Consider the following 230,686-nt stretch of genomic DNA (forward strand, 5'->3'; position numbering starts at 1 on the left):
TGAAGTCGTTGCCCGATCAAACCGCAGTGTTTGCTGCGGATCCGCACCCCGCTCGTCAGTTGGCGGAAGTCTGTCAGTACGCCGGCATCGAAGTTCCGGATCGATTGGCCATCCTTTCGGGTGACGATGACGATTTGTTGTGTCAATTGGCGGAACCCAATCTGTCGGCGGTGCAGTTGGACTGCGGCGAGATCGGAAGGCAGGCGGTGACGCGATTGAACCAAATGATGCGGACCGGACGAATTCCCAAACGAGAGCGGCGGGTTTCTCCGGTGCAGGTGATGGTTCGTCAGTCGACCAATCGGTTTTCTGTATCCGACGGCATGGTCTCGGAAGCATTGCAAATCATGTCTCGTGTTGGCCAACAACCCCTGACGGTCGATGAGGTGGCCAAGCAGTTGCTTGTTTCGCGACGGACGTTGGAGCTGCGTTTTCGCAGCGCCACCGGACGCAGTCCCGCTGAAGCCATGCGGGCATTTCGTTTGGAGCAAGCCAAGCATTGGGTGCTTCAGAGCGGATTTTCACTGACGGAAATCGCCATGCGTCTCGGGTTTCCCAGTTCGGCAGGATTCAGTCAGCAATTCCGCTCGCAATTTGGCGACACACCGTCCGCGTTCCGAAAGCGTTTTCGACGGGAGTGATCGAAAACAGCTTCGCGGGGAAGTGGGGCGTTTGTCGTTGATCCAGCGTGGCTGCGGCGGCCATCGGCGATCAGCTATGCATCATGCGTTGCAAACGATCCAAAGTCAGGACCATCTCGTTCCACTCTGCAACAATTTCCATGGTTGGAAGTTCCGAGCAATCGTTGCGATCGTAGCCACGTTCACTAATACGAACTCGACCGTCCAGCACCGCCACCGGTTGATTCGACTCTGAGGATGGACTGTTGCCGTGATGGTTGGATTGCGGATTGGCGGATGAGTCGTTGTCTTCCTCGGTGGGAAGCACTTGTTGCATGACTTGGTGCACCGCCCACAGAGCCGCTTTGCGAGTGGAGTCGGCGGAAACGACGCTGCGGAAGGTGCCGGATTGAACGTAAAACTTTGCCATGGGAGGAGTCCTGAATTCGGGCGAAGGAAACAGAGTTTCGTTGACACCCATGACATCGGACGGCGGTGTGACACGTTTGGTCACGCCATTTCCCTCGGCTGGTTCCCGCCGTGGTAAAGTGATGCCACGACTCCGTTTCCGTCGTTTCGAGAACCACTCGCGGATCGACGGTTCCAATCGCTCTTGTCTCGCTTCTCTGATCGCTTATGAAATTGGTCCACCACGGTGCGCACGAAGGTGTCACCGGTTCTTGTCACCAGCTTTGGATTGACGATTCAAAGAGTTTGCTGGTGGATTGTGGGACGTTCCAAGGTGAAGAGGCGAGGAAGAAGCCCAACCCAGAGATTGAGTTTTCGCTGCACGGAATCGAGGCGTTGTTGCTGACGCACGTGCACATCGATCACGCCGGCCGGATTCCGTATTTGTTGGCTGCCGGGTTTGAACGTCCCATCCTGTGCAGCGTTCCGACGGCCAAGCTGTTGCCTCTGGTGATGGAAGACGCGTTGAAGATTGGGTTCACGCGTTCCAAACGTCTTATCAAGAAGTTTCTGCAGCAAATCCGCCGGCAGTTGGTGCCGCTCGCTTACAACCAGTGGCATGATTGTCCCGGTGGCGTGAAGGTGCGATTGCTGCCCGCCGGGCATGTGTTGGGTTCCACCATGTTTGAAGTGGAACTCAAAGACGGTCGCCGCGCGGTGTTTAGCGGTGATGTGGGGGCGGGAACCAATCCGCTGTTGAATCCTCCGCCCAGTCCCGAACGTGCGGACTTGCTGGTGTTGGAAAGCACCTATGGTGACAAGTTGCACCCACCAAAATTGGATCGGCAAGCCGAATTGGAACGGGTGATTCGGCGAACGCTGGATGATTTGGGTGTCACCATTGTTCCCGCGTTTTCGCTGGGGCGGACGCAAGCACTGCTGTATGAGCTGAATGCCATTTTTGAACGCATTCAAGAAACCGAGCATCGAACTTTGATGAAGCGGGTGGATGTCATCGTTGATTCGCCTTTGGCTTCGCGATTCACGGCGCTCTACAAAGAGATGAAAGAACACTGGGGAGAAGAAGCCCAGTTCACATTGCAGACGGACGATCAACCGTTGGTGTTTGAAAATTTGACCACAGTCGGCAATCATTCAGAACATCGCGAAACGGTGCGTTATCTGGCAGAGCACAAGTTGCCCGCGGTCGTGATCGCTGGAAGCGGCATGTGCACGGGAGGCCGCGTTGTGAACTACCTGAAGGAGTTCATCGGGCAAGAGGAAACCGACATTGTCTTCGCCGGATACCAAGCGGGTGGCACGCCCGGCAACTACATTTCACGTGGGAGTGATTGGGTTCGATTGGATGGTCGACGCTATGACGTTCGGGCCAAGTCGCATCAATTGTCGGGGTATTCTGCCCATGGCGACCAAGAGGATTTGATCGCGTTGGTGGATGGAATGGAGGAAGCTCCCAAGGAAATCCGATTGGTGCATGGCGATTATGCAGCCAAGCGTGCTTTGTCACAAAAACTGACTGAAAAGGGTTATCACCTCACATGAGTGAACCGGAACCGTTCAGCGGTGCGGCGTCTCCCACGGACACATCGATTGAAACCCTGATCATCGGCGGCGGTCTGGCTGGCCTGACCTGCGCCCGCGTGTTGGCCGATGCTGGTCGCGAATTTCAGATTCTAGAAGCGACCGACCGTGTGGGAGGCCGGGTGCGCAGCGATGTGGTGGACGGGTTCACGCTGGATCATGGTTTTCAAGTCTTGCTGACCGCATATCCAGCTTGTCAGAGGTGGTTGGACTACGACGCGTTGCGATTGCGTCCGTTTGAGCCCGGCGCTTTGCTAAGACAACGTGGTGTGTTTCGTGTTTTGGGAGATCCCTGGCGGCGACCCATGCAATTGCTGGGGACCGCTCTGAATCCGGTGGGTTCGATCTCGGACAAGCTTCGGATTGCCAAGTTGCGACGGCAAAGTATGCGAGGCAGTTTGGAAGATTTGTACCAGCGTTCCGCAACAACTTCCGCTGAGCGACTGAAGGAAGATGGTTTTAGCGAACGCATGGTCGACCAATTCTTTCGGCCATTCTTGGGGGGCGTGTTCCTCGATGAGTCGTTGTCTGTCTCGAGCCGGATGTTGGAATTTGTTTTCCGAATGTTCGCTAGTGGCGACATTGCGGTGCCGTCTGATGGGATGGCCGCGATTCCGCGTCAACTGGCGGATCAATTGCCTCGCGGGGCGATTCGGTTCCAGACAACGGTTCAATCGATCGCCACGTTGTCGGCCGGGGAACGCGAACATTTTGAGAATCAGATTTCGAGCGATGGCAACGACGAAGGGGCGGGGCGGCATCTTCGGCATCGAGTGGTGCTGTCTGATGGCACCGCGATTCATTGTCGGCACTTGGTGGTGGCGGTGCCGGCCGACGCCGCCGCAAAACTGCTTGGTCTTTCCACCCTGTCGAGAGATTGGTTTGGGACGACCAATTTGTACTATGCGATGGACCGAGCACCTGACAATCGTTCGTTGTTGATGCTGCGTGGTGATGAATCGGGACCGGTGCAGAGTGCGGTGGTGATCAGCAACGTCGCACCGACTTACGCGCCGCCTGGCAAGTCCTTGTTGTCCGTCAGCGTGGACTCCGGCGAGGATCCGGCGGATGGGTTGGACGATGAGGCATTGGACGTTCGAGTTCGCACGCAATTGCAACGATGGTTCGGTGACGATGCCATGCGTTGGCGATTGCTTCGCGTTTTTCGTGTTCCCTACTCGTTGCCGCAGATGAGCCTCGATCCGATTTTGAAATCCCCCGCTTTGGAAGACTGGCAAGACGGCGGAGGGCAGGCCAGCACAGGGCAGAGCAGGCTAGGGCAGGGCGGGCCAGGGCAGGGCAGAGCAGGGGTTTGGTTGGCGGGGGACCACTGCCAAAGCCCAAGTATCCAAGGTGCGATGGACAGCGGGCAACGTGCGGCCGAGCAATTGCTATTGGATTGACCATTTCGCGTTGGAGCACATCGACGCTTCACGCTAAAAAATTCTCGCTGGGAGAAACATGAGCCATCGATTGACAACGGGCATCCCGCCGCTGGATGAAATGCTGGGCGGAGGTCTCCTGCCTGGGACACTCACCGTGGTCCTGGGAGCCACTGGGATTGGAAAGACACAACTGGGAATTCAGTTTGCTCAGCAAGGACTGCAGCAGGAGGGGCAACGCGGAATCATCTTTGACCTGACCGCTCGCGGTGATTCACAGAACCACGTGGAGTATGCCAAACGTTTGGGCGAATGGTCCGTCCAGGAGTCGACCGATGACGATACGTTGGATCTGAAAAGCATTTGGGATGCGGGGGCGACGCGGCGTGACAGCATGCATCTTTTCAAGGATGCGGGGCGGCGTGTGACCTCCGCCGACATGGATTCGGATGATTGGCGGCGTTGGTCCTCCGAGCGTGCCAGGAAGCTTGATCGAGCCATCGGGTTCTTCTACGGGAACTTCGCGCACGGCGTCCGCAGGGTTGTGATCGATGGGGTCGAACCGGTTGATCGCGCGGCTGAATCCATCCAATTTGAGTTGATCGAATACATCCAGAACCAGGTTCTGCGCAAAGAACATGATTGGTTGGCACGCGACCTCTTTCGGGTTCACTTCCGAGAGAACGCGGAGCAAATTGCCTCGCACGCTTACGATCATCACGACATCGGTGGGTTGTTATTGGCCACTTCGCACGAGGTCATGTTGGATGATTTGATTGCGCGTCCGATCCAGAGTGGCGATGTTCTTTCCAACGCGAATACCATCATTTTGATGGGGAAAACACGTGATGGGAACAAAATGGGGCGGGCCCTTTGCATTGCAAAACATCGCGGAAGTGCGTGCGATGAATCGATTGTTCCGTACACCATTTCGGAAGCTGGTTTGGTGCTGCAGCCCGAATCTTGATCGGCCAACATGGTGTAGGTGAAGGTTTTGTTCGCGTTGTGAGTGTTCGAATGACACAAAAAAACGGCGAGCCCGTGAGAGCTCGCCGTTTGGTTGAAAGGCTTGGCTGATCGAATTTACTTCAGCAGTTTTTCGATCGCGTCATCGAGTTCTGCCGCGCCAATGTTGTGGTCGACCAAGCGACCTTTGGAGTCAATCAGCATGGTGGTTGGTAGCGTTTGGACGCCGAATTGCTTGGCCAGAGGGCTGCCTTCCAAGCCACCGTCTTCGTAGAGATGGATCCACGGAAGTGCGTTGGTTTTCAAGAATCCTTCTGCTTCATTGCGTTGGTTGTCGATGTTGACGCCAACGATTTGTAGGCCGGCTCGCTGGTAGCGAGCTTGCAATCCGCGAAGCAATTTCATGTCGTTCTTGCATGGTTCGCACCAAGTCGCCCAGTAATGAAGAACCACGGGGCGGCCGCGAAGAGCACTCAGACGGAAGGCTTTTCCTTGGACGGTTCGACCTTCGAGGTCGACTTCTTTGCCTTCGGATTCCAAACGCCGAACGGCGCCGGCGGCCCTTTCTGCGGCTTCGGTACCACGGAAGTCGGTGGCCACTTCACGGTAGAATTTGAGGGCTTCGGTCTCCTTGTCTTCAAACTCTTTGCTCAGTGCCAACTGCAATTTGGCAGCGGCGGTTTCGGGAGCACGCGGGTAGCGATCCGCGAATTCGGTCAGCTGTTCCAGCCACCAAACTTGGTTTTCAGCAAAGTCTGCATCTTCGGTTTGTCGGGCGATGTATTCCGTCCCGATCAATTGGTACTCCGTGTAGGCACGCATGGCATCCGTCTGTCCGCTTTTTGAATCACGGAATGATGCGGCGAGGGCTTTCAAGCGTTTCAGTCCGCCCGGATAGGTTCCGCTTTGTGTCGCGACGCTGACCGTGTCGACCAATTGGCGTGTCCAGGTTTCTCGTTCCGCATCCGTTTCCGCCGCGGAAATCAGGTCTTCCACGATGTCGGCGCGTTGCTCGTTCAGTTGTGCGAGAGCCTTTGGATTCGATTCGCTGACCATCTTGGAATCCACGGATTCCAAAGCGCTGACCAGCTCTTGCGTTTGCGAATTGCCGGCCGACGAGCCTGTGGACAGGGAGCTGGAAAGACCGCCGGGCGTGAAGAAAACGCCATTGGATTGAGCGATGGGCTCACCGGAATCCGCCAAGACTGGCAGGTCGATCAACTTCCATGCATCGTCAATTCGGATGACGGTGCCGACCAGCATCTGGCCGGATTTTCCGTCGGATTCATACATGGCAACGGCGTTTTCATAGGCCATCACGTCCTTTTTGACACCCGCTTCATCGGCGGGAACGATTCCCGGGGTGGCGGCGGCAAACTGAATCCACTCCGCGTTCCGGCCGATCGCACGTTGGTTCGCAGCGAACTTTTTAAAGTTGGATGCGGCGCGAGATGCCTTCTTGATCAATCCCTCCAGCCGTTCGCCGTCCAAACCGGCGGACTGCAATTCTTTGGGAGATGCCAGCAGCGAAACGAAGCGATTGCCATCGGCGGTCGACAGGGCGTGAACCAATTCACGCGTGGTTTCCTCCGCCGAGATCATCTTCCAACGGTCGATTTGGCCGTCTTCGTTTTCATCGATTCCCCAACGAGTTCCGCCTGTGCCCATCCAGCGATACTGGTCGGCTTTTCCGTTGAAATTCGCATCGACGTCGCGGTAGACCTCCACGCCGTACTGGAAGTAACACCACAAATCGACCTTTTTGTCGCCGTTGGTGTCAGCGAAACGACGCAGAAGTGTGCCGTCTTCGGCCAGCACTTCCCATCCAGACCAGTCATCGCGTTCGATGTCCTGGACCTCGCACTTTTCGACATCGCCGGATTCGACCTGTTCATATTCCACGTCATCTTGAACTGGTTTCAGACCCAAAGCGGCAGCTGCCGAGGGAGCCGCCGCGGTTGCTGGGCCAGCCAACAACGTGGAAAGGAAGAGCGAACCGCCTCCGAGGACGAAGCCTCGAACCGACCAGGACGCGGGAAAACGGTTGTGTTTACTCATGGCAGCGAAACAAATCCTTCTGGTTGACATGCACATCGAAATGGAACGGTCGATCCGAACTGCGCGGATGACGAAGCCTCATTTTGCGAAATTCCGGGGGTTCAAGGGAACGTTGATTCAAGGCAACTCCGTGCCGAAGACGAAAAAAACGCCCACGGATCTGGAAGATTTGGTCAAAAACATTTGCAAAGTGCGTTTGACAACCCAAGGAAACTTCCTAAACTTCCGACCCGCCTCGGGAAATCGAGGCGGAAACCATTGGGTCGAATTCGACCTGACGGGCGTGTAGCTCAGTTGGTTAGAGCGCGTCGCTGATAACGACGAGGTCCCAGATTCGAGTTCTGGCACGCCCATTTGAGAATTGAGGTTGCGGCAAGCGGATCCCGGTTGATACTGGAACCGACCCTTCAATCTTGAAGATCAAAACCCAAACGGGGGTATAGCTCAGTTGGGAGAGCGTCTGCTTTGCAAGCAGAATGTCGTCGGTTCGAGTCCGTCTACCTCCACTTGGTTTAAATCAGAAAGTGACTCAAGTCACACCTTGGTTTGAACCGAAGCTTGAAGGACATTCGCTTTCGGGTGAATGACTGGAAGCAAAACAGGATCGAGAGTCCTGGTTTTGGTTCTGGACACTTCAATCCGAAGCAATTCACGAAGGAATCAAACTTTCTTCAGAAATGCTTCAGATTGCGGTTGACCAGGACCGGCCGCTCGCTATCTTTCCTGTCCCGCCGCTGAGCAAGGCTCTGCGACACTCTTCAAAAGGAGTGGAACAGACTCATGTGCAGCGGCAAACGAGTCGAAGTCAGCTTTGAAACTTTTTTTAAAATTCATCGCTTCTTCCACTTGACCCGAAGCTGGCTCATCGCTAACTTCCTCGCTCGCTCAAAAGCGACCGGCTGACCTCCGACTCACTGAGTCAGAGATTGACCGGCTGTTTTTGGCAGCGTCTCTCGGGTCCTCGCCTAGCGAGCATCCGGGAACTTGATTTTTGAAAATTTGGTTGTTTGGTAGTTGGCATCTGAAAAGAGCACCATGCGGCAGATGTGAACGGGCCTTTTTCCGGGGTCCAGGAACATTTGTCAGTAGGGTAATAAGTTCTTCGGAAGCGTTGTTGCAAGGTCGATTGTTTTGATCGGTTTTGTAGCGAATGATTCTGATTGGATTCTTGAGCGATTCAGTTGTTTTCCATCTGGAAAGTAGCTGAGTCACTGTGTGATATCGTTAACTAGATACTACCGGATTTTGCACTCGGGTGTGAGTGGCTTGCTTCGCTTTGCGGGGTTGGTCGCTTGGCTTTGAGTTCGGGATTTCGGTGGCCAATCTATTAAGGGCACATGGGGGATGTCTTGGCGTTAGAAGGAGAAGGGCGTGGAAGTCTGCGAAAAGCCTGGGGGAATTGACACACAAGTGATGATCCCGGGGTTCCCGACCGCAGCACACTGAATACATAGGTGTGTCTGTAACAACCTGGTGAACTGAAACATCTAAGTAACCAGAGGAACAGAAAGAAAAATCGATACCGTCAGTAGCGGCGAGCGAAATCGGTATAGCCCAAACCGTGAGGGTTTCCCTCGCGGGGTTGTAGGACTTCAATATGGGATTGAGACGTGTTAGTGAAACGGCTTGGAACGGCCGGCCACAGAGGGTGACAGCCCCGTACGCGAAAGCATTGTCTCACCTTAGAAGCACCTGAGTAGGTCCAGTCACGTGAAACCTGGACTGAATCCACGGGGACCATCCCGTAAGGCTAAATACTCTCTAACGACCGATAGCGAACCAGTAGCGTGAGTGAATGGTGAGAAGAACCCCTGCTAGGGGAGGAATGTGAACCTGAAACCATGTGCCTACAAGCGGTCGGAGCACTATTTTAATGTGTGACGGCGTGCCTTTTGCATAATGATCCGGCGAGTTGTGGTAATCGGCTTGGTTAAGTTCTGACGGAACGAAGCCCAAGGGAAACCGAGTCTGAATAGGGCGTTGGTCGATTGCTGCAGACGCGAAACCTGTGTGATCTACCCATGGGCAGGTTGAAGCGCGGGTTAAACTGCGTGGAGGACCGAACCCACTTAGGTTGAAAACTGAGGGGATGACCTGTGGGGAGGACTGAAAGTGTAATCAAACCAGGAGATAGCTCGTTCTCTCCGAAATATCTTGAGGGATAGCGTCGAGCCACTATTTACCGGGGGTAGAGATACTGAATCGGATGGGGGCCCCTCCCGGGGTACCTCACCGAACCAAACTCCGAATACCGGTAAAACTATCTCGGCAGTCAGTCCGCGGGGGATAAGCTCCGCGGTCGAGAGGGAAACAACCCAGATCGCCTGCTAAGGTCCCGAAGGACCACTTAGTCACTAAGGAAGTTGAAGTGCCGTGACAGCTGGGATGTTGGCTTAGAAGCAGCCACCATTTAAAAAGTGCGTAACAGCTTACCAGTCGAGCATTTCTGCGCCGATAATGAACGGGAGTAAGTGGTACACCGAAGCAGCGGGCTCGCTTTGCGAGCGGTAGGAGAGCGCCGATGATCAGATACGAGCCGTACGGTAACGAGCGGTGTCGGGGTCATCGGGTGATTATGCCGGAATGAGTAACGATAAAACAGGTGAGAATCCTGTTCGCCGAAAGCCTAAGGTTTCCTGGGGAAGGTAATTCCGCCCAGGGTTAGCCGGTACCTTAGTCGAGGCCGAAAGGCGTAGACGATGGATAGAAGGTCAATATTCCTTCGCCGGTTGTGTATTCGACGCGGGGACGGCGTCCAGAAAGTGAGCGGTACGAATAGAAATGTCCGTAGCGAACGCTGAGGTATTGGGGATTAAATCACCCATGTTCACCAAGGCATAGCTCGAGAGCATCCAAGTTCTCGAAGTCATTGGAAGGACGTCCAAGAAAAGCCGCTAGGTTAAGCAACTGACCGTACTAAAACTGACACAGGTAGGCGAGATGAGAATTCTAAGGCGCTCGGGAGAACGGTGGTTAAGGAACTCTGCAAAATGGCCCCGTAAGTTCGCGATAAGGGGCGCCCTCGATGGTTCACGCTGTTGGGGGCCACAGAAAATCGGCTCTAACGACTGTTTATCAAAAACACAGGTCTCTGCTAACACGCAAGTGGATGTATAGAGACTGACGCCTGCCCGGTGCTGGTAGGTTAAGGAAGACTGTTAGCTTTTGCGAAGCAGGCGACCGAAGCCCCAGTAAACGGCGGCCCTAACTATGAGGGTCCTAAGGTAGCGAAGTTCCTTGTCGGGTAAGTTCCGACCTGCATGAAAGGCGTAACGATTGGAGCACTGTCTCAACCACCGACCCGGTGAAATTGTAGTTGTGGTGAAGATGCCACATACCCGCGGTTAGACGGAAAGACCCCGTGAACCTTTACTGTAGGCTGCTATTGGGTTGAGATATGTCTTGTGTAGGATAGCTGGGAGACTTTGAACTCCGCACGCCAGTGTGGAAGGAGTCGTTGTTGAAATACCAGCCTGGTCATATTTTAATTCTAACTTCGATCCCTTGAATCAGGGCGAAGGACAGTGTCAGTCGGGCAGTTTGACTGGGGCGGTCTCCTCCCAAAGAGTAACGGAGGAGTGCAAAGGTACACTCAGCCTGGTCGGCAATCAGGCGTAGAGCGTAAAGGTAGAAGTGTGCTTGACTGCGAGACTCATAAGTCGAGCAGGAACGAAAGTTGGCCTTAGTGATCCGGTAATCCCGAATGGAAGGGTTATCGCTCATCAGATAAAAGGTACTCCGGGGATAACAGGCTTATCGCATCCGAGCGTCCACAGCGGCGATGCGGTTTGGCACCTCGATGTCGGCTCATCACATCCTGGGGGTGTAGAAGCTCCCAAGGGTTTGGCTGTTCGCCAATGAAAGTGGTACGTGAGCTGGGTTCAGACCGTCGTGAGACAGGTCGGTCCCTATCTGCCGTGGGCGTTCGAATCTTGATGGGATTCAACTTTAGTACGAGAGGATTTAGTTGGACGAAGCTCTGGTGTACCAGTTGTCGCGCTAGCGGCACGGCTGGATAGCTAACTTCGGAAAGGATAAACGCTGAAAGCATCTAAGCGTGAAGCCCGCCCAGAGATTAGGATTCGTAGACAATAGTCGAAAGCCCCCTGGAAGACGACCAGGTTGATAGGTTGGACGTGTAAGTGCAGTAATGCATTTAGCAAACCAATACTAACGGGCGAAAGTTTGGCCACCGATATCCCGCACTCATGCGGTCCAATCGGATCGGCTTCTGATATTGAACTTGTTCAACTACCAAACAACTTGGCTTCACGGCGGCGAAACATTCGTCGTGAAGTCTTTCCGGCGATCATATCTCAAAGGTTATACCTGTTCCCATTCCGAACACAGTAGTCAAGCTTTGAGAGCCGATGATAGTGCCCACCAGCGTGAAAGTAGGTCTTGCCGGATTTTTAAAAAACCTCTTCGAGTTTGACTCGGAGAGGTTTTTTTGCGCTGCCTGAGTGGTGTAGTTGCCTGTTGGGGCTCTTTGCTTTCTACAGTTGATGGCCCTGAATTGGTTGGTCGTTTTGTTACCGATGGCGCATGAAAAAACTCCGAGCTTTGGGGCTCGGAGTTCTGATTGGATGTTCATGGGTGGCTCATTCGCCGCCGCGTCCCCAGCGTTTGGGTAGCGTGATTGCATACAAAATGACCACCGCTCCGATCGCGAGCATCACCCAGGGAAATCGCTCGCTTGGGGTCCAAACCTTCGTTGTTTGTGCCGGAGTAACGCCCGGGTCCATGAATTCGACCGCGCTTGATTCGGCGGCTGCGTAAACGGTTGCGGAGTCAATCAGCATGGTCTCGACCCCGAGAATGACCATCATGATCCCCACGGCCATGAATAGGCTTCGCCACATTGGATATCGCTCCAGTTAGATTGCCGGTTGCTAGAATGATTCATTTCTTCATTCGGCCGGGGGCGATCGTCGAAACAAAGGTCTTTTGGTTGCTCGTCGCATCCGTTGGGACTGGGGGAATCGTTTGTTTGCATTTGATCGGGATGATCGGTTCAAGCGAATGGAGTTCATAAGAGGTGTTTCGCTTTGACTTCGAGATACTGGTTGACCAAGGGGGCACTTAATTCGTCAGGGAAGGCGTCGACGATCAAGACTCCTTTGTGGCGTAGGCCTCTCAAGACTTCTTCCCGCCATACCAGCATTTCTGCTGCTGCGCCGGCACGATAAAGACTGGTTTCGTCGATGGTTTGGGGAGATTGTGTTTGAGTCTTTTGTTGTTGGACGTGCATCGGCTCGTCAGCGGCATCAAAGATTTCTCGGTCTCGGAGCACAACAGCAAGAGGAAGGTGGGTCCCGGTCAGGTTGCTGAGTTGATCCGAAACGACTTCGGCATTGACCTCATCAATGATGTTGGTGGTGAGCGTGACGAGCGAGCGTTTTTTGCAGTGCGAATTCAAGTACAGAAACGCCTGGTCATAGCGTGATTCGACCATTCGCGGGAATTGATCGAAGCCAGCCTGGAGCAATCGATTCATTTGGCTGGCTCCTCCGCGTGGCGGAAGATACGCATGAATCGTGTCGCTGAAGCAGATCATCCCCACGGAATCGCCCTGGTGAAGGGCGACGTAGGACATCATGAGGATCGAATTCAGGGCGTGGTCAAGCAACGAATACCCATTTCGGGTGTTGGTCATCATCCTGCCGCAATCGAGCAAAAAGATGAGACGTTGGCTCTGGTCACTTTGGAATTGTCGAACGGTTAGCTTGTTGCGCCGTGCGGTGCTTCTCCAGTCGATGTGTCGGTAGTTGTCATCGCGGGTGTAGTCCCGAAGGCGTTCGAAATCGCTGTCCTGGCCAATTCGCCGGGTTCGACGGACTCCGATCAGGCTGAGGCGGTTTGTGCGAGCAAGCAGCGCGTAGTCGGACAGTTGTTTCATGTCCGGGAATATTTTGAGTGGACTTTCCACCGCAAGCGAAATGTGACGCTGCCACAGACCCAATGGACTGATGAGCTTTAGATCGACTCGTTCCAGTGAAAATGCACCTCGGCGGTGAGGTGTGAGCTTTCTCTTGAGTTGCAGCTGTAATCCAGCCGGGAGGTCGAGTTGATGTTGGATGGGTTTGGAAACGAAATAGTCCGGTAAATCGTCTCGAATGAGTCCTTTGATTCGTGAACGGGTGATATTTCGCAGGATCAAGACGCTGTCGAGGGGAACACCGAGCGATCCGGTCCGCGAAAGATTGCGCTCGACTTGAAGTCCTGACTTGCCGATCGCCCGCGTTCCAACCAGGTGCAAGATTCCATCGATCGCTGTGACGGTGAAGATGATCCCGTCGACGAGGGCGAGTACGACCAAAAACGCAGGAACAAAAACGACCGCGATGCTGAGAACCATGCTGGTCATCAGCAATGCGACCCATCGTTTGGTCGGATACAGCCGAAGCCAGAACGCCAAAAAAACCAGCGGGAAGCTGATTAGGACCAACAGCAACCATGGCCATTGGCTGGCTGACTGAAAGAGAGCTTGAATTTGGTTGCCGAAGCCCATTTTGATGCAGCCGATCCAGCACGAAGACTCGTTGTGATATTGCACACGCAGTCTAACACGGACGGACCTCATCGGCGGAAAGCTCGTGGGGCACCAGGAGACCGTTGAGGCATAAAAAACGCCGCGAAATCGGAGGCTCGCTCCCATTCGCGGCGTGGTGCTGGGTTGGTGGTTGGCTGGTCGCCTTCCGCTTTCCAGTGAGTCAGGAACTACTTCAATTCGCCAGCTTCGGTGATTTTGATCAATTCACGGGTGCGTCCGGATTGGCTTCCCTGAGCTTCGATTTTTTTCACAACGTCCATTCCTTCGATGACTCGACCGAAGACGACGTGCTTGCCGTCCAACCATGGGGTTGGAGCAACCGTGATGAAGAATTGAGATCCGTTGGTGTTGCGGCCGGCGTTGGCCATGCTCAACAGCCCGGGCATCGTGTGGCGGAATTTGAAGTTTTCATCAGCGAACTTCGCCCCGTAGATGCTTTCACCCCCGGTACCGTTTCCTGCGGTAAAGTCACCGCCTTGCAGCATGAAGCCAGGAATCACCCGATGAAATGCACTGCCTTCAAAATCCAAAGGCACGCCGGATTTGCCTTCGCCTTTTTCGCCAGTCGACAAAGCACGGAAGTTTTCGGCGGTTTTGGGAACGTCATCACCAAACAGTCCCAGCACGATTCGTCCGGCGGGTTCTTTGCCAATAGAGATATCGAAGTAGACCTTGTGGGTCACTTCGCCTTGGGCTGGATCGGCTGCTGCAGTTGGGGTAGCGGATCCGGCCTGCAGGCAAAACGCCGAAATTCCGACGAGCGACAAAATGATAGAGCGAGCGGTCATAGTCTTTTTTCGGGGGACAAAGGGAGAAATGCCGGCCGCGAGACGGCGGCAATGTTTGCTCATATTGAACCAAATGACCTGGATCGCCACCAACCCCACTGACCATGGGGCGGATCGATCGAGAGTGCTGATTTGGTCTGAGGCGGATTGGTCGAGCCGGAGCACTTGGCCGAGAGCTCGACTTCGTTCTCCAACGCAAGAAATCGTTCTTTGGTTTGATAAAATCTGAACGGCGGCCAGAATTTCGAAACATCGATGCGCCGGTCAGATTCCTTCAACGCGAGAAAAAGTTTGTTGCAGTTTCCTCAATACGGCATCTATGCACGTTGGCCGGAGGACGGTCAGGGATGGATTCATCCAGACGATCTTTCCGTCGTGAGTCGGTTGCTACCCAGCGAACGGGTCATCCGTCGCGAATCGTTCGATGGAACTCACTACCATTGCCGATACGGGGCGTGGAAATTCCGATTGCGTCCGGCTCTTTGGTTGCCGGTTCAAGCCGAAGGATTGGACATCGGTGACGAGGTCGAGACCGTTGGGCTTGGGATGGAAAGAGATTTGTTTGTGGGCGAAGTGGTTGGGATGTACTACGTTCGCCGGAAAGGACGCATTGCGTATCGGCTACGCAAAGCCTCCCAAAACATGCCGAGGCTTTTTCTTCGAGAGCACCTGCGTTTGTTGAGTGAAAAACAGCAGGTCCGGCAGGGCGAGATCGAGCATCCGACGCCGACGTGGGATGGTTCCGGCGAGCGAATTGGGTTCGCTGATTGAACCCGCAGAAAGTTTTGCGATCTCGATTGGGTATCAGCTTTGCGACATCTTCACAACGCGATCGAACTGCTTCTTGGTGACCGGTTGAACGGACAACCGACTGCCTTTTTGAAGCAGCACCATGTCGGAAAGTGGGCTGCGTGCCCTGGTGGCTTCCTCGCGAAGTTCGGCGAGCGTGACCGGACGTTCTAGTTTTTGGTCCAGTTTGACGTCCACCATGAACCAGGTCGGTGATTCGGGATCGCTTTTGGGGTCAAAGTAATGACTTTTTTTGTCCCAAGCGTGGTGATCGGGGTATCCACCGCGAGCGACCGTCGCCAAACCGACGACCGCCGGCGTTTTGCAAGCGGAATGATAGAAGAGAACGCGGTCACCCTCTTCGATTTCATCTCGAAGCAAATTGCGTGCTTGGTAGTTGCGTACCCCCTCCCAGCACGTCGTCAGGTCCGATTCATTGGCTAGATCATCGACGCTGTAGGTCGTGGGCTCCGTTTTCATCAACCAGTATTTCATGTTGCTTGGCGCTCTCGGAAGGTTGGAGTGTTCGGTTGAGTGAATTTGTGCGGGGGTCGCATTTTTTTGTCGAATTGTTTCGGAGGTGTGTCGATACCTCAAGAAGACGCACCGGAAATCTGCGTCGAAGAAACGAATTCGCAGCTCTGCGCATGATTGCGTGAGCCTCCATCAGGCCATGGAAACGGCCGTTCCACCGTTTTCCATGCGCGGTCCGCTAACCGGACTCCGCGATTTGCCCTGAGGGACTCATGAACGTCGACGCTATTCACACTGCATTGGGCATCGCTTTCACCGCCGTTTGGCTTTTTGTCGGACAAATCATTGTCGACAGCCACTAAGCCGATTACGCCCGCGGGTTGATCTCTTCGGATTTGGAGCCCGGCCAAATGGTCTGGCTTCAATTGGTGAGAACCGGCGTGAAGCCAAACGAGCGTGAAACCAAACGAGATTGTTTGCTACCGCGGTTGCAGGCCATGTCGCTGCGGACATGGCAGATAGAAAATTGGCATTGGGCTGGAACGCTCAGTTGGCGGAAAGGCTCACTTAGCAGAAAGGTCGTATGCTACGATTTCTTGATCGTTGCGGATGAACGCGGTTTGGTTCGCGTACGCCGGCGCGGTCCAGGCGACCGAGCGTCCAAAGGCTTCACCCGTTGGCTCGATCGCGCGAAATCGGCCGTGCTCTTGGAAGCCATCTTTCGAGAGAGTCGCAATGATCAAATCGCCGTTTTCTGAAAACACCAAGAAACGATCCGAATCGCCCAGGCGATTGAGGAACGCGGTTCCGTGTTTGATGAACCGTTTTTCATTGGGCTGGGTGGCTTGGAAGGTCGACCAGATTCGATCGCCGGTTTCAAAGTCGACCGCAATCAATTCGCCAACATTGCAATCCGTTCCATAGATCACCCCATCGACGGCGACGGCGGGACTGTTGGATGAATAGACCGAGTGGTCTCGCTCGCCACGCCAAATTTCTTTGGTGGCGTTGGATTGTGGGTCCAGTTCAAACATCACCGACTCGGTGCGAATGCCACTGGCAAAGATGCGGTTTCCTTCCACAACAGGGATGGCAATGGACATGTCGTACATTGGGCTGATGTCCATGTTCCAGATTGGATCGCCGGTGATCGGATCCAAACCATGAACGCCCGTGGGTGAATAGACGAGAAGCTGCTCGCTTTCAGCACGTCTCAAAATGGACGGAGCACAGTAACCGGCGTTGCAATCGAGTTGTTTCCACCGCACTTCGCCGGTGCTTTTGTCGAAAGCCACGATGCCTTGTCCATCGCCACCCACCATCGTGTAGAGCAGGTCGCCGTGCACGAGTGGATGAGCCGAAAATCCCCAAATGGGAACTTCTGCGTCAAAATCGGTCGGAAGATTGCGGCTCCAGACGAGTTCGCCATCGGTGACCGATAGGCAACGCAAATCACCTTCGCTTCCCAAAATATAGACATGGTCGCCATCGACCGTTGGAGTGCAGCGTGGACCGGCGGGGTAGGAAATGCTGTAGGGGCGTTCGTATTCGTGTCGCCACAGTTCTTTGCCGGTTTCTGCGTCCAGCACAATCAGCCGTTCGTCGCCGGTCAAATCGGCTCGTTTCCCAGGATCGTTGAAAGCTTCGCCTTGGCGTTTGGCATAGTCGAATACAAAAACGCGACCGTCTGCGACGGATGGTCCGGCATATCCACCCGCAATTTTGGCTTTCCACTTCAACGGAAGTCCCGATTCGGGAATCTCGTTGACCACGCCTGATTCACGATAAACGCCGTCGCGTTGATCGCCCTGCCAGCCCGACCAATCGTCGGCGGGCAGGCAGTTTCCTGACAAAGCGAGGCTACCCGACGTGATCAGAGCGGCGGCGGCACGCCGAAGAGTGAAGGTGGACAGCATGGGAGAGAAAACGAAATCACGCATGATGAGTGGTCCAAGGAACGTTGTGGATTGGTTTGCGTACTATATGTTCTTTCCCGCGTTCTTTCCGCGTCTGCTTCAACTCGAGTCCGCCATTTAGGTTGCCGTTGCAATGCGATTGATTTTGATGCGTCACGCCAAAAGCGATTGGGCGGACGCTAGTTTGGATGACCACGACCGGCCGTTGAATGCTCGCGGGCGTCGCGACGCACCGCGAATGGCGGGATGGATGAAGGAAAGTGGCTGCCAACCGGATTTCGTTTTGTCATCCGACTCGAAACGCACTCGAGAAACATTCTCGTTCTTGGAAGCACGTTGGGGACAGTCGGTTCCGGTGCATTTTTCATCGAAACTTTACCTGGCATCCGCACCCAGAATTCGCGAAATCATTCAATCGACTTCGGAATGGTTGTCGGGCGATCAAGACGAATCCATCCAGATGCCGGAGACTTTGTTGGTCCTTGGACACAATCCTGGGATCAGCACGGCCGCCAGCGAGTTGCTCGGTCATGCATGCGGGCTGCCGACCGCCGCTTTGGTGATTTGGACGTGTCAAATTGATTCGTGGGCGAGAGAGCTAACTCTTTCAAATTGCAAACTGCTGGATTCGATGCGTCCGAAACAATTGCCGTGATGGTTGCTGGCAACGTCCTGCTGGATACGAAGCCATCGTTTGGGGCGTTGCTAGGGAGGTTGACTGGAAGCGACCCCATCCGTGATTCTCGTGCCAACCAATCAGCGGGACGCGGTGAGGCTTGCATCGGTGAAGATGCAATCGATCGATGCTCCCTGGCAATTGGCCGAACTTGTCTGACGCGTTCTTCGTTTCTTCCCGGAACAATCTTTTGGATCGTTTGCTTGCCGAACCGTCGTTGCGAATGTTCTTGGTTGCCGCTGCGGTGCTGGCACACTTTGGTTTGCGTCTGACTTTCTACAACCGTTTGAACTCCATGGGGTGGAAACGGGCGACCATCAAGCGGACTGAGAAAATTGCTTTCGTCGAAACTTGGTTCACTCCGTGTGTGATGGGTTGGTTGTACGGATCCGACGTTTGGGATTGGATCCACGGTGATGTGACGGTGATCTCATTGCCAGCTTGGGTCATTGCCTACGCCATTGCATGCTCGGTTCTCGGTTTGGTTTTTGGCTCGCTATGGTTGTTGTGGCGACCGATCTTCAGGGTGCACCATGTCCCCGTCGTTCGCGAAGTTCAGGTGCACGATGTGGTCAATCGGACCGGTCGCTCGCTCGCACGAACTCGGAAATGCCGATGGGCGGCGAAGCTTCCATTCAATCAGATCTTCCAAATGTCGGTGGAACAAATCGAGCTACCGGTTGTCGGTTTGCCCGACGAGCTGGATGGCTACAAGGTGGCGCATCTTTCTGACATTCATTTGACTGGCCAAGTCGAACCCGAGTTCACACAGCATGCCATCTCGGCAGCGAATGAGTGGCGACCCGATTTGTTTGCATTGACGGGCGACATTGTGGACAAGCAGCCTTGTGTCGCTTGGCTGCATGATTTGTTTTCAAAAGCGAGTGCGTCCGACGGTTGCTACTTCGTTCTCGGAAATCATGACACGCGAATTTCCGATCCGGATGTGGTGCGTGAGCGAATGAAAGGGGCTGGGTGGATTGATGTTGGTGGACTCGTTCATTCAACGCGGCTTCGTTCTGTTTCCTGTGCGTTGTCTGGAAATGAGTACCCCTGGTTTTCGCGGCCGAGCGAGCAGGCGATGCGGGGGGCGGATGCTGAGTTTCGGTTTTGTGTGTCACACAGCCCCGACCAATTTGATTGGTGCCGACGCAATCAGGTCGATCTGATGCTCGCGGGGCACACTCACGGAGGGCAAGGTCGGTTGCCTATCGCGGGACCAATCTTGAGCCCGAGCTGGCATGGCAGCCGCTGGGCATCCGGTGATTTCTATCGTGCACCCACGACGCTGCATGTTTCTCGCGGACTTAGCGGAGTCCACTTGTTGCGAATCAACTGCCGGCCTGAGTTGTCGCTGATCACACTGCGGTGCTCACACGCTTAGAGGGACGCATTCAATGCGTGGCGAGAGTCGTCAAGGATTTTGGGACATCATGGAGGTACTCGAAACTCTTGACGAGTTTCGCTACTCCTGATGAGTTTCGTTGCGCATGATGAGTTTTGTTACGCTCGATGAGTTTCGCTACGTGGCGAATGAGTCACTTTTGCGAAGAGAACTTTTCCAGCGATCGGTCAAGTAGTTTGATCGCAGCGTCGATGTGATCGTGAGTGGTGATCATTGGCGGGGGAAGGAATCGCAGTCGTGCAGGTTCGGCTCCGCACAGAAACCCGAGCAAGCCTTCTTCGAACATCAGGTTCATCAACAATTTGGCATGGTCCAGCGTTCCGTCACCAGGCGTGAAAACAATCATCATGCCTTCGCCGTAGGGACCTGAAATCAAACCGGAGTGTTTATCCGCAAGCTGCTGCAGTTGTTCTGCAAAATAAACATGACGCGTCATGTTGGCACCGTCGTTGCCAAAGCAATTCGCGGCCTGAAGTCCGTCGAGCGTTTTCAGTCCCGTCGCGATGGCGGAGGTTGATCCGGTGAAGGTTTGGCTGAGGATCGGTGCCTTGGGATGGAAATCGTTTCGGTAGAGCGTTGCACAGACCTGAGTGATTTTGCCGACGGTCACGATGTCAGCAAACTCGTCCAAGCCATAGTGTTGGAATGCGAATGGTCGACTGGTACGCGAAAAGGTTTGAATCTCGTCGAAGATGATCGGCACACCGGCTTCGCGAAGTGGTTGGCACAGCGCGCTGAAAAAATCGTGGCTTCCGGGGTAGTAGCCGCCTTCGCCCGCAATGGGTTCGGCCCAGAAGGCGGCGTGTTTGCCAGGGTATCGTTTCAGCAATCGTTTCAATTCATCGACTGCCCATCGCTTGGATTTCTCAGGGTGATCGGGATGAACAAACGGTAGATAGTCGACTTGGATGGCTTCCGGCAATCCGTTTCGATAGGCGGGGCGGTCGGTCAAGGCAGCCAAGGCGATCGACCTTCCAGCAAAAGCATTGTCGAACGCGATGATGCGATTGGCTGGTTGTCGATGGTGGAAGGCGAGTTTCAATGCATTTTCGTTTGCCATCGCACCGCTGGTGGAAAGCAACACGTGTTGCAGTGGGGCACCGGACTCACAGGCCAACGCGACCAACCGTTTCATCATTTCGATGCTGGCAGGGTTCTGTTGAAGGTTGCCCTGCATGACGGTGTCTTCGATCGCCGCGTCAATGCTGGCCGCGACCAGATCGGCGTGAGAGTGTCCGCCGCCGTGAACGCCAATCCCGCCGATGAAATCCAGTTTGACGCTGCCATCGGCGAGTTCGACGTAAGGGCCGTTGCCCAAGCCCGAGGCAAAGTAGGGCCAAATGGGTGGTCCGCCGCGGACCGATGTGAAATCATCGATCAAGGATTGGTAGCTCGCCGATAGTTCCGGATCGCTTGGTGAGACGTCCGTCATGGACGCCGCATGGTCACGCATCGCATCGGCAATCAACTGCTTGGCCTGTGCGATTCGGGGATCCTGACGAAGGGATTCAGCGTGAAGCATATTCAAAAACGATTGGCGAAAACGGGCTCAAACGGGGGAACCTCCCCTTGGCTACATCCAAGAGCACGCATCTTGATTCCCGGTTCGCTTCTTGGCAATCACGGCTGGGTGATCGTTGCCGATCAGGGCGGAAAAAACTAAGCTTTGCGGATTGGATTTTGTTCACCTACCTGCCTGAAAAGCTGCTTTTCCATGCCTCAGCCTCGCGTACTTGTCCTGCGTGCTCCCGGTACTAACTGCGACGTCGAAACCGCCCACGCGTTTGAACTCGCCGGTGCGGTCGCCGAACGAGTGCACGTCGGGCGATTGATGGAAAACGCTGCGTTGGCCAGTCGCTATCAGATTCTCTGCGTGCCCGGCGGATTCAGTTACGGTGATGACATCGCAGCCGGCCGAATTCTGGCAACTCGGATGCGACGTCACCTCGGCGATTTGATGCACCACTTCGTCGACAGCGGAGACAATCTGGTTCTGGGGATTTGCAACGGGATGCAGGTGTTGATGCGATTGGGCGTGTTGACCAGCGGCGTTGGGCAACTTCAAACCGCGGGCGGGCCATCGGAGGAAGCTGACCAATCGGTGCCACCCGCGACGCTGACTTGGAACAATCACGGTCGATTCGAAGACCGCTGGGTGAACTTGGCCGTTGATGAAACGCCATGCGTGTTCCTCAAGGGCATTCAACAAATGTATCTGCCAATGGCTCACGCTGAAGGCAAGTTCATCGCTCGCGACACGGACGTGTTGGAAGAACTGCGATCGACCGGACGATTAGCACTTCGATACTGCGAACCATCCGGCGAAATTCAATCCGAGACGTTGCCGTTCCCCATCAATCCCAATGGTGGCGATGCCAACGTGGCCGGAGTGTGTGATGCCAGCGGCCGGGTGTTTGGTTTGATGCCGCACCCCGAGCGACACATTGATCCGACCCAGCATCCTTACTGGACTCGCCGCAAGGAACAACCGGAACATGGTGACGGATTGCAGATGTTCCGAAACGCGGTGGAGTGGTTTGCTTGAGCGAGAGCATGACGCCCGTTGAAGAGTCGGAAACCCGGTTCGCGTTTGGAAAGAACTGGGCGTCGTTTCTGGATCAGTTTGACGCCGAACGGTTGCAGCACGCGACTTCTTCTTTGAAGTCGCTCTTGCAAGTGGAATCACTGACGGGCAAACGTTTCCTCGACATCGGCTCCGGCAGCGGTCTGTTTTCTTTGGCGGCTGTATCGATGGGGGCCGAAGTTGTCAGCGTGGATTTGGATGATGACAGCGTGGCTTGCACGCGAGAACTTCGCGAGCGAGCGGTTGCGGAGGATCTGGCTGTGGCTGAACAATGGCAGGTCCAACAAGGATCGGCGCTTGATGCGGAGTGGTTGACTTCGCTTGGGACGTTTGACGTTGTCTACAGTTGGGGCGTGCTCCATCACACCGGACAAATGACCGCGGCGATCGAGGCAACCTCATCGGTGGTCGCACGTGGTGGTCAATTCGCGATTGCGATTTACAACGACCAAGGCGGCGGTAGCAGGCGGTGGTTGAAGATGAAGCAAGGGTATCATCGCTTGCCCGCATGCTTGCGTCCGGCGTATGTCGTTCTGGTCGCAGGTTGCTACGAACTGAAGTTCGCACTCGCGAGGCTGGCCCGAGGTCGTAACCCGCTGCCGTTCGCGGATTGGCGAGCGAAGAAGTCTGACCGCGGCATGAACGCGTGGCATGATTGGGTCGATTGGATCGGCGGGCTCCCGTTTGAGGTTGCCAAGCCGGAGGCAATCATCTTGCCGCTGCGTGAAAAAGGATTTGTGCTCGACAACCTCACCACCGTCGGATCGGGCTGGGGATGCAACGAGTACGTTTTTCGGCGTCTGGAAGAATCGGCGAAGTCATTACCGTAGGCCATGTTTTACATGGCGATGGTTGTTGGCCGGTTTTCCTGACCTTCGCGTTGGCTCGTTGAGGGACGCCTCGCTTTGTTCCAAAGCATCGGCGTGGTCGCCAGGTGGAACCTGGCCTACGACCTGAAATGTGGTCGCCGGGTTCGCCAGAGTTCAAACGCCAACCTGTAACTCGGTGGTCCCCCACCGAGAACGAAACCTCAGTCACGGCGAGGATTGCCTCGCGACAGCACATCACTTGACGACCAAGCCTGGTTCACCCGGCATACTGATGCGACAAGGATCGCAAATTGATTCCCGCGAATTTTTGCAAAGAGGTTTTTACGATTCGTCGGAGAGCGGACTGCGGGCAGGAATGAGCAAACCGGCGGCGATGAAGGCGAACTGGGTGGCGAAGAAGATCGCCAGGTTGCGTAGCATGCCTTCGGTGAAGCCGTAGCTGTGCAGGCCAATGCCAAGTTCGTTGGTGCCGAACCAGCTCCAAGCCGTAATAATGTTGCCACCGATCGCCAGGATAGAGAATCCACGTGCGGCAACCATTTTGTCCCAGCGTGCGTGAAGCATCAGTGCGTTCCAGATCACGATCAGCAACGCGCCGTTCTCCTTGGGATCCCAGCCCCAGAAGCGACCCCAGGAATCGTCCGCCCAAAGTCCACCGAGCACCGTGCCGATGAAACTGAAGAGGATGCCAAAGCACGAGGCTCCGTAAACACAGCGATACAAGTCGCGGCGGGCTCGATCGCTGGCGTTGATCCAACCGGAAATCAAATACCCGATTCCGAGCAACCCCGCGACGAGAGTTGCTACGTATCCAAGTGAAACGCTGATCACGTGCGTGCTGAGCCAGAACTGAGTGTCCAGAACTGCTTGCAGCACGCCCATTGTTTCGGCTTGTCCCACGTTCAGCGTCAGGTTGTAAGCGACTCGTAGCGTCATCATCCCGGCGACGGCGGCGAGCATGTTGCCCGTTCCATAACGGAAGATCCGTTCGATGATCAGACCAAACAGGACGGCCGCCCAACCAATGAAGATTGCTGAGGAGTAAAGGTTGATCACCGGAGCACGACCGGTGATGTAGATTCGAGCCAAGATGACAACGGTATGGATCACAAACGCGATGGCGACTGTTCCCCAAACGGCCATCCCCAATCGTGGTGAGTCCACCGCGAAATAGATCAGTCCGAGGATGATCGCCAGGATGTAAAGTCCCGTCGCAATCGCCGTTGGGTTCGCCGATCCAAGCCACTGTTCCAGCGAAACGGCAAAGTGATCGTACCCTTGGATTTTGTAGGCCTGGACCGCGGCGAGGTGTGAATCAACCGCTTCGTTGAATGCCGCAGGATCCTCTTCGTTGTAACCACGGATCATTTCACCAAAGCTGCGAATGCCCGGGTCGCTGTTCTTTGGAGCGATGCCTTGTTTGGCCATGTTGAAGAACGCCGGAGCGAACGCCGTCCAATCCATCTGTTGAACACTTTCGGTCGCTTCCTTCATTGGCGGAGGAACGACGGCGGGAGCTGGCATCTGCGCCAGACTGTCCATTTGCCGTTCGAGCTGACGCAAGGCGAAGAGTTGTCGGGTCTGTTCGCTGGTGCCTTCCGGGAAGAAGCTTGCGGGGATCTCCTCGGGGACTGGCAAACGCATCGCGGCGGCGGCTACCGTGTACTGACGAGTCCGCATGTCGAGTTCGATCAGCTTCTTATCTTTGAAGTCTTGGTCGACTGACTCTTTGGCTCTTGCTTCTTTGACCAGTTGAGTGAACCGCTCGACGTTTTGACCGATTTCATCGAGCGAATAAAGCTTGCTTTCCTTTCGGTCGAGGTCGAGTTCCGCGCGAATTTCTTCGGCATCGATTCGGAACATCGGCATGTACCGCAGAGCGGGGGCGTCCACCGCGACTTCCATCAGCCACTGAACTGCGGAGAGTTTTTTGGTTTCCACACGGTCCTTGATTTCGCTGGGCGCGGCATCCAGCGGCAACGAATCCTTGTTGGTCATCGCCTTCAACGTTTGTCGCGCGTAGGCGTCCAACGGCATCACTCGCCCGCCGTATTGCACGGGGATTTGACCGAGGGCGGCCAAGTCGAATTCGGTGGCACGATCTGCAGGTTTCAATTTGTTTCGCATGGCCACACTGGGAGCCAGGACAACCGTGACGATCGCCGCCAATGCCGCCAGATAAATGACCACAGGCAAGTTTTTTCGCGACGCGGGGGCCGGCCCGGATGTCTCGACACTTTCGGCGTATTTGGCATCCGCATCTTCGTCTTTGCCGAATTCAGCCAGTTCGCGTTCGTTCTCTCGTCGTCGTCGTGAAATGAATCGAGTCAACGTGCCCCAGAAGTGAACCAGCATGCCCAGTCCGGTGATGCTGCAAGCAACGTACGGGATCAACCATCCCGAATTGCGTACGACTTGGATTCCGGTCAGTTCTTTGCCGCCCGGCAAAGCTGTGTAGTTCGATTGGTAGAACGTCTCGCCGCGATATCGCAATGGGTTGTTCATCCACACGCGTTCTTTGCGGTCCTCGCCAGTTTCGCTATCGACGATGCGAATGAATGACGAATAGTCGCGTGGGGTTTCGGTGTTGCTGTAGTTGATGCGACGAACGTCTTCGAGTTGAACCCAGTAAGGTTTCACTTCGCGGTGCAGACGCAAGCCAATTTCATAGTCTTTGTCTCCCAAAGTGACGGTGTCGAACATGTCTTTGCTTGTCCCGTCAGGAACCAGCATTTCGCGATCATTGATCGACTGGCTGACCATGTAGACGCCGAGGGATTCTTCAGATTCCGGATCGATCAGCTCGACGTAAGCGGCGGGCAGATTCATGGCCATGTCGGCGCCGCCCGATTTGGGACGCTCTACGGCGGACGCTTCCAATCCAATCCCGGTGGTCGCGGGAGAGGCATCGTTGTGTTCATCGATTCCCGCGTTTTCAAAGTATTCAAGAACCTTGATGTGGAACGGCAAGGCTGGGTCTTCGATCGTCGATTCGTTCGCAGCAGCTCGCATCAAACGCGAAGCTGGCACAGCAACCACATTTTGAATGGCGTCGTCTGTGTGGATGAACTGCAATTCCACTTCATCAAGGTTGACAAAGGTGTTGGTGGATTGCCCCTCAACCAAGCTCAGTCGTTGTTCCATTTGGCGATCGCCAAACGCGAATTGGCCGACCATCAACAAGCCAACGCCGAGGTGCAGCAGCACGTTGCCGCCTTGCTTGCCAAAGGCGAGTTGGCATCCAACGAGCATGATCAAGCCGGCGCCCAATCCCTTTGCCAGTTGCCAAACGATACGAAGACCTGGATCACCGATCCGGTTGCCTGTGATCAAGCAATACAGCACAACCAAGCCAAGCAGTGCCGCGGTTCCGTAGGTTAAATACCGTAAGGTTGGAAGCTTCACAGACGATGCCGCGATCCCCGTTGCGATTGCGGCGATGGCGGTCAGGCCCAAAACAGCAGCCCACAGACTTTCGTAGGAAAGCCACGATGGGGGCGTGCCCTGCAAGCCATCGTCACTATGTCCGGTGAAAACAATCACTCCAGCAACCAAGAAGCCGGCGACCAAGAACCCGACGCCAGCGGCCAGTCGTCCGCCGCTGGCTTGTAGCCGAAAGCGAGTGATCTTGGCCGCAATCAGGTTAATCATCAGCAGCGCACCAATCATCGCGCCACCAGGGAACGGCAGGATTCCCGGGATCGGCTGGGCGTGCCGGTAGAAAGCCTGAGGGAAGAAGTCGTCGATGTGCAGCGGGGCAATCCACGACAAGAAGTATCGCTGTTTAACCTCCTGCATGTTCATTTCGTCTTGGGCAAGTGTTCCCACCAAGACCAAGATGATCGAAAGAGCGAACAAGGTCACTGTCAGCTTCAACGATCCCGCGGCGGCTAAGATTCGCTGTGGCGTCAACGAACTCAAAGCTTCCGCGAGAGGGTTGTGATCGCCTGAGGACGTTTGTGAATCGTTGGTGACGGTTGCCATCGGAAGACTCGTGAGATTGGCGTCGATTGAACGGCGGAAAAGGGCAGGGCGGAGCCCAATAATCAGTACTGAAGTGATTCCAGGAAACGTCGCATTTCCTGGTCTTGATCTTTGATCACTTCGGCGGGACCAGTCATTTTGATGAATAGGCTGAAGTCGTTTTCCAGCGGAACAATGGTCGCATCAATGGAGGAAGCGGATTTGTTTTCCGCATCCTTGGGCAGCAAGATGAACCGCTGAGCGTCGCGTCCAGCAACCGTGAGTTTTTCAGCGGACTCCAACGCCGCATCGACTTCCGCGTCGTCGGGTTGGCCGCCTTCGACTTGGCCCATCCAGCGAGCCACGTTGCCGCGAAGATCGCCGCCGGCTGTGATGACGGTGACTTCTGCGGGTGCGTCTTCGGGGCCGACGTTGAATGCCGCCAGCCGCATCATGCTCATCCGGCCGTCACGCCAACCTTCGGGGCGTTCGAAGTCCAACTCGGGGGTTGAACTCGATGATTCCGTCTTGCTTGATTCGCCTGGAAAAGCCTTCTCCTTTGCAGCGGGCATGGATTCGCCTTTTGCTTTGGCTTGTTCGATCGCCTCTTGTGCATCGCGTGGCAAACCAGCGTGTGGGTCGGATGAAGCGTCGCCCGCAGATTGGCCACCCATCATTGGACCGCCCGCCATCGAAGCAAAGGGGGCGTTGCCAGCCATCATGGATGAACTGGAACTACTCGGGCGTCCCGTGACATCGACCCAGATCGCTGGCGCGTCGGCGAATGCTTCGGACGTGCCTCCAGACCACTCCATGGTCTCACCGCCAGCCCATTCATCGTCGCTGTCTTCCAGTCCAACCTGTTTGCGCCAACGGTTGACATTCATGGTCACCAATTCGGACCAATCATCCATTCGTGTCAGCTGAGAAATACTGAGATCTAACTGCTGGACCGGCGTGTTGATGTCAAAGGATGCAAAACGCATCATTCGTTCTTTGCCCTTTTGCCATTCCGCCGGCACGTCGTCCAGGATGGGGACGCCGTCTTCGAACTTGACCGACTCGACAAATTCGCGAAAGGAATCGTCGATCAGGTCGACCGCGGATTCCCGGCCCATAATTTTGAAGAACCAAGCTTGGTCTTTCTGCGGAAGGATCGCGGCGATTGTGCGAGTGTCCTCCTCGGCCAGGACGGCTGGCTTCTGCGTCGGCACTTGGTAAGTGATGATCGGAGCTTCTTGGGTGCATCCCCCAAGGACGCTCAGCAAGCACAGGCCAGCAACGCTAGCAATCGTGGGGACGCACACTGCCCGGGGAAGGGCATGCACGCGACGGATGAAGGACGGCATAGGTGGGAAACGAAGAGTTTTGTGGAGGCGGGGAGCAGTCGTGATCGAATTTCCTCCCCCGCGGCATTTCACCTAAAAGGGAGCGAAAAACGGGACCCTCCATGGTGACCGATTTTTGCGTGAATCCAAGCTCAGATTAACTGCTATGTGTATTGAAACGCGACGGCAGACCGATTTGTTCTCACGCCAGAGTCAATGGACCGCAGGTAGTAGCCAAATTCGCGATCAATAGCGACGTCGCGTCGCAGGAGCCTGGACCGGGGGAACGCGGGCGAAAACGGCCGTCGCAGGCCGGTTTCTTCCGCAATTAGCCTGCAAAACGAGTTTCAAGCTTGTGAAGTGCTACTGCGGTGTGACCTTCACCACGACGCCTTTGAACGCTGGGGTCTTGCTCTGCGGGTCAGCATACCGAGCCACCAACACGTTGGATTCAGGGTAGTACATCAAGGCGTTGCCTGGACGGATCTTTTCGTACCCGCGAGCCAGGATGTTGTTCATCGACCCTATGTCGTTGGCGACGGTCACTCGCTGATCGTGCTTCAGACCTAGACGCTGGAGGTCGTCCGGGTGCATCAGGATGATGTCTCGGCGGTCCTGGTTTCGATACAGGTCTTCCTCTTCGTAGACGACCGTGTTGAATTGGCCTTCGCTGCGGACCGTCATCAAACGCAGTTCCTGTTCGCCCGTGCCTTTCAGCTCAGGGATCGAGTGGCAGTGCAAAATGCCACGGCCATCCGGCGTTCCGAATTGAGGCTCGTAGAACGTGCGACCGTCGATTTGGAATTCTTCCTTGGTTTTGTCGATCGAGGAAATCTTCTCGTAACCCGGAACCACCTTTCCGATCCAATCGCGAATGGTGGATGTGTGATGCATGGCATCCCAGTCGATCCCCTTGGCATCGGGTCGCAATCGCGATCCGAGGGTTGCGATGATTTCAACCTCGCTGCGAGGACCGGGCAATCGTCGTGGGCCTCCGTCGCTGAGACGCACGAAGTTGAACATGGATTCTTGCGTGGTCGGTTCCGGTTCCTCGTCGCGTGCCAGCACCGGCAGGATAATCGTTTCTTTGGCGAGACCGTGTGCGTGCCCCGTGTTCATCGTGGTGTTCATCATCACGTTGAGATCGAGGTTTGAAAGGGCCTCTCCGGCGAAGGTCGCATCGGGGTTGGAACCGAAGAGATTTCCACCCAAGCAGAATCCTGCTTTGATCTCGCCTGACGCGGCACCTTCCATGCAAGCCAACGTGTCCAAACCCTCGGTGGTTGGAAGCTCCACACCAAACTCGTTTTGCAGTGCATCAAAAATTTGCTGTTTGAGTTTGGGCGTGACGCCGACGCTGCCGATTCCCTGCACGTTGCTATGGCCGCGAATGGGCATCAACCCGCTACCGGGACGTCCGACCATGCCACGGCACATCGCCAGGTTGGCAATCGCTTGGACGTTGTCGACGCCATGAGCATGATGGGTAATTCCCATTGTCCAAGAAAAGACCGCGCGTTCACTCTTAGCGTACAACGCGGCGATCGCTTCCATGTCCGATCGCGGAACGCCGGACTTCAGTTCGAGTTCATCCCAGCTCAACGTCTCAAGCTTGGCGAGGTACTCTTCATGGCCGTTGCAGTGACCTTGCAAGAAATCCAAGTTGATGTCATTGCTGGCTTTCAGAGCTTTGGCAATTCCCCAGAGCAACGCCAGGTCACCGCCGATGTGCGGTTTGTAATAGTGCGTTGCGACCTTGGTTCCTTTGAGAAGCGATATCGGGTCGCTGGGAATTCGGAAGGTGACCAAGCCGGTTTCTTCGACCGGGTTGATGACAATGACCTTTCCGCCACGTCGGCGAACGTGCATCAAACTGGTCATCAGTCGTGGGTGGTTGCTGGCCGGGTTGCCGCCAATCAGGAACACGCAATCCGATTTCTCGAGGTCTTCGAGTTGGATCGTGGCGGTGCCGGTTCCCAGACTGGATTGCAACCCCACGCCGCTGGCTTGGTGGCAGTAGAAGCTGCAGTTGTTGACGTTGTTGGTGCCGTAAACCCGTGCCAGCAATTGCAACAAGAAACCGGCTTCGTTGCTGCTGCGTCCGCTGAAATACCAAAATGTTTCTTCCGGGCGAAGCGAAGCGAACTTTGCCGCGATGGTTTGGAAGGCTTCTTCCCAAGTGATGGTTTCGTAATGCGACTCGCCTTGGCGGTACCGCAACGGGTGAATCAAACGTCCCAAGTGTTCCAGCTCTCGCGGCGTCATCGCAGCGAGTTCGGCAATGGACGTTTTCTTCCAAAACGGTGGCTGGATCCCCGGTTGCATGTCAGCCACCATCGCCTGCAAACTTTTTTTGCAGACTTCTGGGAAGGATCCAGATTCGTTGACCATCCCGCCTTTCTGGCCACCCATGCCGACCGCACAGGTCTTGCATGAGTTGCGAGTTCGCATGGCTTTGTAAAGCTTCCAAACGCTCCCGGATTCACGTCCTTTCTTGAACGTGTACCAAATGGCTCGGAAGCCGCCGCCGCTGCCAACTTTCATCGGATAGGTCTTTCAAGACGAGGATTGTCACTCATTCAAGCGGAATCGGGTGCGTACCAAGCGTCGAGCAAGGTTTGAAGGGATTGCACCTTTTCCGGCTGTTGATCCGCCAGGTTTCGATTCTCGTGTGGATCCAACTTTAGATTGTAGAGTTCAGGCGATCTGCCCGTCATCCGACTCGATGGATCGATCAGTTTGTAATTGCCCTGAATGACCCACCGATACTGCAAACTGTCGGCTGGATTGTCCATCGACTGAATGTCGTGCTCAAAAATCTCTCCATAGATTGCTTGGCGTTCTTCCAACGAGGTTTCATTTAGAACGTTGATTCCGGGCAATCCGTTGGGAGTCTCTAGTCCTAGCAGGCTCATGGTGGTTGGCACGACATCAATGGTTGACACCAAGTGCTCGTTGTCCATTCGCGGTTCAATGACGCCGGGCAATCTGTACATGATCGGTGTGCGCGTGCCGCCTTCGTTGGGACTGCGTTTGCTTCGCGGTGCGTAGCGGCTGGCGTCGGTTCGGTTGATCCAACCGTTGTCGGTGACATAGATGACCAGCGTGTTGTTGGTCAGAGAATACTGGTCGAGAAGCCCGAGCAATTCGCCGCAGGTTTCATCAAACCATTCGCACATGGCCCAGTACTTTGCGATGGGGAGCGAGTCAGTCTTTTCACGATACTTCGCTAGCAGTCGCTCGGGCGGATTGTGGGGTGTGTGTGGCAGGAACGGCGCGTACCACAAGTAAAATGGTTGCTGTTTCGATTGAGTGTCGGCCAGAAAATCGTCGATGACCTTCATCCCGTTACGACCGATTTTCAGACCTGAATCGCCATGTCGCCCGTCTCGAGTGAAGTCGCCGTGAGTCATGGCGTCGGTGAAGCCGGCTCGCGAAGGTTTCCCCTCCCACCATTTGCCCGTTTGCAGGCTGCGGTATCCATGTGGTGCGAGCAACTCCGGTTGGCAATCCAATGCGTCCACGTGCTGCAGGTATTGCATGCGACTTTTGACGTATTGCGGCTGCTGATGGGCGGGCCGCTTCACGCCCTGTTCCATGCCAGGCCACGGCGGATCGTTGCCGACGATCCCGTGTTGATGGGGGTACAAGCCGCTGATGATGGTCGCCAGTGACGGTCGGCACAAGCTGACCGGTGAGTAGCCTCGCGTGAACGTGAGGCTTTCTTTCGCAAGCCGATCGAGGTTGGGGGTCTCGATGTGCGGGTGTCCCATGAAGGAATAGTCCGTCCATGCTTGGTCATCGCTGAGAATGACAACAACATTCAGCGGTTGATCGTTCGCCTTGATTGGCTTCGCAGCTAAGAGAACCACGCAGCATGCTGCCAGGGCCAGCTTGCAACTTTGATGGGGGAAAGACTTCATGGGAGAGATGGGAGTGTGGGGAGAAGGTGGGAGTCACTCGTTCACGATGTACTCATCGGGAAACGTCGCAGGAGGGGATTGCGTCGCATCGCGAAGCGGAAACCGCGGGCCGTGATCTTCCAACAGCGGCATCTCCATGCCCGTGCTGTTTTTCAAATGTTGCCACAGTTGTTGGTTGAGCGATTCGACTCGGTCAGCATAGCTCGGATCATGGATCAGGTTACGGGTTTCACCGGGATCGGATTCGAGGTCATAAAGCTCGTCACGATCCCAAAGCCCGTGACATCGAATGTATTTGAAACGCCCACCAATCACCGCATGCAGTGTTGGGGTGTGTGGGTAGTTGCGTTCCCAGTAATACTCGTAGAGCAACGTGCGGTCATCGAGCGATTTGGCGTCAGCGGAGCAGAGTTCTTTCCAAACGCTTTGTCCGTTGAGATGGCTCAGGGGGGAAGCGCCAGCGGCTTCCAGCAAAGTCGGGGCAATGTCGATGTTGCCGACCAAGCCATCGAACGGTTGCCCGGCCGGAATTTGGCCAGGAGCAACCATTAATAACGGCACTTTCGCGCTGGCTTCGTAGGCGGTTCGCTTGTCGATCAAGCCATGGTCGCCAAACTGAAACCCGTTGTCGCCCATGTAGACGACAATGGTGTTTTGATCGAGGCCCCGCTGTTCCAGGAAACGACGCAAGCGACCAACTGATTCGTCCACCGCCAATAGGGATTCACAATATCGTCGGTAATAAACCTCTGGGCTGAAGCCTTTCAGGTTGTAGCCAAAGTCCACTCCGTGACGGCTGTTTCGTTGGTTGCGAACCCACATCGGCTTGTCGCCGTCTTCCATCGACTCCGCAGTCGGGATTTGGATTGGTAGAGGCTCATTGTCGTAACGGCCTCGATGGCGATCCGCGGGAACGAAATCGGCGTGAACCGCTTTGTGGCTAACGTACAAGAAGAACGGTTTGTTAGGGTCGCGGTCGCGAAGCCACTGCAGAGAATAGTCGGTCAGTTCGTCGGTGATGTAGCCGCGTTGTGGAACACGTTTGCCGTTAATGTTGAAACCATCGTAGGTCGTTTGTGGCACCTCTCGTGTGGTGCCGTGACCATCGGGCCAGTAGGTGCCTTGGCCTTTGAATGAGATCCAATGATCAAATCCACGTTGAGGATCATCGATGTCGCCGCCCATGTGCCACTTGCCGATGAACGCGGTTTGGTAGCCGGCTTTCTGCAAGTGCTGCGGAAAGAACACCAGGTTCGGATCCACCGCGTGATAGTTGTCCACAACGCGATGGTTGTGAGCGTATTGACCGGTCAGGATCGACGCGCGGCTGGGTGAACAAAGTGAGGTGGTCACATAGGCACGACGTAGCATGGCTCCGTCGCTTGCCATCGCGTCCAGGTTGGGAGTTTCCAAAAACGGGTGGCCGGCGACGCCGAGGCAATCGAATCGATGGTCGTCGCAGAGAATGAACAGAATGTTCGGGCGAGCCTGATCCGCAGCAAAGGAGTTTGCAAAGCTCGAAGCCGCTGTCAGGACGAAGAAAAACCCAACCACGAAACGGATTCGCGATTGGGTTGTGTGGACATCAAATTGCATGGGGATCAGGAGTCGATTTCGACGCGTTCGCCGTGCTCATCACGGCAATCCACTTCCAAGTGTTCCGGGAACAGTCCTTCGCTGCCGAGGATTTGAACGGTCATGTTACCGGATTCTTCCATCTCGCTGACGGTGCGTCGTTTCTTGTTGTTCAAGAACGCGCTGACTTCGTCGTTGACGCGAACGGTGACTCGAACGATGTGCTTATTCTTGACCGCCAAAGCGAGCATGCGGACGACTTCGATCGACATGCTTTCAGGTGTCTTGACCAATCCGCGACCTTCGCAACACGGGCAGTCTTTGTAGATGCTGCGTTTCAGGCTGGGGCGGATGCGTTGACGCGTCATCTCGATCAAACCAAACGGGCTGGTTCGAAGGATTTTGGTTCGTGCACGGTCGTTGGCCATCGCGTCGCGAAGGACTCGTTCGACTTTGCGCCGATAGCTTTCCTTCCGCATGTCGATGAAGTCGTTGACGATCACGCCCCCAAGGTCACGCAGTCGCAATTGGCGAGCGATCTCTTTCGCGGCTGAGATGTTGAGCCGGAAAGCGTTTTCTTCCGCCGATCCGTTGCCGCGGAAGTTGCCGCTGTTGACGTCAATTGCCACCAGGGCTTCCGTGGGGTCGATCACAATTGAACCGCCGTCGGGCAACGCAACTTGGCGTTGGTTGATTTTGACAATCTCGTCCTCGAGGTTGTACTTGTGGAACAGCGGTGATGGTCCGTCGTAGTATTTCAGTCGATCGACGACACGCGGCATGACCATTTTCAGGAAGTCGCGAGCCTTTTCGTAAGCTGATTTTTGGTCGATCAAAATGTGATCGATGTCGTCGCTGTAAATGTCGCGAATGGTGCGAATGATGAGGTCGCTTTCCTCGTAGATTTCGCCGGGCTCCGACGTGTTCTCAACGCGGCGAACGATGGCTTTCCACAAACGCAACAAGTAATCCATGTCACGTTGCAGTTCCTCTTCGCTGCGGCCGGCACCGGCGGTACGGACGATGAATCCGAGGCCCTTGGGCGGGTTGAGTGAGAGCAAGCATTTCTTGAGTCGTTTGCGATCGTCTTCGTCCTCGATCTTGCGGCTGACGCCAACTCGCGAAAGAGCGGGCATCAACACCAGGTAGCGACCAGGGATCGAGATGTAGGTGCTGAGCGTGGGGCCTTTGTTGCCAATCCCTTCTTTGATGACTTGGACCAGGACTTCATCGCCACGTTTGAAGATCTCTTGGATCGGTGGTTTGTTGCGAGGTCGACCGCCTTTGAAAACGCGAGTGCTGCCGCGTCCTGATTCACGGTTGCGTTTCGCGGCGGCTTCGGCCATTTCGTCCGATTCCCGCATGATCTCTTCGGGATCGTAGCCGCCTTGGCGGAAGTATTGAGGCTCGATGTCGCTGATGTGGAGGAAACCATTGCGGCCAACGCCAAAATCCACGAACGCAGCTTGGATGCTGGGTTCGAGGTTGACGATCTTGCCGCGATAAATGTTGCCGGAGTAGTTCTCAACGCTCTTCCGCTCGACGTAAAGCTCTTCGAGTCGGTTGTCTTCGACGACAGCGATTCGGCTTTCTTCGGGCTGAAGCACATTGATCAGCATTTCACGTTTCATCTAGTTCACCTTTTCTTCGGTGTTGAGCCGGCTCGGATGGGATTGCCAACAAGGACGGTCACATGGACGCCGGCGTAACGAAAGTATGTGGTTGCTCCTGGTTCAGGAGCGTTTAGTTCTTTGGGGCTCTTGCAGTTCCACCGCGGTGCGGACGATGTTCGCGCCGCGTTCGGGCCAGTTGCCCAAACCAAGCAAGTCGAGCAAGTCCTGCATCTTCAAGGACGCGCCATCGGCGAGAACCATGCGAGCAAACAATTGGTTGTCTTGGAGTTCAATCGTGGGCAGATGTTCGTCCACGATCGCGGTGACCGTCTTCCCTTTGCGTTCGACGGAAACCGATTCTTCTTGTTTTAGATTTGCAATGCGAGCGACGATCTCGGCTCGCTGGGATTCGTCCCAATCATCGGGGAGCGAAACGGTGTACTGCGTGGCGGCGATGCGGGCTTTCTTGACACCTTCGGGGATCTTCTCCACGGAGTGAATCGTCAGGCCGGGTTGCTCATCACTGCGAAGACGCTCGAGCAGTTCGTCCGCGGCCAGGTCTTCGCACAGATCGATTTCGGCGACCTCGTCTAGGCTTTCGATTCCCAGCGGCAATGCCGACGGAAATGCGATTCGCGGCGTTGGGTGGAAGCCTTCGGTCATCGACAGTGGCAACGTGACTCGACGTGCCACACGTTCAAAAAGCAAGGCTAAGTCGCGGTGGCTGATCCAACGCAGCAGACCTGTTTTGGCAAAGCGGACACGATAGCGAATCCGCAATTGGTCGGCCGGGTGAACGTTGGGCGATTGGCGGGATGGCCGCGTTCTCATTGCATCACCAGTTCGGGGGCCAGGTCGGCCAAGCGGTCCAGCAGATAGAGGTCAACGTCGCGAGCCGCTTCTAACTTCATGACACGCTCGGCGATCGCTTCGCACTGTGTGATCGAAACGTTGCGAATGACTTTTTTGACGCGAGGCAGTGCTGACGGCGGGACGCTGAGGTTGCGAACGCCCATGCCAAGCAGCAGCAACGCCCGACCTGGGTTGCTGCTCATTTCACCGCAAACGCTGACGGGCGTTTGGCTCTTTGCCGCCACGTCGATGCTGTGCTGGATCAACCGCAAGACCGCCGGATCACTGGATTGATAGAGGTCCGCGACGTATTCGTTGCTTCGGTCAACGGCCAAGGTGTACTGAGCCAAGTCGTTGGTGCCGATGCTAAAGAAGTCAACTTCACTGGCGAAGTGTTCCAGCATCATCACGGCAGCGGGGACTTCCACCATCATGCCGATGGGCAGATCGCTACGGTAAGGCAGGCCGGATTCATGCAGGTCTTCCGCAACCACGTTGAGCAACATCCTCGCTTGGCGAAGCTCATTGATCGTGGTGATCAATGGGAACATCACACGAACATCACCGTGGACCGCGGCACGAAGCACGGCACGCAGTTGCGGTCGAAACACATCTAGGTTTCGAAGCGACAAGCGAATGCTGCGAAGACCCAGGAAAGGGTTGTTTTCGCGGTGAGCCAAATTACCTCGGCCCATTTTGTCCGCACCCAAATCCAACGTTCGGATCACGACCGGACGTCCGTCCATTTTTTGAACGACTTCGGAGTAGGCCTGGTAGTGGTCCTCTTCCGAGGGTTCTTCGTCGGAGGACAGGTAAAGGAATTCCGTTCGGTAGAGTCCGATCCCGTCGGCGCCTCGGTCCAGGCACGCGGTCGTTTCGTGCGGGAATTCAATGTTGGCGTTCAGTTGAATACGAACACCATCGGTGGTTTCCGCGGGAAGTTGGCTGAGTTCCGCCAAGCGGACCGCCAGCGAACGACGATACTCGGCTCTTTCCCGGTAGTGTTCCAGGACGTCGTCTTCGGGGTCGACGATCAATTTCCCGCGATCACCATCGACAATCACGCAGTTGGAACCCGCGATTTGATGCAGGAAGTCGCCGATTCCCACCACGGCAGGGATTTCCAAGCCCTTGGCAACGATCGCGGTGTGCCCCCCGGGGCCGCCGGTTTCCGTGCAGAAACCTTTGACGTAGCGTCGGTCCAAGTTGGCGGTTTCGCTGGGCGTCAGCATGTGCGAAAGCACGATGACCGGTTCGCTCAAGTCGGACAGCGGTTGGCGAGTTACGGCGCCGAGTTGCATCAGCAATTGACGCTCAATGTCCAAGACGTCTTGCGCACGGTCTGCGAGCAATGGGTTGTCGAGCCGACGCAACGCCGATGCGTAATTGTGGAGAACACCGCTGACGGCGAAAGCTGCCGATTGTCGGTCTTCGCCAATTCGGCGTTGCAATTCCGAGTGCAGACGCGGGTCATGCAGCATTTGCAGCTGCGCCGCGAAGATGTCGCCGGTGGATCGGCCCGCGGTGGCGGTGGTTTCCAGGCGACTGTGTTCCAGTTGAGCGCTGACCAGGTCAACCGCGGTGTGTAGACGCGCGAACTCATCCTCGACGTCAGACGCCGGGACGATGCAACGCGGGATGCGGTATCCGTCGGCATCCAGCACCAGGGCTGGGCCAATGGCGACACCCGGTGAAACGGGAATGCCTTGCAATTCAAGCATCATGCTTCGATGCCGAACCACTCGATCCGATTGTTTCTCTTGATGCGTCTGATTCCGAAGCGAGTGGTTTGTCGCTTGGAATCGCTTTGCCGCCACGATGGACGATTGTTTGCGAGTGGTTTGTCCGGGGCCGATTTCAAAACGGCGAGCACCGAGGTCGCTCCTTTGGCGGTTTCGGGCCACCCGGGCTGGTTGCAAACGTGTGCGTCTTTCGGGCTTGTTCAGTCAGTGATGCGTCGCATCGACCGAGCAGGCAAAGACGAGGTTGTCACGCGGTGGCAGGTTGGGATTTCAGACGCGGACTGGCACCACCAGGCAAGGGGAAAAAAGGATCGGGAAGAACGACATTTGGGTCTCTCTAAGAGGGTGATTGGTCAGGAGAATCGCTGGTGCCGCCCGTCGAACAGGCGGGGGAGCCAGGAGACTCATCTAGTTCGTTGAAGCCGAGGTCGAACAGGCGACCCACAGCCTCGATGGCTTGTTCGGCATCATCGCCATTGGCGGAAACCGTCAAATCGGTTCCTTCGGTGGCTCCCAGCGTCAGCAGCGACAGGATGCTACGGCAGTCCACTTTCTCAGATCCTTTTTGCAGGAAGATCTGAGATTGGAATTCCGATGCGCATCGGACCAGCAAGTCGGCTGGTCGGGCGTGCAAACCTTGGCGATTGAGGACACGAACGGATCGTTCGTGTGAGGGAGCGCTCATGCGATCACCGCTGGGCGGGTGACAGTGGAATCAACAGGACGAACAAGGGCCGCGTCGAAGCAAACGTTCGAGCAAAAAGGCCCCGCGATGGCTGGCTGTTCGTTCATGTTGAAGGATTGGTTCGGCAGAAAAACGATTAACCGGCAGCAAACTGGTTGTCGTCGGCTTCCTGCAACAGTTGTTGGATGTCGTCTGCTGACTTGCTTTGTTTCAAGAAGCGGCAGAACGATTCATCCCGCAATTGGCGAGAAATGTTTTCCAGGGCTCGCAGGTGATCGCCGGGGCGTTCGGGAGGGCTGATCAGCAGGAAGAAAAGTTGGACACGTTCGCCGTCGAGCGAATCGAAGTCGACACCTTGTTCGCTGACGCCAACGGTGCCGACCAGTTGTTGCACGCTGGGGTGTTTGGTGTGAGGAACCGCGACACCACGACCGATGCCGGTGCTACCGAGTTCTTCACGTTTCATGATGGCGGCGACGATGTCGTCACGTTGGTCGGCGGAGATTTCGCCGGCGTCCAGGAGGGACTGCACGAGTTCATCAATCACCGCTTCTTTGGTGGTCGCGGTCAATTCGGCGCGGATGGCACCGGTTTTTACAAAGTCAGAGAACTTCATGGAAATGTCTGGAATGCGAATGAATGGGAGCGTTTAGCGGAAAGGCCGGCAGAAATTCGCAACGAGGACGGGCCGGTGGCTCAATCGTCGTTGGTGTCGACGCTTTCGATGTGTTTGTGGGCGGTGGCGCGATGTTCGGTCTTTTTCTCTTTCAGCTTTCGCAACTGTTGTTCAGCCTTCGGGATCGCGGAATCCAGTGCAGCGATGACGGTGGTCGCTTCGGCGTGAGCGATCAGGTCTTCGGAGTGTTCCACCGAAATCCGAAATTCGACGTGAGGTTTGTCTAGGTTTTCGAGGTCGATCGTGACATCAATGGCGTTCACTCGATCGTACAAACGACGAAGTTTGAGTGCCTTCTCTTCGACCAAAGCTTGGTCGCCGGGTTGCAATGCCCCGTGCCGGGCGGAAACGTTCACCTGCATGCTCAACCTCTTGCTGTTTTTATATGAGATTCGTGCGACCGAACCTAAAAGACCCATCTTAGCCTTGTCCGGCTCGTCGTCCACAAAATCCAGCGTAGCCGACTTTGACGTACGCGAACAGCGATCCTTTGGGACGAATTTTTCGGACATCGCTACGGGGTAGCGGACTCATCGGCACAATTTGCAGGCTTGCCCCGTGACAAAACGCCGGCGAATGGATACGCTTCGCAGTTCGTCCATTGGTTTTTATCCGCCCAATCCTCCAACCCCCACAGCTCTGATTTATGGCTCGAAAGGTCATCAGCCGCCAGGAAAAAGCTGCCGAAGCAGAAGCCGCTGAGAAGTTGGCCGCTGAGGCCAAGCGTAAGAAAGCGTCCAGCCGAAAGACCAAGAAGGCGGCGGCCGATGTTCGCCTGCGTCTGTATTGGGGTGTGTTCAGCCAAAACTTGAAACGCGTTGCCGTGTTCGAGTTCGACCAAAAGGACGAAGCTTTGAAACGATCGGAAGAATTGAGCAAGGGCGGCAAGTCGCCTCACTTTGTTCAGAAGGTCAAGGAAGAAATCAAAGTCGAGTAGGGGCTCGCTTCAGAGCCATCTGCCCGAAACCAATTTGGCTCCGCAGCCATTTCGCTTCATTCGGATCAGATGGCAACTGGCTGATTTGACGTCAATTTGCTTTTTGGTGGGCGGTGGCCTGTGTTGGCGTCGCCGGTGATGTGTCCGGAAAACGGTGGCCTTCGTGACAGCATCCGAATCTTCGGCATCGAGTTCGATGCGACCTGCCACTGCTCCCGCTTCGCTGCGTTTTCCGGCTGAATGGGAGACCTGCGCGGCCGTGTGGTTGGCCTGGCCGCACAACCGTGAAACTTGGCCGGGACGATTTGATCCCGTGCCCGCCGCGTTTGCCAAGTTTGTTCAGGCAATTTCGAAAACGACGCCAGTGCGGATTCTGGCGACCGGCGACGTCGCCGATGACTGCCGGGCCCGTTTGAGCGAACTCGGGCTAAGGCCGGCGGAAGCTGGCAAAAGCAGTGCTGAATCGACGGACGCCACCATTCAAATCGTTGAGATCGACACCAACGATTGTTGGATTCGAGATTACGGACCAACGTTTGTTTTGTCCGAAGATGGCGGGAAAGTCGCGGTTTTATGGCGTTTCAACGCGTGGGGTGGAAAGTATGAGCCCTATGATTCGGACGCCTCCGCCGGAGGGAAGCTGGCCGTTTGGGCAGGACTTCGCCGCGTGGATGGGCGGCTGACCATGGAGGGCGGAGCGCTGGAAACCGATGGGGCAGGGCGGTTGTTGGTGAATCCAGGCTGTTTGGTGGATGAGGCTCGCAATCCCGGCGTTTCACAGGAGGAGATTGCACAGCAGTTGGGACAGTTGCTGGGGATTCACGAGATCGCTTGGATTGATGGCGGTGCCCCGGCGGGAGACGATACGGACGGGCACATCGATCAAGTGGCTCGTTTTTTGGACCCGGAGAATGTCGTGTGTGCGGTAGCTGGGTCAGCCGACGATCCCAGTGCGGAAGGTCTGGAGACCAATTTTCGGCAGCTCAGGCTGTGGTCGCGGCAGACCGAACCTCCAGTGCAGGTTCATCGCTTGCCAACGCCGCCTCCGCGTCAGATCGACGGGGCGGCTGTCCCGCAGAGTTATTGCAACTTTCTGCGACTGGGCCCCGATCGGATTTTGGTTCCCACGTTTCAATCACCCGAGTCCGATGCCTATGCGTTGGACCTGTTGAAGCAATTGTGTCCGGATGCCGAGGTTGAAGGCGTCGACTGTTACGACATCGCGTGGGGTTTGGGGGCGTTGCATTGTGCCAGTTGCCACGAGCCCGCGGCGCCAGCGAAGTTGTGATTGGTCGGTGAGGCTTCTGGTGTGACAGTGCCGCGACGCCGAATTTCGATGGGATTGGATGGAAATCGTGCTGGGGACGTTGATTCACCCTTGGGCGAAAATCGTCCGAAGGGTATACCTAGCGGCTTGACAATCCGACGGATCGTCGGTTGATGCCGCGTTTGCCGCCAAGGTTCGCAGTCCCGTCATGAAATGCCCTGAAATTTTTGGGCGTGCGAGGGACACTCTTGTAGAGAAAAGGGTGTCAGCGACTGGAAGACACCGAACTGTTTGCCGAGCAACCCGGACCATCGATCCCGTTGGCCCACGAACCGGTTTCCTGGACGCAGGCCGCATCCGCGCCGCGAGCGAGACCCGTTCAGATCATTGCACACTTTTTTGTCGATGTTTGATCAGCGACGGTGAGCCGATTCGAAGGGCTCCCGCGAGTTGCTGATTGGCGTCGCATTGGAAACCACATGCCAGACAATTGGAATATCCTCGCGAGTTTGTTGGGGACGCCAAAGCCACCAGACCGTCCCGCCGCGAAGGAAGAAAAGGAAGAGCCAGCCGCGAAACCCGATCCTTCCGCCGAGCCAGAAGAAAAAACGTCGTCAGAACCGGTCGCGGAATCGCCCACGGACGATGGGCCCGTGAACGACGAACCTGAGGCCTTGAAGTCAAAAAAGTCGTCGGCCTTTGACGACCTCGACGATCAGGATTCGGATGATGGAGCGGGCGATGTTTTACAAGCATTGACTTCGGTCAAACCGCCGCCAAAGTTGCCGGGTTTTGGAATCGCTGAAGACGACGATGAGTCCGATGACGATGATGAACCATCGGGTTTTGGTGTGGCTGAGAGCAAAATCACCAAACGCGAGTCGCAGCTGCGTTCCGGAAATGAGGATTCACCCGCTCGTAAACGTGATCGCAAACACCACAACAAGCCCAAGTTGGACGAACCGTCTCGCAAGAGTGCCAAGTCCGGTTTCGCGAGCGGTTTGCTAGACGAAGCGGATGTTGATTCCGACGACTTGGATGACGAGTCGGATTTGGTGGCGGCCGAGCCAGCCGAAATTACCGGTTGGGGGGCCGATTCGGTGGACGAAGAGTCCGTCGACGAGTCGGAGCCACCCGCATCGCGTCAGCGCGGCAGTCGCGAAGAAGGCAAACGTGAGCGGGGTGGTCGCGGACGCAACCGTCGCGGCCGTTCGTCCGAAGACCAAGATGACTCGTCCAGCGGTCGTTCGCGTCGCGGGCGCGGAGGCCGTCGTGGTCAGCGTCAACTGTTGACAGAAGACGAGTTGGACAAAGGCACCGCCGCTCGTTCGCGTTCTTCTCGTGACGGTTCGGCTTCTCGTGATGATTCTGATTCGGAGCGTGAAGAATCCAAAGGGCGTGGCCGTCGTTCACGCCGACGCGGTCGACGTGGTGAATCCACCGATGGTGATCGTGGCTCGGATTCCCGGTCCAAATCTGATCGCGGCCAACGTGAAAAGACAGCTGCCTGGGATGATTCCGATCTGGGCGATGATGAAGACGATGGTTTCGCGGCTGAGCTGTTCGCCGATGCCGGTTCCGTGGATGAATCCAGCGACGATCATCGCTCCGGCCGTTCTCGAAAAAATTCCGATGACGATGAACCGCGTGCGAGCCGTCGTCGATCACGTCGTGGCGGTCGTCGTCGCGGCGGACGGGGACGTGATGAGCAAGGTTCCGAAGATCAGAACGCAAACGAGGTGAAGTCACGACGCGGTCGGCGTCGTGATTCGGAGAAAGACGACGACTCGTTTGATGACGAACCGTTGCCTCGCTTCGCTTTCGCGGATGACGATTCGGATGTCGCGGAACAGGAAGACACCCGAGAGGAAAAGGAACCTCGTTCGCGTGGACGTTCACGCTCGCGTGGCGGACGCAATCGAGATCGCGACAACGATCGTTCCAGCGGATCGGATCGTGATGAGGATCGGTCATCCGGTCGCGGGCGACGCGGCGGCGATCGCAAGGATTCACGCAAGAAAGACCCCGACATTCCGACCTGGGATGAGATCGTCAATCAATTTGTCGACAGCAATTTGAAGGGGCGAAAGAACCAATCTTCTCGTGGCGGTCGCGGCCAATCAGGCGGTGGCGGATCTCGAGGTCGCCGGCGTTGAATCAGGGTGCCTCGGTGCACCACGAACTTCTTCGCCAAACATCTCCACACCATCCATTCAAAATAAATCAATCAAGGAAACAACATGTTTAAGAACTTCTGTCCTTCCGCTCTCGGTATCAACGGCCGCCAAAGCGAGCTGATCGAATTGGCTTTGACCTATGCGTTCCGCGGCATGGATGTCGACATGCACGACATGCTGCGTCGCTCGCAGCGGACTTCGTTCGAAGATGCATCGAAGTACCTGAAAGCTTCTGACATCAAAATCGGTTCGTTCCAGTTGGCCATCGATTTGGACTCGGACGACGACACCTTCACCGCGGCGGTTGCCCAGCTTCACCCACTTGGCGAAATCGCTGGTCAGCTCGGTGCCGAACGTGCTCTGATTCGCGTTCCTGCCGCGACCAATCGTTTGCCATTCAACGAATTCTTCGAAGTTCAACGAACTCGCTTGGGCCAAATCGCTGAAGTTCTCGAGCAACGCGAAATCAAGCTTGGTGTTGGATTCCGTGCTGGTGCGGAATTGCTCGAGGGCAAGGAATTCACCTTCGTGAACAACGTGGAAACGTTCCGTGCTTTGGTCGACGCCGTGCCAAACGGAAACGTTGGCTATGTGATCGACACTTGGGACTGGGTGGTTGGCGATGGGGCCATGGATCAACTCAGCGAGATCTCCGGCGAACGCATTGTTGCTCTGCGTTTGGGGTCTGTGCCCGAAGACGCCGATCTGGCAACCGTGAAGTCAACGGATCGCTTGCTGCCTGAAATGAACGGATCGACTTTGGATCACGTGAAGGTCATCAGTCACCTGAACGAGACCAAGTTTGAAGGTCCAATGAGCCCCACCGCTTCCACGGCTCAGTACAAAGGCCAAACTCGCGAGTTCTTGGTCCAAAAAGCTCAAGAAGCCATCGATGGCATCTGCAAAGAAGCCGGCATGACGGTCGCTCCATTGCCGATGGATTTGATCGAAGACATTCCTTACGAACCAACTCCTATGTGATCTGGTTGGAGACCCTGAGCCATGAGTCAAACTGACGCCGATCTACTGAATCAATTAGGCGGAATGGATGGAGTGCGTCATGTCGTCGATGACATGTACGTCCGCGTGCTTGCGGATCCCGAGCTGACTCATTTCTTTGATGGGGTCCCCATGGAGAAACTGTCGCGGATGCAGACGGAGTTCATCGCTTCGATGACATCCGGCGACATTCAGTACACCGGTGCGGATCTGACGAAGGTTCACGCCGGGCGTGGGATCACGGGAGCTCACTTCTCTCGTTTCTGTGGGCATTTGACGGATGCGATGGAAGCCAAACAGGTTTCTTCGCACGCAATTGATCAAGTGCTCGGAAAGCTGGCCATGTACAGCGATAAAATCACTGGTTCGTCCAACGTGGATGGCTAATTCCCGTGGCGGAGCGTTGGGGCTCCGTCAATGGTGATACCCGATTTTCGCCAAACGACAGTTGTCGGCGTGAATGTTGGTTCGCGATCGGTTGGCTTGGGCTCTGAATGGTCAGGGTCATTCTTGTTTCGCTTTCTTTCTTGTTTGACACCGCCATGACTGCCACTCGTCGTCGCCCCGTAGTTTTGATTGTTCGCGATGGTTGGGGGAAAAACCCTGATCCGAAGTGGGACGAATGCAATGCCGTGCATCTTGCCAACACGCCAGTCGATGAAAAGCTAACGAAGGAATATCCCAGCGTTCTGATTCATACTTCTGGTGAGGACGTGGGATTGCCGGCCGGCGTGATGGGGAACAGCGAAGTCGGTCACCAAAACATCGGAGCCGGTCGCATCGTTGATCAAGAGGTGATGCGAATCACGCGAGCAATCCGCGATGAGTCATTCTTCAGCAACCCGGTCGTCACCGGTGCGATCGAGCATGTCAAGAAAAATGGCGGGCGATTGCACCTGTTAGGTTTGATGTCCGATGGGCGTGTGCACAGCGATTTGCAGCACGGCATGGCGGTGATCGATCTCGCCAAACGCAATGGACTTTCCGGTGATCAGTTGGCGATTCACGCCATCACCGACGGTCGCGATACGTCGCCGCGAGGAGGCCTGAAGTACGTTTCACAGTTGGTGGATCGTTGTGCTGAAACAGGCGTCGGCGTTGTGGCATCGGTCATTGGTCGTTTCTACGCCATGGACCGCGACTTGCGTTGGGAGCGGGTTGAGTCGGCTTACAAGTTGATGACTCAAGGTGCCGGACAGACGTTCCCGTCCGCTGCCGCCGCGATCGAAAGCTACTACGCGAACCCATCCGACAGTAGTCGCGATGGAGACGAGTTCATCACCGCATCCTCGATCGTGCCCGAAGGTGGTTCGCCCATCACGGTGAAACCCGGCGATGCGGTCGTCTTCATGAACTATCGAGGTGACCGCACACGTGAAATCACGAAGGCTTTCACCTTCGACGATGATGCGTGGGCGAAGATCGACGGTGGTGGATTCGATCGCGGCGAAAAAATTGATGACCTCTACTTTGCGACGATGACCGGCTACGAAACGGGGTTGCCCGTTCAGGTGATCTTCCAAAAGCCGACCAAGATGCCGAACATTTTGGGGGAGTATGTTGCGTCGAAGGGGCTGCACCAGTTCCGTTGTGCGGAGACGGAAAAGTACCCGCACGTGACATTCTTCTTCAACGACTATCGGGACGATCCGTTCTCGGAAGAAGAGTGGGGAATGGCCCAGTCGCCTCGTGACGTTTCGACGTACGACCAAAAACCGGAGATGTCCGCGGAGGGTGTCACCGAGCGAGTGCTCGAACAGATTGAGTCGGGCAATTGCGACATGATCATTGTCAACTTTGCCAACGGCGACATGGTTGGACACACAGGAGTCTTGTCGGCTGCGATCTCGGCTGTTGAAAAGGTGGACGCCTGCGTCGGGCGAATCGTGGACGCCACGTTGGCGGCGGGCGGTTCGTTGGTGGTGACTGCTGATCACGGGAACTGTGAACAGATGATCGATCCTGAAACGGGCGGTCCGCACACGGCACACACCACGTATCAGGTTCCATTGATCCTGGTGGATCCCGAATTTGTCGGCAAACCGCTTCGTGAAGGTGGTCGTTTGGCTGACATCGCACCAACGGTCTTGGCGTTGATGGGATTGGACATTCCCGATGAGATGACCGGGCGTCCGTTGATGGAAACTCAAACGGCCTGATGTTGGTGTCCCTGCGGGAAGGTTGGTCCGTTGGGAACCGTGTCGTCGCGATCGTTGCCGGATTGTTTTTGGCGGTCGGTCTCGCCGGGACGTTTGTTCGTGTCGTGGTCGACTACCAGGTTCCGGGGCCGTTTGACCCGGAGCACCAGGGACTTTGCGATTTTCACAACGGGATCTACTTTCCCACGCGGGCCGTGTTGCAGGGCGAGAGTCCCTACAGCGATGCCTACGCCGCGAAATATCCGGTGGCCAGGCAGATCCCGTTCTTCTCGCCTGTCATCTTGCTCATGCACGCGCCTTTGGCCGTGCTGCCACTGCATGTTGGTGAGTTTCTCAATGCGATCTTGCAGCTCTTTCTGCTCGCATCGATTGCAATTTTGGTGGCGAGAGAGGCTGGAGCCGCCAGGCGTTTGGATGTCGTGTTCAGCATCGCTGCGGCGATGGTCTTCAGTCGTGGTGGTCACATCACACTGTTCAACGGTTACTTCACTTATCAACTAGTGTTGGCCACGTTTCTTTCGCTCGTCTGGGCGGACCGCCATCCGGTTCGCGCGGCGTGGGCGTTGTTGGTGGTGTCCGCCAAACCCACGTACATTTTGCCGCTTGGGTTTTTGATGTTGGCTCGTGGCAACGTTCGTTGTTTGGTTTTGGGTGCCGTCTTCAGTATTCTCGGCGCGGTGGTGCCTTTGGCGTGGATCGCACACCACGAGGGCGATGGTGATCTGGCGGCTGGGGTTTCAATGCTGAAGCAACAGATCGTGGACACCCAAGCCGTTCACCGCTCGATGGACGATGAGTCACCCGTGTGCTCTTGGACGCGGTTGGATTTGTTCGCCATCATCGCGAAATGGCGTGGGGGGGACCCTGGTGATCTTCCGCACATTCTGGCGATGGCCGGGTTGTTGGTGATTCCGATGTTGGTGTTGTTTCGGCGATGGCGTGCGGATTGCGATGACGGCATCTCGGGGGTGACCGGTGGGCTACTGCTCACCGCGATGTTGGTCAGTCTGTATCACCAATCCTATGATTCACTCTTGTTGATCGCTCCCGTTGCCGGGATTTGTCTGTCGAGGCTTCCTGAGTGGAAGAGCCTGTCGGTTTGGAGCCGCGTCCTGTTGTTCGGGCTGATGGCGTTTCCGGCAATCAATTATCTCTCAACAAGAACGTTTTTGTTGCGATTCGAATTGCCAGAAACTGTGGTTCGAGTTTTCACCAGCTTGAATGGAATCAGTCTGGCCATGGCGCTGGTTTCGCTGTGTTTCATTGCTTGGCCGCGAAAAACTCAGGAAACGGCCAAGTAGCGACTGTATTCGTGATTCGCCGAGGGAATGTGTATCTTCAAGGTGAATTGGAACTTTGGGCGATTGCCCCTCGTCCAATGCTTGCTCCCACCAAGTCCCCCATCCCCAGGGTTCGGCATGTTCGTTCGTCGTCCGCAGTTTTGTTTTCGTTTGCTGTTGCTCTCGTTGGTCGTGGTGGTGCCGGGGTCAGCGGTGGCTCAGCAACCATCGGGAAAGCAGAAGCAGGTGGAGACCGTGAGTGGGCCGGTCAAAGATGTCTCCTTCCAGGCTCTGTGGTTGATTGAGTCGGATGACGTGCATCGTGTGGAGTACGACGGGCCGGCGAGAGAGGCTCTTTCGAAGGTCGGTTTTGGGCGACTGGTGCCCGCGGGAAGCGTGATGTCTGCTTTGACGGTTGGCCGGGACGCTCGCCTAGAAACCGATTCGCGATATGGCAAATTCAAATGCCAGGTCCAGTTTCTAAACACGACAGAGGCTGGCCAATTGCAGGCATTGTTGGAGTTGGAAGCGCAGCCCAACGAGGGCGTTGCTGTCTACACGACCGTGCGAGTTCCGATGGACAAATGGTTCTTGGCAGGTGCGGGCGATTCCCGGGTGGGGCTGCCCATTCACGCGGATGACGGAAAGCGAGCCGTTTTGATCATGAAGGTCACTGAGGAAGTGATTGTCCTGGAGTGACGACTGGCAAGGTTTCGTTTTTTAAAGCCAGCGAGTGTTTAGATGCTCGGGTTGCCGTGATGATCGCGGAGCCATTGGGCGGCGTCTTGCAGGCTTTCTTCGAAGGGGCGGATTCGGTAGTCCAGTTCTTTCTTGGCTCGTGAGCTGTCGTAGTAGTGGTATTGGCTCGACATGCGAACGGCGGCGCTGTTGAAGTCGGGTTCGGCTGGCAGAAGCTTGCCGACGACATCGCCCGCCACACCTGCGATCCAGCGTTGAGCCGGGCCCGCACGCATGACGGGCGATTTCGCTCCCATCGCGGACGCCATGGCTTTCCAGAGTTCCAGATAACGCATGTTGTAGCCGGCCAGGATGTAATGGCGGCCGGGCTCGATGTCGTTGGTGATCAGTTTTTCAGCCGCGCGGATCGCCGCGGCTGCAACGTCCCGTGAATCGCAGGTGCTGTTGCCACCGGAGGGTGTCAGAGGACGCCAGGACTTGCTGACCTCCAGTATCATCCGGCCGCTGCTGGGTTTCCAATCCCACGGGCCAAGCATGAATCCAGGGTGAACGATCGCGGCTCGCAGGCCCTTCTTCACACCGTCTTTCACCACCTCGTTGCCGGCTCGCTTGCTGAGCACGTAGCTGCAGGGGACTTGCCCACCGGCATGGTCGAGCGGCGTCGTTTCATCGGCAACGCTATCGCGATCCGCGATGGCGAGTGTGTTGACCGTTCCGACGTGGACGAGTTTGCAATCGTGATGCAGACAAGCATCGACGACCGTTTGCGTGCCATCGCGATTGACGGCCATGGATTCATCGAGGCATTTCCAGCCCAGGTGAATCATGCCGGCGGAGTGAATGACCGCATCGCAGTCAGCGACCGCATTTTCGATCGCGGCTTTGTCCTGCAGATCGCCATGAGCGAACTGAGTGTGGATCCCATCGAAAACTTGCGAGTTGGGTTCGCCTCGTACCAACGAGATCAAGTCGTGACCGGCGTCCGACAATTGGCGAAGGATCGTGTTGCCTAGCAAGCCGGTGCCGCCAGTCACAAAGACTCGCATGGTTATTCCTTGGGAGTCAACGGAATACAGATTGGCAGAGTCTTAGCGGAGCGGCGCGAGCCGTCTGGTGCCGTGGAACCGGAGGCCTCGCGCCCCGCCGCTAAAATTCTTAGGACGTTTGCCCTTTGTAGTTGCGGTCGACGTATTTGGTGTCGACGCTGCCGCTCACAAAGGCTTCGTTCTGCAGGATCCAGTTGTGGAAATCGACCGTGGTGGTGATGCCTTCGACTTGAAGTTCTTTCAAAGCCCGAAGCATCGTCGCCACGGCTTGTTCACGCGTTGGGCGATGGACGATCAGTTTGCCGATCATCGAATCGTAGTAAGGCGGAACAACGTATCCGGTCTGCACGTGCGAATCGAATCGAACGCCCATCCCACCAGGAACAAACATCGATTTGATTTGTCCGGGGCAGGGTTGGAAGTTCTTCGTTGGATCTTCCGCGTTAAGGCGACATTCGATCGCGTGGCCGGTGGGGCTCAGTTCTTCTTGGCGGAATGACAGAGGCAATCCTGCAGCGACGCGAATTTGCTCTTGGATCAGGTCGACGCCGGTGATCATTTCGGAAACCGGGTGTTCCACCTGGATCCGCGCGTTCACTTCGATGAAGTAGAAGTTGTAGTCCTTGTCGACGATGAATTCGACGGTTCCCGCACCGGAGTAGTCCGCGCCGGCGATCATCCGAACGGCAGCGTCGCAAATGGCTTCGCGACGATCTTGGGGAAGATCAGGGCTGGGGGCTTCTTCGACGAGTTTTTGGTGTCGGCGTTGGACACTGCAGTCGCGTTCGAACAGGTGGCAAACGTTACCATGTGCGTCCGCGATGACTTGGACTTCGATGTGACGAGGCTGCTGAATGAACTTTTCCAGGTACACGCCACCGTTGCCGAATGCCGCCATCGCTTCGTTGCGAGCCGCTTCCAGTTGGCTTTTCAACACGTCTTCGGTCTCGGCCACTCGCATGCCTTTACCGCCACCACCTGCGGTGGCTTTGATCAGCACGGGGAAGCCAATCTCTTTGGCGGTGTCGATGGCACGGTCAAAGTCGGTGATCAATCCATCGCTGCCGGGAACGACCGGAACGTTTTGCGCGATGGCCATCGAGCGAGCGGTGTTCTTGTCGCCGAGTTTGTCCATCGCGGTCGGCGAAGGGCCGATGAACTCAAAGCCACTGCTGCGGCATTGCTCGTTGAATTGAGCGTTTTCGGCCAAGAAGCCATAACCGGGGTGGATGGCATCAACGCCGGCCACTTCAGCCGTGGCGATGATGCGGTCGATCTTGAGATAGCTGTCCACGCTGCGTGCGGTGCCGACGCAATAAGCGTGGTCGGCCAACTTCACGTGCATGGAATCGGCGTCGGCTTCGCTGTACACCGCGACGGATTCAATGCCCATTTCACGGCAGGCACGGATCACTCGGAGCGCAATCTCGCCACGGTTGGCGATCAGAATTCGTTCGAACATGAATTAGCCGTCAACTTGGACGCGGAAGAGAGGTTTGCCGAAATCAACGGCTTGTTGGTCGCTGACAAGCACTTCCACGATCTTTCCGCGGCATTCGGCGGGGATCTCGTTGAAGACCTTCATGGCTTCGACGATGCAGACCACGGTGTCTTCGCTGACCACGTCACCGACTTTGGCAAACGGTGGGGCTTCCGGGTTGGCCTTGGAATAGAACGTGCCGACCATGGGTGAGTTGATCGTGATCGTTCCCGCGGTGCTGGCTGAGTCATCACCACCCGCGGCAGCGGGGGCAGGAGCCGAAGCCGCGGCGGGAGCGGGGGCTGGTGCGGCGGGAGCCGCAGGCATCGCCGGAGCAGGAATCATGGCGGGGGCCGAGCCACCACGAGTCAGCTTGATGCGGTCGTCGGCCTGTTGCAGATCCACTTCGTTCAGTTCGTGTTGCTCCATCAATTCGACGATTTGGCGAATCCGATCGATGTCAAACACATCCCCGCCGTCGGGTTTTTCCGATTTCATACGAAGTCCGATACCTGCAAAGTCCAATGATTTCCAAGCCCATAATAGAGCTCGAGCAATCGTTTCTGGGTCAACAATAATTCCGCCACGTTTTACACAACAAGCCGACAATCATCGAGACCCTTTGGCAGGCTGGTCAGACGCTCAAATCCGGTGGCGGTCACCAGGATGTCATCTTCGATCCGAATGCCAAATTCGCCTTCGAAATAGACGCCGGGTTCAACGGTCAGGACCATGCCTTCTTGCAGTGTTTCTTTCGACATGGGGCCCATGCGTGGATCCTCGTGAATTTGCAGGCCAAATCCGTGTCCAAGTCCGTGCTTGAACGCGTCGCCTAGGCCGGCTTTTTGAAGCACGTTGCGTGCAGCCGCATCGACTTGAATCGCTTCCACGCCGTCTCGGATGGTCTCAATCGCGGCCTCCTGTGCCTCCAAAACCACTTGGTAAGCGGACTCAAAACGGTCGGAGGTGGCGGAGCGAACCTCCGGTTTGTGAAACGTTCGGGTGATGTCACTGCAATAGCCGTCCACGCGTGCCCCCCAATCGATGAGCAGCGTCCGGCAATCGGCGAGTGCGACGTCTCGCGGGTGATAGTGGGGCAGGGCACCGCTGGGTTCGGCGCCGGCGATCACGTCAAAGGCCACGCCGGATGCGCCCAAACTTCGCATGGTGGATTCCAATTCATGGGCGATCTGTCGTTCGGTGGTTTGCGGCGTTAGCTTGTGAATCACGCTGAGGAAACTGCGTTCGGCGACCGAAATGGCTCGGCGGATGGTGGCCAACTCGTCGGCGTCTTTGATCCACCGCAGTTGCTCCACCACATTGCTAGTTTCCACCCACTGAACGCCTTCGATTTGGTCCCGCCAGTCTCGCAGGGTGGCGACGTGGACATGGTCGGCTTCGAAGCCGATGGATTGGATCGACACATCACCGAGGTACTCCGCCAATAAGCTGACAAGCGTTTGGCTGGGTGGACGGATGGCACTTTCGAGATTCGGGCACTGTTCCGCAATCTGGGTCTCGTAGCGTCGGTCCGACAGCAACGTCGCCTGACCGTTCGATCGAACGAGCAACCAAGTGCTGTCGCCGGTGAATCCGCTGAGATACCGCACATTGACCTCGCTGCAGATCAGCAACGCCTCCACCGGTTGGTCCAATTCGGCCATGGAAGTCACAAGTCGTTCAATTCGTGTTGTCATGGAGTCGATACCCGAAGGAATGTCGAAGAGCCGATGGAGTCGTCGGCAAGGCGGCCGAAATTTCGGTGGACGGCGGAAGTGGACCAGGCCGCGAAAACGCGGAGTATTGTGGGCAGGAATTCGGCACCTGTCACCCATTCCCCCTCGACTGATATCATGCCGACCGTGGAACGCCTGTTTTGCGTGTGCGTTCCCCCCCGATCATCCCCTTGCAAAATCCTGCAGCAGACTTCGATGAAAACTGACGAACTCCGCGAAAAGTATCTGGCGTTCTTTGAAACCAAAGGTTGCGTCCGCCAACCCAGTGACGTGCTCGTGCCTGCATGGGATCCATCGGTTCTGTTCACGCCCGCGGGAATGAACCAGTTCAAAGATCACTTCTTGGGCAAGGTGAAGTTGGACTTCACCCGAGCAACAACGTGCCAAAAGTGTTTGCGAACCGGCGACATCGACAATGTGGGGCGGACAGCGTTCCACCATACGTTCTTTGAAATGCTGGGCAACTTTTCGTTCGGTGACTACTTCAAGGAAGAAGCGATCCGCTGGGCATGGGAGTTTTTGACGGACAAAAAATGGTTGAATATCCCGGAAGAGCGACTGACGGTCACGGTTTACAAAGACGATGACGAAGCGTTTGGGATTTGGCACGAAAAAATTGGTTTGCCAACTCAACGCATCACTCGCATGGACGAGGATGAGAACTTCTGGCCGGCTTCAGCACCCAGCGAAGGCCCCGATGGAGTTTGTGGTCCCTGCAGCGAAATTTATTACCAACTCGAAGACGGCAGCGACGTCGAGATTTGGAACTTGGTGTTCACGCAGTTCAATCGCGTGGGTACACCGCCGGACAACCTGCATCCGTTGCCCAGCAAAAACATCGACACGGGAATGGGGTTGGAGCGTACCGCCAGCGTTCTGCAGGGCGTTCCGACCAACTTCCACATCGACAGTTTGTTCCCGATCGTCGAAGCAGCCTCGGAGGTGTGCGGGGTCAAGTACGAGTACGAAAGCGACAACGGTCGACGTCTTCGTCGGATCACGGACCATGCGCGTGCCAGCGTGTTTGCTGTCCACGAAAACGTTTACCCGGGCCCCAAAGATGCTCGTTCGGTGATTCGTCGTTTGATCCGCCGCGCTGTGCTCGATGGCTATCAAATGAATCTTCGCGAGCCATTCTTGTACAAGTTGGTCGAAGCCGTCGCCGACGCATCCAAGGCTGCTTATCCGGAATTGGGACAAACCACGCAACGAGTCAGCGAAGCGATTGAGTCGGAGGAGAAGGCTTTCTTCGCCACCATCGATGGCGGGATGAAACGCATCCATCGTTTGTTCGAAGAAATGAACGATGAGTCATCGGTGATGGTGCCTGGTGCCGAAGCTGCGGATTTGTTGACCACTTATGGAGTGCCGCCCGAATTGGTGCAGACTTTGGCCGCCGAGCAGAACTTCACGTTTGATTGGGCCGGTTTCCGCGAAGCGATGGACCGGCACGCGGACGAAAGCGATGGCGGGCAACGCGTGCTGTTCCAAACCGGGCCCTTAGAAACGCTGAAAGAAGCTTTGCGAGAAACCCCGTTTGTGGGATACGACCAAACAGAAGACACCGCAGTCGTGAAAGGCATCATCACGGGCGATGGCAAAGGCAAAGGCGACGATGGTCAATTGCTCAGCCATTTGGATCGGCCCGGCGACGCGGTGTTGCGATTGGTCCTGGATCACTCACCGTTCTATGGTGAATCCGGTGGTCAGGTCGGTGATGTTGGTGTTATCTCCAGCGACAACTTTGAGTTTGAAGTCATCGACACACAGAAGCATGCATCGTTGATCGTGCACCATGGTCGTTTGGTTCGCGGCAAAATCAGCGAAGGCGAAACGTGCACCGCTAAAGTCGATGTGAGCAATCGCGAGGCGCTTGCACGTGCTCACAGTGCCACGCACATTTTGCATCATGCACTGCACACGCACGTGGGGCGTCACGCCGAGCAGCAAGGCAGCAAGGTCGAGCCTGATCGTCTGCGATTCGACTTCACCAATCCCAAAGCGATCGATGACGAGACGCTCGTCAAAATCGAAAAGGATGTTCTGGGTCTCGTCGATGCGGGAGAAGAAATTCGGTGGGACACGGTGTCTCTCGCCGATGCACGCGAAGCCGGCGCGATGATGCTGTTTGGTGAGAAGTATCCGGACCCTTGTCGGATGGTTTCGATGGGAACGTTCAGCCGCGAACTTTGTGGTGGGACACATCTGACCAACACTCAGCAAGTCGGCTCATTCGAAGTTGTCGTGGAAGAAAGTGTTTCCACCGGCACCCGCCGAATCGAAGCGTTGACCGGGCAGCGTGCAAAGGAACATCGCGAGCAAACTGAAGCGTTGCTCAACGAAGTCGCGGGGAAACTCGGCTGCGATCCATCCGTTGCCGCCGCGGCCGTTGTGTCGTTGACCGAAGAGGTGCGACGCCTGAAGAAAGAATTGTCATCCGGCAAAGCGGCCGATTATCCAGCCGATTTTGTGTTTGATGCAAAAGCCGCGAAAGCGGAGAAGACCAATGTGAGTGACTACAACGCGGTCCGTGCTGCGGTTCGTGGTTTGACTCGTCGATTGAACGTTGCCATCACGGATGTGATCGGTCGTTTGGAATCTTTGTTGGCAGATCGAACGAAGTTGGTCGAGCAACTGAAACAAGTTACCGCGGGTGGCAAAATCTCCGCCGATGACCTGATGGCCGAAGGCACTCAAGTTGGTGACACATTGTTGATCGTTGCTGAGACCGCCGGAGCCAACCCCAACATCATGCGTGGTTGGATCGATCAAATTCGCAAGAAGAGTGACAATCCGACTGCCATTCTGTTGGCCGCGACCAATGGCGACAAAGTCATGTTGGTGGGCGGATTGAGCCGTGATTTGGTTGACCGTGGATTGAAAGCGGGTGACTGGGTCGGTGCCGCGGCCAAGGTGGTCGGTGGCAGTGGCGGCGGGCGTCCCGATATGGCTCAAGCCGGCGGGAAAGACGCCAGCAAATTGCCGGAAGCACTTCAGCAGGCTCGCGAATCGATGAGTGAGAAATTGAGCTGAGTGCTTGCTGCGTGCTGATTTGAATTGACTGCGATCCCGATCCATTGGAGTTGGCTTTTCCGCCATGACTGAAACGAACGAGTTGACTCCCAATACCTACTTCATCGAAGTCAGCGGGGCAGGGCTTCCCGAAGTGGACGGGCTTTATGTCCCGTCCATCGCGCCGCCGACCAAGTCGGAATCGGGGACTGTTTCCAGTCCGGGTTATTGGAATGGCAAGATGGCTTGGGATCGCGCTGACGGAAAGTCAGCGAGAAGTCCCGCGTTGTCCTATTCCAACACGTATCGGTCTTGGAGAATCTGTCGGCTGGACGGACACCTCGCGTACGACTTCACGTGCGAAGAGGAGCTTCCGCCCACGGATCGTCCTTGGCACGTCTATCAAAAGGGCGTTGCTCCCGCACCCAAGGTTGTGGTTCATCATTGCGACCCGCGTTTGCCTTGTCCCGATCCCAACGTGGTGTTTGTCTTGGGTGGTCCGGGCGCTGGAAAAGGCACCATGTGCGAGTTGGCCGAATCGCAACTCGGTTGGACTCATTTGTCGACGGGGGATCTGTTGCGAGCGGAACGCGAGGCCGGCGGTCCGTATGCCGCAACCATCGAAGAGATCATTGCCGCGGGCAATTTGGTTCCCAGCACCATCGTGGTGAAGTTGCTTCAAGACGCGATGGAAAGAATCACCAGGCATACCGGCAAGCGAAACTTCTTGCTCGACGGTTTTCCGCGTTCGATGGCCAACTTGGATGCGTGGTACGAGGTGTTTGGGCAAGACACGGAACTCCCCAAGATGCTGTTCTTTGAGTGCCCGTACGACGTGTTGGAAAAACGTGTGTTGGCTCGAGCAAAGTACACCGGTCGTCAGGATGACAACTTGGAAAGTTTGAAGGTGAGGTTTGACAACTTCAAAGCCGAAACGCTCCCCGCGGTTGAGCACTTCAAGAGCCAGGGACGGTGCGTGGAGTTAGACACCAGCCAGGACCGGCAATCCGTTTACAAGCTCGTTTGTGAGAACCTTTCCGAACACACGGATTGCTCTTTGGCCAATCAGCCGTTGTCCGAACGAGCCGAGATGTTGCTCGGGTTGAGGCCGTTTCCGGACAAGTGATGGATGTGGCACGGCGGTCTCCGCCGTGAGTGCAGGTGCTTCTCGATGGGGGACCACCGAGCGACAGGTTGAGATGGCAATCAGCCGGGGATGAAGTCACATTCGGGCGTCAGCGATTGAGCGAACAACGTCAGCAATCTCGCGATGGCTTCGATGTCACCGAGGCTGATGGTTTCCACGGCGGAGTGCATGTAGCGGTTTGGGATGGCGACCAAACCGGTCGCGACGCCTGAACCAGAAACCTGCAGCACGTTCGAGTCGTTCGGAGCAGCGCGGCCAAGTGCGGCGGGTTGATAAGGGATGTCGTTGTCATCGGCCAGTTGCATCAAACGAGTCGCCACCTTGGCGTTGATATTGGGGCCTCGGAAAATGACGGGACCGCCTCCGATTTTGATGTCGCCTTGTTGTTGCTTGTCGATGGTTGGGCAGTCCGATGCGTGCGTGACGTCCACCGCGATCGCCACGTCCGGTTGAATGCGACCGGCGGCAGTCTTGGCACCACGCAACCCGATTTCTTCTTGAACCGTCGCCACGCTGTGCAGTTCGCACTGCAAGGCTTGATCGGAGGTGGCACATCGCCGGGCCGTTTCGATAACGGTCCACATGCCGGTCTTGTTGTCCATTCCGGGGCCGCTGACCAAATCACCCAGAAGTTCTCGGTAAGCGAGATTCAGTGTCACGCAGTCACCGATGCGAACCTTGGACTTCGCATCGTCGCCGTCTTTGGCACCGATGTCCAACCACATTTGTTCCAGTTTGACGACTTCGCCGCGTTCTGCCTGAGAGAGCAAGTGGATGGGCTTGCGGCTGATCACTGCCGACACGGGACCGTCGGTTGTCCAAACCGTCATGGCTTGGCCAATCAATTGTTGCGGATCCCAGCCACCGATGGTCTGAGCGTACAAGAAGCCTTGTTCATCGATATGCGAAATCAGCATGCCGATTTGGTCGCAGTGGCCGGCCAGCATCAGTTTAGGGCCGCCCGCTTTTCCAACGCGAGCCGACAGGTTGCCGTGTACGTCGACCGAGACGTCATCGCTGTGTGGTTTCAGGTATTCCCCGATCAGTTTTTGAATCGGTTCTTCGTAGCCAGATGGGCTGGGGGTCAGAATGGCTTGCTTGAAGAATTCGAGCGGTTGCATTTCAGATGTCATCGAAGTTGCGAGGTCGAAGTTGACAGAAGAGAGCTTTTTTCTGGTCGGGGAGCGAGTAGTCGAAACCGCAGGACTTCAAAAAATCCTCGGAAGAGCTGATCGCCAAAATTTCCATCACACCCAACGAGCGAGCACGTTCGATGCAGTGCCCAACCAGCTTGCGTCCCAGTCCCAAACGTTGGGCTTCCGGGTGGACAGCCAAGCATTGCAGTTCGGCAAGTTTGGGACTGTAAATTTCAATCGCTGAGAAGCCGATGCAGCGGGGTTCCACCATCGCCACAAACCCGTGGCGGCTCAGTTCAATGATTTCCGCGGCGGTCCGCGAAAGCAATTTGCGTTGCGAAACGAACGGACGCATCAAAGCGTGAATGGCTTCGGCGTCTTGAGGCGTGGCTTGGCGAACCGTCACCTCGTCCATCGAAAGTGACTGGCCCGGCGGGGTCACCGGGGGAATGTTTGTGATCGTGCTGGGATCAGGTGGTGGGTGATCAGACAAGGATCGCGACTCTCGAAACGATGGTGCACCGGGGCCGAGGAGGAAGCCATTGCGTGACAGTTTAGCAAATGGTGATTGTTTGTTGATTGCCGCAGTGACTTGGTTTCGGCTCGTCCGACCGTTTGGGGTGTCTCACGGTTTTTACGGTGAGGTGATGAGACAATGTCGGACGTTCGACGAACCAGAATGCCGCCGCGAATCGGATGCTACGAAGAGGGAATGTCTTCGATTCGCAAGAGCAAGATCACGTGTTGATCATCCTGCAGGTGATCCGTGTCACGAAGCATTTGGCGGGCCATGCCAAATGTCGGTTCGCTTTGCCCCGGTTGGTGGACCGGGGCGATCAACAACGTGCGCTGAGGATCGGCGACCCAGGAGAGATTTAATTCAGGCAGTTCCCAAGTTTTTCGACCCGCGGCCAAACGGGTGGCGGCATCGCTGCTGATGAATTTTTGTTGGACCGAGCCGTGTTGAATCTCGGGGCGAATGTCAAGCGTGACCTGACCCGCTGCTGGTCCGAGGGTGGGTGTCAGCGAGAATGTCAGTTGCGGCGATTCGAGAGTTCGCCCCGACAAATTGCCATCCTGCTGAGCAAGCACAACGTGGGAGCCTTCCAGCACCGGTGAGATTGGAAGTTCGTGCCGCTGCGATGGACGTAAGGGAATGGTCTGTACGCCGGACGGGATGCCGCCCAAGACACCCGCCGTCGAAAGCAAGCGATTGATGGGATCGGAATCGACGTCGTGATCTTCGCCAGATGTCTGCATGACTTCGGGAACCGCGATCAAGCCAATCCGGAAACCATTGGCCAACCATTCTTCGCGTACCTGCGGAGCAAAGGCCGTTTCATCGACGTGCTGCCAAAGTGCCTCATCCAGTTCGCCGGTGTTCACATGACGGAAGTCAGCCGAGAGCGAAATGGTGTGTTTGCTTTTATGAGTGAGCTTCGAGACGCGTTGGTGCTCCGCAGCATCGACCGAGTCCTCGAGTGACGTCCCCGACCAAGTTCCGCTGGGAAGAAGGGAACATCCTGATGCGAACATCGTCAGTGTGGCCAGCGCACAGGCGACCCAAACACACCGCGAAGGTGAGGCAACGGGCGATCGTTCTCGAGAACGAAGACACACGCGGAAAGACCGTCCAAACGAAAAGCAAACATCAAAAGACATCCAGAAAAACGACCCTACGAATCCGCCGATAGCGATGTCAAGGCAAGCTCTCGCGAGTTTCACAACCCTGTAGCACTGCTTTCACAGCCCTGTAGCACGGCGGTCCCCCGCCGTGAATTCATTTTGGTCTCGGTGGGGGACCACCGAGCTACAGATTTGATGGTGGTTTCAAGAATCAGGTCGCGTGACCAGATTGGGTTTGGGAGGATTGAATCGTGATTCGTCCTCTGGGGAGCTGGAAAGTGAGTCGGGAAAAAACGTTGCCGGTGCAATGGGCTTTCTACGATCCGACTCATGATGTCGTTGAGTCGCGTCGCAATTTGCCGCATCTAGACATGAATGGTGTGCTGACTTTCGTCACGTTTCGTCTCGCGGATTCGATGCCGAAGCAGGTGGTCCAACGTTGGCACGAGGAAGTGGATGCCTGGCTTCGTCAAAACGGTTTGGATGAATGGTCGGTCGACGAGGTCTTGAAGTCACCCTCCGTGGAGGCTTCCGTTAAACGTGAGCTGAGATTTCACAAGACTCGCCGGTGGCACGGTCATTTGGACGACTGCCATGGCGAATGTTGTTTGCGAAATCGATTGGTCAGAAATTTCGTTGCCAAATCCTTGCTGCATTTTGAAGGGCAGCGGTACGACTTGGAACGATTCGTGATCATGCCCAACCATGTTCATGTGCTGATTCAGATGCGTGTGGGGTTCCGGCTTCGCAAGCAGTTTCGTGAGCTTCTTCGTTTCTCGGCACGCGAAATCAATCGGCATTTGGGACGCCACGGCAGCGTGTGGCAAAGCGAGCCGTTCGACCACATCGTCCGAAGTCCCGAACAGTTCGAATACCTTCAGGGCTACATTGACGGAAACCCTTCGAAGGCTCGCCTTCGACCATCGGAATTCACGCTCTGGTCACGTGAGAGCGAGTGAGTAGAAAAACTGTAGCACGGCGGTCCCCCGCCGTGAGTTGATGCTCGTCTCGGTGGGGGACCACCGAGCTACAGGTTTGGGATCATGCGAGCAGCGCGATGAAGTGGCGGCAGAAGTCGGGGAGGTCGTCGGGGCGCCGGCTGCTGACGTGGTGGCCGTCGACGACGACCGGCGAGTCTTCGTAGAGGGCCCCCGCGTTGATCAGGTCATCTTTGATTCCTGGCGAACCGGTGACTCGGACGCCTTGGTAAACACCTGCGGAGATCGGGATCCACCCACCGTGGCAGATCGCCGCGATGGGTTTCTTCGCCGCATCAAACTCGCGGACCAATTGCAACACCTTCGGATCGCGTCGCAGCTTGTCCGGCATGAAACCGCCGGGCACCAACAAACCGTCGAAGGATGGAGCTTCGCAAGCATCGATTTCGAGATCGCTGACGCAGGGATAGCCCAGTTTGCCACCGTACTTCTCGCCGGCTTTGGGGCCCGCGACGAAGAATTCGGCTCCCGCTTCAATCAGACGCAGTTTGGGGTACCAAAGCTCCAGATCCTCGTAGATTTCGCCCACGAATGACAGAATTCGCTTTCCGTTCAGCGTGCGAGGCGACACGGAGTCCACTAAAGCGGAATGATCGGAAGGGAAAGAGGAGGAACCGAGATCTGTCATCAAGGACACCGTGCGAGATTGGAAAGGTCAGTTAGAATGGACCGACACAATGTTACCCTTCTCCCCCCGTGGATAAATACTCGTGGAAGCACTGGCGCGACCCAAAGACGATTTGTTCGACAATTCGACGATGACTTTCGGGGAGCATCTCGAAGAACTCCGAGGATCCCTGGTCAAAGCAATCATTTGGTTGTTGATTGGTTTGGGCGTCGGGTTGATGTTTGCCAACCGGGTGGTGCGTTTCATTCAGGAGCCGCTGAAGCAAGCGATCATCGAGTACAACGCCGATCGCGATTTGGCCGAGATGGGTTTGCCTGACCGGAAGGAGAACCCGGAAGTCGGACGGTTCTACCAATTCTTGACCGCGAATTCTTTGGTGGCGGAGTTGGTGTACACGTTGCCATCCTCGATGCAGTCCGCCGCGGAGACATTGGCCGAGACAGAAGGCGGTTTGGAAGAATCCGTGACCGCTGAGGATGAAGAGGACTCGCTTCCCACCCCGTCGCGAATCAGTTCGGCTGAGTTGATACAGGCGATGGGAACCATTCCAAATCCGGATGAACTGACGCCCACGATCCAGCTTCGCCGAAATGAACGCGGGCTGAGTTCCTTGAAGATCGAAGAACCCTTCATGATCTGGGTCAAAGCCGGTTTGATCGTGGGCGCCGTTCTGGCGTCACCGATGATCTTCTACCACCTGTGGTCCTTTGTGGCGGCGGGCTTGCACGCTCATGAACGCCGATACGTCTACGTCTATCTGCCTTTCAGTGTGGTGTTGTTCGTCTCGGGCGTGGTGTTGGCGTTCGGATTGGTGCTGCACTACGTGCTGACGTTCTTGTTGCAGTTCAATGGCTCGATGGATGTCGCGGTGGAGCCTCGTTTAACTTACTACGTCAACTTTGTGTTGATGTTGCCGCTTGGGTTCGGCGTCGCGTTTCAATTGCCGCTGGTGATGTTGTTCCTGCAACGCATCGATTTGGTGCAGACCGAAGATTACATCAGCAGTTGGCGAGTCGCGGTGTTGGTGATCTTTGTCATCTCGATGATTGTCACACCCGCGGACGTGACCAGCATGATCGCGTTGGCGTTGCCGCTTCTGTTCCTGTACTTCCTGGGCATCGTGATGTGTGCGTACATGCCGCGTGGCAGGGGACTGGGCAGTCAAGCTTACGACCCGGCTTGATCCTAGGCGTCCACACGCAGCAAGGGATTGGTGCGTTCGATTGATGCCTTCGGCTCAACAAACCCGTGCTTAACAAAGTCGTTGGCGGATAACACTTCGGCGAGGAGTTCCCTTGGCCGTCAGTTCACCGCTTTCGATCGACAACGGACGTTCGAGCCATTTGATTTCGACCTCCGTCTTAGGTGGCAAGTCCTCCTGCAGCCGCGAGAGGACTTTGCCATGAAGCGTTGATCGAACGGTCGAGTTGCCGCTCAACGAGACCAATAGGAACAACTGTTCCTTGTGCTGCAGCAGCACCGCTTGATCAACGTGGTCGATTCGCTGAACGGAGCGTTCCACGGATGCCGGGAAAATTTTGAATCCGGTCGGCAGGACGATCACGTCGTCGGCTCGTCCAAGGATTTGATACTGCCCGTCCGAGTCGACTTGCACGAGATCGCCGGTGTCCAACCATCCGTCGCTGCTGATTTTCTCGCGAGTGCTCGCGGGATCATCCAAGTAGCCCAGCATCACACCGGGGCCTTTCACCGACAGACGTTGGTCAAGGATCTTCGCAGACCATCCGTCCACCAGCGGCCCCACGCGGTTCGGGCGAGCGTTTTCGGGGGAGGCACTGCAGATGACGGGGGAGGATTCGGTGCAGCCGTAACCCTGGACCACATGAAGACCATGTTGTTGGCAGGCGTTAAATTGTTTCTCGCTCATGGCGACACCACCGCAGCCCACCACCGCGAGAGATTTCAGCGACGTTGCTTGCTCTGCTTTTTGGCGTAGGAGTTCGTCGATCAACAGTGGAACGGCATTGATATGTGTGGGTTGCAGTCCAGTAGGAAGTGAACGCAACGTGGAACGACCGCGCCCCAGAGCCCAGCGGCAACCGGAAAGCAACCAAGTCCCCATGTCGCTGGTGCGAGCGTACGCGTGAGCGATTGAAAGCAGCGACAGTCGCACATCCGTCACGGATTGTGGGACGGCCGTCAGTTTGGCTCTTGCATTGGTGGTGAGATTTCGCTGCGAAAGGACAACGCCGCGGGGTTGTGACGTTGTGCCGCTGGTCCATAGCACGAGCGATGGCGCGTCCACATCGACACGATCAGAAGCTGCTTGAAGCCACTCGATCGAATCCGCGATCGATTGGTCGTGGAGTGGAGCCAACGTGTGATCTTCATCGGCTTCCCATGTCGCGGCTCGCGATTGGGAGTGAAGCCGCTGCTGTTGAGACGCTGGAAGGTACGCATCAATTGGGATTTCAACGGCACCGACCGCGAGGCAAGCCAGCGAGATAGTCACGTCGTGCGGTGTGTTGTGACATGAATACGCGAGGTGGCGATCTCGATCGTGCCATGTCACCTCGTTGCAAATTTTTTCGGCCGAACGGTGGACTACGTTTGCCATTTGTCCCCAAGTCCAAACAGGCTCGCCAGTCCGGGAGTCCAGCAGGGCAGTGTCCCTTGGACGTTGACGCACGTGCTGCAAGAACGCAGCCAACAGATGCGGTGAATCAGACGTTGTCATCCGGCAAATCGCCTCCTCGCGTCAGCTCATAAAGGAAGATGGCGGATGCGACACTGACGTTGAGACTGTCAGTTTGGTTTTTCATTGGCAATGTGCTGCGATGTGTGGCGACAGCCGCCACGTCGGCGGGCAATCCGTTCCCCTCATTGCCCACCATTAGGATTCGCTTTTCATGCTGGAGGGTTTGGTTGAGCTTGATCAACGGTACGGCGTCATCGTCCAAAACGGTTGCGATCGAGGCAAAACCGCTGGCTTGTAACTGCGGAAGTTGCTCAATCGGCGAGTTCAGATCGTAGAAACGATGTCGAAACACGGATGCCATGCTGACTCGAATCACGCGACGAGCAAACGGAGAGATCGTTCTCGGCCCAATCAAGATATCTCGGATTCCCATCGCCGCGGCTGATCGCAAAAGGCTGCCGACGTTTTCCGGATCACTCAGTTCGACGAGTGCCAGCGCAAGCGAGGTGTCTGTTTTCTGACACAGTGTCTCGATTGGGTGGAAGGTTGGCTGGATGCCGTGAGCCAAAATCCCGCGGTGAAAGTCGTAACCCGCCAATGCTTCGCCGAGTTCTCGATCGATCAGGTAGACCGGAACGTCGGGCGGAATCAGCGGCAAATACTTTGTTTCGCGACCTGCGTGGATCAACACGGAGTGAACCCCCAACCCACTCTTGAGTAGCCGCTGGACCACCACACCGCCTTCGGCAATGAAGCCGTGGTCAGTTTCACGGTGACGGAGATTGCGATAGGCCGCCAAGCGTGGATCGTCCGGGTGGTGGATGGTTTCAATCAATCTTGTGAGTCCGTCTGTGCGGGTTATTCCGGATTTGGGTCGAGAGAGTGTGATAATCGTCGTGGCGATTGCAACTGATTTGGAGCCATCCAGCTGAACAACCCGAAGGACACACGTGAAGGTCGTTGGTGAAACGAGCTTTCATTTTTTGCATGACCCGTCAAGGAAGACGATCGAAATGCTCGACTCAAATTGGGATTGGTGGTTTGGCGATGGACCCACGGTTCGTCGTTGGATGCAGCGCGTCATCAGCAGCAAGTCGTGGCTGAGGTGGACGAATGTCATGCGGTGGATGCGTGGCGTTGAGCCCGCTCGCCGGACGCTCGTTTTGGGTGTGTGTGGACTGTTGGGGGCATCGGTCAATCCACTGCACGCGGATGAACCGTTGCAATTGAGCGAGCCTGAAGTGCAAGTCGCATCGCTCCCGAGCGGATTTTTCGCGGCAGCCGGATTTGCGATGATCGACGATGACGCGGTCGCCGAATCCGCGAACGATGCGGCTGATGTGGCGACGGACGCCGATGAAGCACGTCGTCAACGCCTGCGGGATTTGCTTCGCAGCGAAGCCGAAGACGATCGCGAGCAACAGCAGGACAGCAACGACAAGGACCGTATGTCCTTGCGTGACGAAATCATCGCCGATGCGGCGGAGGATCAAGACCAAGACGGAATCTTCAGTCAGCCGTTCATCACCGAACGCTTGCCCGATGTTGCCAACGGTCGGATCGCACTGCCGTCATTGCAAGCGGTGTCGCTCGACACATCCACCATCGGCAACGGTCGATCACCGGATGATTTTGACGCTGACAGAGAGCTTCAAACGATTCCATTGCCGGAAGAGCCTTACGCTCGAGGCATGATTGCGGCGGGAACGGTGCTGCCATGGGCCGCGCCCAACACTTATTCGCATCCGCTGTATTTCGAAGACCGGATGTTGGAACGTCACGGTCACGAACGTTGGGGATGTTTGCAACCGATCGCATCGGGAGCACGTTTCTTCACGACCATTCCAATGTTGCCTTACCTGGCAACGATTCAGGAACCGTGTGACATCGTCTACAGCAAGGGATACTTCCGAGCCGGTTCGTCGGCACCTTGCGTGATGCAACGCCCGCCATTGGAACGGCGTGCTGTTGTGGTGGAAGCCGCTGCGATTGCCGGCGGAATGATCGCGCTGCCTTAGTGCATCGCGATTGGATCGTAGATATCTCTTCGCCTCCGACCCAAGGTGTTCACAAGGACGTGAATGCATCCGGAGGCAACATCCTGATAGGGAATTGAGATTGCCATGGATCGGCAAACAACTCACACCACGCGTAAACAAACTCGTCGTCGTCGCTTGGCCGCTTGGCTGGGCGTCGTGGTTGCGGCGTCGACGTTGACCAGCGGTTGCCATTGGGCTCAACGGATTCCCGATGGTCCGCACGACACCAAAACGTCGTACCACGACCACTCGGCGATGCGGATTGAATATCCCGAAGTGAACCAGTGCATGACACCGGTCACGTCCGCCGCGGTTTCCGCGGTGCAGCCCAACACGCTGCAGGATCCCGCGGAATTGCCCAGCCTGGAAATCACGTTGGAAGACGCCGTTCAGCAGGCTCTTCGTTCCAGCCCCGTGCTGCGAACGATTGGTGGCGCCGTGGTGACGGCACCGACCGCGGCGACCACGATTTACACGCCTGGATTGGCACATGCGGACCCGCTCGGTGGCGTGGAAGCCGCGCTGGCAAACTTCGATGCTCAGTACAGCCAATCGCTGTTCTGGAACAAAGTCGACCAGCCTCAGAACATCGCCACGGGTGGTTTGGGTGCCCAGTTCACTCCGAACACATTGCAAGCGACTCAGGCAACGTTTGCCAACGAGCTGTCCAAGCGGACTGCCACCGGTGCACAGTTCGCTTTGCGTAGCAACGTTGGCTATGACCGAAACAACCGACCGTTTCGCCAGTTCCAAAGTGACTTCGTTGGTTTCTTGGAAGCCGAATACCGTCAACCGTTGATGCGTGGCTCCGGCACGATGTACAACCGAATCGCAGGTTCGGCGGGAGCCAGCGGTGCGATTGGACAATACAACGGTGTCTTGATCGCTCGTGTCAACGAAGACGTGGCCTTGGCTGATTTCGAAGCCGCCGTGATTCAGTTGGTGTCCGATGTCGAACAAGCCTACTGGGATTTGACCACCGCTTATCGATTGCTGGAAGCGACCGCGAAAGGACGTGAATCGGCTCTGCAAACGTTCCAGTACCAACAAGTTCGTTTGGAAGTTGGGACCGGCCGTCGTGACGAAGAAGCTCAAGCTCGTTCGCAGTACTACCAATTCGAAGCGCAAGTCAAATCGGCTTTGGCCGGCGAAGCGGGCTTGTACGCTCGTGAGCAGGCTCTTCGTTATCTGATTGGATTGCCCGCCACCGATGGATCGTTGTTGAAACCCACCAGCGACCCATTGAACGCGAAGGTTGTGTTCGATTGGCAAAGTGCGTTGGGGCAGGCTCTCGACCGCCGTGTGGAAGTTCGCCGGCAGAAATTCACCGTCAAACGACGCGAGATGGAACTGTTGGCGGCTCGGTTGAACCGTCGTCCACAAGTCGACTTCGTGGGCCAATATCGTTGGCGTGGTTTGGGTGACAACTTGATCGGGCCTGGCGACCAGGGCCCAAGTGCCAACCTGGTCGATTCGATCACCGACGGCGACTACCAAGAATGGACGGCAGGGATCGAGTTTTTGGCACCCATCGGGTTGCGAGCCGCGAGTTCAGCCGTGGCTCATGCCAAGCTGAACCTGCAACGTGAACGAGCCGTGTTGGCCGAGACGGAATTGCGTATCAGTCACGATTTGTCCGGTGCCGCTCGCTCGATCGATCTGGCATTTGAATTGGTGGAAACCAACTACAGCCGCTACATGGCTGATTTGCGTCAGGTCGAAGTGTTGCGACGTCGTTATCGCGACGGGACCGACAACATCAACTTCCTGTTGCAAGCTCAACGTCAGGTGGTCACCAGCGAATCGGAGTTCTACCGCTCGATCAGCGACTACAACCTCGCGATTCGCGATTTCCATCGTGAGAAAGGTTCCTTGCTGGCTTACAACCAAGTCAACTTGACCGAGGGGGCATGGTGTCCAGGGGCTGAACGCGACGCGTACGAGCTTGGTCGATTCTTGGAGCCGCGACGGCATCCAGAGAAGGTCAGTGCACCACGACCATTGACCTCAGGGCAGTTTGATCCGGCCGCCGTTCAAGCGACCTCGGGACCCGTTTCGTACCAAGCGGTTCCTGTCGACGTGGTGGAACCCGGTATCACGGCTCAAGAAGCCATGATCGAAGAAGCTCTGATCGAGGAGTAGGGCACGGGCCCGAATTAGGTGGCCCGAATCAGGCGGCCCGGCGACGGGCTGCTGCGGCGTCGGAGGATTGGATGGTCGAGATCGTGGGGGCGGTGTCCGAGGCTTGCTCTTCGGAGGCCTGCCCTCGTTTGACTTTAATCATTGCGTGCGCGGCATCGCCAATGATGATGTCCAAGCGATCTCGGGTGGGCGTTTCCGCACCACGAAGGTATCGGCGACCGGAGTAGGTCTCCGCGAATTGTGTGACCGCTTGATAAAGCGAATCCGAGTTGGACTTGGCTAGCGCATCAGTGGTGGCGTAACCCGCACCCACCAGCAACTGGACTTCCCGAGCCAGCATGCTTGGCAGTTGGCACATCAGCAACGCTTGGCATCGCCAGGCCTGCAGCGTGTCTTCCGTGATCCAACGCGTGTCCAAGCGGCGTGCCATGGTCGGCACGTCGGCTTGCAAGAATTCGCCGACGGTGTGGATGCCAATGCCAGCGAACCGTGCGGCTGTTTTCTTGCCGATGGACGGTGCATCGACCAGCGGATCTGGCAGATGCAATCGGATGTTGTCGTGTGTTTGAATGAACGGCAACACATTGGCTTCCACCGTTTCGCGTTGTTGCCGGTCTTCTTCCGCTTGCACCAAGGCTTTGTGAGCGGCGGCCAATTCCGCTTTGCGTTGGCGATAGTTTTTTTCGCGTTCGTGAATCTCACGAACTCGCTGCAGCACGCGGACTTCGCTGGCCAAATTCTGAGTCACGTCGCCCGTGCGTCGAAATTCGGCGATGAGGTTCTCGACCTTTTCTCGCTCGACTTTGTGAGTGATGCGTCGAACCCAGAGGCGGTCGGGAACTCGGATTCCGGAAAGCACCATGGGCAGGGTCAATCCAGCGACCGGAATGGTTTGTTGGTTTCGTCTCTCGGCTTCTTCGGCGGCTCGTTCCAAAATGCGAGCCCAACCGGTCACCGACAGACCGATGAGTTGTGAAACGATGCGGCGGGAAACCGTCGTCAGGCCTTGCCGCGAATTTTTTTCACAAGCGGCCAAATCGAAATGATCCAGCAGCGTTTGGTAGTGACCGTGGGCCAGGCGGGCAGACTGCAGGATGGCTTCACCGAGCCAGCCGGACTGATCGGACAGCTGGAACACGATCCTTGTGGGATTGGATTTCCACTCGGCCAACAGATTGGCGTAGTTCTGAGTGATGCACCATTCGATCGGCCGATGCAGAACCTTTTCGAGCGGAGTTTGGGCGGTGTGAAGCGGTTGAATGGGGTCGGTGAAATAGTGGCTGAGCACGCCGGCAGCGTGCGCGGCGTCCGAATACCGGGATTGGTGCAGATACCGTTGCAGCCGGTCATACCATTGATGGGCAACGCGTGGTGCGCCGCCCCAATAACCGTCGTCGACGTGGATCACATGGTTTTGAAAATCACGAAATCGCGTGTCGGGGTCTTTGGCACCTGTTAGGTACCGACCGTGATGGCGAAGCAACTGCGAAACCAAACGCTTGCCCGAGTCAGTCTGCACCAACTCGGTCGCGTCCAAGGCAAAGTGGTGGTGCGTGCTACGGCAATGCGCGGCACGCAAAATCTGAATCAGCGTTTGGCTCGAAGTCGACATCAGGCAGCTTGTGTCTTCAATGTCTGGTTTTGTGCATCGATGCCGTAGGCTTGTGCCTGTCGTGACAAACGAGCGCGAAACGCGGCGCCGATTTCAGCGGACAGCGAATCGTAGTGCAGCACTCGTTGGACAAAGGTTTGGCGTCCCAGTGGCCGGAACTCGCAGTGGCCTTCGGGCGGTGGCGTGTTGCCGTATTGGGACTGCACGCGGAACGCGTGGTCGCGTTCTGCAATCAAGTGGTACAAGTCGTACAGGCGATCGATCGACAGTTTGGAAACGTCGGTCAGTGGGCCGATTGCCATCGGAGCATCCTTGCAGCGGCGGAAGCGAAAGGTCGGGAGATTGAAATCGAAGAAAGCATCGATTCGGTGTCAAGTTTCCCAAAGCCGCCGGATCGGTCACAAGATCGAATGCCAAAAATCTGGTGGAAGAGGCTGGGACGGCGGTCCGGACGCCATAACCGGCAAGGTCAACCATCACCGACAGACGAAGTCGCCAATCTGGCAGAATTCACGTCTGCTGGAGGCTCGGTTGTGCCGAACATTACGACTAGCCGGCGTGGTCAACCGTGTGGAGGACCCGACGCTATGGCCGAAGCGGAAGAACGAGGAGGCGTGTCGTGGTGTGGGATTGCGGCACAAATGCTCGTTTGAATGTTTCTCGCGTTTGAAAATGAGAACGGCGGGGCAGCGTATGGGCACGTTGCTCCGCCGTTTTCTTTTGCCCACACAACTGCGAAACGCTCGTCGCTGCCAGTGGCTGGCAGCCAAATCCATCAGAATTCACCAAAACGTTGGAATTCTCAGGTTGGGGCGGCGAACTTCATGGCGGATTCTCTCTGCCCCTGTGTTCAACGACCGTGGGCTCTGATTACCATCCCCACATGAATGCATCATCCAAGCAAAAATCATCGGACCGGACCAACGTTGCCATCATCGGAATGGGGACCGTCGGGGCCGGCGTCGCCCGGTTGTTGATCGATCACGGTGATCGGACCGCTCGCCACGCGGGAAAAACAATTTGGCTTTCCAAAGCCGTCGTTCGCGATTTGAAAAAACCTCGCGGAATCGATCTGCCGGACGGTGTTCTGACCGATTCGATCGACGACGTGCTCAACGATCCCGAGATCGATGTGATCATCCAGTTGATGGGCGGGCTCTCGCCGGCTCGGGAGGTCATGCTACGGGCGATGGAAGCCGGCAAGGACATCGTGACCGCCAACAAAGCCCTGCTGGCCGAACACGGCGGCGAATTGTTCACGCGGGCTCGTCAATTGGGACGCAGCATCGCGTTTGAGGCTGCCGTCGCGGGCGGGATCCCCATCATCGCCAATATCAGCCAATGTTTGTCGGCCAACCAAATTGAATCGTTGGAAGGCATCCTGAACGGGACCAGCAACTTCATCGTCTCGCAGATGGACGAAAAAGGCGCCGGCTATGACGAGACCGTCAAACGGGCACAGGATCTGGGCTACGCCGAAGCCGACCCGTCGATGGATGTTGACGGAACCGATGCCGCACAAAAATTGGCCATCCTCTCGCACCTGGCATTCGGCGCGACGGTGGATTGGCGAGATATCCCGCGAAAGGGAATCGATGGGTTGGATCCAGCCGATTTGGTCTACGCTCGCGAACTGGGTTACCGGATCAAGTTGCTGGCAACGGCGCGTTTGGTCGATGGTGAATTGGAATTGTCGGTCGCACCCACATTGATCCCGATCGGAACACCCATGGCAGAAGTCCGTGACGCCTACAACGCGATTCGCGTGGTCGGCGATGCGGTCGGACCAGTTTTTTACCACGGGCTGGGTGCCGGTCAGATGCCAACCGCGTCGGCTGTGGTTGCCGATGTCATCGACACCGCGGTGGGGCGGACGCCCATCACGTTTGAAACGCTGGAGTACTTCTCGTCCGAGCGTCCACCACGTACCGCGCAGCGAGACGTCGACACCCTACGTGGCCGTTATTACATGCGGCTTCGCGTCGCCAACGATCCAGGAACCCTGGCATCGATCGCTGGCGTGCTCTCAAGTCATTCCATCTCGATCGCGTCCGTAATTCAGCACGAACCCAAATCGAAAGACGAATCGTCGTCGGACAACACGGTTCCGTTGGTGATCATGACACACGAGGCCAGCGAAGGTGCCGCCTCACGAGCCACCACCGACATCGAAGTTCTGCCCGCCATCAGCGGCACTGTGGTCCGAATGCCCGTCCGCGAGTGATTGGAACACGCCAAAGCGGCGATGGGGGATCTCTGGCGGTGTGATTGCAGGCTGATCTACAGCTCGCTTGGATCGACGACGGCGTGTTTGACGCCTTCTCGGTTGTACGTGTAGACCATGTTGAGCATCCCGTCGGAGGTTTGGATGATGGCCGGGTAGCTGTATTCGCCGAAATGACGTCGTCGCTCGGGATCCTTCGGGTGCGGGCCGGTTTCGTTTTCAAGCGTTAGAACGGGCTTCCACGTTTTGCCATCGGACGAGATCGCCAAATTGAGAATTCGACGTGGCTTCAGATCAGGAGCGTCATCCCGTTTCACCGAGCCTTCCGAGTGGTTGTAGATCAAGACTTGCCGACCATCTCGCAATGTGACCGCGTCGGTCCCGGAATTGGGGTTGGGTAGGTCGGTGGCGGTGAGCGTGCTCCAGGTTTTGCCGCCATCTTGGGACCAGCTTTGAACAATGCGTTTCTCTTGGCTGCGACAGAGAATCTGCATGCGATTGTCTGGGTAAGTCAGGATGCTGGGCTGAATCGCGTGAAAGGTTTCGCCGGTTTGGATCGGTCCGATGACCTCCCAAGTCTTACCGAGGTCTTTGGTGACTTCGAAGTGAACTCGCCAGTGAGAAGAGCCATCCGGGTAATCGATTTCGGTGCTGGAGGGACACAGGATCGTTCCATCCGCTAGCTGAATCGGTTTGTTTTTCACGGGGCCCAGCAAGTGACCAATCGTGTGGGCTTCGCCAAGTTTCGTCGGCCACGACCACGTTTTGCCGCCGTCTTCAGATGTCGTGAGCATGCCCCACCATTCCCGTGGGTTCGGACCGACTTTGTAGAACAGCATTAGCGGACCGTTGGTCGGTTGAAAGAGCACCGGGTTCCACGTGGGATACCGCAGCGTTGACGACTGAACGCCGTTGACCACCTCGACGGATTTCGTCCATCGGCCGTTCTCATTGCGCGAGACGCGAATGCCAACATCGGGATCACGCTCCCGAGTGCCGGCAAACCAAGCCGCGACGAGACCCGTTGGTGTTTCGACAACGGTTGATGCGTGGCATTCCTTGGTCGGTTTCTCGGCCAGCGGGAAGATTTGTTGGGAGGCGATCAAAGCCCCTTCCCCCGCGACGGCGACATCAGGGAGGTCTTCTGCTTGCAGAGGCAGACTCAAAAGAAACGCAACGAGAACCGCGAGGGAAGCTTTCATGGTGTGCAGGAATCCAAGGTGGGGGCGAAACAAGGTGGGATAATCGGAGGGGATGTCCTGTGGCAGGACGAACCACTCTACCAGATCCAATGATCATATTTCGCGTCGTGATCCCGATGTTCTTTTGAACCAAGCAACGTGGCTCACTTGGATTTCGTTGTCTGTGAGAACCTTTTCAGATATCGGCTGAGTTTGAGTTTTTTGCGAGTGCTATCGCTGGTCATGTAGCGGACGCTGCCGAAGACGGGACGTTTCGGGCCCCAGGCTCGGTCGGTGCGACCGAGCACCCAGAGGATTCCGCAGTACGAATTGGGGTCGCGGCCATCCAGTCCGTACTTGTTGTTCAGGTGAATCATGATCTCGAGTGCTTCTTCTGGGGTTTTCGTCCAGTGGAAGATCTTCTTGCCCCAAAGCATTCGCATGTAGTTGTGCATCTCGCCGGTTTGCACCAACTCTGTTTGAGCTGCGTTCCACAACTCGTCATGGGTGTTGGCGGTTTCGAACTCCTCCAACGTGTACACATGTGGCCGCTCGTCATCGCGAGTTTCCGAAAGCGTTTTCTGAGCCCAATCTGGAAGTGACTCCAACGAGTCGTAGGTATCGGGGTTTTGAAAGGACCAGTTGAAGCCGATCTCACGCCACGTCAGCAGTTGATCGAGCAACGCTTCCGTGTTTTCACCAACGTTCCAGAAGTCATGATTCTTTCCATTGGGTTTGGAGGTTTGGTCCGCCGTCCAGCCTTCGTTTTCCAACAACGAAGCAACCATCTCGTGCACCGAAATGTGTCCGAAGTGAAGGTGAGGGCTGAGTCCTGTTGTGGCATGTTCGTCGGGATGATTGCGGTCGTCGTTGTATTTCGAAAGTTTGAAATCCAGAAATTCGTTCCATCGCCGACACGCTTCGACACGTCCACCGGGAGTCTTTTCAGCCGGTGGTACGGAATGGTCGATGGGGATCTTCGACAATCCGTCCTTGTCGAGAAGTTGATCCAGATCCGCGGCGGGCCACTTGGAAAGGATCTTCTTGTCGATCAAAGCCTCGCGTCGCTTCGCCATGGATTTGCCGTCAGGGCAGGGCAGGGCAGGGCGGTCGGACTGTTGTTCCAAAGGGTTTTCAAGTGGCAGGTGTTCGAGTGCAGGAAGAATGTTCTTCTGCATGAACCGTCGGTAGCTGTGGGCGACGGTGTAGGTTTTTTCAGCCGCCCGAAGTGGAAGTACTCCGTTGGAATCGATTAGCTCCAAACGTGCTGGTAGTTTGTCCTTCACCGCATCAATCATGTGAGGCAGAAAGAAACAGGGGTATTCGTCGGTCACCACCGTGCAAGCATGCTCCGCGAGTCGGTGCAGGAGCGGCGAGCCCTTGCCCGGTTGAGGTTCCACGTAGGGGTAGTAAACCACCGGCAGCGATTCCGCCTCCGCCGCGTTGTCTCGCATCCCTTCGATGATGAATCGGTGAATGCGATCGCTGGCCCACTGATAACGAACTCGAAGTGGTTCAAAGATCAGCAAGGGCTTCTCGTATTCCAAAGCTCGGTCGACCGCGTGTTGCAGTGCAAAGTTCCAGTGCAACCGTCGCTGAGCAATCATCCAATACACGATGTAGTCGCCATCGTGTCGTGGGGGATGGTCGTTCGCGAATTGATGCCTCTGGGGCGGAAGCGAGGAAGTCATGGCAGACAAACCGAGAATGATCGAGAAAATCGTTGGAAAGAAGTCTGAAAAAGAAATCGTTGAAAAGCGGTGCGACGCGGCAAGATGCAGTTCGATGCGGTCGGGCGAGTTCGAACTTCCGCTATGATTGGCGTGTGGATGGGACAGGAGTCGTCATTTCGCCAGCCTGTTAGTATTCTGTCGCAACTTGAAGTTCGGGTCGGTTGCCTCACGCCGTTCCGGAACCTACCGGATGGCCAAGCTGAGATGGACCACCAGTAGAGTGTGCTGACTCGCCAAGGGCCATGCAATTTTGTCGCGAAGACGTTCTCCGTATCGAAGCCTCGCCATTGGTTTGCTGGCCGCATATTTGCTCGGTTCGGCGGCTTACGTGTGGTTGTCTGCGCAGTGGATCGCCCGTTGGCACTCGCATTTTCGGGTGCTGGATTTATTGGCCCCCCGAGCCAATGACGTAGTCATCTTCACGTTCTTTTTGGTGGTTGGGGCCAGCATCGGCAGTTTTCTGAACGTCGTGGTGTGGCGATTGCCTCAGAAGTTGAACGTCAATGGCCATTCATTCTGTCCCCGTTGCCGGAATCGACTCCGGGCCCGCGACAACGTTCCGGTATTTGGATGGTTGTGGTTGGGTGGCCGCTGCCGAGATTGTCGATTGCCGATCTCTTCCCGCTATCCGATCGTTGAGACGCTGGTTGGGATCACCATTGCGTTGGTCGGAGTGGCGGAGTTGATGCAGTGGAGCCTTCCTTATTGGGATGGCAATCGGCAACCTCTTTGGTTTGCGGCGCCGGCTTGGGATGCGAATTTATTGTGTTTGATCCTGTATCACATCGTGGCGTTGTCGACCGCGTGGGCAATGGGATTGATTCGTTATGATCGAAACGCGTTGCCGTCGCGATTGACGTTGTTCGCCGCGGCCACGTTGATCGGCGGCATGTTCGCTCTGCCACAAACCATGGTGGTGCCGTGGCAGTGGGTTTCCGGCGGGATCGAAGAAATCTCGGTCCAGTGGCCTCCGCAGGCTTGGTGGGTGAAGGACACGGATCCCATGCGAGGCGGACTGGTTCAGGTGGACGCGGCGGCATTGCTGACCCAGATCGGAATGCGGATTCTGACCGCACTCGTGGCGGCGGGCTTCTTCGCTCGCGTGCTGGCCAAAAGCTTTTGTCCGGCGGCGGATATGAAGTTGGATCCGCTGGGAGCTTCCACGCGTCGGTTGATTGACCTCACGATTTTGCTCGCCGTGCCGTCGGTCGTGGTGGGGTGGCAAGCGACGATGGGCGTGATCTTGATTGCGGCGGCGATCAGCAAGTGGCTGCAAACACGTGAATTCACTCATTCTCGCGATTCACTCGGGCGATTCGCGGTCAGCCTTCCCGTCGCGGTCGCGATTCAGTTGTTGTTGTGGCGAGGTTTGGTGGCGTCTCAGCTTTGGCCTAGCGAACAGGCATCGCAAATTGGACTGATTGTTCCGTTTTTTGCCATTTTGACGATTCCATTGTGGCTGAACGAAAACGAGGAAATCCCCGCCCCGGAGGGCGAAGAGATCCCAGAGGAACCAAACGCGGAGTCCGATGCCGATTCTGATGAGTTGGTTGAGCACGTTCGCGACGATCAAGCGTTGGGAAAGGACCCGGGGGCGTTCGAGGAGGGCTCTTCGGCTTTCCGCTAGGGCGAATCGTTTGAGTTAAACTGATAGCCCAGCAAACGATCATCAGATGAGGGGATGTGGACGAAGCCAGCTCGAAACGAAACGAACGCGTCGCGACCGAGAAAAACTCGTTCGACGAAGTGGCGTTAATCGAGGCGGCCTTGGCGGGCGACGCGGCCGCCTTTGAGGGGTTGGTCGTGCAACACCAGGACCGGCTGTATCACGCGATGATCCATGTCACGGGATCGGTTCACGACGCGGAAGAGGTCACGCAAGAAGCCTTCATCCGTGCCTTTGTCAAACTGGACACGTTCCAGCAAAACAGTCAGTTCTTTACCTGGCTGTATCGCGTTGCCTTCAACATCGCACTTTCGCGAAAACGTCGTCAGAAAATTCGACTGTCGTTGGATCAGCAACGCGAGGAGGCGGGGGAGGAAGTCGTCAGCGATGGTGAGCCGGTCGACGCCAACATGATTCGCCAGGACGATGTGTCCTTGGTCCAATCCGCTCTGCAGCAACTCAGCGATGAACACCGCAGCATTCTCGTCTTGCGGGAGATGAACGAATCGTCCTATGAGGAAATGGCGGAGATCTTGGAACTGTCGATTGGAACCGTCCGCAGTCGTCTGAATCGGGCTCGCAAGCAATTGCGATTGGCGATTGAGCAACTGCGGGAAGCGGAATCTGGTTCCGTGGACTCCTCACTCGGCTAAGTGACATCCATCGGCAAGTGGATCTCTTTGCCAATCAAAGATGGTCGTGTCCGTTTGGCGAGCGGTTGTTTGGACAGGGATGAAGCCTCGGCGGCGAGGGAACAAGCATGGTGGATCGATCCTCCAATCAAGATGCCGGACACCATTTGGACTTGGTGCACGAGGTCCAGCCGGCTCCGGAAGAGTCTTCGCGTGGGGCTGATTCCGCCGCGGCTCAAGGCACCCCCGGCAATCCGCGTCCGTTTTTGGGGATTCAGTTTCGCTGTTGCCAAACCTACGGCCGCATCTATCGCAACGATGAGCGAACGGCCTACCGCGGCGGATGTCCCAAATGTGGATCGCGGGTGGAAGTTCCGATCGGAAATGGCGGAACGAACCAACGATTCTTTTCGGCTGGCTAGGCGTGCTCTCGACCGCGAGCGTCAGGCTGGGCGAGGGTGGCTCGCTCCGATTGTGTCGATTTCTCCACAAAATCCGAAAAAACCTGCCGGTAGAGCCTCGTCACAACCGAAACAGTCCATAGCACCGATTGGACCGGCTATCCGGCCGTTCCCTGTTCGCCGTGAGCACGGCACTCGGTGAGCGACACCTCACAAAGGACTGTAGGGAGGCATTTCCATGCGACGCAAATATTTTGGACTGGCGATGGCCGCGATCGCCACGCTGGGGCCTGCTCAGGCCTTTGGCGGTGATCGAGAGATCGCACAAGAAGTCATGCAGCGGCTCAAGGCGAGCCGTGATGCAGGGCAACTGAAGAACTTCAACCTCGACATGAAAGTCAACGATGGCGTGGTTCTATTCCGCGGCACCGTGGATGGAACCGAGCAACGCGACGTTGTGTTGTCTTCGTTGAAAGACGTTGACGGCGTGGTCAACGTGGTCAACGAGCTCGAAGTTCTCGAAGCAAAAATCTACAAACCCAAAGCGGCTGCGATCGCTGCCGTCGAGCCAGCCGAAACGTTCGACTTCAAGAACGCTTTGGAAACCGAAGGGCAAGAAGTGGTTCCTGGAACCATCGCTCCCGTGGCCAACGAAGAAGCTGCTGAATCGGAAACACGTCCGGTTGCCGCATGGGAAACCGCTGGCGAAGGAGTTCACTCGGACGACACGATCACCCGTTCGGTTGCTGCCGCATTGGGCAAAGCCAAGTCGGTTGGTCACCTGAAAGACTTCGGCGTCGACGTCAACGCCTACGACGGTATCGTTGAAATCACCGGCGAAGTCGCCTCCGACTCGCAACGTCAGTTGATCGCCGAGATCGCTCGTCACGCTCCTGGAGCACGCGGCGTTCGCGATTTGATGAGCGTCAAAGCTGAAGCGAAACCAAGCTTGGTTGCGACTCCTGCTTCGCACCGCACCGGTGGCTTGCAGCCATTGCCACCCGCCAACCGTCCTCAGGTCCAAGCTCAGCCCGTTTCCTACGGACACGCTGGTGGCCAGATGATCAACGGTGAAATGGTGGTGCCCGGCAGCATGGTCACGCACGGTGCAACCGCCGCACCCGTGGCTTCAGCTCCTGTGATGGGACAACCTGTTCCTATGGCACCTGCGGCACCCGTCGGAGCACCACGCTACGACTCGCCAAACTTGCCGAACTACGCGTGGCCTGGCTACGCAGCGTATCCAAACTACGCAGCGTTGACCTACCCACAACAGTACAGCCCATCGGCATTCCCATACATCGGACCTTTCTACCCCTACCCACAAGTTCCTTTGGGATGGCGGAAAGTGTCGCTCGAATGGGACGACGGATGGTGGTTCTTGGACTTCACTGACAAGTAATTTGTCAAACGGTCCAAGCATTGATCCAGCGGGTCCATGACCCAAACGAATCAACGAAAAACCCTCGCGAGTTCTCTTGCGAGGGTTTTTTTCATTAGTTGGCAGCCATGTGGTCGAATGCCTGGAATCGAGTAGGACGGAACTGTCCCGGCGAAAATGCATCTGAGATGGAAGTGGGCGACTGGTCCGATCGGAGAAACGTTGATGCTGTTTCGGCGAATGTTGTGATCATCGCTTGCTAGTAAAATTTTTTGGCACCGCACGCATTTCAATCGCGGTCTTTCGCTCGATCGATTCTTGAATGAGGTCGCTGGCATGAAGGGGCATTCCCATGTTGAACGTTTGGTTTTGTCGCTGGTATTCCTCCCGTGTTTTGGCTTCTCAGCTCACGCTCAATTGCCAAGCGGCCTGAACCCGTCGGCAATCGCCGATGGTGCAAAAATTGTTTCGACGGCCCGAGTGAACGATGCTCCGAAAGTCACGGAAGTACGGGAGTGGCGATTGCAGAATCGAGAACCGATTCAGGGACGATTGGTCCAATGGATTGGTCCAGACGAATGGATCCATATTGAATTCCGCAGTGGAAAGTTCCAGTCGTTTCCATTGAGGCAGTTCAGTGAATCGGATCGCGAATTCATCGAGAAGACATTGGAGCCTTGGCGGTCGCTGGTGGATCGGCTTCGCGAGGCGTTTCCCATTCGCGATGCGGGTGACCAGGCGTGGATGCAAGGTGACCGGGAGCTCAACAATGCGTCTCTGTTGTTGGTCGAAGACAGCATCTCGTATTGGAACATTCAACAGCAGTTGATCGCCATTCCGCTGGCGTCATTCCGGGGCGAACAACGCGATCTGATACGCGAGCGTCTGAACGTGCTCGATCAATTATCGAGATGGCAGACCGCAGTTCCTGGGGTGGATTTTCGTGCCGCGTTGCTTGGGCAAGTCGACGATGCATTTGTCTTTGGACGCATTTGGAAGCCATATGCTTCGCACCCCGTGATGGCTCGATTTCGTGTACGCAAAACCATGCTCGCGGAAGCTGATCGCGAACGAGCGGCGGATTGGTTTCGGACTGGAAAAGTCAAACAGGTACCAGGTCTCGAGCAAACCGATCTTTGGTGTTGGCCTGGGCGACTGGGGATGCTCGGACCTGGGAAGCCGCTTGAAATCGTCGAAGATGAGTCGGATCCCTCTAAGGGCAAGGTTTCATGGTTCGTGCCTGATCATCGACCCGAACGGGCTCGATTCCGAAAGTTCCGGATCAAGCGTTGGGAGTCGCTCGGTTCGTTCACCGGTCCATCGGAATTGGATCTGCGGCGTGTGCTCATGGAAAGGAAAATGAATGAGCTCGATGAAGAGGTTACTCCTACGCAAATCGCGACGTCTTGGGCTGAACGGCGGCGAAAACTGGTTGATTCTGATCCGTTCCGCTACCTCAACATGGCAGGGGCTTGGCGACTCAAAGACACCGCGTCCAATACCCGATTCACGGCAACGCTGATTGGCGAAGAGCACCCGTATTACGTCTATCGGTTCGATGCTGACAACTCGACGGTCGCTATCTTGAAAGCCGAATTGACAGAATCTTGGAGAGCGGCGGCTGAACAAAGCGTCCAGGGTCTGAACGAGTATTTCGAGGCTCACCCCAAGAAGAAACGCCCCTCTTTGCATGCCGAGTATTTTCTCGTCCGACGTTCCCATTCCATGGTGTTGGCGATCAAACCGTTGGAGATGACGAACGAGACCTCTTTGAAAGTCAAAATGGCCAACCGTGACACGCCGGTGGGATTGCCTGTCGATCAACTACATTTCGTGGACGCGATGGAAATGAAGTTGATGATGCTCGAAGCCGATCCAACCACATCGACCAAGGGACTGCCGGAGCTTGCGATAACCTCTCGCGAGCATCGGATGCAGTGGATCAAACTGCAGGAACACTTTGAGAAGAAGATCATTTTTGAAATGCAGCTTCCCTCCGCGAAAGCGATGGAAGACTGGTTGGTGAGCTGGAGTCAACCACCTTATAAGTCGCAAGTTGGTTTCGAGGGCGTTGTCGTGGGAAAGCACCTTGACAGTTGGATCATGCGTGACGGGACGGTCGATTTCCTGGTTGACAGAGAACTTCTGACGGACCATGCCAACGAACAAGCTGCCCAGCAATGGCAGACTCTGAAGGAGCAGTTTCCAAACCAAGCCATTCCGATCGCGGTTCCCAGCCTGCGAATCTACGGGTTGATGGGAAAGCAGCCATTGCCGCCGGCAGAGGATCCAAGCTGGAACGACCACGATGAATTCCAGTTCACCGATCGAGAAGGAAAGCGTCAGACGATTCCTCAAACAGCTTTTTCGCATCTGGAAAAGCTCGAATTGGAGGTGCAGTTGCGTTCGGGAGCCGAAGTGCGGCAAACGGTTTCAACTGATGACGAGTACGCCGCGACGCAACAAGTCGATCTGTTTCAGGAAAACCTCCGGCGGGAGCTCGAAGATAAACTCCGCAACTTGCCGCGACCTCCGAGCTATCAGTTATGGAAGTTGGTGGACTCGACTCAGTTGTTTCCCGCCAACTTTGAACGTCTTGACGGTGACGACGCGATCATGCGCGGGATGGTAGGCGGTTACTTCCGCGTTGCACGCTCGCTGTTTGAGGAACACGATTGGAAGACAATGGAGGAGACAGCCGCCGAGTTTCGTGAGCAGGGTAAAGCGGGCAGAACGGACGGGCTGGACCCGTCCACGATCACCCATCGCGTGATTCGACGAGCCGACGGTTGGACCACTTTGCCCGCCACGCCGGTCCGCGCGAATCGCTACTACATCGATTTCGAGGACGAGAACGAATCCATGATTCGTTTGTCTGTGGATGAACTTCATCCGGTTGACGGACCGAAGTTGCGGGGTGAGTTGTACCGACGTGAACATGGCATCGAGTGGGACGACCAGGTGGATGAGCGGTTGGCTCAACCTGTCACCGAAGACGAAATCATTGCTCGGCCAGCCACGCTGGATGCGGAATATCGCGAGCGGTTGGAATTGCTGCGTCGTGGCTTTTCACGCCAGTGGAAAGAGACACGCTTGGCACTCAGCCCAGGGCAGACGGTGCTGCAGATGTCAGTGGACGGATCGTACTTGTTGATTGCGGGAAACGATCCTGCCGTGGTGGATCGAAGTGGGAACATCGTCCATCGAATTTTAAGTCGATTGGACGGTCAGCACCCAGTCTATCTGTCGGCGGATGGCAATCGATTGATCGGTTTTGAAAGTGGGGGGCTGACCCTTTGGGATCTCCAACAGGGAACCAAATTGGCGAGCCATCAGGCAGTGAAGCCACCCTTGGCTTCGGCGCAATCGGCCGATGGGGATCGAATCTTTTTCACGACCCACGATGGGTGGATCTACTTGTTGGATTTGGCATCGTTGGAAGTCAAGCAATCACGCATCGAGTTACTCGACGGGGAACGGATGACTTCCGAGCTATGGTGCTCTCGTGACGGTGCGAATTTCATCGCGACCAGCAATCAAAACATGTATTTGTTGAAGGTCGATGAAACCACGGGGAAGATCGCGAATCAAGCTCAGCTGACGAGGCTTCCGAAGGTCCGCGCACTGGCGGTCTTGGACAAACGGGCCTGGGTCAGCACGGATGAGAAACCTTGGGCAATCGACTTTGGGGTCGAAGAGGGAGAGGTGGTTCATGCCACTCGTCGGTTCAACATCGTCCCGTACTGGATGGAAAACGCCGAGGCGGAAGAAGAAATCACACAGATTCGAGTCATGGGGATGCCTCCAGGATTGGCGGGCTCCGCAGATCCTTTTGCCTTCATCGCGGACTTCGATTTGAATGGCGATCGGAGGGGGATGGTTGAGTACGTGAACTGTGACTTGACTCAACCGGTCATGATCGCGGCGCGCGGAACGGCGATGGTGTTTCGTCGAGGTAGTGAGTGGATTCATGCCGCCGCTCCGGAACGCATTCCAGCCTCTCGGATCCTTCGAGTGTTGGCGGAGAACCTGGTGGACCGCGACCAGATCGATCAATTGGACGCTGCGTTTGCCTATTTGCGAACGCCCGCCATCGCGGCAGTCAGCGAGTACCCCGATGAAATGAGTGAGGAGTTTCTAAGTGCGCTGGACATCGTGTCCAAAGAATATGGCTGGGTGCACGGAGGCGATGCTCGAATCCGCAAAGATTTGTGGCTGAAGCGCGCCGGGGAACGGATGCCGCGGTCCATCGTGATTCCGATGCTGCGTGCTCAGCATCATCGCGACCTGGCTTGGGAGGCCCGCGGAACCGGTTTCGTCAACACGGTTTCGAGGGATGACATGCGGCTCTTTCATAAACAGTTGGGTGTCGCACTGGAACACCTCAAACCGCTCTTGAAGAAGCAGCAACCCGCTACCCGTGTGTTCTTCCTTGCGCTCGGAATTTCCATGGGATTGTCTGCGCCTAAAAGTGCGGTGGGTGAGCTGACTCGGCGTGCCATGCAGACACCTGCGAAGGGAAGTTTGTCCGTGCACTCCTCGGCGGTGACCTATTTGTTACCGCGTTGGCACGGCAACCCCGGTGATTTCGAGAACTACATCGAGGCGGTCTGCGATCAATTGGGGGGAGCTGATGGCGATGCAATGTACAGTCGGTTGATCGTCAGCACGGCTCGCTTTTACCCTCGTGGCCAACCCGCCAGTGACTTCATGCGTTTCGATCCCGATCGAGTTTTGGCCGGGATGGATGCGTACTATTCAAAGGACCGAATCAGCACCCGCTGGTTCGAATTCGCAGAGGAGCTCTTTCAGAGGGAACAGGATGATGCTCGCTTGGCCGAGCTCCGGCAACTGGTTCGCCGCCACCGGATCTACTTTGGTGAGTGAACGACTTGCTGGCGAAAAGCTTTCGCGGCTTACGGTTGGTGAGGGCTGTACGAGGGGGGATCGTAGGATCCGTGGCGTGCGAACGGATTTGTCAATGAAATTCGTTCGAGCGGTTCGGTCAAAGCCGCTGGATACTCGGTGCGAATTCTTACGTCGGTGGCCAGCCATTGCCAGCTCCAGCCGAGCATGCTTGGGAGCTCACCGCTGTCCAAGGCGAACTCAAATAAGTCGAAGATCAATTCTGCCTCTTCGAAGTCGTTGGTGGTGAATTCGGTGGACCAGAACGGTGAACCGATTCGCCAGTGTTCCATGCGAACCTCGACATGGTAGGTGTTGGGCATGGTCGCGAATTCTTGAGCGTTGACGGGAGTGCTCAGTGAAACGCTGCTCGCGGAGAAGAGAGCCACCAGTGCGAAGAAGAAACGTGTGCCGTGCATCGCTGGGATCCTCAAGAGAAAGGAACGTGTGCTTTCAACGCCCGGCCAAACGGCTGGGCTTCGAAGGTCTCAGCGAAAAGACTCGCGATCTGTTACCGCGAATTCAAACCGGTTGTCGAAGTTCGAAAAAATCAGGCAACAACAGTCGCCATTCGGTCTCCCATCCGTGCGTAGAGCTCTCGGTTTTGTGCGGAGTTCTCAATCAGGTCAGCGTCGAATTGGACTCGTCCCGGTTCAAAAAGCACCATCGTCGAGGAGCCGCCAAACCGGAAGTAGCCTTTCTCATCGCCTTTCGTGACGGGCTGTTGGGCGGTGTAGGTTTGTCGAATGCTGCCAACGCACGTGGCACCAATTTCCAGCAACAACACCGTGCCGAGTGACTCGGTTTGTAGCTGCGTGATGCAGCGTTTGTTGGTGCTAAGAATGTGAATGTTCTGGCACAATGCGATTGGATTGACCGAATACAGCGGCCCGTTGATCAGACGGCTTTCTCCAGGTGTTCCAGCGAAGGGGAAATGAAAGCGGTGATAGTCCGTCGGGCACAATCGTGAAAGCAGCAAACTGCCATTGGCATAGCGATCCGCCAGTGCGTCGTCCTTCAGCAAGGTCGAGATGTCAAAGGTCTCGCCTTTGACAAACAACCCCGATGAGCGAGACAGGTCGGGAATGCAAAGATGCCTTCCATCGGCTGGGAACACGACGGAGTCATTGCTGGCGTCGATCGGGCGGGCCTCAGGATGAAGCTGACGCGAAAAGAATTCGTTGAAATTCGCGAAGTTATCCACGTCGCAAGCGAACTCATTCGCATCAAGCCCGAACTCTTCGACAAAGGGAGCAATTTTCGCTTTGGTTTGCGGCTGGTCCATTCGCCAGCCGTACCAATGCGAGAAGGCAGTCCGCTTCACCAACAGCGACAATGAAATGCGACCGGCGACCGAACCGTAGGTCCAGCGAAGAGCCTTGTCTCCGTACACCTTTTCGATTTCGTTTTCGCCGGTGTATCGGTTGTGGTAAACGATTTCGTCCATGCCGCAGATTTTAAATGGATTCACCCGCAGAAGAGGTGATGTGGGGGCTATCGAGGAAGTTGCTTCCAATCGATTTCGGGTTGGCTTTCCGTGGTCGACGTGCGCTGAAACGTTTGATCGAGCTGCACGGTTTCTGAGAAGAAGCCGCAGTTTTGGAGGAAGAAGTGAGTGTCTTCGCTTCCGCCGGCGTAGTCCAGGCGATGTCGACCTCGTGCGGTGTTATCGCCCGTGAATTTCGCTCGCGTGATTTCGTGCCAGTTTCCATCCGTGTCGCAAACCCACTGGTTCGCATACTGGGCTGATCGCTGGAGATGCCCCTGGGTTGGCGAGAAGTTTTCGAGGAAGGAATGAAAGCCAGTGAGATGTTTGTCCGTTTTGGGACGTTGGAAACTCGCGACAAGCAACCACTCATCTTTCTCTTTGTCGCCAAACCACGACGTGTAACGCGTGTTGCCTTTTCCGTCGGGTTTGACTTCCGTGAGGAAGCGATAGGTGCGGCCGGCTTCCCACGGGTAGCGAAAAAAGCTTTGACCACCGGAACCTTCATTGCCAAAGTCTTTCGCGATGACGTTCTTTCCCTTCGCCAACGTTCGAACGCGATCTTCCTCTGGGATCTCGTTGGGGTCGTCGGTTCGGTAAGGACTCCAAATTGAAAACAAGACTCGGCGTTCGGTCTCGCTATTGACCTGCATCCCGAAGTAGCCTTCGCCAAAACCGTTGGCCATGAAGTACGTTCCAATGGGATCTTGTCCGACCGGCACCATGATTTCGCTGTAGGCGTAGGTCAGGTTGACCTCACGAGGAATGCGATAGGCCAAGTGGACCGATGGACCGCGACGTCCCCAGTAGAACATGTTGCCGTCATTGGTTTTGACATAGTCAACTTGCAGATCGCTTGAGTCGGAATTCACGATGAGCTGTTTGATCTCAATGAGCGAAGAATCGCTCTTCAAAGAGAGATCAACTTTCACGTATCCGGCGGGCACGGAGACTTCGCCGATTGAGATCGAATCGGAGGTGTCTGCGGGGACGTCGCAAGCGAACGTTTGATCGGCAACTTGAATCTGGATCGTTCCCGCTGTTTCGCCGGATCGTCCCTCAAGTGCCAGATTCAACTTGGCCCCATCGCTGACCCGAAAGAACACCGAGTAAGTTTCGTCGCTGGTGCGTAGCGACAGATTGCCGTCGCGGCGCAGTCCACGACCACCGGGTTCCGGTGCGGTGCGGAAGGCATTGCCGGCGACGGGAATCTTCCATTCGTCGGCGGATGCGTGAGGGGAATTGGGCGTGCACACAAATGCGCAGGCCAAGGTGAAAACACAAATCAGTCGGAAGTTCATGGTGCGATTCGAAGGTGGGATTTCCGGGGCAGGGCAGGGCGGTGGGGAACGCGAAACAGTCGCGACATCTGCTCTTGGCGGGATGGTGCCTATTCGGTGGTGCCCGCAACATAGTGTGATCTGTCGAGCATGGCGACCTCCGCCGGGCCACTTGATTTCGATGGGGTTTTCGTGAGTCCGTTATCAAGGCAGGATGGTGGGTTTCAGGAACTCAAACGCGATTCACGTTGTTCCAATCCCCCTCACACCTTTGGAGCCCATCATGGCAACCGCCAGTGCCCGTCACATTCTCGTCGAGACCGAAGAAGCCTGTCAGGATTTGAAAGAACAGATCGAAAACGGCCAAGACTTCGGTGCCATCGCTGCTGAGTTTTCCGCCTGCCCGTCCGGAAAATCCGGCGGCGCTTTGGGGACGTTCAGCCCCGGTCAGATGGTCAAGGAATTCGACGACGTCGTTTTCACCGGTGAATTGAACAAGGTTCACGGTCCTGTGAAGACTCAGTTTGGATATCACCTGATCGAGATCACTAAGCGTGTCGACTGAGTCATTGGACCCATGATCAAGACCTTCGAAGACGCCTATCGGTTTGTTCTCGATCGAACCGTGGTCACGGTTTTTGGAAGCAAAGGATCGCCTCATCCTTCGCTTTGGGACAACACCGATCTCTCGGAAAAGAAGCCCAAGAGCGGTGGCTGGAGTCCGAAGGTCATGGCGGTGTGGGATTGGAAGACTCGCATCCCTCAAACTTATCCTGATCAGGTTTTCTACGGAAAGATACCGGGTGGTGACGCGGTGTTGATGGAAATGAACCACTTCCGCGATGTGCACTATCCATCGGCGTATCAAGACATCATCGAGCTGGATCCACTCTGCCAGGAAGTGTTCGAGCTGATTCGTTTAGAGGCGGACTACACCGGGCCGCTTCGCAAACGAGCCATGGCGAGATTCGCTTGCACCAAGAGCCAGTTTGATACGGCTTTGAAAAAGCTGCAGATTAGCTTGAACGTGGTGCGATCCAATGACCCAAAGTTGAAGAATGACTTCTGGTTGCCCATGCGTGAGGTTCACATGGACATTGTTCAACAACACGAGTCGTGATGCTCGAGCGATGACTACTGGTGAGTCGTCGTTCGAGACGTCGCGTCGGGTTGGTACGAACTGTCCATCAGCGACACGATCACCATCGCAAAGAGGCTCGCGGCCAGGCCGATCAGTTGCGATGGCACGACGAAGTCAGTGAGCCAGTGTTCGCAGGCGAGCCAAGTGACGACGCCCGAAACGATCGACGCCATGGCACCCGCATTGGTTGCTCGTTTCCAGTAGAGCCCAACGGCCAAGGGGACCAAAGCGCCGACCAGTGGAACGCTGTAGGCTTGTTGGATCATTTCGTACATTGTGTCGTTGCTGGTCAAGGCTTGGTGCAGCGCCAGCCCACCAAACATCAGCAACACCATTCGGAGCCAGCGAAGCATCCGTTTGTCGTCCAATTCGGGACGAAACGGCCGGATCACGTTTTCGACGATCAAGCTGGATGGTGCCAGCAATGTGCCGCTCGCCGTGGAAAGAATGGCTGAAACCAAGGCTCCCAAGAACACGGTTTGAACCCAGAACGGTGTCGACTGCATCACGGCGGTCGGCAGTGTGCGTTGGACCTCCCGCAAGTCTTCGCTGTTGAATTGTTCCAGGTGATTGGGATCGATCACGACTGCCGCGTAGGCGATGAACATGGGAACGAAGGCGAAGAGGCAATAGAACAGACCGCCCAACAAAGTTCCGGTCATCGCGGTGCGTTCGTCTTTCGCGCTGGTCACTCGCTGAAAGACGTCCTGCTGAGGAATGGATCCGAGTGCGGCGGTCAAGAAGCCGCCCGCGTAGATCCACCACTCCGCGGACCGGCCCCAATCGGGAAAGATCTGAAGTCTCCCCGATTCGCGAGCGGATTCGATCACCACGGACACTCCACCCGCGGCCCCCGCCATGTAGATCGAAACGACGATCAAACCAATGATGATCACAAAGGTCTGGATCATGTCGGTCAGTGCCACCGACCACATACCACCCATCACGGTGTAGAATGCGACGATGGTGAAGCCGATCACAATGCCGTGGTTGATCGTCAAGGCTTGGTAACCAATGCCTTTACCGAGCACGGAAATGACCAAACCCAAAGCGGTCAACTGCGCGGCGGCCCAGCCCAGATACGATGCTGAAATCACCACCGACGTCAGGACTTCGATCGGGCGACCGTATCGTTTGCGATAGAAGTCACCGATGGTGAGCAAGTCCATGCGGTAGAACGCTCGGGCGAAGAACAAAGCGACCAAGACCAAGCAAATCGAAAACCCAAACGGGTCGCCCGGAATGGCACGCAAACCCTGTCCCGCGAAGGTGGCGGACACGGAAAGGACCGTTTCCGCGCCGAACCACGTGGCAAACACGCACGCGAAGTTCATGTACAGCGGAAGGGAACGTCCCGCGACCATGAAATCGTGAGCGCCACCAACGCGACGGGCTGCGATGAACCCGATCGCGATGGTCAGTGAAAGGTAAGCCAGTACGGCGGCGATCAATCCCATTGGTGGCCGTCCCGTCAGTCGATTGCGACACTGCCAGCGACAGGCAAACCGTTGAACGGGCATGCACTCGCGGCAGCGTAAGCGCCCATCGAGGGCACCAACACCAATTCGCCGACTTCCAGATCGGGCAACCACTGGTCGCGCGACACGATGTCGGTGGAGTCACAGGTGGGGCCGGCAACGACGCAGGCCGACGTTTCGCGTGACCCGTCATTTTCAACGATCAAAGGAAAGTCGGTGTGATCGAAGATCTTGCCTGAGAACGAGCCATAAATTCCGTCGTCGAGGAAGTACCAAGGTAGTTCCCATCGACGGCTCTTGCCGATCACGCGAGTGATCAACGTCACGCATTCGGTGCAAAGCCCGCGACCGGGTTCAGCGATGATGCGATTTGGCAAGTCGCCAAAGATCTCTTGCAGACCTTGCGAGATCACCGCACCGAAGCTTTCGATCGAGGGTGCGTCTTCGCGGTAAGGTGCGGGGAATCCGCCGCCGATGTCCAAAACTTCCAACGTGTGACCTGCACGCGTGGCTGCATCCCAAATGTCGCGAACGTTGCGGAGGACTTCCACATAGTCGTGAGGGTTCAGGCATTGGCTGCCGACGTGGAACGAGAAGCCACGAATGCGAAGACCTTTCGCACGAGCCACCGACAGCATTTCCAACGCCTCGTGCATGGGGCAGCCGAACTTGGCCGACAGGTTGATGCGACTGGAGGCACCGGTGGTGGCCAAACGCATCAGTAGGTTCACATCGGGTGTCAGGCGACGGATCTTCTCGGCTTCGATGGCGTTGTCAAAAACGAACCAGTTCACACCGGCTTGGTAACATTCCCAAAGGTTTGCATCGGTCTTGCACGGGTGCGTGTGCAGCATTCGGTCAGCGGTGAATCCCGCCAATTGAGCGGCACGCAATTCGCCTGGCGAGCAAATGTCGATGAAGGCGTTTTCGCCATTCAGCGTGGTCAACAAATGCAGGTCAGGGTTTGACTTGGCGGCGTAGTACAAATCCACACCGGGAAGAGCTTGTTTCATGGCCCAGTAAGTTTCGATCGCCTTGGATCGAGAAACGACGAGCAATGGTGAACCGTGTTGTTCGGCGAGGTCTTTGGCGACCTCAAATGAAAGGATGGGTTGAGCCGTTCGAGCGTTGGGTGCGCGCAGAATGGTCGATGCAATCATGCAGCCGGGGTGCCTCTAAGAAAGGGACCAAAGGTCAAAAGAAATTACGAAACAACAGTCAAAACTTCGAAGCCGCTGTGGCTTCGTCGAAGGGTTCTGAGAACCCTGGCCGACTTCTTCTTCGCTGTTATCGAGCCGCGTCCTGGGCGCAATAACGTGTTGACCTTGGGGAGATCGCAATGGAGGCTGCGGCACCTTGCGGTATGGCAACGTTGTGCGTTTGGAGTGGGCGATTCCGCTAGGAAACGTCCTGCCAACACACTTCCGCCACGCCCGTCACGAGGGGGCGAGACCTGGTGTCATGCTGATTGAACCGTTCAGGAAGCTTCGCATCCGGGCGAATCTGACCTTCACGAATCACACTACTGTTCAATCGGCTGCGAAGAATATCGACCGCGTTTTAAAAAGTCGAGAGAGGAAATCCCGAATTCAGCGAATGTTCTGGGAAGAACGATATCGGCCACTTTGGCGGGACGTTTTTCGACTTCACATCGTGTGTTTTCCGCGGGCCAATTCCACCGGAAGGTGCAGAATACGCTGCGGACAGGAGTGGCCGAGGCTGCTATAGTGCCTTCAGTTTCGATCCTTCTTTGGCAGTGGTTTGTTTTGTCTGACGTGTCTTCGGTCCCGGAATCTCTGGAACGCCTGGAAGTGGCTTTGACGCCTCAGGAACGGTTCGAGGAGTACCTGCAGAGCAAAGGGCAACGGCAAACGAAACCTCGCAAGTTCTTGGTTGAGAAGATCTTCGCTCAGCACGCCCACTTTGATGCGGATGAGTTGATCGAGAAATTGCCTCGCAAGGGCGAGCCCAATTACGTCAGTTCGGCGACCGTTTACCGATCGCTACGGGAATTTGTCGACGCGGGCCTGTTGAACTGTTTTCAGCTCGACGGACGGACGGTGTACGAGCTGGATTATGGCTACCCGCCGCACGATCACCTGTACTGCACCCGTTGCCGGAAACTGATTGAGTTTCGCAGCGAAGAGCTGATCGCCACCCGGGATGAAGCCGCCGCGAAACATGGTTTTCGCGTGTCCGGTCATCGCATGCTGGTCAGTGGCGTGTGTCGCGAGTGCAGCAAGAATCGCCGGAAGAAACGCAAACAAGACCTGGTTTGACGTTCCCGATCCCGCTCATTCTTCGGACGGGAGTTCCGCGGTTCGGATCTGCTGCAGGATTGCGTTGAAGACGGGTTCGGCGGCTTCGAAATCGCTGAGTTCCGCTTGCAGTTGAGCCAGGATGCGACCGGCGATTGGCATTTGCTCACGCGTTGGTGGTGGTGCGTCCAGCAAAACGACCCGTGACATCACCACGAGATCCAGGTAATAGAACCTCAGGTCGATGGCTTTTTCATCGTCGTCTGCTCCCGGAAGCGTCACACTTTCGCGTTCCAGGTCTTCGTATTGGTCGCGAAGCATTTGGTCGATTTCGCTAAGCACCAATTCGTCTTCGCGAGTGATCGGTAGTGTCTCCAGCGATACAAAGCCACCGCCGGGCAGATCAAACGTGGTGCCTTGGTCGCCTTCGTCTTCGGCTCGTTCGACCAGTTTCCAGTTGTCCGGGTACAGCAATTTCAGGCCAAAGCCTTCGAACGTGGCGGGCATGCGAATTCTGTGGTGAAGCGAGTGGTAAAACGGCGAGGCCAGGTGGGAGTGAGATCAGCTAGAAGTGCTGCTCAAACGCGACCGCAAATCATCCGGGACGTTGGTTTTGATCAGCTTTCCGCCCGGTTGAAGATCGCAGCAGACGGTTGTGATCTTGCCCGTTGCGATTCGTCGATCTTCGCAGGTCAATTCGAATCGATAGTGGACACTGGATTGGCCAATGCGGTCGACGTGAACCGCGATTTGAAGGATGTCTTCGAACCGTGCCGGTCCATGGAAGTCACAACTCACGGCGACGCGCGGCCAGGTCAGGCGTCGCTCGGATGCGTGATCGGGCATCACCGCCACGCCGACCGAGCGTAAAAATTCGTGCTCGGCGGCTTCCATCATTGGGAAGAAAGCAGAGAAGTGAACGATTCCAGCGGCGTCGGTGTCTCGAAACTCGACGCGGCGTTCGGTTTGGTAAACCGGAGCCTTCTCTGTGGAGGCTCCGGCTGGATTCGAATCATTCACGGCGGAGTTGGATCACTCGCCAACGTATGGCAACAAGGCCATGAAGCGGGCGCGTTTGATCGCAGCGGTGACAGCGTGTTGGCTGGCAGCGGTACATCCGCTCTTGCGACGGCCCATGATGCGACCTTGACGGTTCACCATCTTGGACAGCAATTCGAGGTCCTTGTAATCGACGTACATCGGACGTGGACGCTGGCCATCGACGAAGATGGGGTCCTTGCGGCGCGTGCGGCTGCGGACTCGTGAGCGTTTGCGGGCACGGCTACGCGTGCTCATTGGACGTGGAGGCATGAAGCTTTTCGAGAATTCGAAGGCGAATGGACTGATACGGCCGGAAAACCAGTGTTTCCGGCTCGCCAAGGTGTCCCGCTCACGCGACAAGGGTGCGATTGCGGGCCACACAGTGTGCCGAGATCGGCGTTTCCACGCAATCCCTTTTGCCTATTCTTCCTGATAAAGCTTTTCTTGTGAGATCAAGGTGCGAACGGGGTGAGGGACCTGGAAACGGATGCTCCGGCCGGAACAGACTCGATCACGCAAATCGCTGCTGCTGATCTCAATCTGCGGCATCAAAATCTGAGATTCGCGAATGGTCTGCAGACGGTCGGGGGCCGCCATTGCATTAAGAATTGAATAGTCCGGCTGTGCTTGCCCCCCGCGAGCGATCACGGCGAGATGACACAGTTCCAAAATTCGCTCCGGGTCTCGCCACCGATCGAACGAGGCCAATGAGTCGGCTCCGATGATCAGGTACAGCGGGCGGTCAGGGAATCGCTGGTGCAGATGCTCGAGCGTCAGACGAGTGAAGCTGATGCCATCCTGTTGCAGTTCCCAGTCGTCGATCACGTGGCCTTCTTGACCGGACAGTGCCAAACGCAGCATCTGCAGTCGCTGTTCGTTGCTGGCCACCGGACCGTGGGGTTTCAGCGGGCTGGTTGCCGCCGGGATCCAGCGAACGTGTTCAATTGGCAATTGTTCCAAAGCTGACTCGGCCATCCAGAGATGTCCCATGTGGACCGGGTCAAACGATCCACCAAGGATTCCGATGCCCTGTGGTGATTGTGGTGTGGTTTCGGAGTCGGACACGGAATGACTTTCAATGGATGCGAGCTGGCAGGTGATCCAGGATAGCGTCGTCCCGCGGCGGCGTGGATCGGTGACCAAACGTGTCATCCGGGTGGCGATGATTGGGGTGATGTCTTGCGCCCGCCGGGAAGAAAATGAGCTCACACGTTATGTTGTCTGAATCACCAATGCCCAAATTGGGCGAGTCGATCCTGTCACTTCCTCCTTTCACCGCCGCGTCCGTGACCGCTGACTCTTCGTCATCCGAACCGACCCAAAGCGAATTGTTCGAAACCGAGCCTCCACCATGGGAGTTGACGGTCGGAGAGGACGTTCAGCTGGCTTCGATTGTGTTCAGTCGGTCACCACACGGACCGTACGACTATCGGATTCCCGATGACCTGCTGGAGGTGCTGCGTCCAGGAATGCGGGTGGGGGTGCCGCTGGGACACCGCAAAAAGCCGACGCCCGGTTGGTGCGTTTCGATCAAGACCGGCAATGCTTCGCATCAGAAGCTACGCGACGTTGCGGAGGTCATCGATGATGAACCACTCTGCGATGCGGCCTTGGTTCGGCTGGTGATGTTCATCGCTCATTACTACCAAGTGCCCGCGGGGCAAGTATTCGACACGTTGATTCCCGCCAGCGTTCGCGACAACGCGGGGACTCGCAAGACGACTTACTTCCGTCCAGCAAAAGGGCTCGACGAAGAACAGATTGCGAAGCTGCCATCCAAGCAGCAATCGGTGATACGTTTCTTGGTGGGACAGGATCGCCCGATGACGGCGGCGGAGTTGGCCATCATGGCGGAATGCACGGAGGATCCCATCCGTCGGCTGCGGAAAAAGGAGTTGCTGGTTCCTGAGGTGCGGCGGGAACTCAGTCAGAACATTCGCATTCGGGCGCAGCACAACGACGGGGAACGCAAACAGTCACATGAATTGACCGTTCAACAAGAAAACGCGTTGTCACGGATCAACGCGGCGGTGGACAGTGGCCGCGGACGCACGTTACTTCTGCACGGGGTGACGGGAAGCGGGAAGACGGAGGTTTACATCCAGGCGATCGAACACGTCGTCAAACAAGCGGGATCCGCGATTGTTTTGGTACCCGAGATTAGTCTGACCCCTCAAACGCGAGGACGTTTCGAAGATCGGTTTGAAAACGTTGCGGTTCTCCACAGCCAAATGTCGGCTGCCGAAAGGCACTTTCATTGGCAACGCATTCGTCGCGGGGAAGTGCAGGTGGTCATTGGTCCTCGCAGTGCCGTGTTCGCTCCGCTGCCGAACCTTGGATTGATCGTGATTGACGAGGAGCACGACACCTCGTTCAAACAGGACAAACAACCTCGCTATCACGCGCGTAAGGTCGCTCACGCACGAGCGATGGCTCTTGGAATTCCGTTGGTGTTGGGGTCCGCCACACCTTCGTTGGAAGCTTGGCACGCGACGCAGACCGGGCATGCGGAGTTGGTCACGATGTCAGAGCGTGTCGGCAACCGACCCATGCCGGATGTTCAATTGGTTGACCTGCGAATCAAAGAAGACCGCGGCAAAGGGGGAGCAATCAGTCGACCGTTGCACGCGGCCGTATTGGAGACTTTGAAAGAGAAGGGACAGGCGATCCTGTTGCTGAATCGACGTGGCTATGCAACGACGATCCAGTGTCCCGCCTGCGGAACCGTGTGTGCTTGTCCGGATTGCGATCTTCCGTTGACGCATCACCGCGATGGTGGCAAAGCGATGTGCCACTACTGCGACTACACGATCCCGACGCCGCCATGGTGTCCGGCATGCCGCTTCGATGGCATTCGTTATGGTGGTTTGGGAACGCAGAAATTGGAAATGGAAGCCAAGGCTCGTTTCCCCGATGCACGAATCGCACGGATGGACAGCGATACGATGAAGCGTGCTGGAAGTCACCAGCGAGTCCTCTCCGAATTTCGTGCGGGCGAGATCGATGTGCTGCTCGGAACCCAGATGATTGCGAAAGGGTTGGACTTTCCCAACGTGCTGTTGGTCGGGGTGATCAACGCTGACTCCGCGTTGCACTTCCCAGACTTCCGTGCGGCTGAGCGAACGTTTCAGTTGGTCACTCAAGTCGCGGGGCGTACCGGCCGCGGCAACCGTGGCGGACGAGTGATCGTGCAAACGTTCACTCCCGAGCATCCCGCGATCCAAGCCGCCGCCCGACACGACTATTTGAAGTTTGTCGAAGACGAAATGGTGAACCGTAAAAAGTTCAACTATCCGCCTCTTGGAAGCGTGGCTCGGATCATCATCCGAGGGCCGTTGGAAGATAAGACCGAAGCCGTCGCGGACGCGATTGTCGATCGTCTGGAAAAGGCCCGTGATCTGTTGAAGGCGGAGGTTCGAATCCTCGGACCAGCGCCGCCACCCATTGTCAAAATCAGTGGGAAGTATCGTTTCCACCTGCTGCTTCAAGCCACCGAAGCGGCGGTGGTTGGGGAAGTGGTTCGCCGAGGATTGGCCGATTTCAAAGTCGATCCAAAAGAAGAAATCGAATACTTGGTCGACATTGATCCAGTGAATCTTATGTGATGTGGTTGGTCGAACGCGACTGGATCGCAATCACCTTGCCGGCCCGGTTGGCTGACCGGTGGACCTCCCGCAGGGCTAGCGCAAATTCGGCTTTCTGATTTTTCATATTGTTTGAGATTTTCAGCCGTTGCTAGGTAACTCGACCGGAAGTCTTGCTCCGTTTGTGGAGCAGGATTCGGCTTTGAGCCCCGGAAAAGTTGGAACTGACGCATGGACGTGTTGCAGTGCTTGGGAACGAGCGACCCATTGTTTGATTGGGTCCAAGAGATCCGGCGAGATGGATCAAATCAGACGCTCTTCGACTTTGATGATTTCAGTCGTCACTATGTTTTGGTTTGGGAGGGACAGCCTCTTGGGGCTTTGACCGTTCAAGAAGCAAGCGAGGCTCGATTGGATTGTGAGGATCACTATCCTTCCGCCGTTTTCGAGCGTCACCGTGATCAATTGTTCGGGACTTGCAAGCTAAGGATTCGACGCGGTCCGGCCACGCCGATGTTGGCACTGAGGACGCTCGTGCGGGGCTTGTGGCAAGATCAACTGCAGCGTGGCAAGCGAATCTGCATCGTGAACGCAGAGCATCGAATGCGAGCGTTCTATCGACGCATTGGATTCAGTCATTTGCCTGGCTTTGACTTCGTTCATCCCCAGTTGAGCACACAAAGCATTGTGTTGTTGATGGGGGTGGACACGAGTCAGCGTTCTTACTGTCAGGACTTGTTTGAGACCATTCACAACCCGGTCGATCAGCAGGCTTTGGTGGAAGCGTGTTGCGGTTCGCTCGCAGGAATCGGTTTGACTTCAAAGACTGGGCCTCGCAAGTTGGCGGTGGCGGCATGAACGGGAAAGTGCTTTCGTATTCGGCGGGTTCCACTTCCCTGGATCCCTACAAGTTTCGCGTCATCAACGACCAGCAGCCATCCGGAAAGATGCAGCGATTGGCGATGGTGTTTCCAGAGCTTGCATCGTTCTTTGGCGATCCATCGCAGTCACTGGTCATCGATGCGTATCCAGCCGCGTTGGGCGGGATGGAGTCCATGACTCGAGTCATCACCTACTTGCATCCGCCCACCTGCGTTCGGGCATTGCGGTTGGCAGCAGCAGAAAAACGTCGCGTTGTCTTCATCGGTCAGCCCTTGGCGGGGGCTGATCTGCTGTTGCACGCCATGGAAACTGAGATGCAATGGCCAACAGAAATCCTCTGGGCAACGGGTGGTTATCCGATGCCAACGTCATTGCAGCAATGTGTCAAGGATTGGCTGGCCGACCGTGGGTGCGAGCTTTCCGTGTTGAAGGCGTATGGTGTGGCCGAGTTGGATCACACGTTGCTTGCATCGATGGAACAAGACATCGAATTGCAGCCAATCTATCAATTGATCGACGAGAGACTGCAGTTGGATCAATCCATGAACGCAACGACGATGAGGTTCAACGGCCAGGTCGTGGCCAACCCGGATCGCATCCAAAAGACAGGAATGGGATACCACATTCAAGGCGATCCATCACGCTACAACCATGGCGTGCTTCGATGGCTGGAACAATGGCAGCCATCGGATTGGAAACGCTGCACGGGCTACTTTGCCGAACGGGATGGAGAAGTCATCTTGCAGCGAAGGCTGGTGCGATCCGTCGCGGTTCCTGGTGTGGTCAATCGCATGAGCTTCGAAGCGATGGCTTCGCTGCCTCGCGGAACCAAGTGCCAACCGGTCTGCCATTTCGAGTTCATGGCAGATCACGGTATGTCGTGGCTAGAAAAGCCAAAGTGGAACCTGCAACTGTTTACGCAGCTCGCTGAGGAACGTAATCGTAGTGCGGTTTCTGCCGCCGCTTGATCACTCCCAGCAGCCCACGAAGCATACGTCGGCTGAACGAGGCTTTGTCGGCAGCTTTGATCAACATGGCGAAGTGTTTGAACGTGGACCAGTTCGAGAACTCTTCCGTCCCCAAAATACGTGCGTCTTCACCGAACCAAAAGATTGGGTAGTTGAATTCAGGTTCAGCGGAGTCTTCCGCGATGAAGCCAATGGTTTTCAACCTGCGCTCGTTCAGTGGGCTGGCGGAGAAAGAGACCATCTCAAAGTCGGTCCCATTCGGGTCGATCGCGAGTCGAGCGACTTGCGAGAGCAACACGAAACTCAGTGATTCAGTGACCTGATACCAAGGACGCCGGCAGCGATTGGTGAACTCGGTGACCGAATCCAGCAACAGATATTGCGACTGGTCATCAATGTCGTCGGGGGAGATGTCGAGCCATGCCAGTTCACCGTTACGAAACGCAGTGAAAGCCTCCTTTGTTAGGGGCAAAGCAATGCTCACGCCGCAGATCGTTCCATCGTAGCGGTCGACCCGGATGCATCCTGGGTTGCGTTTCCAATAGTCGACGTAGCGTTGCTCATACCGAAAGTAGACTTCGTTGATTGCTTCGTCGCGTTTGAGCGCTTGTTCTTGGTGCTCCTCGGAACCCCATTTTTGAATGTGGATGCTGAAGTTTTCGCGCATCAATCGAACGATCTCGATCACCTCCGCTTCGTCGCGGCACATGCTGCCGTCTGTGATCGGTCGTCTGGTTCTAAATGTGTCTGCCAACGACCATGGCAAATCGGCAAAGGCGTCTTGGCCGGTCCCGGGATCGATGCGAACCAATTGATCGGGTTCCATTCCCAGCGCACCCGCGATTCGCCGCATGGTCCCGCTGGAAACGTTTTGCCCAGATTCCGCAAATTGCACGGTTCTCGAAGAAACACCAGCTCGCGCCGCCAATTGAAGTTGCGACAACCCCAAACTTTTGCGGGCCTGTTTGAGATGAGCGTTAGCTTGTGCCATTCCAAAACCTGTTTTTCGTCAAATTCAAACTGGGTTGCGCATGACTTGCGCACGACGGTGTTTGGTGAAAACTATCTTCAAGTGAGTCGGTCGCTCCATCCGAGACGAATCGTGATTCGCCATGCGGTTTACGGGGCAGCGTCTCGCATGTGAGCGACCGACTTCTTTCGCCCGGCCGGCTCAATTTTAGCGGTTGGGTACGCTGATGGGTTGAAACAGACGCCGGGGGGCGAGGCTCCCAAAATCGGTTTGCATGCTCCCCCCACTGCAGGGTTCAACTCTCGCGTTGGTCGCAAAACTGCGAGGCATCAGTTTAACCAGGGCAAACGAGCCGCCAAACCCTGAGTCTTGAACACTGCGGAGATCGTTCCCGCTGAATCGCGTTGCGGTGACGGTTGTGACGGTGCGGGAAACCGGAAAGTGGGGTTTGGGCGAAGCTGAGCCTGCGAGGACCGTGGGGCTTTCCCGTGACCCACGATTTTGTGTTGCGGAAAACCGTTTTTGCTAGGATGCGGCGGGGCGTCTCGCTTCTCGGCTTCGAAGATTGGGTTCACCATGCCAGCATTTCACATTCAGCGTTCTCAGTGCATCGACGCGGACGTTCAAGACGTCTACGACGCGGTGGTCGACTATTCGACGTGGACTCGCTGGTCGCCCTGGTTGCAGGTGGACCCCGAAGCGGAAGTGAACGTTAGCGAACCGTCCAACAAAATCGGCGCGACCTATCACTGGAATGGCGAGCTGGTCGGCGAAGGCTCGATGACCCATAGCCAATTAGAGCCGCCAAAAAACGCGGCCTCCAAAGCTTCCATGAAGGCTGATCTGGCGTTTATCAAACCATTCAAGTCGGAATCGAAAGTCGAGTTTGAGATTGAGCCGATGATGACCGACGGTCGACCAGGTTCGAAGATCACTTGGCACATGCGAGGCAAACTGCCTTGGTTCTTGTTCTGGATGAAGTCAATGATGGAAGTGTTCGTGGGCATGGACTACGAACGCGGCTTGTTGATGTTCAAACAGTTTGTCGAAACGGGGGAGGTGCTATCCAAGCTGGAGATCCAAGGCGTTGTCAACGAACCCGAACGAATGGTCATTGGGCAGCGCGGCGGATGCACGATGGATGATCTGGGCGAGCACATGACGGCGACGCTCAACCGGGTGAAGCCTCACTACGATTCGTCCGATGCTCGCGTGCACGATTGGGCCAGCCTGTATCACACGACTTCTGATTTGCGCAAACGATGGTTCGATTACACGGCGGGTTACTTGGCAGATGCGGGCACGCCAGTTCCAAACGATTGCGTGGCCGACATTGCACCCGCCGGGAAGTTTCTGTTGGTCCGCCACATCGGTGACTACGCACACATGGGCAACGCCTGGTCGGGCGGGATTCAATACATCCGATACAAGAAACTGAAGATGGCGAAAGCCGTTGGCTATGAGATCTATCGCAATGATCCCGAGACCACGGAAACAAAGGATTTGATCACCGACGTTTACATCGCTTTGAAGTGATCCAAGAGCTGGGGGACTTCATCGCCCGCTTTACCGCGAATGGTTTCGTCGAAGGCGCTCGATGCAGGAGTGTCATCCAGATTGACTTCGATGCGTCGGCAAGAAGGCGGGGTTTGCGCAACGATTCCCGCAGCGGGATAAACCAACCCTGAAGTCCCGATGGCGATGAAGAGATCGGCCGCCTGAGCCGCTTGTTCGATACGCGACAGTCCGATTGGCATCTCGCCGAACCAAACCACATTCGGACGCAAACAGCCTCGCATGGAATCGTTTTCAGGTTCCTCGGGATGCGGCGTGTCCACGCTGAGATCGTCCGTCCAATCGAAGATGGTTTCGGTATATAGGCAGCGAGCTTGCAGCAATTGTCCGTGCATTGCCAGCACATTTTGACTGCCCGCACGTTGATGCAGATTGTCGATGTTCTGCGTCACCAGCAAGAAACGACCGCGATCTTTCGCGAGATGGTCTCGCTCGAAATCCGCCAATGCAACGTGAGCCGCGTTGGGTTGAATGTTCGGTTGCTGCAGTGCTCGTCGTCGTTGGTTGTAAAACTCGTGCACCAAATCAGGATTGCGTGCAAAGCCTTGTGGCGTGGCGACCTCTTCCACCGCATGGCCTTCCCAAAGTCCGTCGGCGTCACGAAAAGTCGGGATGCCGGACTCAGCCGAGATGCCGGCACCGGAGAGGATCAGAACGTTCATGGATTGCTAACAAGCGTGATCGGGAACCGTCGGGCAAGAAAGTTCGAGGCCGAAACATGGTTTGGGTCATCGCCGTCGACGTTTCTTCTTGTCCCGGCGATCAGCCTTCTTTTTGTTCTTGTAAGGTGACTGCTTCGCTTTGCTCTTCGATGTCGGACGCGGATCGTTGCGTCCGGCGGAATGGTTTTTGACAACGTCCAGATAGAGCTGGCGATCCTGCAGATCCACCTTGCCGATCCGCACCGTCAAGTGATCGCCGAGGCGATAGCGGTTGCCTTCTTGGAAACCAACCAGCATCTGGCCACGTCGCTCAAATCGATACTGATCGCGAGGCAGTTCCGTCACGGGAATGAAGCCGTCAACAGGAAGCTTCAGACACCGCGCATGGATGCCGTCGGCGAATACTCGGCTGATGACGGCCTCAAGCGTTTCGCCTTGTTTCTTCTTCAGGAAGTGAAGCAGTTTCAGCTCGATCAATTCGCGTTCCGCCTGTGCCGCATTGCGTTCAGCGTCGCTGCACTCGTGCCCCAATTTGACCAACTCCGCGAATGATTCGTCCGGAGTGGGTTTCTCATCCAACAATCGTTGGACCAACCGGTGAACGCTCAGGTCGGGGTACCGGCGGATGGGGCTGGTGAAGTGGCAGTAGTGCTCTTTGTCGAGTGCGTAGTGTCCTTCCCGGTGCGGTCCGTAAACCGCTTTGCTCATGCTTTTTAACACGGCGAAATTGACAGCGTTCTCAAGACGCGTGCCCGCGACTTTGTCCAGGACGGCTTGGATCTCAAAGCGGCTTTCCACGTTGTCAAACCCGAGTCCCAGGTCTTTGACAAAGCTGCTCAGTTGACGAAGTTTGCGTCGTTCGGGCGGGGCGTGGATGCGATGCAGGAAGTTGAGTTCCAAATCATCCAGCCACATTGCGACGGCTTCATTGCCGAGCAACATGAACTCTTCGATGATTTGGTGACTCTCGGTGTTCTCGACTTGGTAGGCGCCTTTGACCTTGCCGGTGCGATCCAATTCCAACTTGATGTCGGGCATGTCCATCGACAGCGAACCGTCTTTGAAGCGACGTTTGCGAATTTTCATCGCCAACGTGTGCATGTTGGTTAGCAATTCGCAGATTGGTTCTCCCCAATCGCTTTGGAATGTTCCCGGCGATGCCAGGAATTGATCGATCTGTTCGTAGTTGAATCGTCGATCACTTCGAATCGCAGCGTTGTGCACTTCGCTGTGGGTGATGGTCAGATCGTCCAGCATCTCGATCTCAACGGTCTTCACCAAACGCATGCGTTCGGGCTGCAGCGACGCCAAGTGGTTGCTGATGATCTCGGGGATCATCGGAATCACACGGTCAGGCAGATAGACGCTGGTGCCGCGGCGTCGCGCCTCCACGTCCAGCTTTCCATTGACCGGAACAAAGTGGCTGACGTCGGCGATGTGCACCCACAAACGCCAGCGGCCGTCTTCGCGTTGCAATGAGATGGCATCGTCGAAATCGCGGGCATCGAAAGGATCGATCGTGATGGTCAACATCTCCGTCAGATCCTTGCGATCCTCCGGAACCTCATCGTCGTTGAACGCATCGGCCTGTTCGCGAGCCTCGTCCAGCACCTCTTCCGGAAACTCGTCCGGCAAACCGAACTGCCGCATGATCGTCAGCGTGTCGATCGCCGGGTTTTTGCTGCTGCCCAAGCGTTCGAGAATCACCGCTTCACCGCCACCGCCTTCTTCGTCGGGAAAGTCAACGATCTCGACGAAGATCTTGTCGTTGTCTTGCAGAGGCAATCCGCGAACGTCGCCGACGCCGATAGGGGCTTCGTAGTGAACGCCGTCGAGATAGACGACCGGTCCATCGATCGTGTCAGAGCCGGGGTGGTTGGATTGCGGGGAGGAGTAAAACGTGCCCGTGAATTGGCGGCGTGCACGTTGCAGGACTTCCACCACTCGGCCTTCCACGCCGCCGCGTCGTCCCGGTTCGATCATGACCGCGACCAAGTCGCCTTCCAGTGCACCGCCGGTCATGCCCGGTGGAACGAAGACATCTTCGGGAACATCGGCATCCGCATTGCCGCCTCCGCTGGACGGTCGGACAAATCCAAAGCCGCCACCCATGGCGCGTCGGAACGTTCCGCGAATCTGATCAGCAGGACCGCCAAACGCGGCCGCGGCCATCACCAAGTGGTTGCCGCCATACACCAGCCGGCCTTCCAGCACCAATTGCTTGATCACTCGCCGAACTTCGCGGTAACCGTCCGCATCCAGTTCCAACAGAGCCGCGATTTTTTTGGGTTTGCTAGGACGGTATTCCGCCGCATGAACGAGTCGCAGAACGCGATCGGTCAATTCTTGTGAGACTTGCATGGCTCCAGAATAGTCCACCAAGGCTCGTGCGGGGTAGGACGGAAGAATCGCAGCCTATTCGATGAAAAGTGCCAACTTCGAAGCCGCTGAAGAGGTGATTACAAAGCCTATCGCTCGGATTGCCGTAGCTCATTGGAATCCAGCAGAGGCAGGTCGTCTTCGGTGCGTTCGTAAATCGCTTCTTTGAAGTGACGACGGCAAACCGTTTGATAGCGTTCATTGCCACCAATCTGAACCTGCTCGCCATCGCGAATCACCTGGCCGGATTCACCCACTCGCAACACCATCGTGGCTTTGCGGCCACAGTGGCAGATCGTTTTGAGTTCCGACAGTGTGTCCGCCCACGCCAGCAGGTTTTCGCTGCCTTCGAACAAGTTGCCTTGGAAGTCCGTTCGCAAGCCGTAGGCCAAAACCGGAATGTCCAATTCGTCGCAAACGTCGCTGAGTTGTCGAACCTGTTTTCGCGTCAGGAACTGAGCCTCGTCGACCAAGACGCAGTGCAGCGGATCTCGACGTGCGATTTCCTGGACCATTTTGAACAGGTTGTCCGCCGTCGTGAACGTTTTCGAATCCGATTCAATGCCAATCCGCGAGGCGACTTTGCCGCTGCCAAACCGCGTGTCGATCTCGGGTGACAAAATCAACGTGTTCATGCCACGTTCGCGATAGTTGTAGCTGGATTGCAGCAGAACGGTGGATTTCCCCGCGTTCATCGTGGAATAGTAGAAGTACAGCTTGGCCATCTCGATGCATTCGGTTTTGGAACCGCGGGGTCTTTGCCGCAGGAATCGACGGTTTGCTAAAGTGCTGGCATGAGCACCACCAAACTCGCGCCGGCCGCCTTTGATCTGAATCAACCGTTCCCGCCTTCGGGGGACCAACCGGCCGCGATCGCCAAATTGATCGAAGGTTTCCAAAGCGGCAAGACCGCCCAGACCCTGCTGGGGGCCACTGGGACCGGAAAGACCTACACGATGGCGAATGTGATCGCATCGGTGCAGCGTCCCGCCCTCATTTTGAGCCACAACAAAACGCTCGCGGCCCAGCTCTACGGAGAATTCAAAGAGTTCTTCCCCAACAACGCCGTGCACTATTTCGTCAGCTACTACGACTATTACCAACCAGAAGCCTACATCCCCCAACGGGACGTCTACATCGAAAAAGACTCCTCGATCAACGAAGAAATCGACCGCCTGCGTTTGGCGACCACCAGTTCATTGGTCAGTCGCCGTGACGTGGTGATCGTGGCCTCGGTCAGCAGCATTTACGGTCTGGGATCGCCCGAAGATTACCGGCAATTGGTCGTCGATCTGCACCAGGGCGAGCAAACACGTCGAGATCACTTGCTGTTGAAGTTTGTGGACCTGCAGTATCAACGCAACGACATCCAGTTCGAACGAGGCAAGTTCCGCGTGCGAGGCGACTCGATCGAGCTTTGGCCCAGCTACGAAGAGTTTGCCTACCGAATCGAAATGTGGGGCGACGAGATTGAAAAGATTTCGCTGATCCATCCCACTTCGGGCGAAACGATCAAGACGACCGAGCATCTCTACATTTATCCCTGCAAGCACTTCGTGATGCCCGAGGATCGCATTCAGCGAGCCATCCGAATCATTCGCGAGGAACTGACGCAGCAGTTGGAAACGTTTCAGTCGCAAGGCAAATTGCTAGAAGCTCAACGACTTTCTGCACGCACTAAGTTCGATCTGGAAATGCTGGCGGAAGTTGGCCACTGTCCCGGAATCGAAAACTATTCGCGACCATTGGCGGGCAAGCCACCGGGGGCGACACCCGACACGTTGTACGACTTCTTTCCGAAAGACTTCATCACCTTTGTCGATGAGTCCCACGTGACGGTGCCTCAAGTACGCGCGATGTACGCCGGGGACCGAAGCCGCAAAATCACGTTGGTCGAACACGGGTTTCGATTGCCCTGCGCTCTCGATAACCGACCGTTGAAGTTCGATGAATGGGAAGAACGCACCGGTCAGATCTGTTTCGTCAGTGCCACGCCCAGCGACTACGAATTGGAACGAACCGGCGGCGAGGTCGTTGAGCAGATCATTCGTCCCACCGGATTGCTGGATCCCGAAGTGGAGATCGTGTCGGCTCGCGGACAAGTCACACACTTGCTGGAAGAAGTGCGACTGCGTGCGGAACGCGACGAACGTGTGTTGGTCACCGCATTGACCAAGCGATTGGCGGAAGATTTGGCGACTTACTTCCAAGAACAAAGCGTTCGCTGTCGCTGGCTGCATAGCGAACTGAATGCATTCGAACGAGTCGATTTGCTGCAAGAACTTCGCAGCGGCCAGTTTGACTGTTTGGTCGGTGTGAACTTGCTTCGGGAAGGTTTGGATTTGCCCGAGGTGTCTTTAGTCGCGATTCTTGATGCGGACAAGGAAGGATTTTTGCGCAGCGAAACCAGTTTGATCCAAACGATCGGACGAGCGGCGCGAAACGCGAATTCGAAGGTCATTTTGTACGCGGACAAGGTGACGGAATCGATGCAGATGGCCATCGACGAAACCGAACGCCGTCGCGCGATCCAGATGGAATACAACGCCAAACATGGCATCGTTCCAAAAACGGTTCGCAAATCGATACGGCAAGGCATCGATACGGAAGCCGCCAATCACAAGGAGTCGACTCGCAAGGCGAAGGATTCCGGCGAAGTCACTTACATCACGATCGAGTACGTCGACGCGCTCGAGCAAGAGATGTTGGCGGCTGCGGAAGATCTGGAGTTCGAGCGTGCTGCACGTCTGCGAGATCGGGTTCTGCAGTTGAAAGAGCACATTGGCAAACCGCTCTCGGAAGTCGAAATCGTGGACGAGAAACAGGCGAGTAAATCCGGCGGCCGAGGCCGGGGACGACGCGGCGGTAAAGCAAAAGGTGCCCGGAAGGGTGCCAAGATCCCGCGTCCAAAACGTGGTTGAGACGGGCGGAGGTTCGGCTCGCCGCGAAGAGTTTTTGAAGCTCCGCCGATTCCGTGACCGAACGTGTCACTGCTTTCCCTATCACTACAGGTGTTCAACTTTGACACCTGCAGAAAGGGAACAAGATGTCCACTGCGATCCTGCCTTCCACGGCATCCGATGACAAGTCGCTCATCAATTTGGACGCTTTCGCTGTCCAGCCTCGTCCGTATCAACAGCGAATCATTCAACGTGCATTGGATGCGTTTGGATGTTCCGCCGCGTGTGATGCCGCTTTCGAACCCACCGCCTGCACCGAAGCGACGGAGAACGGGGCAGGGCAGGGTGGGCAATCAAAATCGCGTCCGAGTAGCGTTCTGATCGAAAGCCCAACCGGCAGTGGAAAGACGGTGATGGGATTGGCGGTCGCCGCAATCATGCAACGGACATTGGGAATTCAAGTGGGGTGGGTTGCCATGCGACGCAACCTTTTGATTCAGGCCCAGGCGGAGAATGCTCGTCGGGAATTCGGCGTCGACATGCGGATGATCAGCATGTTTGACAAGAACCCGCCCAGCGTAAATTTGCTGGTGGTTGATGAAGCTCAGCACGACGCGGCAACCAGCATGGCGAACCTGCACGGCCAGATCCAACCGCAATGGACGCTCGGCCTTTCCGCGACACCGTATCGTTCCGACCGAATCAAGCTTTGTTTTGAGAACGTCATTCGGGATGCTGGCATCGCACACTTGATCGCCGACGGTTACCTCAGTCCCTATCACCACTACACGATCGAGGAGTATTCGCCTGAGACAGTCGCCACGTTGTTGATTGAAGAGCCAGAACGTTGGGGCAAGTCGCTGGTCTTCTTTCACAAGCAAACGCAATGCGATGAGTTGAAGTCGCGATTGGATGCGGCCGGAATTCGTAGCGATATCGTCACTGCAAAAACGGATCGGGAGCGACAACTGGCCAGGTTTGTCGAAGGTCAAACCGATGTGCTGATCAACATGGCGATTTTAACGGAAGGGTTTGATTGTCCTTCATTGAAGACCGTTTTCTGTCGTCCTAGCGGTCAAGGCACCACGATTCAGATGGCCGGGCGAGTGTTGCGTCAATGTGAATCGGAACCCGTCAAGCAAGTCGTCCAGTGTCGACATACCCGGCATCCAATGATGCGAACCGCGATTCCGGCGGAGCAATACCTTTGGACCGAATACGGGTGGCGAAGCATTTCCGGCAATCGCCAATTGGATGCCATGGCGATGGCCGCTCGCCAACGAGTCGCAAAAGCCAACGTGAGTCTGCCGAAGCTGATCGCCGCTCACCGACCTCGCCGACGAATGCATCGTTTGACGCGTTGACTCTTTCTGAATCTTGCTATCGATCACCACCTCATTCAAGGAAGCCAATCATGTTGACCTCAACCAAGCCACAAAACAATTTCGAAAACTCAACTCGTTTTACCTACGCACTGGCCAGCGTACGCGACATTCGCGTGGGCGAGGTGCATCGTTCACCGGGAGGCCGGATCAGTTTGAAGGAGCTGGAAATTGATGGGCAGCCGGTGGCTGCAACGCGTCGATTTTGGCGTTCTTTTTTCACTCGCTTTGGAATCGCTGAGAACGTCTTCCGCTACTTTCGCCCCGACGAAGTGTTCGCTCGTATCCAATCGCAGCGTGAGGATGTTTCGTTTCGTTACTGCATCGCTCGGTCCAATTTGGCTGACTCAAAAAGAGCGGATCAACTGTTGGCCATCACGAACCCCAATCGTCCCATCATTCGCTACGACGATATTCGTGGGCTGTTGGATCAAAACGGTGGACAAGACGTTCGCTATCACAACGGCGTCGTGACCAGTACCCACGCGCCGCGAGGCGGAAGTCGACAATTCGCAATCGGAGGCGACCAGTTTCGAGATCGATTCTGTTTGGAAACGCCGGTCGACGGATATGGGCATCCTCGATTGTTCCTGTCGATGCTTCGATTGGTGTGTAGCAACGGCATGATTGGACACGCCAAGGCGTTTCGAAGCGATGTCCCTGTTGGCAAGAACATGGAACACTGCATCGTGCGGGCGTTGGAGTCGTTTGACAACGGCGATGGCTACGCCGCGTTGCGGCAGAGGTTTGAATCCAGCCAGACATCTTGGGCGTCCGTGCACGAGTGCTTGCGTTTGAACGAGTTGCTGGAGTCGCTTCGTCGGGACGAGCAGCTCACTCAAACTGGTTTGGTTGGGCGTTTCCGCTCAATTGCGGGAGATCTGAATGAGCTCTATGGCCTTGCGAACCTGGATGCTCTCAGCGACAAGCGGCGAAGAATTCTGCCCAGCAAGGCTCGCGTTTACGACCTCATCAATTTTGCTAGCGAGGTGGCAACTCATCATGCGAAAGCCGATGGTGCCAATCGCATTCAAGCATGGCTTGGCTCGCTGATTTCCGAGGAATTTGACCTGGAAGGCACCGCCAACTCCGGAGCCGACTTCGACGCATTCTTTGTTCCGAGCAATGATGGGTTGCCAGCACAGAGTCGCAATTGAGGAACAAATGTGCGATGCCGACTGACGCAGCTTGCTTCTTGAGATTGACGGCGGGTTTTGAGAGAGAGTATCGAACGTTTATGAAATATTCACGTTCGATTCACTTTGTCGATTTGAGATCCCCGTGACGAGATTAGCGAACACCAGTCAGTTCGGCCAAATCTCGGAGTCTGCAGGTGTGGCTGCGCACCATTGCTTATCGGAGGCTCCTGTCAATGTGCGTGTGATTCGGACGCTTGGGAAGGGCAGAGCTGCCACGGCTGAGCTCGTCGAGGCAACTTGGGAAGACGGAAAAAGCCGTCGTTTGGTTGAAAAGGTTTTTGCCCCCGGCCTGCTGACTCGCTGTATCTATCGCTTGGCCTTTGCCGCTCCATTTGCTTACCAATCGAATCGCCACGCGATATTGGCCTGTTTCTACCGCCGAAGCGTGGTGTCGCGGATGCTTGAAGCATCCGCCCTTTGCGATGAACGCGAAAGTTTGGTCGATGTTGCGCTTCCGGAATACGTCCGCTACGATCGCAAGCGGGATGCCTACGTTCTCGCCGCGAGTTTTGTCGAAGGTCGTGGTCCAATCCCAGCCTGCGTCCACTCAAACCCGATGGCTGCGGAAAACGAGATGTCCGGCCTAGTCGCCGAAATGAAACGAGTTGAGCGACAACTGATTGAATTCGGGTTGGTTGGCTCTGGTTGGCAGGTGGCGCCCGGGGCCATGGTGTCGACCGCAAATCTGCTTCTTTCGGATCGGTCAGGTTTGCGTGTTGTTCATCCAGATGAGCCGGAAAACGTTTCGGCGAGAAGTCTCCGCTACACGATCATCGACTTGGAATCTGGGATACCGGCTGTTTTGCTCTGGCGGTATGTGTGGCAAAGCTGGCGCCGAGGGGCTGTCTTTCCGTTCGATGATCTAGATTCGCGGAAACTTCGAGCTTCCTGTGCCGAGTTGTGTGCCCGACTTATTTGCAGAGGTGAGCGAAGTCTGGCAGAAAAACTGTCGGCGGATGTGGAGTGTTTACTGGCTGCGGATGAGCAATGGAAAGCAGGAGAAATCGCCGCGTTTCGACGACCATGGACTTGGTTGTCCGCTCAACGACGAACTTGCTATCGTCGAACTTGCATTGATCGATGGCAGCAGCAACGCGTGGTCGATCCAGAAAACGCAGCGGCCTTGCTTACAAGCCGATGGTTCTTCGTCTTCTTATGGCTGCTGGGTCTGTGCCCACCCAGTGCGATAGGCCGATGGCTTCAGGCCTGCTTTGCAAATCGCTCTCATCAGGAACGGGTTCGTCAATTCGCGACGAACAGTCGTGTTCGCGCCGCGTTCTTGGTGAAATACCGTCGCCAGCAGTGGAAAACACTGTGTGAACAGCAGCGATGTTCCAATCGAAGTGGACCTGCTTCGAGTTGGGGGCTAGTTGGGCATCGTTTGCTTCGTTATTCAACCACTGCGGGTCTGCACCGCTATTTAACCGATCCGAAACGACGTGCACGCCGAAATGCTCAAATGCGGGCGTTGGTTTGCCGCGGGAGCTATCAAATCGCATTTGGTCGCAAGGTGTTCCGGGCGACGACCCAACGCTGGCAATCTCGCAATTGGTTGACGGAACGAGAAGCAACGAACCTGAATAACCAGTTCAGCGGACCTCAACTAGCTGTTTACTCACGTGGTTTGGGGATGCATGTTGCGATCAAGTTCCTCTACCCTCTGATCACTCCGTTGAAGCTGGGGGGACTCACGATGGCATTGGCCGGCCGCAGTGTCTGGTTTGCCGTGTTGCCAATCATGATCCTGCCTGCAGCGAGAACACTGGTCACACTCTTCAGTTTGCTAGCAAATCGGTCTCATGGTGTTCCGCATCGACATGCAATCTTGGTGGGAGCGATCCCGATGGTTGGTTCGGCGGCGTTCATCGTTCAAATGTGGACCGCGAACCCTGTAGTCTCAAAATTTCTGTTGCGAGACTTTGCTTCTCGGTTTGCAAGGAAGATTCCCGTTTACGGTGGCCCCGACTCACGCACCGAACATGCCGTGCTCGCCATTGGTGAACGATTGCTTCAATTGTTCGCCGCATTCCATTCAGCCTCGAAAGAAGTAGCAGCATCAATGTCACCAAAGAATGACACACGCGATGTTCAAAGGCCCGTCGTCAAAAAGCAGTTGCAATCGATGCGTTGGCCATACCCCAACGTGCTACGAGATTCGTTGTTGTTGACCGGAGTGTGCTGCGGCGCACTGTTGGCGGCAGGAAGCTTGATGACGGATTCGCTTCCCGCTCAATGGCTAACCGGCGAAAACGGTGCTCTTGAATCCACCCAATTGGTGGTCTTGGTCTGCACGGCGATTGCCGGTTGCTGGTCGTTGCTTCGTGTAAAAACATCGAGTTGGAAAAGTATCGCCGTCGCCTTGGTTTGCGTTGCGGTTGCGGCGGCGGCCCGGGAAGTTCCATCTGCGGTGAGTCAAGCATCCCTCACCAATGGTGCCCGTCAAACGGCAGAGCAAACCGGCTTCGCGATTTCTGGAACTTGGAAGCACACGGTCATCGCCGTTGCCGTTTGCATTTGGCTGTCGCGTGTTGCTTACGCCTGGGTGAAATTTCCTGAAGATCGCAAATTGTGGTTCTCGCCGGCGTTCGTTTGGCCCGCGATTCCTTTCGCGACCTGTTTCGTTCTTGCAGAGCTATTCGAGCGACTGAAGTGGGTGGCAGCGGAGGAAACCGTTGAGGTGTGGGGCTACACCATGATGATGGCTGTCGCAATTTGGATGATCCGAAACGCCAATGTTCTTCAGGCACGTTCCTTTCAAGAAACGGATCGGGAACCTCTGCCTGCCAACTTGCGAGTTGTGAGCAACATGGATTGTCCCGATCAACATACGGAGCGAGCTGCATAGAGAGCAGAATTCGGTCTGGAATCTGTTTTGCTGGTTGAGTATGGTCCGGCGGAAACCTGAAAGGGGAACCGGCCCCCAACCCAACCCGAACATGGATGCAAAATCACATGGCGACCGTTGTCTGCACCCGTTGGTTGGACGCGTTCCCGGCATCGTATGTCACCGTATTGAGAAACGCGGTTGCCGCGAACTTGGATCGTCCTCATCGTTTCGTCTGTGTGACGGACAACGTGGCTGGATTGACTGACGGTGTCGAAGGAATCCAGATGCCTGATCTTGGAATTCCTCTGCAGCGTCAACGAAAAGGTTGCTGGCCTAAGCTGTCGATCCTCGCGCCGGGCCTTTTACCAGCGAATGAGCCGACGCTCTATCTAGATCTCGATGTGGTGGTCAATCAGGATCTGGATGGATTCTTTGATCGCTTGGAGTCGGAACGAGGTTTTCACGCGTTGCGAGAGTGGAATCCGACGCTTTGGAACCTCGCCCCTTTGAAAATGCGACCCGACCGCGGTGTTCAGGGATCAATTCTGGGTTTTTATCCCGGCGAACAAACTGAGTTGTTCCGTCGATTCAATGAGAACCAATCCGAATGCTTCAAACGCTTTCCATTGGATCAAGACTTCCTGACCGCACACGTTGATGATGTTCGCTATTGGCCGTTTGACTGGACCGCCAGCTTCAAATGGCATTGCCTGAAATATTACCCATTCAATCAGATCTTCCCAAAAATCAAACGCCCAGAAAAGGCGAAGATCGTGGTGTTCCACGGCGATCCTCGGCCAATCGATGTTGTGCCTCAGGGTGACTATCACTGGGGCACCAAACGAAAATTTGGTCGCGGTCCCGTGGATTGGGTTCGTGACTACTGGTTGGCGCATGACGTGAGTTGGAAAGAAAAGTCAACGACGTCAAACGCAATGTCTTTTCATCGCATGGCTGCATAAATCACGTGTGTCAGCCTGTGGAGCAACGTTACTAACGGATGCGAAGGAATGACCGGTGCCAAAGTCATTTCTGCAGCGGGCCGTTTGTCCTGCCTTCTTCTCGTTCCGCTGCCGGGATAAAACTGCGGAAACATTTCGTTTCACGTAGAGAGACATCATGATCGGACAAATGATTGCTGAGTCCGGGCGGCTTTGTGTGGGATATGCACGTCGCCTCTTAGACGGTGTGACAGAGGACAATTTTGCGAGGTTTGCCCGTGTGGGAGACACCGTCATTCAGTCCAACCATCCGGCGTTCATTCTTGGACACCTGAATCAATATCCCCAGCAGATCATCACGCAATTGGGCGGCGATGCATCGGCGATTAGACCTTCCGAGAAGTACGAGGCGTTGTTTTCGAAAACAGCAACGTGCTTAGACGATCCAGACGGCACTTTATATCCGTCCATGAATGAAGTGGTTGAGAAATTCTTCGCCTCTCACGAAGCGGCGATTGAAACGTTGCTAGGGACTGAGGATGCCGCGTTTCAGGTGGAAACGCCCGTGCCGCATATGCGGGAGAAGTTCTCGACCCTTGGTTCGTTGCATGCGTTCTACTTCAGCGGCCACATGATGCTGCACGTTGGTCAGTTCAGCGCTTGGCGACGTGCGATGGGGATGGGCCCCGCTTAACACAATCGATCGCGAAGCAAGTTGACAAAAAAAGGCTCGGTGATTTCTCACCGAGCCTTTTGTCTTTTCGATTGTGGACCGAATCAGGTCAGCGGACGCACGTCCCAAATGTCGTCCGCGTACTGCTGGATCGTGCGGTCGCTGCTGAACCAACCGCTTCCGGCCGTGTTCAGGATGCTCATTTCGTTCCAGCGATCCGTGTCTTGGTAGGCTTTGCCCACTTCGGCTTGAGCGTCGATGTAGGACCGCAAATCGGCGATGGTGACCCATGGATCCTGTGGGCTTCGCAAGCCGCTGGTCAGCAGGTCGAACAACCCGGGGTTGTCCGGGTTGAAGTGACCGCTTTCGAGCAGGTTCATCACGCGAACGATGTCCTCATCAGCCGCGATGACGTCGTTGGGGCGGTAGTCCTTCTTCAGTTCCGATACTTCTGCCGCATTCAAGCCGAACAAGAAGAAGTTTTCGGCGCCCGCGTTTTCGCGAATTTCGATATTGGCTCCGTCGAGCGTTCCGATGGTTAAGGCACCGTTCATCATGAATTTCATGTTGCCGGTACCGGAAGCTTCTTTGCCCGCCGTCGAGATTTGCTCGGACAATTCGGTCGCGGGGCAAATCACTTCCATCGATGAAACGCGGTAGTTCGGGAAGAACACCACCTTCAACAAGTCTTGCGCGGAAGGATGATTGTTCACCACTTTGGCGACATCGTTGATCAGTTTTACGATTAATTTCGCGACGTGATAGCCAGGAGCAGCTTTGCCGCCGATCAGCACACAACGAGGCACCATGCCGGCCGTCTCGCCGCGAAGAATACGATCGTAGAGGTGGACGATATGCAGAACGTTCAACAACTGACGTTTGTATTCGTGAATTCGTTTGACTTGCACGTCAAACATGAATGAAGTGTTGAAACGCACGCCAGTTTCGGCCAGAACCAAGTCTGACAAACGGGCTTTGTTCTCTTGCTTGACGGCAATCCATTTCTTGCGGAACGCGGCGTCCGTCGCGTAGGGGGCCAAATCTTTGATCTTCGTCAGGTCACGCTGCCAGCCCTCACCGATCGTCTCGTTGAGTAGATTGCGGAGCCCTGGATTGCAGTGGGACAACCAACGACGCTGAGTCACACCGTTGGTCTTGTTGTTGAACTTACGTGGCCACAACGTGTTGAAGTGTTTGAACAATCCTGATTCGAGCAGTTGCGTGTGCAAGCCGGCCACACCATTGACGGAGAAACTGCCAACGATTGCCAAGTAAGCCATGCGGATGTGCGGGTTGTCGCCTTCTTCGATCAGCGACATTTCGCGACGCATCTCGACGTCACCTGGCCATTGCTGGTCGACCAGTTTCAAGAAACGAGCGTTGATCTCGTAGATGATTTCCAGCAAGCGAGGCAGCAGACGGCTGAACAATCCGACCGACCATCGCTCCAGTGCTTCGGGCAACAAGGTGTGGTTGGTGTATGCCATGCAGCGCGTGGTCACGTCCCAGGCGTCGTCCCATTCCAGGCCGTGTTCGTCCATTAGCAAACGCATCAACTCGGGGACAGCACACGCGGGGTGCGTGTCGTTGAGTTGGAAGCAATTTTTGCGACCGAAGTCCGTGAAGTCTTCGCCGTTCTGTTCGACCCATCGTTCGATGACGTCTTGCAACGATGCGGAGACAAGGAAGTACTGCTGTTTCAGACGCAATTCCTTTCCGTTTTCGCTGGCATCGTTGGGGTACAGAACCATTGAAATCTGTTCAGCGTCGTTCTTTGCCGCGACGGCTTCAGGGTACGAACCCGCGTTGAACTCGCTGAGGTTGAAGACGTCCGTCGTGGAAGCTTTCCACAATCGCAATGTGTTGACCGTGTCGTTGCGATATCCGGGAACCGGCATGTCGTATGGCACCGCCAGCACGTCGTGCGAATCGACCAGACGAGGACGCAGAGTTCCGTGTTCGTCGTAGTAGTTTTCCGTGCGGCCGTAGAAACGTACCCGGCGGGTGTCTTCGGGACGTTTGATTTCCCAGGGGTTGCCGTCACGGAGCCAACGATCGGGGTCCTCGACTTGTCGACCGTCTTCGATGTGCTGGTGGAACATGCCGTATTCGTAGCGGATGCCATATCCAACCACGGGAAGTTGTAGGTTGGCACAACTATCCAGGAAGCATGCTGCCAAGCGACCCAAACCGCCGTTGCCGAGACCCGCGTCGAGTTCCTTGTCAGCGACTTCTTCCATGCTAACGCCATAGGCACGCAGCGCTTTGCGGACGTCTTCGTCCAGTTCCAGGTTTTCAACAGCGTTGGTTAGCGAGCGGCCAATCAAGAACTCGAGCGAGAGATAGTAAACCTTGCGGTCTTTGCTGAGACAGGTTTTCTTCCAGGTGTCGCGCCAGATAGGGACCAAGCGATCTCGAACGGCAATGGCGAGGGCTTGATAGAGGTACTCGCTGTTCTGTTTGTCAGTGTCTTCACCGGTGAAATCGTGTCCCAACGTGATCGTTAGGTGACGAGCCAATTCCGAAGGAAGCTCAGAAAGTGGAAACGAGTTGTCAGTCGGAGAAGCATTCGGCGGAGCGGAAAGCGTGTTGGACATCGATTTTCAACGTTTCTAAGGATGAGACTAGAAGCCGGGAGTATATCGGTGCGATAAGGCAGAGCCAATCTAGATCGGCTCACCGATTGGTTCACTTGAGGTGCTCAATGCGATCTTTCCTGGCCGGCAATTTGGGAGGACTGGGCTGAGCAGGGGTTGTTAGAGGAGCCGATCGTCCCCCAAGGTTCCCACAATGTCATCGGCACGGGCCGCCAAATGCGGCCAGCCCCAGTGCATCATCGGTCAGCCCGACGGCAAAGATTTTTTCAACATTTTGGAATTCCAGCGACTTTCCAATCGGGAAGACGAGTCACTTAGAAAAAATGCGTGAAACTAAGACTACGGCGAGACCGTCACCGTTGGGCTCCGCCGCTCATCGACGGCAGGCAGATCGCGTCTGGTTAGGCAGTTATCAGGACTTGCGACGTTTCATGTGAGGCAACCGGCGTCCCTGAGTTTGGGCCGTGGTGAGCTGCGTTTGCAAATCGTCCAGCGTCAGGGGGCTGACCGGAATGGTCATCAATTCCTGCGGGTCGATTTCGCTGATCAAATTTTGCTTGCCAATTTTTTCGACTTCGTCCTCCAGGGCACTGAGCCACGGCGGGAGATCCAGTCCGACACCGACGGGAGTCCGAGAAAGCTCACTGGCTTGAGCTTCCAACTGGTCGAATGCGGTGCTCTGTCGGTTGGCCTCGGCGTCGTTCATGGCGGGTTCAACCAAGGAACGCATTCGGTCGATGGTCATTGGCTGAACAAAGCGTTCTTCGATGCGATCCGCGATGGTTGGCATTCGCATCGAATGACGACGTTGAAGTTCGCGAAGCTTTTGAACGTACAACTCCGCTTCGGCGGCGATGCGTTCATTCAAACTTTCACGCCAAGCCAGCGAAGCTTTGTCGAGTCCCAGTCTCACCAGGACCTCATGAGTCCACATGATGGGTTTGAGGTTCCAAGCCACGCGTTCGTAGCGGGTGCGGAGACGTAAAAAGTCCAGGAAGGTATAGATCAATTCACCACGATCACTTTGGGTCGTGGTGCTGTTGTAATCCTGGTACTCCGCGTGGTGATCCAGCAATGATTCAAACACCAACGTGATCCAACGCGACGCTTCGGCGATCTTGATCTTGCCGATTTCTAGATCTCGGAAGAGTTGCGTGTCTTCCAACAGGTCGTCGCCATCGGTCATGGCTCGTTCCAGCCACGAGGAAACGTCTTGGTGCAAGACGGCTCGAACATTGCTCAGTTGCAGGAAACCCTGCGTGAAGATTGGGTCGCCGTACAGCTGGATGAACTCCACCAAACGTTCCCACTTGGCCGGATCACTGACGGCTTCCAAGGGCGAAAGACGTAGCGTTTGGCTGTGTGCCAACCAACTGCCCAGCATTGTTTCCGTCAATCGTTCCAGTAACGGGATCAAGCGGTCCGCAATGGCGTCTTGATCGGTCACGCTGAGTTCACGCGAAACCGTTGAGGGATCGACCGGGGCAGGGGAGGGCGGTTCACCGGCAGTCGAGTGCAGGACGGCCTGGGCGATGGAGCTGACCAGTGATCGATATCCCGCTCGGTACAGGCCGTCGAATTCCGTGACGGCTCCAGCACCTATGGGGTGCCGTTGTTCCATTTGTCGTGCGGTTTCGATCAGTCGACAGGTTTCGGCGAACAGGCCGCGGCGAGGCAACCAGTGCAACAAGTGACGCAGCACTCGTTCTCGCAGACGTGTGACATAGATCTTGACCGGGTCGCCACCGCGAGAAAGCGGGATGTAGAGCAGACTGCGGTTTAGGATTGCGTCGATGAATGTGGGGAAGCGTTCGCGGGCTCGATCCGAATCGCCAGCGATCAACGACGAGAACAACTCGATGGCCCCCGCGTCATCTTCGGCGAATTCTTCACCGACGTCCCCTGGCAGCTTTCCTTGCATTGCACCGAGTGCACTGGCGATCAAGCGCCGAGCGTCGGCCATTTCAACCGCCGTCGTAATCACCCGCTCCATCAAACTGTCACGCAGGACCCGGCGGCGATCGTAGATCCGCATGGAATCTTTGTCTGTGCCGGCGGGCTTGATCTTGTAGGAACGCACATCGCTGAGCAGCTCCAGCAATCCAATGCGGTTGGCGACCGCGCGCCGTGCCCAAGCGGACAGGGCTTCAATTTGTTGCTGACGGTGGCTGGGAGCAAACTCGGGTGACGATGGCGGTGTTTCCTGGTTGGCATGAATTTCCGTCAACGCGACGTCGGCGCCGACGGCCCACATGCGTGCCAGTGATTGCAGGAAATCCAAACGGCATGCCAGTCGTTTCACTTCCGCTTCCAATTCATCGACGCTGCTGCTGTTGCTGCTCGTGTCGAAGATGGAGCCTTCATTGCCATCGTCGGTTGTGTCGCGGTAGCTGACGTTTTCATACGCCGCGTCGAACAAGCCTTCGTCTTCGTCCTCAGGCTGGTCAAAGGGATTTTCGTTGGCGTTCGCCAATTCTTGTTCCCATTCATCGCGAGGTCGCGACGGTGATTCATCGTCACCACATTCAAAACGTGGGGCGGACCAAAACGATTCAGCGTTGGCTTCTAAGTAGTCAAAGAACTTGTTGACGCGTGGCCACAGAGCCGCCGCGTCGTCACGCATGTGGGCTCGCAGTTGAAGCAACCACCGTTCGGCCAAACGCGGCAGCGAATTTGCACCGCTACGAAGTCCGACTCGGTCGGCTTGCCCCAACCAGTGAATCAGCAAGGCCTGCGCTGGGATGAAATCCTTTCGTTCCAGCAATGCCGAGATGACCAGCATGTAGGCTCGCGGTGAATCGAACAGATCGGCGTGCGGTGCCCAAAAAGCGATGTCGCCGCGTTGGGCGCCGCCGCGGTGCCAAAGCCGGAGAGCTTGCGCGACCAAACGTGCTGATTCGTAGGATTCCCAGGGATCGGTGGCTTCGACCGATTCTACGGTGTGGGCCGCGAAAGTTCGCCACCACTGGGCGATATCGCGGTATTGACGATCCATCCGCTCGTAGGACGCTTCGTCGTCGCGTGCGGCGGCTTCGCTCCACACGCGAGCGATGTAGCCAAACAAGTTCTCGATGATGTACAGCAGCTCGTCGAGTCGGCTGTCATGGATCGAGTTTTCGATTCCCGGATACAAGCTGAAGTTGCCCGTGAACCCGAGGATATCCCAAGGGTCCATTAACGCACCGCATTCAATGGCGCGACGGATCAGGTCGAAGGTTTGCTCGGGCACTTCCACCGAATCCGCGAATCGATCGGTGCGGAGGGCGCGAAGTCCCAACGTCATGCCGCAATCGATGCGGCACATCAAACGGGCGGAGGCGGCGGGAACCACGTCGGCTTGTTTGGTCGCGGAATCGGGGTAGCCAAGTCTTGCGTAGATCCGTGCAAGTTGAACATGTTGAAGCTGGATGGCTCGTCTGCGAGCCAAAGCGGCGTTCAAGTTTTGTCGTGCCGCCCCAAATGGTTGGTGACGCGTTTTGACTTCGTCGAGCAACCTTTGGCCGTGTGAACCGCCGATTTGAGAGATTCGCCAGTTGTAGAACTCGTCCCTGAAATTCGCGATCGGCACCATCAGCGAACGCAGCGTGACATCACTGCTGTAGCAGGCGGGACCCCAGCCGGAAATGCCAGACGCCATCAGCATCGTGCCTGCCAACACGGAGGCCGCTTCCTCGAGCAATTCATCGCGAGACAGATCCGGTGTCTCTTCGACTCGGGCCAGCAACGAATCGAGCGTCACGCTGCGAAGGATGAATCGATCGTAACGACCTTCTGAATCAATCGCGTGCTCATCCCAACCGCCGAAGTGATAGTTGGGACGGCGATTGACCGGATGGTCAAAGTCGTAGGCTCGAGGATCTAAACACAATTCACGAAGTTGGTTGGGATCCATCGCGGCCGCGCGAAGGATGTCCTCCGGGGCCTCTTCGATCGCTCGAACCGCACGTTCGATCAATTCTCGATAGGGACCGGCGGTGATCCCGGCACCCTGAACCATCTGCGGGATGGGACGCACAAATTCGTGCGCGTACGGCTGGCACGACCGGTTTTCCAGCACGGCCACCGGACGGTAGCCAACGTAATCGTTCAGCGTTGTGATGATCTGATGCAGGCGTTCTGATTCTTCGTCAACGCTGCTGATACTTTCGTCTTCGCCGATCTGCTGCACCATTACTTCGGCGCAGCGCCCCAGGAAGAAACCGTTGAACAACAACTCGGGCGGTTGGTGGAACAGCAGGTCGCGGTGAAAGTCCAGGTAGGTGGGAAGCAAACCCGACCAGAGCAGGTTGATCAATCCAAGTGCGCGATCCACGTTGGCGAACGCGGACGATTCTTTTCGCAGAGCGTGAGTGGCTTCTTCCAGCCAGTCTCGCATGATCAGGAAAGGTGGCGGCCCGTTGAGAACGTCGCCACCGGAGGCTTCGTCATGAACTTTGTTCCAAGCCGTGAACACCGACGTGGGTGCTGGTCCGGAGGAGAAGTTCAGATAGCCGACCAGGGATTGAAGTGCACCTCGAGCGTCCTGCGAAGGTGGCGGCCAAGCTGCGGCGGCCAATTGATGGTCGGGCAGGTTGCCATCGGGTTCGCGGGACGAGGGGGCGGGCATCGAGGGAACCAGAGATTTTGGAAGGCAGGACGTTTGGTGGGTTGGACGGCATTTTGGGGCACATGCCGAATCTGTCGAGGGGCGCGGGAAAACACTTGATTTTCCCGGCCGCTCAAGCAAACGTTTTCAGCTCTTCTTCTTTGCTTTTTTGACCGATTTCTTCGCGGTCTTCTTCGTCGATTTCTTCACCGACTTTTTGACCGATTTCTTCGCGGCCTTTTTGACGGACTTCTTTGCCGCCTTGGCTTTCACTGCCTTCTTAACGCTCTTCTTCGCCGACTTTTTGACGGACTTTTTGACCGATTTCTTTTTGGATCGAGCGGGTTGTGACTTGGTTGTCTTGGTGGATTTCTTGGCCACTTTTTTAGCGGTCTTTTTACGAGCGGGGGCGCCACCGAAAGCGGCGTCCCAGCCCTCGGCGTACTTTTCGTTGGTGCCTGTGCGCAGAATCGTCATGAATTTGGAAAGGTGAAAGGAAACAGATAGAAAAAAAGGAGCCGTCCGCGGTCATTCGCGGACGGCAGCGATCGCGAAACTGAATCAGCTCGCGTGAATGCTCTTGTATCGAGTTTTGGGTGAGTCATCGTCGACGTCTTCACCCATGCGTTCACGACGATTGCGTTCGTAGGTGTCGAAGTTGCCTTCGCACCAAACCACTTTTCCGTCGCCTTCGAACGCAAGGATATGGGTTGCGAGTCGATCCAGGAACCAGCGGTCGTGCGATGTCACCACCACGCAACCCGCGAAGTTGGCGATGGCTTCTTCCAAAGCACGCAAGGTATCCACATCGAGGTCGTTGGTTGGTTCGTCCAACAGCAAGACGTTGCAGCCTTTGCGAAGCAGCGATGCCAGGTGGACTCGGTTGCGTTCACCACCGGACAGCACGCCAACTTTCTTTTCTTGGTCGGGGCCTTTGAAATTGAAGCGAGACACATACGAGCGGGCATGCATGACTTTGCCGCCCATTTCAAACGTGTCGTGACCGCCGCTGATTTCTTGGTAGATCGTCTTTTCTGGATCGAGTTTGTCGCGGGACTGATCGACGTAACCCAGGTCGACGGTTTCACCGACTTTGATCTCGCCCGCGTCCACGGGTTCTTGTCCCGTCAACATCTTGAACAACGTCGTTTTGCCAGCACCGTTGGGACCGATGATGCCAACGATTCCTCCGGGTGGCAGTCGGAAGTTCATGTCTTCCATCAAAGTCTTTTCGCCAAACGCTTTGTTGACGTGATGAGCTTCGATGACCAATGAGCCCAGGTGTTTGCCCGATGGAATTTGGATTTCCAAGTCGTCGGGACGATCTTCGAACTGTTCGGCCGACATTTGTTCGTAAGCCTTGATCCGTGCTTTGGATTTGGCTTGGCGAGCCTTGGGGCTCATGCGAATCCATTCCAATTCGCGAGCGAGGTTCTTTTCGCGAGCCTTCTGCTGACGCTCTTCCAGCGCCATTCGCTTGGCACGTGATTCCAGCCACGCGGTGTAGTTGCCTTCGAATGGGATGCCGCGACCGCGGTCCACTTCGAGGATCCACTGAGCCACGTTGTCCAGGAAGTAACGATCGTGGGTGACGGCCACCACGGTGCCGGGGTAACTGGCAAGGTGTTGTTCCAACCACGAAACCGATTCGGCGTCCAAGTGGTTGGTTGGTTCGTCGAGCAGCAGCAGGTCAGGTTGGCGGATCAGCAATTGGCAAAGCGCTACGCGGCGTTTTTCACCACCGGAGAGGTTGGTGATTTCGGCGTCTTTGGGGGGAAGGTTCATGACCGCCATCGACATTTCGACGAAGCGATCCAGTTCCCACAGGTTGTTGGCGTCGATGACGTCTTGCAGGGTCGCCATCTCGTCGCAGAGTTTCTGCATTTCGTCGTCGTCGATGACTTCACCGAGCAGACCGCTGATCTCGTTGTAGCGATCCACGATGGCTTGACGTTCGGCGACGGCTTCTTGAACGTTCTCAAAAACGGTCTTGGTTGGGTCCAGTGGCGGTTCCTGTTGCAGGTAGCCGACGGTGAACCCTTTGCCCAGTCGCGCTGTGCCTTCAAACTCGGTGTCCATGCCGGCCATGATTTTGAGCAGCGTGGATTTACCGGCACCATTGGGTCCGAGGACACCGATTTTGGCACCGGGATAGAACGCCAAGTTGACGTTTTCGAGGACCTTGCGTTGACCGTGTTTCTTGGTCAGGTCGATGATTTGGTAAATGAATTGTCCGGCCATGTTTTCGCTTGGAAGGCTGAAGTGAGAGGCGGGGAATGAACGGAAATGGAGGCGATTCCTGCACGGGTCACGTTGATTGTGATGTCCGCTTGCATGTGAAAAAAGGAATCGCTGAATTCGTCTTGGTGTGTCGGGGTTTGTGATTGGAAGTTCGCCTGCTTGCGTCATCACTCCCATTCGATCGTCGCGGGCGGTTTGCTGCTGATGTCGTAGCAGACTCGGTTCACGCCTTTGACTTCGTTGATGATTCGGGTGCTGATCCGAGCCAGCAGTTCGTAAGGCAGGTGGCTCCAATCCGCCGTCATGAAGTCGTCGGTGTTGACGCATCGAACGGCAATTGCGTTGTCGTAGGTTCGGGCATCGCCCATCACACCAACGCTTTGCACGGGCAACAGCACGGCAAAGGCTTGGCTGGTGTCGCGGTACAAACCGGCGTTTTCGATCTCTTCGACCACGATTGCGTCGGCTTCACGAAGCACTTTCAATTTGTCTCGCGTGACTTCGCCTAAGCAACGCACCGCCAAGCCGGGACCGGGGAAGGGGTGTCGCCAAACCAATTGTTCCGGCAGACCCAGTTCGATGCCCAACCGACGAACTTCGTCTTTGAATAAGTCTCGCAGAGGTTCGATTAATTCAAACCCCAATTCTTCCGGAAGCCCACCGACATTGTGGTGCAGTTTAATGGTGGCGGCGGGGCCGTCTTTGTCAGCACCGCTTTCGATCACATCGGGATAAAGCGTGCCTTGGGCAAGGAAGTGTGCGTCCTCGATTTTGTTGGCTTCATCTTTGAAGCATTCGATGAACGCGTGTCCGATGCGTCGTCGTTTCTCTTGTGGTTCGTCGATCCCGGCCAAGTCCGCCAAGAAGCGATCTTCGGCTTGAACGATGTGCAAGTCGGTTTGGAAGTGGTTGCTGAACTCTTCCAAAACGATTTGTTGTTCGTTCTTACGAAGCAACCCGTTGTCGACCAGGATGCAAGACAACTGAGGCCCGATGGCTTTGTAGAGCAGTGCGGCGACGACAGAAGAATCCACGCCGCCGGACAGGCCGCAGATGACTCGTTTGTTGCCGACTTGCTGACGAATGGATTCGATCGCGGCGTTGGCGAAGTCACCCAGTTTCCAACTGCCGTCGCATCCGCAGACGTCGATCACAAAGTTGCGAAGGATCTGTCCACCGTGCGGCGTGTGTGTGACTTCGGGGTGGAACTGCATGCCAAACACCGGACGTTCGTTGTGACGAATCGCGGCGTAAGGGCAGGTGGACGTCTTGGCCATTGCGGTGAACTGATCGGCAATCTGCGAGACCTGGTCACCGTGGCTCATCCAAACTTGTTCGGAATCTTGCATCCCGCGAAAGATCGAATCGCGATCCGTGAATTCGCACATCGCTCGGCCGTATTCGCGGCTGGGCGTGTTGTCGACTTTGCCGCCGAGGGCTTGGCAGGCGAGCTGCATGCCGTAGCAAATCCCAAGCACGGGGATGCCGAGATCAAACAGACCCTCGTCGCACTTCGGCGCGCCTTCTTCGTAAACGCTGTTGGGACCGCCGGAAAGGATGATGCCTTTGGGTGCCAGTTCGGCGATGCGTTCCGCCGTGATGTCGTGGCGAACAATCTGGCAGTAGACGTTCTGTTCGCGGACGCGGCGAGCGATCAGTTGAGCGTACTGCGATCCAAAATCGAGCACCAAGATGCGTTGATCGGTGAGCCAGGTTTTTTCAGCGATGGCGGACGAGGTGGTGTTCTCGGGAGAGGTCATCGTGTTCTTGCCGGATACTAGCGGGAAAAGCCAATGCGGCAGTGTAAAAGAGCAGGGGGGAAACGGGAAAGGGCTAAGGGGATACGAATCAGCCCAGAGACGGAGTCGGAGGCGAAGGCCGGCCGGCCGGCGTATCCGTTTGGTGCGGCAGGAGCTTCTGTCTAGATACGGGCGGGCACCACAGAGGGGAGGGCAGGGCGGTTCAGCCACGTCGGTGAGTCTTTTTCGGGATTCTGTGCGTTTGTGGTCTATGATGAAGGTAGCAAGCAGACACTCAAATTCACGATGTTGGTGACGATGATTCAGATCGTTTCGAAATGGAACGCAGGCCGAGCTTGGCATTCAAAACGGACTGGGAACTCAGGGCGATCTCTCCTTTCGTTCGCTCTTGCGGCGGCGTTGGGCTGCTTGCTGCCACTCGGTGGTCCAGCCGAGTTCGCGGTGCAATCGGCTCACGGACAAGTGGCCGGTGCGGCAGCGGGCGGACCACCGCTCGATGCTCGTTCGCGGACCATCGTGCAGTCGGTCGAGATGCAAGTGAAACGTGCGGGTGCCGCGTACGCCAAGGGCGACTACCCCGCGTCGGGGGCCTCACTGAGAAAGGCAATCGATCAGCTCAAAGTTGCCGAAAAGGTTTCGTCGGCCGAGATGCACGATGCGTTGATGCCTTTGATGAAACGCATCGTCAACGCTCGCGCGATGTTGGAGTTGGAAGGCATCACGTTGCCGCCGTTTCGCATTCCCGAGCGACCCGCGGCGTCGTCTGCGAAGCCCGCCGAAGAGATGCCCCCAGGCGATGACTCAGGCGGGGATGGCAACCAGGGAGTGAGTTTTGTTTCCGATGTCTCGCCGATCTTGGTCGACAAGTGCGGCGGTTGCCACATCCGCGGAAGCAAAGGAGGTTTCTCGACCGAAAGCTTTGCCAAGTTGATGCAGGGCCCACCGGAAGGCGTGGTGGTTTTTGCCGGAGACGTGGTCGCCAGTCGTTTAATTGAAACCATCGAGACCGGCGATATGCCTCGTGGCGGCGGCAAGGTCAGCCCCGCTCAGTTGAACACTCTAAAGCAATGGATCTTGGAAGGTGCCAAGTTCGATGGTCCGGATCCCACGGCGATGCTGACCAGTTTGCGAGGCAACTCCGGGGACGCGCCCGCAACCCCCGAACCGCCCAAGGAGACCATGGTCGGCGCGCCGACCGGCGATGAAACGGTTTCGTTTGCTCGTGACGTGGCACCGTTGCTGGTGAAAAATTGCACGGGGTGCCATCTGGACGCGATGCAGACTCGCGGCGGACTTCGAATGGACACGCTCGCTCAGTTGCTGCGTGGTGGCGACAGTGGCCAAGCATTGAGCCCTGGGAATGGTGAGTCCAGCTTGATCGTTCAAAAGCTTCGCGGCACCGCGGGCGACCGTATGCCAGCCGGAGGTCGTCCGCCACTCGCCGATAACGAGATCCAGCTCATCTCGACTTGGATCAGCGAAGGAGCCAAGGTCGATCAAGCGTTGGTGCAGACTCCGATGAAAGTCGTGACAGCCCAAGCGTGGTTGGCCGCGGCGGCGTCTTCCGAAGTCAGCGAGCGTCGGGCGGATCTTGCCGAAGAAGACTTCCGCTTGGCCGGCGCGGACGTTTCGCGATTGCAGAAACACAGCAGCGATCACTTCGCTGTTTGGGGTGAGGTTTCACCGGCGACGTTGGAGTCCGTGGCTCAGTCGGCAGAGAAAGCTCTGGCGGCGGCTCGCAAGTTTCTTCCCGCCGCGAGCGGGGCACCGGAGGACTACTTCCACGGCAAGGCGTCGATCTACGTGCTGCCCAAGCGATACAACTACAGCGAGTTCTCCAAAATGGTGGAAGGTCGCAGCGTGCCTTCGGATTGGAGCTCGCACTGGAAATACGATGGGATCCGATCTTACGTTGCCGTGGTGGCGTCGGAACGTGACGACGAAGAGCAAATCGCTGAACGCGTCGCCGCACCCGTGGCCAGTTTGGCTGTCGTCAGCCGCGGGGAGGGGGTTCCGCGATGGTTCGCTGAGGGTTTGGGGACGACGATCTCGGGTGGTGAGTCCAAACGCGACCGCAACGAGAACATGCGTCGGCAGGCCGAGCTGATCACCGCGGTGGGCAGTTTGAAATCGGGCAAAGATTTCTTGAATGGGAAGTTGCCGCCCGAGCGATCGGATCGCATGGCAGTCGCCCTGGCCGAATCGTTCCTTTCGCGTCAAAATCGTCGTGGCTTCGACGCGGTGATGCGAAGCCTGCAATCTGGGCAACCCTTTCCTGCAGCTTTTCAATCCGGAATGAAGACGACGCCGCTTGCGTACGTCGACGCTTGGCTGCAATGGGTCAAATGAATTGGTAACTTTTCGGCCATGACCGAATCTCAATCTGACGCCGAACCAAAATCTGGCATGGATGCTTCCGTGGCGGTGGCCGCGCTGTACTGCTTCACGCCGCTGCCACAATTTGAGTCCCTAAGAGAACCATTGCGCAGGCGGATGGCTGACGACGGCATCCGCGGGTCGCTGTTGTTGGCGGGGGAAGGAATCAACGGGACGATCGCTGGCCCAAGTTCCGCGATGCCAGGGTTCATCCAGTGGTTGCGATCGATGGAATTGGAGGACGCCGCGACGCCATTTCGTGGAATGGATGTGAAGTGGTCGTACTGCGATGAGATTCCATTTCGAAAAGCCAAAGTTCGACTGAAACGCGAAATCGTCACGATGGGCGTTCAGGACATCGATCCGCTGCGATCGGTGGGGACCTACGTCGAGCCTCGTGATTGGAACGCGTTGGTCGATGATCCGAACGTGACCCTGATCGACACCCGTAACGATTACGAGATCGAGATTGGAACGTTTGAGGGAGCGGTGAACCCGCAAACCGAATCCTTTCGCGAATTTCCGCAGTACGTTGACGAACATCTGGATCCGAAGAAGCACACCAAAGTCGCCATGTTCTGCACCGGCGGCATTCGGTGCGAAAAGTCGACCGCGTATCTGAAGCAGCGCGGATTCGAAGAGGTGTATCACCTGAAGGGCGGCATTCTGAATTATCTGGAGCAGATGCCGGAGGAAGATTCTCGTTGGCGGGGAGAATGTTTTGTGTTCGACAACCGGGTGGCGGTCGATCACCAATTGAAGGCCGGGGAATACGAGTTGTGTCACGGTTGTGGTTGGCCGGTCACGCAAGAAATGATGCGGGACGCCGAGTTTGAACGAGGGGTCGCCTGCCCGCGCTGTGCCAGCGAAGTGACGGAAGACCAGCGGATTCGCCGCCGGATGCGTCAACAGCAACTCGACCAAGGCGTATAATCATCTCGCCGTGCATGGCCTGCCCGCGTAGGGCGGTTCCCTTCTCTTCACCATCTGTGAGTTCAATTTGTCACGTTCACTTCTAGGCATGTTTGCCGTATTGATTTGTGCCGCACCCACGTTCGCTCACCCCGGCCATGGGAACTCGGAGGGCGTGGCTCACTACGCCACGGAACCCGTTCACGTGCTGCCGATGATGGCGTCGATCGCTGTCAGCGGTGCTTTGCTGGTCGCGGGTTACTTCGCGATGGGACGATTGAATTCTTCCTCGCGGCAATCGGCCGTGGAGCCAGTGCGGGTGGAAAGCGAATCGCAGTCGCGTGATCGTCGTTCGCTGTGACCAACGCCAACGTGAATCAAGCTGCTGAGTGGCCTGCGATTGACGAAGAAGCGGCATTGCAGCGATTTTTGGATCTGACGCGACTGCCGGGGAAGAGCGGCGACGAAGCGGAGGTGTCCAAAGCGATCCAGCAAGCTTTGTTGTCTGCCGGCGTTGATGCGTCGTCCATCGTTTCGGATGATGCCGGGACCAAGACCAGGTTGTCAGGGAATGCTGGCAACTTGATTGTGACTTTGCCCGGCGATGAGTCGCTGCCTCGGACGCTGCTTTCGGCCCACATGGACACTGTGCCGATTTGTGTGGGGTGTGACCCGGTGATCCGTGAGGACGCTGAGCTAGGGCGAATTGTCGTCGCCGATGGCCCAACGGGTTTGGGAGCGGATGATCGCAGCGGCTGTGCCGCCATTTTGACGGCGGTTTTGGAGCGATTGGTCCGCCAAGCGAATGATCCGACGCTGCGTGTGCCGCCCGCCGTCGTGACGTTTCTGATCCAAGAAGAAGTGGGGCTGCAGGGTGCACGCCATTTAGACGTGTCGAAGGTGGGACGGGTGGATCGAGCTTTCAACTTCGACGGAGGCGGCATCAACACCATTCGGCACGGGGCGATTGGCGGCGAACGAATCCAGGTCACGCTTCGTGGGCATGCCGCTCATGCCGGTGTGGCACCGGAGAAGGGAGTCAGCGCGATCGTGATTGCGGCGGAGGCGATCTCCAGTTTGCATCGTGATGGCTGGCTCGGCTTGGTGGAAAAGGAAGGGCGACGGGGAACCGCGAATGTGGGTGTTTTCCAGGGTGGCGACGCGACCAATGTGATCACACCGTTGGTGGAGTTGCGTGCGGAGGCTCGCAGCCACGACCCCGATTTCCGTGGGGAGATTGTTTCGCAGATGCAGTCCGCTTTCGAGCGTGCGGTGGCTTCGGTGAAGGATGTGCAAGGTCGCACGGGAAGCATGGAATTCACTCGTCGCGTGGACTACGAAGCGTTCCGATTGGCGGAGGATCATCCCTCGGTCATCGCCGCGACCGAATTGATCTCGCAGTTAGGACGAACGCCGCGATGCGAGGTTGCCAACGGTGGTTTGGACGCGAATTGGCTGATGCGGCACGGGATTGAGGCGGTGACGCTGGGGTGTGGTCAATCCGCGATTCATACCGTCGATGAACATTTGTTGATTGACGACTATTTCGCGGCGTGCCGGTTGGCCACCCAGTTGATCGCATCGGCCGATTGAGACCTGTGTGTCTTGGCGGATCTCGTCGGTCGGCGACGCATCCATTGCGAAAATCGTGGTCAGTACCTTTTCAATACACTAGGTTCCTGCCACGTGGGCACTTACAATCTGCGTGGTCGCATTGTCCAGAAGGGCAGTGCGAACCTTTCGCCAGTGTTCACGGTCACAAGTTCTCGGTCCTAATCGTTTGTCAGGTTCATGGCACCCCGGAGTGAAGTTCGCTGAGCAGACCCATGTTGGGATGCGACGTGCGAACAACCAGGATTCATCGGCGGTCTTGCTCGCTGAGTCCGAGGAGCGTCTGAACCAACGAGGGCACCTGTTTGTGGTCGCAGACGGCATGGGGGCCCACGCGGCGGGTGAGTTGGCCTCTCAAATTGCCAGCGAACGCATCACGGCGCACTATTACAAGTCTCGAGAAGACGTGCCGGAGCACGCGATCGCCGAGGCCGTGCACCTCGCCAACGCCGCCATTTATGCTCGCGGGCAAAGCAATCCAGAATTCCTGAACATGGGAACGACCGCCAGTTCGCTGGTCTTGGTCGGCGGCGCCGCGTTCGTTGCTCACGTGGGGGATTCTCGCGTTTATCGTTTGCGGCAAGGCGTCCTGGAGCAGTTGACCTTCGATCACTCTCTGGTGTGGGAGATGCAGGCCAGTGGGAAGGTGCACAGCGACAGCATCTTCAGCAAATCCATTCCCAAGAACGTCATCACTCGTTCCCTGGGGCCATCGCCCGAGGTGTTGGTTGATCTGGAGGGGCCGTTTGATATCGAGGTGGGCGACCGTTTCCTCGTGTGCAGCGATGGGCTGACGGGGCAAATCGAGGATGACGAGCTGGCCGTGTTGCTGCAGTCGCTCGACGTCGAAAAAGCTTCGCGTGTGATGATTGATTTGGCCAACCTGCGGGGCGGACCGGACAACATCACGCTGATCATCGTCGAAGTCACCGACGAGTCGATCACCGAAAACCATGGCCCTCCTCGAAAGGCTCGTTCCATCGGTGCCGACGAGGTTTCCTCCCGCGCGCTGATTGGGACCACGGCGTTTTGTTGGACCGGTGCGGTCGGGTTTGGCATCGCATCGGCACTCGTCAGCCCGCGATTCGTGGGCTCCGCGATTGTCGCATTCATTCTGGGCTCGATCTCGGCGGCGGTTTGGGCCAGCGGCATTTTCAAACCAAACGATCGCCGGCGTCCGCTCAAAACTCGTCGCTCTGTAAATCGTTCTGGTTTGTCCGGCGATTCTTCTGGGACGACCGGTGCGATGGAGACGGGGCAGGGCGGTTCCGCGTCCGGCGGTGAACCGTTGGACATGGGTAGTGGGGAAACAGCTATCGGCAACGGACCCTATCGACGCTACAAAGCCGATTCTCATCAGGCGTTTGTCACGCGATTGGATGATGTCATCACGCAGCTCAAACAAACCTCGGAAGAGCGAAATTGGATGCTGGATTGGCAAGAAGTGGATCGTTTGCTCCAGCGAGCCCGCGAGGCTGCCAAGGAAGCCGTTTGGGGCTCGGCCGTTTCGCTGTATTGCGACGCGACGCTGGGGGCGATGCAGCAATTGAAAAAGCACCAAGACGACTCGGCTAGCGACACGGTCGTCGATCTCTAGGAAGTTCAGGGAAACAATGGGAAGCCGAAAACATGTTGGCGACTGGTCCGGGAAGGAAGTTCCGGCCGGAAGCCAGCGAGTGGTGCATTTGGCGGTTAGTGAATCGTATTCGGGGATATCCCTGCGAATTCCTATCTTCGTGCGCCGCGCGACTGAGCCGGGGCCCGTGGTGTTCGTGACCGCGGCACTGCATGGTGACGAACTGAACGGAACCGGAGCGGTTCGGCAGTTGATTCAGGACGACCAACTGGAGTTGCGGTCCGGGGCTCTGATTTTGGTCCCGGTTCTGAATCTGTTGGCGTTTGAGCGTCACTCGCGTTATCTGCCCGACCGGCGGGACCTGAATCGGTGTTTCCCCGGATCGGTTTCTGGGTCGTTGGCCAGTCGCATGGCGCGGACGATCTTCGACGAAATTGTTGGGCGTGCGGATTACGGGATCGATCTCCACACCGCGTCCGTGCGGCGAACCAACTATCCCAATGTTCGCGGGGATTTGAGTGACCCCAAGGTCGAGATGCTGGCCGAATCGTTTGGTACCGATGTGATCATGAATGGTCGCGGGCCCGCGGGGGCCCTACGCCGCGAGGCCTGTTTGGCGGGATGTCCAACAATCATCATGGAGGGTGGCGAGGTCTGGAAGGCGGAGCCGCGAATTGTGGAAATCGCGGTGCGAGGCATCCGCAATGTTCTTGCCAAGCTGGAGATGGTCGATGGTGATGTGGAGTTACCCGAGGCCCGCTTCCACATTGAAACAGCAAAGTGGGTGCGTGCGGAGAAAGGTGGTTTTCTTCAGTTCCACGTTGGGCCAGGTGATTTTGTTGAGAAAGATCAGCCGCTGGCGACCAACACCACGCTGCTAGGGTTTGAGCGAAGCGTGTTGATTTCACCGTTTGATGGCATCGTCATTGGGATGACCACGCTCCCAGCGGTTTCTCCGGGAGAGCCCGTGTTCCACCTGGGTCGGTTGCCGAAGGGGGTGAAGCCCAAGGCGGTCGATCGAATGCGAGTGTCCGACGATGGTTTGGAATCTCGCGTGGTCGAAGACTTGGCCAGCAATCTGCTTGTCGTCGAGCCATCGTCGGACGAGCCAGCAGAGTAACGCATCGCTTGATACACAAGCGAAGGCGACCAAGGAGAGGTCGCGAAATGGCATGTTACGCCTTCGACGTCGCCGAATCAGAAGCCTGGGGCCCGAAGGTCTGGGCCATTTCTCAGCCAGCTATTTCTTCGCCGAAGTGTTGCCCAGCACGGGTGGGACCAGAAATGTCCCATCTTGTGCGGCCGGTGCGTTCCGGGTCGCGACATCGGACGTGAGGCTCTCGCCGGGGACGTCGTCGCGAAAGCGGTTGTCGACGTCCAGCGCGCTGGTCATCGGCTCGACACCAGAAGTGTCCAGTTCGGAGAGTTGTTCAACGAAACCAAGGATGTCGGCGATTTGCGGTCCAAAATCAGCTTGCTCTTGTTCGGTCAGCTGCAAACGCGCCAACCGAGCAAGCTTTTGGATATCGACTGATCCGCCGTTTCCAGAGTTGGACATCAGGACTTTTTGCTGCCGCTGACGTCAAACGGTTTTGTCTTCACCGTTTTGCGGACGACGCCGCTGCGGATGCACTGGGTGCAAACACGCATGGTCTTGTTGCTGCCGTTGGGCAACGTCACGTGAACTTTCTGAAGGTTCGGGACAAATTTGCGGCGGGTGCAACCGGTGATTTTCGTACCAACACCACCCAGGTATTTGGCTTTACCACGGGTTTCGATTCGGTTGCCCATTTGGACTTTCTTGCCGCACGCTTCGCATTGCCGTGCCATCTGATTCTCCGCCACCGCTCGCGGTGATTGTCATGTGTGTGTTGTAAGACGGTCAAATCCCCGCCAATTTCGCTGGTTTCCGGGGGAAGCCCCGCAGCATAGCGAGAGAAGCGTTTTTTTGAAAGCAGGATTCTCAAATCGGTTCGGGGGTTGATACCCGACCGCCGAATTGGCCTAGGGCATTGGCTTTTTGCGATTGCCGATGAGGTCGTCGCCGGAAAAGTCCACGCAACCGGAGCGGGCCATCCGACCCGCAGATGAGGAGCAACAGGCGCCTTGCGCACCCCGCATCTTGTTTCTGAGCGGTTTTGAAGACGGATCGGGGAGCGGAACCGGAAACACACCGATGAATTCCCCCGACGACATGATGGATTGCTTTCAACTCACTCGAAAGTCCTTCCCATCGCGAAGCTGATCGTTACAAGACGATTGGTCGTGGGTTGGTTTCGATGTGCCATCGGCGGCAGGCAGCGTGTGCGTTGAGAAGCGATGGACTGTGTTTGTTTCATCGCTACGGGAACGAGAGACCGGCCCCTCCAGATCGACTGGGGTACAGCATCACGTTCCAGCAGCATCCATTTTGAATCTTGGTGACACGAAACGACCCAATTGGATTGGGATAGAAACGGAGAAAGCAATGAAGCTTAGTAAACTAGCTCTGATCGCAGCGGTTGCATGCGGAATCAACGCAACGAACCTGACCGGCGCATCAGCAAACGATATTGGATTGGTTTCTTGCACCTCATCGCTTTGCGATTGTGGTGAGCCCGTGTGTGGTTGCGAGCCTGTTGGCGGTTGCGACACCGGATGTGAAACAGAAGTGACCTGTGGTTGCGAAAGCGTTGGATGCTTGGGCGACTGCGGATGCAGCACCGGTTGCGACAGCGGATGCGATTCAGCATGCGGATGTGGCGTCGGAAGCTGCTTGCCCGGATTGGGCGACTGCTGCTTGGATGACCCATACTCGCTGTTCGGCGAAGTTTGTGGCATCGAAGTTGGCGGTTGGGCATCGATCGGCTACCACAGCAAAGCTCTGCCTTTGTTCAACAGCCGCCCAGACGAAGTTCAGTTGCACCAAGCTTGGTTGTACGCTGAAAAAGCCATCGACACGTCGTGCGGTTTCGACATCGGTGGACGCATCGATTACGTCTACGGTACCGACGGACCTGACACTCAGGCATTCGGCATCGACAACGGACACTGGGACACCGACTGGGACAACGGTGGCGACTACGGTCACGCCATTCCTCAGTTGTACACCGAAATGGGCTACGGCGACCTGTCGGTCAAAGTGGGTCACTTCTTCACCATCATCGGTTGGGAAGTTGTTGCCGCTCCGGACAACTTCTTCTACAGCCACGCTTACACGATGTACAACAGCGAGCCATTCACCCACACCGGTGCTTTGGCAACTTACAACGTGTCGGATGACTTGACCGTCTACGGCGGATACACCCTGGGCTGGGACAGCGGTTTCGAAGACAACGGCGACAGCTTCCTCGGTGGTGTTTCCGCAAGCTTGACCGACGACCTGACTCTGACTTACGCCACCACCATCGGCCGCTTCAACGAAGACAACGCTGGTGGAGTGGAGCAGGGTTACATGCACTCGATCGTTGCTGACTACGCTGTCAGCGACAACTTGCAGTACATCTTCCAGTCGGACTTGTTGGACAGCGAAGACGAAACCGGTGCAACTGTTCGTGAAACCTTCGGCATCAACCAGTACTTGATCTACAACATCAATGACTGCTTGGCATTGGGCGGCCGATTCGAGTGGTACGACAGCGAAGGCGTCTTCACCGCCAACGACACCGACGTTTACGCTTTGACGACCGGTATCAACTACCGTCCTCACTCGAACGTCTTGATTCGTCCCGAAATTCGTTGGGATTGGGTTGACGGTGACACCACCGGCGTCCTGGAAAACGACGACGACGATCAAACCACGTTCGGTATCGATACGATCTTCTTGTTCTAAGCCGCCCCGAACGAAGATTTCGTGAGACCCAAGAGGCCGGTTCATCGCAGCAATGCGGTGAGCCGGCTTTTTTTCGTTTTGGGCTCAAGATCCGATGCGGTTTCGCCGAGGGCAATTTCCGCCACGGAAGGTCCTCGTAACCCGCACAGATTAACGCGGGTCCGGATTTTCCGGTCATTCCGGCTGCGGTTTCTCTATCGTTGGTCTCAATTGCAACGCGCCGCGACGTCGATACATCCCTTCAACGAATCGCCTGGATTTGGCGGTCGACGCGGAAGACGGGTTTGCTGCCATGGACGGCGGCAGTCGCCGCGTGCGAGGTGATTCGATTGTGAATTGATCAGGGACGAGCAAGATGAAATCGAAACGAGCTGCTTTGTGGTTGGCCCTCGGTGGCTTGGTTGGATTGGGAAGCCTCAATGGCGTTTCTGCTGCCGACCGGTACGTGGCCGACGCAAGCTACCAGAGTGGAATGCCAACTTCCCAAGCCGAAGTCGTCCCCGTGGGGCACTTTGACGCCGGGTGTGACCAATCCTGCGACACATTCCCCGAAATGGAATGTGGTTGTGGCGAAATCAGCTGTGATGGCGGCTGCGGCGATATGGGCTGCGGTGACATCGGCTATTGCGACGACGGCGGATGTGGGTTGTTTGAGTGCGAACTTGGCGACCCGTTCACCCTGTTTGGCGAAGCCTGTGGCTACACCATCGGCGGATGGGTGCAAATGGGCTATCACAGCAATGCCAACGCTTTGTTCAACAATCGTCCCGACGAATACAACCTGCATCAAGCTTGGTTCTACGCCGAGAAAGCCCTCGACACCAGCAACGGTTTCGACTTCGGCGGACGCATCGACTACGTGTACGGCATCGACGCCCAGGACACCCAAGCCTTTGGAATTGACAACGGCCACTGGGACACGGGTTGGGACCACGGTGAGTACGGCAGTGCGTTGCCGCAGGTCTACGGAGAAGTCGGCTACGGCGATTTCTCGGTGAAGTTTGGTCACTTCTTCACCATCATTGGTTACGAAGTCGTTGCCGCTCCGGACAACTTCTTCTACAGCCACGCTTACACGATGTACAACAGCGAGCCATTCACCCACACCGGTGCTTTGGCAACCTACAACGCCAGCGATGACCTGACTGTTTACGGTGGATACACGCTGGGTTGGGACAGCGGTTTCGAAGACAACGGCGACTCGTTCCTCGGTGGTGTTTCGTTGGCCATGAGCGAAGACGTCACGGTGACCTACGCAACGGTCGCGGGACGTTTCGCGGATGAGCCAGCCGGCACGACTTCGCAAGGTTACATGCACTCGATCGTCACCGACGTGACGTTGACCGATCAATTGCAATACGTCTTGCAGTCGGACTACATCGACGCAGAGGACGGCAACGGTGGCAACTTCAAAGAAACCTACGGCCTGAACAACTACCTGATCTACACGGTCAGCGATTGCTTGGCACTGGGAAGCCGCTTCGAGTGGTACGACGCCGACGCGGGTGTCTTCAACGGCAACGTCGACGTCTACGCATTGACCTTGGGTGCCAACGTGAAGCCTCACGCCAACCTTTTGATCCGTCCCGAAATTCGCTGGGACTGGGCCGACGGTGCGGACGTGACCGGCATCTTGGAAAACGACGACGACGAACAAACCACGTTCGGTATCGACACGATCTTCTTGTTCTAAGCAGATCTTCGAAGGCCCGAACGGGTCGCCCTGAAAACAAAAAGATCTTGCTGGTTCAAACGAGCCAGCAAGATCTTTGTCGTTTCGATCGATTCGTTTCTCAGCTTAGAAAACGTCAGACTTTGACTTCGACGCTGAGGTCGCTCGCACCGGAGTAGCGTTGACGGATGGGCTCGATCACCGCTTCCATGAACTCGTCGACTTGTTGCGGCGCGCGTCCAACATAGGCGGCTGGGTCCAAGGCCGCGTCCAGGTCGATGCCGGCGAAATTCTCGTCGCCTTTCAAACGTTCCAGCAAATCATTGTCGCGAGCGTTTTGCTTGACTTCCAACGCCGCGGCTTGGCTGTGAACTCGGATCTGCTCATGCAAGTCTTGGCGATCGCCGCCGGCGGCCACAGCTTGCATCAGAATATTTTCGGTCGCCATGAATGGCAGTTCTGCGTTCAGGTTTTTCGCGATGGTTGCGGGGTAGACCACCATGCCGTCGGCAACGTTTTGCATCAGGACTAGCGCCGCATCGATCGCCAGGAACGCTTGCGGAATGACCAGGCGGCGGTTGGCACTGTCGTCGAGTGTGCGTTCCATCCACTGCGTGGCGGCGGTCATCGCGGGGCTGCTTTGCAAGCTCATCACAAACCGACCAAGAGCGCAGATTCGCTCACTTCGCATCGGGTTGCGTTTGTAGGCCATTGCCGAGCTGCCGATTTGTTTCTTTTCAAACGGTTCTTCGACTTCTTTGCGACCGGCGAGCAGCCGAATGTCCGTCGCGATTTTATGCAGACTCTGCCCGATGCCCGACAAAGCATCCAGCAATTGAGCGTCGACTTTGCGCGGATACGTTTGCCCCGTCACCGCGTAGACCGAATCGAAAGAGAGCTTCTCAGCGACACGTTTCTCCAATTCGCGGACCTTGGCTTGGTCGCCGGAGAACAGTTCAAGGAAGCTGGCTTGCGTTCCAGTGGTTCCCTTGGCCGAACGAGCACGAAGCATCTCCAGGCGATGTTCGATTGCTTCGAGATCGAGGACCAGGTCATAAATCCACAAACAAGCTCGCTTGCCAACCGTCGTTGGTTGGGCGGGTTGGAAGTGAGTGAAGGCGAGGCAGGGCAGGTCACGGTGTTCGGCCGCGAATTTGGCCATTTGGTCGATCGTCGCCGCCAGTCGTTTAGCTGTCAGTTCCAATGCTTCGCGAATGAGCAACAGATCGGCATTGTCGGTCACGAAGCAACTGGTGGCGCCCAGGTGAATGATCCCGCGAGCATCCGGGCACTGGTCCCCGTAGGCGTGCACGTGTGCCATCACGTCATGCCGCAATTCGCGTTCGTATTTCGCCGCAGCATCGAGGTTTAGCGTGTTTTCAAATTCTTTTAGCTGAGCGATTTGAGCGTCGGTGATTGAGATGCCAAGTTCCTGCTCGGCTTCCGCCAAGGCAATCCAGACCTTTCGCCAAGATGCAAAACGCCGCTGCGGCCCCCAATGAAACGCCATTTCTCTTGACGCGTAACGCTCAATCAGGGGGTTTTGGTACGGGGTTTCCTGCGATTCGGTCATATTGGTCTCTTTCGGGGGCACAAATCAGGCGATGGAAGGTGACATCGGCATTTCGGCCCGAAATGGAAGGGTTTACGATATCGGCCGGTTGAGCCGATTATGTCGAGACGAGGGCTCAAGTGAAATCCGACGGTTTCAGACGGATCTTGAATGAATTTTCAACGGGTGCAAGTGGCGGACAAGCGAGTGATCAATCCCACACCAACATATTTACGCAACATCGTCGATCGACCGAGGACCCGCGATGGAGTGGTGCTCCAATTGATGGCAGCGGCATTCACGCTGTGTCTGTTTGGATCACAACTGAACGCTCAAGAAGCAGAAACAGACGCCGCCGTGGAAGCCTCCGAGACCGAGCGTCCTGTTTTGATGACCGCGTTGAAGTTGCTGCCCGATACCGCGGCCGGCATTGTTCGCATTCCGAATCTCACGGTCCTGTGTGACTCCTGGCAAAAGACAACTCTGTCCGGCATCACGGACGATCCCGCGATGAAACCGTTGATCGAAGCCAACTTCGGCAGCCAAGGTGCCGTGTGGGAAAAGCTGGGTGACAAGGTTGGATTGCGTCCCAAAGAAATCTATGAAATCGCCACCGGCGAAGTGATCGCCGTTTGGTTGCCGTTTGAAAATGACAATCGACGCCCATCGTCGGTCTGCGTTGTCGCGGACATTCGTGGGAAACACGCGGAAGCCGAAAAGGTGCTCGCACGTGTCGATCAAGATTTGAAGGCCGATGGAGCCACCCGCGAAGATGTCACCCGAGGCGGAGAGACGGTCCGTATTTATCGACCCAAGACGCGACCGGGCCAATTGAAGATTGAACAAGTCGTCGTGTCGTTGACCGACGATCGTTTGATCGCCTCGGATCGCGATTCGGTCATTTTTGAAGTGCTTGATGCGATCGAAAACGACGGACGCGACGATTCGCTCGACAAGGCTCCGTTGTTGCGAACGGTTTGGAAACAAGCTCTGTCTCGCAGTGACATTGAGCAAGAAGGCTCGCAGGTGGAATGGTTCGTCAAGCCGTTGACCATGGGCCGCATCATTCGCGATGTCGCCAAGGTCGATCGAGGCAACAAGGTTCGGATTTTGAATCTGCTCGAAAACCAAGGTTTCGACGCGTTGCAAGCCGCCGGTGGGATCGTGGTTGTCGGTCAAGGCAAATTCGACTTGCTGCACCGTGGCTACGTTCATGCTCCACCAGTGACCGACAAACCCAGTCGCTACCGTTTGGCTGCACGGATGTTGCAGTTCCCCAACACCAAGTTGGATGAAATCCCTGCCTGGGTCCCAGCCAACACCGCCAGCGTTTCGCGAATCAATTGGAAGATTGAAGAAGCATTCTGGGCCGCGGAAACACTCGTCGATGAAGCCTTTGACAATGAAATCTTTCGTCCCAGTATCGAAGGAATTCGTGACGACGAAGAAGGCCCCCAGATCGACATTGAAAACAATGTGCTGCCGAATTTGTCAGAACACTTGTTGCTGCTAACCGACAACACGCTACCGGCGACGGTCAATTCCGAACGGGTGTTGGTGGCAATCGAAGTTCGTGATGCGAAAGCGATCGGAACCGCGGTTCGCAAAGCGATGGAAGTCGAACCTGACGTGTTTCAAGTCGACACCGTTCCGGGCGTCGAGATTTGGCAAGTCAAACATGGCAGCGGTGAAGACGAACTGGATGACGAGTTCTTCGATGACCTTGGTTTTGAAGAAGAAATTGACGAACAACAAGCTCCGATCCTGAACACTTGGGCCATCGCGATGGTGCCGGCCGGAAAAGGATCAACCAAGCCTCATCTGGTCTTCAGCAGCCATGTGGACCTGTTGGTGGACGTGGCCAAACGCATGCAAAGCGGCCAAGGCGAAAAGTTGGCTGACTTGGACGAGGTCAAAGACCTGTTGCAGATGACTCGCGACATGGGTGCCGATGAAGTCGCGTTCCAACGAGTGGTACGACTGCGTCAATCGCTTCGTGCGAAGTACGAACTGCAACGTCAGGGCGAATTGAAAAACAGCGATTCTGTTTTGGCGTCTTTGGTTCGTCGCATGTTTGAAGACGATGAAGCCGAATCAGACGAGCCGATCGAACGTCTAAACGTTGGCAAGTGGCCCGCGTTTTCGGAAGTCGAAAAATACTTTCGCAATGCATTCGGCTTTGTCGAGACCACCGACTCGGGCTGGAACCTGAACGGTTTCCTGTTGAAGTGAGCGACTCGCCAAAACGCTGATTCAGCTTAACGCTGGATCAGCGATTTCGTTCTCGGCGAATCCTTTGGCTCGCAACAAGCACGCATCGCATTGGCCGCAGGGCCGTGCGTCTTCACCGGCGCCTTGCGGGTCGTAACACGACAGGGTTTGTGAGTAGTCCACGCCGAGTTCGATGCCGCGTTGGATGATCTCGGCTTTTGTCCAATGCAACAGCGGTGTGTGGATGGACAGCGATTGCTCGTCTTCCACCCCGGCTTTTGTTGCCAACCGTGCCATCGTTTGAAAAGCATCGATGAACTCGGGACGGCAATCGGGATAGCCGCTGTAGTCCAACGCATTGACGCCGATGAAGATGTCACGGGACCCCAGCACTTCCGCGACGGCCAACGCGTACGACAAGAAAATCGTGTTGCGAGCCGGGACATAGGTCACCGGAATATCGCCCGCGATTTTGTCAACGTGATCGGATTTCGGAACGGCAATGGATGAGTCCACGAGCGCCGATCCACCAAGCTGCGCGAGATCAATGTCGATGATCCGATGCGACGCCACTTGCATCAATTGAGCCTGCTTGGCCGCGCGGTCCAGCTCGCCATTGTGACGTTGCCCATATCGAAAGCTGATCGCATGGACCTCGAAACCTTGGTCTCGCGCGATTGCCACGCAGGTGGCACTGTCCAAGCCACCTGAAAGCAAGATCACGGCTCGCGGTGCGTTGGTTGAATCGACACCGTTGATCATGATTGACCTTTCCAAAGTTTTCGTCCGATAGATGGGTGGTAATTGGTCCAGTTACCGTCCGCCGCCACGTCCGATTCGATGATCGAAGTGTAAGACGCGAGTTTCGCGTCGAGGTTATCAATGTGGTTCAATGCAATCGCCTCGAGCGTCACTGGGATCTTGGGACTGCCGTATTCTTGCAATCCATGATGGCTGACGACCAAGTGTTCCAGTTGATGACGTAGTTCGGTTGGGAATGTGTTTCCACTGGCGGATTCCGTTTCGGCAATTTTCTCGTTCAACCGCTGCACGCCGATGACGATGTGACCCACCAATTGGCCTCGATCGGTGTAGCTGATCTCGCCGCTGGACTTCAGTTCGTCGATCTTGCCTAAGTCGTGCAGGAACGCGCCCACCATCAACAGATCGGTGTCCAAGTTCCCGTAGCGTGGGGAAATCAGTCGAACCAATTCCATCATGTTGACCGTGTGCTCCAGCAATCCACCTGGATAGGCGTGATGGTTGGTAACCGCCGCCGCGGCTAGCTGGAACGATTGCAGGAATGCCTCATCTTTCAAATATGTTTGCACCAACGCATCCAGATGCGGATGAGAGATCGTCGCCAACAATTCGCGTAGACGGGTCAGGTTCGATTCGGCTTGATCCGCGTCAAAGCGATCGAAATCGCTGGAGTCCACCTCGGCCGGATCCATTCGCTGGATTTCGGTGACGATCATCTGCAACGCACCGTTGTGAATCTGCGTCCGTCCGCTGCAGTGGATAAAGTCGCCACGGTCAAACGTGTCGAATGTGGTCTCGTCGGCATTCCACATCATGCCGACGATCGTGCCGGATCGATCCGATAATTTCAGCAGAATGTATTTGCCGCCCTGGCGATTGACCCGCAACTGTTTGTCGGCAGCTTGGAACGACTGGGCGAGTGTTTGCCCATCAGAGAGGTCTTGAATCGCGGATCGTGACACGAGCTTGGCCGGTTGAGAGTTGCGGAGCAGGGCAGGGCGGCGAAGTTGACAAGGGCCGCGCCTTCAAAAACGTCCGTCAGGGATGAACGTTTGGCAATCGTATCAGGACACGCTCGGGATTCCATGCCCGATCCATCAAGGCATCCCGTGACTGATTCTCTTCAGCGGCGTAGCACCGTGGAGGGGCAGGGCTCAGATGCGATTGGGCCCCGATCAATTGCGACCCGAGGTGGCACCGTTTAATCTGCGGTGTTGGACTCTTTCACGCCAGTTTCGGCACCGGCCGATTCGCCGGAGGGTCATCTATGCCACCATAAGCTCCCGCCGAAAATGACCGAACCGTCGTCCGTACCGAATGCCGCGCCCGAAACGTCGGGTGACTTGCCGGACACGCTGGGCAGCATTGGCCCCTACCGGTTGATGGAGTTGCTGGGCAAAGGCGGGATGGGCGAGGTGTATCGCGCCGAAGACACGCGACTGCAACGCACGGTCGCGTTGAAGGTCATGAACGAGCGATTTTCGAAATCGCCCAATAGCCGCAAACGTATCCTGGAAGAGGCGCGTTCGATGGCGGCGGTCTACCACGACAACGTCGCGACTTTATTTGAGGTTGGGCAGCGTGACGGAACGCCGTTTCTCGCCATGGAATTGTTGCAGGGAAGCACGCTGGAAGAAGCCTTGCAGCAAGGACGACGCTTCACCTCGGAGGAAGTGGTGGCGATCGCCGATCAAGTCGCACAAGGTTTGGAGGCGGCCCATGAGCGCGGCATCATTCATCGCGACATCAAGCCAGCGAACTTGTGGCTGCAATCGCCAACGGAGCGTGTCAAGATTTTGGACTTCGGTTTGGCGCTGGCTGGGTCGGCCGTTCAAGGATTGGCCAAAGGCGAGAGCGTTGTGGGGACGCCGGGATATCTTTCACCCGAACAAGCTCGCAACGATCATGTGGATGAACGCACGGATCTCTACTCGTTGGGCGTGGTGATGTATGAGTTGTGTGCGGGGAAGGTTCCGTTACTCGCTAACAACACGCCGACGCAATTGGTCAACATTCTCTGCAAGCCACCGTTGCCATTGTCGGAACAAACTCGCGACGGCGAACCGGTTCAGGTGCCCCTCGCATTAGAACAATTGATCATGCGATTGTTGGCGAAAGATCCAGGTGGTCGATATGAATCCGCCACGGCATTGCGACAACGGTTGTCAGAAATTCGGTCGGAGATGGACGCTGAGAAGCAATCTGCGTTGGCCATCCAAATCGACCCCGTGAATTCAGGCGTTGGGGCGGCTGTTCCAAGCGGCGAGGCTGAACAATCCGCGAAGCCAAAACCGTCCCGTTCGCGAATGGCTTGGATCGTTGTGTTGGCTGCTTGTGTGCTGGGCATCGTGGTTGGCTTGGGTTGGTGGGCTTTGGGTACGTCGCAGCAAGCCACTCAGTCACTTGCGTCGGTTCCTGCTATCGAAGCCAAACCCGAAGCTCCTGCGGTTTTAGCGTCGGAGTTGACACAGTTGAAGTTGACCGGGAATGTGATCGCGAATCCGGAAGTGGCGGTTGGTGAGATGGCCCGTTTTCGGCTGCAGCTTTCCAATCAAGCCGAATCGTCGGAAACTGATCCTCGCGTTCAATTTTCTGATGCCAAGCAAATTGCGCGCATCACCACCTACCTTCAGCAGGAAGGGATGCCAAAACGAAAGGCCCCGGCGTTTCCTCGATCGTTCTCACCGCGGCAGCTTCCTGGTCCCGGCGAGACTCAATCGATTGAGGTGCAGTTCTTAGCCAGCAACTTGGCACAGGAACGTTTCGATATTTTGTTCGAACTGCAGTCTCCGGCCGGTGCGGTGGTGGATTCGAAACGCACGCAGATGGACGTTGTCGAGAACCTTCGCACGGGTGATTTGCTCGGGTTCCAAACCGTGCGAACGTTGGCGGGGCAAGGTGCGGATACGTTTGTGCAGCGAGGATCCGGAGAGAACTTTGGAAAGAAGCCGTATGTGGAAGTTCATCGGTCTGGCAAAGAGCAAGGCTATGCGTTGAAGATCGCCGTGCTTCGTTTCGACTTGACGCAATTGGATCCGCCATCCGGGGCCGGCGGAGAATCAGCGAAATCGGTGTTGGCACGAATCGACCGTTCGGCTTTGTTGCTGAGCGTCGCTCCTGATTCCCTCGCATCACTTTTCAACGTTCAGGTGCACGGGTGGCCGGATGACGTTTTGGGGGCGGATGGCATGGGGCCACGGAAGTGGCAGGAGGCCTCCGAATCGGACTCGCAACTCAAATACGAGCGGGCACCTTGGAAAGACGGGTTCGAGCAGTTGGTGCCGCTGGGCGAGTTTGAATTTGACAACGCCGCACAAGTGCTGAAGGACAAACCCGACGCCGTTCGATTCGTTTCCAAAGCCATGGACGAGTTTCTTCGCACGTCGTCAGGAGTGGTCACGTTGGTGCTGTGGACGAAGTCGTGGACCAACCACCCCAGTCGGTTTCATTCCCAAGAACGATCGCCCGAATTGGCACCGGCGATGGCGGTGCGTTGGAAGACGGAGCCACCGGCACCCTGAGTCGGCAAACGAGCTGGCTCAATGGGTATTGCCGGAGCGATCCAATTTGACATGAGTTCTTCGCCCGAGGGCATTTGTGGCCCGCGTGCATTTGTGGATCAGACGCTCGTCGCTGAGTTACAATGCGGGCATGAACCCACCGGCTGTGTCTTCCTCTGAACCCGATTCTGCTGCGAACACGACTTCTTCGGAAGCCGGTTCCACATCCACGATGACCTCGTCGTCTGTGGTGCGTTTGAGTCGTTCCAAGCAAACCTGGACGGGGGCGGGAAGTGCGGCGGGATTCGTGCTCCGCTACCTGCCGCCGATGAAACGGTTGTTGGTCGACGTTCTTGGAAACGAAAAGGACGCGGAACGGGCACTCGCGATTTTGATTTCCCATTTGGTCAAAGCGGGCTATTCCGGACACGACCAAGGCCGACTTCGCGATTTTTTGATTCTTGGTCTGCGTTCCGCCGCGAAGGCAAGGGCCACCGAGGTGGAGACTCAGGCGAAGCAAGAGTCGTCATCGAATGCCGAAATTCAGCTGAATCTCGAGATCGCCAAGACTGAGTCCAAGCACTGGTTGAGGTATTGGCGAGACGGTTTGATGGACCGAACTTGGCGGGCGTTGGAACGGGTTCAGCACGCGGATCGGATTCGGCTTGTTCGTGCTGGTCATGAACCGGTCAGTGATACCTCCGAATCGGTCAACGAACCCAATCAAGATCTCGTCCATGATGTTTTGCGAATCGTGACCGATCATTCGGGGGAATCGTCCGAGGTGATCGCTGGTCGCGTCGCGGAGCTTGCGGAACGCCAAGTCACCGCCGAGGAAGTGAAACGGCAATTGCCGCTGGCCCGAGCTTTGTTTGCTCAGTTGTTAGCCGACGAAATCATGCTGACGCTGGAGAACGCGGATGCGGCCGCGATTCAAGAAGAGATCCAGCGACTGGGGCTGAAAAAAGCATTCGCCGGTTTGCGGGTGAAGTCTTAGCGACTGAGCGTCTCAACCATCCACGCCGTGAACCTTCGGCCACTCAACGGGGTTTCGCGTTTTCTTGAGTCGAATTCTTCACTTTCGACAAAAAAAGAGATTTGATACCGTCGGCGAAGCGTTGCAGCGAGGAAGCTGCCGCCCGCACCTTGATTGATTGAGCCCGAAGGAACGACCGTCAATGCAGTCTTTGACGCGCTACCGAGATTTGGTGTTGCCGATTGGCATCATCGCTTGTTTGGTGGTGATTCTCGTGCCTTTGCCGCCGTTCTTGATGGACCTGTTGTTGGCCACCAACATCACCGTCGGGGTGATCGTTTTGCTGACCACGGTCTACGTGGCCACTCCGCTGGAATTCAGCATCTTTCCGTCGTTGTTGTTGGCGACCACGTTGGCTCGATTGGTGCTAAACGTCGCCACGACGCGGCTGATTTTGACCAGCACCGAGTCTGGCAATGGTGCTGCCGCGGGCGGTGTGATTCAAGGTTTCGGCGAGTTTGTCGCGGGAGACCGGATTGAGATCGGAATCATCATCTTTGTGATCATCGTGTTGATTCAGTTCATCGTGATCACCAAAGGTGCCACACGAATCAGTGAAGTTGCCGCGAGATTCGCGTTGGACGGGATGCCCGGCCGACAAATGGCGATCGATGCGGACATGAACGCCGGTCTGATCGACGAAAAAGAGGCTCAGCGTCGCCGCGAAGAAATCGCCAACCAAGCGGACTTTTATGGGGCCATGGATGGTGCCAGCAAGTTTGTTCGCGGGGATGCGATCGCGGGGATCGTGATCACGTTGGTCAACGTGGCCGGCGGGCTCTATATCGGCGTGATGCGGTACGAAATGACCGTTTCAGAAGCCGCCCAATTGTTCACCAAACTGACCATCGGTGACGGTTTGGTCAGTCAGGTTCCCGCCCTGTTGATCTCGCTGGCCGCCGGTTTGTTGGTCACGCGAAGTGCTCGCAAAGCCAGCCTGCCTGAACAGTTTTTGCAGCAGTTGTTCAGCAACCCCAAAGCATTGGCCGTGGCTGGTGGATTTCTTTCGCTGTTGATTCTGACCAGCTTGCCAGCACTTCCCATGGCAACCTTGGGAGCCAGTTGCATCGGTTTGGCGGTCGTCATGAACCGTCAAAACAAACAGAGCGAACAAGACGAGCTGGCCGCGGAAGAAGCCGAACAAGCCGCCGCATCGGCACCGCCAGAAAAACGAGTGGAAGACTTTCTGAACGTTGACCCCATGGAGTTGGCGATCGGTCTGGGGTTGCTTTCGTTGGCCGACCCAAATCGCGGTGGCGACTTGATGCAGCGAATCACCGGTGTGCGGCACTCCATCGCCGGTGACATTGGGATTGTGCTGCCAAAGGTCCGCATTCGCGACGACATGAACCTGCATGACTACGAGTATGAGATCCGTATTGCCGGGAACCCACTGTCGAAACAACGCGTGCTTCCCGATCGTTTGCTAGCAATCGACAGCGGCCACACCACGGGTGTGATCGAAGGTGAACCAACGAAGGATCCGACTTTCGGCGAACCAGCGGTTTGGATCGATCCCATTCGTCGTGAGCAAGCGGCCATCTACGGATACACCACCGTGGAACCGGCCGCGGTTTTGGCGACTCACTTGCAAGAACTGGCACGGCGGCACGCGGATGAACTGCTGACTCGCGACGCCACCAAACACTTGGTGGATGAATTGAAAGAAGCCGCTCCGGCGGTGGTTGATGAATTGATCCCGAATGTGTTGAAGGTCAGCGACGTTCAACAAGTCTTGCAAACACTGCTTCGAGAAGACGTGCCCATTCGGCAATTGGCGATCATCCTGGAGACACTTGGCGATCACGCTGGACGGACCAAGGATCCCATTTGGCTCAGTGAGTACGTCCGTCATCGTTTGGCTCGCACCATCAGCACTCGTTATCGAGACGAGCTGGGGCAGTTGCACGTGATCGCGTTGGAGCCAGCCATGGAAGACCGCATCGCGGCCGGTATCGAACATACAGAGCGTGGACTTTTTGTCCGGATGAGCCCACAAGCCGTGGACTCGACTTGCGACAAAATCTCCAAAGCCGTTAAGAAACTAATCACGCTGGGACATACTCCGGTGATTTTGGTCAGTCCTCGCATTCGTCCGGGACTACGTCAGATCATCGCTGGAACGATGCCCCGCGTTCGTGTTCTTTCGTACAACGAGATCACGCAAGACACGAAAATCCAGTCACACGGCGTGGTGAGTGATTGATGCATATCCGAACCTTCCGAGCAGCGAATCTGCAAGCGGCGCTTGCCGACATCCGAGAACAAATGGGCCCGGACGCCTCCGTGCTTCATACGCGACAGGTGCGTAACGGCTGGATGGGATGGTTGGGACGCACGCATGTGGAAGTCACCGCCGGTCTGCACGGCACGTCCGCCGCTGGTTCGTCCTCGACGGATGCCGCTGCGTCGCCGGCCAATCACGACATGGAGTCGCACGGTCCGGCCGATGTACGATCCATCGCAACAGGAACCGCCGCCGCAGCGTACGGTGCGAATTCAGGAACACCCAGTGGTTCGGCCTATCAAACTGTGAACTTGGGCGGGCAACATTCGCCATCACCGATGCATCACGATGGGGCAGGGCAGGGCGGTCGAATGGGATCGGCCTATGGCAATGCCGAGATGACTCCCGCGGAAGCACTGCAACTGCGATTGCTTCAGTCGGGGGTGGAAGAGAACACCGCACGACGTTGGATCGCGTCCGCATCCAGCTTTGCCGCCGGGATCGCACAAACTGATTCCGGGCCTCAAAACGATTTGCGTTGGCTGGAACACCTGCAGCGTGCGGTGGCTCGTGAATTGAATTTATGTGGACCCATTCGCACGCAACCCGGCGACCGCCATGTGGTCGCGCTCGTTGGGCCGACTGGCGTGGGGAAAACAACCACGGTCGCGAAACTTGCGGCTGGTTTCCGTATCGAAGCCCGACGTCGAGTGGGGCTGCTGACGATCGATACCTATCGCATTGCCGCGGTGCAACAACTGAAGGCATATGCCGAAATCATGGATCTGCCCATGCAGGTCGTTGAAAAACCCGAACAGATGGAGTCGGCGCTCACCGCTTTGGGCGACGTCGATTTGGTGTTGATCGATACTGCAGGACGAAGTCCCCGCAGCGACGCTCGCATCGAACAACTCACTGAGTTTCTGAGGGCGGCTCATCCGGACGAAACGCACTTGGTTTTGAGTGCGACCAGTTCGGGCGAGAATATCCGCACAACGCTCGAAGGCTTTGCGCCGGTGCGAGCCAACGCGGTCACGTTGACCAAGCTTGATGAGACGCCATGCACCGCGCCCGTGTTGGCGGCGCTGACGAGCAGTTCTTTGTCGGCTGGACAACGCATCGTGGCGCCGCCGCTGAGCTATCTGACCAATGGACAACAGGTCCCCGATGACATCGCCGTCGCCGATGCGGCTGGCTTGGTGGCACAGTTGTTGCCGCACGTGCCGACCACCGGGATGGAAGCGATGGGTTACGAGACAATGGAAGGGTACGAATCATTGCACTACGGCGAGGCGGCTTAATTTCAAAGAAATTGACTGAAGTATCAACGGGAAGCTGACCGATACTCAGAACTGCGACGGCACGCGATCGACGAAAGCCACTTGAGACTTTTTTTGAAGCGTCCGTTTAACGAGTTTGGGATAGAAGAATTCGACCCGTTTTTATTTTCTGGCCAGCCTTCACTGTCTGGATGATGACGTGACCCGATCATTGGCTCTCTCACTTGGTTCTCTCGCGATGGGACTGGTTGTCCTGCGAGGCCTGTGGAACGGAGAGATGGCGGAAACCGTCGCTGCCGAAGCGATCGGAACGTTGATTATCTTCATGGGCATCGGAGGATTGGCAGGAGCCATTGCGGATCATTTGATTCGAGACGGCGTGGAAGATTTGTATCGCAAACGAGTGAAGTGGTTTCAGAATGGAGTCGCCGAATTGGGACTCGATGATGAAACCCAACCAACCGACCAAGGGACGACCCAACGTTGACGGCACGGAAGCTGGCTGACGGGATCGTTCGCAACACACACCAAGACTTATTTCATTGCTGATGACGGACACGTGTCGCGATTGCGGTGCGAAGAAGACTTTGGCAATCAGTGATCATCACGGAGGATTCGATGCCGGCTACCGCAACTGCTGACGACCCGATCTTGAAGGTATGGAGTTCTTTCAAAGCAACAACGAAGGACGCGCCTGACTACGAGCCGCTGCGGAACCAGTTGGTCGAGCGTTACATGCAATTGGTTCGCTACAACGGCGAACGCATCTGGCAACGTCTTCCCGATGGAGTTGAGCTGGATGACTTGATCAGTGCCGGCATGTTTGGGCTGATGGACGCTATCGATGCTTATGACACCGAACGCGGCGTGAAGTTCGAAACTTTCTGCGTGCCCCGAATTCGCGGAGCCATGCTCGACGAACTTCGCAAGATGGACTGGGTGCCTCGTTTGGTGCGCAGCAAAGCCAGCAAACTGGCCACCGCAACCAAGACTTTGGAAACCAAACTTGGTCGCGCTCCAACCGTCCAAGAGCTGTCGGTCCACATGGAGATCGACGTCAAAGAAGTCGAAAAGATGCAAACCGAGGCCAACGCGGTGGGCGTCGTTTCGCTGAACAAGAAGTGGTACGAAACGGACAGCTACAAGGACGTCCGTGAAATTGACATTTTGGAAGACAAGAAGGGCGAAGACCCCACCCGTCGCGTCCAAAAGAATGACCTGATGCGTTTGGTCACCAAAGGGTTGAACCGCAACGAACGCCTGATCATCATTCTGTACTACTATGAAGAGCTGACCATGAAAGAGATCGGGGCCACGTTGGACCTCTCGGAATCTCGCGTCAGCCAAATGCACACCGCGATCGTCAACCGTTTGCAACAGCAACTCGGCGTGCGTCGCCTAGAATTCGGGGCCTAAGACCTCCATGCGTATCGCCCATGTGATCACCCGAATGATCATTGGCGGCGCGCAAGAAAACACGTTGCATAATTGCCAAGACCTCGTTCACCTGCATGGGGACGAGGTCTTGCTCATTACCGGGCCAGCCGTTGGACCGGAGGGAGACTTGTTGCGGGATCGCACGCCGGTTGCCGCTGCGGACACAGGTCCCCGGGGTAGGGCAGGGCGGTTCGATCTGGACGGTCTGCCGATTCAGTTGATTGATTCCCTGAGACGCAACATTCATCCAGTCCACGACTGGAAAGCAGCTCGCGAATTGCGGCGGGTTTTGCATGAGTTGGATCCGGATGTGGTTCACACCCACAGTGCCAAGGGTGGCTTGCTCGGTCGGTATGTTGGCTGGGGCCTGAAACGTCGGACGACCGGCAAACGACCGGTGGTTGTGCACACGGTTCATGGCGCTCCTTTCCACGATTATCAATCCAAATCGGCTCACGACTTCTTCGTTCGCTGCGAACGCTGGGCCGCCGCTCGCTGCCACAAATTGATCTCCGTTGCCGATGCGATGACAGATCTGATGGTCGACGCCGGCGTTACACATCGCGATAAGTTTGTGACCATTCACAGCGGGATGAATGTCGATCCGTTTGTCCATGCGACGGACCATCGCGAACGAATTCGCACCCAGTTTGGTTTGCGAGAGGAACATGTTGTGGTCGGGAAGGTGGCTCGCCTTTTTCATTTAAAAGGTCATGCCGACTTGATCGCTGCCGCGAAGCAGGTCGCGGACTCGCATCCAAACGTTCGTTTTCTGCTGGTTGGCGATGGTATCCTCCGAGAGGAATTGCAGCAGCAAATCGCGACGCTGGGTTTGCAGGAGCATTTCATTTTCGCGGGTCTGGTGCCGCCATCCGAAGTTCCCGCCATGATCGGAGCGATGGACGTGCTCGTTCATGCGTCTTATCGCGAAGGATTGGCACGAGCGCTTCCGCAAGCCTTGATCGCGGGACGACCAGCAATCAGCTACGACATCGACGGCGCCCGCGAAGTGGTGATCGACGACGAGACGGGTTACTTAGTCGGGGCAGGGCAGATTGGTCCGCTGGCGGATCGGATCGGTCGATTGGTCGGGGACTCGGAACTTCGGCATCGAATGGGAGCCGAGGGACATCGACGCTTCACCGATTTGTTCCGGCACCAAACCATGACTCAGCGGATTCGTGATCTGTATCAGGAACTCTGCGACCAGCACGGCTGACTGAACCGAGTAGTTCGCGTTCGCGAAAGCACCATATCTCAAATGAGCCGTCTCGTCGGAGCAGGGCAGGGTGTTCCGAAAATCGGGCCGCTAACACCGCTCGTCGGGGTGGGCCGAGACAGCTGACCGGGGCAAACACACGTCTTTCGGCTGTGGGGGAGGTTGGACTATCATGCGAAGCCACAAAATCGTTTTGATCGTTCAACTCGATGGTTCCGCTTCCGACACGCCCCAGCCGCTCGATGTCCAAATCACGCGACTTTTTAGGCCCCTACCGACTCGCTCGTCTGATCCGGATCGGATCGACCGCCGAAGTTTGGGAAGCGATCGACGAGGGCGACCAAAAGCGATACGCGTTGAAAATCCTGCGGCAATCGGTTTCCAACGATAAAGCGGAGTTGGCTTCGCTGAAGCACGAATACAACGTGGGGAAATCGCTGACCAGCCCGCGGATCATCAAGATGATCGATCACCGGGTCGAAAATGGACGACCGTTTCTCGTCCTGGAATTGTTCAGCGAAATGAACATGAAGCAGGCGCTTCGCAAGGGACCGGATTCGCTGGCTTACATGCTCGACAAGATCATCGAGCAAGCCGCCGAAGGCCTGTATTACATGCACACCAAGAACTGGATCCACCGCGATATCAAACCGGACAACTACCTGGTGTCCGAAACGGGGGAGACCAAGCTGATTGACTTCACGATCAGCGAGCCGAAGCGGACCGGTTTGAGCAAGATGTTCTACAAAGCCAAGAACATCCAAGGCACGCGAAGCTACATGGCACCCGAGCAAATTCGCGGCAAGCTCTGCGACGAGCGCAGCGACATCTACTCGTTCGGTTGTGTGCTGTTTGAAGCCTGCACCGGCAAGCCACCGTACACCGGACAGACGCCAAACGATTTGCTCTCGAAGCACCTTTCGGCGTCGATCCCCAGCCCGATTGTCTACAACGACAACGTGACCAAAGAGTTTGCTGATCTGGTCAAAAGCATGATGGCCAAATCGCCTGATGCGAGACCGCCGTCGGTGTGGGAATTTCTGAAAGTGTTCCGCAACATGCAAATTTGGCGGAAGCGACCACGGCGTCCGGAAGTCAGTGTCTTCGACAACGACGGCTCGATGAAGTCACCCGAAGACATGATCAAACGCCCCGAACAAACTAGCGACGAAGAAGAGGATACCTGAGCGATGGCTGGCCCCGGATTGGAATTTGAAAACGAAATCGCGGACCTGGAAGAGCAAATTGCGTCGCTCGAACGGAACACCGATCGAAGCGAAGAAATTGACTCAGCGATTCGTTCGTTGCGATTGGCTCGTGTTGCCAAACTGAAAGAAACGTACGCATCGTTGGATCCTTGGCAAACGGTCCAAGTGGCTCGTCATAAGAATCGTCCTTACACGCGCGATTACCTCAATTTGGCGTTTGACGAATTCGTCGAGTTGCACGGTGACAAGCATTTTGGCGACGACCGAGCGATGCTGACGGGCTTTGCAAAACTGGATCGTTTCAAAGTCATGGTGATCGGTCACCAAAAAGGAAGGACTTACAAGGAACGTGCGGCTTGTCACTTTGGTTGCGCTCATCCGGAAGGTTACCGCAAGGCCATGGTGAAAATGAAAATGGCCGAGAAATATCGCTTGCCGGTCATTTGTTTCATTGACACGCCCGGAGCGTATCCTGGGATCGGGGCCGAAGAGCGCGGGCAGGCTCAGGTGATCGCCGAGAGCATGTTCATGATGAGTGATCTGAAAACGCCGGTCATCTGCGTCGTGATCGGCGAAGGCGGATCCGGCGGCGCCCTCGGAATCGGAGTTGGCGACCGTGTGGCCGTTTTGCAGCACGCGTACTACAGCGTCATCAGTCCGGAAGGCTGTGCGGGAATTCTTTGGAAGAGCCACGAACACGCACCCAAAGCCGCCGCCGCGTTGCGGTTCACCAGCGATCATTTGAAGCGACTCGGCGTAGTCGATGACGTGCTCGAAGAACCGCTCGGCGGAGCCCATCGTGACCATCACCAAATGGCTTCGCGGATGAAGACTTATCTGTCGCGACAGTTGTCAGAGTTGGAAGACATTCCGACCGATCAATTGCTCCAGCAACGCTACGAGAAGTTCCGTCGCATCGGCGTGTTCTTGGAAGAGAACTGAGGTTGGCCGAGCGTCCGCGCGCGGTGTGCCGTCGCCGTCGCGGGACCGGGAGACCAGCGATTCCTGGGCGATTTCGACCGCCCCGCAACGTCCGATAATGCCTCTTATGTTGTATTCGAGGTGCGTAAAACCCTTGTTTCAGGCGTTTTCCGTGCTCAGGCCACATTCGCGTGACGTTATCGTGGTCCATGCCCTGGCGGGCGGATTCGCGGCGTGACGGCTCGAAGCTTTGCTGTGCCCCGGCCTGAGCGAGACGCTGGCTAACGTCGCGGTGGTGCCCATTGCGGCGTCGCGGATTGTTGCCAATTCGGCGCCGACTGACGTGAGTTCACGGGCGTGGATGGCGGCTGCGTTGCGGTGCCAAAACGGTTAAATGTTTGAGGCGATGTTGAGCCGCCAAAGCCGTTCGCCGGCGCACCGTTTTGGATGCCGTTTGGGGTGAAATTGGCTGTCTGATTTTGCATCGCCTCGCTGGCGAATTCGGCCGGCGTTTGGGCGGATGGATTCGCCCAGCCTGATTCAGGTTGCTGGTTTGGCGAGTGGCTCGAAAACCACGAGTTCGCTGCGCCGGATTCGTCCTCGCTGAATTGATCCAAATACGGTCTCACCACGCCGTGAAGCTCAGGCGGCATGATCGAATCGGATTCGTCCAGCACGCGAGCGATCAGCCGTCCGCTTTCGCTGGCCACGATGGCTTGCTGTGTTCGCTCGCCAAATAGAGTCATCGCGAACAGCGTGATCACGGTGCACAGCAACGCGCCTTTGGCGAGGCCGAACAAGGCTCCGATCTGGCGGTCGAATTCTTTGAGTCGCATGCGGTCGATCATTCCACTGACCATGCGGAGTGCGACCCAGATCACGAACGACGTGCCGACGAACAGGATGAACATCGCCAGAAACTGGTTCCATGGCGGCGCGGCATGAATGTTCTGGCTGAACGGTTCACGGTAGCGATAAGCGACTGTGTAGCTGACAACGATGGAAGCGATGGAAGCGAGTTGCCATGCAAATCCACGGATCGCGCCTAGCAGGGTGGCGCCGACCAAAATGATCGTCATCAGGATGTCGTAAGTCTGCATGGGCGCACTTCTATCGCCGGAACGGGTCAACACCGTTGTGCCGCTTCTAGCAAATTTGGAGGGGCAGGGCGAACAGCAATTTTTTGCGACACGGTGTTGCGGTTTGGCGAGCGGCGCCGTCTCGGTCTCGATTCTTGCTGTCTACTGAATTTTTCCGCTGGTCGGCGCGGACGCGGATTTGGTATCGCCAATGGTTCTCGGTGCGCAACCGCCCTGCTCCGCCCCGGCGTCTCATGGGCGGCGGCAGAGAGATGTTGTTGACCTTATCCGTTCGATCCCATTTATCCGTCGCGTTCCTTTGGCTGGCTTCAAGACCCATATCTCGACGAGCACCGTGGTTGGGTGCGCCTACGGATATTGGGGCGTGGTCGATCAAGGCATGTCGATGGAGAGCTCGCTGCTGGCCGGTGGTTTGTGCAGCGTGTCGGGAATGTTGCCTGATTTGGACAGCGATTCCGGGGTTCCGCTTCGCGAAACGAGCATGTTTCTCTCCGCAATCGCGCCGATGCTAATGATCGACCGATGGCGTGACATGGGTTTGTCGCACGAAGCGATGGCATTGGCGGCCATGATCGTCTACGTCGCGATTCGGTTTGTCGCCGTGGAGGGTTTCCGTAAATTCACGGTCCACCGCGGGATGTGGCACAGCATCCCTGCGGCGTTGGTGGCCGCCTTGATTGCATACATGTTGATGCCCTGCCCCAGCGAAGCGATCCGAGTTTACAAATCGGGCGCCGTTCTGGTCGGCTTCATGACGCACCTGATTCTGGACGAGATTTGGGCGTTGGATTTCAGTCGTGGGTCATTGCGACTGAAGAAGTCATTCGGGACGGCGCTTAAATTCTTTGGCAGCAGTCCGCTGGCGAACTTCTTTGTCTACGGACAACTCGCGTTGTTCATCTATTTGGCTTGGGGAGATCACGAGATCTTGGATCGTTTGCGACAACGCGTGCGAATGGACCGAGACCGCTACGCATCGCCGGGCGACTACGACGGTTCGTTGGACAACTTCAGTCCAGCGATCTATCCGCCATGGGAATCGCGTGAGCCACCAAAATGGGAGGCACCCCAGCAACCGGCCGCCGTTCCGGCTTGGCCGAACCAGCCTGCGCATCAGCAATTCCCAAACGGCCAGCCTGCTAACGGGCAACCGGGAAATCTACAGCCGGGCTATCAGCAACCCAACTATCAGCAGCCGGCCTATGGCCAACAGTTCAATCCGGCTGGTCATGAACGGGTCGCCGGACCAACCGGCTCCCCTGCCCTGCCCCAACGCTGAATTAATCACCGTCCATCTCCGCACATTCGCGCGAATGAAGAAAGCGGTGCGGGCGTTGTGGAAGACCCGTTCGGCTGCTGCTCCACCGGGCCTCATAGTGCTGTCACGCATCATGTTGCTATCAGCATCGGCCGATTCAAAGTTCCAAAATGATGGTCACCGGACCATCGTTGACCAGCGAGACAGCCATGTCGGCCGCGAAAATTCCACTGGGTACCGTCAATCCAGTTTTGCGAAGTTCGCTCATGTAGTGTTCGTAGAGATGCTTGGCTTGGTCGGGCGGCGCGGCATCGGTGAAAGCCGGACGTCTGCCTTTGCGGCAATCTGCCAACAAGGTGAATTGGCTGATCGCCAGCACGTCGCCGCCGGCATCGAGAACGTTGCGATTCATTTTGCCGTTTTCATCGCTGAAGATGCGTAGGCCTGCGGTCTTGTCCGCCAAAGCCGCCGCGGTGGCTTCTGTGTCGCTGTGCCCGATCCCGATCAGGGCAACCAATCCTCGATCAATTTCGCCCACGACTTGTCCATCGACCGAGACGCTGGCGTGTTGAGTTCGTTGCAGGACAATTTTCATGGGTGCCTTTGGGATCCAGGTCGCGACGAGATGGGCTAAAGTGATGTTCGGGACGCATCCCGGGTGCATCCGTGTTTTGATCGAAAGGATCGTATGACGTTTCTGTTCACTTGCCCACACTGCCAATCCCAAACCGAGGTGGAAGACCAGTACAGCGGCCGGACCGGCGATTGTGCCGTGTGTGGTCGCGAGATCACGCTGCCTGATTTTGCGTTTTCGAGGCGAAAGGCCGTGCCAAATGCGGCCAGAAAGAAATCGGTCGTCCGATACGTCGCGGCGGGGTTGGCTTTGTTGGTGATTGGTGCGGGTTTGGTGGCGGCGATTCAGATCGGCGGTCAGACCGCCAGCAAAATTCGCGTGGGTCGGCAGCGGCTCAGCAGTATCAAGAACCTCGAAAAGATCGCTTCGGCCCTGAATGCCTACGCGTCCGATCATGGAGCCTACCCTGCCCCATACACAACCGATCGTTCGGGGCGTCGTCTGCATTCGTGGCGAGTCGCCATCCTTCCGTACTTGGGCGAAGAAGGTCTCTACAACCGAATCGACAAGGACGTTGCCTGGAACGAAGGTGACAACGAACAGCTGATGTGGAGCGAGATGCCCGCCGTGTTTCGCCACCCCGAACTTCAAGGTTGGGGTGTGGGGACGGTTTACCAATTGGTCACCGGGACCGGGACTCTGTTTCCCGCCACCGGGCCTTTGGGTCCAGCTTCAGCGACCGACGGTGCGACCAAAACCATTTTGGTGGTCGAAGGTGCGATGGACGGCATGACGGATTCTTGGATGGAGCCCTATGACGTGGACATCCAACAGATCGGCGGAGCGATCAATGGACCGTCCGGCAAAGGATTGGGTGGCGCGACAGAAGGCGGTGTTTGCGTGGCGACGGTGGATGGCAGAGGCTATTTTTTGCCCGACACCACACCGCCGTTGACGGTCCAAGCGTTGCTCACACCTCGGGGTGGCGAACCTTTGTCCGACGATGTGCTCGATGAATGGGCCTCGAGCGGTCAGTAGTTTGGATGAAGGACGCTTTGCGATGTACCTCCGACATGTCGTGAACAAGCGAGTCGCTCAAGATCGCCGAAGCAGCCTGTGCTGATGCAAACCTGTAGCACGGCGGTCCCCCGCCGTGACGGATTCAAGCTCGGTGGGGGACCACCGAGCGACGGGAAAGGTTGAGTGAATTGCCGGAGCTGCGCCGAAGCGGCTTGTTCCGGCCTACGCCTGCGGCTCGAGTAACCCTGTAGCACGGCGGTCCCCCGCCGTGATGAGTTCAAACTCGGTGGGGGACCACCGAGCGACGGGAAGAGCTGATTGGATGAGGCGAATGGCCGGAATATCTACGCCGTGTTCGTTGAGATCATGTGCGTACAAAAAAACGGCGAGGTGGAACCTCGCCGTGAAATGCTGTCAATCATCGCCAACCGCAATCAGAACTTGCGTGGGGTGACGCGACCTTGAACGCGCGATGGCAAGCCTTGGATTCGCAAAAAGCCTTCCGCGTCGTCTTGGTTGTACGATCCGCCGCCTTCCATCGTGGCGATCTCTTCGTCGTACAAGCTGTTCGGGCTGCTCCGCGACGAAACCATGATGTTGCCTTTGTAAAGTTGCAACGTGACTTCGCCGGTCACGGGGCGTTGTGCCGTTTCGATGAACGACATCAGAGCATCCATCTTGGGCGTGTACCAGAAACCGTAGTAAACCATCTCGGCGACTTCCGGAGCCATGCGGTCACGCAGGTGCATCAGGTCGCGGTCCATCGTCAGTTGTTCGATGTACATCAACGCGTCGTAAAGCACGGTCATGCCGGGTGACTCGTACACACCGCGGCTTTTCATTCCAACGAATCGGTTCTCGACCATGTCGATTCGGCCAACGCCATTGCGTCCTGCGATGGTGTTCAGCGATTCCACCATTTCCAATGCATTGACCGCTTTGCCGTTGAGCGTCTTGGGCACGCCCGACTCAAATCCAATGGTGACTTCTTCGGGTTGGTCGGGAGCTTCTTGGGGCGAGACGCCCATTCCGAATTCAACCAGCTCGACTCCGTTGACGTCCAATTCCTCGAGCTTGCCGGCTTCATAGGAAATGTGCAGAACGTTTTCGTCGCTGCTGTAAGGTTTCGCGGTCGAGGCTTTGACCGGAATTTTCTTGACGTCACAGTACTCGATCAATTCCGTCCGTCCGGGGAAGGCATCGCGGAAGGACTTGATCCGCCATGGCGCGATCATTTCGATGCTGGGGTCCAAGGCTTCGGCAGCCAGTTGGAAGCGGCATTGGTCGTTGCCTTTGCCGGTTGCACCGTGGGCGTAGGCGGTGGCACCCACTTCGCGAGCCACTTCCAAACAAACCTTGCTGATCAACGGACGGGCGATCGAGGTACCCAGCAGATAGATTTGCTCGTACTTGGCTTGCCACTTCAGAACCGGAAACGCAAAATCGCGGCAGAGTTCTTCACGCACGTCGACCAATCGAGACGACTTGGCACCACAGGTGCGAGCTTTCTCCATGATCGCATCGCGGTCTTCGCAGGGTTGTCCCAGATCGACATAGACGCAGTGGACTTCGTAGCCTTGGTCCTGGAGCCAGCCCAGAATGACGGACGTATCGAGACCACCGGAATAGGCCAGCACACAACTTTTCATCTCAGATCTGCATCCAAATGCGGGGGAATCGGCTATGTTTGAAGGTCTCGCATTTAAGTTGTCCGGTGCGAAACACGCAAGGACGGTCAGAAGGATCCTGGCCGGAAAGTCAAGCAGAACGCTATGAACGAACCCTCCAATCAACCGCCCTCCCCTGCCCTGCTTCAGATTCTTGAGGACCTGGCATCGGGGAAGACAGATGTCAGTGCGGCTGCCGAATCCATCCAGTCGGGCTCGCCGGAGTCGTGGGCCGAAATGCAGGTGGTTCCTGGGGCCACCGTTGATCTTGGACGCTCGTCACGATGCGGCTTTGGCGAAGTGATCTACGGTGAGGGCAAATCCACTGAGCTGATGATTCAAATTGTCCAGACTCAAATCGCCGCCGGCCAGGGCTGTCTGATCACGCGAATCGACTCGACCGCGGCGGCTCAGATTCGTCGAGTCTTCAGCAACACCCGGTACAATTCATCCGCCCGAACGCTCCGGATCGGCTGTGGCGATGAGAGTTTGGAACCGATCGGCGCCGAGGGGCACTCCACGCATGTGGCGGTGGTGACCGCCGGAAGCACCGACGCCGCCGTCGCCGACGAGGCGGCGGAGACATTGGCTTGGATGGGCATCGCCTGCGACCGGATCGACGACATTGGGGTCGCCGGGCCGCAGCGTTTGTTGTCGGCGGTGCCTCGATTGCGAACCGCCGCTGCGATTGTGGTCGTCGCGGGAATGGAAGGCGCCTTGCCCGCGGCACTCGCCGGACATGTTGCCACCCCCGTGGTCGCGGTTCCAGCCAGCACCGGATACGGAGCCAACTTCTCGGGACTGACACCCTTGATGGGAATGTTGATTTCGTGCGCGGCGAATGTGGCGGTCGTCAACATCGACGCGGGTTTCAAAGGTGGCTACTTCGCGGGCTTGATCGCCAACAGCATCGCCACGGCAAAGTCGGACGAGCAGTAAGACAGAAAGTGGCTTCGCTGATCGGCGGAGGTGGCTGCGCCGAGTTGGCTGACCCAGGTTGGTTGCCTCTTCGTTCACGGCCGCAGTGCCGCTCGATACGCTGTCCCAACTGGATCCCGGTGTTGTTCGATGGCAGATCATGCAGTCGAAGTGCGGCTAGCTTTTGACGCCGCGATAAACCATCTCCTGCCGTTGGACATTGTGGGCCATGCACAATTCGTTGATGTCGTTTTGGTGCCCAACCACGATCACGGTGTCGTCGGCTTCCAAGATCAGGCTTCCGCTGGGGTTCATTTGGATCTCGGCTTCACCTCGCTTGACGCCAACGATGAGAAAACCGCGGTTGCCTCGCACCTGAATATCACCCAGAGGTTTGCCCACCAAAGGTGAGTTGCTATTCAGACGCAATTCCTCCAGGCTCAAACCAATTGCCGATAGCTCTTCACTGATCCCGTGGGACAGTCCGTAAGATTCCAGGACCGCCGACGCGGTGGGACGAATCAGCAACTGAGTCGCCCGCATGGCACCAATCGATGCGGCCATCACCACATGGTTGGCACCGCAACGAATCAACTTCTTTTGAGCCGAATGATTCTCCGCGCGAGAAACGATTTCAACGGAATCAGCCAGATCACGGGCGGTCACACAAATGAACGCGTTGGCGGCGTCATCGGGCAACAATGTGGCCAAACCACGAGCGCGGTGAATGCCCGCACTGAGCAACGTTTCCTCGTCGGTTGCATTGCCAACCATCGCCAACATGCCGGCTTGCTGAGCCTCTTCCACACGGGCGGGGTTCTCATCGATGACAACGAACGGCTGATGCAGTTGCTGAAGTTCTTCCGCCACCCGAATTCCCATGCGTCCGTAGCCGCAGACGATGGTGTGTCCGCGCAGACTGGCGATGCCTTGGCTCATTTTGCGGTTCCTCAGAAGGCTTTGAAGTTCGCCGTCGACCAGAAATTGGATGAAACCACCCACGGTGTAGATCGCCGCGCTGTAGCCAAACACAATGATCGCGATGGTCAACGTCCGTAGTGCCGGGGTGTCGACCGGTTTGACTTCGCCATAGCCGACGCCAAAGATCGTGATGACGACCATGTAGATCGCATCGCTGACGGTCCATCCCATTTGAATGTAGGCCACCGTGGCGATCGCGCAGATCAGCAAGAACACACCGAGGCCGAGCAGAATTCGACGAAGCGGTGTGTGCTGCATGGCGAGCGTTTTCTTGCAGAAGGGCGAATGCCGAGGGCGGTGTTGTCATGATACTGTGAATGGCACAACGCCGTGCAGCACGTGCACCACGAGAAAGATGAAACCATCCATCGCAATGAATTGGGCGAGTCCATCATGAGCAAGCTTTTGACCAAGGCCGGCAGTCCGCCGCCGGTTCAGTTGCCCAGCCGAAAACAATCCGCTCACAAAGGCAACTTCGGTCGCGTTTTGTTGGTGGGTGGCTCGCGAGGGATGGCGGGCTCGATCTCGTTGTCCTCAATCGCAGCGCTGCATGCTGGATCCGGTTTGGTTTCCGCTGCGGTACCCGATGCTGTTCTTGAGAGCGTCGCTGGATTCCATCCTGCGCTGATGACGATTTCTCTTCCATGCGATAGCTCAGAGTTCTCTCAATTGGCGTGGTCGGAATTGCGAAGTCGATTGTCGGACTTGTCCGCGGTTGGCTGCGGGCCAGGGATGGGAACCGGGGCAGGAAGTCGCTTGTTGGTCAAAGGCCTGCTGTCTCAGAAAAAGTTGCCGCTGGTGTTGGATGCCGATGCGATCAACGTTTTGTCCTTGGAAGGCTGGTTAGATGACGAACAGTTTGCTCGATCCGACGAGGATGCCCCCTGTGTCCTGACGCCGCATCCCGGTGAGTTGCAACGATTGACGAACGCATCTGCCAAAGATGTGTCGGCTCAGTTGGAGGCCGCCGAGGAACTCGTTCGCCGTTTGAACTTCACCGTGGTTGTGAAAGGCGGACCATCGCATGTGGTGGGGCGAAGTCCCGGCGACGCCAATGACACGGCGATCCAGGTCTGGCAGAACACAACGGGCAACCCAGGCATGGCGACCGCCGGTTGTGGCGATGTGCTGACCGGAGTGGTGACATCGCTGCTAGGGCAAGGACTGGATGCAATGGCGGCCGCCCAGTTGGCGGTTTGGGTGCATGGACGAAGCGGTGACGAATCCGCCGCCCGCCACAGCTACGCCGGGATGACCGCGTTGCACGTGCTGGAAACCTTGGCCGACATCGCCGACGAAATGACGAGCGACTGAATCGGGCCAACGGAGCATCGGAAGCGGGAAGCTGAGATCGCATGCAAGTTCAACCGCGGGGATCTAACCAAATATCGTGCAATCGGGCATACTGCTGGCTATCCGGTTGCTGTCGCTTTTTGTCTCCCCTGCCCTGCCCCGATTGAATGACCTCTTTGATTCACCTCAGCGAACTTGCGGGAAATTTGGACCTGCGAAATTCGCTTCGCGGAGGTGCGGTCAGCATTGGAAACTTCGACGGTGTTCATTTGGGGCATCGCGTCTTGTTAAAACGAGTTCGTCATCATGCGGACCGCGTCGGTGGAAAAGCGATCGCGATCGTGATGGACCCGCATCCGGCGGAAGTCCTTCGTCCACACGGAGCACCGCCGAAACTGACCACCCTGCCCCGCCGAGCCGAATTGATGGCGGAATCATCGGTCGATGCGTTGTTGGTGTGCAAAGCATCGAAGGAGTTTTTGAATCAGACCGCTGAGGAATTCTTTGAGAGGCTGGTGGTGGAGCAACTGGCCGCCAAAGCCATCATCGAAGGTCCCAACTTCTTCTTTGGCCGCGATCGCGCGGGCGACACCACGCGATTGAAAGAATTGGCTGGTCAGCGTGGCATCGATGTCGAGATTGTGGTGCCGTCGGTTCAAGACGACCGCATGGTCAGCAGTTCGCGAATTCGGGAGGCGATCGCTTCAGGAGATCTGGAGTTGGCCAACCAAATGCTCGGCAGTCGATACGAACTGACGGGCGTTGTCGGAAAGGGCGAACAGCGGGGACGCAAACTCGGGTTCCCTACGGCAAATTTGGAGGACGTTGCAACACTGATCCCAGAGCATGGCGTTTATGCCGCGGTCGCGAAGATTGAGGGCCAGTCGCTTGCCGCTGCGGTTCACATTGGTCCCAACCCGACCTTTGACGATCGAAAAGAGACGAAGATTGAAGCGCATCTGTTGGACTACGATGCGGATCTTTATGGCAAAATGCTGACTCTCTCGTTGGTGCGACAGATTCGCGGCATTCAAAAATTCGCGAGTCCCGCCGCCCTGCAGCAACAATTGCAATCGGACTTACAGACCGTTCGAGAGACGGTTTCTTCTCTGCCTCAACGTTCCTAAAAGAAAGTTTCGCTCGTGGGAGTCAACTGGAAAGCATTCGTTGATCAACTTCAGCACTATCAGTCCTTCATCTTGGTCAGTCACATTCGACCTGATTGTGATGCGTTAGGCAGCGAGCTTGGAATGGCGGAAGTGTTGCGTGCGATCGGCAAAGAGGTGCGAATTGTCAATGCCCACCGAACGCCTCCGGCTTTGTCGTTCTTGGATCCTGCAGGAAACATCGAGGTCCTGGGTGATTCCGTCGAGCCCGAAGACGTCCAAGCCGATTGCATCATGATTCTCGACACCAGTGCTTGGGCTCAACTGGGCGACATGGGCGATGTCATCCGTGCTTCGCGAGCGGACAAGATGGTGTTGGATCATCATGTTGGCGAAGATGATCTTGGGGCTCGGATGTACAAGGACTATCAATCCGAAGCGACCGGGCATTTGGTGGTGCAGGCCGCGGATGCGCTGAATGTGCCACTGACCCGTGCGATGGCGATGCCCTTGTTTGCAGCGATCGCCACTGACACGGGATGGTTCCGATTTCCAAGTGTGACCTCCGACACCTATCGAACGATCGGTCGCTTGATGGACGCCGGTGTGGTGCCCAGCGAGGTGTATGGCGACTTGTATGAACGTGACACGCTGGGTCGGTTGAAGCTTCGAGGTCTGATCCTCTCGAAGACTGTTACCGAAATGGACGGCGCGTTGGTTTACACCTGGGTCAACAAAGAAGATTTCGCTCAATGCGGTGCGGAACCCAATGACACCGAGGACGCCATCAATCTGACGTTGGCGGTGCGAGGAACCCAAGCAGCGGTCATCTTCGTCGGGCAAGTGCGAGGCGGGTTCAAGCTCAGTTTTCGCAGTCGCTGCGGATTGGATTGCAACGAAGTGGCTCGACAATTTGGTGGCGGCGGGCACAAGGCCGCCGCCGGAGCCTTCTTGGAAGGCACGCTGGAAGAGGTCCAGGAAAGAGTGCTGCCTGTGATGCGTGAAGCACTGGCCGTCGCAATCGGCTAGATTGAAAAACGCTCCACACACCTGAGCTGCAATCTGCTCTGCGAAAAAGGTTTGGATTCCCGGCGATCCGTCTTCGCGATCTCGGGAATCGAACAGAGGAATCAGGCCAAGGGAACATTGCCGGCGTGGTGGTCGTCCAAACCTTCGAATGAACGTGCCAAGTGGACGTGAAGGGATGCGTGGTTTCGCGTTGGAGAGTGGCCGTGTCGCTTGATCGGTTGGAGGGTCCAGATGTCATCTCGTCGAATCGTTTGCCCGCGTTGCAAAACGACATTGCAATTGCCGGCGACCGCGGGAGCCACCAAGATCAAGTGTCCGAAGTGCGAATTGATTCTGTCGGTGCCGGCACCGAAGCAACCGATGGTATTGGAAGATCCGTCGGCGGGACTGCCGAACTTTGATGCGTTGCCAAGTGCTCAATCGCCCAGCAATGTGTTTCGTCCATCGGGACCCGTCAAACGGTATGAGGCACCGAAGCCGACCAAGAAGAAAAACAAAGCGGCGGGCAAGAATGCACTGAAGGTGCTTGGGATCCTGGCCGGGATCGCGGTGATGTGCGTTGTGCTGATCGTCGGCGGATTGTTGGGTGTCGGTTACTTGGCAACCCGCCACAGCGGATGGACGACGGCAAAGTTTCATGGCTACACGATCAAGATGCCGGCGGGGGAAGACCGCCGCGAAAAGTCGCAGCAGTTTCCTGGGACGACGGTTCATGAGTTGGCGGGCCGTCGCCGCGAAACCGGATCGCAGTATTCCTTCGTGGTTGCCAAGTTGCCATCGACCATCTCGTCTGACATGAACATTGAGGAGTTGGTCGATGCGATGCGAATACGTTTGAAAGACCAATACCCGGTGGAGCGTTCCGGTGTGAATGGTGTCGCGGGAACGATGCTGACGGGCTTTGGTGGCGTGGAGGGATCCCTCTGCGAAATCTTCACGCACAACGGCAACCTGATTGTCACCATGTATTCACCCTACTCCGAAATTCGCGATCTCGTCGGTGGGGAGCGTGAACCGAGGTCCAACGAGAGTTCGCTGGACAAACCTTCCGAGTTCTTTGAGTCACTGCAACTCAAATAACGTCGACGTGTTCGTCAGACCGAGGATGGATCTAGGCCAGCGTTTCGCTGCGTGAGAGTTCGTTGATATCGGTTCCGGTGGTTGGCAGGACCATTCGGAATCGAGCTCCACCGGTCGGTGCGTCGTCAACGGTGAGCGAACCGCCATGCTCTCGCAAAATCTTGGCACTGACCGGCAGGCCCAAACCGGTTCCCCGAGCGCCCTTTTTCGATTCAAACAAAGAAAAAATCTGTTCGCGATCTTCCTCGGGAACGCCTTCGCCGTCGTCCTCGACGTCCACGATCCAGCCTTGGCTCGCATCATAAAAAGTTTTGACGAGAACTGTTTTTTCAGCCGCATCAATGGCGTTGGTGACCAAGTTCAGCACCGCACGGTGAATCGCCTCGCCATCGAAGGTAGCGATGGGCAGGCTCTGTTCCAGTTCGGCGTTCAGTTCAATCTCACCCTGCCCTGCCCTGCTCTGCATCAGTTCAACCACATCGCCGACGACCTCGTTCAAATTGCCGTCTTTCAGTACCGGTTCGCGTTCTTTCGAAAACGTCAGCATGTCAAGAACGAGATTGCTGATGCGTTCTTGGTTGCGATCCACAATGGACCAGCCGCGGCGAATGGCATCGGTGTCGTCTTTCTGCAAACCAGCTTCGATCAAATAGCTGCCGCCGCGAACGCCCTGCAAAATGTTTTTGATGTGATGCGACAGCGTGGCAATTGTCTGACCCATGGCAGCCAATCGTTCGCCTTGCAGCAGAGCCGAGTAGTAGAATGTGTCTTCGATAGCGAGCGCGGCTTGGTGACCCACGGCGGTGATCAGACGCAAATGTTCGTCATGAAAGCGTGTGGCTCCACCTTTGCGGACCAATTCGCCGGGCGTAGTGTAAGTATCGACATACAACATGCCGACGATTTCATATCGGCCTTGCAGCGGCACACACAAGGCTTCTCGAACACCGCCCTGAACAATCGATGCGGCTGAATCAAACCGTTCGTCATCCAATGCATCATTGGTCCGAACACCCTGTTTGTGTTGCAGCACGTAGTCCAGAATCGTGTGGCTGATTTGGATGCGGTCTTGAGGCCCCGAGTCGGACCGTGGGTGCGCCGATGAGTTCGCCTTTTCACGGTCGCATCTTGCCGCAGGAGTCAAGCGTTTGGTTTCTGGATCTCGAAGCATGATGCAACCGCGATCAGCTTCCACCCAGTCGAACACCAACTTTAAAACTCGATCAAGCACTTCGTCCAAATCATCGGTCCGTCCCACCGCAATCGCGGTTAGGTACATGACTTCCAAGGATCGGTCCGCGTCCAATCGTCCGATTACCGGTGGACCGTGAAAGTCACCGGAGGCATGCTTGGATGAACTTGGAGATGATTCCGACGAAGGCGATGAGTCAGTCGCATCCACATCAATCGGTGGTGCGATCGGCGGCGGTAGCGTCCGAGAGGAACGGCTGTCTTGATCGGGATCCGAACGACGCGAATAGGGCGAGACGACTCCTTCGCGTGAAAGCGACGAAACAATGTTGCTCGCATCGCCTGCGCGGACTTGCCGAACAATGTCGACACCATGGGCGGCATCCAAAGCCGAAACGTTTCCGGTTCCGGTAAAGATCAGCAGCGTTGAACCAATTTCGATTCGGTCGCCGCTGCTCAAGACATGACGCGTGATTTTTCGATTGTTAACCAGCGTCCCATTGCTGCTGCCCAGGTCCACCAATTCGTAGCGTCGCCCGGTGCCGTCCCCGCGAATTTCGGCGTGGCTTCGGGAGGCTTCGTTGTCGAGCAATTGGACGTTGTTGCTGGATTCTCGGCCCAGTCGAGTGACCGCGGGAGAAAGCTGGAAGTGCTTTCCCTGGTCACGACCACGAATGACGAACAACGAAGCCATACAAAAACAGCGGGATGCAAGCGAGTTTCACGGGCGGACAATCAAAGGTAGCACGCACAAGATAACTTGCCGCGAAGCGTTCTGTTTGGCTACGGTCGGCAAACCTCGCGATTCCAGCGAGATTGGTTGCTACGTTTGCAAGGAAGAAAACGCTTCGGATGATTGGCTTGGCCAAGATCATCGAGCCACTCTGTGTCGCGATTGGGATTTCCCGTTTGCGTGCGAGCATTCGCTGCGCAGTCTGCTGCGTCGCTTTGGCGTTCGTTTGCGGATGCCGCACCTCAGCGCCCGTCCACGTGTGGCAACCGCCATCCATGCAGGTCGAACCCTCCGGCGTCGCGTTCATGGGGGTTAGCGGCCCCGATGAATGGGCGGATCCGATCGAGGAAGCTTTGCTCACCGAGAAGCTCGACGGATGGCGATTCATCGCGGCCGATCAATTGCAAGACACCGCAACCATTCGTTTGGTCTCGGCAACCGATGAAGAACCCAGCGACATGGCCGTCAGTGCAGCGGCTCGTCAACAAGGTCTGCGATACCTGCTTCACGGCGAAGTCTTGCAGGCCACCGGACACGAAGACCGCAAAGACAAACTGATTGTTTCCTGGCGACTGACCGGTTTGCAGCCCGGTGCGGAATCGGCAGGAATGCCGGTCACGATCGATGAAGCACTGATCCAACAGCGGTACCCGCATCTGTTGTTCTTGCCGAACGTTGCTGAACGAACTCGCCAAGCAGCGATCCTAGAAACGAAGCGATTACTCGCGGCCAACGTCGACCGACAACAAGTCAAGTTGGCGGCACCCAAGTTATTGCCGGGTGCCCGAGCAATTCGCCGCGGAAACGACTTGGCTCGATCGGGCAATTGGCCGATGGCGGAAAAGGTTTGGAACGAAGTGCTGCAAAAGCATCCAAGGAACCCTGCGGCATTGATCAATTGTGCCGTCGCAGCAACGGCACGCCAAGACTTCACCCTTGCCAAACAGCATGTAACCGAGGCGGTTCGAAGATCTGCTTTGTCTCCGGTGAATCAGTCGCTTGCTGAAGAAACCTTGGTCTGGATCGAATTGCGTCAGCGCGATTACCACCAAGCGTTTGATCTGCCACCGCCACCCGAAGGATGGTTGATCTCAAGAGGCGACTGAGCAGCCAACCTGTATCTCGGTCGTCCCGACCGAACCAAACAAAACCGTAGCTAGGTGGTCCCCCACCGAGTCCAACGAAATCACAGCTAGGTAGTCCCCCACCGAGTCCAACGAAATTGTAGCTCGGTGGTCCTCCACCGAGACCGTCGCGTTCACGTTGCAAACCCACCTGCAACAGTCGCCGCATTCACTCGACCCGCGTGGCGACGCGTAGCTTGGCACTTCGGCTGCGTGGGTTCGCCTCGACTTCTTCGTCTGTGGGACGCAGGGGTTTGCGAGTCAGAACTTCCCATCGCGGGTCATCACGAAAGGCGTTTTTGACGATTCGATCTTCCAACGAATGAAAGCTGATGATCGCGACTCGGCCACCCGGAGCAATCCAGTCGGGGGCGGATGCCAATGTCCGAGTCAGACCGCCCAGTTCATCATTGACCGCGATTCGCAAGGCTTGAAACGTCCGCGTGGCTGGATGGATGTCGTGATTGCGTGAACGCGGAACACAGCGACGACATATCTCGACCAAATCACCGACTTTGGTCACCGGATTTTTCTCACGGGCCCGCAGCACAATCTGTTTCGCGATGCGGCGGCTAAAACGTTCTTCGCCGAATTGGTAAATCGCATCGGCGATTTCTTTCTCGCTGTGTTGTTGCAACCAACGATAGGCTGGCACTCCGTTTTCCGGATCGAACCGTAAGTCCAATTCCGCGTCGTCGATCGTGAAGGTGAACCCACGATGACGGTCAGCAAGTTGATCACTCGACAGTCCGAGGTCGAGTACCAACGCATCGGCGTGGGTTAGTTCCAACGCATCGAGAGCTTTCGGTGCACTTTCATAGCTACCGAGGAACAACTCGATCTTCGGATTGTCCTCGATCCAAGGTTTTTGTTCATCACGCCGGACCACCGCCGGGTCACGGTCGATCGCGATCACTCGTGGCTGAATGGCTGGTGTGTCATCGGATGACGCAAGCACGTCCGCCAGCAATCGAGTATGACCGCCGCCTCCGTAGGTGCCATCAATGATTGTGGTGGGACGGATCTCTCGCACCCACTGCACAATTTCATTCGGCATCACACTGACGTGTTCGGTTTCGGCGATGCCTACGGGCTTTGATTCGCCATTCGCTTCGGAGGACTCGGGCGAACTCACGCGGATTCCGCTTTGATTTGCTGGAGCGTGCGGCTGCAATGCAAAGCAGATTCGATCTGACCGTTGATCTTCTTCAAACGATCGGCATCACCTCCACCCACTTCCGCGGCAACGTAACCTTGGAAATTGATCTCACCGAGAGCTCTACGAACACTGGCCCAATCAATGTCGCCTTCCGTGACATCGGTGAATCGTCCCTGCTCGCGAGAGAATCCTTTGATGTCCAGTTTGCCAATGCGATGACCGAGGGTTTTCACCCACTCCGCGACGTCCCCGTACTTCCAGTGATTGCCCAAGTCGAATTGGACGCCGATCCAAGGTGAATCAAACGAATCAACAAAGTCAGCCAAAGCTTGGGCCGACTGATTCGAGTCACCCGCGTGGTCGTAAAGGAAATGATTCCACACGTTTTCGATCAGGATCTTCACGCCCAACTTTTCGGCCAGCGGAATCGCACGGTTGAGTGCATCGAACGCGCGGCTGCGAACTTCTTCTGCGGTTCCGTCTTTGCCGTGGCCGGGAACGATCAAGAAAGTGTTCGCTCCCAGATCCGCCGTTTGCTGCAACGATTGTTCGAGCAGTTGCTGAGCCTTTTGACGAGTGGCCTCATTGGGACTGGTGTGCGTCGTCGCCCAGTGGTAACCACCGACGGTGCCATCGATCGTCAGGCCGGTTTCTTTCGAAGCGGCGACCATTGCATCGACGTCCAATCCAGGCGACGTGTTGGGCTCGACCCCGACGAATCCAGCGTCCAACGCAGCACGAAACTTCGCGACCCAAGGGTTTTCGGCGTCGGAATCTTTGATACGGATCATGCCCGCTTTCAAAGACTGTTTGAGATAGCCTGATTCGTTTTCAGTCGCATTGGTCGCTGCGGGTGCAAGCTCCTCGGCCCAAACCGCCCTGCCCCGCCCCATCGATCCGTTCCCGGTGGGAGCCGCATTCATTTGGTGAGCAAGACAGGCCGCGTAGCCGGAGGCCGTCGCGACACCAAGTTGGCGGAGGAATTCACGGCGATTGCGTGTAGGGCGAACGGGCTGCATGGAAGTTACTCAGTGGAAATTCAGAAGGCAGTGGAATGACTCACCGAAACGCGATTCGGGACGAATCACAAACGACTCGAAAAGCTGATTCGGTACAGTTGGCCTAGGTCATGATCGATTCGGGAACGCGTTGCAATTGACCGTTCTTGTCAATCACCGCCAAAGTCACGGTCGCTTGCACAAGTTGTTCATCGCCGCGGCGAATCTCATATTCGTGGATGATTTTTGCTGCGGTGACTTTGGCCACCCGGGTCACAATGTCGATCTCGTCATCATAACGGGCCGAAGCTCGATAGCGACAATCAACGTGCACGACCACAACGTATAGACCAGCCTCTTCGACTTCGCGATACCTGCCCCCCGAGGAACGCAGGAATTCAGTTCGCCCAATTTCGAAATAGCGAAGATAATTCGAATGGTGGACCAGACCCATTGGGTCACATTCGTCATAGCGGACTCGCAAACGGAACACATGTTGCGGCAAATCTGTCGTCATTGTTGTCGCCTTTGCGTCCCGGCTGAATGCCGTTGCGACGCGATCGAGAATCGGGGCGGTTGCAAGCCGCGAAAGTTTAGCCATCAATGGAAACTAGGCGAACCTCGTGTATTTCAGAACTTCGCATTCGCGAAAAACTCTTGCTAAGGATCGTGTCTTGACTCAACTCCAATCCACCTCGTCGTCAACATTGGAGGGGTTTGACCCCAAGCAAGATGCCGCGGAGGCCATTGAATTGGCGGCCGAGTTACTACGTGAGTCTCGTCAATTGCAGACGCCACAAGAACGGCGACAGCAATCCGAATTGGACCGTATGATCGGCCACGATGCGGACAAGGCGACCTTGGTCGAAATGACGGACCAAGCCTTTCGCACGCACACGCCCGCGCGAGTCGCTGACCAAATGACTCACCTGCTGGATCTGCAGGGAATCCCACGGTTCTTCAGTCCAGTGGAACAGGCGATGCTCAAAGGCTTTCAGTCCTTTGGCGAATACCTGCCAGGCGTTGCTGTGCCACTTGTCAAAGAAAAAATGCGACGGGAAACGGCCAACGTGATTTTGCCGGCCGAACCTGACTTGTTGACGCCGCACCTCGCTTCGCGACAAAGCCACGGCGTCGCGATGAACGTCAATTTGCTCGGCGAAGCCTTGCTGGGAGAGGAAGAAACTCGCAAGCGGACGCAAGCTTTCTACGATTTGTTGCGCCTACCCGAGGTGCACTGCATCTCGGTCAAACTCACGACGCTGTACAGCCAAGTCTCTCCGCTGGCACGCGAGCACACCATCCGGATGGTCTCCGATCGCTTGGAGCGTTTGTACCGGAACGCCTACCACATGGATGATGGCTCCAAAGCGAAGGACAAGTTTGTCTATTTGGACATGGAAGAGTACAGCGATCTGTATTTGACCGCGGATGTGCTTCGCGAAACGTTGCAGCGAGACGATCTGGATTCGGTGCAAGCTGGAATTGCTTTGCAAGCTTACGTGCCAGATTCATGCTTGGTGATGCGAGACCTGATCAAGTGGTCCGCCGAACGAGTGCAGGGCGGCGGGGTTCCGTTGACGATTCGATTGGTCAAAGGAGCCAACTTGGAAATGGAGCGTGTGCATGCTTCGGTGGGTGGCTGGCCACAGGCACCTTACACCAACAAACATGACACCGATGCGAACTTCAAACGGATGTTGCGGGAACTGATCACCGCTGCCGCAGCCGGAACGATCCGTGTTGGTGTCGCTTCACACAACTTGTTCGATGTGGCATTGGCAATGCTTTGGACGCAGCGATTGGGAGCTTCCGATGCGGTGCAGTTCGAGATGTTGGAAGGGATGGCCAATCACCAGCGGCGAGCATTGACCGAACGGGATGCGTCGATGTTGTTGTACGCCCCGGCGTGTACCAAGTCCGATTTTCTACATGCAATCACTTACCTGATTCGTCGGTTGGATGAGAACACGGGGGCGGAAAACTTTCTTCGTCACGCCTATCGGCTTCAGCCTGGCACGCCCGATTTCGAATTGCTTGCTCAGCGATTCGAAGACGCTTTGCTCGATTGCGATGATGTGCCGGTACAACCTCGACGGACTCAGAACCGCCACCTGCCGCCGCAGCAACCACCAGCGGCGAAGCATTGGACTCAGTTTATCAACGAGCCCGACACTGACTGGTCACTCCCGCACAATTCGCGATGGGCACAGGAAACACTCGATCGCTGGAAAACCAAATGCGATGACGACTCGGTGAAGGTGACTCCGGTGATCGTCGGTTTGCCTGATGCTGAGACACTGCAGTCCGAGACACTGCAAACAGATGATCGGATCTCAGCGGAATGGTTCACGACCGATGATGTTTCGCGTCCCGGCGTGGTCACGTGTCGCTACAAAAAGGCGACCTCACCGGCAGTCGAGTCGGCGGTGAAAGCCGCGGCTGAATCGACTTGGGCGGCAGACATGTCCGTGGAGCAACGCTACGAGATTTTGCGTTCGGTGGCCCAGATTGCTCGCGAGCGTCGTGGCGACTGGATTGGCAGCATGGTGGCGGGCGCTGGAAAGACTGTCGCGGAAGCTGATCCGGAAGTTAGCGAAGCCATCGATTTTTTGGAGTTCTATCCGCTGACGATGAAGGCGTGGGACGATTGTGCTGGCATCGTTTGCGAGCCCCGCGGTGTTGTTTCTGTGATCACGCCATGGAACTTTCCACTGGCCATTGCGTGCGGAGGCATCGCCGCGTCCATCGCAGCCGGGAACCCCGTGGTGTTGAAGCCATCAACGCAAACGCTGCTACCCGCTTGGTTGATGTGCCAAGCATTTTGGGACGCTGGCGTTCCGAAAAATGCATTGCAGTTTGTGATCTGCGACGACGAAGTGGCCGAGCAGTGGTTGGTGAAAAATGAAATCGTTGACACCGTCATCTTGACCGGAGGCACGTCGACCGCGAAGCGAATGTTGGATGTACGCCCCGACCTGCACTTGTTAGCGGAAACGGGGGGCAAAAACGTGACCGTCGTCACCGCGATGGCGGATCGCGATTTGGCGATCAAGCACGTCTTGCATTCGGCATTTGGTCACAGCGGTCAGAAGTGCAGTGCGACTTCGTTGCTGTTGCTCGAAAACGAAGTCTTCGATGATCCACAATTTCGAGAAACGTTAGCCGACGCGGTTCGAAGTTTGCCGGTTGGATCCGCATGGGACTTGCACACGCGTGTGACTCCGTTGGTCGATCCGCCAACTGACAAGCTGCGTCGGGGGCTTCAGGAATTGGAGAGCGACGAATCTTGGTTGGTGATGTCTGAGCACGTCGACGGCAACCCGACCCTTTTCAAACCAGGCGTGAAGTGGAACGTCCAACCGGGGAGCTTCACTCACACAACCGAGTTATTCGGTCCGGTCATGGGAGTGATGCGTTTCAATCGTTTGGAAGAAGCCATCGAGATGGTGCGTTCAACCGGATATGGTCTGACTAGTGGTTTGGAGAGTCTGGATGATCGTGAAGTGAAGCTGTGGCGAGAATCGATTCCCGCCGGAAACCTCTACATCAACCGCCCGACCACCGGTGCGATTGTGTTGCGTCAGCCATTCGGCGGTGTTGGATTGTCGGCGTACGGTCCGGGCATCAAAGCCGGCGGGCCCAACTACGTGTTGGCACTTTCACGCGTGAAGCACGAAGAAGCATGGCAGCCGATTCAAGAAGACGTGGACGCGTCCCATGCGGAGCTGGATCGGATGCGAGACTGGATGCAAAGAAGCGATCACGACAACCAAGTGTTTGGCGAGTCCGAACGTTTCCGCATCGAGCGTGCGATCACCTCGCAAGCCTTTGCCAACGCCACCGACTTCTCTTTGGAACATGACACCTTCCAGTTGGTGGGGCAGGACAACATTCGTCGCTACCGGCCGGTGGATGGCATGACTCTTCGCATCGAAAAAGGTGACAGTTTGGTCGACGCGATCGTTGCTATTTCCGCCGCCGTTTGCGTGGGGACCCAATTCACTTTGTCATTGTCGCCCGAGATTGAAAAATCGAAACTCGAATTGTTGGAAAGCACAGCGGATTGGTTGCCGGGGCTCATCGACCCCATCGAAGAGTCGGAGACCGATTTGCAACAACGGATTGAAGCAGGCGGCGTCAGTCGGTTGCGAGCGGTGTCGGCTGCGAAAGAATCGATCCGACGAGCCTGCGGTAAGCAATTCATCACGGTCATTGACGAACCCGTTGTCGATCACGGTCGCATCGAGTGTTTAAGATACCTGAATGAACAATCGATCTCTCACGACTATCACCGCTACGGCAACTTGGGACGTCGGGCATCCGACTTCAAGTCCGAAGTGCCCGCCGAGTGATCGCTGCGCAGGTGTTGAGTTGTGAACTTGGCACCACACATGGACTGCGATGGTTTGTTGTGTCGCTTTCGGGTGCGGGTCACTCCGAAAGCGAAGAAGGCCAGTGTGGGAGGGCTGCATGATGGCGCACTGAAAGTGTCCGTTCACGCGGTTCCTGAAAACGGAAAAGCCAACCGAGCGGTGGTGGCGTCGTTGGCCAAGTGGTTCGGGATCAGCAAGAGTCAATTGGCGATCGTCTCTGGTGACACCTCGCGGCTGAAAACGGTCGAAGTGCAATTCGCATCCGATGCCGAATTGCTGTCCGCGATGGCGCGTTTACAAGCGGCGGCAGATTGAACGAGATGCCTACTAAACAGATGGCAGATCGTCCGAAAGTTTCATCAGCCGCGGCGGCTGATGATGATCATTGGGCAATCGGTGTGCATCGCGATTTCGCGAGTGAAGTTGCCGAACAGTTTGCGGCGTGGTCCCAAACGTTGAGCCCCAAGAATGACCAAGCCGGCATCCCCGGCACGTTCCGCAATGGTGGCGACCGGATCGTTGCTCAGGACAACCTCTCGTTCGCAAACCCGGCCCGCATTGACTCGCGAGGTTCGGTCCAGCTCTTTGCGAATCCGTTTCTGGTCTGACCGCAACGTATCCGTCGGGACCACACGTAAGAATTTGACGTGACGCTGTTGTTGGCGGGATAGGCTGCTGAGCAATCGGGTGAGCAAGTAGTCGTGTCCGCCCCGTCCGCCCACCGGAACCAGAATTTGTTGACTGGCATCGAGATGCCAATCTTTGGGGGCTCGCAGGACGACGACGTCACTGGCCAATTGTCCCAGCAGACCTTCCAACGGCGTGTCATTGCTATCGAGAGTGATCTCGCTCAGCCCCAGCAGAACGGATTGGCATTGGTGAAGTTTCGCGACGCGAGCGATCTCTTCCATCGGTGAGGGCGATACGGTGGTCAGCGTTTCGCAACGCACACCCAACTCCGTCGAAGCGGTGAGGATTTCCGTCATCACCGAGTGCATCCGCGCGCGAGGTTGTGGGTCGATAGACGGATCCCATTGATCCGATGCCACCACGACGGTGTGCACCAGCACGCGTCCCACCGCAGCCGGCACCAACGTGTCAGCCAATGCGATCATGGCGCGAGCGTTGTTGGGGTTCGCGATCGGCACCAACACCAATGGTGATTTGCCGCGCAGGCGTGAAAGCTCTGGGTTGGCTGCGATGTTGGAAACGTCTTTCAGACGCGCACGTTGTGCAAAAAGGCTCAAGAACAACACGCCGCCAATCGCCAGCCACATCACAGTGATCAATCCCGCTTGCGGCACGGCGATGCCTTGGAACACCGCCAATGCGAGGCACGCCATACCGCCGAGAACCGGTACCGCAGGATATCCGCGAACGCGGAAAGGTGGCGGCGCCAGCACGCTGCGTTGGCGAACCAGGATCGTCAGCCAGTGAGCGATCGCGAATGTCACCAAGAAGATCAAACTGGAGGCGGCCCCGGCGGCAGCCACATCAGGCAGCAGCAGTACCAGCAAGCAGCACAACGCGGAGGTCACCAACACCGCCCCCCACGGCGATCCAGAAGTTTCTCGCAGGCGGCTGAGAAAGCTGGGCAGGTTTTGGTCTCGCGACATCGCCAACGCAATTCGCGAGGCGGCAAATAGGTTGGCTTGAAGTGCCGAAAACATCGAGAGCACCGCCGCAACCAAGACCAACCAGTAGCCCGCAGTGCCCAAGTAGTGGCGTGCTGTGATTGCAACGATGGCCTCCGGATCAGCGGCGGCCAATTCTTGGATGGGCAGGCTGCCATCGGAACCTACGGTGACAAGAACGAACAGAAGCGGCAGATAGATGCAAAGTGCAATGACCAGTGAAAAGAGCATTGCTCGAGGAATGTTCTTCGCCGGTTCACGGACCTCCCCACCGACCGCTGCGATCAGATCAAAACCTTGCAGTGCAATGAAACTGTATCCCATGGCTTGAATCAGTCCGCCCCAGCCCGCACCTAAAAAGGGACGCAATTGCCGGGTGGATTGAGCGATGGGTTGCTGGGTCAACGCCCAAAATCCACCCAAGATCAGCACGCTGAAAACGAGCACTTTGGCAACGTTGATCCAAGCTCCTCCACCCGATGAGCGAAAGGTCATCAGCATGCCGAGCCACAAAGTGGTGGCGATCGCAATCGCGGAGGGGCTCCACGACGCGCTTAACCAAGCTGGGGCGGAACCGTCGGCGGAGGTGATGATCCCAGATGCGTACAGTTCGCTGATCAGCAGCGTGGCGAAGCTGCCAAAGCCAATGGCGTACAGCACCGCGGCCACGATGGAGGCGAACCAGACGACCCAACCCACCGTGAAAGCGGCTTCGACCGAAAGCACTTTTCGGCTGAAGGTGTAGGTACCACCCGATTCAGGAAACTTCGACGCCATCTCGGCGAAGCTGAGCGCCGTCAGCACCGCGATCACGCCATTCAGTGCGAACGCGAGAATGGCGGATGGGCCGGTGGTGGCAAACGCGACTCCGGCAAGTGCCAGAATCCCACCGCCCACGATGGCACCCACGCCAACACTGGTGGCTCCAAGTAGACCGAGATGGCGTTGAGCGGTGATGATGAAATCCGGCGATGGAAACGAAGTTCAACTCGTAGCGAAAGTCGTCAAGACTTTCTGTGCCTCAACATGCAGCCCGAAACGCTTGACGAGTTTCGCTACTTGAGTCGGCGATGATGAAATCCGGGAAGGAAACGAAGATCATTTCGTAGCGAAAGTCGTCAAGACTTTCGACGCCTCAGCATGCATGCCGAAACTCTTGACGTGTTTCGCTACTTGAGGCGGGGTGTACGAGCTTCGGCCGTTTCGATCCCGGCTTCGATCAGGTCTTGACCGACACCGTTCGCAAGTGCAGTTCGTTCAGCTGATCCGCATCGACTTCACCGGGAGCACCGGTCATCAAGTCGGCAGCCTTCTGAGTTTTCGGGAAGGCGATCACCTCGCGAATGTTTTCCAGCCCTGCGAAGAGCATGACCCAGCGGTCCACGCCCAAGGCGATGCCGCCGTGCGGAGGTGCACCGAACCGCAATGCGTCGAGCAAGAATCCAAATCGATCGCGAGCGGTTTCTTCGTCCATGCCCAACAACTCGAACACTTGCGATTGAACGTCGCTGTTGTGGATTCGAATCGTTCCGCCACCGGCTTCCGAGCCGTTGATGACCAAGTCATAGGCTTGGGCACGGCACTTCTCGGGCGACTCTTTCAGAAGCGGCAGGTCTTCTTCGAGAGGAGCGGTGAAGGGGTGGTGCATGGCGACATAGCGGTCCGCTTCTTCGTCCTTTTCGAACATCGGAAACTCAGTCACCCAACTGCAGTTCAGCTCGCCTTCTTCGTAGAGCTTCAGTTCAGCAGCCAAGCGTTTGCGGAGACCGGACAGGCCTTTGCAGGTGACCTCCCAGGTGTCGGCCAGGAACATCAACAGGTCGCCGGGCTCGCCGCCCAGCAGTTCTTTGATTTCAGCCAAGTGTTCCGGCTCGAAATTCTTCGCGATGGGGCTCCACAACGTGCCATCGTCTTCGACACGGAACCATGCGAGTCCCTTGGCACCGAAATCTTGCTGAACCCAAGTCGTGAGCTCGTCGATCTGACGCCGCGAAAACTTCATGGCGGATTCTTTAACGTTGATGCCACGAACGAAGTTGCCCGCATCGGCGGTTCCGCGGAACACGCGGAATTCTGTTTTCGCAGCCACCGACGTGACATCGACGATTTCCAAACCGAAACGCAAATCCGGAGCATCCGACCCGAAGCGACGCATCGCTTCGGCGTAGGTCATGCGAGGCAATGGCAACGAAATGTCTTTGCCCAAAACCTGCTTGGCTGTTTTGGCAACCAACCCATCGATCAGACCGATGATGTCTTCGGAATCGACGAAGGACATTTCTAAGTCGAGTTGGGTGAACTCGGGCTGGCGGTCGGCTCGCAAGTCTTCGTCACGGAAACACTTCGCGACTTGGACGTATCGGTCGAAACCGGCGACCATCAAGATTTGTTTGTAGAGCTGCGGCGACTGGGGCAACGCGTAGAAGTTGCTGGGGTGGACACGGCTGGGGACCAGGTAATCGCGAGCGCCCTCGGGTGTGCTACGGCCCAGGATGGGAGTCTCGACATCAATGAAGTCGTGCTCGGCAAAGTAGTCACGCATGCACTTGATGATCTCGCTGCGGCGGATCAAAGCCTGTTGCATTTCCTTGCGACGCAGGTCCAGGAAGCGATACTTCAAACGCAAGTCTTCGCCGGGCAGATCGGATTGACCGGGGGTGAACGGAGGCGTTTCCGCGGCGGACAAAATCTCGAAGTGCTCGCTGCGGACTTCGATTTCGCCAGTCGCGAGCTTCGCGTTGGTTTTGCCTTCCAGTCGATCGGCCACCACGCCGCGGATCAGGATCACGCTCTCGTTGGGCACGTGTCCGGCTTGTTTGATCAGCGTTTCGCCCGCTTCGGGAGGACCGATGACAACTTGGGTGATGCCATATCGATCCCGCAAATCGATGAAAACGGCTCCGCCGTGGTCTCGTTTGCTGTCCACCCATCCGCACAAGGTCACGGGGGAGCCGACGTCAGATTTGCGAAGCGCGCCGCAGGTGTGGGTTCGTAACACGGGTCGAAATCAAAGGGTTCGAGGGGATGGATAACGATGCAATTGACAGGACAATCTGCTGACCGGGTTCGCCACTTTTTTGCGATGCCCAGCGAATGGGCCGCGAGAATCGAAAACCGATCGGAAATTGTTTTTCGTCGCGAATGGGCAATCCATTTTTCGCGAAAACGAACTGCAAAGGATACGCGATCAACGTCCGTTCGTAAGTGGGACGATTTTCACCGATGCGAGGGATCGGGGAAGATCACGCGTGAAGGAGTTCATTTTGCGGAAACCGACGCATTCCAGACGTTTCAGCCGGAAACTGGGGCATTGAGAATGGTTGGAGAGGACGAGATTGCAAGGTCTTTTGGCCGCCCTGCCCTGCCCCAATGCTCTGTACCGTTCGTCTGACTTGTCGTCTGAGGAGGATTCTCACCATGCCCATCCCCAATCGAAAGCATTTGCCGACATCGCTGGAACATCTGGAATGGATGATTTCCGATGACGGCAGCCGCACGCTTCGGGATTGTCGGATTGACGAAACGTTCCACGGTGGTTGCGGCGCGGTCACCGAATCGATCGTGGTGTATTTGCTCAACAGCGGTGTGGTCGAGCGTCTGACGTCCGCGAAGGCGACGGATGTCCTGGAGATTGGACTGGGAACTGGAACCAATTTGTTTTTGACCGCCGCGATCGCCGAAGGTGCTCGGACGCCGGTCCGCTACCGAGTCATGGAGCCGGAGTTGCTGCCCGCCAATTTCTACACGGAGTTGCGGTTGTCGGAACATTGGTCCGATCCGAAGTTTGTTCAAACCGTGGTGTCACTGGGCGAACGAGCCAAGGAGTTTCGGCACCCTGAATTTGCGGGTCTGCTCCGGGAAATCATCGAGCAATGGCAAGTCAAGATGGATCGGGGGTTGCCGCAAGTCACCGACAAACAATGCACTCCCGTTCGCGTTTTTCTCGGTCGGTGGACCGAGGTGGTCTTGGACCCGTGTCCGCTGAGTGACGTCGATTGGCAAGCGGGTTGGCGAGACGGCTCTTCGTGCAGCTTTGATGCGATCTACTTTGACGCCTTCAGCCCCGCCAACTGCCCCGAGCTTTGGACGACGTCGGTGTTCCAGGAAATGGCTAACATGCTGAAATCGCACGGATGTTTGACCACCTATTGTGTCAAAGGCAGTGTGCGACGGGACATGCAGCGTGTCGGTTTCGATGTGAAGAAGTTACCGGGGCCGGAAGGCGGTAAACGAGAAGTTCTCATCGCTTCTCGCTCATCGGTTGCTTCATGATGTTCCATGTCCTGCACAAACCCACGTTGGCTTCACCGCGTCACTTGAGATGACGATTGAGGTGCTTGCACATCATGGAATTCAGGAGCAACGCCAATTCCGGATCATAGCGGTGCCCCTCGTCTCGCATGAAGGCGTGTTCGCCATTGAATTCATGCCACGAGAAATGAATGTTCGCTGAGGTCATCGCGTCGTAAATCAGACGTCGCCCTTCGCCCGAGATGTGTGGATCTTGTCGTCCCCAAACCATCATCATTTCCGCGTGGACTTCGTCCATCCGATCCAGCGTGTTGTCGTTCATGCCTCTGCCAAGACTTCGCTTATGAATGTCCGTGGCGTAAAAGCAAACACCAGACTTCACTTCTGGATTCATCGCGGCTCGAAACGCGAGGTGTCCACCCAAGCAGATCCCCACGGAACCGACTTGGTCCGTGCAATGTTCGTCTTGCAGAAAGAAGTCAATCACCGTTCTTGCGTCCGCATCGTAGGCGGAGATTTCTTTTTCGATCTTCAGCTTGTTACCACGATCGGTGCCCTCTTTGTCGTACTGGAAAGCTTCGCCAAGTTCGGTGTATTCGTGATAAACATCAGGGACCGCCACCGTCAGCCCATGTCCCGCGATCAAAGCCGCCGTGCGAGCGATTGGGGCGGTCATTTGATAGATCTCACTGAACAGGATGACGCCTGGGTATCGGCCGGGGCCATCGGGGCGAAACAGATGCGTTCGCATGGGGCCGGAAGGAGTTTGCAAATCGACGTGAGATTGGGCTTGGATTCGCATGTTTGGAAATCGAGAGAATCGGCGTGGCTGGAACGTTTTCGAGGCGGTCGTTTTACCACGTTCGTTTTCCTCGCGAAGGTGTTTGGCATGTCGACGCTCGCGACTTCCGTTTCGTGCCACTCGGATAGGCATGTGAGTTGCGGTGGATGGGGTTTGAATTGGACGAAGGGTCATTCGTAATTGAGGTGAAACGGTGCGGTCTTTGATAGCGATGGGGTTTGTGTGGCTGATGGTGGGAACGTTGTCCGGCCAGGAGGATGTTCAGACGACATCCAGCCCAGATGACATGGTTCGTGAAGTGGAACGGGCGATCGTTGCAAGGATCAATGACTACCGGGACGAACGAGAACTCGCCAAGTTGCAGGTCAACAAAACGTTGCAAAAGACCGCGAAAAAATTCGCGACCTTCATGGCTGAGTCGGGCAAGTATGGTCACCAGGCGGATGGAAACACTCCCGCCGAACGTGCTGCGGCGGAAGGCTACGAGTACTGCGTCGTCCGTGAGAACATCGCGTATCGTACGAACACAGCGGAAGTCACCGCTAAAAGCTTGACCGAAGTGTTTGTGCCTGGATGGATTGAATCGCCGCCACACCACGAGAACATCGTGGCGCCGCACATCACGCAGACGGCCGCGGCGGTGGCGACTGAGGACGGCGTGACGTACTACGCCGTTCATCTGTTTGGTCGACCCAAGTCGGAACAGATCGAGATCAGCGTGATCAACGATTCCGGCAAGACTCAAACGCTGAGCATCACCACCAATGACAGCGTGGATCAGATCGAGATGCCTCGGCGAACCACGTTGAAACTGACTCGTTGTTTCCCGACCACGTTCCGCGTCAAAGGGCGGGATGGGGAAAAGGAAATTCGCAAATCGGCGGAGTTAACGCTGACCAAGAGCGGATGGAAAGTATCCGAGTGATCCCGGTGATCGGCAGCCTCGCAGATCCTCCAACAGACCAGTAGGATTGCGCAAGTCACCTTTCACCGAGTGGCGGATGATTCGCGAAAATGAGGTCGCGATCAGCGTTTCTTCTTGCCTTTGGACGGTGGGCGTTTACGATCCTTGGGCAGCGGAGCGGCTTCTTCTTCGGGGGCAACGCGTTGGCGAACCATGTCGGCGAGACTTGGTGTTTTCTTGCCGCCATTGTCCTTGCCGGATCGACCGCCGGAGTTGACGGATCCTTGGACCGTGCCGGCACCGTCGCCGCCCTGCAGCATGGCAGGATCAAAGTGTGGTTTTGTGGGCAAGGTTTTCTTGACCAAGATGCGCTCGCCAATGCCCCACAGGCTGCTGGTGATGAAGTAGATGCAAAGACCCGCAGGAACACGGAAGAAGAACAGCCCCATGATCAACGTCATGTAGTTCATCATCTTCTGCGTCATCGCGGTTTGTTCGTCCGTCGCCGGCGGCATGAACATCTTTTGCTGGGCCAGGAACAACGACACCACGATCATCGGCAGCACGTTGAAATACGGTCCCAACCAGCCGGTCCCGCGGCCGGACAAGTAGTCCCACATCCAGTCGCCCCAGTAGTACATCATGTCCGGAGCGGCCAAGTTGGAAGCCCAAGTCGTCCACGATGCAAAGGCGGCTTGGCGGAGTTCGATGTCGACCGACAGGGTTCGGTACAGACCAATGAAGATCGGCAGTTGCAAGAACATCGGGGCACAACCGGCCATCGGGTTGAAGCCAACACGCTGCTGAAGCTCTCTTTGGGCTCGAATTCGAGCCTCCATGTCGTCCTTGTGCTTTTCTGCAATCTTCTTCAGCTCCGGCGCCAACTCCTGCATGCGTTGGGCATTGATGGCAGCTTTGCGTGACAGCGGGAACATCAATCCACGAACGCAAAGGGTGAGTAGGACAATTGCCAGGGCGTAGTTGCCGACGTTGGAAAGCAGGTGCAGCAACCAACCTAGCGGTTTGGCAACAAACGAAAACCAACCGTAGTAGATGCAGTCATCCAAGCCGTAGCTGGTCATGACATCGGGTTGCTTGGGACCGGCAAACAGTCGCAAGGATTGTTTGATGGATGATCCCGGTGGGACGTCGGCGATGACGCTGTCCAGGTAAAAGCTGGTGTTGACGGCGCGTTCTTTGTTTTCCGGAACCGCGAGAGGATCGGCGACGATGTTGGCGGCGGCACGTCGAAACGTTTTGAGTGTTTCTTGTCCTTCCGGTGGCAGCATGGCGACCGTGAAGTATTGAGCGTCAACGCCGATGTAGCGAAGGTCGCGTGCCGGAGGTGCCGAGTCGGGTGCAAAAAGGGTTTGGTCCTTCGCTTCGGCTGGATTCTTGGCACGCTTGAGCAATGCGTAGCCCGAAACCAATTCGTGACCTTCCGCGGTGGTCTTGTAAACAATGTCGCGAGCTGCGGATCCGCCCCAATTGGGACTGATCTTATTGCTGTACCACCAACCTTCCAACGTAATGCCGTTGGCTCCTTCGATCCGGTAGGCCAGCTCCTGAGCCTCGTCGGCTTGGTTGTCGAGTTGCACATCCATGTCCAACGAGTAGCTGCCCGGTTGCAATGAGTAGCTGCGTTGCAGTCCCACGGATTTACCCGAGATCGCTTTCATCTCCGAATCGGACAGTTGCAGTTGGTAGGACACCGCACCGTCGTCGGCTGAGCTGTTCCAGATCAGGTCGCCGGTGTCGACCATCCCTTCGATGGTCTTTTGTCCGGTTTCAATTTCGCGGCGACCGACACGTCCGACGGTGAGCAAGCACGATAAGCGGGAAAGGTTGCCGTCGACTTCATCGTCGCCGCCATGTTCGGCCAAGCGGATCAGGTCGAGCGGGTGTTCCGTCAATTCGGTAGTGAACTCGATCGATTCTTCTTCACGCAGCACGGTGACTTTGGCTGTGTCACCCGGCTTTGTTTCCAACATGGCCGCACGAAGCATGGTTAAGTTGTTGACGTTCTCGCCGTTGAAGCCCGTGATCACATCGCCCACTTGCAGACCACCGGTGATGCCCGGCGCGGTCGCGAGTGCCGCTGGAGTCCCCGGGCCGACAATGTTGACGCGGATCCCAAGTTCGGTCGCGGTTGGATCGGCTGCGAGGTAACCCAGGTAACCCGACCGGACATCGACTCGGCGATATTTCAGCCGTCCGTTTTCTTTTCGCTCGGTCAGTTCAATTCGCTCAATTCCGCCGCCGCGACTGTTCAGCGTGACCAGCATCAAGTAGCCGCTCTTGGGATCCATGGATCCGAGCGTCGACCAAGTCGGCGAGTCAGGACGCTCGATGCTGTCGGATTCGTCACTCTCGGGTTCTGCGGATGTCTCCTCGGTTTCCGCTTCGGAGGTCGTTTCCGTTTCTGTTTCCGGAGTGAGTTCGTCGACCTGGGCGACTTCGGCGTTTTCCGGAGCTTGCGGTGGCGCAAACATTGTCCGAAGGGACATGTAAATCAGGAAAAACGCCATCGAGGAAAGGATGAACGAAAAGAGTCGGCGTTCCACAGAACTTCGGCCAATCAGGAGGGGAAGGCGGGGGATGAAGCCCGCTATTCTTGCCGCACAACGCGGTCTTGAAAAGGCAAACTGCGTTTCAGCGGGATTGGCGACCGCGAAAAACTGGGGCTCAGGCCGTCAAAGGCAACGGCGTTTCGCACAATCGTTTCAGATAGCCCTTCAAATCCGCCTCTGAGATGCCTTGTTCCGTTCGGTCCAAGATGATCCAGGGACGAGCCTTTCGGATCACGCCTTTTTCGAGAAATTCCCCGAAAAGCCGGAGTTGGAGATGCCCTTCGTGACGCAAGTCCGTCGTGAACGGAGCGTCGGTGGGGGCCAAGAGGACGGCGATGGAACCTGTTTCGCCAGAGAGTGAAACGGTCGAAATCGGCGGGCTCCCATCGCCCAGTGTGTCGCCTTCATCGAAGATCACACCGCAATCGCCGAGTGCCGTCAGGTCCAGCGTTGGGTGAGTGTCCAGAAGCAGGGTTTGAATCGAAAGCGTCGGTTCAATCACCAAACGAGTTTCGCTGGCCTCGATCACTCGCACCGCTAGTTTCAACGAGTACTGGCACTCGGCGGCTTGCGGGAGCGTCACGTTCCAGACATCGCCGCGGATGGATTGTTCCGTGGCGATGGGAAGCGTGTCGTCCCCGACCGGCAACAGATTGACGTGCAATGATCCGTCCGGATCACCAAAGCTAATGCCCTTGGAGCCTCCCGCAGCGTGGCAAACCCAATCGTGTCCATCGGCGATCCAGTGAGCGGTGTAGCACTGCCCAGCGTTTTGATCGCACGCGGATCCCGGAGTGGGATTGGTGAAGTTTTGGATTTGCCACATGGATTCAGCTCGTTTGATCAGCCGTTGTATTCAGCGCCGAAGAACTCTTTGCTGCCTTCAACGTCCGCTTTGATTGTACGCGAACCTTCTTGCCAGTTGGCTGGGCAGACTTCGCCGTTCTTCTCGAAGTATTGCAGGGCTTTGACCATGCGAAGTGCTTCGTCGACGCTGCGTCCCAGTGGCAAGTCATTGACGACTTGGTGACGCACAACGCCTTCTTGGTCGATCAAGAACAAACCTCGCAGAGCAACGCCACCGTCGAGCAGTACGTCGTAGTCACGCGAAATTTGTTTGTTCAGGTCGGCGACCAATGGGTATTCCGTCTTACCGATGCCGCCTTCGTTACGAGGCGTGTTGGTCCATGCCAAGTGCGTGAAGTGGCTGTCGATCGAGACGCCGATGATCTCGACGCCAAGGTCTTGGAAATCCTTGGCTCGATCGCTGAAGGCGATGATTTCTGTTGGGCAAACGAACGTGAAGTCCAGTGGCCAGAAGAACAACAAAACGTACTTGCCCTTGTAGTCCGACAGGCTGAAGTCGTCCTTGAAGGTGCCGTCGGGCATGACGGCGGTGGCGGTGAATTCAGGAGCTTTTTGGGTGACCAGAACACTCATGGTGACTCTATCTTATTTGAGAGGTGAAACGTGGTTTGGAAGTGGATTGAATCAATCGCGAAGATTGGAATCGAAGACGCGAACTTCCGCCCAATTGGGCTTTTGCCGCTCGATGAATTCCAAGTGGCGAGGCGCTGTTTGATAGGCGTCGTGCGCCGCGCGATCTTCGAAAACGGTGTGCAAAACGACGTCGAAGTCCATGTTGACCGGGCGGTCGTATTCGGGCTCGCAACGCCCCACCGCGAAATCGATCAGACCTGGATGGTCGGTCAAATAGGTTTGGCAGTCATCCAGCAGCGCGTTGATGGTTTCATCGCTGCGGTCTTTGGTCGTGAAGAAAACTTGGTGTGCGAGTCGAGGCATAGGATCGCAAGAATCGGAGGTGGGGCGGCAACACCGCGTGGAGGTTTCGCCAGTCTCATCCAAGCTGGCAAACGCGGCTCGACGCTGATTCTAGCGATCGGATCAATTGGCTTGAACCGGTCGCCCGCCGGCCGCACTGGGTGGACGCCGTGGCGTGTAGGTGCAGCAGTCTTGGGGGCAGACATCGTGCCATGGTCCCAATGACCCGAGCGCCGGTTTGTCCGCCGAGACGCCCAGGCGTTCCTGGACCAGACCGCAGATCATCTCGACGAATTCAGGGTGGGTCCCCGCCGAGGAGGCTCGCGCCATTTTGATGCCTCGTTCTTCACAAAGCTGAGCGGCTTCCTCGTCCAGGTCAAACAAGACCTCCATGTGGTCGCTGACGAACCCGATCGGCAGAATGATCAGCGAATCCAACTTTTTCGCGTCGTCCATTTCCGCGATTGCGTCCAAAACGTCCGGTTCCAACCACGGTTGGGACGGCGGCCCGCTGCGGCTTTGGTACACCAAGTCCCAATCCGTCGCGCCGCAAGCTTCCGCGACCAAGCGACTCGATTCACGAAGCTGTTTTTCGTAATCGCAGTTGTCGGCCATCCCCATGGGAATGCTGTGGGCCGTGAACAGGAGCTTTGTGGTGGCTGGTGACTGATCGATGGATTCCGCGGCGCGACGGACGTTGTCTGCCATCGCGGCGATGAAACCCGGGTGGTTGAAACCCATACGAACTTTTTCAACCAGCGGAGCATCGTCGCCGACTTCCTCACGAGCGGCGATGATATTTTCGCGGTACTGGCGACACCCGCTGTAGCAACTGAACATGCTGGTGAAGAACGCCAACGCGCGTTTCTTGCCATCATTTTGCATTTGCCGCAACGTATCAGCGAAGTACGGCTCCCAGTTCCGATTGCCCCAGTAGATCGGCAGGTCGATTCCGTTGGCGTCGAACCGCTTTTGTAAGGCGTCGATCAATTGGCGGTTCTGCTCGTTGATCGGGCTGACACCGCCGAAGTGTTTGTAGTGCTCGGCCACCTCCAGCATCCGTTCCCGCGGAACGTTTTTGCCACGCAGCACGTTTTCCAAAAACGGCATCACGTCGTCAGGGCCTTCCGGTCCGCCAAAGGAAACCAGCAGGAATGAGTCGTAGGGAGGGAGTTCACTCATGGATCAACAAGGTGATTGAATCGATGGGGAAAGGAAGACAATGTCAACGTTGGCAACGGACGTGATCGAGTGACATTCACGCGAGGCGGTCTACGCCCAATCTATCGGCAAGGAAACCGATAAAAAGAACACGACGATCGGGGCGCTGGCTGCAGAGTATTAAGCTAACCTGTCAACCGAACACGTTGCGGGTTTGTTCTTCATGCTGATGGACGCCAAATGATGGCTCGGCGAGTCGCGGCGGCAGCTCACTCCAGCAGATCACGATTGGGTATCGGTGACATGCCGCGCCGATTCAGACACGAAATCAGAAACCGTCGTCCGGCGTGATGCCATCGCCGTCCAAGTCCGCTTCGGTGATGATTCGGAATCCTTTTTCATTCAGCGTCTTCATGGCCAGATCGATGTTCTCGACCATGATCGCCACGGCGGGTTTGCCATGTGGACGCATGAAGAGCGGATACGCTTGGATGATGTTCAGCTCAGCTTGCAACAGCGCGGTGCAGACGCGAAGGAGAGGCTGGGGGCCTTCGGGAAGCTCCACGCCAACCAAGTCGGATTCGATGATCGCCAGTCCGGCTCGTTCCAGAATTTCCCGGCCGCGGTCCGCATCGCTGATCAAGAACCGCACAAACGCGCATTCAGCGGCATCGTTGATCGATAACGCCACAATTCGAATGCCCGTGCCTTCGAAGCGGCGAACGACTTCGAGCAGTTGCCCGACGCGATTCTCAAGAAAGATGGTGAACTGACGGATCGCGGGAAATTCGCGACCTCGCATCGTTTCAAATTGCGTGTCGGCACCGGCACCAAAGCTCATGCTCGCAATCTCATGTTAGCGGCGGGAAAGCATAATCGCCGGAGTCTAGCGGTCCCTCGCCCGGACGGCAAACCATCCACTGCGCAGTCAGCGGATGGGCTCCGCTCGCTGTGTGAAGACCGACCAGCCTGATGGAAGAGCGACTTGCTTGCTCAATGTGAGCAGGGCTGGGTGTATGGGGGCCCGGCGGAAGCTTACGCCGCAGGAGTGGCGTGATCGATGCCGATGGGAGAACCGGCGCGCCGTTTGCCATCCCAAGAGGTGTTCCACGCGAATCGCTTCGATCGCGTTTCCTCCTCGATCCAAAAGGTTACAGCAATGAAGTTTCTATATCGACGCCAACCCATTTTGCGTTCTTTGGTCGCCACCGCAGCCATCTCGGTTCCCGTCGGCGCTGGTTCCAATGCGTTTGCACAGACCGGCGACTATGAGCCGGAAGAACGTGGTGCCAAAGTGGAAGACGACGCTTGGTATGACGTGTCCGAGTGGTTCGACGGCAATGATTACAACCCCACTGACGAAGCCATCGGCCGCTGGGATGATGAAGTCTTTTCCTATGAAGATGCGCGGACCAGTTCCGATTCTGACAACGATCAACCCATCATTCCCGCGTCAGCATTCTTCAGTGACGATTACAACGAAAGCTATATCACGTACGACGACCGCGATCAGGACGGCAACTACGAACGAGCATCACGCTACATCGATAGTGACGGCGATGATTTGAACGATGCCTATGTCACCTACGAGGACGAAGATGGCGACGGCATGTACGACAGTTACGACTATTCGGAACTGGGCAGCACCGGCAAAAACGCCGTCCCTCCCTCTGAGATCGCTCAATCAGTGAAGGAAGGCCTGAGTGGCAAACGTCACGCGTTGAAAGGAAAGATTCAGGAAGTGACGACCGTCAATCGGGCAAACGAGTTTGCAATGATGATGGAAGTTCAACAGGAAAACGGGGATCAGGTTTGGGTGGATCTCGGTGGGCACGCGACCGGAATCCAGTTGTTCAAAGGCGATCAAGCAACCTTCTTCGGACCCATGATGAAGCAAGGTGACAAGTCGATCATGGTGGCGACCGAAGTTCGCACACCAAAGGGTGATCGCTACAAGGTCGAACGTTCCGGCAATCGGTACCAAGGTACGGTGGAGTCGACCAAGACTGCGAAGGTGAAAGGCGAAGAGCACGTGGTCGTGAAGCTGAAGAACGACAACGGCAAAATGATGACGGTGGACATGGGTTTGGCTTCTGAACAAGACAAACCAAGCGAAGGCGACGAAGTGACCGTCACTGGCGTCCCCGTGAAGATCGGCGAACGCGTGATCTTGATCGCGGACCAAACGAAGCTTCGCTAGTCGACAATGGTGACTCTCCGTTGAGTTGAATCAGTCACCGCTTGGCCCGATTCTTGGCGGAAGCATTCCTCATGCGAATGCCCATCAAGGATCGGGCTTTCTCTTTAATGACCGCCGGTCACGCATGTAAGAGGAACCGCGCGAGTTGACGCGGTGCGTTCATCAGGACTTCCGGAAGCAGAAAGTCGATCTGTTTTGTGAAACCGGTTTCGTTTGTAGGTCGGCTGCCTGGATCCACCCATAAGGGGTGGTTTGTGATGCTTGGGCCGTCGGGGATTCCGGCAATTGTGTTAAAAATGAGCGATGGAAGCAGCCGGAGCATTGAGCGATTGTGATTAATGAGCATTCTATAGGCTTTGGTGGCCGCTGACGGTGGCCTGACGTTATTTCTTATCTGCAGGCAGCGATCTCGGGACCGGTCAAGAGTCGGTGCCTTGTGAGTTCGGGTCTGCATTCAGAGTTCAGCTTCGGTCGTCTTGTCGATCAGCTCAAACCTCTCTTGGCGACGCCGTGGCATTGTTTCTGAAAGTCTTTCTCGCTTGATGTTTTGCGGAGCAGTAGCAGTGAAGTTTTTTGACCTTCGTTTGACTCGTGTGGTTGCTTTGGCCGGTGTGGTTGCATTGGTGGGTTGCCAGGGTTCGTCGCAGCCCGAGGCCACCTCGACCGACGAGTTGACTCAGTTCCTCAATGACAACCCGGAATTGAAAGAACCAAAGGAAGACGTGCCTGCATCGGATCCGACCAAAGCAGATTGAGTTTCTGGTGCTTGGCAAATGTTGAGCTGAGACTCCTTCGGTTTGGTTTTCTTCTTACAACGACTTTTCCTTACAAGGACTTTTTCATGACAACTCGAATGAAACACCGCGGGTTCACGCTCGTGGAGCTGTTGGTGGTGATCGCCATCATCGGTGTCTTGGTGGGCTTGCTGTTGCCCGCCGTTCAGGCTGCACGCGAAGCCGCTCGACGGATGAGTTGCAGCAACAACTTTAAACAAATCGGATTGGCAATCCACAACTACCACTCGGCATACAACGCGATGCCGAAGCATGGTTCGGGGACGTTCACGCAGTATCCACCCGACACTGGAATCAATCCTCCCGGTGGAAATCGATGTGACCTGTCAGCACTCGTGGGCATCCTGCCGTTCATTGAACAGCAAGGTTTGTGGGAGGTGATCAGCAATCCGACGGACACTGGATTCCAAGCGATGGGGCCGTGGCCCAACCGCCAATTGGCCGACCATGCTGCGGTTCCCTACGATCCATGGCTAACCAACCTGCCAAGCTTTCGTTGTCCCAGCGATCCCGGAGTCGGTTTGCCGGCCCATGGGCGAACCAACTATGCAGTTTGCTTGGGGGACTCGGGAACGTTGTGTGACGTGGGTGACACCGCGGACAACGGAACCAGTCGTGGTTTGCGTGTCTATCAACAGAGTGCTTGCCGAGGCGCCTTCATCCCTCGGACTCAAACCAAGTTTCGCGCCATCTTAGATGGACTATCCAACACGATCGCGATGGGCGAGATCATCACGGACTTGGGTGACTACGACAAACGTTCGCATGCGGTTGATAGTCCCGTCGAAGTTTGGCGTGAGAACAATGCGTTGTCGTGTCGCCAATACATCGATACCGATCGTCCACAGTTTTGGCGAAACGATGGTAGCACGCCGTTCACCGGAGACGCTGAGCAACGCCGAGGTTTCAAATGGGCGTTGGCTCGACCGTTGTACACCGGGTTTGTCACGGTGCTGGCACCCAACGATGAGCTTTGTTTTCAAGGCAACCAAGAACGGGAAGGTGATGTCACGCCGAGCAGTCGCCACCAGGGTGGAGTCCACGTCTTGATGTGCGACGGTGCGGTGAAGTTCATCACCGATTCTATCGAGGCCGGCAACAGCAACAGTGCCCAAGTTCGACACGGCAGTGGTTTCTTGGCCCCCGGTTCTCAATCGCCGTTTGGGGTTTGGGGTGCCTTGGGAACCCGTGCCGCAAAAGAAGTGATTGACACGGAATTCTGATTCGTCACCAGGTCGTTCTGACCTGATGCAGAAACCCTACGGCTGGCATTCGCGGTGAAATGCAATCACCGCGGTGTCAGCGTTGAGGTTGGGATCGTTGTCCGGCTCGATGCGAAGCCGTTCCCCGACGTCCCAGTAGATCTCTTGGTCCACCACCACGTTCATCTGTTCGAGCAATTCGCGAACGTCTGCGATCGTGGGAAATCGACGGTTGGGTGTGTTGTGCCAATCAAAGTCGAACTCGCCTGGGGCTTTCGGTGATCGTCCGTGTGTGACGTAATGATCGCGAAGTTTTCGGTAGGCGAAGTTTGGGAAGCTGATGATGGCATGACGTCCAACGCGAAGCATCTCGTTGAGAAGCTCCACCACGTTTTGCACGGCTTGTAGCGTGGCGTTGAGAATCACGTAGTCGAATTGGTTGTCGATGAAGGCCGGCAAACCATCGTTCAGGTCGTAGTCGATCACATCAATGCCACGCATGGCGGTCGCCAAGATGTTTCCTTGAGCGACTTCGACGCCCATCAAACGATGTCCCGGTGTCACGTGTCGGTCACGAATGGCGGCGAGCAAGTCGCCGTTGCCGCAACCAAGATCCAGGACGCTCGATCCAGCCGGGATGATGTTCAAAATGGATTCTTCGTCGACGCCAAGCGTGTTCTGCGTGGCGACGGCCGGATGAGTTTCCGTTTCTCGCAAACGCTCGCGAATCAACGGACCGTAAGTCGCGATATCCTTTGCGATCAGGAACGCATCATGTCCGGCGTTGGTCGTGATTTCCGCGTAGGTGACTCGTTTGTCGAGTGCGGTGAGTGCGTTGACGATGTCGCGAGACTGCGCCGGTGGAAACAACCAATCGCTGCTGAAGCTAACAACTAGAAAATCGCAGGTCGCCTCATCAAAGGTTTCCATTAACTTCAGTCGCGTACCGCCCAGATCAAATAGGTCCATGGCCATGGACAGCGTCACGTAGCTGTTGGCATCGAACCGCGTGGTGAACTTTTGGCCTTGGTGAGCCAAGTAAGAACCGATGCTGAAGCGTTGTTCGAACTGCGAAGCGATCTGCCGTGGATCATGTCGATCAGGATCAAACTTGGCCTCCATCGCCTCCACCGATAGGTAGGTGATGTGGCCAAGCATTCGAGCGATGGCCAATCCGGTGTCGGGGCGTTGAGGTTGGTCGTAGTACTGCCCGCCGGCGAAGTGCGGGTCGGTTTGAATCGCGTTACGTGCAATGACATCGAAGCCAAGCGATTGACTGTTCAGTCGCGGCGATGTGGCGATCGCGACGCAGGTGTGTGTGGAATCGGGATAGCGATTGACCCACTGCAAAGCTTGATGGCCACCCAACGATCCGCCCACGATGGCTCGCCATTTGGTGATACCAAGATGATCGGCCAGTCGTTTTTGAACTTCGACAATGTCGCCGATGGTGATCCGAGGGAAACTGGCGCCGTAGGGTTTGGCATCCGTGGACGTGGGGTCCGTGTCGCCGGGACCGGTGCTGCCGCGACAACCGCCCAATACGTTCGGGCAAACCACGAAAAAACGATCGGTGTCGATGGGAAGCCCGGGACCGATCAGTCCATCCCACCATCCCGGTTGATCATCCGGTGCATGGCGAGCGGCGTGCGAGTCACCCGAGACCGCGTGGCAAACCAAAATCGCGTTGGAGGCATCTTGGTCGAGAGTGCCCCAGGTCTCGTAGCAGCAACGGACCTCAGGGAGATTGCCGCCTCGTTCCAAACGAAGCGGTTCGTCGAAGGTCACATACTTTGCGTGTGCCAGGGGCGCATCCGTCCGAACATCATCGGTGCTGGAAAGATCGTGTTGGTTTGGCTCGCCCATAAACTCGTCGTTCTCGAAGCGTGTCAGCAGCGGAGTTCCCGATGGGGCTCGTTTGCGACGGATGTCGTCTCTGGCTTCATGAGAACCTAGTCAAAAGATTGAGGCGAGGCGGTGTGAACCGTTTTCAGTTCACTCGCCCGCCGGATAATACGTCCGGGCGATCGATTGTGCAGTCTGGACGTTCAGTGTCGTTGCCAGGCGGCGTTGTCCGGATTCGTTTTCCGGGTTCGTTGGCCGGTGGACCCAGACAGGCTCTCGCTTGGCCTTGGCCGATCGCGGGTGCTACGCGGTGGCAGCGGCGAGGGCTTGTTTCAGGTCGTCCAGGATGTCGTCGATGTCTTCGATTCCGACCGAGACGCGAATGTATTCTGGGCTGACGCCGGCACGACGTTGTTCGTCTTCGGACAACTGTTGGTGCGTGGTGCTGGCGGGGTGAATGACCAAGGTTTTGGCGTCACCGATGTTGGCCAGGTGCGAGCACAGTTGGCAGGAGTTGATGAACTTCTTGCCAGCTTCCATGCCGCCTTTGATGCCGAAGCCGAGGATGGCGCCTTTGCCCTCCGGCAGATACTTCTCTGCCATTGCGTTGTGAGCGTGTGACTTCAGACCGGGATAGTTGACCCATTCAACCGCTTCGTGACCTTCCAAGAACTCAGCCACCTTCATTGCGTTTTCGCAGTGACGAGGCATGCGGAGGTGCAGTGTTTCCAAACCTTGCAGGAACAGGAACGCGGCAAATGGGCTCATCGCGGCACCGGTGTCTCGCAACCAGTGCGTTCGGATGTGAACGTTGTAGGCGATGTTGCCCATGCCACGCAGGTGCTCTTCGAAAACGGCTCCGTGATACGAAGGGCTGGGGCCGCAGAACTCAGGCCACTTTTCAGGCTGGTCCGCCCACTTGAAGTTGCCGCTGTCGACGATGCATCCACCGATGTGCGTTCCGTGTCCGCCGAGGAACTTGGTCGTGCTGTAAATCACGATGTCGATGCCATGCTCGATCGGACGCAACAAATAAGGCGTCATCACGGTGTTGTCGCAAAGGACGGGGATTGCACCGTGAGGTGCCGAGTGGGCCGCGTCGGCGATGGCTTTGAAGTCCGGCACATCGTTCTTTGGGTTGCCGATGCTCTCCATGTAGACCAGGCGAGTGTTCTCATCGACCAGTTCGTGAATCTTTTCAGGCTCGTTGGGATCGAAGAAGCGAACTTCAATGCCCAGGTTCTTCAGGGTTTGCGTGAAAAGGGTCCATGTTCCGCCATACAGCGAGGTGCTGCTGACGATGTTTTGGCCGCTGTGAGCGATCGCCAAAACGGCTGCGGTGATGGCGGCTTGTCCGGAAGCAAAGCACAGTCCGGTGGCTCCGCCATCCAGAGCCGCGATTCGTTTTTCCAGCACATCAACCGTGGGGTTCATCAAACGGCTGTAGATGTTTCCAAATTCAGCCAAGCCAAACAAATTGGCTGCATGATCCGTGCTGTCGAACTGATAGCTAGTCGTGGCGTAAATCGGCACCGCGCGACTTTTGGTCGTGGGGTCGGCGACTTGTCCAGCGTGAAGTGCACGGGTGGCCAGACGATGATTTTGGGTCGGATCGGCGGACATGCAAAAACTCGATCGGGGATGGTTTGGAAATGAAAGTTGCTGTGGGAAGAACGCAGCAGGCTAACAAATCGAACAGGAATTGTCGCCAGCCAGCTTGATCAGGCGTTCAGCTCCTCGGCGGAGCGTCTCATCGTCGGCGGCGAAGCTGACGCGGAAATGAGAATCCTGGTCGCTGAAGATATTGCCGGGGATAATCAGCACACCGTCCTCGATGGCTCGTTCCACAAAGGCGGAGCCCGTTTCACCTGCGGGAGCCTTGGGGAACAGGTAAAACGCGCCACCGGGGCTGGTCAATTCAAAGTGCGGGGATAACTGCTGCACCATGAAGTCGCGTTTGCGACGGTAATCGTCGATGTGTCCGTCCAAGGAAACCTCCATGGCTCGCAGCGCGCCCCATTGAGCGGGCTGAGGCGAACACACGAAAGAATACTGCTGGATCTTCAGCATCGTGGAGATGATTTCGGGTGGTCCGTGGACGTAGCCGACCCGCCATCCCGTCATCGCGTGCGATTTGCTGAACCCGTCGATCACGATCGTGTCCGGGTTGTGACTGGCCGGCGAAGCAAAATCGCCGTCGTAGTAGAACCAGCTGTAAATCTCGTCCGAGAGCAACGCGACGTTGTGTTTCGCGGCCAAGTCGGCGACGTCTCGCAGGTCGTCTTCGGTCGCGGTGACACCCGTTGGGTTGGCCGGGCTGTTGACCAAAATCATCTTGGTCTTGGGAGTGATGGCCGCTTCGATTTTGGCCGGATCCAGCCGAAAGTCGGGGTAAGAGTTGACCTTCACCGGGACTCCGCCGCACAGACGAACCAGTGCCGGATACATCACAAAATATGGGTCCAGAAAGATGACCTCGTCGCCCGGATTGATCATCGACAACATGGACAGGACCAAGCCGCCCGAAGTGCCACTGCTGATGAACACGTCGCGATCTTGGCCGGGGTACTTGGTCCGCACTTCAGCCAACAATCGTTCGCGAAGGGGAGCGATGCCTTGCGTGGGGGAGTACGCGTTTTTACCGCTGCGAATCGCATCGACCGTCGCGTCTTGGATCACTTCCGGGACATCAAAATCCGGTTGCCCAATCGACAGATTGATCGGATCCTTTAGCTTGGCGGCCAAGTCGAAGACTTTGCGAATTCCGCTGCTGTCAAACGACGTGGTCCGATCGGCGATCCAAGGATGCATGTTGACTCACTGCAAGTAGAAGGAACGTGGTGCAGTTACCCCAGATCGACCGTTGGCGGCGAAATGCGGGGGTGAATTTTACTCGGTGGGTTGCCCAGGATATCATCCGTGCGGGGCTTCGATAGCCGCCGATTCGTATCCAATTTCCTGTCGCGAACCGCTTCGCTGAACAATGATGTTTTCCGATCGCAAAGACGAACGAGTCCATGGGTGAACTTCGGTTGGTCGAACCCGTGGTGCGTTTTTGTGCCGTGATTTCTCGGCATGAGTCGGCTCGCCAGTGGGCCAAGCAGCGTTTGGCGGGCCGCTGGGGCGAACTGGCCGAAACCGGACCCCCCTGCCCTTTCGAGGCTGGCGGTTTTTACGAGCACGAAATGGGCGATGGACTGGTCAAAGAATTGGTGGCGATCACAGCGTTTGCCGACCCGGGTGGTTTGGCGGATTGGAAAACCGAGACGAATCAGTGGGAAGCCGAATTCGCGGAGGAGTTCGACGGGGCCGAATCCAGGCCATTGAATTTGGACCCGGGATACGTCAGCCAGGCTAAGTTGGTGCTGGCGACGATCAAAGACCGAGATCATCGGATTTATTTGCGAGAGGGGATCTTCGCCGAGGTCACGTTGAACTACGTTGGCAAACGCTGGATCCATCACCGGTGGAGCTACCCGGATTACCGCAGCGACGCGGTCGCGAATTTCGCGGCGGATTGCCGGGCCCGCTTACGCGAACATTTGAAGGCCACCGGCGGTTTTCGCGTGGGGAGAAAGTAGCTGGTGCGAAGTCGCTGCTTGGCGTCAGGGCGACCGTCTGGACGAGTTGCCAGTTGATGATGGAGGCGAAAACCCAGGTTTCAACCAAGATCTGCCGCGAAGCCAACGAGCAGCGAAACGAGCAGCGAACAAATCAGCGGAAACCGCGGCGGATCGGCAAACCAAAACGGACGGTCTCGCGTAGCAGCCTGACCGAAGGTTCATTTCGTACTTTTCTCGACACGAGTCGCCAAGCATGATTGCTGGGTCTGCTATTTCACTGATGTCCGATTTCGCCGGTTTTGGATCGGAGATGCTGCCGCTGGCCCAGGTGGGTAAATGGCTGCCCGTGTTCGTGACACCCATTTGGGTTCTGTCGATTGGCCTGTTGCTGGGCGTGGTGGCGACCGCTGTTGTTCACGGAATTCTCAGCATCCTGTCGTTCATTCCCGGGTTGGGAAATTTGGCTGACGATCCAAAACGCGGTGTGACGTTCTCGTTGATCGCGGGGGTGATCTTTTCCGGGATTCTGTGTTTCTTTTACGTGCCCCAAGGCGGTGAAAACGGCCAGTTGCTGTTCCTGCCTCTGGTCACTTTAGGAATGATCCTGGGGTTCGGCCTGATCTACGGCATGTGGCACCGGACTCGGGCGGAATGGTTGTCGATCCTGGGCGAGGGCGTGATTCCCTACATCTTGGGAACACTGGGCTTGTTCGCCGTGATCGGTTTGGGATCCAGCCCCTTTGTCGAAAAGCCAATGGCGATCTTGGAAAGCATCCCGGCGGTGAATTTGGTCGGTGATGGGACTGTGGTGGAAGTCGCGATGATTGAACCATCGGAAGACCCAGACACGCCGCAGTTTTTGCCTGCGGACATCGCATACAACTTTCGCAACGTTGCTGAGTTGCGAATTGAAAGCGACAAAAAAGTCTTTCTGGCCGATTCGGACAAAGCCGAAGCGTTCAGCCGAGCACCCATTGAGCTGAACCCCGGCAGCACCGAAGCGATCACTTACAAATACGAAGATCGGGAGCAACCACCGATTCCCGGTGACCCGTCCAAGTTGCACATCTACAACCAAGAAATTGACACCGCGCGAGTGGTGTTCACGTTCAAGAACTTGCCCCAAGTGCCGCAAGCGTCTTCGATCGTATTCACGGCCGTGGCGTTCTTCTTGACCATGACCGGGTTCATGGCACTACGCCAAGCGGCGCCTCGTGTTTGGGCGTTGGCGTTATCAACGGCAAAGAACGAGATGGCACAGCCGCTTTATCTTTTGCTGCTCGCGATCGGTATCTTTGCCGTGTTGCTGTTTGGAATCTTCCCGTTCAACACTCTCGGCGACGACATTCGCCTGCTGAAGGACAGCGGCGTGACCATGATCATGGTCCTGGGCATGCTGTTGGCGGTATGGAGTGCCGGGACATCGGTCAGTGACGAGATCGATGGACGGACCGCGTTGACGGTGCTCAGTAAACCGGTTAGTCGACGTTCGTTCATCTTAGGGAAATACACCGGCATCATGCTGGCCGTGCTGGTTCTGTTCGTGATCTTGGCTGCGGTGCTGTTGGTGGTTCTTTCTTACAAGCCAATTTACGACGCTCGCGAAACCAGCCAGCAGCAACCGCCGTGGCAAGTGGGCCACGAAGAGATCATCACCACGTTGCCAATCCTCGGTCTGTACTTCATGGAAACGATGGCGATTGGCGGGATCGCGGTGGCTCTGGCGACTCGTTTGCCATTGCTCGCGAACTTCATCACCTGTTTCGCGATTTACGTCGTTGGCAACTTGCTGAGCCCGTTGGTGGCTTCTGCGAGAGAAAACACCGAGCTGGTCGGATTCGTTGGTAAACTGATAGCCGTGGTGGTACCCAATTTGAACTCGTTCAATGTCCAGGCGGCGGTGGACGCTGGAAATGCGATCCCCCTGATCTACCTGGCGGCGGCGTTCAACTATCTTGTGGTGTTTGTCGTCGCTATCTGGATGGTTGCGATGTTGTTGTTCGAGGATCGCGATTTGGCTTGATTGCCGCATCTGTTGCAGGAAAACTCGGTCACGAGAATCCTAGGCCGGTCGTGACGGATCTTCGATCGCAACAAACGCGGTCGGGATGACAAACGAACGGTGGCTTGATTTTCAACGAGGCTCGCAACGGTGAATCGCTTTTCCAGTCTGAAACAACCTCGCCGCGAACCGGAGGCGGCTGGTGCACCGTTGCACTTGGTGTGGGCGGCGATCGCGGGATTGATCATTCCGGTCCTGATCTTGGTCTTCGGCATCATTGCGGTGCTGGTCGATGAAGGGACCGGGCTGAACCAGTCTCCGGTGCGACTCGGCACGCATTTGGCCGTGCCCTTGCCGGCGGCTTTCTTGGCACAAGGCAAAGTGGTTCAGCTGTTCAGCTTGGTCTTTGCTTCGCTATTGATCGCGATGGTGTTCTGCATGGCGGTCTGGCTGCATCGGCGTTCGGCCGATCGACGCGCGCGACGCGTGATCAAGATGTTGCACACTCGAACACTGAAACAGAGTCTGCGTCGGGCAGAGGTCGAAGGTGCCGCGGCGCAACGCGAACGAGCCCGATTGATCATCGGACGACACCTTCCAGAAGTCGGACGCGGGCTTTCGCTTTGGTATCGATCGATCCCACGAAGCGTGTTGATGTTGATTGGCTGCGTGACATTGGCTCTGCTCGTCAATGTTTGGTTGGCAATCCTTGCCGTGATCAGTGGCGTCGCCTTGTGGCGTTTGTATGCCAAACTTCGCAACCCGGATTGGCTCGAGCTGTCACGTTTTGAGATCCCGCAAATTCGTGATCGGTTGATTGGTTTGATTGGCGACGCGCCCATGATGGCTCGTCTGCAAGCTGGCGGTTTGGCCGACCAGGCGTACCAAGCGGAGCTCGAGGCGCTGGACCGCCGTATCGCGGGTGATGACGCGCGGCGCGGTCGACTGTGGCCATTGATGATGATGGCCGGTGGCATCGCGATTGGTGTGATGTTGCTGGGACTGGGATTGAACACCCTGCAAGGCGAACAAGGTTTGAGTTTGCCATCGGCATTGGTTTTGGGGTTGGCTCTGACGGGTGCGGCGCTGGCCGCGGCGCGATTGAGCGAGTTGAATCGGCAGCTTCGACGCAGCAGCAAAGCGTGCGAATCGGTCTACCTGTATTTGCAGCCCAACAGCGAAGTGTCACCGAGTGAGCAACGTGTCGGTTTGGGTGGTTTACGTGATTGCGTGACGATGGAGGATGTTTCGCTACAAGACTCCTCAGGCAAACCGATCTTGAAGGACCTCAGTCTTTCGTTGCGACCAAAATCGCTCGTTGCTTTCCTTGGAACCGAAGATGTTTCGACGCGAGCTTTGCTGGAGCTGTTGATGGGGTTTGGCCGACCTCATCGTGGCAAGGTGCAGATCGACGGGATCTCGCTGCTGGATGTTCATCCTCAGGCGCTGGCTAAGAACGTCATGTGGATTGGTCCTGATGGCCCGCTCTGGGATGGGACTTTGCGAGAGAACCTGATGGCCGGTGTGGACCGAAGTGTCGACAACCGCGATATGGTCGAAACGTTGGAGCGTTTGGGGATCTACGAACGCATCACGCGTCTGCCCGACGGTTTGGAAACGATGATCGAACCTGGGGCTAACTTGGGATCGACGGATGATTCTGATTCCTTGGGAACGGATCTGCGGTACGCGGTGGGGATCGCTCGCGCGATGTTGCATCGCCCGCCCATCGTGCTGGCGAAAGAGCCTCCTGCCCCGACGGAACATGTCAACGAGGACCCGTGTCTGAATGCTTTGCGTGATTTGGCGGATGCCGGTTCGTTGGTGGTCGTGTTGCCACACCGTTTGAAGACGTTACGTTCTTGTGATCGTGTGATGTTGCTCAATGGGCCAAATTTGGTTGGCGAAGGCCGCCACACGGAATTGCTAAACAGCAGTGATTTGTATCGCCACCTGAACTATCTGTTGTTCAATCCCTACCGACACCGAAGCCCATCCTGAGAGAGGCGTGTGAGCCAAGCCAGCACGGACGAAGAGCAGACCCCAGACGACGTCTTTCGAACCGCTGTGATGGTCGAAGCGGGGCTCGGCGCACTGGCGCTGGTTCTCGGGTATTTTCTCGGCCCCAGTGCGCGTGATTTGGTTCCGCCGCTGAGCGAAGGATCCATGTCGGCGGTCGTGGGTGGCATTGGTTTGGGCATCGTTGCGACGATTCCGTTGCTTCTATTTGTTGCTGTGCTTCGGCGGATCAAGCATCCGGCCATCGAAGAGCTCGACAAGCTAAGCGATCATCCGATGATCGGGCTGATGTTGAAGCTCAACGCGTGGGAGCTGTTCGCAATCAGTCTCTGTGCGGGCGTCGGTGAAGAACTGCTTTTTCGCGGATGGTTGATGCCGTGGTTGGCGGGCGATGCGGTTGTCTTGGCGCCGGATCTGGAAGCCCCTTCGCGATGGTGGGCCTACGGTGGATGGCTGGGTGATCTGCCAAACAGTGTCACCGCCTTTGCTTGGCCAGAAGACACTTTGACGCAGTGGTGGTCTCGTGTTGGTGGCTGGGAATTGACTGCCGCTTGGTTGGTTTCTTCCTTCGCATTTGGAATGTTTCATCCCATTACCAAGCTTTACATCGCGATCACCGCACTGATGGGTCTGTACTTTGGCGTGTTGTTGATCATGACTGGAAACCTTTTAATTCCGATCACGGCACATGCTCTTTACGACGCGGTTCAGCTTTGGGGAGCTGGTCGTTCCGGCAACCACTCCGGTGAGGACGACGAGAAGTCGAGCCAAAGCTGATCCAACGTCGACGCCGTGGTTGAAAGGGTGAGGACACGTCTGGGGTGGCTTGGGGCAAGTCGACCGTGCGTTGATGAAAGGCCCAACGCATCGGCCCCGTTAGCGGTTGCCATCCGAAGAACAGTTTCGGGGGCAATGTCTTGACGATGCCGGAGCAGGTGCTGGACCTCGCCCCAAAGGTTGAGGTCTGGGTTGCTTGCGCGAGAGTCGGTTCCCAAAGCGACCTTCACACCCGCATCGATTAGTTCAGAAACGGGGTGTGGAGCATGTCCAAAAAACGCATGTGTCCGCGGGCAGTAGACCACGCTGCAATGCTCGAATTCCGCCAGCGTCTCGATCTCGTTCGTGCGAAGATCGTTGCCGTGAACGATCAGTGATCGAGGGGCTTGAGCAAGCAACCGGATCAGATCTGAAATGGGATCACGGCTCGGCCAGGGAAAGTGTTGTTCAGGTTGGAGTCCCATCGATTGCAGTGATTCAGCAAACGGTCCCCTGCCGCTTTGCAGCAACTCTCGCTCGGCTGGCGACTCGGCCACATGCATCGCCAGCGGCTGGTTGTGCTCTTGCGCGTGCCGGACACAGCGTTCAATTAACAAGAGAGGTGTCGAATACGGAGCATGCGGGCTGATCCCGGAAAGAGCGTTCGCATGGCTGCTCGCGGCAGTATGCATCTCCGCTTGTGAAACGCGTTCGTTGCCGCGTTCGTCGCTGAGTCCAAGCACCTCCGCGAAAGAGATCGTGTCTGCAAAGAATTCGTGAATGGGAGGAGTCGCGATGTCGGCGATGAGCCCGGTCCCGGAACCGCTGGCTTCCGCGTGTCCCGTTTTCATTCGTGTGAGTCGAGCTTCATTGCTGACGGAGATTCGAGCCGCAACGACCTCCCGGATCCATTTGGCCAACTCCATGCCGGGCTCGCCAATTGGTTTTTCGAGGTCGCTGAATTCGAGGTGGGTATGCGCATTGACCAGACCAGGCAAGACCGCGACATCGCCAAGTTCGTTCAATGGGCCTTCAACGAATGCTTCACGGAATGGTCCGATCCGCTGAATGACGCCGTCGCAAGTAACCATGATTCCATCGCTGATCGGGGGCGATTCGATGGGCAAGATCCAACGGGCGCGATAGGTTTGATGCGTGGCTTGGGACAAGGTAATTGAGATGGATGTAGGCAGAGAACCAAAGAGTCGCGGCAAATGGTCGGAAGAGCCTCGGCAACTCGACGAATCATTTTATGATCGCTCCCCGGCCATCGTTGCACGCGAATTGATCGGCTGCGGATTCGCGAGACGAGTCGATGGTGAATGGTTGGGCGGGTGGATCGTTGAGACCGAAGCCTACCTGTCTCGGCGAGACGCCGCGAGTCATAGTGCTCGCGGGATGACGCCGGGTAACGCATCCATGTTTGGTCCTCCGGGAACGCTCTATGTTTACCCGATTCATGCGAAACACTGTGTCAACTTGGTGACGGAGGGGCACGGGGTGGGATCCGCGGTGTTGATTCGTGCGATCGAGCCGGTTTGGGGCGTGCAACGTTTGATGACAAATCGGCGTCAGACCGATTTCTCTGATCGCACCAAAACTCAGCTCACGACGGGGCCAGGCCGGCTTTGCCAAGCGATGCAGATTGACCGTAGATGCGACGGCAAGTTGCCGCAAAAGGATGCAAATTGGCAGGTCTTTCAAAAAGTTCCCGTCGCAGCCAATCGCATCTCGAAAACAGCCCGAATCGGAGTGTCGCAGTCCGCCGAACGCAAGTTGCGTTTCTTCTTGGACGGAAACCGATTTGTCAGTGGCTTGGCACGGCAACACCGCCGGCCCAGGCGGGATTCCATCGAGGCTGAATTCGGTACACTGCCGTTCCCTTTCGGGTGAACCCGTTCCGGGCATTTTTAAGACCGCACATTCGACTAACCAGCACAGCATGTCCAACCCTTCCGCCACCGAAGAGCACGTCCTCGTCATTCCCGTCACCTTGATTGAATCCATCGGGCAATTGGAAGGCTTTGAGCGAGACGTGGATCGGTTCCTGCAACCAATTCTGGCCAGTGATGAATTGTCTTATCGACCACGCGGGGCCATGGAGTCGGATCCGAGCTTCAAGCAGTTGATTCCCTACGTGGTGATGCAGTGGACGGACCCGGCCGATGGAGCCGTGAAGTGGTTTCAGTACACCCGCGGCGGTGGATCGGGCGAGACTCGCTTGCATGCTAAACGTAGCATTGGTGTGGGTGGACACATCAGCCAAGAAGACGCTGGTGGCGAAGAAGATCCCTACACCATTGGCATGCGTCGTGAATTGGAAGAAGAGGTGACGATTGGATCACCCTATGTCGATCAGCGAGAAGGATTGCTGTACGACCCGAGCAACGAAGTCGGGCGTGTCCATCTCGGTGTCGTGCACCGATTCATCTTGGAACAGCCCCATGTGTCCAGCAACGAAGCCGAACTCGCCGAAGGGCAATTCGTCTCCATCGAAAAGCTTCGCCAAGACAGAGACCAGTTGGAAACTTGGAGCCAACTCACGCTCGATGCATTGTTTCCTGCATGATTCTTTGTGGGACTCGACGCCTTCTTCGGCCTATCGAGTGCCCGGGAGCATTGAGTGATCGCCGCGGGCGAATGATATGAACCATCCGCCACACGACGATTCCTTATTGGAACGTCTCTATTCGCCCTCGTAGCCTTCGGTCATGGCATCGGCTTCAGCGAGAGCTGCTTCGTAGTCGGCCAATGCCTGCGCGTCGGCATCGCTAGCGACGTTGCTCGTTCCTTCCGAGCCACAGCCCGCGAATAGTCCGGCTAACGCGAGGAATGTAAAAGTGATGATCCAGTTTTTCATGTCCAAGTTCTTTCTGTCTTCGTAGGGCAATTGGATGGTGGAAATTGAGATCCGAATGAACCGACGGCAAGTTGTTGGCCAGGGGCGATTCGAGACACATCAAAAAAACGACCTCGATCATGCAGATCGAGGTCGTCAATCTCAAATCAAAGTTTGGCGACTAGAATTCGCCATCGATGACTTCTTTGGCAGCACGCGATCCAAGCGCACCCCACAAACCGTAGGGGCTCTTGGTTCCGGCGGTAGGCGATCCGGCACGATCGGAGACTTGAGGAGCGTTCTTATTGCCCGCCTCAATCGAGTCCGTGATGAACTTCACCGCTCCGTCACCCATCAGCACATGAACGCCACCTTGGTGTCGACTCGATGGTGGTGACACCACATCACGGTGATCAGAACCTTCCGAACAGAGCTGGGAGTTTGGTGCCAAGATGGTTGTCATTTGGGTGTAGGGTGGCATGTAATCGTGCCAGCGATAGCCTCGGCCCCAAACCGTCGATTTCGTGATCGAACTGGTCCAAAACTGTGGTCGCTCTGGATCGATATAGGGCTCAGCATACGAGGGATCTAAACGACACTGATTTTTCTCGTTTGGTGCGGCGTGAGCACCGGTGTTGGTAGCGACGGTGGTCCGCTTGTCGTTGTCACCGAGGTCCGTTGTGATTTCACCGCACATGATGGTGTTCGATAAACCATCCAACGTGTCTCGGAACTTCATCTGACGACCGGTGACAAACATGCCGCGATGAGAGGCACTCGAAGCGTTGGCATGCGCCGTGTCTGAAATGTAAGGCAAGCGGCCGCCCTCGCTGACCTCATCCACGTCGAGATAAGAATCCCGTGAATAGACAGCGGAGTCACCGTGGCAAGCCGCGTAGTTCGTTCGCCCGAGCGAGGGCAGGCCTTTGCCCGGATCACTTGGGCAACGCAGCGTTGCCAACTCGGTTGCCCATGGTGGGTATTGGACGCGGTCAGGGTGAGGTCCCATGGACTGCCAAGATGGACTGCGGACACTGCCGTCCGAGTTCACTGCCAGCGGATTGGAGATTTGTTCCCAGAGTCCTTGTTGCTCCAAGAAAGGAGTGATGCCCACCAAGAACGAAAGCCGCATATTCGACGAAATGTCGCCGTTCGGATTGGTGTCCCAGGGATCTCGACCTCCGACTGCGTACGTGCCGCTTCCTTGTACGGGAAGGTTGTTGTAGGCGGAGTGGTAGTTGTGAACGGCTAGGCCAATTTGCTTGAAATTGTTGCTGCAGCTCATGCGGCGAGCTGCTTCCCGCGCCGCTTGCACCGCCGGCAACAGCAGCCCCACCAATACACCAATGATGGCAATGACCACCAAAAGTTCCACCAATGTAAATCCTTGGTGGCGTTCGAAACGTTTGTTCATGTAGTCCTCTGCGAAAATCTGTTTTCCGATAAATGGCACATGCAGCGATTGATACAGGTAAAAGACACTTGGCTAGGAAGCACGCACGTCAGCCTGGCGGTCAGTTTGGGCATCATCGGATAACGAGGAATCGCCGAACTTCCTGCGACATTGAAGGTGCGTTCGCGACCGCTACTGCAAACTCAATGGATTAACACCTGCTCAGATTGAAGGTGTCGGCCGATTTCGGAAAAACAGAATTTTTGGTCCTTTCTGGGCTCGCGTTTTCCCGGGTGGGTCTGGGTGCAACGTCGATTGGGGGTGTGAAGGCATTGGGCCAGACGTGAAAAGCATCAGCCTTTCCGATTTTGCTCCTGTTGCAAAATTCCGCGTTCAATTACGCTTCTGGGCCACAGAAGCCGACGGTCAAAACTTCGCGGACTGATCGGCTTATCTGCGACAGGTCTTCAGTGTGATCCTCTCTGCAAATCATCGAGAGGCTACCCAGTCCGCCGTCCACCCAACGGGTGGTGTGAAGCGGATTCTTTCAAGTGAATGAGAAGCGGCGTCGCGGTTGTGTCGGAACGCAACGGTTGCCAGCCAGCAAGGCACGGCAGCTCAAGGGAATGAAGAATCCCTGCCCTTCGATTTGGGTCGCGTTCCATCCTTACCCATTCTGCCGTGACCTCACCGACTGCGTGTGCGCAGCCTGGTTGCGGCTGCCTTTTAACCGCACGAGTCACCCCATGTTTGAACGCACCGCTTCCGATGAATCGGCCCAAACGCAAACCCCAACTGAGCAATCTCAGCCATCCGACGTCGACACCTACCAGATGTCGACCGCCGAAGCTCCCGTGGAGCCCAACGGCGATTGGGCTTCGCAATACGCGGACCCCGTGATCGACCCCGCAGCGACCACGAATCCAACGGTCGACGAAACGCTGTTGTACTACCAAGCCGATTGTGCAGGCGAGCCAACGGCAGAGGGCGTCAACAGTGCCTCAGATTCAACCTCGGAACCCGTGACCTCAAGCGAGACGGAGCCATTCGCGGACGCGACTGAGACACCGAGGGTCGAAACACCGACGCCCGAATTGTCTCACGAGCCTGTGGAAACGGAGCCCGTTGTCGAGGCACCGCAAACGCACGTCGTTGATCCGCCAGAGGTCGTTGAAGAACCAACCGCCAGCACACGACCACCGGCACCTGCCGAACCTGTCTCGACCCAACCCGTCGCAGCCGCACCTGTTGCGAGCGAGCCTGTTTCGACCGAGCCCGTCTCAACCGAGCCACTGTTCCGTGACTTGGATCTTCGTGATGAAGTGAAACGGGCCGTGGCCGAAGCCGGCTATGACAAACCAACTCCGATTCAGGCTGAGATCATCCCCTACATGCTGGATGGTCGCGACGTGTTGGCTCAGTCGCAAACTGGAACGGGAAAGACGGCGGCGTTTGCATTGCCCATTCTTTCTCGAATTGACATGGGACGCCGCAAACCGCAGGTGCTGGTTTTGGCGCCGACTCGTGAGTTGGCGGTCCAAGTCGCTCGGTCGTTCACCAAGTACGGTGCGAAATTGGACGGTTTCGAAACCGCCGCCATCTACGGCGGCCAGGACTACGAACCGCAACTGCGACAGCTTCGTCGTGGTGTTCAAGTGGTGGTGGGAACGCCCGGTCGAGTGATCGATCACGTGAACCGCGGTACATTGGACCTCAGTAGCTTGGACTGTTTGGTCCTGGACGAAGCCGATGAAATGCTCAACATGGGATTTTTGGAGGACGTGCAGTTCGTCCTGGAAAAGGCACCGGATGAATGTCAGGTGGCTTTGTTCTCTGCAACGCTCCCCAAACCAATCCGCGAAATCGCGGACGAATATCTCAGCGACCCCGCTCGGATTCGGATCAAATCGAAAACCGTCACGGCAGCTTCCGTTCGGCAACGTGCTCTCTTCGTCGCACCGCGCGACAAGGTTGATGCGTTGCATCGAATTTTAGAAGCAGAAGAAACGGACGGCGTGATCGTCTTCACCAAGACCAAGGATTCCACGCTGAGTGTCGCTGAAAAATTGACCCAACAAGGTTTTTCCGCAGTGGCTCTCAACGGCGACATGCCGCAAAAGGTCCGCGAACGTACAATCGAGCAACTCAAACGTGGGCAGCTCGATATTTTGGTGGCCACGGACGTCGCAGCTCGCGGGCTCGACGTGCCGCGAATCAGCCACGTGTTCAACTTCGATTTGCCGCATGACAACGAAAGCTATGTGCACCGGATCGGACGCACCGGTCGTGCTGGCCGCAATGGTGAGGCGGTGATCTTCTTGACCAACGCCCAACGTCGTCAATTGCGGTTCATTGAAAAGGCGACCAAGCAAACCATCGAAGTGGTGGATCTGCCATCGGTCGATGATATCAATGAAGCTCGGGTTCGAAGGTTCAAGCAACGCATCACCGATGTGACCGCCGAACAAGACCTGACGATCTTTAAGGACTTGATCACGCAGTACGCCGAAGAGTCAGGCAAACCCATCGAAATGATCGCCGCCGCGCTCGCTGAAATGAGCCAGAACGGCCGACCGTTCATGATGAAAGAACGACCCAAGAAGAAACGCGAACGAAATGATCGAGATCGCGGACGAGATGATTTTGATGCTCGTGACCGATCCGGCGGACGAGGGTATGCCGGCGACGATCGTCCCCGTCGCGGGAAAGGTCGTCCGCTCACGCCCATCAAGGCTGGCATGACCCGCTACAAGCTGGACGTTGGCTGGCAGGACGGCGTGAAGCCGGGGAACATTGTGGGAGCGGTTGCCAATGAGGCTGGGATTGATGGCGAGTTCATCGGCCCCATCAATATTCGCGATTCGCACACCCTGATCGATTTGCCCGAGGGCATGCCTTCGGACATCTACCAAACTTTGCGAAAGACTTGGGTCGCTGGCAAACGTCTGAACTTGGAAGAGGTTGGTGAGGACTTCCAGGACTCTGACGATTTCAGTGGTCGCAAACCGTTCCACAAAGGCGGTCACCGCAAGCGGAAACCATTTGCACGGGACGATTCGCGAGGACGCAAGTTCAGCGGAGGAAAACGTTCGTTCGGCAACAAGTCGCGAAACAATGGAAGCACCGCACCTTCGGCCAAACGCTCGAAAAAGAAGTTTAAACCTTCTTGATCCAGTCGGACGCTTTTTGAAGGCCCGCTTCCGCATCATCCACAGGCCAATACTCCAGCCCCACGTAGCCGGAGTAGTTGGTCTCGGCGATCGCGGAAAAAATGGATGGGTAGTGCAGTTCACCTCGGTCGAGTTCATGTCGACCGGGGTTCCCGGCGGCGTGGAAGTGAGCGATCGAACCGATGTTCTCGGTCAAATTCGCGATCACATGACCCTCGCTGATCTGTTGGTGGTAAATGTCGAAGGTGACTTTGACGTTTGGGCTGTCGACCGCTTCGATGATTTCAAACGCTTCATCACTGCGCACGAGGTAGTAGCCGGCGTGGTCAATCAATTCGTTGAGTGGCTCAATCGCCAGCGTCACGCCGGCGTCTTCTAGTTTAGGAGCCGCTTGTTTCAGCCCCTCAATCATGCAGTCGCGTTGTTCTTCGCGGCTGACGCCTGGGCGAGCGTCCCCGACTTGTGAAATCAAGGTGGGGCACTGCAACTGCTTGGCGGCTTCGATGGATTCTTCGAGTCCGCTCAGGTATTCGGCACGCGTGGAAGGATCCACCAAGCTGACGAATTTCGTGCAAACCGCCGCGACCGCCAAGTTCAACTCTTTGCGAGTTTTCTGGATCGCCTCCAAGTCCTTGTCCCACCACGTCCAGAATTCAAACGCCGAATATCCGCAACGCGCAACCACCTGCATCGCGTCAATGGTGGAAAGATCTTCGAGGACGGCGTCCACGCATACGGAAGCGTTCAATCGAGCGGGTTGATTCATGGGGGAGAGTTGCTTTCGACTTCGTGATACAGTTCGGCAAGCGGAACCAGAATCACTTCCAGTTCAGTAAAAGATTGATTGTCCGATACGTTTGGATTGGAAAGCCGTTGCAGTCGTAGTGCATCCAGGCGAGCTTCCAGTTCATCTCGGCGTTGAAGTTGATCGTCGGTCCAACGCAGCGAGTTGGCAACCGGGGCGATGGTCATTCGGCTCGCCTCCTTGCCATCCACCTTGGCCCGTTGTTCGGCGGACACGGCCTGTTTGCGAATGTCTTTGGCTTGCGTGCCCAGGCCATCCCCGTTGTCATCCAGCAGAGCATGTTCGGTGGCGATTCGGTCCTGACTCTCGTAAAACAACTCCACCGCCTTGCTCGCTCGAACAAACGCTTCCCGAATTGACACCGCTTCATCGTGATCCAAATCGGATTCGAGGGATGACAAAGCTTCCGCAAAGTACTGTCCAAAGCGTGCGAAGTTTTGCTCGTTCCCGCTCTTGGTCGCCGTGACGACGATTCGATCGTTCCCAGAAAGTTCGTTGATGTACGGACCGCTGGAGGAAGCGTTGTTGATGATCACAATCGGTCGATCCAGAACCGCCAACCATTCGCCGAGTTGTTTGGCGGAGACATCAGGCCCGCGAAGATTGAACTTGGCGTCGCCACGAGCAAATGTCCCGTGACCAATCAGCGTGATCCAAACCGGTCGCGGTGAATCGGGGGTGAGACTGCTGATCGTTTGTTTCAATCGTTCAAGATCGCTTTGAATCGATGTATCTGGTGCCGCCGTCTTCGCGGGAGCGTCGATGCCAATGCGTGACACATTGAGATCCGATTTTTCGGCGATGGACACCCATGTTTTTGCCCAGGCCGCAAACTGCGATTCATACTCGGGCAATCCCGCCGCCCCGACGACCAGAATCAAATCTCCTCGCGAGGAAGCGGGGGCAATTTCCGCCGCGTCAGGCGAGGTGGCGGCTGGAATTGTTTCGGAGGTTTCTTCTGCGTGAACTTGCAGACAGAGGGCAGCGAGCAACAGTGCCGTCATCGGCCCGGTCGGGAAGGCGGCGAGCCAACGATGACTCCGGAACTCTTGCGTGTTCATTGGTGCGTCATTCTTCGATGTCTGTTCGTTCATGCCAAACCTTTCCAACGCCGCAGCCCCCATTCACCGCATAAGCAGGCCATCGCCAGCAGCATGACCCACGTTTGATGCCAAAGTGGGTACACCCAAGTTTCCGTCACCGGGATCTCCCGATTGGGAAGGTCATTTACAAAGGCCTGCAAGTCGGAAAGCCGGAGAACCTCGCCACCGGTATCGGTTGCCAGTTGATTCAACCAGTCCTCGTTCCACGTGAGCGTTTGGGTTTCCTCGCGTCCGGGATCGCTGACCCAGCCACCTTCATCTTGTCCGATGAAACTCTGATCCGCAGCCTTGGCTTCGACGGAGACTCGAAAACGGCCTGCTTCACGCGAGACAAATGTCGCATCATAGATGCCAAGTTCGTCGGCGTTGGGGCGAGCAGACAAAGCGATGGGTTTGCCGTCTTCCCCGATCACGTTCATGGTAACCGTAGCATTTTCCATCGGCAGGTAGTCTTCGTCGAAGACCGAAGCTCGCAACTGCATCGATCCATTGCTGGCGACAGGTTCCATCGACAACTGCACTCGCCGAGGGACTTCGCCGACCAACCAGCGTGCAATCTGACGCCACGCCTGTGCGGGGTCATCGTTGTCTTGACCCGTGCTTTGCTCTTCACTGCGTCGCATGGACCAACGCCAAAAATCGCCGATCGGCATCGCAGCGGTGCGTCCTTTGCCGAACCGCTGTGTCACGAATGCCGGCCCAGTCTGTCCAGACGCCGTTTGCAGTTGAGCCAGTTCAATCGCACCGGGTTTGATGTCACCCAGTTCGTGTGCGATACGAAAGGCGGGCATTTGTTGCAGACGAATTTTTTCCGCCGCCGTCGTTTCCCGAAGTCGTTGCCACGGCAGCAGCATCCCTTCGCGAGTGATCGACCATTTGCCCGCCGCAGCGGGTGAGTCCGATCGATTTCTCGGTCCGTAAACCGGCGAAAGCTCGCCCAGAGGTGACGTCGTAAACGAATCGTCGTCGAACGATTCTTGGCCGCCCAGCATCAGCAAACCGCCACCGCGAAGGCTGACGAACTGTCGCAACAGCAACATCTGATCCTGTGTGAAGAACTCCGGTTCGATGTCATCCAAAATGATTCCGTGGTAACCGTAAAGCTCTTCGGAGGTTTCAGGAAAACCTTGGCTCAATTCTTCGGATTCCTTGACGCCCAGACGGATCATCACCGCCTCGTCGTATTTCTCACGCGTCTCTTCTTCGTCTTCGCCTAAACCAGCGAACAATGGGTTGCTGCTGTTGACGCCCTTGTCGCGGAAGCTGAACTTGGGTTCTTTGTCAGCGATCCGGAGCAACCCGACCAACTGCGTTTCCGCGTCGCTCTGCAACGCTCGACGAAGGAACTTGAAGTCCCAGTTCGGACGGCCGGCGAGATACAGAATTCGAAACGGACCACGTCGAGGTTGAACGTCAATCCACTGTTGATTGTTGCGAAGGGTCGCTTCGTCATCCGTGGGGGCCGTCAACCAAACGTCGTCTTCATCAATGCGAGTTCGGATGGCGGCACGTTGTGCCGGGGTGAATGTGACGACGCGATAGAACTGTGTTCCGGCTTGCTCCGGACGAAAGCGGAAAGTCGCCGATTGTTGTTTGCCCTCTTCTTCGAGCCGGATCGTTTGCTCTTGGATGACCCGTCCGGCTGCATTGAGCAATTGAACGACCGCGTCCTCATTCGCGATTCCGGTAGCCATCACATCGGCGCGAACGGTCATCGGCGACGTCTCAAAATCGCTTTGAGTGACGCTGACGGATTGCAGTTTGAGGTCGGTGGGTGAGTTGCGGTTTTCCGACAAAACAGGATAGATCGGAAACGGCGACTGAACTTGCAAGCGACCGCTGTCGGCATCGGTCAGGTTGCCGTCGCTGAACAACAATGCTCCCGCCACGGGACGACCGTCCATTCTTTGAACGATTGTGTCGATCGCCGTTTGAAGCAACGATTGCTGACCGGAGAAATCCAATGAGTCCATGTCGCTCAATCGACTCAGTTGCGAATCTGCTCCAAACAATCGCACGTCAAAAGTTCGCTCCAATTCCGTTCGCCAAGGTGAGCCATCGGCTAGGGCTTGGGCGAACGTATCGCCTCGCGACTGGTGGGCGTCGGCATCTTGAAGCTGCATGCTTTGGCTGGTGTCGACCAAGATCGGGAAAAGATTCGCCTGCGGTCGTGGTCGTTCGCCACGCCACATGGGTTGCAGCAAGCACAGCAGCATCAGTGCCACCGCCAGCAGCTTCAGTCCCGCCGCCAATAGTCGCAAGGGAACTGAACCACGGGATCGAAAATACGACCACGCGATAGCGATCGTTAGGATCACGCCGAGAATCGTGGCGGGGATCAGCCACTCCGGCGCACCCCACACCAGATGGTTCGACCAATCATCCGTCGTGATGATAGTGTCGTTCAAAGCCCGCTCCCGATTCGCTCATAGTATTGGCGCACAGCCTCGGTGTATTCATCGGGAACTGGATCGCGGTCGATGGGGACGAGCGACTGTTTCTTCGTGCTGCGTCGCATGAACTCTTCTGCGAGATCGCGTTGTAGCTCTCGCATCGGTTCCACAATCATCTCTTCCACCAAGTTCCACTGCGGTGCTTTGGATTCGCGGCGAATGTCTTGTCGCATCTCACGAGCTCTTTCGCGAATTCGGGTCGCGCGTGAGCGAAGCTCAGGATCGGAAACCATTTCCTCGATGTCTCGCAGACCATCCGACCACTCGCGAAAACCTTCTCCGAGCAACGGTGAAGCAAAATCGCTGGGCGTGGAAGGTGCTTGAGCCGCGCTGGGGTTGCTGCCACCTTGTCTTGATCGCGATTCAGAGGGCGATGGGTTCTGGGAAGGTGTTTGGCTGGGTGACTGGCCTGGGGATTGGGGACGCAAGCCCGGTGGGCCGGGGCGGGGTTGGTCTCCAGGCTGTTGGCCTGATGATTGTTGGCCCCCATTGGGTTGACCCTGCTGTTCACCCGGCTGCTGCTCTGACGATGGTTGCTGCGCTGACGAGGGCTGTTGTTCAGAAGACGGTTGGCCTTGCTGTTGGCTCTGACCTTGTCCCTGACCCCCTCCGCTGCCTTGTTGTTCCTGCGATAATTCCGACGGGGGTGATTCCTGGTTCTCGGAAGGCTGAGAATCGTTCATTGGTTCTTCGGAACCTTCGGGATCAGTGCTTGGGGCACCGCCGGGTGAAGGGGAATCGCTATCGGAAGTCTCACCGCCCTGCCCTGCCTCGGGTTGGTTCGATTGGTTGCTGGCTTGCCCGCTGCCCTGTTCGGTTGGTGGTTGTTCCGAAGCGTTGGCGGTGGATTCGCCATCGCTGTCGTTCCCGTTTTGTGAGCGTTCCTGTCGCATTTCGTCTTCCACAGCGGATTGAAGTTGTTCCGCCAAATTTGCGGCACGCTGAAGTGCCTCGGCCTCGTTGCCCAAAACATTTTCGGCAGCGGCTTCGATCTGTTCGGTCAATTCATCGATCGCCTGTCCGGCTTGTTCGGCCATTTGTTGCGATTGTGGGTCGAAGCCACGTTCCAGCAATTGTCCGGCCGCATCCAAGCGTTCTTCTGCGCGACGTTGCTGCGTTTCTCGGAACGCGTCGTAGAGATTTTGAGCCAGCAACGGTTCCGCCTCTTCGGCTTCCTGGACGACTTGTTCGATGTCGTCCATCAATTCGCCCAGTGACTCACGTTGTTGATTGAGGGCGTCTTGAAGTTCTTCTCGACTGCCGCTGGATCGCAGGCCTGGTGATTCTGTTAGCGAATCCAAGTTGGAAAGCTGCTCTTCGATTTGTTCTTGTTGCGAACTCAATTCGCGAGCTTGCTCACGCATCGTTTGCATCGCTTCGTCGAATTGGCCGGCGGCTTGTTCGCGAATTTCTTCTCGCACCGTTTCCAATTCACGTTCCGCTCGTTTACCGCTGGAAAGTGCCGACGCAGCGTCCTGTTGTTGCAACGCTTCGGCGGCCTCGCGAATGTTTTCTCGTGTCTGTTCGAGTTGTTGACTGGCTTCCTGCATCTCCGCCGCATTTTCGGGTGAGTTCATGCGTTCCATCACTTCGTCGGTTTGACGAAGCATGTCCTGCTGTTGCTCACGCAGGCGTTCGAGCTGTCGACGCAATTCCTCTTTTTCTTCCTCGTCGTCCGCCAGTTGCAATGCGGATTGAAGCTGAGCCAGTTCTTCGTTCAGGTCTTGTTGCCGACGTGCGAGTTCGGCCAAACGGCTGAGCACCTGACGTGTTTCCCGCTGAGCTTGTTGTTCGGGAGTTAATTGAGCCTGCTGCTGCGTTTCGTAGCGGTTCTCGTCTTGGTCCAACTCCAGTTCATTCAGTTGTTGTTGTCGGCGTTGGCTGGACGATCCTTGGCTTTGCTGTTGTTGCTGTTGCGATCGAGTCACCTGGAACTCGCTGGCCCGCAAACGCAGCAACCCGGCGTAGGCGGCTTGTTCGGACACCAACGCCGATGTCAACGGAGACTTGTCTTTCAATTCGATGGCACGAGTCAGTTCCTCCACCGCTTTTTCCATCGCCTGCCGCGTGTCCACCGCGTGTCGTTTTGAATCAACGTCCTGAAGCTCTTGGGCTAGCTCATCAAGTTGAGCGATGGCATCTTGCTGTGATTCGGCAATCACTTGGGTGTCACTTGCAACCTCATCGGTGAAGCGAATCATGTTTTGGGAAAGCTTCCATGTGGCTTGGATGATTTGCTTTTGCAAGTCAGCCAGTTCTTCGGCCTGCTGTTGTTGCGGGCTGGGTTGCTCAGAGGGCTGACTGGGTTGAGCGTCGCCTTCGCGAAAGATCTCCTCGAACCGTCGGACTTCCGCGAAGTACAGATCACCCTGGGTGCGACGTGTTTCGTTGTCCGATTCGTCCGTTGCCACGGCGTCTTCAGCCCAGAACGAATACGAAAGCAATTGATCCGGTTTGGCCCCCAACGATTCCATGTCGACCATGTACTGGATGGTTCGTTTCTGGTTTGATGGCACGTCTTCCGTCAGTACCACGTCACGCGGTGGTTGGTCTGCGAATGTGAGTGTCACCCCGGCGCGTGCGATCCCATGGTCGTCCCGGACTTCCGCGGCCACGGGAAATTCCTCCAGGGCGGAAACCGAGAGATCACCGCCGATCGTCGCCCGGATTTTCGCGGCTTGGTTGGGAAGCATCCTCACCGAAAGCTGCGTTTTCTTCTGGTTCAAACGTTCTCGATCGTCTTGCAACCAGACATCGAAACGTTGGCTTTGATTGACCTCGAACGAAGCGGACCACCACAACGGGTCTGCATCGTTTGGACGCAACTCAATTGGTTGTGGATCAACGGTTTCGGGCGAGTTGTTTCGATAAGGCTTCGGCAGCAATTTCGCGGCTTGGATCGGTTTGTTAACACGAATCCACCATGTCACCTGACTGCCTTCGGCGACGGAGATGCGGACCGTGTTCTCGATCCGACGATCCTCCAATCCGGTGAACGTTGGGTAAGCAATCTCGGCGTCACTGCGGGTGACGCTCGGGTATTCGAACACGTCGACACGAAACGACTCGCTGGACCAATGCGGGAGTTCAATTCGATAGGTGAATGATTCGTCCACTTCGGAAGCCAGCCCGCCCCAAATGGGATCGGCCATGCTACGCCGCATCGGTAAACGAACGGTTCGCGGAGAGTTCTCCTCGTCTGAGTCTGCGTCCTCGGAGTTTATCGGACCATCGGCGAGCGTCTCCGTTAAAACAAGTTCTGGTTCCACCGCAGATTGTTGGCTGATCCAATTGGCCTGGAATTCTGCGGTGACCAACAGATTGGTGCCACGTTCAATCTCGGTATTGCCTGGCTGAATGATCACGTCAGGACGCGGCAATGCGACGGAGGATGCTTTGACGATGGCATCTGGTTTGGCCAGCGAGAACAACGCGGCCAGAGCGAGCGCCGTGACGGTTCCCGACATACCAAACAACCGGCTGAACCACATCCACCGCCGAGATACCACATCGGGCCAATCGTTTCGACGGGCGTGGTCGCGAGCTTCCCGTATCACACGTTGATTCAAATAGGCTTCCGGTTGTCGGGCGACCGAATCATCGACGGCCGTGATCAATCGTTGATCCAAATCCGGATAGCGATGTTCGATTTGTCGGGCCACATTCTGCACATTGCGAACGCGCAAACGCGATTGAATGAAACAGAGAACGATCAGACACAGACATGTCGAAGCAATGGCGACCGAGCTGGCGGGAGTGAAGGGCTGACTCGACAGAAGCCGCCAAAGATACACCAACGCAACCAGCGTCCACGCAAGCCAACCCAGCGATTGCCAGAACCGTAGCCGGCGAAGTCGACGAATGACTGGATGAATGCAATCAAGCAATTCTTTTTGCATAGCGTCCTCCCCAAAGGGTTTCGACCGCCAACAGAATGATCGCGGCTAGTAGCAACCATTGCCACAATCGTTGTTGGCTTTCGAGTTCGCGATCACGCAATTGCTGTGTCGCTTCGGTCAATGTTTCGCTGTCAGGAGCTTCGCCCAGCGGGATGCCCAGCCGTTCGAGTGTGTCCTCTTCCATCGGATCCGTTTGGCTTTCCGTTTCCGCCAAATTGCTGGCAAACGAAATCATGGTCTCGTCCGGAAGCCGGAGCTGATGCACACCTGGGCGGTCGATGAATTCCGCATCCAGGCTGTCTTCATAGGCGGTTGTTTCGCCGTCCGATCGAATCAAGCGGGAGCCCGCCGAGGGTGGCCATGGCAGCGGTGTTCCGATCGTGTGTCCCACCGACGACCCTGTGATGGGTTCATTGCCAGTGAATAGCTGTGCGATCAATGGAAGGAATTTGGTCGACAAAGCCAACTGACTCTGCGAGGGTTGCCAGCCGCTGGTCAGCAACCAAACGTTGCCGGATCTGGCCAAGGCGGGATCACCTGAATCAAAGCTTGCCAAAACGTTCCAGTCAATTTCATTCGTCTCGGCTTGCGTGGTGAGGCCGTTGACGGAGCGATAATTCCAAAATTGAATCTTGCTGAAATCGTTGAACTGCGGGTCCGACATCGCCGCGAACACGGGCGACGAAAAGTCGATTTCAGACCACATGGCGTAGTCCGAAACCTTGGCTTCTTCAACGGTCAAGTTCTTTGAACTGGTCAACGCGGAGATCACCGAAAGCAACTCGTTCGCGGATTTCGCATCATCCATGACGAACAGCAATCGTCCACCATCGTTCGTGTATTGCTGCAAGGCAGATTGAAACGCGGCGTCACCGCTGACTTGGCTGATGACCAACAATGGACACTGCTTTGGATCGACGTCAGGCGGAAGACCAGAAGGGTCAACGGTTTCGATCGTGACTTCCCGCGTCGCGTTATCGAGCGGAACTCGCCGCAGGTAATACGACAAGCTCTCGCGAGGTTCATCTGTTTCGCGACCAACATGCAGCAATTGAAAAGTTCGCTTCTCGGGAGCCACCCAGTAAACCGTGTTGTCAAACGGCGAGTTGTCTCCTGACAGTACAATGGGTGGCGTGATCTCCGAACCGTTCTGGGCGGGAGGAGTCGCTCGCACCACCCGGACCGAATCGGATTCGACCTGAATGTTCTGTGGTTCATCCTCAGGGTCCCAAGTCAGCGACAAGTCGAACTGCGACGCGAGCTTGGAATTGATCACCCGAATCGGTAATTGAAATTCTGCGTCTTTCTGGCCGGTTCGGATGTTGTCTCGCGCGGGATCATTCATCACGACCGCGGTGGCGTTGCCGGGTTCTCGCGGGGCCACGCGGCGAATGTCAAGCGTTACCTGCTCGGGCCATGCATTTTGTTGCAACGCGTCAATGGCCGCACCGTTTTGCAGATCAGAGATAAGAACCAAGCTGGCGGGGCCGGGGCCAGAGCGATTGGAGCTGGAGGAAGTTGGACTGGATAATGCTGAGTTCGTTGATGCTGGTGCATCTTCGGTCTCGCTATTGATCGATGTTTCCGGCCATTGTGCCCAGTCAGCGGCTTCGCGAAGAGCCACGCCCAGATCCGTTGCTTTCCAACTCAATTGGGTCGCACGCAACGTTTCCATCGCAAGTTGCCGTTGGCCTTCATCCAGCAGTGTGTTGTTGGACTCCCATTCTTTTTTGACCTCTGAGTCAAAGACGAAGATCGCGAATTGATCATTGGCAGAAAGATCCTCGATGACTGATTCCGCTTTCGCGACGGCTTGTTGCCAGAGGTCTTCGCGTTGCATGCTGGCGCTGCGGTCGATGACCAATGCGATTCGTCTGGCCGGGGTTTGATTCAATAGGTCAGCCGAACTGCGAAGGAACGGTCGTGCAAACGCGGCAGCAAGCAAAATCAACGCCAAGCTGCGAATCAGAAGCAACGGCCATTGATCAAGGCGGCTGCGGCGAGTCAGCCGTGATGGGACCTCACGCAGGAACATCACCGAGCTGAATGGCACAGAGCCCTTGGGGTGTTGCCGAATCAAGTGAAACAAAATCGGCGCCGCGATAGTCAACGCACCGGCGAAGAAGAGAGGTGCCAGCATGCTCATTAGGAACCTCCTCCGCCGCCCGCACCCACGCCACCCAGCATTCCCGCACGGCTGGCAGCAATCGGCCGGCGTTGGTGTGCAGAAACGAAGTCTGACAGCGAATCTTGCAAGGGTTGGTCGGTCGTCGTGGTGTAGATCGCCGCGCCAACGGCATTGCAGATCGCTTGCAAACCATCCGCGTGTTCTCGGAATGCGGTTTGGTATGACCGTCGAGTCGCGTCCGGATCAACCTGGATCTTTCGTCCTGTTTCCATGTCCACCAGAACTTTGGATTGATCCACCGAAATTTCAACTTCGTTGGGATCCAGGACTCTCAGGACGATGACTTCGTGTTGTCGAGATCGTAGTAAAGCGAGCGATCGCTGAAGCTCGTCGGTCGGAGCCAGCATGTCGCTGATCAACACGACCAACCCACGCCGCTGCGTGACCGCCGCGATTTGCGACAGCGGGCGGTTCAAGTTGGTTCCCTTGCCGGCGGTGGGACGATCGAGGCATGCGAGGATTTGGCGCAGGTGCCCCGTGCGGCTTCGAGCCGGAACGACATCGGCGATGGCTTCATCGAAGGTCATCAATCCAACATGGTCACGCTGCAGAGTCAGGAAGTAAGCCAGCGTTGCCGCCAGGGTTCTGGCGTAGTCCATTTTGCTGTACTCCAGCGAACCGTAAGCCATCGATTGGCTCTGGTCGACCAAGAGATGGCATCGCCGGTTGGTTTCGTCTTCGAACTTCTTGATGTAATAACGATCGGTTCTGGCAAAGAGCTTCCAGTCCAGCCCTCGCGGATCATCGCCGGGTGAATAGGAACGGTATTCACTGAATTCCACCGAAGCACCGTGCAGCGGGCTTCGATGCAGACCGCCAAAGAAACCTTCCACCACCAACTTGGATCGCAACTGAAGGTTTTTGATCCGCATCAAGGCGTGTGGATCCATGGATGCCGCGGCGTCGGTTCGACCGGTTGCCGTTGCCGACGAGTTCCCTGACCGGCTTGCCTGGCGAGCGTCCGGTTGCGAAGTACCTGAAAAACGTTGGAACCAGCTCAATTCAGACTTCCGTTGGCGTTTCGGTGAGCAAGCGGGTGACCAGCTTTTCCACATCAAAACCTTCGGCTTCCGCGCGGTAGCTCAGCAAGACGCGGTGGCGAAGGGTTGGGTGAGCCAACGCTTGAATGTCTTCCGTGCGGACGTGCGCGTGGCCGTTCAGCAATGCTCTGGCCTTGGCGCCCAGGACCAACGTTTGTGCCGCGCGAAGTCCGGCTCCCCACGACGCGTATTCGTTGACAAAGTCGGGCGTGCCATCTCGACCGGGGCGGGTCGCAGCGACCAAACGAACGGCGTAAGCCGCAATGGATTCGGCGATGGGAACCCGTCGCACGGCGGCGTGGAAACGTGCCACGTCTTCTCCAGTGAAAATGGGTTCGATCGGAGCGGGTTTTTGTGCCGTGGTTTGCATCACCACCGCCAATTCGTCTTTGGGCGGCAAGTAATCGATCAAGACATTGAATAGAAAGCGGTCCAGTTGCGCCTCGGGCAGTGGGTAAGTGCCTTCCATCTCAATCGGGTTTTGCGTCGCCAGTACAAAGAAGGGCTCCTCCAATTCGTATCGATGACCACCGGCGGTCACCTGATGTTCTTGCATGGCTTCCAACAACGCCGCTTGAGTCTTGGGCGGTGTGCGGTTGATTTCGTCTGCCAAAATCACGTTGGCAAAGATGGGGCCTTTGACGAACTGAAGTTCCCGATGGCCATCCGCCGATTGCTCCAAAATCTCTGTTCCGGTGATGTCCGCGGGCATCAAATCAGGTGTGAATTGGATGCGTTGAAACTTCAGGTGAAAGATTTTCGCGACGCTGCTGACCAACAACGTTTTCGCGAGTCCCGGGGCTCCGGTGATCAAGCAGTGCCCACCGGCGAAGAGGCAGATCAGCAACTGCTCGATGACTTCTTCTTGGCCGATGATGACTTTGGAGAGTTCTTGAACGATCCGTTCACGTCCCTCGCGAATTTGTTCCACCACGCGGGCTTCGTCTTCTTGCGTCAAAGTGTCCGTGGTCATGAAGTGCAATCGGGTTGAAGGAACGAGTCAAAAGAACGGAAGACCGTTGCGAAGTGAATGAACGAGGTGTCAGAGCAAGGTTGAATCAAAGGTCAAGGTTGAACGAAAGGAGCAGCTCAGTGGGTCATCGCGTAGGTCACGATGTTGATCCCCATCGGGTAGGCTTTCTTGACCGAGAACTCGTCGAAGTACCATTGGTCTTCGCCTTCCCGTTCCCAGCCATCTCCCAAGTCCGTGTTGTGGCAAATCAGAACCATGATACGGTCCTCATCATCGGTGATCGCTCGATAGTGTGGGGTGCTGGTGTCGCTGCCGTCGGACGACCACTCCCATGAACCAATGCTTCCGTCACGACCACGACGGGCCGAATTGATCGCGGGGACCTGGGGCTTTTCTTTTAAGTCGTAAACGATGTGGAAAATCTCGTGCGACAGTGGGAGCTCAAAAGGATCGCGGTCCGGAAAGACACGTTTCAACTCGAAACGCATGTTCTCGTATTGGGAGTCACCCCAAAAGTCATCCACCATCAAGAAGCCGCCGTTCAGGCAATAACGACGCAAAGCTTTGACCTCTTCGTCGCTGAACGACAATCCGCCGGGTTCAATGATGTAGATGAACGGATAGTCGTAGAGCTCATCGTCGGTCAGACGGATCACCACCGGATCCGGATTGACCTTGAGCGATGTCAGTTGTTGCAGTCGCAGTGAAAAGTTCAAGTCGCTGTCGGGGTAGTCGGTCCAGCAACCGCCCCCGCGTCGTCCGCGACCACCGTAAGAGTCGTACTCGATGCGAACGAAGGTGAAGCAATCCTTGGGGAATTTTGGGTCAACCTCCCAAGTGGGAACACCATTGCGATCCATGGGGAGCGATCGATCACGGTTTCGCCAGTAGCCCCGTTGCGCGACGGCAACGCCGCCCATCGCGAAAATGAGAGTGACCAAGAACCAACGCCGCAAAGTTCTCATGGAGGACTTCGCCAAAACAGGACGGCTGTGCGTTTCTGTTTGTTGCTTGTCAGAATCAATCTCCGTCATGGCGATGTTTCCTCCTGGTCCGAATTCGGATGATGCAGCCGATAGAGCAAGCGGTGGGCGTCGCGATACCGGGGGGCAATTTCCAATGCCATCATCACATGGTGTTTCGCGGGGAAGGTTTCGTCTTGTTCGTCGTAGGACTTCGCAAGTCGGTAGTGCAGACCAGCGGGATCAACCGGATCCAGTTCGAGCAAGGCCGTGAGTGCTTCAATGGCTAACTCGTGACGATCCAGTTTCTCCGCCGCGACCGCCGATGCCAAGTGAAACTCAGGCAACAATGGTTGAATGGCCAATGCCTGCTGCGACGCATCCAGAACGTTGTCCCAGTCTTCATTGGATTGTCCAATGTCGATGAAACGCCGCAGGGAGGGTAAAGCATCGCTGGACTGAGCCAGATTTTCTTGGATCGTGCGGATTTCTCGTCGTTCCTGCCCCAGCTCACGATGTGTTTGGGCAAGCCATTCCAAAGGACCGTCTCGCTCGGACGTCAGCACGCCCAAGTCCTGCATTCGCGTCAGTGGGACCAAGGCTTGTTCCCATTGCTCGGCTTCCAAGGCCGCACGCGCCATCTCGCGAAGCGCCCAGTAGTTGTTGGGATTCAAGCGGACCCAGCCCTTCCATGTTGCCAGGTCGCGACTTTCGGGCAGTGTGTCACGCGACCAATCGGCCAAGCCTTCGTATTGATGAGCCAGCCGTTTGGCATATTCGTCAAACTGAGCGTCCAGCTTTTGCAGCGAACCCGTGTGTCGGGTCAGAGCATCGTTGATCGGAATTCCCGCCGCCAAATCATCGAGCACGGCGAGCAGTGCGTCATGACCATGTTGCTCAATCAGGAACTCAACGACCAACGACGATTCGAAGTAGGCAAACTGCAACGCGATCGCTGACGGAGGAGACAAGAAAGCGGCGCTGAGATCGCTGACGGGGGTCAACTCATCCGAAAGCAACATTGAGCGGTACTGAGGCGTCATCTTTTCGCCCCAGCTTGGGTTGCGTTGACGCTCTTCGTACACCGAGATGCCCTCGCTGAGCCAACGTGGCATTCGATTGTTGGTCTTTTCGAGCGTGACCACGTGACAGAATTCATGCCACAGGACACTCTTCCAATTCGATGGCCGTTCACCCTGCGATGCTGGGCTATTGGCCGTGATCACGCGACCGAAGCAAACACCCAAGTACCCTGCCCCGCCCGGCAAACCAAAGGTACGGATCGCGAAATCGCTTTGCTCAGGAAAAATCTCAACGATCACCGGTTTGTCCGGTGTGACTTGGTACTTCTCACAAAGTACCTGCTTCGCATCACTGAGCAGGTTCAAAACCGCATCACCGTACAGTTTGGCTTCTTTGGCATCCATGCGAACGTGGATGCCGTCTCGTTGCAGCTTTTCAAACTTCGACGTGCGGTCTTTCAGAGTCATCAAGTTGTAAGCGACCACGTTGTAGGGATCGGCTTTGGCAACTTCACCGGCGATCTCCCAGCCAATTTCGTCTTCCCCCAATCGCAGCATGTCTTGAGCTAGTTGAAAGCTCGCACTCAGGTGCAACGGATTCATGCTGAGGGCGCGGTTTTGATATTCGGCACCTTCTGCAAATCGATACTTTTCGGAAAGTTTGCGACCGATCAAATGATCGACATCCGCGTTTTGTGACCAGTGAGCCAATGCTGCCGCACGCATTAGTTGCTCGAGTTCGTACTGTCCTTTCAAATGTGCCACCACAGCCATCAAAGCCCACGCGGAAGGTTCGTGCACGTTGATCTGCAACATCTGATTGGCGATGTCTTTGGCTTCGTCGTATCGTTCCCGGTCGATCGCCTTTTCGGCCAACCACTGCAGAGAAGGAAGGTGCCGAGGATTGATCTGCAGAGCCGTTTGGATCTGTGCACCGGCGGCTTGTCCGTCGCTTGGTTCCAGCGCCAGGGCTAACAGGTGATGCAGGTCGGGCGTTCTTTCGTCCAAACGCTGGGCCTCTTGAAGCGTGTTGGCCGCGACTTGGAAGTCACCTTTTTGAATCGCCAGTTCCGCAGTGGCAAGATAAGCATCCAGGAACTCCGGATCACGATCACGCACGCGGTCATAGAACATTTCGAGCACTTCGCGAGCGTCTTCGCCTTGCTCGGTGAAGTAACGTCCCGCGGCGATCAAGTTGTCTCGTGTGACGTAGCCTGCAAACGCGCGTTGCAATTGGCTGAACAGGTCTGCTTCGGCTTGTCCGACCTCGTCTTGCATGCCGTTGAACCGAAGCACGTCCAAACCCAAGTAACGCAGCGCGATGCTGGTTGGGTAACGCTGGATGGCCGCTTGATAGGTTTGTAAAGCATCTTTGTAGTCGCCTTGCACCATTTGGCATCGAATGAGCAGGCGGGGCCAACGTTCACTCCAGACACCGCGTTCGACTTCGAAGGCCGCGGTTTGTGCCGCCACGTCGTATTGGCCTTCATGGAATTGCTGCACTGCCTCGTCGTAGCTCGCGGCATTGGCGAATGGTGTCGATGCGATGATGCTCAGCAAGACCAGCAGGAGCAAGCGAGCAAGCCATTGGCGAGAGCAACTGGAAGGCTGAGCCGATGAAGCCGAGTTCAGAGAAAGCAGTTGTTGAGCTTGTTGTGCATCGCGATGTGTTTCGCATCGTTCGTCAACTTGGAAGCAGGTAGCATTCACCAATACAGGTCTCACCAAAACAGGTAGCAACATTGGGCTCGCGGGTGGGGACGCAGGCGGGCGCGATGAAGTGGTCGAATGTCTGATTCTACGCTCTCTGCAACCGGCTCGCAGGAATCACGGGGGTTGCCATCGCGACCTCCACAGGAGGAATCGCTACACTGCCCTGAGCGTGGTTCATGCCGCGAATGGTGCGGAATCCGGGATTCCGTGGCGTGGATGGCTCGCGTGAGACCTCAGCCCCGTTTTGTATCAAATTCTGCAGAAGGATCTTCTGATGAGCGAACGACGTTATTCCCTCGAACGTTTCCTGGAAAAAACTCGCGACAAGGATCTCAACCAGGGATTGTTCGAGCTGGAGTCGGATCGAATGCTCGACATCAATCTCAACGGCGAAGTCTGGACCAAGATGGGATCGATGATCGCATACACGGGCAACGTCCGTTTTGAACGCGAAGGAATTCTGTCACAGGGGCTCGGTAACCTGCTCAAAAAAGCCGTCTCCGGCGAAGGCACGGCATTGACGAAGGTCAGCGGGCAGGGATCGGTCTTTTGTGCTGACAGCGGAAAGAAGATCACGATCTTGGAGCTGCAAAACGAGGCGATTTGCGTCAACGGAAATGACCTCCTCGCGTTCGAAATGTCATTGAACTACAACATCAAAATGATGAAGAAGATGACCGCGATGTTGGCGGGCGGCTTGTTCAACATTCGCTTGGAGGGCACGGGAATGGTAGCGGTGACCAGCCACTACGATCCTATCACGTTGCCGGTCACGCCTCAGCAGCCCGTGGTCACCGATCCAAATGCGACTGTGCTTTGGTCCGGACAGTTGGAGCCGGAACTTAAAACCGACGTCCAGTTCAAAACGATGTTGGGCCGAGGCTCTGGCGAGTCATTGCAATTTCTTTTCCAAGGACATGGTTTCGTAGTGGTTCAACCCTACGAAGAGGTCGTGTTCCAAAACCAAGGTTGATCGAGACGTTGAAACTGATCTCATGGAATGTCAACGGCATCCGCGCCGCAATGAACAAAGGCTTTCGCGAATTTGTGGAAGCCGAGCAGCCGGATGTGCTGTGTCTGCAGGAGACCAAGGCTGAACCCCAACAAGTCGATCTGGCTTGGGCGGAGGAGTTGGGCTACCACCAAGAATGGAATCCCGCGACCAAGAAAGGTTACTCCGGCGTGTCGACTTGGAGCCGAGTGAAACCCACCAAAGTCACCAAAGGACTGGACCTGGAAGAGCATGACAACGAAGGTCGCGTTCTGACGACCACGTTCGAAGATTTTCATCTGGTCAATGTCTACACGCCGAACGCCCAACGTGGATTGGCTCGTTTGGATTACCGCATGCAGTGGGATGAAGTTTTTCTGGACTACGTCAAGAAACTCAATCGTCGCAAACCGGTGTTGTTTTGTGGCGATGTCAATTGTGCCCACAAAGAAATCGATCTGGCCAACCCGAAAGCCAATCGCAAGAACGCCGGGTTCAGCGACGAAGAACGGGCGGGCTTGGACGCGGTTGCAGACGCGGGGTTCATCGATTCGTTTCGCGAATTTCACGAGGGGCCAGGGCATTATTCGTGGTGGACGTATCGCAGCGACGCCCGAGCCAGAAACATCGGCTGGCGTTTGGATTACTTTTGGGTGGCGAAGAAGTTCTGGGATCGCGTGGCGGATGCTCAGATTCGATGCGAGATCCATGGATCGGATCATTGCCCTGTTGAGTTGACGTTGAAGTGAAACTGCCGCTGCCTTCCGTTCGAAAGTTGTTTCGAGATCACTTCTCGGAAGAATCGCCGATTGAGATCGATCCCGCTCAACGCGCCGCGTTGATCAAGGAGTGGCGGGGCAAGCTCGAGCGAATTGAGGGCGTTCGTTTGACCAACCATCCCGGTGATCGAGATTCTCGATCGCCGACATGGGTCCGGTTCACCATTCCCGATCCGAATGAATCAAGGACCTATTACCGATCCGACGAGCTGCGTTTGGAACGCAGTCAGCAAGGCGAATTGCTCTTTGTTTTTGGTCGACTGAATCGCGAGGTCACCGCCTTGGTCAGCGATTTCTCGGAGCTGGAGAGTTTTGTCGCGGAGGTGCTGAGGCGTTACGTCAAACGCCGGGCCGGAGAGGCCAAACGCGAAAAAGTCCGCTCAATGAAGTCCAAAGCGATCGTGGCGAGGGTCAAGGCACTGGCCAAGGAGGAACAATTTGATTTCGCGACCAGCATGGACACCCAAAAGCTGAAGCTCTTCGTGAAGCTGTCCGGTCAGCACATGATCGAGATTCATATTCCGTTCACGCGGTTTGAAAAGGTGCTGCCGCAGTTGCAGCAAACCATTCGTACGCTTCGGTCGCTGTACGACGACGGGCTGCGATTCAAGATGATCGGGTTCATGCAGGCCGATTGGCGAACCGAATGGATTCGTCATGATGAGTGAGGCGATTGTTCGCAGCGAAAGTGAACGAAGCCACGATTGAGTCTTTGCACCACAACGATGAGATGTTCCTTTGGCTGTTCGAGTTGACGTCCACGAGTTGCTTCAATTGCTCGAGATCACGCCTCCCGACCAAAACATCATGTTGGTCGGTAAGCATGGAATCGGGAAATCACAGATCATCGCCGATCATTTCTCGGCTCGAGGGATGAAGGTGGTGCCGTTCTTTCTGGGGCAGATGAGTGATCCCGGCGACTTGATCGGTTTGTTGCACAAAGACGAGGCGACCGGTCGCAGCGAGTTCTTGCCACCGTTTTGGTGGCCGGTTGACGACGAACCGATCGTTCTGTTCTTGGATGAACTGAACCGGGCGCGGCCGGAGATCCTGCAATCGGTCATGGAGCTTGCGCTGAACAAAACGCTCGCGGGGAAACGTCTTCCCGAAGGCAGCGTGATCATCTCCGCCGTGAATGAAGGCGACGAGTACCAGCTCACCGATTTGGACCCCGCCCTGGTCTCGCGATTCAATCTCTATCAGTTCGCGCCGACGGTGGAGGATTGGTTGCTGTGGGCCGAGCAACATGAAGTGGATGACCGTGTCACTTCATTCATTCAGCAGCAACCGCAGTTCTTGGACGGTGAAGGATCGGCACCGGGCAACGAAGACGTCGACGCGATGTCAGGTTTGGTGAAGACACCCGACCGTCGCGGTTGGGCTCGCGTTTCAAGCATTCTTGATGGAGTGGATTCGATCGGGCCACTGCACATCAAGTTGGTGGCGGGTGTGGTGGGGTCACCCGCCGCGATGGCTTTCCGTCGCAGCCTGGCTTCGCGTTTGCCCGTGACACCTGACCAAGTGTTGTTGCAGTTTTCGAAGCATCGCAAGGTCATCGAGAAGATGTCATTGAGTGAGCTACTGATGCTGAACGAGAAGCTGATGATGCACTTGGTCAGCGATCCGTACGAGGGATCCGATCGAACCAAGTCGCTCAAAGCTCTGTTGAGCTATTTGAAGCTGCTGCGCAAGCGAAAGTTGGATGAGGTGGTGGCACACTTCGTTTCCATGACGGACCAGTCCAAGTATGAATCGACGATGGATCTGTTTGCCGAGTCGATGGAATTGATGAACTTGCTGACGGAATACGTCGAAGGCATCCAAATTCAGTGAG

The 230,686-nt window shown here is 56.3% G+C and carries 175 protein-coding genes, 2 tRNA genes and 2 rRNA genes (2 of these 179 cut by a window edge); 91 read left to right on the plus strand and 88 right to left on the minus strand.

Translation table 11 applies throughout. From position 1 onward, the window contains the following. Positions 1-641 carry the 3' portion of an AraC family transcriptional regulator gene (locus tag LOC70_RS14800; RefSeq protein ID WP_230254723.1) on the plus strand. Its footprint begins 592 nt before the window's first position, so the window shows 641 of its 1,233 coding nt (coding positions 593-1,233); its start codon lies off the left edge, out of view; the stop codon is at positions 639-641. 70 nt (positions 642-711) lie between these two features. On the opposite strand, the gene LOC70_RS14805 is transcribed toward LOC70_RS14800, so the two are convergent. Continuing rightward, on the minus strand, positions 712-1,050 hold the full coding sequence (locus LOC70_RS14805) for a hypothetical protein (RefSeq protein ID WP_230274946.1): 339 nt from the start codon (positions 1,048-1,050) through the stop codon (positions 712-714). Between the two features lie 206 nt (positions 1,051-1,256). On the opposite strand from LOC70_RS14805, the gene LOC70_RS14810 reads away from it, so the two are divergent. The 3 genes from LOC70_RS14810 to LOC70_RS14820 are packed head-to-tail and all read left to right on the plus strand — an operon-like array spanning position 1,257 to position 4,979. Next, entirely contained in the window at positions 1,257-2,591 is a 1,335-nt protein-coding gene (locus LOC70_RS14810) for an MBL fold metallo-hydrolase RNA specificity domain-containing protein (protein ID WP_230254727.1), read from the plus strand. Further along, positions 2,588-4,033 carry an NAD(P)/FAD-dependent oxidoreductase gene (locus LOC70_RS14815; protein WP_230254729.1) on the plus strand — a complete coding sequence of 482 codons (1,446 nt, stop codon included), beginning with the start codon at positions 2,588-2,590 and terminating at the stop codon, positions 4,031-4,033. The genes LOC70_RS14810 and LOC70_RS14815 overlap by 4 nt, the downstream gene beginning before the upstream one ends. 58 nt (positions 4,034-4,091) lie before the next feature. Further along, positions 4,092-4,979 carry an RAD55 family ATPase gene (locus tag LOC70_RS14820; RefSeq protein ID WP_230254731.1) on the plus strand — a complete coding sequence of 296 codons (888 nt, stop codon included), beginning with the start codon at positions 4,092-4,094 and terminating at the stop codon, positions 4,977-4,979. Positions 4,980-5,095: 116 nt separating this feature from the next. Here LOC70_RS14820 and LOC70_RS14825 read toward each other — a convergent pair whose 3' ends face one another. Further along, positions 5,096-7,036 (minus strand): TlpA disulfide reductase family protein, encoded by a 1,941-nt coding sequence (locus LOC70_RS14825; protein ID WP_230254733.1) that lies wholly within the window; start codon positions 7,034-7,036, stop codon positions 5,096-5,098. Positions 7,037-7,315: 279 nt separating this feature from the next. Between LOC70_RS14825 and LOC70_RS14830 the strand changes: the two genes are divergently transcribed. From LOC70_RS14830 to rrf, 4 genes are all read left to right on the plus strand, one after another. After that, positions 7,316-7,389, plus strand: a tRNA-Ile gene (locus tag LOC70_RS14830). A gap of 80 nt (positions 7,390-7,469) precedes the next feature. After that, a tRNA-Ala gene (locus LOC70_RS14835) sits at positions 7,470-7,542 on the plus strand. 811 nt (positions 7,543-8,353) lie between these two features. Beyond that, positions 8,354-11,229: ribosomal RNA gene (locus tag LOC70_RS14840) — 23S ribosomal RNA — on the plus strand. 108 nt (positions 11,230-11,337) lie between these two features. Next, positions 11,338-11,446 (plus strand): 5S ribosomal RNA (rrf, locus tag LOC70_RS14845). A 191-nt stretch (positions 11,447-11,637) separates the two neighbouring features. Here the strand turns inward: rrf and LOC70_RS14850 are convergent. From LOC70_RS14850 to LOC70_RS14860, 3 genes are all read right to left on the minus strand, one after another. Then, on the minus strand, positions 11,638-11,898 hold the full coding sequence (locus LOC70_RS14850) for a hypothetical protein (protein ID WP_230254735.1): 261 nt from the start codon (positions 11,896-11,898) through the stop codon (positions 11,638-11,640). 167 nt (positions 11,899-12,065) lie between these two features. Next, positions 12,066-13,547, minus strand: coding sequence for a DUF58 domain-containing protein (locus tag LOC70_RS14855; RefSeq protein WP_230254737.1), 1,482 nt, complete (start codon positions 13,545-13,547; stop codon positions 12,066-12,068). Between the two features lie 209 nt (positions 13,548-13,756). Further along, positions 13,757-14,377, minus strand: coding sequence for a peptidylprolyl isomerase (locus LOC70_RS14860; RefSeq protein ID WP_230254739.1), 621 nt, complete (start codon positions 14,375-14,377; stop codon positions 13,757-13,759). Positions 14,378-14,668: 291 nt separating this feature from the next. Between LOC70_RS14860 and LOC70_RS14865 the strand changes: the two genes are divergently transcribed. Continuing rightward, positions 14,669-15,148 (plus strand): DUF6960 family protein, encoded by a 480-nt coding sequence (locus LOC70_RS14865; RefSeq protein WP_390889074.1) that lies wholly within the window; start codon positions 14,669-14,671, stop codon positions 15,146-15,148. A 33-nt stretch (positions 15,149-15,181) separates the two neighbouring features. On the opposite strand, the gene LOC70_RS14870 is transcribed toward LOC70_RS14865, so the two are convergent. After that, entirely contained in the window at positions 15,182-15,661 is a 480-nt protein-coding gene (locus tag LOC70_RS14870) for an EVE domain-containing protein (protein WP_230254743.1), read from the minus strand. A gap of 542 nt (positions 15,662-16,203) precedes the next feature. After that, positions 16,204-17,580, minus strand: coding sequence for a PQQ-binding-like beta-propeller repeat protein (locus tag LOC70_RS14875; protein WP_230254744.1), 1,377 nt, complete (start codon positions 17,578-17,580; stop codon positions 16,204-16,206). Positions 17,581-17,704: 124 nt separating this feature from the next. Here LOC70_RS14875 and LOC70_RS14880 point away from each other — a divergent pair, with 124 nt between their 5' ends. Then, entirely contained in the window at positions 17,705-18,211 is a 507-nt protein-coding gene (locus tag LOC70_RS14880; RefSeq protein ID WP_230254746.1) for a SixA phosphatase family protein, read from the plus strand. Between the two features lie 148 nt (positions 18,212-18,359). Beyond that, positions 18,360-19,616, plus strand: a complete 1,257-nt coding sequence (locus tag LOC70_RS14885) for a metallophosphoesterase (protein WP_230254748.1) — start codon at positions 18,360-18,362, stop codon at positions 19,614-19,616. A 154-nt stretch (positions 19,617-19,770) separates the two neighbouring features. Here LOC70_RS14885 and LOC70_RS14890 read toward each other — a convergent pair whose 3' ends face one another. Further along, a complete protein-coding gene (locus LOC70_RS14890; RefSeq protein ID WP_230254750.1) occupies positions 19,771-21,159 on the minus strand; it encodes an aminotransferase class III-fold pyridoxal phosphate-dependent enzyme in 1,389 nt (462 codons plus the stop codon). 192 nt (positions 21,160-21,351) lie between these two features. Here LOC70_RS14890 and purQ point away from each other — a divergent pair, with 192 nt between their 5' ends. Continuing rightward, entirely contained in the window at positions 21,352-22,182 is an 831-nt protein-coding gene (gene purQ / locus LOC70_RS14895) for a phosphoribosylformylglycinamidine synthase I (protein ID WP_230254752.1), read from the plus strand. After that, positions 22,170-23,051, plus strand: a complete 882-nt coding sequence (locus LOC70_RS14900; protein ID WP_230254754.1) for a class I SAM-dependent methyltransferase — start codon at positions 22,170-22,172, stop codon at positions 23,049-23,051. Before purQ ends, LOC70_RS14900 begins: the two co-directional genes overlap by 13 nt. Positions 23,052-23,372: 321 nt before the next feature. On the opposite strand, the gene ccsA is transcribed toward LOC70_RS14900, so the two are convergent. The 11 genes from ccsA to hpf form a co-directional block, all read right to left on the minus strand. Next, positions 23,373-27,035: a cytochrome c biogenesis protein gene (gene ccsA, locus LOC70_RS14905; RefSeq protein WP_230254756.1), complete on the minus strand. Its 3,663-nt coding sequence runs from the start codon at positions 27,033-27,035 to the stop codon at positions 23,373-23,375. A gap of 62 nt (positions 27,036-27,097) precedes the next feature. Continuing rightward, positions 27,098-28,363 carry a hypothetical protein gene (locus LOC70_RS14910; RefSeq protein WP_230254759.1) on the minus strand — a complete coding sequence of 422 codons (1,266 nt, stop codon included), beginning with the start codon at positions 28,361-28,363 and terminating at the stop codon, positions 27,098-27,100. 342 nt (positions 28,364-28,705) lie between these two features. Next, on the minus strand, positions 28,706-30,886 hold the full coding sequence (locus LOC70_RS14915) for an FdhF/YdeP family oxidoreductase (RefSeq protein WP_230254760.1): 2,181 nt from the start codon (positions 30,884-30,886) through the stop codon (positions 28,706-28,708). Between the two features lie 35 nt (positions 30,887-30,921). Then, positions 30,922-32,265: a sulfatase family protein gene (locus LOC70_RS14920; RefSeq protein WP_230254762.1), complete on the minus strand. Its 1,344-nt coding sequence runs from the start codon at positions 32,263-32,265 to the stop codon at positions 30,922-30,924. A 33-nt stretch (positions 32,266-32,298) separates the two neighbouring features. Continuing rightward, positions 32,299-33,861, minus strand: coding sequence for a sulfatase family protein (locus tag LOC70_RS14925; protein WP_230254764.1), 1,563 nt, complete (start codon positions 33,859-33,861; stop codon positions 32,299-32,301). A 5-nt stretch (positions 33,862-33,866) separates the two neighbouring features. Beyond that, positions 33,867-35,471, minus strand: a complete 1,605-nt coding sequence (locus LOC70_RS14930) for an Rne/Rng family ribonuclease (RefSeq protein WP_230254766.1) — start codon at positions 35,469-35,471, stop codon at positions 33,867-33,869. 102 nt (positions 35,472-35,573) lie between these two features. Continuing rightward, positions 35,574-36,284: a TIGR03936 family radical SAM-associated protein gene (locus tag LOC70_RS14935; RefSeq protein WP_230254769.1), complete on the minus strand. Its 711-nt coding sequence runs from the start codon at positions 36,282-36,284 to the stop codon at positions 35,574-35,576. Next, a complete protein-coding gene (gene ptsP, locus LOC70_RS14940; protein ID WP_230256155.1) occupies positions 36,281-38,026 on the minus strand; it encodes a phosphoenolpyruvate--protein phosphotransferase in 1,746 nt (581 codons plus the stop codon). Before ptsP ends, LOC70_RS14935 begins: the two co-directional genes overlap by 4 nt. A gap of 358 nt (positions 38,027-38,384) precedes the next feature. After that, on the minus strand, positions 38,385-38,732 hold the full coding sequence (locus tag LOC70_RS14945; RefSeq protein ID WP_230254770.1) for an HPr family phosphocarrier protein: 348 nt from the start codon (positions 38,730-38,732) through the stop codon (positions 38,385-38,387). Between the two features lie 136 nt (positions 38,733-38,868). Then, complete coding sequence (locus LOC70_RS14950; RefSeq protein WP_230254772.1) at positions 38,869-39,348, minus strand: PTS sugar transporter subunit IIA; 480 nt, start codon at positions 39,346-39,348, stop codon at positions 38,869-38,871. Between the two features lie 80 nt (positions 39,349-39,428). Beyond that, entirely contained in the window at positions 39,429-39,770 is a 342-nt protein-coding gene (gene hpf, locus LOC70_RS14955) for a ribosome hibernation-promoting factor, HPF/YfiA family (protein WP_230254774.1), read from the minus strand. A 284-nt stretch (positions 39,771-40,054) separates the two neighbouring features. Here hpf and LOC70_RS14960 point away from each other — a divergent pair, with 284 nt between their 5' ends. From LOC70_RS14960 to LOC70_RS14995, 8 genes are all read left to right on the plus strand, one after another. After that, positions 40,055-40,345: a hypothetical protein gene (locus tag LOC70_RS14960; RefSeq protein ID WP_230254776.1), complete on the plus strand. Its 291-nt coding sequence runs from the start codon at positions 40,055-40,057 to the stop codon at positions 40,343-40,345. 196 nt (positions 40,346-40,541) lie between these two features. Next, on the plus strand, positions 40,542-41,633 hold the full coding sequence (locus LOC70_RS14965) for an agmatine deiminase family protein (protein ID WP_230254778.1): 1,092 nt from the start codon (positions 40,542-40,544) through the stop codon (positions 41,631-41,633). A gap of 458 nt (positions 41,634-42,091) precedes the next feature. Beyond that, positions 42,092-43,768, plus strand: a complete 1,677-nt coding sequence (locus LOC70_RS14970; RefSeq protein WP_230254780.1) for a hypothetical protein — start codon at positions 42,092-42,094, stop codon at positions 43,766-43,768. Between the two features lie 84 nt (positions 43,769-43,852). After that, on the plus strand, positions 43,853-44,770 hold the full coding sequence (locus LOC70_RS14975) for a sugar phosphate isomerase/epimerase family protein (RefSeq protein ID WP_230254782.1): 918 nt from the start codon (positions 43,853-43,855) through the stop codon (positions 44,768-44,770). A 21-nt stretch (positions 44,771-44,791) separates the two neighbouring features. Further along, entirely contained in the window at positions 44,792-45,175 is a 384-nt protein-coding gene (locus LOC70_RS14980; protein ID WP_230254783.1) for a group I truncated hemoglobin, read from the plus strand. 155 nt (positions 45,176-45,330) lie between these two features. After that, the gene (gene gpmI, locus LOC70_RS14985; RefSeq protein ID WP_230254785.1) at positions 45,331-46,947 is read left to right on the plus strand and encodes a 2,3-bisphosphoglycerate-independent phosphoglycerate mutase; all 1,617 of its coding nucleotides are present in this window, start codon (positions 45,331-45,333) and stop codon (positions 46,945-46,947) included. Beyond that, a complete protein-coding gene (locus tag LOC70_RS14990; RefSeq protein WP_230254787.1) occupies positions 46,947-48,248 on the plus strand; it encodes a hypothetical protein in 1,302 nt (433 codons plus the stop codon). Before gpmI ends, LOC70_RS14990 begins: the two co-directional genes overlap by 1 nt. Positions 48,249-48,365: 117 nt before the next feature. Next, complete coding sequence (locus tag LOC70_RS14995; RefSeq protein WP_230254789.1) at positions 48,366-48,926, plus strand: hypothetical protein; 561 nt, start codon at positions 48,366-48,368, stop codon at positions 48,924-48,926. A 38-nt stretch (positions 48,927-48,964) separates the two neighbouring features. Here LOC70_RS14995 and LOC70_RS15000 read toward each other — a convergent pair whose 3' ends face one another. The 4 genes from LOC70_RS15000 to LOC70_RS15015 form a co-directional block, all read right to left on the minus strand. Then, complete coding sequence (locus LOC70_RS15000; RefSeq protein ID WP_230254790.1) at positions 48,965-49,972, minus strand: NAD-dependent epimerase/dehydratase family protein; 1,008 nt, start codon at positions 49,970-49,972, stop codon at positions 48,965-48,967. 109 nt (positions 49,973-50,081) lie between these two features. Further along, positions 50,082-51,434 (minus strand): acetyl-CoA carboxylase biotin carboxylase subunit, encoded by a 1,353-nt coding sequence (accC, locus tag LOC70_RS15005; RefSeq protein ID WP_230254793.1) that lies wholly within the window; start codon positions 51,432-51,434, stop codon positions 50,082-50,084. Between the two features lie 3 nt (positions 51,435-51,437). After that, complete coding sequence (gene accB / locus LOC70_RS15010) at positions 51,438-51,950, minus strand: acetyl-CoA carboxylase biotin carboxyl carrier protein (protein ID WP_230254795.1); 513 nt, start codon at positions 51,948-51,950, stop codon at positions 51,438-51,440. Positions 51,951-52,042: 92 nt separating this feature from the next. Next, the gene (locus tag LOC70_RS15015) at positions 52,043-53,149 is read right to left on the minus strand and encodes a M24 family metallopeptidase (RefSeq protein WP_230254797.1); all 1,107 of its coding nucleotides are present in this window, start codon (positions 53,147-53,149) and stop codon (positions 52,043-52,045) included. A gap of 234 nt (positions 53,150-53,383) precedes the next feature. Between LOC70_RS15015 and alaS the strand changes: the two genes are divergently transcribed. Together alaS and LOC70_RS15025 are read left to right on the plus strand one after the other, a co-directional pair. Continuing rightward, on the plus strand, positions 53,384-56,221 hold the full coding sequence (gene alaS, locus LOC70_RS15020) for an alanine--tRNA ligase (RefSeq protein ID WP_230254799.1): 2,838 nt from the start codon (positions 53,384-53,386) through the stop codon (positions 56,219-56,221). Between the two features lie 64 nt (positions 56,222-56,285). Beyond that, positions 56,286-57,326 (plus strand): nucleoside monophosphate kinase, encoded by a 1,041-nt coding sequence (locus LOC70_RS15025; protein ID WP_230254801.1) that lies wholly within the window; start codon positions 56,286-56,288, stop codon positions 57,324-57,326. 80 nt (positions 57,327-57,406) lie between these two features. Here the strand turns inward: LOC70_RS15025 and LOC70_RS15030 are convergent, their stop codons facing one another. The 3 genes from LOC70_RS15030 to LOC70_RS15040 form a co-directional block, all read right to left on the minus strand. Next, on the minus strand, positions 57,407-58,468 hold the full coding sequence (locus LOC70_RS15030; RefSeq protein ID WP_230254804.1) for a M42 family metallopeptidase: 1,062 nt from the start codon (positions 58,466-58,468) through the stop codon (positions 57,407-57,409). Position 58,469: 1 nt separating this feature from the next. Next, on the minus strand, positions 58,470-58,898 hold the full coding sequence (locus tag LOC70_RS15035; protein ID WP_230256156.1) for a GNAT family N-acetyltransferase: 429 nt from the start codon (positions 58,896-58,898) through the stop codon (positions 58,470-58,472). 284 nt (positions 58,899-59,182) lie between these two features. Next, positions 59,183-60,019, minus strand: coding sequence for a hypothetical protein (locus LOC70_RS15040; protein WP_230254805.1), 837 nt, complete (start codon positions 60,017-60,019; stop codon positions 59,183-59,185). Positions 60,020-60,387: 368 nt separating this feature from the next. Here LOC70_RS15040 and LOC70_RS15045 point away from each other — a divergent pair, with 368 nt between their 5' ends. After that, positions 60,388-61,068 (plus strand): transposase, encoded by a 681-nt coding sequence (locus LOC70_RS15045; RefSeq protein WP_230254807.1) that lies wholly within the window; start codon positions 60,388-60,390, stop codon positions 61,066-61,068. Positions 61,069-61,150: 82 nt separating this feature from the next. On the opposite strand, the gene LOC70_RS15050 is transcribed toward LOC70_RS15045, so the two are convergent. Next, entirely contained in the window at positions 61,151-61,735 is a 585-nt protein-coding gene (locus LOC70_RS15050; protein WP_230256157.1) for a type 1 glutamine amidotransferase domain-containing protein, read from the minus strand. A gap of 82 nt (positions 61,736-61,817) precedes the next feature. Here LOC70_RS15050 and tatC point away from each other — a divergent pair, with 82 nt between their 5' ends. Beyond that, a complete protein-coding gene (tatC, locus tag LOC70_RS15055; protein ID WP_230254809.1) occupies positions 61,818-62,918 on the plus strand; it encodes a twin-arginine translocase subunit TatC in 1,101 nt (366 codons plus the stop codon). Between the two features lie 69 nt (positions 62,919-62,987). Here tatC and LOC70_RS15060 read toward each other — a convergent pair whose 3' ends face one another. Both LOC70_RS15060 and LOC70_RS15065 read right to left on the minus strand, forming a co-directional pair. Next, positions 62,988-64,433, minus strand: a complete 1,446-nt coding sequence (locus LOC70_RS15060) for an AMP-binding protein (RefSeq protein ID WP_230254811.1) — start codon at positions 64,431-64,433, stop codon at positions 62,988-62,990. After that, positions 64,420-65,229 carry a TrmH family RNA methyltransferase gene (locus tag LOC70_RS15065; protein ID WP_230254813.1) on the minus strand — a complete coding sequence of 270 codons (810 nt, stop codon included), beginning with the start codon at positions 65,227-65,229 and terminating at the stop codon, positions 64,420-64,422. Before LOC70_RS15065 ends, LOC70_RS15060 begins: the two co-directional genes overlap by 14 nt. 178 nt (positions 65,230-65,407) lie before the next feature. On the opposite strand from LOC70_RS15065, the gene LOC70_RS15070 reads away from it, so the two are divergent. Together LOC70_RS15070 and LOC70_RS15075 are read left to right on the plus strand one after the other, a co-directional pair. Then, positions 65,408-66,412, plus strand: a complete 1,005-nt coding sequence (locus tag LOC70_RS15070; protein WP_230254815.1) for a hypothetical protein — start codon at positions 65,408-65,410, stop codon at positions 66,410-66,412. A 105-nt stretch (positions 66,413-66,517) separates the two neighbouring features. Continuing rightward, on the plus strand, positions 66,518-68,575 hold the full coding sequence (locus tag LOC70_RS15075; protein WP_230254817.1) for a TolC family protein: 2,058 nt from the start codon (positions 66,518-66,520) through the stop codon (positions 68,573-68,575). A 28-nt stretch (positions 68,576-68,603) separates the two neighbouring features. Here LOC70_RS15075 and LOC70_RS15080 read toward each other — a convergent pair whose 3' ends face one another. Together LOC70_RS15080 and LOC70_RS15085 are read right to left on the minus strand one after the other, a co-directional pair. After that, positions 68,604-70,187, minus strand: a complete 1,584-nt coding sequence (locus LOC70_RS15080) for a DUF4332 domain-containing protein (RefSeq protein WP_230254819.1) — start codon at positions 70,185-70,187, stop codon at positions 68,604-68,606. Further along, positions 70,187-70,489: a hypothetical protein gene (locus tag LOC70_RS15085; protein ID WP_230254821.1), complete on the minus strand. Its 303-nt coding sequence runs from the start codon at positions 70,487-70,489 to the stop codon at positions 70,187-70,189. The genes LOC70_RS15080 and LOC70_RS15085 overlap by 1 nt, the downstream gene beginning before the upstream one ends. 581 nt (positions 70,490-71,070) lie before the next feature. Here LOC70_RS15085 and LOC70_RS15090 point away from each other — a divergent pair. Beyond that, entirely contained in the window at positions 71,071-72,411 is a 1,341-nt protein-coding gene (locus LOC70_RS15090) for a homoserine dehydrogenase (RefSeq protein WP_230254823.1), read from the plus strand. A gap of 56 nt (positions 72,412-72,467) precedes the next feature. On the opposite strand, the gene LOC70_RS15095 is transcribed toward LOC70_RS15090, so the two are convergent. Then, complete coding sequence (locus LOC70_RS15095) at positions 72,468-73,613, minus strand: sialidase family protein (RefSeq protein WP_230254825.1); 1,146 nt, start codon at positions 73,611-73,613, stop codon at positions 72,468-72,470. Positions 73,614-73,756: 143 nt separating this feature from the next. Further along, a complete protein-coding gene (locus LOC70_RS15100; RefSeq protein WP_230256158.1) occupies positions 73,757-75,199 on the minus strand; it encodes a deoxyribodipyrimidine photolyase in 1,443 nt (480 codons plus the stop codon). Positions 75,200-75,575: 376 nt separating this feature from the next. Here LOC70_RS15100 and LOC70_RS24315 point away from each other — a divergent pair, with 376 nt between their 5' ends. From LOC70_RS24315 to LOC70_RS15125, 5 genes are all read left to right on the plus strand, one after another. Beyond that, complete coding sequence (locus tag LOC70_RS24315) at positions 75,576-76,952, plus strand: A24 family peptidase (RefSeq protein WP_315857264.1); 1,377 nt, start codon at positions 75,576-75,578, stop codon at positions 76,950-76,952. Positions 76,953-77,008: 56 nt separating this feature from the next. Next, the gene (locus tag LOC70_RS15110; protein WP_230254826.1) at positions 77,009-77,644 is read left to right on the plus strand and encodes an RNA polymerase sigma factor; all 636 of its coding nucleotides are present in this window, start codon (positions 77,009-77,011) and stop codon (positions 77,642-77,644) included. Between the two features lie 107 nt (positions 77,645-77,751). Further along, on the plus strand, positions 77,752-78,045 hold the full coding sequence (locus LOC70_RS15115) for a hypothetical protein (RefSeq protein WP_230254829.1): 294 nt from the start codon (positions 77,752-77,754) through the stop codon (positions 78,043-78,045). 217 nt (positions 78,046-78,262) lie between these two features. After that, positions 78,263-79,426, plus strand: coding sequence for a BON domain-containing protein (locus LOC70_RS15120; protein WP_230254832.1), 1,164 nt, complete (start codon positions 78,263-78,265; stop codon positions 79,424-79,426). 315 nt (positions 79,427-79,741) lie between these two features. Continuing rightward, positions 79,742-84,292, plus strand: a complete 4,551-nt coding sequence (locus LOC70_RS15125) for a hypothetical protein (RefSeq protein ID WP_230254833.1) — start codon at positions 79,742-79,744, stop codon at positions 84,290-84,292. Positions 84,293-84,321: 29 nt separating this feature from the next. On the opposite strand, the gene LOC70_RS15130 is transcribed toward LOC70_RS15125, so the two are convergent. From LOC70_RS15130 to LOC70_RS15140, 3 genes are all read right to left on the minus strand, one after another. Continuing rightward, the gene (locus tag LOC70_RS15130) at positions 84,322-84,729 is read right to left on the minus strand and encodes a hypothetical protein (protein ID WP_230254835.1); all 408 of its coding nucleotides are present in this window, start codon (positions 84,727-84,729) and stop codon (positions 84,322-84,324) included. Between the two features lie 131 nt (positions 84,730-84,860). Further along, a complete protein-coding gene (asd, locus tag LOC70_RS15135; protein ID WP_230254837.1) occupies positions 84,861-85,757 on the minus strand; it encodes an archaetidylserine decarboxylase in 897 nt (298 codons plus the stop codon). A gap of 47 nt (positions 85,758-85,804) precedes the next feature. After that, on the minus strand, positions 85,805-87,097 hold the full coding sequence (locus LOC70_RS15140; protein ID WP_230254839.1) for a DUF3472 domain-containing protein: 1,293 nt from the start codon (positions 87,095-87,097) through the stop codon (positions 85,805-85,807). A gap of 262 nt (positions 87,098-87,359) precedes the next feature. On the opposite strand from LOC70_RS15140, the gene LOC70_RS15145 reads away from it, so the two are divergent. After that, positions 87,360-87,641, plus strand: coding sequence for a peptidylprolyl isomerase (locus LOC70_RS15145; protein ID WP_255712870.1), 282 nt, complete (start codon positions 87,360-87,362; stop codon positions 87,639-87,641). 12 nt (positions 87,642-87,653) lie between these two features. After that, on the plus strand, positions 87,654-88,196 hold the full coding sequence (locus tag LOC70_RS15150; RefSeq protein ID WP_230254841.1) for an AlkZ-related protein: 543 nt from the start codon (positions 87,654-87,656) through the stop codon (positions 88,194-88,196). Between the two features lie 14 nt (positions 88,197-88,210). Here LOC70_RS15150 and LOC70_RS15155 read toward each other — a convergent pair whose 3' ends face one another. Together LOC70_RS15155 and LOC70_RS15160 are read right to left on the minus strand one after the other, a co-directional pair. Next, positions 88,211-89,674: a sodium:solute symporter family protein gene (locus LOC70_RS15155; RefSeq protein WP_230254843.1), complete on the minus strand. Its 1,464-nt coding sequence runs from the start codon at positions 89,672-89,674 to the stop codon at positions 88,211-88,213. 14 nt (positions 89,675-89,688) lie between these two features. Further along, a complete protein-coding gene (locus tag LOC70_RS15160; RefSeq protein ID WP_230254845.1) occupies positions 89,689-90,855 on the minus strand; it encodes a type III PLP-dependent enzyme in 1,167 nt (388 codons plus the stop codon). Positions 90,856-91,422: 567 nt separating this feature from the next. On the opposite strand from LOC70_RS15160, the gene LOC70_RS15165 reads away from it, so the two are divergent. Then, entirely contained in the window at positions 91,423-91,974 is a 552-nt protein-coding gene (locus LOC70_RS15165) for a Fur family transcriptional regulator (protein ID WP_230254847.1), read from the plus strand. A gap of 15 nt (positions 91,975-91,989) precedes the next feature. Here the strand turns inward: LOC70_RS15165 and LOC70_RS15170 are convergent, their stop codons facing one another. The 4 genes from LOC70_RS15170 to nadD form a co-directional block, all read right to left on the minus strand. Further along, positions 91,990-92,460, minus strand: a complete 471-nt coding sequence (locus tag LOC70_RS15170; protein WP_230254849.1) for a hypothetical protein — start codon at positions 92,458-92,460, stop codon at positions 91,990-91,992. Positions 92,461-92,514: 54 nt separating this feature from the next. Further along, complete coding sequence (locus LOC70_RS15175) at positions 92,515-92,973, minus strand: acyl-CoA thioesterase (protein WP_230254851.1); 459 nt, start codon at positions 92,971-92,973, stop codon at positions 92,515-92,517. A gap of 12 nt (positions 92,974-92,985) precedes the next feature. Next, positions 92,986-93,264 carry a 30S ribosomal protein S18 gene (gene rpsR, locus LOC70_RS15180; RefSeq protein WP_230254852.1) on the minus strand — a complete coding sequence of 93 codons (279 nt, stop codon included), beginning with the start codon at positions 93,262-93,264 and terminating at the stop codon, positions 92,986-92,988. A gap of 150 nt (positions 93,265-93,414) precedes the next feature. Next, positions 93,415-94,059 (minus strand): nicotinate (nicotinamide) nucleotide adenylyltransferase, encoded by a 645-nt coding sequence (gene nadD / locus LOC70_RS15185; RefSeq protein ID WP_230254854.1) that lies wholly within the window; start codon positions 94,057-94,059, stop codon positions 93,415-93,417. Positions 94,060-94,208: 149 nt separating this feature from the next. On the opposite strand from nadD, the gene priA reads away from it, so the two are divergent. The 3 genes from priA (at position 94,209) to LOC70_RS15200 (ending at position 98,428) form a co-directional block, all read left to right on the plus strand. Beyond that, positions 94,209-96,599, plus strand: a complete 2,391-nt coding sequence (gene priA, locus LOC70_RS15190; RefSeq protein ID WP_230256160.1) for a replication restart helicase PriA — start codon at positions 94,209-94,211, stop codon at positions 96,597-96,599. Between the two features lie 210 nt (positions 96,600-96,809). Beyond that, complete coding sequence (locus tag LOC70_RS15195; RefSeq protein ID WP_230254856.1) at positions 96,810-97,436, plus strand: acetyltransferase; 627 nt, start codon at positions 96,810-96,812, stop codon at positions 97,434-97,436. Further along, positions 97,433-98,428: a hypothetical protein gene (locus tag LOC70_RS15200; protein WP_230254858.1), complete on the plus strand. Its 996-nt coding sequence runs from the start codon at positions 97,433-97,435 to the stop codon at positions 98,426-98,428. Before LOC70_RS15195 ends, LOC70_RS15200 begins: the two co-directional genes overlap by 4 nt. Here the strand turns inward: LOC70_RS15200 and LOC70_RS15205 are convergent. After that, complete coding sequence (locus tag LOC70_RS15205; protein ID WP_230254860.1) at positions 98,376-99,419, minus strand: helix-turn-helix domain-containing protein; 1,044 nt, start codon at positions 99,417-99,419, stop codon at positions 98,376-98,378. The genes LOC70_RS15200 and LOC70_RS15205 overlap by 53 nt on opposite strands. 555 nt (positions 99,420-99,974) lie before the next feature. Between LOC70_RS15205 and LOC70_RS15210 the strand changes: the two genes are divergently transcribed. Further along, positions 99,975-100,934, plus strand: a complete 960-nt coding sequence (locus tag LOC70_RS15210; protein ID WP_230254862.1) for an SRPBCC family protein — start codon at positions 99,975-99,977, stop codon at positions 100,932-100,934. Here LOC70_RS15210 and LOC70_RS15215 read toward each other — a convergent pair. From LOC70_RS15215 to LOC70_RS15225, 3 genes are all read right to left on the minus strand, one after another. After that, a complete protein-coding gene (locus LOC70_RS15215) occupies positions 100,916-101,635 on the minus strand; it encodes an SIR2 family NAD-dependent protein deacylase (RefSeq protein WP_230254864.1) in 720 nt (239 codons plus the stop codon). The genes LOC70_RS15210 and LOC70_RS15215 overlap by 19 nt on opposite strands. A gap of 66 nt (positions 101,636-101,701) precedes the next feature. Next, a complete protein-coding gene (locus tag LOC70_RS15220) occupies positions 101,702-103,996 on the minus strand; it encodes a ribonuclease R family protein (RefSeq protein ID WP_230254866.1) in 2,295 nt (764 codons plus the stop codon). A 107-nt stretch (positions 103,997-104,103) separates the two neighbouring features. Continuing rightward, on the minus strand, positions 104,104-104,739 hold the full coding sequence (locus LOC70_RS15225) for a thymidine kinase (protein WP_230254867.1): 636 nt from the start codon (positions 104,737-104,739) through the stop codon (positions 104,104-104,106). A gap of 69 nt (positions 104,740-104,808) precedes the next feature. On the opposite strand from LOC70_RS15225, the gene uvrB reads away from it, so the two are divergent. The 6 genes from uvrB to LOC70_RS15255 all read left to right on the plus strand — a co-directional run bounded on the left by uvrB (position 104,809) and on the right by LOC70_RS15255 (position 113,957). Continuing rightward, positions 104,809-106,935 (plus strand): excinuclease ABC subunit UvrB, encoded by a 2,127-nt coding sequence (gene uvrB / locus LOC70_RS15230; protein WP_230254868.1) that lies wholly within the window; start codon positions 104,809-104,811, stop codon positions 106,933-106,935. Positions 106,936-107,060: 125 nt separating this feature from the next. Further along, positions 107,061-108,278, plus strand: a complete 1,218-nt coding sequence (locus LOC70_RS15235; RefSeq protein ID WP_230254869.1) for a DEAD/DEAH box helicase — start codon at positions 107,061-107,063, stop codon at positions 108,276-108,278. A gap of 50 nt (positions 108,279-108,328) precedes the next feature. After that, the gene (locus LOC70_RS15240; RefSeq protein WP_230254870.1) at positions 108,329-109,453 is read left to right on the plus strand and encodes a DUF932 domain-containing protein; all 1,125 of its coding nucleotides are present in this window, start codon (positions 108,329-108,331) and stop codon (positions 109,451-109,453) included. Between the two features lie 178 nt (positions 109,454-109,631). Next, positions 109,632-112,340: a hypothetical protein gene (locus LOC70_RS15245; protein ID WP_230254871.1), complete on the plus strand. Its 2,709-nt coding sequence runs from the start codon at positions 109,632-109,634 to the stop codon at positions 112,338-112,340. Between the two features lie 107 nt (positions 112,341-112,447). Then, positions 112,448-113,284, plus strand: coding sequence for a glycosyltransferase (locus LOC70_RS15250; protein ID WP_230254872.1), 837 nt, complete (start codon positions 112,448-112,450; stop codon positions 113,282-113,284). Positions 113,285-113,441: 157 nt separating this feature from the next. Continuing rightward, the gene (locus LOC70_RS15255; protein ID WP_230254873.1) at positions 113,442-113,957 is read left to right on the plus strand and encodes a DinB family protein; all 516 of its coding nucleotides are present in this window, start codon (positions 113,442-113,444) and stop codon (positions 113,955-113,957) included. 83 nt (positions 113,958-114,040) lie between these two features. Here LOC70_RS15255 and LOC70_RS15260 read toward each other — a convergent pair whose 3' ends face one another. From LOC70_RS15260 to guaA, 5 genes are all read right to left on the minus strand, one after another. Further along, positions 114,041-116,533, minus strand: a complete 2,493-nt coding sequence (locus tag LOC70_RS15260) for a glycogen/starch/alpha-glucan phosphorylase (protein WP_230254874.1) — start codon at positions 116,531-116,533, stop codon at positions 114,041-114,043. A 412-nt stretch (positions 116,534-116,945) separates the two neighbouring features. Next, entirely contained in the window at positions 116,946-121,139 is a 4,194-nt protein-coding gene (locus LOC70_RS15265) for a hypothetical protein (protein ID WP_230254875.1), read from the minus strand. Positions 121,140-121,265: 126 nt separating this feature from the next. Further along, positions 121,266-121,595: a hypothetical protein gene (locus LOC70_RS15270; protein ID WP_230254876.1), complete on the minus strand. Its 330-nt coding sequence runs from the start codon at positions 121,593-121,595 to the stop codon at positions 121,266-121,268. Positions 121,596-121,679: 84 nt separating this feature from the next. Continuing rightward, a complete protein-coding gene (gene ettA, locus LOC70_RS15275; protein ID WP_230254877.1) occupies positions 121,680-123,359 on the minus strand; it encodes an energy-dependent translational throttle protein EttA in 1,680 nt (559 codons plus the stop codon). 167 nt (positions 123,360-123,526) lie between these two features. Then, positions 123,527-125,119, minus strand: coding sequence for a glutamine-hydrolyzing GMP synthase (gene guaA / locus LOC70_RS15280; RefSeq protein WP_255716153.1), 1,593 nt, complete (start codon positions 125,117-125,119; stop codon positions 123,527-123,529). A 297-nt stretch (positions 125,120-125,416) separates the two neighbouring features. On the opposite strand from guaA, the gene LOC70_RS15285 reads away from it, so the two are divergent. From LOC70_RS15285 to LOC70_RS15310, 6 genes are all read left to right on the plus strand, one after another. Beyond that, positions 125,417-127,468 (plus strand): c-type cytochrome domain-containing protein, encoded by a 2,052-nt coding sequence (locus LOC70_RS15285; RefSeq protein ID WP_230254878.1) that lies wholly within the window; start codon positions 125,417-125,419, stop codon positions 127,466-127,468. An 18-nt stretch (positions 127,469-127,486) separates the two neighbouring features. Beyond that, entirely contained in the window at positions 127,487-128,428 is a 942-nt protein-coding gene (trhO, locus tag LOC70_RS15290) for an oxygen-dependent tRNA uridine(34) hydroxylase TrhO (protein ID WP_315857265.1), read from the plus strand. 88 nt (positions 128,429-128,516) lie between these two features. Then, positions 128,517-128,768 carry a hypothetical protein gene (locus LOC70_RS15295; RefSeq protein WP_230254879.1) on the plus strand — a complete coding sequence of 84 codons (252 nt, stop codon included), beginning with the start codon at positions 128,517-128,519 and terminating at the stop codon, positions 128,766-128,768. Positions 128,769-128,779: 11 nt separating this feature from the next. Continuing rightward, the gene (locus LOC70_RS15300) at positions 128,780-130,000 is read left to right on the plus strand and encodes a M20/M25/M40 family metallo-hydrolase (RefSeq protein WP_230254880.1); all 1,221 of its coding nucleotides are present in this window, start codon (positions 128,780-128,782) and stop codon (positions 129,998-130,000) included. A 211-nt stretch (positions 130,001-130,211) separates the two neighbouring features. Further along, on the plus strand, positions 130,212-131,615 hold the full coding sequence (locus tag LOC70_RS15305) for a PP2C family protein-serine/threonine phosphatase (protein WP_230256162.1): 1,404 nt from the start codon (positions 130,212-130,214) through the stop codon (positions 131,613-131,615). Positions 131,616-131,754: 139 nt separating this feature from the next. After that, positions 131,755-132,714: a succinylglutamate desuccinylase/aspartoacylase family protein gene (locus LOC70_RS15310; protein ID WP_230254881.1), complete on the plus strand. Its 960-nt coding sequence runs from the start codon at positions 131,755-131,757 to the stop codon at positions 132,712-132,714. A 120-nt stretch (positions 132,715-132,834) separates the two neighbouring features. Here LOC70_RS15310 and gatC read toward each other — a convergent pair whose 3' ends face one another. Then, positions 132,835-133,152, minus strand: a complete 318-nt coding sequence (gatC, locus tag LOC70_RS15315) for an Asp-tRNA(Asn)/Glu-tRNA(Gln) amidotransferase subunit GatC (RefSeq protein ID WP_230254882.1) — start codon at positions 133,150-133,152, stop codon at positions 132,835-132,837. Then, the gene (gene rpmB, locus LOC70_RS15320; protein ID WP_230254883.1) at positions 133,152-133,424 is read right to left on the minus strand and encodes a 50S ribosomal protein L28; all 273 of its coding nucleotides are present in this window, start codon (positions 133,422-133,424) and stop codon (positions 133,152-133,154) included. The genes gatC and rpmB overlap by 1 nt, the downstream gene beginning before the upstream one ends. 769 nt (positions 133,425-134,193) lie before the next feature. Between rpmB and LOC70_RS15325 the strand changes: the two genes are divergently transcribed. Together LOC70_RS15325 and LOC70_RS15330 are read left to right on the plus strand one after the other, a co-directional pair. Then, positions 134,194-135,405, plus strand: coding sequence for a porin (locus tag LOC70_RS15325; RefSeq protein ID WP_230256163.1), 1,212 nt, complete (start codon positions 134,194-134,196; stop codon positions 135,403-135,405). A gap of 355 nt (positions 135,406-135,760) precedes the next feature. Then, the gene (locus tag LOC70_RS15330; protein ID WP_230254884.1) at positions 135,761-137,098 is read left to right on the plus strand and encodes a porin; all 1,338 of its coding nucleotides are present in this window, start codon (positions 135,761-135,763) and stop codon (positions 137,096-137,098) included. Positions 137,099-137,213: 115 nt separating this feature from the next. Here LOC70_RS15330 and purB read toward each other — a convergent pair whose 3' ends face one another. Beyond that, positions 137,214-138,650, minus strand: a complete 1,437-nt coding sequence (gene purB / locus LOC70_RS15335; protein WP_230254885.1) for an adenylosuccinate lyase — start codon at positions 138,648-138,650, stop codon at positions 137,214-137,216. A gap of 150 nt (positions 138,651-138,800) precedes the next feature. Between purB and LOC70_RS15340 the strand changes: the two genes are divergently transcribed. Continuing rightward, positions 138,801-140,861: a membrane or secreted protein gene (locus LOC70_RS15340; RefSeq protein WP_230254886.1), complete on the plus strand. Its 2,061-nt coding sequence runs from the start codon at positions 138,801-138,803 to the stop codon at positions 140,859-140,861. A gap of 21 nt (positions 140,862-140,882) precedes the next feature. Here LOC70_RS15340 and queC read toward each other — a convergent pair whose 3' ends face one another. Together queC and LOC70_RS15350 are read right to left on the minus strand one after the other, a co-directional pair. Beyond that, complete coding sequence (gene queC, locus LOC70_RS15345; RefSeq protein ID WP_230254887.1) at positions 140,883-141,602, minus strand: 7-cyano-7-deazaguanine synthase QueC; 720 nt, start codon at positions 141,600-141,602, stop codon at positions 140,883-140,885. Then, a complete protein-coding gene (locus LOC70_RS15350; RefSeq protein ID WP_230254888.1) occupies positions 141,599-142,564 on the minus strand; it encodes a 3'-5' exoribonuclease YhaM family protein in 966 nt (321 codons plus the stop codon). The genes queC and LOC70_RS15350 overlap by 4 nt, the downstream gene beginning before the upstream one ends. Positions 142,565-142,894: 330 nt before the next feature. On the opposite strand from LOC70_RS15350, the gene LOC70_RS15355 reads away from it, so the two are divergent. The 9 genes from LOC70_RS15355 to LOC70_RS15395 all read left to right on the plus strand — a co-directional run bounded on the left by LOC70_RS15355 (position 142,895) and on the right by LOC70_RS15395 (position 154,451). Further along, the gene (locus tag LOC70_RS15355; RefSeq protein ID WP_230254889.1) at positions 142,895-145,123 is read left to right on the plus strand and encodes a serine/threonine-protein kinase; all 2,229 of its coding nucleotides are present in this window, start codon (positions 142,895-142,897) and stop codon (positions 145,121-145,123) included. Between the two features lie 130 nt (positions 145,124-145,253). After that, positions 145,254-146,099, plus strand: a complete 846-nt coding sequence (locus LOC70_RS15360; RefSeq protein WP_255716157.1) for a hypothetical protein — start codon at positions 145,254-145,256, stop codon at positions 146,097-146,099. Between the two features lie 181 nt (positions 146,100-146,280). Continuing rightward, complete coding sequence (gene flhA / locus LOC70_RS15365) at positions 146,281-148,344, plus strand: flagellar biosynthesis protein FlhA (protein ID WP_230254891.1); 2,064 nt, start codon at positions 146,281-146,283, stop codon at positions 148,342-148,344. Then, positions 148,344-149,666 carry a flagellar biosynthesis protein FlhF gene (gene flhF / locus LOC70_RS15370; protein ID WP_230254892.1) on the plus strand — a complete coding sequence of 441 codons (1,323 nt, stop codon included), beginning with the start codon at positions 148,344-148,346 and terminating at the stop codon, positions 149,664-149,666. Before flhA ends, flhF begins: the two co-directional genes overlap by 1 nt. A gap of 178 nt (positions 149,667-149,844) precedes the next feature. Continuing rightward, on the plus strand, positions 149,845-150,132 hold the full coding sequence (locus tag LOC70_RS15375) for a hypothetical protein (RefSeq protein ID WP_230254893.1): 288 nt from the start codon (positions 149,845-149,847) through the stop codon (positions 150,130-150,132). Between the two features lie 110 nt (positions 150,133-150,242). Continuing rightward, positions 150,243-151,061, plus strand: a complete 819-nt coding sequence (locus LOC70_RS15380) for a FliA/WhiG family RNA polymerase sigma factor (protein ID WP_315857301.1) — start codon at positions 150,243-150,245, stop codon at positions 151,059-151,061. Positions 151,062-151,068: 7 nt separating this feature from the next. Next, on the plus strand, positions 151,069-152,301 hold the full coding sequence (locus LOC70_RS15385) for a glycosyltransferase family 4 protein (protein WP_230254895.1): 1,233 nt from the start codon (positions 151,069-151,071) through the stop codon (positions 152,299-152,301). Between the two features lie 242 nt (positions 152,302-152,543). Further along, positions 152,544-153,488 carry a serine/threonine-protein kinase gene (locus tag LOC70_RS15390; protein ID WP_230254896.1) on the plus strand — a complete coding sequence of 315 codons (945 nt, stop codon included), beginning with the start codon at positions 152,544-152,546 and terminating at the stop codon, positions 153,486-153,488. Positions 153,489-153,491: 3 nt separating this feature from the next. Further along, positions 153,492-154,451: an acetyl-CoA carboxylase carboxyltransferase subunit alpha gene (locus tag LOC70_RS15395; RefSeq protein WP_230254897.1), complete on the plus strand. Its 960-nt coding sequence runs from the start codon at positions 153,492-153,494 to the stop codon at positions 154,449-154,451. Between the two features lie 260 nt (positions 154,452-154,711). Here LOC70_RS15395 and LOC70_RS15400 read toward each other — a convergent pair whose 3' ends face one another. Then, positions 154,712-155,530, minus strand: a complete 819-nt coding sequence (locus LOC70_RS15400; RefSeq protein WP_230254898.1) for a CvpA family protein — start codon at positions 155,528-155,530, stop codon at positions 154,712-154,714. A gap of 190 nt (positions 155,531-155,720) precedes the next feature. Between LOC70_RS15400 and LOC70_RS15405 the strand changes: the two genes are divergently transcribed. Continuing rightward, the gene (locus LOC70_RS15405; RefSeq protein ID WP_230254899.1) at positions 155,721-156,809 is read left to right on the plus strand and encodes a metal-dependent hydrolase; all 1,089 of its coding nucleotides are present in this window, start codon (positions 155,721-155,723) and stop codon (positions 156,807-156,809) included. 136 nt (positions 156,810-156,945) lie between these two features. Here the strand turns inward: LOC70_RS15405 and dtd are convergent, their stop codons facing one another. After that, on the minus strand, positions 156,946-157,383 hold the full coding sequence (gene dtd, locus LOC70_RS15410) for a D-aminoacyl-tRNA deacylase (RefSeq protein ID WP_230254900.1): 438 nt from the start codon (positions 157,381-157,383) through the stop codon (positions 156,946-156,948). A gap of 93 nt (positions 157,384-157,476) precedes the next feature. On the opposite strand from dtd, the gene LOC70_RS15415 reads away from it, so the two are divergent. After that, the gene (locus tag LOC70_RS15415; RefSeq protein WP_230254901.1) at positions 157,477-158,400 is read left to right on the plus strand and encodes a DUF1559 family PulG-like putative transporter; all 924 of its coding nucleotides are present in this window, start codon (positions 157,477-157,479) and stop codon (positions 158,398-158,400) included. A gap of 416 nt (positions 158,401-158,816) precedes the next feature. On the opposite strand, the gene LOC70_RS15420 is transcribed toward LOC70_RS15415, so the two are convergent. Continuing rightward, on the minus strand, positions 158,817-160,031 hold the full coding sequence (locus tag LOC70_RS15420; protein WP_230254902.1) for an argininosuccinate synthase: 1,215 nt from the start codon (positions 160,029-160,031) through the stop codon (positions 158,817-158,819). A 123-nt stretch (positions 160,032-160,154) separates the two neighbouring features. On the opposite strand from LOC70_RS15420, the gene larB reads away from it, so the two are divergent. Further along, positions 160,155-160,988, plus strand: a complete 834-nt coding sequence (larB, locus tag LOC70_RS15425; RefSeq protein ID WP_230254903.1) for a nickel pincer cofactor biosynthesis protein LarB — start codon at positions 160,155-160,157, stop codon at positions 160,986-160,988. A 156-nt stretch (positions 160,989-161,144) separates the two neighbouring features. Here larB and LOC70_RS15430 read toward each other — a convergent pair whose 3' ends face one another. Next, positions 161,145-162,206: a potassium channel family protein gene (locus LOC70_RS15430; RefSeq protein ID WP_230254904.1), complete on the minus strand. Its 1,062-nt coding sequence runs from the start codon at positions 162,204-162,206 to the stop codon at positions 161,145-161,147. A 72-nt stretch (positions 162,207-162,278) separates the two neighbouring features. On the opposite strand from LOC70_RS15430, the gene LOC70_RS15435 reads away from it, so the two are divergent. From LOC70_RS15435 to LOC70_RS15450, 4 genes are all read left to right on the plus strand, one after another. Beyond that, positions 162,279-163,262 carry an NAD(P)H-hydrate dehydratase gene (locus tag LOC70_RS15435; protein WP_230254905.1) on the plus strand — a complete coding sequence of 328 codons (984 nt, stop codon included), beginning with the start codon at positions 162,279-162,281 and terminating at the stop codon, positions 163,260-163,262. 146 nt (positions 163,263-163,408) lie between these two features. Further along, positions 163,409-164,368: a bifunctional riboflavin kinase/FAD synthetase gene (locus tag LOC70_RS15440; RefSeq protein ID WP_230254906.1), complete on the plus strand. Its 960-nt coding sequence runs from the start codon at positions 163,409-163,411 to the stop codon at positions 164,366-164,368. A 15-nt stretch (positions 164,369-164,383) separates the two neighbouring features. Continuing rightward, positions 164,384-165,376 carry a DHH family phosphoesterase gene (locus LOC70_RS15445; protein WP_230254907.1) on the plus strand — a complete coding sequence of 331 codons (993 nt, stop codon included), beginning with the start codon at positions 164,384-164,386 and terminating at the stop codon, positions 165,374-165,376. 231 nt (positions 165,377-165,607) lie between these two features. Further along, positions 165,608-166,456 carry a zinc-ribbon domain-containing protein gene (locus LOC70_RS15450; RefSeq protein WP_230254908.1) on the plus strand — a complete coding sequence of 283 codons (849 nt, stop codon included), beginning with the start codon at positions 165,608-165,610 and terminating at the stop codon, positions 166,454-166,456. A 31-nt stretch (positions 166,457-166,487) separates the two neighbouring features. Here the strand turns inward: LOC70_RS15450 and LOC70_RS15455 are convergent, their stop codons facing one another. Next, complete coding sequence (locus tag LOC70_RS15455) at positions 166,488-168,341, minus strand: ATP-binding protein (RefSeq protein ID WP_230254909.1); 1,854 nt, start codon at positions 168,339-168,341, stop codon at positions 166,488-166,490. Between the two features lie 314 nt (positions 168,342-168,655). Between LOC70_RS15455 and LOC70_RS15460 the strand changes: the two genes are divergently transcribed. Continuing rightward, on the plus strand, positions 168,656-169,486 hold the full coding sequence (locus tag LOC70_RS15460) for a hypothetical protein (protein ID WP_230254910.1): 831 nt from the start codon (positions 168,656-168,658) through the stop codon (positions 169,484-169,486). Positions 169,487-169,673: 187 nt separating this feature from the next. Here the strand turns inward: LOC70_RS15460 and rsmH are convergent, their stop codons facing one another. From rsmH to LOC70_RS15475, 3 genes are all read right to left on the minus strand, one after another. Next, a complete protein-coding gene (gene rsmH / locus LOC70_RS15465) occupies positions 169,674-170,639 on the minus strand; it encodes a 16S rRNA (cytosine(1402)-N(4))-methyltransferase RsmH (RefSeq protein WP_315857266.1) in 966 nt (321 codons plus the stop codon). Next, the gene (locus LOC70_RS15470; RefSeq protein ID WP_230254911.1) at positions 170,636-171,682 is read right to left on the minus strand and encodes a sugar phosphate isomerase/epimerase family protein; all 1,047 of its coding nucleotides are present in this window, start codon (positions 171,680-171,682) and stop codon (positions 170,636-170,638) included. Before LOC70_RS15470 ends, rsmH begins: the two co-directional genes overlap by 4 nt. Positions 171,683-171,785: 103 nt before the next feature. Continuing rightward, entirely contained in the window at positions 171,786-172,178 is a 393-nt protein-coding gene (locus LOC70_RS15475) for an acyl-CoA thioesterase (RefSeq protein WP_230254912.1), read from the minus strand. Between the two features lie 157 nt (positions 172,179-172,335). Between LOC70_RS15475 and LOC70_RS15480 the strand changes: the two genes are divergently transcribed. Continuing rightward, positions 172,336-176,016: a bifunctional proline dehydrogenase/L-glutamate gamma-semialdehyde dehydrogenase gene (locus LOC70_RS15480; RefSeq protein WP_230254913.1), complete on the plus strand. Its 3,681-nt coding sequence runs from the start codon at positions 172,336-172,338 to the stop codon at positions 176,014-176,016. A gap of 21 nt (positions 176,017-176,037) precedes the next feature. Then, a complete protein-coding gene (locus tag LOC70_RS15485) occupies positions 176,038-176,352 on the plus strand; it encodes a DUF167 domain-containing protein (RefSeq protein WP_449314296.1) in 315 nt (104 codons plus the stop codon). A 44-nt stretch (positions 176,353-176,396) separates the two neighbouring features. Here LOC70_RS15485 and LOC70_RS24505 read toward each other — a convergent pair whose 3' ends face one another. Together LOC70_RS24505 and aspS are read right to left on the minus strand one after the other, a co-directional pair. Next, complete coding sequence (locus tag LOC70_RS24505) at positions 176,397-178,631, minus strand: amino acid permease (protein ID WP_315857302.1); 2,235 nt, start codon at positions 178,629-178,631, stop codon at positions 176,397-176,399. A gap of 259 nt (positions 178,632-178,890) precedes the next feature. Beyond that, entirely contained in the window at positions 178,891-180,669 is a 1,779-nt protein-coding gene (gene aspS / locus LOC70_RS15495; protein ID WP_230254915.1) for an aspartate--tRNA ligase, read from the minus strand. Positions 180,670-181,088: 419 nt separating this feature from the next. Between aspS and mnmD the strand changes: the two genes are divergently transcribed. Beyond that, entirely contained in the window at positions 181,089-181,943 is an 855-nt protein-coding gene (gene mnmD / locus LOC70_RS15500; RefSeq protein ID WP_230254916.1) for a tRNA (5-methylaminomethyl-2-thiouridine)(34)-methyltransferase MnmD, read from the plus strand. A 40-nt stretch (positions 181,944-181,983) separates the two neighbouring features. Here mnmD and LOC70_RS15505 read toward each other — a convergent pair whose 3' ends face one another. Beyond that, positions 181,984-182,724: a dienelactone hydrolase family protein gene (locus LOC70_RS15505; RefSeq protein WP_230254917.1), complete on the minus strand. Its 741-nt coding sequence runs from the start codon at positions 182,722-182,724 to the stop codon at positions 181,984-181,986. 193 nt (positions 182,725-182,917) lie between these two features. Here LOC70_RS15505 and LOC70_RS15510 point away from each other — a divergent pair, with 193 nt between their 5' ends. Next, positions 182,918-183,649: a CAP domain-containing protein gene (locus LOC70_RS15510; protein WP_230254918.1), complete on the plus strand. Its 732-nt coding sequence runs from the start codon at positions 182,918-182,920 to the stop codon at positions 183,647-183,649. A 101-nt stretch (positions 183,650-183,750) separates the two neighbouring features. Here LOC70_RS15510 and LOC70_RS15515 read toward each other — a convergent pair whose 3' ends face one another. From LOC70_RS15515 to LOC70_RS15540, 6 genes are all read right to left on the minus strand, one after another. Next, positions 183,751-186,192 carry a YidC/Oxa1 family insertase periplasmic-domain containing protein gene (locus LOC70_RS15515; protein WP_315857267.1) on the minus strand — a complete coding sequence of 814 codons (2,442 nt, stop codon included), beginning with the start codon at positions 186,190-186,192 and terminating at the stop codon, positions 183,751-183,753. Between the two features lie 121 nt (positions 186,193-186,313). Next, positions 186,314-187,024 carry a hypothetical protein gene (locus LOC70_RS15520; protein ID WP_230254920.1) on the minus strand — a complete coding sequence of 237 codons (711 nt, stop codon included), beginning with the start codon at positions 187,022-187,024 and terminating at the stop codon, positions 186,314-186,316. Positions 187,025-187,041: 17 nt separating this feature from the next. Continuing rightward, a complete protein-coding gene (locus LOC70_RS15525) occupies positions 187,042-187,638 on the minus strand; it encodes a peroxiredoxin (protein WP_230254921.1) in 597 nt (198 codons plus the stop codon). A 51-nt stretch (positions 187,639-187,689) separates the two neighbouring features. Then, positions 187,690-188,001: a Dabb family protein gene (locus tag LOC70_RS15530; protein ID WP_230254922.1), complete on the minus strand. Its 312-nt coding sequence runs from the start codon at positions 187,999-188,001 to the stop codon at positions 187,690-187,692. A gap of 102 nt (positions 188,002-188,103) precedes the next feature. Continuing rightward, positions 188,104-189,162: a ferrochelatase gene (locus tag LOC70_RS15535; protein ID WP_230254923.1), complete on the minus strand. Its 1,059-nt coding sequence runs from the start codon at positions 189,160-189,162 to the stop codon at positions 188,104-188,106. Between the two features lie 307 nt (positions 189,163-189,469). Beyond that, positions 189,470-189,982 (minus strand): acetolactate synthase, encoded by a 513-nt coding sequence (locus tag LOC70_RS15540; RefSeq protein WP_230254924.1) that lies wholly within the window; start codon positions 189,980-189,982, stop codon positions 189,470-189,472. A 318-nt stretch (positions 189,983-190,300) separates the two neighbouring features. Between LOC70_RS15540 and LOC70_RS15545 the strand changes: the two genes are divergently transcribed. From LOC70_RS15545 to LOC70_RS15555, 3 genes are all read left to right on the plus strand, one after another. Beyond that, positions 190,301-191,341, plus strand: a complete 1,041-nt coding sequence (locus LOC70_RS15545) for a hypothetical protein (protein WP_230254925.1) — start codon at positions 190,301-190,303, stop codon at positions 191,339-191,341. A 563-nt stretch (positions 191,342-191,904) separates the two neighbouring features. Next, positions 191,905-192,096, plus strand: a complete 192-nt coding sequence (locus LOC70_RS15550; RefSeq protein WP_230254926.1) for a hypothetical protein — start codon at positions 191,905-191,907, stop codon at positions 192,094-192,096. Between the two features lie 86 nt (positions 192,097-192,182). Next, positions 192,183-193,358 carry a DUF1559 domain-containing protein gene (locus LOC70_RS15555; RefSeq protein ID WP_230254927.1) on the plus strand — a complete coding sequence of 392 codons (1,176 nt, stop codon included), beginning with the start codon at positions 192,183-192,185 and terminating at the stop codon, positions 193,356-193,358. A gap of 36 nt (positions 193,359-193,394) precedes the next feature. Here the strand turns inward: LOC70_RS15555 and metX are convergent, their stop codons facing one another. The 3 genes from metX to LOC70_RS15570 form a co-directional block, all read right to left on the minus strand. Continuing rightward, entirely contained in the window at positions 193,395-195,203 is a 1,809-nt protein-coding gene (gene metX, locus LOC70_RS15560) for a homoserine O-acetyltransferase MetX (protein WP_230254928.1), read from the minus strand. A 282-nt stretch (positions 195,204-195,485) separates the two neighbouring features. After that, positions 195,486-196,805, minus strand: coding sequence for an O-acetylhomoserine aminocarboxypropyltransferase/cysteine synthase family protein (locus tag LOC70_RS15565; protein WP_230254929.1), 1,320 nt, complete (start codon positions 196,803-196,805; stop codon positions 195,486-195,488). Between the two features lie 60 nt (positions 196,806-196,865). Next, on the minus strand, positions 196,866-197,993 hold the full coding sequence (locus LOC70_RS15570) for a pyridoxal phosphate-dependent aminotransferase (protein WP_230254930.1): 1,128 nt from the start codon (positions 197,991-197,993) through the stop codon (positions 196,866-196,868). Positions 197,994-198,199: 206 nt separating this feature from the next. On the opposite strand from LOC70_RS15570, the gene LOC70_RS15575 reads away from it, so the two are divergent. The 4 genes from LOC70_RS15575 (at position 198,200) to LOC70_RS15590 (ending at position 203,543) form a co-directional block, all read left to right on the plus strand. Next, entirely contained in the window at positions 198,200-198,763 is a 564-nt protein-coding gene (locus LOC70_RS15575) for a DUF4416 family protein (RefSeq protein WP_230254931.1), read from the plus strand. A gap of 235 nt (positions 198,764-198,998) precedes the next feature. After that, on the plus strand, positions 198,999-200,768 hold the full coding sequence (locus LOC70_RS15580; RefSeq protein WP_306796904.1) for an ABC transporter permease: 1,770 nt from the start codon (positions 198,999-199,001) through the stop codon (positions 200,766-200,768). Between the two features lie 129 nt (positions 200,769-200,897). Then, positions 200,898-202,748, plus strand: a complete 1,851-nt coding sequence (locus LOC70_RS15585) for an ATP-binding cassette domain-containing protein (RefSeq protein WP_230254933.1) — start codon at positions 200,898-200,900, stop codon at positions 202,746-202,748. Positions 202,749-202,757: 9 nt separating this feature from the next. Further along, entirely contained in the window at positions 202,758-203,543 is a 786-nt protein-coding gene (locus LOC70_RS15590; RefSeq protein WP_230254934.1) for a CPBP family intramembrane glutamic endopeptidase, read from the plus strand. Here the strand turns inward: LOC70_RS15590 and LOC70_RS15595 are convergent. Beyond that, positions 203,474-204,691 carry an amidohydrolase family protein gene (locus LOC70_RS15595; RefSeq protein WP_230254935.1) on the minus strand — a complete coding sequence of 406 codons (1,218 nt, stop codon included), beginning with the start codon at positions 204,689-204,691 and terminating at the stop codon, positions 203,474-203,476. The genes LOC70_RS15590 and LOC70_RS15595 overlap by 70 nt on opposite strands. Before the next feature lie 10 nt (positions 204,692-204,701). On the opposite strand from LOC70_RS15595, the gene LOC70_RS15600 reads away from it, so the two are divergent. Continuing rightward, positions 204,702-205,415, plus strand: a complete 714-nt coding sequence (locus LOC70_RS15600; RefSeq protein WP_230254936.1) for a DNA-3-methyladenine glycosylase — start codon at positions 204,702-204,704, stop codon at positions 205,413-205,415. A 49-nt stretch (positions 205,416-205,464) separates the two neighbouring features. After that, positions 205,465-206,091, plus strand: a complete 627-nt coding sequence (locus LOC70_RS15605; RefSeq protein WP_230254937.1) for a phosphoesterase — start codon at positions 205,465-205,467, stop codon at positions 206,089-206,091. Between the two features lie 117 nt (positions 206,092-206,208). On the opposite strand, the gene LOC70_RS15610 is transcribed toward LOC70_RS15605, so the two are convergent. Next, positions 206,209-206,382: a hypothetical protein gene (locus LOC70_RS15610; protein ID WP_230254938.1), complete on the minus strand. Its 174-nt coding sequence runs from the start codon at positions 206,380-206,382 to the stop codon at positions 206,209-206,211. A gap of 160 nt (positions 206,383-206,542) precedes the next feature. After that, on the minus strand, positions 206,543-207,775 hold the full coding sequence (locus LOC70_RS15615; protein WP_230254939.1) for a DUF1559 domain-containing protein: 1,233 nt from the start codon (positions 207,773-207,775) through the stop codon (positions 206,543-206,545). Positions 207,776-208,500: 725 nt separating this feature from the next. On the opposite strand from LOC70_RS15615, the gene LOC70_RS15620 reads away from it, so the two are divergent. Next, positions 208,501-210,924: a DEAD/DEAH box helicase gene (locus LOC70_RS15620; RefSeq protein ID WP_230254940.1), complete on the plus strand. Its 2,424-nt coding sequence runs from the start codon at positions 208,501-208,503 to the stop codon at positions 210,922-210,924. On the opposite strand, the gene LOC70_RS15625 is transcribed toward LOC70_RS15620, so the two are convergent. From LOC70_RS15625 to LOC70_RS15665, 9 genes are all read right to left on the minus strand, one after another. Next, positions 210,911-211,690 carry a hydroxypyruvate isomerase family protein gene (locus LOC70_RS15625; RefSeq protein WP_230254941.1) on the minus strand — a complete coding sequence of 260 codons (780 nt, stop codon included), beginning with the start codon at positions 211,688-211,690 and terminating at the stop codon, positions 210,911-210,913. The two genes, LOC70_RS15620 and LOC70_RS15625, sit on opposite strands and share 14 nt — an antisense overlap. Further along, on the minus strand, positions 211,687-212,823 hold the full coding sequence (locus LOC70_RS15630; RefSeq protein ID WP_230254942.1) for a hypothetical protein: 1,137 nt from the start codon (positions 212,821-212,823) through the stop codon (positions 211,687-211,689). The genes LOC70_RS15625 and LOC70_RS15630 overlap by 4 nt, the downstream gene beginning before the upstream one ends. Further along, positions 212,820-215,240, minus strand: coding sequence for a hypothetical protein (locus LOC70_RS15635; RefSeq protein ID WP_230254943.1), 2,421 nt, complete (start codon positions 215,238-215,240; stop codon positions 212,820-212,822). Before LOC70_RS15635 ends, LOC70_RS15630 begins: the two co-directional genes overlap by 4 nt. After that, positions 215,237-219,184 (minus strand): hypothetical protein, encoded by a 3,948-nt coding sequence (locus tag LOC70_RS15640; protein ID WP_230254944.1) that lies wholly within the window; start codon positions 219,182-219,184, stop codon positions 215,237-215,239. Before LOC70_RS15640 ends, LOC70_RS15635 begins: the two co-directional genes overlap by 4 nt. Then, entirely contained in the window at positions 219,165-221,330 is a 2,166-nt protein-coding gene (locus LOC70_RS15645) for a BatA domain-containing protein (RefSeq protein WP_230254945.1), read from the minus strand. Before LOC70_RS15645 ends, LOC70_RS15640 begins: the two co-directional genes overlap by 20 nt. Then, positions 221,330-222,373 carry a DUF58 domain-containing protein gene (locus tag LOC70_RS15650; RefSeq protein WP_390889047.1) on the minus strand — a complete coding sequence of 348 codons (1,044 nt, stop codon included), beginning with the start codon at positions 222,371-222,373 and terminating at the stop codon, positions 221,330-221,332. The genes LOC70_RS15645 and LOC70_RS15650 overlap by 1 nt, the downstream gene beginning before the upstream one ends. Position 222,374: 1 nt before the next feature. After that, on the minus strand, positions 222,375-223,370 hold the full coding sequence (locus LOC70_RS15655; protein ID WP_438811194.1) for an AAA family ATPase: 996 nt from the start codon (positions 223,368-223,370) through the stop codon (positions 222,375-222,377). Positions 223,371-223,501: 131 nt separating this feature from the next. Then, positions 223,502-224,419, minus strand: coding sequence for a DUF4159 domain-containing protein (locus LOC70_RS15660; RefSeq protein WP_230254948.1), 918 nt, complete (start codon positions 224,417-224,419; stop codon positions 223,502-223,504). Beyond that, the gene (locus tag LOC70_RS15665; protein WP_230254949.1) at positions 224,416-227,079 is read right to left on the minus strand and encodes a tetratricopeptide repeat protein; all 2,664 of its coding nucleotides are present in this window, start codon (positions 227,077-227,079) and stop codon (positions 224,416-224,418) included. The genes LOC70_RS15660 and LOC70_RS15665 overlap by 4 nt, the downstream gene beginning before the upstream one ends. 277 nt (positions 227,080-227,356) lie before the next feature. Here LOC70_RS15665 and LOC70_RS15670 point away from each other — a divergent pair, with 277 nt between their 5' ends. The 5 genes from LOC70_RS15670 to LOC70_RS15690 all read left to right on the plus strand — a co-directional run. Next, complete coding sequence (locus LOC70_RS15670; protein ID WP_230254950.1) at positions 227,357-228,055, plus strand: AIM24 family protein; 699 nt, start codon at positions 227,357-227,359, stop codon at positions 228,053-228,055. An 8-nt stretch (positions 228,056-228,063) separates the two neighbouring features. Beyond that, positions 228,064-228,822, plus strand: coding sequence for an exodeoxyribonuclease III (locus tag LOC70_RS15675; RefSeq protein ID WP_230254951.1), 759 nt, complete (start codon positions 228,064-228,066; stop codon positions 228,820-228,822). After that, on the plus strand, positions 228,819-229,520 hold the full coding sequence (locus tag LOC70_RS15680) for a hypothetical protein (RefSeq protein WP_230254952.1): 702 nt from the start codon (positions 228,819-228,821) through the stop codon (positions 229,518-229,520). The genes LOC70_RS15675 and LOC70_RS15680 overlap by 4 nt, the downstream gene beginning before the upstream one ends. A 70-nt stretch (positions 229,521-229,590) precedes the next feature. Beyond that, positions 229,591-230,685 carry an AAA family ATPase gene (locus tag LOC70_RS15685; RefSeq protein ID WP_230254953.1) on the plus strand — a complete coding sequence of 365 codons (1,095 nt, stop codon included), beginning with the start codon at positions 229,591-229,593 and terminating at the stop codon, positions 230,683-230,685. Further along, a protein-coding gene (locus LOC70_RS15690) for a DUF2201 family putative metallopeptidase (RefSeq protein WP_230254954.1) crosses the window boundary here: on the plus strand, positions 230,682-230,686 show its 5' portion. The gene runs 1,474 nt beyond the window's last position; the window shows 5 of its 1,479 coding nt (coding positions 1-5); it begins with the start codon at positions 230,682-230,684; the stop codon falls past the right edge of the window. The genes LOC70_RS15685 and LOC70_RS15690 overlap by 4 nt, the downstream gene beginning before the upstream one ends.

It is taken from the genome of Rhodopirellula halodulae, from assembly GCF_020966775.1.
In the GTDB taxonomy this organism is placed as follows: Bacteria; Planctomycetota; Planctomycetia; order Pirellulales; family Pirellulaceae; genus Rhodopirellula; species Rhodopirellula halodulae.

Bases quoted from the DNA above. Each gene is read 5' to 3' on its own strand.
- LOC70_RS14890 (WP_230254750.1), bottom strand. From the start codon at position 21,159: ATGCTTCACGCTGAATCCCTTCGTCAGGATCCCCGAATCGCACAGGCC.
- LOC70_RS14990 (WP_230254787.1), top strand. From the start codon at position 46,947: ATGTTGGTGTCCCTGCGGGAAGGTTGGTCCGTTGGGAACCGTGTCGTC.
- LOC70_RS15395 (WP_230254897.1), top strand. From the start codon at position 153,492: ATGGCTGGCCCCGGATTGGAATTTGAAAACGAAATCGCGGACCTGGAA.
- LOC70_RS15565 (WP_230254929.1), bottom strand. From the start codon at position 196,805: ATGTCCGCCGATCCGACCCAAAATCATCGTCTGGCCACCCGTGCACTT.
- guaA (WP_255716153.1), bottom strand. From the start codon at position 125,119: ATGACCTCTCCCGAGAACACCACCTCGTCCGCCATCGCTGAAAAAACC.
- LOC70_RS15670 (WP_230254950.1), top strand. From the start codon at position 227,357: ATGAGCGAACGACGTTATTCCCTCGAACGTTTCCTGGAAAAAACTCGC.
- LOC70_RS15610 (WP_230254938.1), bottom strand. From the start codon at position 206,382: ATGAAAAACTGGATCATCACTTTTACATTCCTCGCGTTAGCCGGACTA.
- asd (WP_230254837.1), bottom strand. From the start codon at position 85,757: ATGGACGAAATCGTTTACCACAACCGATACACCGGCGAAAACGAAATC.
- LOC70_RS15340 (WP_230254886.1), top strand. From the start codon at position 138,801: ATGAATTTTCAACGGGTGCAAGTGGCGGACAAGCGAGTGATCAATCCC.
- accB (WP_230254795.1), bottom strand. From the start codon at position 51,950: ATGAAATCGGAAAAACCCGACGGCGGGGATGTGTTTGACATCGATCGG.
- uvrB (WP_230254868.1), top strand. From the start codon at position 104,809: ATGAGCACCACCAAACTCGCGCCGGCCGCCTTTGATCTGAATCAACCG.
- LOC70_RS15025 (WP_230254801.1), top strand. From the start codon at position 56,286: ATGACTGAAACGAACGAGTTGACTCCCAATACCTACTTCATCGAAGTC.
- LOC70_RS15405 (WP_230254899.1), top strand. From the start codon at position 155,721: ATGGTTCTCGGTGCGCAACCGCCCTGCTCCGCCCCGGCGTCTCATGGG.
- LOC70_RS14855 (WP_230254737.1), bottom strand. From the start codon at position 13,547: ATGGGCTTCGGCAACCAAATTCAAGCTCTCTTTCAGTCAGCCAGCCAA.
- LOC70_RS15030 (WP_230254804.1), bottom strand. From the start codon at position 58,468: ATGCAACCGCTCGAATTCTTCAAGCAAGCCATTCTGACCCCCAGCCCA.
- LOC70_RS15285 (WP_230254878.1), top strand. From the start codon at position 125,417: ATGATTCAGATCGTTTCGAAATGGAACGCAGGCCGAGCTTGGCATTCA.
- LOC70_RS14910 (WP_230254759.1), bottom strand. From the start codon at position 28,363: ATGCCGTCCTTCATCCGTCGCGTGCATGCCCTTCCCCGGGCAGTGTGC.
- LOC70_RS15040 (WP_230254805.1), bottom strand. From the start codon at position 60,019: ATGTTCGCATCAGGATGTTCCCTTCTTCCCAGCGGAACTTGGTCGGGG.
- LOC70_RS14965 (WP_230254778.1), top strand. From the start codon at position 40,542: ATGCGACCTGCCACTGCTCCCGCTTCGCTGCGTTTTCCGGCTGAATGG.
- LOC70_RS15355 (WP_230254889.1), top strand. From the start codon at position 142,895: ATGACCGAACCGTCGTCCGTACCGAATGCCGCGCCCGAAACGTCGGGT.
- LOC70_RS15570 (WP_230254930.1), bottom strand. From the start codon at position 197,993: ATGCATCCTTGGATCGCCGATCGGACCACGTCGTTTGACAGCAGCGGA.
- LOC70_RS15075 (WP_230254817.1), top strand. From the start codon at position 66,518: ATGGATCGGCAAACAACTCACACCACGCGTAAACAAACTCGTCGTCGT.
- ccsA (WP_230254756.1), bottom strand. From the start codon at position 27,035: ATGGCAACCGTCACCAACGATTCACAAACGTCCTCAGGCGATCACAAC.
- rpmB (WP_230254883.1), bottom strand. From the start codon at position 133,424: ATGGCACGGCAATGCGAAGCGTGCGGCAAGAAAGTCCAAATGGGCAAC.
- LOC70_RS15255 (WP_230254873.1), top strand. From the start codon at position 113,442: ATGATCGGACAAATGATTGCTGAGTCCGGGCGGCTTTGTGTGGGATAT.
- purB (WP_230254885.1), bottom strand. From the start codon at position 138,650: ATGACCGAATCGCAGGAAACCCCGTACCAAAACCCCCTGATTGAGCGT.
- LOC70_RS15460 (WP_230254910.1), top strand. From the start codon at position 168,656: ATGCAGGTCGAACCCTCCGGCGTCGCGTTCATGGGGGTTAGCGGCCCC.
- LOC70_RS14870 (WP_230254743.1), bottom strand. From the start codon at position 15,661: ATGAAATACTGGTTGATGAAAACGGAGCCCACGACCTACAGCGTCGAT.
- LOC70_RS15160 (WP_230254845.1), bottom strand. From the start codon at position 90,855: ATGATTGCATCGACCATTCTGCGCGCACCCAACGCTCGAACGGCTCAA.
- LOC70_RS15455 (WP_230254909.1), bottom strand. From the start codon at position 168,341: ATGGCTTCGTTGTTCGTCATTCGTGGTCGTGACCAGGGAAAGCACTTC.
- LOC70_RS15240 (WP_230254870.1), top strand. From the start codon at position 108,329: ATGTTGACCTCAACCAAGCCACAAAACAATTTCGAAAACTCAACTCGT.
- LOC70_RS15630 (WP_230254942.1), bottom strand. From the start codon at position 212,823: ATGAACGAACAGACATCGAAGAATGACGCACCAATGAACACGCAAGAG.
- LOC70_RS15615 (WP_230254939.1), bottom strand. From the start codon at position 207,775: ATGAACAAACGTTTCGAACGCCACCAAGGATTTACATTGGTGGAACTT.
- LOC70_RS15215 (WP_230254864.1), bottom strand. From the start codon at position 101,635: ATGAACGTTCTGATCCTCTCCGGTGCCGGCATCTCGGCTGAGTCCGGC.
- LOC70_RS14970 (WP_230254780.1), top strand. From the start codon at position 42,092: ATGCCAGACAATTGGAATATCCTCGCGAGTTTGTTGGGGACGCCAAAG.
- LOC70_RS15530 (WP_230254922.1), bottom strand. From the start codon at position 188,001: ATGCCTCGACTCGCACACCAAGTTTTCTTCACGACCAAAGACCGCAGC.
- LOC70_RS15130 (WP_230254835.1), bottom strand. From the start codon at position 84,729: ATGCACGGCACACGTTTCTTCTTCGCACTGGTGGCTCTCTTCTCCGCG.
- metX (WP_230254928.1), bottom strand. From the start codon at position 195,203: ATGGGCGAGCCAAACCAACACGATCTTTCCAGCACCGATGATGTTCGG.
- LOC70_RS15330 (WP_230254884.1), top strand. From the start codon at position 135,761: ATGAAATCGAAACGAGCTGCTTTGTGGTTGGCCCTCGGTGGCTTGGTT.
- LOC70_RS15100 (WP_230256158.1), bottom strand. From the start codon at position 75,199: ATGATTGCTCAGCGACGGTTGCACTGGAACTTTGCACTGCAACACGCG.
- rpsR (WP_230254852.1), bottom strand. From the start codon at position 93,264: ATGCCTCCACGTCCAATGAGCACGCGTAGCCGTGCCCGCAAACGCTCA.
- LOC70_RS15035 (WP_230256156.1), bottom strand. From the start codon at position 58,898: ATGGACGAGGTGACGGTTCGCCAAGCCACGCCTCAAGACGCCGAAGCC.
- LOC70_RS15140 (WP_230254839.1), bottom strand. From the start codon at position 87,097: ATGAACTTCCGACTGATTTGTGTTTTCACCTTGGCCTGCGCATTTGTG.
- LOC70_RS15505 (WP_230254917.1), bottom strand. From the start codon at position 182,724: ATGCGAATCCAAGCCCAATCTCACGTCGATTTGCAAACTCCTTCCGGC.
- LOC70_RS15555 (WP_230254927.1), top strand. From the start codon at position 192,183: ATGACAACTCGAATGAAACACCGCGGGTTCACGCTCGTGGAGCTGTTG.
- LOC70_RS15090 (WP_230254823.1), top strand. From the start codon at position 71,071: ATGAATGCATCATCCAAGCAAAAATCATCGGACCGGACCAACGTTGCC.
- LOC70_RS15070 (WP_230254815.1), top strand. From the start codon at position 65,408: ATGCTCGACTCAAATTGGGATTGGTGGTTTGGCGATGGACCCACGGTT.
- LOC70_RS15225 (WP_230254867.1), bottom strand. From the start codon at position 104,739: ATGGCCAAGCTGTACTTCTACTATTCCACGATGAACGCGGGGAAATCC.
- LOC70_RS15420 (WP_230254902.1), bottom strand. From the start codon at position 160,031: ATGAAAAGTTGTGTGCTGGCCTATTCCGGTGGTCTCGATACGTCCGTC.
- LOC70_RS15470 (WP_230254911.1), bottom strand. From the start codon at position 171,682: ATGCAGCCCGTTCGCCCTACACGCAATCGCCGTGAATTCCTCCGCCAA.
- LOC70_RS15080 (WP_230254819.1), bottom strand. From the start codon at position 70,187: ATGTCGACTTCGAGCCAAACGCTGATTCAGATTTTGCGTGCCGCGCAT.
- LOC70_RS15085 (WP_230254821.1), bottom strand. From the start codon at position 70,489: ATGGCAATCGGCCCACTGACCGACGTTTCCAAACTGTCGATCGATCGC.
- LOC70_RS14820 (WP_230254731.1), top strand. From the start codon at position 4,092: ATGAGCCATCGATTGACAACGGGCATCCCGCCGCTGGATGAAATGCTG.
- LOC70_RS15535 (WP_230254923.1), bottom strand. From the start codon at position 189,162: ATGAGTGAACTCCCTCCCTACGACTCATTCCTGCTGGTTTCCTTTGGC.
- LOC70_RS14850 (WP_230254735.1), bottom strand. From the start codon at position 11,898: ATGTGGCGAAGCCTATTCATGGCCGTGGGGATCATGATGGTCATTCTC.
- LOC70_RS15150 (WP_230254841.1), top strand. From the start codon at position 87,654: ATGATCAAGACCTTCGAAGACGCCTATCGGTTTGTTCTCGATCGAACC.
- LOC70_RS15450 (WP_230254908.1), top strand. From the start codon at position 165,608: ATGTCATCTCGTCGAATCGTTTGCCCGCGTTGCAAAACGACATTGCAA.
- LOC70_RS15475 (WP_230254912.1), bottom strand. From the start codon at position 172,178: ATGACGACAGATTTGCCGCAACATGTGTTCCGTTTGCGAGTCCGCTAT.
- ettA (WP_230254877.1), bottom strand. From the start codon at position 123,359: ATGGCCGGACAATTCATTTACCAAATCATCGACCTGACCAAGAAACAC.
- LOC70_RS15625 (WP_230254941.1), bottom strand. From the start codon at position 211,690: ATGAATCAACCCGCTCGATTGAACGCTTCCGTATGCGTGGACGCCGTC.
- LOC70_RS15390 (WP_230254896.1), top strand. From the start codon at position 152,544: ATGTCCAAATCACGCGACTTTTTAGGCCCCTACCGACTCGCTCGTCTG.
- LOC70_RS15360 (WP_255716157.1), top strand. From the start codon at position 145,254: ATGAACCCACCGGCTGTGTCTTCCTCTGAACCCGATTCTGCTGCGAAC.
- LOC70_RS15200 (WP_230254858.1), top strand. From the start codon at position 97,433: ATGAACGGGAAAGTGCTTTCGTATTCGGCGGGTTCCACTTCCCTGGAT.
- LOC70_RS14960 (WP_230254776.1), top strand. From the start codon at position 40,055: ATGGCTCGAAAGGTCATCAGCCGCCAGGAAAAAGCTGCCGAAGCAGAA.
- LOC70_RS15400 (WP_230254898.1), bottom strand. From the start codon at position 155,530: ATGCAGACTTACGACATCCTGATGACGATCATTTTGGTCGGCGCCACC.
- alaS (WP_230254799.1), top strand. From the start codon at position 53,384: ATGAAAACTGACGAACTCCGCGAAAAGTATCTGGCGTTCTTTGAAACC.
- purQ (WP_230254752.1), top strand. From the start codon at position 21,352: ATGCCTCAGCCTCGCGTACTTGTCCTGCGTGCTCCCGGTACTAACTGC.
- LOC70_RS15210 (WP_230254862.1), top strand. From the start codon at position 99,975: ATGCCAGCATTTCACATTCAGCGTTCTCAGTGCATCGACGCGGACGTT.
- LOC70_RS15295 (WP_230254879.1), top strand. From the start codon at position 128,517: ATGTTTGCCGTATTGATTTGTGCCGCACCCACGTTCGCTCACCCCGGC.
- LOC70_RS14805 (WP_230274946.1), bottom strand. From the start codon at position 1,050: ATGGCAAAGTTTTACGTTCAATCCGGCACCTTCCGCAGCGTCGTTTCC.
- LOC70_RS15050 (WP_230256157.1), bottom strand. From the start codon at position 61,735: ATGACAGATCTCGGTTCCTCCTCTTTCCCTTCCGATCATTCCGCTTTA.
- hpf (WP_230254774.1), bottom strand. From the start codon at position 39,770: ATGCAGGTGAACGTTTCCGCCCGGCACGGGGCATTGCAACCCGGCGAC.
- LOC70_RS15260 (WP_230254874.1), bottom strand. From the start codon at position 116,533: ATGTCCAACACGCTTTCCGCTCCGCCGAATGCTTCTCCGACTGACAAC.
- mnmD (WP_230254916.1), top strand. From the start codon at position 181,089: ATGCCCATCCCCAATCGAAAGCATTTGCCGACATCGCTGGAACATCTG.
- flhA (WP_230254891.1), top strand. From the start codon at position 146,281: ATGCAGTCTTTGACGCGCTACCGAGATTTGGTGTTGCCGATTGGCATC.
- LOC70_RS15415 (WP_230254901.1), top strand. From the start codon at position 157,477: ATGACGTTTCTGTTCACTTGCCCACACTGCCAATCCCAAACCGAGGTG.
- LOC70_RS14950 (WP_230254772.1), bottom strand. From the start codon at position 39,348: ATGAAGTTCTCTGACTTTGTAAAAACCGGTGCCATCCGCGCCGAATTG.
- LOC70_RS15015 (WP_230254797.1), bottom strand. From the start codon at position 53,149: ATGACAACACGAATTGAACGACTTGTGACTTCCATGGCCGAATTGGAC.
- LOC70_RS14945 (WP_230254770.1), bottom strand. From the start codon at position 38,732: ATGAGCGCTCCCTCACACGAACGATCCGTTCGTGTCCTCAATCGCCAA.
- ptsP (WP_230256155.1), bottom strand. From the start codon at position 38,026: ATGCTTGAATTGCAAGGCATTCCCGTTTCACCGGGTGTCGCCATTGGC.
- larB (WP_230254903.1), top strand. From the start codon at position 160,155: ATGAACGAACCCTCCAATCAACCGCCCTCCCCTGCCCTGCTTCAGATT.
- LOC70_RS14925 (WP_230254764.1), bottom strand. From the start codon at position 33,861: ATGCAATTTGATGTCCACACAACCCAATCGCGAATCCGTTTCGTGGTT.
- LOC70_RS15115 (WP_230254829.1), top strand. From the start codon at position 77,752: ATGGTGGATCGATCCTCCAATCAAGATGCCGGACACCATTTGGACTTG.
- accC (WP_230254793.1), bottom strand. From the start codon at position 51,434: ATGTTCGAACGAATTCTGATCGCCAACCGTGGCGAGATTGCGCTCCGA.
- LOC70_RS15195 (WP_230254856.1), top strand. From the start codon at position 96,810: ATGGACGTGTTGCAGTGCTTGGGAACGAGCGACCCATTGTTTGATTGG.
- LOC70_RS15645 (WP_230254945.1), bottom strand. From the start codon at position 221,330: ATGAGCATGCTGGCACCTCTCTTCTTCGCCGGTGCGTTGACTATCGCG.
- LOC70_RS15095 (WP_230254825.1), bottom strand. From the start codon at position 73,613: ATGAAAGCTTCCCTCGCGGTTCTCGTTGCGTTTCTTTTGAGTCTGCCT.
- LOC70_RS14915 (WP_230254760.1), bottom strand. From the start codon at position 30,886: ATGAAAGTTGGCAGCGGCGGCGGCTTCCGAGCCATTTGGTACACGTTC.
- LOC70_RS14860 (WP_230254739.1), bottom strand. From the start codon at position 14,377: ATGACCGCTCGCTCTATCATTTTGTCGCTCGTCGGAATTTCGGCGTTT.
- gatC (WP_230254882.1), bottom strand. From the start codon at position 133,152: ATGTCCAACTCTGGAAACGGCGGATCAGTCGATATCCAAAAGCTTGCT.
- LOC70_RS15000 (WP_230254790.1), bottom strand. From the start codon at position 49,972: ATGCGAGTCTTTGTGACTGGCGGCACCGGCTTGCTAGGCAACACGATC.
- LOC70_RS15270 (WP_230254876.1), bottom strand. From the start codon at position 121,595: ATGACGATTCTGCGCACAGGCACCAACGAAAAGTACGCCGAGGGCTGG.
- LOC70_RS15145 (WP_255712870.1), top strand. From the start codon at position 87,360: ATGGCAACCGCCAGTGCCCGTCACATTCTCGTCGAGACCGAAGAAGCC.
- LOC70_RS15440 (WP_230254906.1), top strand. From the start codon at position 163,409: ATGACCTCTTTGATTCACCTCAGCGAACTTGCGGGAAATTTGGACCTG.
- LOC70_RS15545 (WP_230254925.1), top strand. From the start codon at position 190,301: ATGAAGTTTCTATATCGACGCCAACCCATTTTGCGTTCTTTGGTCGCC.
- dtd (WP_230254900.1), bottom strand. From the start codon at position 157,383: ATGAAAATTGTCCTGCAACGAACTCAACACGCCAGCGTCTCGGTCGAT.
- LOC70_RS15220 (WP_230254866.1), bottom strand. From the start codon at position 103,996: ATGCAAGTCTCACAAGAATTGACCGATCGCGTTCTGCGACTCGTTCAT.
- LOC70_RS15205 (WP_230254860.1), bottom strand. From the start codon at position 99,419: ATGGCACAAGCTAACGCTCATCTCAAACAGGCCCGCAAAAGTTTGGGG.
- LOC70_RS14810 (WP_230254727.1), top strand. From the start codon at position 1,257: ATGAAATTGGTCCACCACGGTGCGCACGAAGGTGTCACCGGTTCTTGT.
- LOC70_RS15170 (WP_230254849.1), bottom strand. From the start codon at position 92,460: ATGCCCGCCACGTTCGAAGGCTTTGGCCTGAAATTGCTGTACCCGGAC.
- LOC70_RS14935 (WP_230254769.1), bottom strand. From the start codon at position 36,284: ATGAGAACGCGGCCATCCCGCCAATCGCCCAACGTTCACCCGGCCGAC.
- LOC70_RS15660 (WP_230254948.1), bottom strand. From the start codon at position 224,419: ATGACGGAGATTGATTCTGACAAGCAACAAACAGAAACGCACAGCCGT.
- gpmI (WP_230254785.1), top strand. From the start codon at position 45,331: ATGACTGCCACTCGTCGTCGCCCCGTAGTTTTGATTGTTCGCGATGGT.
- LOC70_RS15120 (WP_230254832.1), top strand. From the start codon at position 78,263: ATGCGACGCAAATATTTTGGACTGGCGATGGCCGCGATCGCCACGCTG.
- LOC70_RS15155 (WP_230254843.1), bottom strand. From the start codon at position 89,674: ATGGGATTGATCGCCGCCGTACTGGCTTACCTTTCACTGACCATCGCG.
- trhO (WP_315857265.1), top strand. From the start codon at position 127,487: ATGACCGAATCTCAATCTGACGCCGAACCAAAATCTGGCATGGATGCT.
- LOC70_RS14815 (WP_230254729.1), top strand. From the start codon at position 2,588: ATGAGTGAACCGGAACCGTTCAGCGGTGCGGCGTCTCCCACGGACACA.
- LOC70_RS14980 (WP_230254783.1), top strand. From the start codon at position 44,792: ATGAGTCAAACTGACGCCGATCTACTGAATCAATTAGGCGGAATGGAT.
- LOC70_RS14975 (WP_230254782.1), top strand. From the start codon at position 43,853: ATGTTTAAGAACTTCTGTCCTTCCGCTCTCGGTATCAACGGCCGCCAA.
- LOC70_RS14875 (WP_230254744.1), bottom strand. From the start codon at position 17,580: ATGCGTGATTTCGTTTTCTCTCCCATGCTGTCCACCTTCACTCTTCGG.
- LOC70_RS15520 (WP_230254920.1), bottom strand. From the start codon at position 187,024: ATGTGGCAAATCCAAAACTTCACCAATCCCACTCCGGGATCCGCGTGC.
- LOC70_RS15620 (WP_230254940.1), top strand. From the start codon at position 208,501: ATGTTTGAACGCACCGCTTCCGATGAATCGGCCCAAACGCAAACCCCA.
- LOC70_RS14995 (WP_230254789.1), top strand. From the start codon at position 48,366: ATGTTCGTTCGTCGTCCGCAGTTTTGTTTTCGTTTGCTGTTGCTCTCG.
- LOC70_RS15605 (WP_230254937.1), top strand. From the start codon at position 205,465: ATGTCCAACCCTTCCGCCACCGAAGAGCACGTCCTCGTCATTCCCGTC.
- LOC70_RS15430 (WP_230254904.1), bottom strand. From the start codon at position 162,206: ATGCAGCACACACCGCTTCGTCGAATTCTGCTCGGCCTCGGTGTGTTC.
- LOC70_RS15250 (WP_230254872.1), top strand. From the start codon at position 112,448: ATGGCGACCGTTGTCTGCACCCGTTGGTTGGACGCGTTCCCGGCATCG.
- LOC70_RS15265 (WP_230254875.1), bottom strand. From the start codon at position 121,139: ATGCCCGCCCCCTCGTCCCGCGAACCCGATGGCAACCTGCCCGACCAT.
- LOC70_RS15525 (WP_230254921.1), bottom strand. From the start codon at position 187,638: ATGAGTGTTCTGGTCACCCAAAAAGCTCCTGAATTCACCGCCACCGCC.
- LOC70_RS15575 (WP_230254931.1), top strand. From the start codon at position 198,200: ATGGGTGAACTTCGGTTGGTCGAACCCGTGGTGCGTTTTTGTGCCGTG.
- flhF (WP_230254892.1), top strand. From the start codon at position 148,344: ATGCATATCCGAACCTTCCGAGCAGCGAATCTGCAAGCGGCGCTTGCC.
- LOC70_RS15235 (WP_230254869.1), top strand. From the start codon at position 107,061: ATGTCCACTGCGATCCTGCCTTCCACGGCATCCGATGACAAGTCGCTC.
- LOC70_RS14885 (WP_230254748.1), top strand. From the start codon at position 18,360: ATGCTCCCTGGCAATTGGCCGAACTTGTCTGACGCGTTCTTCGTTTCT.
- LOC70_RS14920 (WP_230254762.1), bottom strand. From the start codon at position 32,265: ATGAAGTCTTTCCCCCATCAAAGTTGCAAGCTGGCCCTGGCAGCATGC.
- LOC70_RS14930 (WP_230254766.1), bottom strand. From the start codon at position 35,471: ATGAAACGTGAAATGCTGATCAATGTGCTTCAGCCCGAAGAAAGCCGA.
- LOC70_RS14880 (WP_230254746.1), top strand. From the start codon at position 17,705: ATGCGTCACGCCAAAAGCGATTGGGCGGACGCTAGTTTGGATGACCAC.
- LOC70_RS15540 (WP_230254924.1), bottom strand. From the start codon at position 189,982: ATGAGCTTTGGTGCCGGTGCCGACACGCAATTTGAAACGATGCGAGGT.
- LOC70_RS15060 (WP_230254811.1), bottom strand. From the start codon at position 64,433: ATGACAACGTCTGATTCACCGCATCTGTTGGCTGCGTTCTTGCAGCAC.
- LOC70_RS15640 (WP_230254944.1), bottom strand. From the start codon at position 219,184: ATGCAAAAAGAATTGCTTGATTGCATTCATCCAGTCATTCGTCGACTT.
- LOC70_RS14825 (WP_230254733.1), bottom strand. From the start codon at position 7,036: ATGAGTAAACACAACCGTTTTCCCGCGTCCTGGTCGGTTCGAGGCTTC.
- LOC70_RS15580 (WP_306796904.1), top strand. From the start codon at position 198,999: ATGATTGCTGGGTCTGCTATTTCACTGATGTCCGATTTCGCCGGTTTT.
- LOC70_RS15600 (WP_230254936.1), top strand. From the start codon at position 204,702: ATGGATGTAGGCAGAGAACCAAAGAGTCGCGGCAAATGGTCGGAAGAG.
- LOC70_RS15385 (WP_230254895.1), top strand. From the start codon at position 151,069: ATGCGTATCGCCCATGTGATCACCCGAATGATCATTGGCGGCGCGCAA.
- LOC70_RS15125 (WP_230254833.1), top strand. From the start codon at position 79,742: ATGAAGGGGCATTCCCATGTTGAACGTTTGGTTTTGTCGCTGGTATTC.
- priA (WP_230256160.1), top strand. From the start codon at position 94,209: ATGTTGTCTGAATCACCAATGCCCAAATTGGGCGAGTCGATCCTGTCA.
- queC (WP_230254887.1), bottom strand. From the start codon at position 141,602: ATGATCAACGGTGTCGATTCAACCAACGCACCGCGAGCCGTGATCTTG.